We start from the raw sequence: 230196 nt of genomic DNA on the forward strand, positions 1-230196 counted from the left end.
CGTGGTGACAAAGCGGCTGCGCACGATTTCTATTCCGGCGTGAATGGCCCTGATCGCGGGGACGAGATCCTCGCGCGTATAGGCGCCTGCCTTGGGGGCAAGGTCCTCGCCCATTTCGAACACCACTTCGGCCTCGGCATACATTTCCGGCGGGGCGAAGGCGATTGTCTTATCCTGTGTAGAGATCGCCGCGGCGGGCAAGCGGCCAACCAGCGGCTCAGCTGCGCCGAAGGCATCACGCGATCCTTGACTGGTCAGCCCCAGTTTCCAAGCTTTTACCGGCGATGCGCCACGCGCGGCCACCCCGCGCTGGATCGCGTAGGCCTGATCCGCATCCAGTGACCGCTGCGGAAGTTCCACCTGCGATCCGGTGCCGGCTTCGAACAGAGCCTGTTCGAGCTCGCTTTGGTAGTCCTGCAATGGAATCTCCTGTGCCGGTTGGCAGCGATTTTATTGTCCCGCTTATGCAACAACGAAACTTTTAAATCCAGTATTGTTTACAAATATGGATTGCGCTATCTAGGTTTCGGAATCGCCAGACAGGCGTCGTTTGCGCGCCTTTTGCGCGCCTGCATTTCGATTGTTGAGGTAATGATATGAACGAACAGACCGCTATTCACGCCCAGGCCGATCAGCTTGGTGCCGCACTCGCGAAGGGTCCGCGCGGACTGATCATCGACGGCAAGACCGTGCAGGCGCAGTCGGGCAAGACCTTTGCCACGGTCAATCCGGCCACCGGCCAGGAAATCTGCCAGGTTGCCCATGGCGATGCCGCCGATGTCGATCTGGCGGTGCGCGCCGCGCGCAGGGCGCTGGAAGATCCTTCCTGGCGCAATATGAGTGCGGTCGATCGTTCGAAGGTGCTGAACCGTCTGGCCGACCTGATCGAGCGCGACGCTGCCGAACTGGCCGTGCTGGAATGCATGGATAATGGCAAGCCCGCCGCGCTGACGCAGGCAGTCGAGATCGAGGGTTCGATCAAGACCTTCCGCTATTTCGCCGGTTGGCCCACCAAGTTTGGCGGTGAAACGCTGCCGGTATCACCGCGCAGCGGGGCACAGATCCTGAACTACACCGTGCGGGAGCCTGTGGGCGTTTGCGGCCTGATCGTGCCGTGGAATTATCCGATGTCGATGGCTGCCTGGAAGGTGGCGCCGGCTCTGGCCGCGGGTTGTACCGTGATCCTGAAGCCTGCCGAGCAGACGCCGCTGACGGCCCTGCGCCTTGCCGAACTGGCACTTGAAGCTGGCGTTCCGCCAGGGGTCTTCAACGTGATCACCGGCTTTGGTGAAGCTGGCGCTGCGCTGGTCGATCATCACGGCGTCGACAAGGTGGCCTTCACCGGCTCCACCGCCGTGGGCAAGGCCATCGTGCGCGGTGCCACCGGCAACCTCAAGAAGGTTAGCCTGGAACTGGGCGGCAAGTCTCCGCAGATCGTATTGCCCGATGCGGATCTGGATGCTGCGGCAGCCTCGATCGCGGCAGGCATCTTCTTCAACCAGGGCCAGACCTGCACCGCAGGCTCGCGCCTCTATGCGCACTCCTCCATCAATGATGAGCTGCTGTCGCGCATTGCCGATCAGGCTGCGCAGCTCACCATCGGTAACGGTCTTGATGAAGGCGTAAACTTCGGTCCGCTGGTCTCGCAAGAGCAGTGGGACCAGGTGAATTCCTACGTCGATATCGGCAAGAACGAAGGTGCCGACATCATGATCGGCGGCTCTCGCCCAACAGGCATGGATGACGGCTTCTTCTTTGAGCCCACGATCATGCGCAACGCCGGCCCGGACATGCGCATCGTGCGCGAGGAAATCTTCGGCCCCGTTCTCAGTGCGCTGAGCTGGGACGATGTGGATGATCTGGTGACGCAGGCGAATGATTCCGATTTCGGCCTGTCTGCCGGCATCTGGACGAACGATATCAAGCAGGGCCATCGACTGGCCGGCGCAGTGAAGGCCGGCACGGTCTGGATCAACTGTTTCAACCTTGTCGACAACGCCACGCCATTCGGCGGTTTCAAGCAGTCGGGCTGGGGTCGTGAGCACGGCCGTCAGTCGATGGAACTCTACAGCGAGATCAAGAGCGTGTGGGTCAACTTGAGCTGACACGCGCCTTTCCCAAACAGAAAACAGACACAGGAGCAGGTATGAGCAAGACTATCATAGTCGCCACCGATGGGCAGGCGCTTATCCGTACGCATGACGAGGGCGAGAACTGGTATCGCATCAATATTGGCCAGGATCTGGAATATGATGACCGGGTTCGCTGCCTGCTGGTCGATCCCGCCGATCCCACGGCGCTGTTTGCCGGTGCGGAAAAGGGCCTGTTCTACAGTTCCGATCGCGGCGTTCACTGGAGTCGCGTTGAATGTGCGCTGGATGGGTTTTCCGTCTGGAAGATCGTTGCCAGCGAAAGTGACCCCAAGGTGATGTACGCAGGCACCGGCGCGCCCACGCTCTCCATCCTCTTCCGCTCACGCGATGGTGGCAAGACCTGGGAGCGTACGACGCTGGAAATGCCGGAATTCTGCGCCGGGGTTAACCGCCCGCGCATGCTGGCGCTGGCCGTCGATCCCGATGATGCCAATGATGTATGGGCAGGCGTGGAAGAAGGCGGCCTGCACCGCAGCCGCGATGGCGGCGATACGTGGGAACGGATCGACACCAACTGGTCCGAATTCGGTGGCAATTCCGACATTCACGATATCATGGTTCTGAAGCAGCCCGATGGTTCCAAGGTGCATCTCGCCCTGACGGTGATTGCACTTTATCGCTCCACGGATGATGGCAAGACCTGGACCCGCCAGCCCGCGAAGGAGACCTGGGGTCTTCGCTATTCTCGCCTGCTGCTGCGCAAGCCGGGCAGCAGCCAGGATGTGGCCGTGGGCATCGGCGATGGCACGCCCGGCACGCAGGCTTCGATCCTGGTGTCCAACGACGCTGGCCAGACCTGGACGAAGTCCGAACTCGACAAGCCTTCGAACTCGTGCATGTGGGCCTTTGGTGCCAACCCCGAAGACCCCGATTACTTGCTGGCCGCCAGCAAGTTCGGCTATCTCTACCGCTCCACCGATGCCGGCAAGACCTGGGCAAAGGAATGGCGCGAATTTAACGAGGTGACGGATATCACCTGGGTGCCTGGTGTTCCGGAAGACTTGGGGCTGCCGCATGTCACAAACTGAGAAATCCCCGATCCGGGTGGCAAAGATCGCCCACATCGTGCTGTTCGTGAAGGATCCTGAGGCTTCGGCCAAATGGTACAGCGATGTGCTGAACATGAAGCTGGTCGCGCGGGCTGGAGACGGCCCCTACAAGGGCGGCGTCTTCATGAGCTTCGGCCTCAGCGATCATGACATCGCGCTCTTCCCCGGTGACGCCGAAGGCGAGAAGGGCAAGGAGTTCGAGCATATCGGGCTGATGATGGACGGCACCAGCATGGACGATCTTCGCCGCAACTATTCCTTCTTCAAGGAACGCGGCGTCAAGATTGCCGAAATCCTCGATCACGGCGTGTCGACCGGCATCTATTTCTACGATCCCGACGGGCACATGCTGGAAGTTTTCTGCCAGCGGATCGATCAGGAAGGCGGCGCCTCGCAAGCCGAATTGAACCGCAATCAGGGCCAGGCCGAACCGGTCGACCCGACGCTGCTCTGATCCCACCATCGATGGGCGAGCCTGCCGCCAAGGCGGTTCAGACTTAGCGATCCCTCGTTGAATACAGGAATATCATAATGACGACCTACGCACCGAATTTCGGTCCTTTCCACGTTCGCAAATGGTTCAGCCAGGTTGAAGAGATCTGGGCCGGTGAAACCGGTGCCGCTGCGGATGGAGAGCCGGTGATCAAGTTCATGATCGGCGCCTGCATCAAGAACCCCTATGCGGGTGAATTCGTGGAAGACCTTTCGGCATGGATCGAAGGTTCGCCCCAGCTTGGCATCGAGATCGGTCGCCGGCTCAACGCCCTTTCGGGCGGCGCCAAGATCGAAAGCTATGGCAAGGCGATCATGGTGGGCCTGGACGGCGAGTATGAGCACGGCAACGCCCTGCTGACGAACCCCGCAGCCAACCCCGTGCGCGATGCCGTGGGCGGCGGCGCATCCTGGGTTCCCTCCACCGGCAAGCGCGGCGTTCCCGGCACGATCCTGGATATTCCGTTCGGCCACAAGGACGCTCTCTATGTCCGCTCTCACTATGACACGATGAGCGTTTCGTTCGACGATGCGCCCAACCGCGATGAAGTGATCGTGTGCTGGGCCTTCGCCACGCGCGGACGTCTCAACGCCCGGCTCGGCGGCCTCAAGGCTGAAGATGCCGAGGGCAACGGGCTTACCTGATCGATGGCGAATAACAGCGTCTCCACCCCCGGCGGGGCCCCCGTTCCCGTTACGGAACTTGAATCGGAACGGACCCGCCGCATCGCCAGTGGCGACACGGGCATTTTCGTACGCGAATGGGGCGATGAGGATGCGCCCGCGATCGTGCTGTTGCATGGTTTGCGCGGCTATTCCGGCACGTGGAGAACGCTGGCTTCGCAGCTGAAAGATCGCTGGCGCCTGATTGCGTTCGACACGCGCGGGCGCGGCAGCAGCGACTGGGACCCGGACCGCAACTATTACACCGACGCCTATCTGGCGGATCTCGAAGCCGTCGTGGACGGGTTGGGCCTAGAAAACTTCGTGCTGGTTGGCCATTCGATGGGTGGCACGACCTCCTATTGCTATGCCGCAAAGCATCCGGACCGCGTGAACGCTCTCGTCGTAGAAGATATCACGGCCGGCTCCTCCGTAACCGGCGCAGGTTTCGAACGTATCGTGGCAGAGATGAATGCTCTGCCCACCCGGTTTGCCAACTGGGCGGAGGCGCGGGCCTATTGGCGCAAGCTGCGGCCCAATGTTTCCGATGCTGCAATTGAAGAGCGCCTGTTTGAATCCATGCGCGAAGGCGAAGGCGAAGGTGACGAGGTGATCTGGCGCTATGATGCCGATGGCATCGTGGCCACCCGCGTTAAGCCCGACAGCGCCCGCGTGGTTGACCTGCATCCCGTTATTTCGGCCATTCGCACGCCCACGATGGTGGTCCGCGGTGGCCGCTCCGATTTCTGCAATCTCGACAAGGTCAGGGAACTCGAAGCAGCGAACCCCGTCCTGACGCACGCCAGCGTGGAGGAGGCATCGCACTACGTCCATGACGACGCCCCCGAAAGCTTCCTGCGACTGGTGGAAGGCTTTCTTGCAGGGGTAAAGGCCTGCCGCAGCGCGACCCGATAAGAAAAGAGTGATATGATGAACGGCAATTCCGGCAATGATAACGATCAATCCGCCCCGCTTGGTGCGGACCTGCTGCTAGACAGCCTGTACGATGCCGGAGCGCGGATCTGTTTCGCCAATCCGGGCACCACCGAACTCAGCCTGGTCAGCGCACTGGCGCGGGACGGGCGGATGCGCTGCGTCCTCAGCCTGTTCGAAGGCGTATGCACCGGCGCTGCCGATGGCTACGCCCGCGTCTCCGGCGAAGTGCCGCTTACGCTGCTGCACCTTGGCCCCGGTTTCGCCAATGGCATCGCCAATTTGCACAACGCCCGCCGCGCAGGCTCTCGCATCGTCAATTTGATCGGCGATCATGCCACCTGGCACCTGGAATATGATGCGCCGCTGACGTCGGACATTCATTCGCTGGCGAGCCCCGTCTCGCGCGAGGTTATCTATCTCGACAAGCCGGATGCGATCGCTGACGGTGTGACCAATGCATTTGCCGCCACCAATATCGCAGAAGGCGGCGCGGCAACCATCATCTTCCCCACCGATGTGGTGGATGCGCCTGCGCCTGCCGATGCGACGGCCTTGGCGCAGGTTCCGTACAGCCCCGCGCCAGTAGCGGATGCCAAGATTGAGTCTTCAGCCAAGGCGCTGGACGAGGGCGGGGATGTCGTGGTTCTGCTTGGCGGAAACGCCTTGGGCGAAGCTGGCGTCCGCGCTGGCGGAAGGCTGGCCGCCGCACTGGGCGGCCGCTTGCTGATGGAACCATACCCCGCGATTGTAACGCTGGGCGGCGATCTGCCAAAGGTAGAGCGCCAGGCCTATTTCCCTGACGACGTGATCGCGCAGATGGGCGAATCCCGCGTGGTGCTGGCCGGTGCCCGCATGCCGATCAGCTATTTTGGCTATGAAGGCTGGCCCAGCCAGCTGGTGCCGGAAGATCGTCTGGTGCGACTGGCAGAGCCTGGCGACGATGCCGTGGCGGCTCTGGAAGCGCTGGCAGATCACTTCGATGCCAAGGCTGCTACTGCGCCAGTTGCTGCCGAAGACGTGAACTCTCCCCCGGCAGACAAGGACGTCTCCGCCGCCTCGATCGTTGAGGAATTGCTGGTTCAGCTGCCTGAAGATTCGATCATCTCGCTGGAAGGCTCCACCATGGGCGGGCCTTGGCTGCGCAATGCGCATCGCGCGCCGAAGCACCGCGTCATCACCAACACCGGCGGTGCAATCGGGCAGGGCCTGCCCTGCGCCGTTGGCGCCGCATTGGCGCAGCCCGATGCGCGCATCGTCTCGCTGCAGTCGGATGGCAGCGCTCAGTACACGCTGCAATCGCTGTGGACGATGGCGCGAGAGGGGCTGAAGGTCACCATCATCATCGCGGCAAACCACCGCTACGCCATCCTGCAGACAGAGCTGAACCGCGCAGGCGTCCCGCTGGATGACAAGGTCGTCGCCAACCTTACCAAGCTGGATCATCCCCGGGTGGACTGGGTATCGCTGGCGCAGGGTTATGGCGTTGAGGCGACTTATGCCCGCACCAATGGCGAACTGGCAGAAGCCATGCGCCGCGGCCTTTCGCTGGATGGCCCGATGCTGATCCAGGCCGAACTTCCGTGAGTGCACAACAGCGCCTCGCAATCCTGACCGGCGGCAGCGGCGGCCTGGTTCCCGGCATTGCAGAAGTGCTGGCACACGCCGGCTTCGCCATAGTTTTGACCGCGCGGCGAGAGCAGCCCCTTAATGACGCTGCCGAACGTCTTGCTGCGCGGGTGGATACGCCCGTGGTTGCAATCCCTTCCGATGCCACCGATCCGGCATCCGCTGCCGCATTGGTGCAGCAAGTGACGGACCGTTTCGGCCGGGTCGATGTGCTGGTAAACGCGGCGGCCAGTTCAACGCCAATCGGCGGCGCGATCGAGAGTGTTGAAGTCGATGCATTAATCGCGGATGCGAATGTGAAGGTGGGCGGATATCTGCGCTATACGCAGGCTGTCGTCCAGGCGATGAAGAAGAATGGCGGGGGCCACATCATCAATATCGGCGGGTTGACCGGACGATCGAGTGACACGCTGAGCGGCCTTCGCAATGCAGCCGTCTCTCACATGACAAAGGTTCTGTCCGATCAGCTGGCAGCGGACAATATCACCGTGAATGCCGTGCATCCGGGCATCGTTCTCACCCCGCATCTGGAAGAACTTTTCGCCGATTTGGCGCAAGATCGCGGCGTGTCCATCGATGTGATCGAAAGCGAATTCCTGGCTGATATTCCAACCGGGAAATTTCTCTCCGTCGCCCAGGTGGGACGAATGGTGGCTTTTCTAGCGGAAGCGCAGGACAGCGCCATCACCGGTCAGTCGCTCACCGTGGATGGCGGATATTCTCGCGGTATTTTTCTCTGAACGGAGTCGATGGACATGCAGAATGGAATCGGATCACCACGCGTAAAATACCCCCTTTCGATGCGTATTCTGCACTGGATCAGGGCAGTCATCATCCTGGGGCTGATCTGGTCGGGCTGGTATATGACCGAACTGCCCGAAACCACGCCAATGGAAACCTTCGATCTGTTCTATCCCAATCACAAGCAGTTCGGCGTGCTCGTGTGGTTGCTGGCGCTGGTTCATCTCACGATCCGATACCGCAATCGCCGCATTCTGCCGCAGACGCCGAGTGGCCTGCATGGGTGGGAGAAAGCCCTGTCACACGCGGTGCATTATTCGATCATCGCGCTGACGTTGCTGGTGCCGCTGCTGGGCTATGGCATGTCCTCCACCTTTACGCAGAGCGACGGCGTGCCGTTCTTCTTCTTCGGCGAAGTTCCGGAGATCCTGCCCAAGAACGATAACGTCTACGAAGTTTTCGACATGCTGCACAAATACAGCGCCTACGTTCTGCTTGGGCTGATCGTCCTGCATGTTGCAGGCGCGCTGAAGCATCGCTGGCAGGACAGTGGCGGCGAAACCGACGTGCTGCCCCGCATGCTTTAACCTGTCTTTCAGACCGGCATTATCTTTCAGGAGTTCACCCGATGCCCGATCAGGCACTAGAAATGCTTTGCCCAGACCATCTCGATGCCGATGGCATGACGGTCACCAATCCCGCAGACGGCTCCACCGTCGCCACGATCCGCGGTTTCGATACCGATGCGCTGACGCAGATTATCGAGCGGGCCGACGCCGCGCGGCACGAATGGGCCGCGCGCACTGCGAAGGAACGCAGCGACATCCTGCGCAGATGGTATGACCTGATCTGCGAAAATACAGAGGCGCTGGCACGGCTGATGACGCTGGAAAGCGGGAAGCCGCTGGACGAGGCGCGCGGCGAGGTGAAATACGGCGCATCCTTCATCGAGTGGTTCTCTGAAGAAGCGCGCCGTGCCTATGGCGAGGTGATCCCGCCGCACGCCGCCGGGAAGCGCATTGTCACGCTGCGCCAGCCCGTGGGCACCTGCGCCGCGATCACGCCGTGGAATTTCCCCATGGCGATGATTACACGCAAGGCCGGACCGGCGCTGGCCGCTGGCTGTTCGATCATCGTGAAGCCTGCTGCCATGACGCCGCTTTCCGCGCTGGCGCTGGAAAAGCTGGCGCGTGAGGCGTGCATTCCTGAGGACCTGTTCAGGGTCACACCTGCTATCAAATCCTCCGCTGCGGGCGATCTGTTCTGCACCCACCCCGCCGTGCGCAAGATCAGCTTCACCGGATCGACCGAGGTCGGCAAGGTCATCATGGAAAAGGCTGCCGGGCAGGTGAAACGCCTCAGCCTGGAACTGGGCGGGAATGCGCCGTTCATCGTGTTTGATGATGCCGATATCGACAAGGCCATCGAAGGCGCTCTTGCATCCCGCTTCCGCAACGCCGGGCAGACCTGCGTCTGCGCCAACCGATTCCTGGTGCAGGATGGCATCCATGATGAATTCGTAAAGCGCCTGTCGGATCGTGTGTCCGCGATGAAGGTGGATGATGGCTTGCGCAATCCATCGGGTATGGGGCCGCTGATCAGTGACAAGGACGCCAGCCGTGTTGCAGATCTGGTTGCCGCTGCCGAGGCGCAGGGCGCAGTGCGCAGCGGAACGGCGCCCAGCGTTCCCGAAGGCAACGCCTTCCACGCGCCCGTCGTGCTGAAAGATGTGACCACGAAGATGGACATCGCGCATGAGGAAATTTTCGGCCCCGTCGCGCCGGTGCTGCGCTTTTCCAGCGAGTCTGATGCACTGCGTATCGCGAATGATACGCCGTATGGCCTTGCCGCCTATGTCTTCACATCGGACGCCGCGCGCCAGTGGCGCATGATGGAAGGCCTGGAATATGGGATGGTCGGCGTGAACGATGGCCTGATCTCGACCGAGGTCGCACCGTTCGGCGGCGTGAAGGAATCCGGCTTCGGCCGCGAGGGCTCCAGCCACGGCCTCTCCGAATACATGAATATCAAATACTGCCTGATCGGCGCCTTGGCCGAAAAGGAATAACAGCCAAAACCCGCGTTAAAACGGCGGGTTAGTGCGCCTTCTGCTGGGGCTATCGCGATTTCGCGGGTGATTTCGGCTGCGAAAACGGACTTTGAATTCCCGTGCGTGGCCGAAATTACAAGCTATCGAAGCACAAGGGCAATTTGCCTCCGGCCGGTCCGTGTCATCTTACGCTTTAAGAACAAAGCTTGATGGATTGCAGCACAAACGCGCTGCACCATCGGGGTCGATCGCCACCTCCCTAACGGGGTGAAATGCTATCGGTTCCGCGATGGTGCCAGCCAATGCAATCGCTCAGGATTCCGTCTTGGAGATCGCTATTGACCGGTCCGATGCAGGCCCAGAATTTTTACGTCAAGGTACACCGCTACCTTGGCCTGTGCCTTGCATTTTTTCTCATTATCATCGCCGGTACAGGCAGCATAATCGCCTTCTATGACGATTTCGAGAATACCTTCAACGCGCGCATGCGCATCGTGGAACCGCAGGCGCAGGGCTGGACGCTGGACGATGCGCTGCGCATCCGGCAGCAGCTGGAAGAGGAAGATCCGCGCTCGCACGTCTTCTCCCTGCAATTCCCGCAAAAGGCGGACCAGTCCCTGTTCTCTCGTGTCATGCCGGCCATCGATCCGGCAAGCGGCGAACCTTATGTCATCGATTATGACGAGGTTTTCGCCAACCCCTACACCGGGGAACGCCTTGGCCAGCGGATCATCGGCACGCCTACGCTGAACCCGGAAGGCCTGTTCTCCTTCCTGTATTACCTACACTACGCGCTGATCTTCCCGCTTGGCATCGGCATTCTGTTGATCGGGACGCTGGGATTGTTCTGGGCCGCGGAAAGCGCGATCGGCCTTTATCTTTCGCTGCCAGCAAAGGTTCGGCCCAGCAAAAGCGGGCGCAAGCCCCGCCCGTTCCTGAAGCGGTGGTCCACATCGTGGAAGATCAGCCGCGGGGCCAATTCCACTCGCCAGATCCTGGATCTGCACCGCGCCTCCGGCCTCTGGCTCTGGCCGCTGCTAATGATCTTCGCGATCACCGGTTTCGCCCTGAACCTTGGCGGGCCTTACGCCGATGTGATCAGCAAATTTGCCGATTACGAACATTTCCAGGAACGCCCACCGGTAGAGCCGCTCGAACAGCCGCTGATCGATCCGCCCGTCGACTGGTTCCAGGCGGCAACCCTGGGACAGCGATACTTCGCCCAGCAGGCGGAGACGGAAGGCTTCACTCTCGGCAAGCCGGCAGCGCTGGAATATCGGCGCGATCTGGGCCTGTATTTCTTCTCCATGCACACCTCGCGCGATGTGCTGGATGGGCAGGGCAACCCCACCGAAACCAATTCCCCCGCCACCACCGCAACTCTTGCAATCGACGCACGCGACGGGCGTTTCATGGGGCTGCAGCTGCCCACGGGGCAACGCGCGGGCAACACCGTCACCAGCTGGCTGATCGCACTGCACGTTACCGCAATAGGCGGGCGGCCCTGGCAGATCGCTGTCTCCATCTTCGGGCTGGCGGTGGTGACGATATCGGCCACCGGCCTGCTGCTGTGGTGGCGCCGCAGAGGCACCCGGCGTGCCGCCAAGCCTGCCGTCCGCAAGCAGGCAAAACCCGCCACGCCCATCAACGCCGCAAAAACGGGATGATTGCCCGCGATTGCACACAGACGAATTTCAATTTTTTCCACGGGAGGTTAAAATGAATACCAAGAAGACAAGACTGACACGAATATCCGCATTGCCACTTTCGGGATGCGTCGCGCTTTGCCTGGCCGGTTTGCCCGGCACGGCACTGGCTCAGGATCAGAGCCAGGACCAGAACGAGGTAAACCAGAACTCCAACGAGATCATCGTGACGGCGCAGAAGCGGGAGGAGCGTTTGAGGGACGTTCCTGTTCCGGTGACGGCAGTTGGCGGCGCTGATCTGCTTGCTACGAATCAGACGAAGGCGCAGGATTTCTTTTCCAGCGTGCCCGGCGTCAATCTGCAGTTCCAGAACAACCGCGCGCAGCTGGCCATTCGCGGCATCACAACCAGCCCTGTAACCGGCAACCCGGTGGTCGGTTTCGTGATCGACGATGTACCCTATGGCTCCTCCACGGGTCAGGGCGGCCTGTTCGGCGCTGCCCCTGACATCGATCCGTCGGAATTGGCCCGCGTGGAAGTGCTGCGCGGTCCGCAGGGCACGCTGTACGGTGCCAGCAGCATCGGCGGCCTGGTGAAGTATGTCACCATCCAGCCCAAGCTTGGCATTCTTGAAGGCTCTGTCGGCGGCGGCGTGCAGCTGGTGCGCGGCGGCGGCCAGACCCTTGGTTACAGCGCGCGGGGCGCGATCAACGTGCCGCTGGGCGATGATTTCGCCATCCGCGCCAGCGCGTTCACCCGTGAAGAGCCCGGCTATATCGACAATGTCCGCACCGGTGAGGATGACATCAATTCGTCCCGCGTGACGGGCGGCAGGCTTTCGGCATTGTGGGAACCGAGCGATTCCTTCGCCCTGACGCTGGGCGCGATGTACCAGGTTCGCGATATCTACGGATCGTCCAACGTGGATGCGCGCACCGGCTCTTTCTACGAGCAGACCGATCAGCTTGGTTCGGGCCGCAGCCAGTCCGAAATTCAGATGTACCGTGCCCAGATCGAAGCCGATCTTGGCGCTGTGGATCTCACTTCGATCACGGCGTTCTCACGCTCCACCAATTACGACAATCAGGACTTCACGGCATCGCCGCTGACGGTATTCCTGTTCCCGGCGATTTTCCCGCCCACGATACCGGAATTCGGCAACGTCCTGTTGCAGACCTATGATGTCGACAAGATCTCTCATGAAACGCGTTTTGCGGGTTCGATCGGTGACATGTTCGACTGGATCGTGGGCGGTTTCTACACCCACGAAAAAGGCAATTACACGATCGACACTTTCGCCATCAATCCTCTGGATGGCGATGTGTATGGAGTGCCCGTGGTATGGCGTGATGACATCAAGTACCAGGAATACGCCGCATTCGCGAATGTGACTGCTCAGCTTACCGATCGTTTCGATATTCAGTTCGGCGGGCGTTACAGCCGCAATGACCAGGAAATGACCCACCGCGAGTGGTTCCAGGGCCTGCCCTATCCGGCAGATCCGTTCTATTCCACCACCAACCCGGAAGCGAGCGGCGAAGCCTTCACCTACCAGATCGCTCCGCGTTTCAAGCCGACGCCCGATCACATGATCTATGGCCGACTGGCTACGGGCTATCGCCCCGGCGGGCCGAACGCAGGTTGTAACGACGATCCGGTTGAGCCGGTGCCTTGCGAGTTCAAGCCCGATAAGACGGTGAACTATGAACTGGGTGCCAAGGGCGAATTGCTGGATGGCGTGATGTCCTATGACGTTTCGCTGTTCCACATCGACTGGACGGACATCCAGATCACGCAGGTATCCTCGCTGGGCACGTTCACCTTCAACAGCAATGCGGGCATGGCGCGCAGCCGCGGCTTCGAACTCGCGCTGGAAGTCAGGCCCACGGACGGGCTGACGCTGGCCGGTTGGTATGCCTTCGTCGATGCCACGCTGCAGGAAGGCTTTGCATCAGAGGCGCTGTTTGCAGAGGAAGGCGATCGTCTGCCGTTTTCCAGCAGGCATTCGGGCCGTTTCTCGGTTGATTACGAAACGCCGATTGCAGCGGGTGATGCCTTCGCCATGTTCGGCGCATCGGCAACCTATGTGGGTGAGCGTAAGGGCGAGTTCGTGCCGTTCCCGGCTGCGGCCCCTCTGCGCGCATCTTATCCCGGCTACGTGCAGTTCGACGCCCACGCCGGGCTCGATTTCGACAATTGGAACGTCAACCTGTTCGTTCAGAACCTGACGAACAAGCACGGCGTGATCGGCGGCGGTTTCTACAACCAGAGCACGTTTAACGAGAACTGGTTCAACTACACCCAGCCGCGCACGGTGGGGATCAACGTCGCTTACGACTTCTGATCCGGCAAAAATAATGGGCCGGCACCTGTTCGCGGACAGGTGCCGGCCCTCGCAGGGGGAAGCCCGCGGCGAAGAAATTCGCTGCGGGCTTTTTCCGTTTTGTCAGAGTCAGTTGGCCTCGTGAATATCGTCCGGCCAGCTGGGGGAAATGCCAGCGGGTTCCGACATGTACTTCTCATGGCAGGAGCTGCACACGTTATACAGCGTTCCGCCGATCTCCAGCACCTTGGCAGGATCCTTCGCATTGGCGGCGGCCTCGGCCTGTCCGGCCACTTCTACCAGCCCTTGCGAATAGGCCATCCAGTCAGAGCCGTGGCCCTCGGCATATTGCGGCTGCTGCAATTGCTCACCATAGGAGGCCAGCTGGCGGGCAGCCTCGGCAGTGCGTTCCCACTCGGCATCGTTCTGCGGCGTGACCTCGCGCGATCCGTTCTCGTCGCTGATGTACTGCACCGCGTTCCAATATGTTTCGGAGGTGGGCTGCACCTGCTCCACCATCATCAGTCGCACGGCGTCTCCGCCCGCTTCCTCGCCCTGCGAACCGCATCCGCTGATCGCCAGAGCGGCGCCGACAAGAACAATTGCTTTCACACGCATATCATCACCCCACTGATTGGCACCGCACACCGATGTGCCGACTGCCTCTCCGAGCATCTTAGCGGGCGCGGGTGACGTGCTGAATATGATGGGGGTTAGGAACGCGTTGCAACGGGGGTTACAGGCGCCGTTTTTGGCGGCGACCATGCGATGTGACACAACTTTGCGGGGTACAGTGCAAAGGTTGCTCCATGCGTTTGAATTGCGCGGCAACTCCTCGCGTCAGAGGCATCGCTCGCACCGCTACATAGCGCTTCAGGACAAGTGCGCACGCATCCAGGTCCGCTTCCTGCGAAACCCTGCCCAAACGTATCCGTTTCGAACCGTTTCAAAACGTAGATCGTGTTGTCGGCACCCCCGCGGGCGTTCAGAAATTGCGCCTTAGCCGGTCGCATATTCAGTTCGAATCGGCAGTCAAAATGGATTGAGGGGATAACCGGAATGTCCATCGCTACATTCGCTGACGGGCTCTACGCCACGTCTTTTTCGACCGCGCTCCGTGAAACGACGTGGATCATCCCGGATTTGCAGGCCGTGCACATTCTGGCGATCTCCGTCGTGATCGGCTCTGCCTTGATAACGGAGCTGCGATTTGCCGGCATACTGGCCACCGATCGGCCTGCGCCCGATGTCTTGCGCCGTTACCTGCCGTGGATGCGCGCTGCTTTGTGGGTGCTGCTGGCCACCGGCATCCTGCTGGTGATTGCAGAGCCGCAGCGGACATTGGGCAACGTGGTTTTCTGGCTGAAGATGGTTCTGGTGGCCGGGGCCAGCCTGGTCACGATCCAGGCCCGGAAAGGCCTGCTGCGCTCCAGCGCCGGGACGAACGAGGCTGCCGCGCATGAAACCTCCCGCGGATTGGCTTTTATCATGCTGCTTGTCTGGTGCGCAGTGATCTTCTGCGGACGGTTCATCGCCTACACGTAAGGCATCGACCGTCCCCTAGCGCCACTCCTGTCCAGCTATTTGGAAGAAACCGCCATGACACTCGAAACAACACTTCAGCAGATTAATGATCTGCCGCTTTCCGCAGCCATTCGCGAGAACATCAATGCCTTTCCGATGCTGGAATCGCTGCACGTTCTGGCCGTCGCCATCGTATTCGGCACGATCCTGGTGGTGGACCTTCGCCTGTTCGGCATCGCCTCGCACCGCAGCAGCGCACAGCGCCTGTCGGCAGAACTGCTGCCCTACACTTGGGGCGCTTTCGTTCTGGCCGTGATCACCGGCGTGCTGATGTTCATCACCAACCCCATTTCCTATGCCAACAACACCGAATTCCTGATCAAGCTGATCCTGATCGCGGTGGCCGGGCTGAACATGGTGTGGTTCCATTCCACCACCTATCGCCGGATTGCCGAATGGGATGAGGATATGCCGCCGCCGACTGCCGCGCGTATCGCCGGCGCGGTATCGTTCGTGCTGTGGACGGCCGTGATCTTCCTGGGCCGCTGGATCGGCTTCACGCTGGAGTTCTTCTTCTTCTAGGAAGTTGCCGTCATGGCAAAATGGGGCGGGGGTTACTCCCCGTCCTTCAAATGCGGGAACCGCCCCGGAGAGACGCCGGTCCATTCCTTGAACGCCCTGGAAAAGGCCGCAGTGTCGGAATAGCCAAGCTGGTCCGCAGCGACCGCCAGCGACATTCCCGGCTTGCCCAAAATGATCTGCGCCCGTTCCTTCCGCGCTTCCTGCAGCAAGGTGCGAAAGGATGTGCCTTCCTCCGTCAGCCGCCGCCGCAGGGATCGCTCCGACAGCCGAAGTTCGGCGGCAACCGATGCGCAATCCACATGCGTTCTGCCCAGCCAGCGGGCGATGATATCGCGGGTGAGCGAGACGAAGCTCTCACTCGGCGCCGATTCCGGCCCCATCAGATCCAGCAGATGCCATTCCAGGATCGTGCGCAGCTTCGTATCTTCCGAAGGCACCGCGCTGGCAAATGGCATGTCCAGCGCCTCGTTCCGGATCACAAGACCGTTGACCGGTTGATTGCCGAGGACAGGTGCGCGGAAATACTGCGAAAGCCGCTCTTCGCGCCCCTCGATCGAATGTTCGAAATGCACTTCGTCTGGCGCCCATTTCGAAGATGTCAGCTCTCGCAAAAGCGTGACGTAACCGCCGATGGCAAATTCTGAATCCTGCAGGCGTGGCCACACCCGCTCATCATTGATGCGATAGCAATAGGTTGTCGTCTCCTCGCTGCGAACGCTTTCGAATATGGTTCGCGTCTGCAGCCGTGACTGGAACATGATTAGATATTGCAGCGCGCCGCGCAAATGGCCCGATGCGCGCAGCAAAGCATAGAACGGCCCCATGTTCGCCAGGCCGAACGCCGATCCCATCTCCAGACCGAGATAGGGCCGATCGAACTTCTCCGCGGCGCTTTCCACCAGTGCAACATAGCGGTGCAGCGGTACGAATTCATAAGGCGTGTCCAGCTGGGAACGGAACATTCCGTGTTCGCGCAGCAATGGATCGATCTGTTTGCCAACGTCCGACAGGGCATCGAAAAACGCCGTGAGAAAGAGCAGGCGGATCATGCCCAAATTGCCCTTGTCGGAACGGTCCTGGCTCTCTTCGTCCATCAATACTTCCATTTCACGCGCATGCTATTGGCCGATTATGCAAGGGGTCAATCCCTACCTGCAATTTACAGTAAGCCCCCCAAAAGCCGAAACCCGCTGACCTACCCACGCATCGCGATGCGATATCCAAAGCACGATAATTGCTGGATCGACAAGGGTTTGAGAGGTGTACGTTGAGTAACTCGGAATTCAATTTGCAGCCGTCGCAGAATGGCTACGATGATTCTGCCGTGTCTGCAAATGACAAAGGCGCTGGTGCCGCCTTGCCGGATCTTCCCAAGATCGATTTTCTGTACCTGTCGGAACCCGACATGGTGCGTGCCGGCGTTACCGACATGCCCAGCTGCATCGATGCGATCGAGGAAATGTTCGGCCTGCTGCATGCCGGTGACTACCGCATGGCTGGCGGCAACAACAATTCCCACGGCGCGATCATCATGTTCCCGGATGATTCCCCGTTTCCGGACATGCCGAAGAACACCACGGACAGGCGCTTTATGGCGATGCCGGCCTATCTTGGCGGCTCGTTCCGCACGGCCGGGATGAAATGGTACGGATCGAATGTCGCCAATCGCGAGAAGGGTTTGCCGCGCTCGATCCTCACCTTCATGCTCAACGATGCCGATACGGGCGCACCGCTTGCGTTGATGTCGGCAAACCTGCTGTCCGCCTATCGCACCGGCGCCGTGCCCGGCGTGGGCGCGCGGCATCTGGCGCGCAAGGATTCCCGCGTTGTGGGCATTACCGGTCCGGGGGTGATGGCGCGCACGTCGCTTTCTGCCTTCATGGATGCATGCCCGCAGATCGATACCGTGAAGGTTAAGGGGCGCGGCCAGGCCAATCTGGATGCTTTCACCAGCTGGGTGAAGGAAACCTACCCGCAGATCAGCGTGCGCCAGGTGGACACTGACGAAGAGATTGTCCGCGATTCCGACATCGCCACCTTCTGCGCGTCGGTCCCCACGGGCGACCCGTCCATCTACCCCACCGTGCGCCGCGAATGGGTGCGGCCCGGCACGTTTCTTTCCATGCCAGCACCATGCAATATCGATGATGGCATGAATGGCAGCGACGTTCGCAAGGTTCTGGATTTCACCGGCCTTTACGAGGCCTATCTGGAAGAGCTGCCCGCACCACGGCACATCCACATTCCGGCCGTTGGCGTGAAGTATTTCGACCTTATCGAAGAAGGCAAGCTAGCGCGCGACGCGCTGGAAGACCTCAGCGCCATCGTCGCCGGTGCCACGCCTGGCCGCCGGAATGATGACGAGATCATCATCCTGTCGATCGGCGGCATGGCGGTGGAAGATGTGGCCTGGGGCACGATGGTATACCGAAACGCCGTTGCCAAGGGCATCGGCACCAATCTCAATCTCTGGGAACAGCCAGTGCTGAAATAGCCTGCGCCTGGTCCTTCCCTCATCTCAAGAAAAGCGAGTTTCCATGACAAAAGTCATCAAGGTCAAGACCGGTAACAAGTTCGAGGAGCACGGCTCCTATTCCCGCCTGGTAGCGGTTGACGACATGATCTACGTGTCCAACACCGCCGGTCGCAATCCGCGCACCAAGGAATTTTCGGAAGACCTGGCTGAGCAGACCAATCAGGTGCTGGACAATATCTCCACCGCGCTGGCCTCTGTCGATGCCGTGCTGGAAGATGTGGTATCGGCGCGCGTCTATGTGCAGTTTCCAGAGAATATCGACGTGATCATGGAAGCCTATGGCAAGCGTATGCGTGGCATCAATCCCGTCCTCACCATGACATGCCCGCCGCTCGGCTCCGCCCAGTACAAGGTGGAGATCGACGTCACCGCCATTCGCGGTGTGTCGAAGGCGGACGTGGAAGAGCGCCTGATCACGCTCTGATCGCCGCCAGATCCGCCACGGCCACCCACCTTCTCCAGCAAGAGAGTTTGTCCCATCGCCCCCCAAATAGATCCTGTTTCCACGTCGAACACCTTCCCGAGTGAGACCAAGGTCGTCATCATCGGCGGGGGTATCGTCGGTCTGTCCACGGCGCTGTGCCTGGCAGAACGCGGCATTCCGGTCGTCGTGCTGGAGAAGGGGCGGATCGCCGGGGAACAGTCTTCGCGGAACCTCGGGTGGGTGCGCAAGGTCATGCGTCCGCCGGTGGACCTGCCGATGGCGCAGGCGGCAGATCGCCTATGGGCCGCAATGCCTGAGCGGGTGGGGGACGATTGCGGCTTTCGTACCTCTGGCATTGCCTATGTTTCCCGCACCGAACAGGAACAGGAGGTTTACGAAGGCTGGCTGAATACGGTGGAGGGATCGGGCGTCGATTCCCGCCTGCTAACCCCTGCGCAAATCGCAGATCTGGCACCCGGCAGCACGGGCGAATGGGTCGGCGGTATTATCACCCCGTCGGATGGCCGCGCGGAGCCGACCAAGGCATCCAGCGCAATCGCCAAGGCAGCCATGGCCAAGGGGGCCATCATCGTGGAAAATTGCGCCGTGCGTACGCTCGACATGACGGCAGGCGCCGTCAGCGGCGTGGTGACCGAGCATGGCGCGATCGCGTGTGAGCAGGTGGTGCTGGCAGGCGGCGTATGGTCGCGCCGCTTCCTCGCCAATCACGGCGTGCAACTGCTCACCCTGCCGCTGGTTGCAGCGGTTTTGCGTACCGATCCCATGGAGGGGCCGACCAATTGTGCGGTGGGCGGCGCCGATTTCTCTTTCCGTAAAAGGCTGGATGGCGGGTATACGATCACGCAGCGCGGCGCGCTGTTCGCCCCGCTTACGCTGGATCACCTGCTGATCGGCCTGGATTACCTGCCAACCCTGATCGCGCAATGGCGCAACCTAAGGGTTTCGCTGGGGCGCGAATTCGTGGCCGATTTCAAACTGCCGCGCCGGTGGAAGGCCGATGAGACATCGCCGTTTGAAATGGTGCGGACGATGGACCCGCCGGTGAACGAGGGGCTGAACCAGGAAGCCATGCGCAACCTGATCGCGGCCTGGCCGGAATTCCAGCAGGCGAAAATCGCGCAGCAATGGGGCGGCATGATCGATGTGACGCCCGATTCCATGCCGGTTATCAGCCCAGTCGATGCGCTGCCAAATCTGATGCTGGCAACAGGGTTTTCAGGCCATGGCTTTGGCACCGGGCCTGCCGCTGGCGCTCTGGTGGCTGACATGCTGACAGGCGACACACCGATCATCGATCCGGAGCCTTACCGGCTGGGTCGGTTCTGAAGGTTTCGGCGTCACGCTGGGCCCACACCGCCCCGCCATTGCTCGCCATCCTGTTGTGGGGCGGCAATGCCATCATCGCCAAGGCGTCCGCCACGATCATCGCGCCGGCAGAGCTGAACTTTGCACGCTGGCTGCTGGCGGCGCTGCTGCTTGCGCCATTTGCCGCCCTGCAGATCATGCGCAACCGTGCCGCGCTGGTGCGGCAATTGCCACGCCTGTGCGTGCTGGGGCTGTTCGGCAGCGCGCTGTTCCCCTTCCTGATGTATGTTGCCGCAGGATACACCACGGCCACCAAGGTCGGTATTATTCAAACGCTGATGCCGCTCATCGCCATCGGCCTTTCCGCTGCGTTCTTCCGCGGGGCGATAGGGCGGGGCGTGCTGGCGGGGGCTGCCCTGTCCATGGCAGGCGTGATTGTGGTCATCACCAATGGTCAGCCGGGTATGTTGCTGATGCAATCGCCCAATCGGGGTGACCTGATAATGCTGGCGGCCACTGCGTGTTTCGCCCTTTACAGCGTGCTGCTGGCGCGGTGGCGCGGGCCGATACCCATGGCCGCATCCATGTTCGTGCAGGCGTGCACGGCGGTGGCGGCGATGGTGCCAATCATGCTGCTGACCGAGGCGAAAGATCTGGAACCCGCTGCCGTTCCGCTGATCGCCTATGCAGGGGTGCTCGGCTCCGTCGCGGCGCCGCTGTTGTGGATGCAGGGGGTGGCGCTGATCGGCTCTTCACGCGCATCGCTGCTGTTCAACCTGCTGCCGCTGGTGACGGCGGGCCTTGCTGTCGTGCTGCTGGGAGAGCCACTGAGCGCGCCGCTGATCATCGGCGCCATGCTGCTGCTGGCGGGCGTTGTAATGGCCGAACAGGCGGCGAAGAAGCTTCCCACCCATTCGGCCAATAATTGATCAGCCGAAGGCGTCCGCGCTTTCCAGCCGCATGCAAACGGCCTTCGGCTCGGTAAAGGCGTTGATCGCCTCGGTCCCGAACTCGCGGCCAAGGCCGGACATCTTGTTGCCACCGAAGGGCATCGAGAGATCGAGGATGTTGTGCGTGTTGAGCCAGACCGTGCCGGCATCGATCCGCTCCGCCAGGATATGCGCGCGATCGAGGTTGTTGGTCCAGATACTGGCCGCCAGCCCATATTCCGACTGGTTGGCCAGCGATACGAAATCGGCAGGATCCTCCACGCGCATGGCGCAGACGACGGGGCCGAAGATTTCTTCCCGCATCACGGTCATATCCGATGTGACATCGGCCAGAACGGTGGGGCGGTAGTACCAGCCATCGCCCGATCCGCTTTGGCCGCCAGCCATCGCCGTGGCACCCTCTGCCACACCAGCATCCACCAGGCTGCGAACGCGATCCTGCTGGCGTGCAGAGATCAGCGGGCCGATCTGGGTGGAGGGATCGAAGGGTGAACCCATCTGCATTTCATCGGCGATGCGGCTGACGCCTTCCATTACCTTGTCGTAAATCGGTGCTTCTACCAGCAGCCGCGAACCGGCGGTGCAGATCTGCCCGGAATTGGAGAAGATCGCTGCCGCCGCGCCGGGAATGGCACGCTCCAGATCGGCGTCCGCCAGGATGATGGTGGGCGATTTGCCGCCCAGTTCCAGCGTCACGCGTTTCATGGTGCGAGCCGACGCTTCGAGAATGCGCTGACCCGTGGCGGTGGAGCCGGTGAAGGCGATCTTGCGCACCAGCGGGTGGTCCACCAGGGCGGCACCGGCATCTGTGCCAAGCCCGGTCACGATGTTTACCGCGCCTGCGGGAAAGCCTGCCTCCGCGATCAATTCACCCAGCCGCAGCGTGGTGAGGGAGGATTCTTCCGAAGGCTTCAGCACCACCGTGCAGCCAAAGGCAATCGCCGGGGCCAGCTTCTGAATGGCCTGGCCGATGGGGAAATTCCACGGCGTGATCCCGCCGATAACGCCCACGGGCCGCCGCTCTGTATAGGCGCGGTAAAGCGCGTCTTCCGGCACCAGCGGATTGTGGGTGACGTATTCGCCGTTGATCTTGGACGCCCAGCCCGCAAAGTAGCGCAGGCCGTCAATCGTGAACTGCAGGTCGATGGCCTGCGTCACGGCCAGCAGCTTACCACTGTCCAGCGCTTCCAGCGCGGCCAGCTCGTCGCGGTGCTTCTCCACCAGCAAGGCAAGGTTTTCCAGCAACCGCCCGCGATCCAGCGGACGCATCCGGCGCCATTCACGGCTTTCGAAACAGGCATGCGCGGCCTTTACCGCGCGATCGACATCGGCCGCATTGCAGGCGGGAAAGGCCATGATGCTTTTGCCGGTTGCCGGATCGATAGCGTCGATGGTCTTGGTGGAGCCTGAAGGTTCAACCAACTTCCCGTCGATCAGCAGGCGGCCGCTGGGGAGTTTGGCAGATGATGCAGCGCGAGAATGATCTGGCGCGGCCGTTTGTTCTTGGGTCGTCATGACTAGCTCCTGGAGGGGGCCGCACTTGCGGAAGACTGGGGCGCTGAACCATCGGCTGGGGTGGCCACGTCGCCTTCCACGTGGGTGGAGCCCACGCTGGCGTGAATGTCGGGCCGGTACTTGCGCAGGTAAATGCCGTGCAGCAGGCCCATGGTGATCAGCACCAGGAACAGCAGCGGCAGGCTGTTTACGATAACTAGATCCGTGCCGGTCAGTGCGGAATAATTGTCGAGCGAAAGATAGGTGATCACCGCGATGATCAGGCCACCGGTAAGCGGGGCCACGGTCTTGCCGAAGGAATATTCACCACGCCGGGCGAAGAACAGCGGGATCGACAGCGATGTTGCCGCGATCAGGATTTCCAGCCCCACCGCGCCCATGGAAGACAGGCTGGTCGTCAGGCTGAGCAGGGGATCGAGCCCGGCAATCGCGAACGCGCCGATCACCACGGTCAGCACCACCGTAAGCAGCAGGCATGCCACATAGGGAGAACCGTGACGCGGGTGAATGCGGCCCAGTTGTTGAGGGATCAGGCCATCGCGCGACAGGGCGTAGATGTAGCGGGCGATGTTGTTGAAGAAACCGATTGCGGCGGCAAACAGGCTGGTAACGGTCAGCAGGCTGAAGGCCTCCCGGCCAATGCGGCCCAGATATTCTGCGGCAATGCTGGTGACCAGGCCACCCGGATCGGCAGCGGCGACTTCCTTGATCTTCTCCGGGCTGACCGCCAGCACGAGGCACCAGGATGACAGCACGTAGAACGTGCCGAGGATCAGCACGGCCCCATATGTGGCGCGCGGGATATTGCGCCGCGGATTGCGCGCTTCTTCCTGATAGATTGCCGAAGCTTCAAAGCCGATGCAGCCGTTGATTGCGTAGATCAGCGCAATGCCAAGGCCCGGCGCAAAAATCGTGGTGGGCATGAAGCTGGAGAAATCCAGCCCGTCCAGACCGACATGATACAGGATCATGATGTCGATCAGCAGGATCAGACCGACTTCCAGCAGCAACGCAATGGCGAGGACTTTGGCTGCCAGGCTGATCTTGTGATAGCCAAGCCAGGTAACCGCAGCGATCGTGATGGCCGCCCAGATTTCCCACCGTGTCGCCAGTCCGAAAGCCGACTGGAACAGATCGGCCGCAAAATACGCCATGGCCCCGATGACGGAGGCCGCGGCGCAGATATAGGCGGTAACCGCGACATAGGCGGCGGCAATCCCGGCCTCCTTGTTCAGGCTTAGCGCGATGTAGGCATAGAAAGCGCCAGCGTTGCGCACATGCGGTATCATCCGCACGTAACCCATGGCGAACAGCATCATGACGCCGCAGACCAGCAATTGCGTGCCGGGCATGCCAGCGCCATTGCCGAAGGCGAGTGCCAGGGGAATAATTCCGGCCAGCACCCCCATCGGGGCCGCGCAGGCCAGGATCATGAAAATGATGTCGCCCGCGCCAAGGGACCCGCTCAGGGAGCCGGTGCCTTCTGCCTGTCTCATGCCGTCATCGCTCATGATTTCGCTGTCCTCCCACCGCTTTGCGCGGTTGCAATTATGCCCATGATCAATGGCAATTCGACCGCGCAGGGGTATTGCCCTCGGGCCGCGTTAGAATGCTTTTTCGGCCAAGGCCGATGATTACGTCCACTGGTGCCACAGGCATGATCGCCTGCAGAACGCCGTTACTCGCCGTTGGCAGGGGCCAGCGCGATCACCCGCAGCGGGCTGCCGGAGCCGCCCTTGATCTTCAGCGGTGTGGCCACGATGACGGATCCGAACACCGGCAACTGATCCAGATTGGTCAGGCACTGCAGGCCATACCGGCCATTGCCGTGCAGGATGGAGTGGGCAGGCAGCGGCTCATCGAAAGAGCTTGCCTGCCCTGCATCGGTGCCCACGGTTTCCACGCCCAGACCGATGCAGTCACGCTCCTGCACCAGAAAGCGCATCGCGTCGGCATCGGGGCCGGGCGAATGCGCGCCATCATCCTTCAGGTTGAGATATTCCAGCGTGCCGACCTTTTTCGACCAGTTGGAGCGGAGCAGGATCCAGTGCTTTTCCGGGATCTGGCCATTGGCTTTCTCCCAGTTTTCCAGAAAGGCGCGGGTGACGATGAAATCTTCGTCCTGCGCAGATTCATCGGCGATATCGATCACCACGGCGGGATGGATGAAATCACGCGGGGGAATGGCATCGACCGTGCCGTTGGGAACGTCGCGGCCTGTGATCCAGTGCGCCGGGGCATCGAAATGCGTGCCGGTATGCTCGTTCATGGAAATATTGTTCCAGTACCAGGCGGGGCCATTGCCATCGTATCGCGACACGGTTTCCATGCGGAATGGCTCACACTGGCCGAATTCTGACGGCAGTACGATCACTGGAAAATCGGTGGAGAGGATATTGGTCAGGTCCACCACGCGAAGATCGCCGCTGGCGATCTCGCCGATGAGGCCGCTGAGCGCGGTGTTTGATGATTGGTCGGTCATAGGTTTTTCTCCCGGGCATAGAGCATCGGATCGTCCAGCCAGCGCGCCATCGCATCGCTGGCCACGTCGCCGACGCAGCTTTGTTCGCGCCCCTGCTGCAGCGCATCCACGATGGTTGCGGCGATGCGGGCGGGGGCAACTTTGGGTGGAGGCATCGTCTGATGGTCCTCGTCATCCACCGGTCCCACGAACACGGAGAGGACGCGTACGCCGCTGCTACGCATTTCGTGGCGGAAGGACTGGAGCAGAGAGAGGCGCGCAGCTTCCGCGGCGGAAAGGGCGGACTGGTCTGCCGCGCCAGACAAGGCCTGGCTGGAAATGATATCCACGAATGCGCCGTGCGGCCGCCCGGCCAGCATCGGCGCGCAGGCCCCCGCCAGCCGCGCCATGCCGATGGCGGAAATCTCGAACGCGCGGCGCATTTCGACGGGGTTCGATCCAATGCTGACCCCGCCTGCACGGACATGGCGCGCCGTGTTGATAACCAGGTCGAGCGGCCCGGCAATCTTGCTCAACGCCTCGGCCAGACTGACCTGATCGACGATGTCGAGCGGCATGCTCTGCACATTGTCCAACTGCAGGGCGGCCAGCTGGGTATCGGACTGGCGACCGGGGGCCTGAATGCCGGCAATAATCAATCCCGCGCCAGCCTTGTGCAATGCGGTGACCACGGCCTGCCCGATGGCGCTGCGCGCATCGGTAACCAGCACCGTCTTGCCTTTCAGCGGCACAGTGAATTCGCGGAACTGCGGGTCTGCCATGTCGAAATCTCCATTGGGCGGCACGGCGAACAAGGCCGCATTTCCGCCGCGATCCAGCATCAGACGGATTTCCGCCCGATCATGCGTGGCAAGATCGCGGTGCAGGTGAGCCAGGGCTACAGGGCCTGCATCCAGCGCCACCTTCCCCATGCGCCAGGGCAGGTGATCGCGGAAATACAGATCGGTGGATACGCGGATCGTCGTCTCGCTCAGCACCAGCGCACCGGCGGGAACATCCTGCCATGTCAGTTCACCCCAGCACACTGGGCACGCATCGCGCGGCGGATAGGTTATCTCTCCGCAATCGCAGCATTTCTGCAGCACAAAGCGGCCCTGCGCCGCGCGCGCCGACATGGCGTGCATCGCCCGGCTTCGTGCAGGGGGCGAGAGGTGCCGCGCCTTCTTGCGCGCTATCGGATCGCGGGTTTCGCGGTTGCGCCAGTCGCTCATGCCAATGCCTTCAACGCGGCGGCGCCTGTGCACACGCCGCGATCATAATTTACCAGGCCGAAGCCGGAGACGACCGAGATAGTCGCATCGGGCACCTGATCGCCCAGCGGTTGCCGGATGATCTGCCGCATTCCCTCGGTCACATTCTGGAAACCGCCCGCTGCGCCCGCCTGCCCGGCAGATAGCTGTCCGCCATTGGTGTTCAGCGGCAGGTCGCCATTTAAGTCGAAACTGTTGTTCTGGATGAACTCGGCAACCTTGCCCTTCTCGCAAAAGCCGAGATCTTCCAGTTGCATGGCCACGATGACGGGATAATCGTCATAGACCTGCAGGGTATCGACATCGCCGGGCGCGATGCCCGCCGCGTTCCAGAAGGTATCGATATCCATGGCCCAGCCGCCGCGCAGCTGCACGGGGTCTTCGGGAAAGGCATTGTGCCGTTCGATCGTGGCCATGATCGTGGCCGCCTGCAAACCGCGCTCTGCGGCAATTTCCGGCGTGGTGACGATGAACGCCTCCGCCCCGGCGCAGGGCATCACGCAATCGAACAGGTGAACGGGATCGGCGATGGGGCGCGCGCCCAGATAGGCTTCCAGCGTCAGCGGCTTTCGCTGCAGGGCCAGCGGGTTGGACATGGCATTGGCGCGCTGCGCCACGCACAGCTTGCCGAAATCTTCCCGGCTGACGCCAAACTCGCGCATGTAGCTGTCAGTGATCAGCGCAAAGGTCGCATTGGGTCCGCCAAAGCCATAGGGATAGACGGCATCCTGCGAAAAGCGGGAGAAGGTGGAGAGACTGTGGCGGAAGCTGTCGATCTGATTGGTGTCAGCCGCCACGCAAACCACCAGTTCGGCATCGCCGCATTGCACGGCGCGGGCGGCGCGGCGCATGGCCATCACGCCGCTGGCCCCGCCTGTGGGCAGGTGATCCAGCCAGCGCGGCGTCAGGCCAAGGTGCTGCGTCATGCCAACGGCGGAATCGGGGACGGAGGAAAAGCTGGAGAAGCAGAAGCCATCGATATCGGCTGACGTAACGCCAGTGTCGCGCGATAGCTGTTTCAGCGCCTTGCCCGCCCACCAATGCGCGCTTTCGGAAGAGAAGCGGACATAGGGCACTGTGGTTGGCGCGCAGACCACCACGCCATCATAAGGGGCGGGTGCCCGGCTCATACGCTCCGCTTCTTCAATGCGCGGGTATCGTGCAATTGACCGGCCTCCAGATATTTGACAGCCATATCCTTCAATGCAGCGCGCAGGATCTTTTCAGTAGGCGTGCGCGGCAGTTCTTCCACGAAGCCGATCCAGCCCGGCACCTTGTAATAGGCCATCTGCTCCAGCCCCCACTGTGCAATCTGCGTGGCCGTGTCGCCATCGCCAGATGCGCCTTCCTCGGTCACGATTAGGGCGGCAACCTCGTCCCCGCGCACGGCATCGGCAACTGCCGCCACCGCAACCTGATCGATAGCCGGATGCTTGGCCAGGATCGATTCCACCTCGACCGCAGAGATATTCTCGCCCGAACGGCGGATCACGTTCTTCTTGCGATCGACGAAGCGCAGATCGCCATCGGCATCGCTGGACACGATATCGCCGGTGTGGAACCAGCCGCCTTCCCATGCCTCCGCCGTTGCCTCCGGATTTTTCAGATATTCGCGGAAGAAGCCGTAGCGCGGATTGTCGCCAGCGCGGCGCACCAGCAATTCTCCCGGTGCATCGCCCTCCACGTCGTTTCCATTGTCATCGACGATGCGGATTTCCACCGCGTCGGTTGGGTGGCCGAAGCAGGCGGTGCCAACCTTGCGCGGCTCCTCATGGGCGCTGATCACGCCGCCGCTGCCGGTTTCGGTCATCGCCCATGCCTCGATCAGTGGGAAGCCGAAACGCTCCTCGAACGGTGCGTGCAGCTTTGCCGGTGAGCCTGCGCCGAAACCGAAGCGAACATTGTGTTCGCGGTCTTTCGGGCTGGGCCTGGCGGTCATCAGCATGGCCGGCATCACGCCCAGGTAATGCAGGCAGGTGGCCTTGCTATCACGCACGGAATCCCACCAGGTGGAGGGGTGGAACCGATCCAGCACCGTCAGGCAGCCGCCCACGGTGATCATCGCCATGACGGATACCGCCAGCGCATTCATGTGGAACAATGGCAACGGGGTGAGCATCCGCTCCTCCCCCATGCGCAGCGAGATCAGCCCGCCGACATCGCGATACCAATCGCCCGAATGGAGGAAATATTCATTGCTGAGGACACAGCCCTTGGGCCGCCCCGTCGTGCCGGAGGTATAGAGCAGCGCAGCTTCGCGCTGGCTGTCTTCGCCCGAAAGCGTGCCACCGCGGCGCAGCAGGGGCCGAACGGGATCGTTCGGCCTGATTGGCGCGGTGGAGCTGCCCACTGCCTTTGCGGCCTCTGCAACTTCCTCGTGCCTTTCGGCGACGACGAAGGCCGCCGCCATTTCGGAATGCTCGATCAGATATTCCAGCTCGCTACTGCGCAGGTCCGGATTGATGGGCACGATGGAGGCACCCAGGCTGTTTGCGGCAAGGAATATCTCGATGAAATCGGGGCGGTTCTGCAGCAACAGGCCGATACGCGTGCCCTGGCCATATCCGGCCGCTGCCAGCGATTCCTTGCGCGCCCGCACGCGCTTCAGCATTTCGGCATAGGTGATCTCACCCGCCGGAATGCCGTAAATGCCCGCCGTTTCGGGAAGTACATTGAGGAATGGCTTGTCAGCCCAGCGTTCAGCCGTGGCCTTGAAGCGCCCGAAAATCGTCGCTTGTTCCAATGATGGTTCCTGTTCGCCAGCCCGATCAGGGGCGCATTATAACAATATGTATCTGCATATGTTTAGGCATATACATATCCGTGTCAATGCGAGTTATGCGCTTTCAGGCCATCATTTCTGGAGGCGCGACAGGTTCTCCAGCATCTTCACGATCACCTTCTGGCACGTTGCCAGTTCCTCGCTGGTGGTGCCTTCGCGAAGGGCGGCGAAATAGTCCTCCATCACCGGCCAGTTCTCTTCCAACTGTTTGCGCCCCAGCGGCGTCATCATGATTTCGCGGCGGCGCAAATCTCCCTTGGGGATGCGGCGTTCGATCAGGCCCTGCGCCGCCATTGCATCCACCGCGCGGCTGGTGGTCGACTGTTCGCTGAAGGTGCGTTCCGCGATCTCGTTGATGGTGAGGCCGTCCTCGATATTGAGGATGGACAGCGTCCTGATGTCCACCAGGCTGACTTCGCTGTCGCTCAAGGCGCGCTTTTGCGCTTGCTGCCCCAGGTTGGACAAGCGGTTCACCATATAGGGCAGGTAGCGTTCCAGCGCGTCATAGGTTGCGGGCGGCGCGGTTTTTGTCATGGCTCTTCTTTTCTTCCGTTGAGATCAGCCCGTTGACCAAGAATCTGCAACGATTGCAAAGCCTGTTGCAGATCTGCATCCCCAATCCCGTCAAACAGACTGTGCAAAAACGCATCATGGCGACGCTGGGCAGCGCGATAAAGCTGCGCCCCTTCTGGCGTCACCTGCACCACGAATGCGCGGCGATCGCTCGGGCTCATTTCGCGTGTTATCAGCCCATCGGCTGCAAGGCGGCTGGTGAGGCCGGTGACATTGCCGCCGGTAACCTTCAGCTTGCGCGAAAGAGCACCCTGCGTCAGCCCCTCGGGCGCCTGGCAAAGCTGCGCCAGCGCATCGAACTTGGCCAGGGTAATGCCATGCTCTTCCAGCAAGACACGGTTCAGGCGATTGAAGACGGCGCTGTGGAAGTCCATCGCGGTCTTCCAGATGCGCGCCTCGACAATGCGATCATCGTCCTGCGATCTGGTGGCTGGCACGCAGTCTCCCGGCATTGCATCAGTCCCCGTTCGTAATCAGCGCGAATGACATGGTGTGCCTTCACTTGGCGCTCATGCGAACTGGTCGGCCTCAGGGCAAGGCCGATTATTCGAAAGATCGAATAGTTTTGATCAGCCCGTCCAGATCGCCACCTTCGCCATCGCGGATCGCGGTTTCGCGCAGACGCTTTGCCCATTCGGCGGCGTCGTCCCGTTCGGCGAACCGTTCGATCTCGTTCGTGACCCGGGCGAACTTGGACAGTCCGCGTGCATGGGTATCCGAATACCCTTTGATCAGCCGGCGACATTTCACGGTCTCCACGCCCAGCGCATAATTGCGCGTGGCCATGTCGCGCACCAGCGCAAGCCAGGCGTCGCGATGGTCGATTTCCTCCTGATGCCGCAGCGATGATCTGCGCATACCGCGCATGCCCGCCACGAAATACAGCATGAGGAACCAGCCCGGCGAATAGGTGCGCACCCGCCGCCCCTTGCTGACGCGCCGATCCAGCCAGCCATACAGGCCCTCCCGGTTTTGCAGCCAGCGGCCCAGCCCGGCGGGCATCAAGCCGACGACTTCTTCCATGCGCGGGTGCATATATTCGGTCGTGTGGAAAATCGTATCGTCGCTGAGGCCGATCTCGTCGGCGATACGGCCACGGCGGGCAGCCCGCGTCTTCAGATCGGCAACGCGCACCACATCATCATAAGCCATGGCGTTGGCCACATATTTGGCGCCCGCGAGGGTCAGTTCGAAATCATGCGCCTCGCCGCCCAGTTCGGTGTCCAGGCGGAACAGATCTTCCACGATATCGAGATATTCCGCGCCATATTCGGCATCCTGGAAATCCACCACCTTGGACAGGCCCAGCCGCGCCATCGTGGCGATCTGCGGGCGCAGGCCCTGCTCCAGCCGTTCCACCAGCCTCGCCGCGCGGGGCGATGTGGGCGGGGTGGCCAGCGGCTGTACGAGCACCGGTTCCTCCAGAGCCTCCTTCGCCTCTTCATCGGTCTGCTGGCTGCGCGCATAGGCCGCATCGAAAGTGCGGATGCTGGCAGCCACGCCCTTGCCGCCTTCGGCGATCACGGCGTGGTATTCCTCGGTCGAGAAGGGCAGGGCGCCTGACGCTGCCAGCGCGCCGAACATGGCAGAGGAGATGACGCTACCATTTGCGACGGCCAATGCGTTCATATCGTAGATGATCTGCCGCTGCGCAGTCACGCCGATGGCGTCCACCACCGCGCTGCTATCTGCAATGCCTTCCCCCGGCGCGCTCTTTTCAGCGATCGCAAGGGAGCGGTGGCTCGATGCGATCAAAGTGGTGCGATCGGGTGTAACGATGCCGCGCAGGATGGATCGGCCTGCCTCGATGAATTCAGACGCGATCACCACGTCGACATCGCCGGGTGTCGGCATCTGCGCCAGGATCGGGGATTTGCCGTCCTGCGGGCGCATCATTTCAACGTAATAGATCGTCGCACCGGTACGCTGCGCCACGCCGGGCACGGAGGTGGACTGCGCGATCCAGCCCGCATTCTCTGCCAGCTTCACGATCCAGCCTGTCAACACGCCGCCGCCCTGGCCGCCCATGGCCACGATGGCGAGGGAGATCGGACGCTCGGTTGCATCGCCGGCCCGTTCGAGGGGAAGCTTCACGGTTTCATCGCGCATCAGACAGCCTCCACCAGCACGCGGTTACGGTCCCGGCGCCTTTGCAGGAAGCCGATCAGCGCCAGCGAGGCGCGCGCCTTGAACCTGTCCCACCATGTGGGATTCTGGATGATATCCGCACGATAGAATGACGGGCACAGAACCGCCGCCTCCGACACTTCGCCGCAATTGCCGCAGCCGACGCAGGAATTGTCGATTGCCGCAACGGGATCGTCCCGCAGGGGATCGTCCAGGTGTTTGACCGATAGCGACGGGCAACCCGAAAGGCGGATGCAGGCGTGATCGCCGGTGCACACGTCCTCGTCCACGCCGAAACGCTCCTTCACCACGCGCTTGCCTGATTTTACCGCCGCAGCAATCTGCGGCTTCTCGCGGCGCTGCTTGTTGAGCATGCATTCGGAAGAGGCGATGATGATCTTCGGGCCTTCCTCCTCGGTGGTGAGGGCCTCTGTCAGAACCTCTTTCATCTTGCCCACATCATAGGTGCGATCAACCTCTCGCACCCATTTCGCCCCGATACCGCGAACGGCCTTGTCGATCGGGTTGTTGGTGTTGCGAGACTTGTTGAACGCGCGGGAGGAAAGGATGTCCTGCCCACCCGTGGCGGATGAATAGAAATTGTCGACGATCAGGAAAACGCCGTCGTGCTTGTTATAGATGGCATTGCCGATGCCGCTGGTCAGGCCGTTGTGCCAGAAGCCGCCATCGCCCATTACTGCGATGGACCGTTTGCCGGTGCTGCGGCTGAACGCCGATGCCGATGCGCCGCCAAGGCCAAAGCCCATCGTGGTGTTGCCGATGTTGAAGGGCGGCAGGATGGAGAACAGGTGGCAGCCGATGTCGGCCGATACGTGATGTTCTCCAAGATCCTCGTTCACCATCTTCATCGCGGCGAAGATCGGCCGTTCCGGACAGCCGGTGCACAGGCCCGGCGGGCGCGCTGGGACGACTTCCTTCAGTTTCTCAACCGATGGCATGGCCAGCACGTCAGACGCATCGGGGCGCGGCGGGCGATTGCCAAGCAGCTGCGGCTCCGTCGCTTCCAGGAATTGCTCCAGCCCTTCCATGATCGCGGCAACGGAATAATCGCCGCCCATGGGCAGAACGTCCTTGCCGAAGATGCGCGCCTTGTGATGCTTGCGGCGCAGCACCGTGTTCAGGGACTGCTCCAGATATTCCGGCTGCCCCTCTTCCACCATCAGGACGGCGTCCTTGTCGCGCGCGAAATCCTCGATCTCGCTGTCGATCATCGGGTAGGTGACGTTCATCACGTACATCGGGATGCGCGTGTTGCCATAGGCATCCGACAGGCCGAGATATTGCAGGGCGCGGATCACGTTGTTGTACATGCCGCCCTGCACGACGATGCCGACCTTGCCGTCTTCCGGGCCGAACCATTCGTTCAGCTTGTTGTCGCGGATGAAGTCTATCGCGGCTGGCAGGCGCTGTTTGATCTTCTCCTGCTCATGCTCGTAAGCTGCGGGCGGGAGCACGATCCGGTCCAGTTCGCGGGTGGGATTGTTTAGCGCGTCATCAATTGAAAATTCCGGGCGGACATTGTCCTTCGCCACGAAGCTGCCGTGCATGTGGCAGGTGCGCACCCGGACCTCCAGCATGACGGGGGTGTTCGATGCCTCGGAAAGCTGGAAGCCTTTCTCGATCAGGTCGACAATACGGGCATGGTCGGGACGAGGGTCCAGCAGCCACATCTGCGATTTCATGGCAAAGGCGTGGGTACGCTCCTGCATGATGGAGGAGCCTTCGCCGTAATCCTCACCGATGATAACCATCGCGCCGCCGGTAACACCGCCCGACGCAAGATTGGCCAGCGCGTCAGACGCGACGTTGGTTCCCACCGTGGATTTCCACGCGACCGCCCCGCGCAGCGGATAATTGACCGAGGCCGAAAGCATGGCGGCCGCGGTTGCTTCACTGGCGGAGCTTTGGAAGTTGACGCCGAGTTCGCCGAGAATGTCCTGCGCATCGGACAGCACATCCATCAGATGCGAGATCGGCGATCCCTGATAGCCGCCGACATAGGAAACCCCGGATTGCAGCAAGCCCTTGGTGATCGCCAGGATGGCCTCACCCTTGAAGACTTCGCCTTCGCCGAGGCGCAAATGTTCCACTTCCTTGGCGAATGAACGTTCAGCCATATCAAAACCCCTTATTTATATGCAAATGCATATATAGGGGCTCCGGGCGTGTCAATCGGTGTGCGCTATCAATCCAGAACCAGATCGATGCGCTGGGCGTTCATCGCGAAGTTGGGCATGTAGCGGCGCAGGATAGCCGCCTCGATCATGGTCCGCTCGGTCGCATCCTTGGCCTTGGCCATTTCCGCGTCCACCAGATCTCCATCGCGGCCAAAGGCGCGCAGGCCCGCCAGATCTGCCCACACCATCCAGAAAGACTTGCCGTCAGGCGCAATCCAGCCGGGCGCGATCTGCGGGGCATAGGCGCGGGCACCGGCATCGCCATCGGGCGTCCAGGCGGTGTCCTCATGAACCTGACGCCACGGACCCCAGGGATTTTCGGAAACCCACACGCCAAGATAGCTTGGCTTGCCGAATTCCGTGCCATCCTCGGCATTGCCGATCCCGGCGCTGGTCATCATGTAGATCCCCAGCGCCTCGTTCCACACGACGCTGGGCAGCCAGGATTCCACCACCAGATCGCCAGGAAACAGGTTTGTGTAATTCACCCAGCCGCGCGGGAAAGTGTGCACCGGCTGCCGATCCGCGATATCGCAGGACCAGCGCGCAGTGCCATCCTCATCGCGGCCCGCAAAGAAGCGGTAGGCATCGCGGCTCAGCATGCTGTCCTTCTTCACCCGGAACATCACGAGCTGGTTCATCAACCCGTCGACACTGCCGTTGAGGCCGTAGACATAGATATAGCCATCGCGGTTCTGGCTGTAGGCCGGCCCTTGCTGCAGGAAGGAGAGCAGGGAGAAGGCGCCGTTTTCCTCGTTCAGGAAGGGGAAGCCAGCGCCCGCCTGCTCATCCCAGCCTTCCCAGATCACGGGGCTGGAGCCATCGCGGTTCAACCACGTGGCGCCGCCATCGGGTGAATGGATCAGCTTCGCCCCGGTCCAGTGGCGGGGCCGGTCCTCTGCATCATCCAGCGTGGCGAGGAATTGATAAAGGTGGTTGCCGACGGCGAGCACGCCGTGGCCGTAATAGGAAGGCGCATTTTCGGGGAGGGCGGCCCGATCAAACACCGGATAGCCTTCCAGCTGCGCCATTTCGGCACCTTGTGGTCCACCCTCGATGGTCCACAAACGGGTGCTGTAGAAAGTTGCTGGCGGCGGTGCCCAGCCGGCTCCGTCATTCACGACGATCAGCTGGTTTCCGTCTGCCGTGACGGTCATCTTGTAACCATCGCCCTGGCCGCCCAGCCGCAGGATCGAATTGGCAGCAGGCACCGCGCTGCTGACGTGCGCAGGTACAGGGGCTTCGGCGTGCTTTGCAAAGGCAGAGGTAAACAATCCGCCATGTATAGAAGCCAGACCAATTGCGGCGACAGAGCCCAGGAATTCGCGTCTCTTGGTCATGGTCTTCTCTCCGGAAGTCCGGTTCGGGCCCAGGATGAGCCCGAACCGGGAAAGGGCCTTACTGGATCTCGTCGCCAGTCTTCATTTCAACGGTCCCGTCTTCGGTAACCTTGAAAAGCGGGTCTTCACGCTCGCAGAAATATTCCTGCATCACGTATTCCGGATTGCGCCTGTAGCCGTAGGTGAAGGTGTACGGCTCCAGCAGCATTTCAGGGTCTTCGATGGTGATCTCGTTCTCCATCAGGTCCGCACCGACCATCTTGATACGCTCGGTAATCACCATTTCAGAGCTGTGCGGAATTTCGAAGAACTCGACATCTTCCTTCACGCCCTTGGTGGTGACGACCAGCGTATCGCCTTCCCACGTGCCGGAGGAATAGCCGTAGAAGTTGGGGATCATGTCATCGGCTGATGGCAGCGGCTGATCCAGGTTGATGCGGCGCGTCTGGGTCAGGAACTCGGCAAGAACCGTGACCCGGCCGGGCGTCTGGAGGATTTCCAGCGGGAAGATCGCCCCCATGATCATCGGCATGCCTTCGGGCATGCACTGGGTGCTGGGATCAACCTTGGGTGTGCCGGCTGCCAGCAGCGCGTCACGCTCTTCGCGAAGGGCCTTCCATTCGGAAGCGTAGGGTTCCTTCAGCTTCGGGCCGTCTCCGGGCACGGGCAATTCGAGGAAGGTGTTTTCCTCACCAGCGAAGGGGTCGGGCCAGATTTCCCAAACGCCAGAAATGTTCTGGGGCTGGTAAACCACGCTTGAGGTAGCCGTGTCCGCCACTTCATTCGGCTCCTGCGCACCGGCGGTGGTGGCGCATGCGCCCAATGTCATTGCCGTTGCCAAAAGCAGTGCTTGCTGAGTTTTCCGCATCATTCTGTTCTCCCTGCCAACCGGAGTGGCTGGCGCTCAATTACAAATATGGTCGGGCCGATGTTTAAATCGGCCCGACACCATTCAGTCAGGGTTGCAACCTGACCAAGCTTACCAGCCGCTGAGAACGCGGCCGTCAGGCAGCTTGATGGTCTTCAGCATGCCGCCGGGCTTGCCGTTGCGCAGCGGGTAGAAGTCCACATCCACCCGGTCACCGGCGCGCAGGGTGTTGTGCCTCCAGCCGGCCTTGCTCATCATGTTCACGCTGCTGCATTCGAAGACGTAGCGAACCGTCTTGCCGCCTTCCTTCACGTTCACCACCACGAAAGAATGCGGGTTGGTGAAGCGGAATTCGGAAATGGTGGCGCTGCGCTTTGAAGCGATCTGGTTCTGATCGAACATCGCGAAAGAGTGGTGTGCGACTGCCGGCGTTGCGACGGCACCGATTGCGAGGCCGAGGGCACCAAGCTGAAGGGCAATTTTCTTCGAGATTTTCATTATTCTCTCCATTTTCACTGTTCTTGCGTGGTCAACAATCTGCCCGTTTGCGTGTGATCCGATTTCCTCAATTGCGGTTTCGAGGGCGTCGTATCGGCGAGTGCCAACTGGCTGACTTGAACAATGATCTAGTACCCAAAGCCCCTCTGGCGAAGCGTTTACCTGTTGTGTAACGGTTTCGGATGGCACATAAAAAGTATATAATTCAAACTTTTAATCGATTACAGCCCGTTACACTTGGCATGTTACAAAAAGAATTGCCTCTGGCGCATTTCGTGAACCTGCTGCATTGCTGGCGTGAATTCTGAACATCGGTTAAGCGATTTATTGCAAGTTTAAAACAAATTTGTAGGGTTGCGTATCACTGGCACGGGAGATTCCATGGCATCAGAGGACAAAACGGACGGCGATCGCCTGTCTCGTGCCGCCGCCAATATTCGCCCGGCGCTTGAGGAAGCGGGGTCTGACAAGCTGCTGGAGCTTTTCGATTACCTGCTGGCCAAGTCCATCGCCGGTGAGTCGCCATCGGAACAGCAGATCGCCAGCGAAGCGTTCCTGGGCGAATCAGCCGCAGGCAATTCATCCAACCCCAATGTGCGCGTGCGTATTCACCGGCTGCGCAAATTGCTCGCCGCAGAGTGCGATGCCGACAGCGGCGATTGCCTTGAAATCCCCGTAGGCGATTACTGCCTGCGACTGGCGGAAAGGGACGATACGAAAGGTCTGCCATGGATGGGTGATCTGATCGCCCGCTTCAGGTCAGCCGATGCCCGTAGCCGCAAGGTCACCATCGGCATCGCTGTTGGCGTGGCACTGGTCGCGACACTTATCGTTGCCGCATTGCTGAACCGTAATGTCGAGCCTTTGTCGGGCACCGTCATGTGGCAATCCTTCGATCGCAGCGGTCGGCCTGTAACCATCGTTTTCGGCGATTATTACATGTTCGCAGAGCTTGACGCAGGAGAGGGTGCCAGTGAGGGCGCGAGCGGCGGGGGGCCAAGACTGGTATGGGATCGCACGGTCCCAACGCGTGAGGACCTTACGATCTATCAGATCCTGAACCCCGCCAACGCTGACGGCACGGTGGATTTCAACCAGCAATTCGTCAGCGCAGGCACGATCCAAGCCATATCCAACCTGCGCAAGACATTGGCGCGGCTGCCATCCTCTCGCTACGCCAACGTCAATCTGGTTGCCGCATCGCAAATGACGCCAGAGATGCTGCGCGATACCGACATCATATTCGTTGGCCAGTTCAGTGGCATGCCGGTGTTGCTGAAAGACCCGCTGCTGCGCGCATCCAGCCTGACCCTCAGCCCGCAGCTCGATAGCCTGAGTGAGGCTGACGGCACCGAGCGTTATCGCTCCGACGGGATGAGCCTGACCGACGAACGTATCGGCCGCCGCGATTATGCCTATCTCGCGGCGATGCCTGGCCCGGCTGGAAACCGTATACTCATGTTCGTGGGGCTGGGAGAGGCTGGGCTGCGCGAAGCCGGAGAACTGTTGGGCGATGTACAGCAATTGCAGGAGCTTGCCTCCACCGCGGACAAGATCGAGGACGGTTTCGAAGGCGTCTACCGCGTGCGCACCATTGGCGAGGTGAACGTCAACGCCACGCTGATCCTCGATCGGCCGCTGGACACAGAATCGGTGTGGGACGATTCCGGCGAGGTGCCGCTGTACCGGCCCATTGATCCTGACGCTGCGAATGTCCGTGAGTAAGACTTCTTTGACCGATTTCGCAATGTCGAACGGCCTGTCTCTCTCTCAACATCGCCTAATGAAAAACCGGATAAATGCGGCGATTGCTGCGCTGACCATGCCCTTCTTGCCAACCCTCGCCCACGCCGATGATGTGAGCGATCTGGTGGAGGCGGAACTGGTGAGGAGCCAGACGCCCGGCATCGCCATCGCCGTGCTGCGTGATGGATCCTTGCTGCGCGCGCAGGGCTTTGGCGAGGCCGATATTGAACTGCACGTGCCGGTTCATCCCGATACGCTGTTCAAGACCGGCGCAACCGGCACGCAATTGACTGCGGCGGCTATCATGCTGCTGGTGGAAGATGGCAAGCTGGGCCTGGATGATCCCGTCACCCAATATCTGCCCGGCGCCCCGTCGAAATGGGAAGGCGTGACTATCCGCCAGTTGCTCAATCACACCTCCGGCCTGCCAGCCACGCCGAACGGGGATTTCCGCGCCGATTACACCAGGGACGAACTTCTTGGCATAATCGCGGCGCAGGATATCAACTATCCGGCAGGCAAGCGTTGGCGGTTCAGCTATGCTGGCTACATCGTTCTGGGTTTCGTGATCGAGGAAGTGACCGGGCAGCGCTGGAGCGATTTCATGCAACAGCGGATCTTTGCGCCGCTCGGCATGCATTCCGCGCGCGGTATCGACGAAATGGCGATCATTCCCAATCGTTCGTCGGGCTATGAACTGCGCGATGGCGAGCTGCGCAATGCGGAATGGATTTCCGGCACGGCAAATTCCACCGCCGACGGCTCTCTCTATATGTCGGTGCTGGATTATGCCGCATGGGCGCAGGCCATGTCTGCCAAGTCATTGCTCAGCCCGGCATCCTGGCAGCAGCTGGCCACCTCTGCCACCATCGCGGACGGTGCAAGCTGCGGCTATACGCCCGGCTGGTTTCAGGATTCGCCGCGCGCATCGCAATGGCATTCCGGCATCTGGCAGGGGTTCCAGACATACGCGCTGCGTTATCCGGAGCAGGATCTGACGGTGACGGTGTTCGCCAATGGCGATGGCGCGGATGTGCAGGGGCTGGCGCGGCGCGTAGCGGCGTTGACCGATCCGTCACTCGCGCGGCAGGCTGCGGCACCTCTTGCCGACGCCGATCCCGCTGAAACGGCCAGGGCGCGGGACCTGATCGAAAGGATCGTGGAAGGCCGGGCCGAGCAGGCAGAGTTCGCCGATTTCGCCGAACTGGATTTTACCGAACTGACGGTGATGAACGCCGGTATCCTTGAAGGGTTCGGCACGCTGGAGGATTTTGCCCTGTTCGACCGGCAGGCGAATTGCGGCGAGACGTCCTATCGCTACCGCGCCCGCTATGCCGATGGGCTGGTGGAAATCCGCCTTGGCAAAACCGCGGACGGCAGGATCAATAATCTTGAAATCCTGCCGCTGCGCGATTGGGCGGAACCGCTTTAACGATCGTTGTGCGCTTCCTTGCGCTTCACCCAGTCGGCATAGGTGGGGCGGGCAAGCTGAAACAGATCGTTGCACCTCGTGTACTGGCCCGCGCCGTGCATGCGGCCCACCAGCTTCATGGCGAGGGTATCGACATGCAGCCTTTCGGGATCGACCAGATCGTCTCCGATATGGAAGCGCAGCACTTCGCCCAGCACGATGGTGGTGAGGCCGGCGTCGATGCTTTCATACAGGCGGCACTCCATCGATACCGGCGCTGACGCGATGCGCGGCGGCGCGATGACGGAGGAGGGGAGCGTGGCAAGGTCTGCCGCGTCAATCTCGTCAAATTCCGGCGGCGCATCGATGCAGGTCAGATTCATCGCCGGGGCATCCCCTTCGCTGACAAGGTTGACCACGAATTCCTTCGTATCCAGCACATTGCGGGCGCTGTCCTTGTAGGTGCCATCCGGGCGGCGCATCAGCCCGATGGCGACCAGCGGCGGCGCGGAACCCATCATGTTGAAGAAGCTGTAGGGCGCGGCGTTGCGCACGCCATCTGATGACAGCGTGGTCAGCCACGCAATCGGGCGGGGCGTGATGGCCGCGCTCATCAGCTTGTACCGGTCCGGCGTTTCGACCTTCGAAAAGTCAAATTCCATTTATTGATCCTCAATCTGGCGAACGGCGTTTTTCGGCGAGACGTCTACAGACAATTGGAAGATATCGGGGCGGGAATAATGACCCGTCACATCGAAATCATATTTGCCGCGCACAACGGCATCCGGATCGATCGTGGCATATAGAATGGTCTCGCCAGAGAAATCCGGCCCTGCCAGAACTTCGCCCAGCGGATCGACGATCAGGCTGCCGCCTCGCAGCAGCACGGTTTCAGGATCGTCACCCAAAGCGCAATCGTAATCATCCGGATAGGCCCCGCGGGTGATGTGCTGGCATGCGGACAATACGAAGCAGCGCCCTTCAAGAGCGACATGCCGCATGGAGCCTTCCCAGGCATCGCGATCATCCGCGGTGGGCGCGCAATACAGGGTCACGCCCTGGTCAAACATCGCCATGCGCAGCATCGGCATGTAGTTTTCCCAGCAGATCACCGCGCCGATGCGGCCCAGCTGGGTTTCGATCACGGGCAGTGTCGATCCGTCGCCAAAGCCCCAGATCAACCGCTCCGCCCCCGTGGGCATCAGTTTGCGATGCTTGGCCACCAGGCCTTTCTCACCATCGAAAAACAAGGCGGTGCAATACACCGTGCCGCCGTCGCGTTCGATAACGCCGATCACCACGAAGGTGTCAGTCGCGGCAACCACCTCTTCCAGCAGGGCGACTTCCTGCCCGTCCAGATCGATCGCGCTGGCGTGGTAGCGGCGATAATCCTCACGCCCTTCCGGCTTGCGCATGCCCACTGGCGTGCCGAATGATGCGCCCTTGGGATAGCCGCCCAGGAATGCTTCCGGAAAAACGATCAGCCGCGCGCCCTTGGCCGCGGCTTGTGCGATCAGCGATGCGGCCTTCTTTGCCGATTGCAGGGCGTCCTGCGGGAATGATGCCGCCTGCACGACGGCTGCTGTGAATGGTTCTGCCATGATGTTTCCCATGCCCGGTTTCGCGCCGAATTGCGCCTGAACTCTTCATACTGACGTTGACTCTTGCGCATTTTATTTTAAGCTTGCAACAAATTTCCATGGAGAGTGATCGTGAGCGACGCGAATTACGACAGTTACCGTGAAGATGTGGTCGGGCGCGCCAATGTGACTGATACGCCGGAGCGTGTGGCCTATTACAAGCGTCTGGCAGAACTCGGCACCGGTGCATTGTGGACCGTGGCCAACAAGATTGAGCCGTGGGAGCCTGCCTCGACCTCGCAGCCGATGCTGTGGCGTTACAACGATCTGCGTGAGGATGTTCTGCGCGCGCTGGATCTGGTGACCCCGGAAGAGGCGGGGCGCCGCGTCGTCTATCTGGAAAATCCGGGTCGCAGCGATGTGGTGGCAGCGGTTGGCTGGCTGTATTCCGGCTTGCAGGTGATGAAGCCGGGCGAGTGCGCATCCTCGCACCGGCACAGCGCATCGGCGCTGCGCTTCATCATGGAAGGAAGCGGCGCGTTCACCAATGTGGATGGCCAGAAACTCACGCTTGGCGCGAATGACTTCGTGCTGACGCCAAACGGAACCTGGCACGAACACGGCGTGGCCGAGGATGGCAGCATCTGCATCTGGCAGGATGGCCTGGACATCCCGCTGATGAACGCGCTGGATGCCAATTTTTACGAGGTGCATCCGGAGCTGAACCAGGCGGTGAACTATCCGGTCGATGCATCCGTTGCGACATGGGCCAATGCGGGCCTGCGTCCCTGGGGCTCCACTTGGGACAAACGCTATTCCCCGCTGCTGAAATATGAATGGGCCCCCACTTACGAGGCGCTGCAAAGCTATGGCCGCGTGACCGACGGTTCGCCCTTCGATGGCGTGCTGATGGAATACGTCAATCCCGATACGGGCGGCCCTGTAATGTCCACCATCGGCGCGCATATGCAGATGCTGCGCCCCGGCGAACGCACCAAGGCGCACCGCCAGACGGGCAGCTTTGTCTACCAGTGCTGCAAGGGCAAGGGCTGGTCCATCATCAACGGACAGCGTTTCGATTGGCAGGAGCGCGATATCTTCGTGATCCCGTCATGGATGTATCACGAACACGCCAATGCCTCTGACACCGAGGATGCTTGCCTTTTCGCCTTTCACGATCTGCCAGTCATGCGCAGCCTGGGTCTCTACCGAGAGGAAGCCCTGGGCGAGAATGACGGGCATCAGCCGATAATCACCTGAACATTCAGATCAAGGACCTGTAATGCGATTAGTTACTTACCGCGCTTCCGTAGAAGCAGAGGCCCGTCTGGGCGCAATCCACGACAACACGATCATCGATCTTGCCCGTTTCGGCGCGGCGAAGGGCGTGGAACTGCCTTCCAGCATGCTGGAATTCATTGATCTGGGACCCTCGGCCGTAACCGCCGTCTCCGCCCTGATCGACAGCTGCGATGGCAATTTCGGCGTGGGCTGCACCATGCCGCTGGCCAATGCAAAGCTGCTCGCCCCCATTCCGCGCCCGCGCAAGAACGTGTTCGGCATCGGCCTGAACTATACAGAGCATGTGGCAGAAAGCGCCAAGTCGCTCGACACTTCTACCGAATTGCCGCGTGAGCCGGTGATCTTCTCCAAGCCGCCGACCACGGTTATCGGCCCGGACGAGCCGATCCTGCACAACAAGGAAATCACCAAGCAGCTTGACTGGGAAGTTGAACTGGCTGCCATCATCGGCACCCGCGCCAAGGGCGTTTCGCGTGAAGATGCGCTGGCCTACGTGTTCGGTTACACCGTCTGCATCGATATGAGCGCGCGCGATTGCCGCCGTGCGGGCCAGTGGATCTATTCCAAGGGTCAGGACACCTATTGCCCGATGGGCCCCGTGGTGGTGACGGCGGACGAGATCCCCGATCCGCAGACGCTGGACCTGTGGCTTACCGTGAACGGCGTGGAAAAGCAGCGCAGCAACACGGCCTATATGCTGTTCAAGGTGGACGAACTGGTTGCCGACATCAGCAAGGGCATCACGCTGGAACCGGGCGACATCATCGCCACCGGTACACCTGCCGGCGTAGGCGCGGGCCGCGATCCGCAGGAATTCCTGTGGCCGGGCGATACGATTGTTGCCACCGTCGAAGGGATTGGCACCCTGCGTCACCCGATCGTCGACGCTTAAGCTTCAAGCCATCGAAGAAAACGGGGAGTCCAACAGCGGTTGGTCTCCCCGTTTTGTTTTATGCTGTGAATTTGCGGGGAGGCCCAGAAGCGCGGCTGCCTCTCGAATTGAATCTCAGCTTGCGACAGTTTCGCCCATCATTCTTGCGCGAATATCATCGGGCCAAGGCACGGATTTCTGCGCCTTCAGATCCATGCACACCAGCGTCGCCTTTGCCTTCAGGCGCACTTCCTCGCCGCACAGGAACACCGCCTCATAAGTGCAGCTGGACCTGCCGATCTTCACCGGCGTGATCCGCACCGTCAGCAGATCACCCATGATGCTGGGCGCCAGGAACTGGGTTTCCAGCTGGATCGTGGGCACGCCAATACCGCGGGTGACATGCATCGATTTGAAATCGGCATGCAATTCCTGCTCGAACCAGTCTTCCACCGCGGCATTCAACATCTCGAAATAGCGCGGATAGAATACGATCGACGCGCCATCGACATGGGCGAAGCGAACACGGGTGGTTGTTTCAAAACAGCTATTCATCGATCGCCCATAAGAACAGAACGCAACTGGCCCAGCAGGCGGACAAGCTCTTCCTTGTCTCCCTCAGGTACGTTGCTGAAAAACTCGTTGGTCCAACTGTGGTGGGCCTCGGCCAGTTCGATGAACCTGCGCGTGCCCGCTTCGGTGATGGATACGATTGCGGAACGGGCATCCTTGGGGTTCGTCATCGTCTGCACCAGGCCCTTTTCCTGCAATTGGCGGACGATGACGGTGACGTTGCCGTTGGACACCAGCAGCGCCCGCGAAAGCGCGCTCATCTGCAGGCCTTCCGGAACACGGTAGAGCGCGGCCAGCACATCGAAGCGGGGAAGGGTGGTGTCGAAGTCATCCTCGAACTTGCGGCGGATCTGCTTCTCGCCCATTTTCGCGCAGGCCAGCAGCCTGACCCAAAGGCGCAATTCGGTGGAGCCCGCGCCTGCCGGAACCTGGGTTTCCCCCGCGTCCGTACCGGAGGTGGGGGATGGGGAGTTGTCGTTCGCCGTCATGCTATCGTTGCCCTTCGCGCCGCTGGCAGTGCCCGTTCCTGACCCGGTATGCAGGGTGGCGAAACGGATCGATGATGATCATGGGCAGCAGCCGATGCCTGCAAGCCCCATGAAGGGCGTGCAGGTTGGGCGCGGCCCACGTCGGAATGCTGTTAACCTGATCCACTTCCACGATGTTTCCTACAGCAGTCACCGGAATGCCAGCTTCATTTTTGACCCAATGCTCAAACCGATGCCTGCACCGGCGGCACAATACGCAACGCGCATTCCTCTCTCCTCTTTTGCTTCAAACTTAAAGGAAAAATGCCAATGCGCCAAGTCAGAATGATAAATGGCGGTCAGGGCAGGGGATATGCGGCCACCAGCCGCCTGCTGAGCGGCTGCCCGACAGGTGATTGCACTTCGAAAACAGCCTCGAACTTGCGCGCCCCGTCCAGCTTTTCCCTTAAAGCGGCGATCTCCGCCGGCTGGTTCAGCATTTCCGCCATCGCGGCAGAACCCCTGTCCCCCAGCCCTGCGAAAAGGATCAGGCGGCGACCGTTCGGCGCATCGCGCACCGACAGATATCCGTAATCCGTGCCCGCCTTGCTCTGTCCTTCGGTGTAGACCTGGGCCGTATATGATGCGCCGGTGGTCAGATTGTCCAACCGGTTGAACGCCGCCAGTTGCAGATTTGAATCGCTAAAGACGATCGTATTCAGAGGGCCAAGTTGCGATAGCCTGCCCACGAAGACCACGTCCCGCGTACGCAAAAGCTCCGGCTCCAGCGCGGAAACCGGCAGCAGCTCTGCCTCGCCATCGCCAGATCCGAGATTGGCCAGCAGCCGTCCCTGCACATTCCACGCTGTCTCCAGTGCGGCTATGGATGCAAAGCGCAGGTTGAAATCGTAATATTGGTAAAAAGCTTCGGGATGTTCCTGAAGAAAGATGCTCAGCTCGTCCCTGGTCTGGATATCCGGCGCCAGCACCATGCGCTGAATGCTGCGTTGGTCCTCCGTCTCTGCCAGCAGGAGGTTGTCACCCACGGCGATCACCGGATCGAAAAGCCCGGCTGCGGTGCCAAGGATGCCCTGCCTATCGGCGTGGTTTCCGCGAACCGGATCTTGCGACGTCGGCCAGTATAGCCATGCCATGAAAATCATCGCGGCAAAGGCAAACAGCATCAGCCCGCTGCCCAGCGCAGGATTTGCCAGGAAAGCCTTCGCGATGCTCGTCGCCTTGTAAGGGGTGTCGCTATCTTCCAGGATAACGCGGTATTCGCCCTTGGGAATCGCCAGGCGCGGCCCGGTGGCGCCATCGTAATGATCTTCCAGCCGCTTTCTCAGCCGGTGGACATAGACGCGGATGCCGGAATCGGAGCTGGATTCCAGCGCCGCCTGATTGCCCAGCAAGGCCACCGCCACCTCGATCTCTTTCGGAGATCGGTCATCGTCCGAATGTTCGACCAGGAAATCGAACAATTCTATCTGCTTCGCCGAACGGCCCTTCGCCAGAACTTCCCGAAACCGGGCAGTCTCTTCCTCGAACTTCTTCACGGAGTCATTGGGCGAGCCGATTGTCATGGAGATTCGATACCAGAAGCCGGTTTGCGCATGCGACCCCCTGCCCAGAAGGCCAAGGCAAGGGGGCTGTACAACGTAGTTTTAGCCGCTTTCACTTATCCGAACCTGACTGCATGGCAAGCGCCGGACGCGCCTGAAGAGCGGACCGGGAGGCGCTGGAGGAAAGGCGATAAATAGGCATTTGCAATTAGTTTAACCTTGAAATATACATTTGCATATATTGATTCGACGACGTGTCCAGAGCGCACCTTGGCGTGAGAGAGGGCACAGTCTTCGCCGGAGTGGCGCAAATCTGCAAGTTTCGTGGGTAAAACCCCTTGCAAAGCCAGCCGCCCGACCCGGCACTTTTTGACCCGGGGCAAACGGACTGACCATCAGCGTCAGAAACCGGATGTTCCAACCCTTAGGCTCCGGCGCACTTCCTCTCCCAAGCGTCGGAGCCGCCTCTTTCGAAAATCTGCGATGCCGCAGCCAAAGCCTCGGCCAATGGTTCAGCCAATCCCTCACCCCGTGGGATAGCCTCTCCACTGCTTGATCGTGCGAATGGCGAAACTGGATCGCATCGCACTCACTCCCGGCAGCAGTGACAGGCATTCCCGATGAACCCTGTCGAACTGTTCAAGATCATGCGCGGCAAGGCGCAATATGTAGTCAGCCTGCCCGGTGGTGAGATGACATTCCAGAATATCGTCAAACCCGCACACCGCCTTCTCGAAGCTTTCCATGGCGCCCCTGCTCTGGCTCTCCAGCGTGATTTCCACGAAAGCATGTAGCTTCAGGCCCAGTCGCTGCGGATCCAGCACCGCAGAATAACCGGCGATGAATCCCGCGGATTCGAGCGATTTGATCCGCCTGTGACAACTGGAAGTGGAGGCGCCCACGATCTCCGCAAGCTCTGCGATAGAGCGCGACGAATCGCTTTGAAGGGCACGAAGTATCGATTGATCGATGGCGTCCATAATTTCCCACCTTCAGGCTGATACCGGGATGATATCCCAACATCTCAGCGTTTGCCACCGATTATGGCAAGAACGGGCACACGAAAACGATATAATCGGCCTCACTTTAAGTTTGAAGGAGAAACGAGATGCGTGTCGGCACAGTCAAGGAAATCAAGAACCACGAATATCGCGTCGGCCTGACGCCCGAAAGCGCGAACGAGCTGGTGCTGAACGGCCATGAAGTCTGGGTTGAAGCGGGCGCCGGCGAAGGCATCGGCGCGAGCGACGACGATTATGAAGCAGCTGGCGCGAAGATCCGTCGCACGGCAGCGGAAATCTTCGCCGAGTGCGAAATGGTGGTGAAGGTCAAGGAACCGCAGGCGGTTGAACGCGCGCAGCTGCGCAAGGGCCAGATCCTGTACACTTACCTGCACCTTGCCCCCGACGCTGAACAGACCGCCGATCTGGTGAAGTCCGGCGTGACGGCGATCGCCTATGAAACCGTCACCGGTCCGGGCAATTCGCTTCCGCTGCTGAAGCCCATGAGCCAGGTTGCCGGCCGCATGTCGATCCAGGCAGGCGCCACTGCACTGCAAAAGGCGCAGGGCGGCCGCGGCGTGCTGCTGGGCGGCGTGCCGGGCGTGCTTCCGGCAAAGGTCGTGGTGATCGGCGGCGGCGTAGTGGGCTTCAATGCCGCGCAGATGGCCGTCGGCATGGGCGCGGATGTCACCATCCTCGATCGTGATCCCTCGGTTCTGGAAAAGCTGGACAACCACTTTGAAGGCCGTGCCCACACGCTGTTTTCCAGCCGTGCCGCGCTGGCCGCGCAGGTTGCCGAGGCAGACCTGGTGGTTGGTGCCGTGCTGGTGCCGGGTGCAGCCGCTCCCAAGCTGGTGACGCGTGATATGCTGTCGACCATGCAGCCGGGTGCCGTGCTTGTGGACGTGGCCATCGACCAGGGCGGTTGCTTTGAAACCGCGAAGGCTACCACCCATGCAGACCCCACCTATGTGGTGGACGGGATCGTGCATTATTGCGTCGCCAACATGCCGGGCGCAGTCGCGCGTACCAGCACCTATGCGCTGAACAACGTGACCATGCCGCACGCGCTGCGCATCGCCAACAAGGGCTGGAAGGCCGCGCTGAAGGCAGATGCCCACCTGGCGGACGGTCTGAATGTCCACGAAGGCCAGATCACCTACGAAGCCGTGGCAAACGATCTTGGCTACGACTACGTGCCAACGGCATCCTTGTTGGACTGATCCGGATATTGGCGCTGATTTGTCGGCGCCATGCTCTATTCCCGGACCCTGCCAGTGCGCGGGGTCCGGGATATGACCTAAGTCATCACTCTTATGGTCGATCTTGCAATCATATAAAAAGCCCCCTCGTTTGTAGACTTGCTACCCTGAACCGGGTGAGGCGTGATGAGGGGTTTCTATAAATGAATCGCAAGAATGTTCTGGCATCGAACCGTGGATTGGCGTCTGCCGTAGCTAGCCTGATGGGCGCTGCTGCGGCGGTCTGTCTGCCAGTTTCGCTCCATGCGTCCGAGGTTGAGGACGTTAGCGTACCGGCTGAACTGCCGGGTCCGGGGCCATATCTCTATACATCGGCCGAAGTGCCCGCTTTGCAGGTGGAGATCGTCACCAACGGTCTATCCCCCCTCTATGCCATCGAATTCCTACCCAATGGAGATGCCCTGCTGGTAGAGCGCGGGGCGCAGCTTCGCCTGCTGCGCGATGCAACCGGCGATGATGCGCAGCTGGAAAGCGTGCCGGTTGCCGGAGCGCCCGCATATCTGGGCGTCGACAATCTTCATCCCGATGATGTTCTGGGCATTCAGGACATCGTGCTGGACCCCGATTTCGCGAACAACAGCACGCTGTATTTCACCTATAACAAGCCGATTGGCCTGGATGAGGATGTGCAGCGGATCACCGCCTCCACCGTGCTGGCCCGCGCCATATTCGATGGTGAGAGGCTGCACGACATCACCGACATTCTGACTGGCGAGGCCATGGTGGGCGTCGGCGGATCGCGCATTCTGCCAACCAGTGACGGGATGCTTTACATCTCTGTCGGCGCGCTGAGCACAGGCGATATCGAATCGGCGCAGCGGACTGACAATATCTACGGCAAGAGCCTGCGCATCCGGAAGGATGGCACGGTGCCGCAGGATAATCCCTATGCGCAAACGGCGGGCGCGCGGCCGGAAATCTGGACATATGGCCATCGCGATCCACTGGGCCTGGCTGCCGATCCCAAAACGGGGCGGCTGGTGTCGTCAGAGCATGGGCCGCAGGGCGGTGATGAACTGAATGAGCTGATGGCGGGCGGCAATTACGGCTGGCCGCAGTCCACCTATGGCACCGAGTATGGCGGCTCTCCCTTGCCTGCAAACCCGGTGGCAGAGGGGACGACCGGCCCCTTGCTGATCTGGTCACCATCCATCGCGCCAAATGGCATCGCGTTCTACACCGGCGACGCCATGCCCGGTTGGGAGCGCAGCCTGTTCGTCACCAGCGCGCGCCGGGGACAGATCAACGGCACGGGCGCCCTGATCCGGCTGGTGCTGAACGATGATCTGCAGGAAGTGCGGCAGGAAGTTCTGCTGGCCGATCTTCACCAGCGGATGAAGGACGTGGCGCAAGGACCCGATGGCCTGCTGTACGTGGTGACGGATGAGCCGGACAGCATCGTCCTGCGCATCAAGCCCGCCGACGATGGCGACGAGGCCGCTGCACCGGGCGACTGATGGCCGGGCGCGGGTTCCTGTACCCGCGCCGACCATCCCAAAAAACCTCCTGTAGATCGGATTGCCCCGGCGTATTAGAGACGCGGGCGGCACCGATTGCGCGTTGCCGAGTAAAACGGGACAGGAGCCGATGGCAGGCAAGTTTTTCGACGAATGGGAAATTGGCGAGACGATTGCCCATGATATCCGCCGCACGGTGACGGAGACGGACAATCTGCTGTTCTCCACCATGACGCACAATCCCCAGCCGCTGCACCTGGATGCCCATGCCGCCGCCGAAAGCGAGTTCGGGCAGATCTTGGTGAACGGCACCTTCACCTTTGCCCTGATGGTGGGGCTGAGCGTGGCAGACACCACGCTGGGCACGCTGGTGGCCAATCTTGGCTATGACAAGCTGGCGCATCCCAATCCCACGTTCCTGGGCGATTCCATGCGTGCCGAAACGGAAGTGGTGGACAAGCGGGCCAGCAAGTCTCGCCCCGGATCCGGCATCGTTACCTTCAGGCACCGCCTGCTTAACCAGCGGGACGAGGTCGCGTGTGAATGCCTGCGCATGGCGCTGATCAAGGGTAGCGGATCGTGAGGCTGCGCAGCCTGCTGTTCGTGCCAGCGGACAGGCCCGAACGCTTTGCCAAGGCGGCAGCCAGCGGGGCGGATGCGATCATCATCGATCTGGAGGATTCGGTCGCGCCGGCAAACAAGGGCAGGGGCCGCGATGCGGTGGCGCAATTCCTGCAATCGCCGGGGAACACCACGGTAATCGTCAGGGTGAACCCGCTGGACAGCGGCGAGACGGAAAGCGATCTTGCCGCGGTGCTGCCACGTCCGCCGCATGGCGTGATGCTGCCCAAGGCGGAAGGCGCGGCCAGTGTTGCCGGGCTAGTGCAGATGATGGACGGGGCGCAAATCCCGGTGTTGCCCATCGCCACGGAAACGGCATCTGCCATGTTTGAATTGGGCAGCTATCGCGATGTGCCAACGCCGCTGCTTGGCCTTACCTGGGGCGCGGAGGATTTGCCCGCCGCCATCGGCGCGGCCACATCGAGAGAGGCGGATGGCAGCTACACACCGCCCTATGAACTGGCGCGCAGCCTCACCCTGTTTGCCGCCCATGCGGCGGGCACGGCTGCGATTGAAACCGTCTTTCCCAATATCAAGGATACAGATGGCCTTGCCGCATATGCCGCGCGCGGGCGGCGCGATGGCTTTGCCGGGATGATGGCAATCCACCCTGCGCAGGTGGAGATCATCAACGCCGCGTTTCAGCCCACCGAGGATGAGATCGCGCACGCGCGCGCTGTAGTGAATGCTTTCGAGGCCCAGCCGGAGACGGGCGCCCTGCAATTGAATGGATCGATGATTGATCGCCCGCACCTGTTGCAAGCCCGGCGAGTGCTGGAACAGGCGGACCCTCTGGACCATTGAGAAACCGTGAGATTGGCCAAGCGCCAGATCCAGTATTCAACGGAGACACCATGACAGATTATAAGAACATTCTTGTGGAGCAGCGCGGCAATGTGACGCTGGTCACCCTCAACCGGCCCGATTCGCTCAACGCGCTGAACACCGGTGTTCTGGCCGATCTGATCGATGCCTTTGCCGCGTACGAAGCGGATGACACGCAGCGATGCGCCGTGCTGACCGGCTCTGGTGACAAGGCCTTTGCCGCCGGTGCCGATATCAAGGAGATGGTGGAGAAGGACACGGCGCAATTCTTCAACGAGGATTTCTTCGCCGGATGGACCGATGATTTCACCCGCCGCACCCGCAAGCCGTGGATCGCGGCGGTAAACGGCTTTGCGCTGGGTGGCGGATGCGAAGTGGCGATGATGGCGGATTTCATCATCGCATCGGACAAGGCGCGCTTTGGCCAGCCGGAAATCAAGCTGGGCGTGCTGCCCGGCATGGGCGGAACGCAGCGGCTGGTTCGCGCGGTGGGCAAGGCGAAGGCGATGGACCTGTGTCTGACGGGCCGCATGATGGACGCCGCCGAGGCGGAGGCGAGCGGCCTTGTGGCCCGCGTGGTGGAGCATGACAGGCTGCTGGACGAAGCGATGGAAGCCGCCGCGCTGATCGCAAGCATGGCGCCGCTGGCCGCCATGGCCAACAAGGAAGCGGTTGATGCAGCGTTTGAAAACACGCTGGACCAGGGCATCAAATACGAACGCCGCCTGTTCCAGGTGATCACAGCAACCGATGACAAGACCGAGGGAATGAAGGCTTTCGTCGAAAAGCGCGATCCGAAATGGACGGGGCGCTAAAGCGCTGCCGCATCCGGTGACGCGCTGATTTCTATTGTGTTGGCGCTGTCACCAGCGCCTTACCCTCCGGTGCGAAGGTGACGCTGGCAAGATCTGGCGCAAGGGCGCATTCGCCGGGCTTCACCACCTCTGTGCCGCCGATCACGATCTCTCCTGAAAGGGGCAGCACCAGGAGTGATTGGGTATAGCTGTACAGCAGCCCATCGTCCGGCAGCCCGTCTATCCAGTCCAGCCGGAAGGCCGGGCCATCCACCAGCGAAGCATGTCCGCTGGCGGGCAGGCTTTGATGCAGTTCGCGATCATATGGCGACCCGTCGGCGATCTTCACGCCTTGCTCCAGATGCAATTCTCTTGGACGGCCATAATCGTACAGGCGATAGGTGATGTCGCAATTCTGCTGCACCTCGATGATGGAGCAGCCCGGACCGATGGCGTGAACTGTATTGGCCGGAATGTAGAAGAAATCGCCTGCCTTCACCTCGAACCAGGTCATCAGCTCTTCGATTGAGCCGTCTTCCGCGGCGCTGCGGATCGCCTCTTCATCCAGCGGCCTATCGAAGCCGATGCCAAGGCACGCGCCGGTTTCTGCCGCAATCACCAGCCAGCATTCCTCCTTGCCGCGATCACCAAGCCCGGCGGCCTTGGCCTGCTGCCTGTTAGGGTGACACTGAACGGAGAGCTTTTCGCTGGTGAACAAGTACTTCACCAGCAGATCCGGCATTTCAGCGGGTGGTTCGAACCAAACCTCTCCAACGCGCGTACCATCGGGCGCAGTGAAGGGCGCGGGAAGTTCATCACGACCCCAGACTTTTTCGACAATTCGGGGCGCCAGCAGCATCGACCCATGATTAGCGGCAAATGCTGCGAAAACAATGCTACGCAAAATTGCGCTCACCCCTGAACAGCGGGTAAGCATCACGCAATGGCCGATATTAAACAGATAGAGCGCGATCCGCGCTGGCTCCCCCACGCGCTGGATATGCAGGGGCAGCGAATGCAATTCGTGCAGGTTTCGCGCGATGTGCTCTCCCAGCCGCCGTTCCTGGCCGATTTCAAGCCCGAAGGCGCTGCTGGCGCGGCATGGCTCTCCTTCGATCAGGTAAGGGCGTTGAAGCCCGAAACCGGGCCGCTGCACTTCATCTTTCATTCCGCCTTTTGCCGATCCACCCTGCTCGTTCGCGCGCTGGAGGCGCAGGGTATCTCGGCGGGTCTGGCCGAACCGGGCATCATCGCACAACTTGCCGGGGCCGGGGCCGGGGCCGGAGCAGGGGCAGGCGCTGGCGCAGGCACAGAGGCTGCATCGCTGGTGAAACCCGTGTGCGATCTGCTGTCCCGCCCGTGGGGGCAGGGGGAGGCGGTGTTCGTCAAACCCACCAATCATGCCAATATGCTGATCCCCGCGCTGCTGGACGCGCGGCCCGATGCCAGCGCGGTTCTGATGACCAATGATCTTGCGCCTTTCCTGCGATCCGTATCGCGGCGCGGGCTGATGGGGCGGCGCTGGGGCAGGCAGCTTTACCTGGAGCTGATGGGCTATGCCGGGATGGACCTTGGCATGGACGCGCGCGAGCAATTCAGCATGACGGACCTGCAGGCGGCAACGGTCGGCTGGTTCATGTCGCAACGCCTTTTCGCCAATTTGCTGGCAGGGCCGCAGGGCAAGAGGCTGCGCGTGCTGGACGGTGACCGGTTCAATTCCGACCGTGCCGACACGCTGGAAGCCGTATTCGCGCTGGCCGGCATGAACGTCCCGCCGGAGAAAATCGCAGCAATCGTGGATGGCCCACGCTTTCGCAGTCATGCCAAGCTGGGCGGCGATTTCTCGCCCGGTGCAGGCAATGTCGCACCCGATGCGCCGCCGCCCATCGTGGAGGAGGAAATCGCCCAGATGCAGCAATGGATCGGCATGGTCGCACAGCAGGCCGGGCTGAAGGTGCCGCTGACGCAGACCCTGTTCTGACGGCGCCTAGTCCTCCGCCTTGGCGTCCTCTTCTTCGCGCAGGAAAATCTCCTCTATCGTCAGTTCGAATACATCGGCGATGCGAAAGGCCAGCGGCAGGCTGGGATCGTATTTGCCGGTTTCGATGGCGTTGACACTCTGCCGACTGACTTCGAGCCGTTGCGCCAGGTCTTGCTGGCTCCACTCCTTCATCGCGCGCAGCACGCGCAGGCGGTTCTTCATGCGCCGCCTGCCTGTTCGGCCCGGTTGCTGCGGGCAATCCACCATCGGGTCAGGCCCATGCCCAGCGCCCAGACAGGCACGGATAGCCAGCCGGGTGCATGAGGCACCAGTTCGAACTCTTCGAAAAAGCCCCATAGCGAGGCGAGGCCCATCAACAGGGCAAGTCCGCCCATGTTCGACATGATGGCAAGGTGGCGAAGATATTCGTCCTGCTCATCCATGATGTAGCGCGCCATCACCCAGATCATGGCGAAAATCGGCAGAATCGGCAGAGCAGCAATCGCCCACAATATCGGCCCCTCCAGCCCGGCAGCGCGGGTAAGCCAGACGGCGATACCCAGGCCCGCAATATAGGCGAGCGATGCTGCCAGCATGCCGCGATTATAGCGGCGGACGGCGGGGCTGGACGTTCCGCTGCGATCCTCGCACCGCTCCCCCGCTTTCATCAGCGGATAAAGCAGCACCCCGGTGCTGGCCATGAGGAGGATGGACGTGGTCTTGCCGATGGCGTCAATGACCGAAAGGCCTGCGATGAGGCCCATCAATCCCAGGATTGCTCCGATCCAGAACCCCGGACTGCGCCGCTCGATCCAGCCATCGGTCATGCTGCGCACCGCGATTTCAGGAAGCAGCTGCCAGAAGCACCGATGGAGAGAATGGCCAGGGCTGGCAGTGCCACGAACATGGGTTCCGCAGTTTCGCTGGCGATCAGCCCGGCTTTCACCGCGAGGGCGAGTGCGATCATGGCGGCGGCCCACAGCAGCGTCTTTGTATTCTGAAACATATCAAGCTCCCTTGTAACTATGTAAAGGAAACTAGACACGCCATCCACCAATGTCAAGCAAGGTTGACAGAAGGATTGGCTGCCTTGACCTTGACCGTCACATGCCTTTGAAACGAAAAGAAAAAGCCCCGCCTGGCCCTTCATGCAGAAAGGGCGATCAGGCGAGGCTTCAGGCGGCGGCGGCACCCGCAATGTGCCTTTCCGCCAGGGAGGTTCGTTGGTCAGAACCGCTTGGTTACGCCTACGCGGAACTGGCGCGGTTCCACTATGCGGCTGTTCACGCCTTCCACGCCCGCCGCGGGCTCTCCGGGGAAGCGAGTGGTGTAGAAATAGTCGATATCATCGTCCTTGGAATCGAGGACGTTGAGAAGCTCGGCATGGAATTCCCAGCCATTCAGGAAGGCGATATCCTGCGGCGTCCATGCTACGCGGGCATTCACCAGGGTGGTGGCATCGCCGCGGACGGAATTGTCCTCGATCAGCGGGTGCGGCCCGAGATAGCGTAGCCGCGCGGCGGCATTCCAATCGGGGAAGGCGGCTGCAATGCCCAGCTCGCCTGAATTCTCCAGCGCACCGGGCACGAAGTTCTGCCCATCGGGCAATCCGGCAAAGCGCGAGGTGGTGCCGGTCCACACGGCGTCCACTGCCAGCCAGTTATTTGGCTTGTAAAACGCGGTGAGTTCGTACCCGTGGCGCTTGCCCGGATCGCTGGGCTCCACGGCGCCGGCATCGCCCACATAGATCAGCTCGCTCTCTATGCTGGACCACCAGTAAACCGCCGTCAGGATCATGCCGCCGCGTTCGAAACGCATGCCCAACTCCTCGAAATCGCCTTCCACCAGGCCCGGTGCGGGATCGACAGGAGCGGTAATGCCGCGCGCATCGTTGGAATGGAAGCCCTCGCCATAGTTCGCGTACAGAGCGATGCCGTCCGCCACTTCGTAATTCACGCCGATCTTGGCGCCCAGCGCATCGTCCGACACATCGCCAGACCAGCTGAGCGCGCCGCGCAGGGCGCGGGTTTCGAAATTGTACCAGTCATTGCGCAGGCCGGCGATCACCATCAGGCGGTCCACAGGCTGCCACACCGCTTCTGCATAAAGGCCCAGCGATGCCTCATCCACGGCGAAAGCCCCGACGGTGAATTCCGTCACGCCATTGATCGTCTCGTCCAGGCCAACTTCGGAAATATCGTCATACCGGCCTTCCGCGCCCACCCGCAGTGACAACGTATCGGCCAGCCGCGCGGTGTGTTCCACGCGCCCGCCGAAGGTCCACAGCTTGTCATACTGGCGGATCTGGTCCCCGTTCACCGGGTCTTCCAGGAAATAGGTGAAGTTGGACAACAGCTGCCAGTCGTAATGCTGCGCATAGGCGGTGATGCGCCAGTCATCGGAAAGGTAATGCGCGGTGAGGATGCCGCGCTCCGTATCTCCGCGCAATGTCTTGTCGAGTGCGCAGAACCGGTCTGCGCACAAGGGCGTGCCCACCACGCGTTCGGGCAATTGCTCGGTCGGGGCCCAGCTGGCGTTGTAGTAATTGTAGCTGAGCGAAAGATCTCCATCGGCAATGCCGGTGGTGTATTTGATAAAGGCGGAATAGCCTTCGAAATCCTCCGGCAATTCCCAGGGGCCATCGTTGAACTTGGCCTGGCCCGCCACCAGCAATTCGCCATCACCGATGCTGGTGGAGCCGCCACCGACGAAGCGCCTATAGCCATAGCTGCCGATCTCTGCGCTGGCGAAAGGTTGCAGCCTGTCATGCGTGATGATTTCGGATGACCCTACGAAGGAGAAATCGCCCGCATCCGCGCGATAGGGACCCTTGCGATAATCCACGCGGGCCACGGTTTCAGGTATCAGGCCGTTCACATCCAGATAGCCCTGGCCATGGCCATGCGTGCGAAAATTCACTGGCATATCGTCGATATACAGGGAATAGTCGGTGCCGTGATCGAGGTTGAACCCGCGCAGGAAAAACTGGTTCGCCTTGCCGCCGCCCGAATGCTGCGTCGCGATCAGGCCGGGAGTGGCTTCCAGCAATTCACCGGGGCGCAGAAGCGGGCGGATTTCGATATCCGCGCCCGCCACTCCGCCTTCGCTGGCCGCGCCCGCCTGCCCGATGCGCCGTTCCCCGCGACCGAATACGTAGATCACCTCTCCTGTGTCCATATCGCGCACGACATTGGTATCGTCGTCATTCGCCTTGGCCGGAGTGGTGCCCGCGGCACGCGGCTGCTGCGTCGCAGGTTCAGACACCGGCGCATCGCCCTCGCTGTCGTGTGCCTGTGCCTGTGCCTGTGCCTGTGCTTGTGCCTGTGCGGGCAATGCGACGAATATCGTGCTGGCGGAGGCAAACAGGGTGAGGCGAATGCGGGGGTTCATCGGGCAATCATTTCCGTGCAGTTTCTAACGAAGATCGTGTTGAAACATCCGCTATCGCCTTGCACCGTTATTTACGGTAACCGGCGCGTAACATGGATGTTACAGACCTTTTCCAAGCTGAAATCGAGAGACTGCAAGCAGCCGGAGTTCCCGGTAAAAGTGGCCGCGTGCGCGAATTGTTCGATTTTCTTGCGCGGCGCGGTCCCGATGCACGCAGCGCCTCTCAGGATGACCTGGCGCGAGAGGTGTTCGGCCAGGAAACCAGCGACGCTGACGATGCAACCGTGCGCGTCTACATCCACCGACTGCGCAAGAAGCTGGAAGATTTCTACGCCGCGGATGATGAGGCGGACGGCGGGGTTCGCATCGTGCTGCCCTCGGGAACCTATGCCCTCCGCATGGAAGGCGGCGGCGTGGAAGATGTGCAGACGAGGCCCGGCAGCTATCGCGCCAATCGCCCCAGCACGCTGATTGCCGCAGGCGTGGCGCTGATTGTGTTGGCGCTGGTGGCGCTGTTCGCGTGGACCCAGCGCGCAGATGCGCCCAACGCATTCTGGCAGCCGCTGGCCGCATCGGACAGGCCCGTGCTGCTGGTGCTGGGCGATTACTACATCTATGGCGAGATCGATCCTGTCCGGCCTGAGCAAAGCCGCCTGATCCGCGATTTCCGCGTGGATTCAGAACAGGATCTGGCTGCGCTGCAGGAAGCGGAGCCTGATCGGTATGGGTATGCCGAGGACGTTGGCCTCAGCTATCTGCCGTTCTCCAGCGCATATGGACTGCGCGATGTGATGCCGGTGCTGTCCCGCGGCGGCAAGGACGTGGAGGTGATCGCGTCGTCAGAGCTTACGCCCGACATGCTCAACCGTTTCGACATCGTCTATGTTGGCCTTCTTTCCGGAATGGGATTGCTGGAAGAGCAGATCTTTGCGGGCAGCAGCCTGCGCATGGGCGAAAGTTATGACGAGATCGTGGACCGCGAAAGCGGCCAGATCTGGACCAGCGAGGAAGCGCGCACGCTCGCCTCGCCGGCGTTCTATCGCGACTATGCCTATCTCACCCGCTTTACCGCTTCTACCGGGGCGCAGGTGGTGGTGATCGCCAGCCAGCGGGAGACGGGACTGCGCGGAATCAGCCAGATCGTGGTGTCGGGCGAATTGCCTGCCGAGATGGATCAGGCCCTAGGCGGCAAGGGTTTTGAAGCGCTGGTGCAGGTAACAGGGCAGCAGGGCGCGGATCTGGATGACCGGACGATCCTGGCCCGGCAGCGTCGCTGAACTTCGCAAACCACTGTAATTACAACACCTTTCGGTGAAACTCCGGTTCGCCTCGCGCGGGGCCTTGCGAGCAATCTTGCCAGCCATTGCCGGGCCAAAGCCCATGGTCGCCGTTATCTTGTCATTCACCCAGCTACGCCTACATTGAGGCTTGCGAAAGGACACGTTCTCACATGAGTGACAATCAAGAGCCGGAAAATGGCAACGGCGGCAACGGCGGTGGCAATCCCTGGATGAAAAGCCTGATGATTTGGGGCGGGATTTTCCTTGCCCTGTTGCTGGCTGTATCCCTGTTTGGCGGCCCGCGTGAAGCGCCCGGCACCGCGATCCTTTATTCCGATTTCAAGGACAAGGTCGCCGAAGGCTCCGTGGCCGAGGTGAAGATCGCGCCCGATCGGATTTCCGGCGTCCTAAAGAACGAAGAGCGTTTCGTGACCACGCCCGTTCCCGGCGATGTCAATCTCACCACCCAGCTGGAAGAGGCTGGCGTGGAATACACCGGCACCCAGCCTGAGCAGATGAACGTGCTGCTGGTGGTGCTGATCCAGGCGCTGCCATTCCTGCTGATCCTGGGCATCGCATTCTTCGCGCTGCGACAGGTGCAGAAGGGCGGCGGCGCTGGCGGTGCAATGGGCTTTGGCAAATCCAAGGCAAAGCTGCTGACCGAGAAACAGGGCCGCGTGACGTTTGACGATGTTGCCGGCATTGATGAAGCGCGCGAGGAATTGCAGGAAATCGTCGAGTTCCTGAAAGATCCGCAGCGCTTCTCCAAGCTGGGCGGACAGATCCCCAAGGGCGCGCTGCTGGTCGGCTCCCCCGGTACGGGTAAGACGCTGCTGGCCCGCGCGATTGCGGGTGAGGCTCGCGTGCCGTTTTTCACCATTTCAGGTTCCGACTTTGTCGAGATGTTCGTGGGCGTCGGCGCCAGCCGTGTGCGCGACATGTTCGAACAGGCGAAGAAGAACGCGCCCTGCATCGTTTTCATTGACGAAATCGACGCCGTGGGCCGTCATCGCGGCAATGGCGTTGGCAATTCCAATGACGAGCGCGAGCAGACGCTGAACCAGTTGCTGGTGGAGATGGATGGTTTTGAAGCCAATGAAGGCATCATCATCATCGCCGCCACCAACCGGCCTGACGTGCTGGACCCGGCGCTGCTGCGTCCCGGTCGTTTCGACCGTCAGGTTGTGGTGCCGATCCCCGATATCGACGGCCGTGAGAAAATTCTGGCCGTCCACATGAAGAAGGTGCCGCTTGCACCCGACGTGAACCCACGCACCATCGCGCGCGGTACGCCCGGTTTCTCCGGTGCGGACCTTGCCAACCTCGTAAACGAAGCAGCCCTGCTGGCCGCGCGCCGTAACAAGCGCCTTGTTGCCATGCAGGAGTTCGAGGACGCCAAGGACAAGGTGATGATGGGCTCCGAACGTCGATCCATGGTGATGACCGAGGACGAGAAGAAGATGACCGCCTATCACGAGGCCGGCCATGCCATCGTTGCCGTTCACGAAGAGGCGTCTGACCCGATCCACAAGGCCACCATCATTCCGCGCGGCCGCGCGCTGGGCATGGTGATGCGCCTGCCTGAGCGGGACAATTACTCCTACCACCGTGACAAGATGCACGCGAACCTCTCCGTTTCCATGGGTGGCCGCGTGGCGGAAGAAATCATCTTCGGGCACGACAAGGTTTCGTCCGGCGCGTCGTCAGATATCCAGTACGCTACCGATCTGGCGCGCAACATGGTCACCAAATGGGGCATGTCTGACAAGCTGGGCCCGTTGCAGTACGAGAGCAGCCAGGAAGGTTATCTCGGCATGGGCCAGACCACGCGCACGATGGCGGGTGCCGAAACCAACAAGCTGATCGACCAGGAGATCAAGGATCTGGTGGAAGGCGCGCACAAGCGGGCAACGGACTTGCTGAGTACGCATGAGGATCAGCTGCACCTGTTGGCTCAGGCCATGCTGGAGTACGAGACGCTGACGGGTGACGAGATCAAGACCTTGCTGGAAGACGGCAAGATCGATCGTCCCGATGCACCTTCCGGCCCCATCCCCGTGCAACCATCGCAAGGATCCTCGATCCCCAAGGCGGGCAAGCGATTTGGCGGTGGCGGAGAAGCGCCGCAGGGAGCCTAATGCAGATTTGCGCGTTGGTGTGGTTCGAAAAAGGAAAACACGATGAACCGTAAATTGCTTGCAGTTACTCTTGCGATCCCCGCACTCACACTGGCTGGCGCCTGTTCCGAACAGACGCAGGACAATGCCGAAACCATGGCCGAACGCGCCGCTGCCGATACAGAGGCGAACGCCGAAGTGATCGGCAACGAAATCCGCGAAGGCGCAATCGTCGCCGCCGATGGCGTTAGCAAGGGTGCCGCGGAATTGAGCGACGAACTGTCCGCCCGCGATGCGGCAGACCCCGATGATGGCGATGGCCAGTTGGACGGCACTGACTGAACCTGTCGGATTAGTTGCCGGCAGGTTTAGCGAATACAGATTTAGGAAAGGTGCGGTGCAGCAATGCGCCGCCCTTTCTCGTTCATGCGGCTAACCATGTGCCGGGTGGTGCTGACCAGGCCTAGAACAGCCCCAGCAGAAGCAGCATCTGAATAAACAGTGCGATGATGATCCAGATGAAAAGGCTCAACGCCAGCAACCGCCAGAAAGCGGAAATGCGGCGCAAGGAATAGGCTCCGCGCAATTGCTTGTAGAGGTGGATCGGCGGGATCACCAGGATGGCCAGCGTGCTGATCGCGCTGGGTATACCGATCATCGGAACAACCGAGACGATAATGAACAGCAGCGTCATGAAGCTGAGCGAATAGGTGACGAAGATCGCATGATCATAGGCGCCGAAACGCCGTTTCCAGAAGAACAGCAGCCAGACGAATGGGATCGAGATCGGTATCAGGAGCCAGGAGAACTTGTAGGCATTGGCCTGCAGCTTGTAGAGCATGAGGCTGGGGTTTTCGGTCCACTTGCCCACCGCCTTGTCGATAATTGCGATGCCGGTGCCCTGTTTTGTGGTCTTTACGGTCGCGTCCGCGACTTCCGCTACGCCTTCAGTAGCGGGCTCCACCTCGCTCTCATCCCCGCGCGCGCCAGCCATGAACCCATCGGCAAAGTCGCGCATGGCGGAGCGCTCGCTGACAGCGGCGTCGCCCGCGTCCTTCTCCAGGGCGATGAGCCGCTCCAGCGTCTCGCGCCGCTGCTGCGCGGTCAGATCATCGGCGGCAAGTTCATCCTGCGCTAGCGCGATGTCCCTCGCCACCTCTTCGCGCACCTCGCTCGCGCTTATCTCGGAAGGTGCCTCGCCGGTAAAATCGGCGGGGGCTGTAAAGCCGAGCATCTGGAACACGGCGAACATCAGGAAAACGCTGAAAAGGAACAGCGCCATCGGTGACACGAAGCGGGCACGCTCGCCTTCGATATATCGCCGCGTAAGCGCGCCGGGTTTGAATGCCAGCAGGGGCAGGGTGCGCCATAGCTTACCCTCGAAATGCAGCGCGCCGTGCAGCAGATCGTGCATGAAGGCACCGATGGTGCGGTGAATATGGCCCTGCTGGCCACAAGCATGGCAATACGCCCCGGTAAGGTTCGTGCCGCAGTTCAGGCATTTATCCGGCTGGTGCGGATGCACAGGCTTTGCACCGGAATCGGGATCCAGCGCGCGGGCGAGCAGGCCGCCTTCCGCCGCAGTCCCAAAGCCTTCGAAGATATCGCTCATGCTGTTTCCCGCCCGTATGTCCCCGGCCAGACTAACCCCGCGCGGCTACAAGGTCGAGATGGAACAAAAGGGGATCGCGAGTGGTTGGTAAGGAAAGGAGAATTTTCGATGAGTTCCGCAACACCCAATGCCCATCCCAAGTCCGATCCAGTGTCCAATGCCGAGAAGAAGCCAGAGAACTGGACCACGGGGGATGAAAAGATGACCGGCGCACAGGCCAGCTATCTCAAGACGCTGAGCGAAGAGGCCGGACAGCCCGAAGCCTATGATCCTGAAATGACCAAGGCCGATGCGTCCATTCGGATTGACGAATTGCAGGCGGCAACTGGTCGCGGGCAGGAATAGCGCCCGTAACAAAGCCCGTATCACCGCTTTGAATGCAAAAAGGGGCTGCGCTTCGCAGCGCAGCCCCTTTTTGTTTGGTTCTTGGATCAGAGGGCCTTAGCCGTCGTAATCGGCACCGATCGATGTGGAGCGGGTGGGCGCAGCAGCGGACAGGCGCATGGCTTCTGCCGACTGGCTCAGCGAACCGACCTCATCCGCCTCATCCTCTTCATCCGGCAGGACGCGCTGCAGCGACTGCACCAGCGATTCGGAAAGATGCTTCGGCTTGACAGTCTGCTCTGCAATTTCGCGCAGTGCGACGACCGGGTTCTTGTCGCGGTCACGATCAATGGTCATTTCCGCACCGCCGGAAATCTCGCGCGCACGCTGGGCAGCCAGCAGGACGAGATCGAAACGGTTGGGAACTTTGTCGACGCAATCTTCGACTGTAACGCGCGCCATGGGCACTCCGGATAAGCTGGTGTTTCGGAAAGTCTGCCATCTAGGAGGGCGTACTGGCCAAGTCAAGGTTTCCTGCGCGCGCCGGTATGCTAACAGGGCTGATGACCAGCGAATTCGATTACAGCGACCCCTCTCCTTTTTCAGCCAAGGCGCAAGGCCAGTCACTGACCTTCTTCCCCGATGGGGCAGACCGGAAGGGCGCCGTGCTGGAAATCATCAATGGCGCGCAATCCAGCCTGAAAATCGCCTTTTACATCTTCGCCGCGGATCTGGTGGGCGGAGAAGTGCGCGATGCGCTGGTGGCAGCGGCGCAGCGCGGCGTGGACGTGACGCTGATCGTCGATGGCTTCGGCGCCAATGTAGACGATGAGTTCTTCGCCGAGATGACGGCGGCGGGCGGCACCTTCCTGGTGTTCATGGCCAAATGGTCTCGGCGCGCGCTGATCCGCAACCATCAGAAGATTCTTATCGCGGATGATCAGGTTGCCATGATGGGCGGCTTCAATATCGAGGATGATTATTTCGCGCCCCCGCATCAGAACGGCTGGAACGACCTTGGCTTCCGGTTGGAAGGCGATGCCGTTGGCCGCGTGGCGGAATGGTTTGCGCAATTGCGCGAATGGGCCGCCAACGACAAGGCGCAGTTCCGCGATATTCGCCACCGGGTGCGCAATTGGGACGATGGCGATGGCCCGGTGCAGGTCCTGATCGGCGGGCCGACCAAGGGCCTGTCCAGCTGGGCGCGCAGCGTGACGCAGGACATGGCCGAGGGCGAGAGGCTGGACATGATGATGGCCTATTTCTCGCCCAACAAGCGTCTGCGCGGTTGCATCCGCAAAATTGCCCGCAAAGGCAAAACACACCTGCTGCTGGCGGGGAAGAGCGACAACGCCGCCACCATCGGCGCGTCGCGGGCATTGCACGCGCAATTGCTGGAGGCCGGTGCGAAAATCTATGAATTCCAGCCGTGCAAGCTGCACACCAAGCTGATCGTGCTGGATGATGCGGTGTATCTGGGCAGCGCCAATTTCGACATGCGCAGCCTTTATGTGAATCTGGAAATCGTGCTGCGAATCGAGGATGCAGAGCTTGCGGAACGGATGCGCGGTTTCATTCACGATCACCTGCCAGCCAGCGAGCAGGTGACGCCCGAACTCCATGCCCGGCGGGCCACGCCGTGGACAAAGGCCAAGTGGTGGGCCAGCTGGTTCCTTGTTTCGGTGGTGGATTACACCGTCAGCCGGAAGCTGAACCTGGGCCTTTGATCGTCGATCCCGGCACGGACGGCTGACCGGCCGCTTCGTAATTTTACGCAGCCCCGCGCAGAATAAATCTTGAGCGGTTTGGACGCAGCTATTTCGTCATGAAGGATCGTGATGAAATCAGGCGTCTGACATTCGCCAGAAAGCCAATCGAAGTGGGGGTGTTTTGCCTGGCCATATCGGTAATTGCCATTGTCGCCATGCACGTGGGCTTTGCGTATGTGCCGGTGCGAACCACGGCAACGGCCATGGCATTGCTGGGCGTGCTGGGCGCGGGCACGCTGTATTTCGGCGTGTTCCGCACGATGCGCGGCGTGATCTTCGATCTTACCGAACGCAACCGGCTGCTGCGGATGACGGAGGAGAACGCCAACGTCGGCCACTGGCGCGTGGATTTTAACACGGATGAGCTATTCTGGTCCGATCAGACTTACAAGATCTACGGCTTGAGCAAGAGCGAGAAGCCGAACCTGCAAATCGCTATCGATGCCTTCCATCACGAAGACAGGTATCTGATCGAAGACGCCGTGGAAACCGCACGAGAGACGGGCAAGCCTTACACCGTGAAGGCGCGGCTGCGGCGGCCGGACGGTTCGATCAGATATACAGAAGTGGTGGCACGCGTAGAACTGGACGGGGCGGGCAACCCGGCGGCGATCTTCGGCATATTTGCCGACAGGACGGAAGAAACTCTACTGAACGAGGAACTGATCGAGGCCCGTAACGAGGCCGAGGCATCCGGCGCTGCAAAGGCCAGCTTCCTGGCCAAGATGAGCCACGAAATCCGCACGCCCATGAACGGCATCGTCGGCTTTGCAGACTTGCTGTTGCAGGAGGAAATGAAAACGTCCCAGCGGCGCATGGTGGAACTGATCGCCGAATCGGGCAAATCGCTCACGCTGCTGCTGAATGACATTCTGGACCTGTCGAAGATCGAGGCCGGGGAAACGGTGATCCGCAAGGAATCGACCGATGTCGGGCACATTGCCCGCCAGGTTGCCAAGCTGTTTGAACCCCAGGCGCGGGAAAAGGGCGTGGAGTTGAGGGTAAACGTTGCCCCCGATGTTCCGATCAACCTGATGGGAGACGGCCTGCGCCTGCGCCAGATTCTGTCAAACCTGCTGGGCAATGCCATCAAGTTTACAGAGCGCGGCTTTGTCGAGATCCGCGTGGAGGTGATTGCCGGCCAATTGCACTGCAAGGTTATCGACACGGGCATCGGCATTTCTGAAGACGCGCAGAGAAAGGTGTTCGAGCCTTTCACCCAGTCCGATGGCACGGTGGAGGAACGGTACGGCGGAACGGGGCTGGGCCTGGCAATCTGCCGTCAGCTGACGACATTGATGGGCGGCCTGCTGGAACTGGAAAGCACCGAAGGCGAAGGCAGCATGTTCGACATGATCCTGCCGATAGAATATGCTGCGCTGCGCGGACCCGCCGCTGCTACGCGACCAAGCGCGCCAATGGCAGGGAACCAGCGGATCCTTCTGGCGGAGGATTACGATATCAATCAGCACCTGATTGCCGGCATGGCGAAAAACGCAGGTATCGAACTGGATATCGCCGAAGATGGCGAGGCGGCGTTGAGAATGGTGTGCGATGCCCAGGCGCAGGATTGCCAATATGCCGCCGTGCTGATGGATGTGCAGATGCCGGTGATGGACGGCATAGAAGCCACCAGGAAAATCCGCGCCCTGGGCATAGACGGCCACACGCTGCCGATCATCGCCCTTTCCGCCAACGCCTATCCCGATGATATCGAGGAGTGTCTGGCAGCCGGAATGCAAAGCCACATGGCCAAGCCGCTCAGCTATGACACCTTCACCAATGAAGTCGGCCGCTGGCTGACACGGTCTTCCATGGCCGCCTGATCGCAGGGCTTTCGCCCCTATTCGAACCCGTAGTCAGAATAATCCTTCATATTGGGGGAGGTGAACTTGGTGAACTCGCTCTGGAACAAGAGCGGCACGTTGCCGGTGGAGCCGTGGCGCTGTTTCGCCACGATCAGCGTCGCCTTGTTGCGCAGTTCCAGATAGCGATCTTCCCAGGTGCGGTACTTCTCCTTGTCCGCTTCGGAACTGGTTTCACTGGGCATGTCCGGGCGCAGCGACTCGTGGTAGTAATCGGCGCGGAAGATGAACCACACCATGTCGGCGTCCTGCTCGATAGAACCGGATTCGCGCAGATCGGAAAGCATCGGGCGCTTGTCCTCGCGTTGCTCCACCGCACGGCTTAGCTGCGACAGGGCAATCACCGGCACCTGCAGTTCCTTGGCCAGCGTTTTCAGGCCACGGCTGATTTCCGAAATTTCGTTCACGCGGTTGTCGCTGGCGCGGCCCGAACCCTGCAACAACTGCAGATAATCGACCACGATCAGCCCGATATCGTGCCGCCGTTTCAGCCGCCGCGCGCGGGTGCGCAGGGCGGAGATGGAAAGGGCGGGCGTATCATCGATATAAAGTGGCAGCTCCGCCAGCTTTTGCGCGGCGTAGGACAGTTTCTGAAACTCGTCTCGCTTCAGCGCGCCCGAACGCAGCGCTTCGGAAGAAATTTCCGCCTGTTCGGCAAGGATACGCGTGGCCAGCTGATCCGCGCTCATTTCCAGGCTGAAAAAGGCAGCGGGCGCGCCGTAGTTGTGGGGGCCGCCGTCGCGCTGGAATTTGAGGTGCTCCTCCGCACAATTGAAGGCGATGTTCATGGCGAGCGAGGATTTGCCCATGCCCGGACGCCCGGCCAGGATCACGAGGTCGGAATTGTGGAGGCCAGCGGTCTTGTTGTCGATGGTTTCCAGGCCCGTAGTCTTGCCCGACAGCTTGCCGCCGGAATTCATCGCCGCTTCCACAAGCTTGATCGCTTCCATGGATGCGCTGCGGAAGGCGACGCCCGCTTTCTCGCTGGTGGCCCCTTCCGCCACCTCGAACAGGCGTGCCTCTGCTTGTTCGATCTGGCGCTGCGGTTCCACTTCTTCTGAGGTGTCCAGCGCGCCTTCCACCAGTTCGCGGCCCACGCCAACCAGCTCGCGCAGCAGGGCAAGATCATAGATCTGCTTTGCCAGTTCACGCGGGGCCAGCAAGCCCTGGCCATCGGCGGTAAGCTGCGCCAGGTAACCGGTGCCGCCCAGTTCCGATAACGCCTCGTCCCCTTCGAAATAGGGTTTGAGGGTTACCGGCGTCACCACCATCTGCCGATCGATCAGGGTCAGCACGCGTTCGTAGATTCGCCCGTGGATCGGCGCAAAGAAATGGCCTGCGCGCAATTCTACCGGCAATTCTTCCAGCACGCGGTTATCGATCAGCACGGCGCCAAGGAATGCGGCCTCCGCCTCCAGATTGGCGGGCAGGGTGCGGCCCTGTTCGGCGGGCTTGGAATCGGCGGCGGCAGAGCGGGTCAGCAGGTCTTGATCGGGCATGGCAGCGTGATGGGCGTGTGCGCGGCGTATCGCAAGATTGACAATGGCAAAGTTACACCTGCAACCCTGTGGATAGCGTGGAGAATATTCGCCAGGCTGCTATTGCCATTGAATGCAGTCGCCCACTGGGGCAGGAGGGCAGCGACCATGGAGCAGGACACCGCCAACCGCATCGAAGCCATCACGCTTGATGAAGCGACTGTCATCGCGCGCAGCGAGGACATCGAGAAGGAGCGTGAAGTGGCTCTTCGCGATCTGGTGGAGGATAACCTCTTCCGCCCGGTACGCGCCATTGCACAGGGGCATTCAGGCCCGTGGCACGTGCATCTGGAGGTGGTGGAAGGCATGCTGGCCTGGCACCTGCGCGATGCAGGCGGGACAGAGGCGGGCACCATCGGCCTTGGCATGGCGCGCATGCGCCGGGCGATTCGCGATTACTTCGCCATATGCGACAGCTATTACAAAGCCTTGCGCCGCGCATCCGCGCAAGAGATCGAAACCATCGACATGGCCCGGCGCGGCATCCACGATCGCGGCACGCGGCATTTGCTGGATGCGCTGGAAGGCAAGGTCGAAACCGATTTCGAGACTGCCAGACGCCTTTTCACATTGATCTGCGTGCTGCATATCAAGGCCTGATTCGGGCATCGGAAATTCATGGGTCTAAAGCGTAAAACCGTATGGCGCTGGCGTATCGTCGCGCTGCTGCTGCTGGCTGCCATCGTGGCGGGCGGCTATGGCTGGTGGCGCGCCATCAGCTGGCAGCCATTGCGCGCCGAATACCCGATGCAGGGCGCGATGGTGAGCGCAGGCGATGGCGCGGTGGACTTTAACGCCCTGCGCGCAACCGGTGCCGATTTCGTCTATCTGGAAGCGAGCGAGGGCGCGCGCGGGCGCGATCCGCAATTTGCCCGCAATCTGGCTGCCGTTACCGATGCAGGGGTGCCGCACGGCGTGGTGCATGCCTATGATCCATGCATTCCGGCGCAGCGGCAAGCGGCCAATTTCGTCACCATCGTACCGCGCGACGCGTCGCTATTGCCGCCCGCCATCGCGCTGGAGAAGCTGGCCAGCACCTGCGGCGATCCGATTGTCGAAGCAGGGCTGGAAAGCGAGCTGACGACCTTCATCAACCAAGTAGAGGGTCATGCCGGCCAATCGGTGGTGCTGAAGATCAGCCCGGCCTTCGAGGCAGAGCATGGTCTTGCCATTCGCATCGAGCGCAACCTGTGGCTGGACAGGGATTTCATGCAGCCGGACTATGCCGGCAGGCCGTGGACCTTGTGGACTGCCACCACCCATTTTCGCGGCGAAGGCAGCGATGGCCCCCTCCGCTGGGTGGTGGTTCAGCCTTAAGGGATTGAGGGCTCAGCCTTCTTCCGGCTCCAGCCATTCTACCAATGCGGCCAGACATTCGCGGGCCAGCATCTTGCTGCGCTCCGGGCTCCAGCCCTGTTCTGTATCGGGCCAGTCGTCATTATCCTTGAACGGCATTTCCAGCGTCATCGCGGTGGCGCCGAAACGCTCTGCCACCTGATTGGTGCTGATGGTGAGATTGGCCTTGCCCGGTGCCGACTTGGGATAGCCTTTCGCAGTCTGAAAATCGGGCGTGCGCCGTTCCAATATGCGCTGATAGCGGTACATTCTCTCGCCCTGCTCGTCAGTCCACGACGGAATGCCTTCGAACCCGGCCAGGAAGACGGCGGCGATTGCCTCGTCACCGTGCACGTCCATGGCAAAGTCCACGCCGCTTTCATCCATCGCGTTTCTGATCGCCAGCACCTCCGGCGATTTCTCGGCACTTGGCTCTGCCCATTCGCGATTGAGATTCACGCCATCGGCATTGGTGCGCAAGTGGCCCCGGAAAGAGCCATCGGGATTGCAATTGGGCACCACGTGCAGACGGCACTTCTGTCGCAGGACGCGGCCAACCACGTCCGCCGGATCGGTAAGCACTTCCAGCGCGCCTTCCATCCACCATTCTGCCATGCTCTCGCCCGGATGCTGCCGTGCGTAGAACCACACCTGCGTTTCGCCTTCGCCCATTTCCAGGCAATCAACGGTGCGCCCGTCCAGCGTTTCACCAAGGCGGCGGTAATCCACGCCCTCGCTGCATGCCGCAGCTGCCACCAGATCGTCATGACGCTCAATCGAATAGGGCGCGAAATAGGCGAACCAGGCGATGTCCGATGCGGGGGTGTAACGGATTGTGAGAGTGCCGTTTCCGGCGCTCTTATCATAACTGCTTTGCGCGCGGCCCCAGTACTGGCGATCTTCCGACACGCAGGCATTGTAGCCCGGCCAGCCTTCGGGATAGGCGCTGTCTGCCAGCTGATCGATGGTGAGCACCAGTTCGCGACCCGCCGCGCCGGACACGCGAAAGTGAAACCACTGTGCAAATTCGCTGTTGCGATCATGCGAGATGCGCAGATGGGCCGTGGCCCCGTCCACCGAAACGACTTCGATATTGCCGCTGTCGAAAGCGGCGTCGATCTTGATATCAGATGTAATCATTCGACCGAGATAGTCTCCCCGGAGGTTCCGGGAAAGCCCGAAAACAAGGCATCTGCCAGACGCGGCGCGGCGGCTGCGTCGGCGGCGTAATCGCTGTTGGCGGTGACGGTCATGGTGGCGCGGCCTTCCCACAGGTTCTGATCGCCGCCCGCCTGCCGGATGCTCACCACCATTTCGCGCGCGATGCGTTCAGAAGGCTTGCCGCCAAGGTTGAAGCCGATACCTACACCAAGGCCGGAGCCATATGTGCCGGTGGACCCGCCCACGCCAACGCCAACTGGCCCGCGGCGGTTGCCTTCATCCAGCACATATTGATCGATGCCAAGCTGCGCGGTCTGGGAGCCGTTCACCATCACCACGCGATAGCCCATCTCTTCCAGTTCAAGTCGCACCGCATCGCGATAAATGCCGTATTCGATGCTTTCCGCCTCCAGCCCGGCAGCAGGCACGATCTGGATCGTACCTTGTCCCAGAAACGCGGGCGCGTCGCCCACGAAACGCGTGACATCGACGGGCGAAACATAGGCCGGGGTGGCGCAGGCGGGCAGCATCAGGCTGGCGGCCAAGAGGGCAAAGGCAGGTTTCTTCATGCCTTTACAACGCAACAACAGGGCGAAAGGTGCCCGGCTGGCGATGAGGGGTAATTGCCGCTTTACCAAAGCATGCTAACCGCGGGGGCATGGATAAAAAATGCCCCGTGCTGGTGACCGGCGGTGCCGGCTATATCGGCAGCCACGCGGTGCTGGCCCTGCGCGATGCAAATTGGCCGGTGGCGGTGATCGATAATCTGGTAACGGGCTTTCGCTTCGCGGTGCCGGATGACGTGGCATTCTACGAAGGCGATATCGCCGATGCAGAACTGCTTGCGCGCATCTTTTCGGAGCAGAACATTGGTGCGGTGATGCATTTTGCAGGCTCCGTCGTGGTGCCCGAAAGCGTGGCAAATCCGCTGAAATACTATGACAACAACACGGCGAGAAGCCGGGATCTGATCGCTGCGGTAGTGGCGGCGGGCGTGCCGCACATGATCTTTTCCTCCACCGCGGCCACATATGGCATCCCCGACGTGCCCGCCGTCACGGAGGATACGCCGCTCAACCCGATCAATCCCTATGGCTGGTCTAAATTGATGACGGAGCGGATGCTGGCAGATACCGCCGCCGCGCATGATCTGAACTATTGCGCCCTGCGCTATTTCAATGTCGCAGGGGCAGACCCGGAAGGCCGCGGCGGCCAGTCTACTGCCGGGGCAACGCATCTGATAAAGGTGGCGGTGGAAGCCGCGCTGGGCACGCGGGAGAGCGTGGGCGTGTTCGGCACCGATTACGATACGCCCGATGGCACCGGCGTGCGCGATTACATCCATGTCAGCGATCTGGCGGCGGCGCATGTTCTGGCGCTGGAGGCGCTGATGGCGCAGCCCACACGGTCCTTGACGATGAACTGCGGTTATGGCCGGGGCTTCTCCGTGCTGGAGGTTCTGGACGCTGTGGACCGGGTGACGAACGGCACAATCACCCGTGATCTGCAGCCGCGCCGGGCGGGTGATCCCGATTCGCTCATTTCCGATCCATCGCGAATCAAGGCGACCCTGCCGTGGCGGCCACGCCATGCCGATCTCGATACGATCATCGCCCACGCCCTTGCATGGGAAGGCAAGCTGGCCCGCATGCGCGGCAATGCTTGACTTCGCCGCCGCCCGCCCTTAGTCGCGCGCCTTGAATTTGCGGCATTGCAGACTATCTGAAGTGCCGATTATCTTTCGGGAAAAGAAACATGAAGATCCGCAACAGCCTCAAGTCGCTGAAGAACCGTCATCGCGATTGCCGCGTGATTCGCCGTCGCGGCCGCACCTATGTGATCAACAAGACCAACCGTCGCTTCAAGGCCCGCCAGGGCTAATGTGCGCCGTGCCGCTTTGTGGCGGCACCGGTCTTTCGCAAAGCCCCCGTCACCACGGGGGCTTTTTGCATGCCTGACGCAAATGATCAGCCCACCGCCGTCGTCTTCGATATTGGCCGGGTCATCATCCAGTGGAAGCTGCGATATCTGTTCGAAAAGCTGATCGACGATGCTGATCAGCTTGACTGGTTTCTGGCGAATGTCGTTACCGAAGAATGGCATCATCAGCACGATGAAGGCCGCCCGCTGGCAGAGATGGTGCCTGAACGGATCGCTGAATTTCCCGACCACGCTGATCTGATCCGCGCCTATGCCGCGCGCTTTGCCGAAACCTATCCCGCCCATGTTCCCGGCACGCTGGACATTATCGCCCGGCTGAAGGCGCGAAATGTGCCCTTGTTCGGCCTCTCAAACTTCGGCGCCGATTTCTGGCCGGAATTCATTGCAGGCGAATCGGCGCTGCAGGGCTTTGGCGATATCGTGGTGTCCGGCCACGAGAAGGTCGCGAAGCCCGATCCCGCGATCTATGCCATTGCTGAAGCGCGCTTTGGCATGCCGCCGCAGCAATTGTTCTTCATCGATGACAAGGCGGAAAACATCGCCGCCGCCAAGGCGCGCGGGTGGCACGGCCATGTGTTCACCGATGCCGAGACGCTGGAAGCCGATCTGCGCCAACGCGGCCTGCTGAGCTAGCTCCATAAAAAAAGCCCCGACGCGCACTGCGCCGGGGCAATTGGCCCACCCGATGGAGAAGGGTGGGCGGAAATTTCGCCAAGCGATCAGCTGTTGCAGCGGGCCAGTTGCTTATCGGATATCGGCTCCCCGCCTGCAGTGAAGCTGTCGATATTGCCGACCTTGCGGCGCAGTTCCTTGCATACGCGCAAAGCCCGGTCACGGCTGCGCGGGGCGACGCAAGACGTGCCTTCGCACCGGAACACCACGCCGCCGGCAATGACATCGCTCTCGCTCGCAGGCTGCGACAATTCGGCGGTGAAGAACGGTGCTGCGTCGCGCGCCTGCAATGGGGGCGCTGCTGCCGCTGAGAGGCCCAGGGTAGCGGCAACGGCAAGCTTGAAGAAACGGGTCACGGTGGGCCTCCTGTAAACGAAAACATCGGTCGCAATGGAATACCAGTTGCAAATCGATATCTAAAAAACAGGGTTTTGATTCGCAACCCTGTTTTGCGAACATTGTTGGCTTTCCGATATTTGCCTGTAGAACGAGTGGCGGAGGACGTGTTCTGAATGGGTATCAGAGAGCCATTAGGAGAGCTTGATTGCGGTCTGCCGCATGCTCTTGATGTCATGGGGGAACGCTGGTCGTTCCTCATCCTGCGCGCCGCCTTCAACGGGCTTTGCCATTTCGAGGAATTTTCCAGCGAACTGGGCATCGCGCGCAATATCCTTTCCAATCGCCTGGCCAATCTGGTGCAGCACGGCGTGATGCAGCGAACGCCGTGCGAAACGGACCGGCGCAAGGTGGAATACCGCCTTACGGAAAAGGGGCTGGGCCTGCTGCCTGCCATGCTGGCCCTGCGCCAGTGGGGTGAACGCTATGCGGAGAATTTCTCGTCCAAGCTGGTGCTGGTGGACTGCCGCGATGGGAAACCCGTCGCCCCGATCAGGATCCGCGCCCACGATGGCCGCGACCTGAGCTGGCACGAACTGGGCTGGCAAACGCCGGACAAGCTGGGACAGCCGGTGGCGCCGCATGATGGCGCCTATATCAAGGACAGCGATATCAAATCGGCAGATTGCCGCTGAGCAAACCGCCAAGAACGCCGGACGGACGCTATATCGTGGTGCGGGGCCGCCTGTGGCGCGCCAGCAATCCGGCCCTTGATGAAAGCGAACGCCAGCCCCTCGTCAATGAACTGATGGATGCGCGCCGCGCCGTGCGCGATGCGAAGGGTGATCCGGCGAAAACAAAGCAGGCGCGCGCCCGCGTGGATGCCGCGAAAGTGGCGCTGGGCGAACGTGGCCCTGTGTGGTGGAGCGACGGCGCGCCCGATTACAATCGCCACATGGCGAAGAACACGCCCTATGCACGGTGGTTCAGCGGCTTGGATCCCGAGGGCTAGGATGCGCCCTAGGCGCGCGGTGCCTGCCGCCTGTAGCTGAGCGCCTCTGCCACGTGGATACGCCCCACTTCAGGCGCGCCTGCCAGATCGGCGATGGTCCGCGCCACGCGCAGCATGCGGGTGTAGGCGCGGGCTGACAGGCGCATTTTTTCCGCTGCCTGCATCAGCAGGGTCCGGCCCGCTTCGTCCGGCGTTGCATGCTCCTCCAGTGCGTCTCCATCCAGTTCCGCGTTGGAGCGGATACCGCGGGCGGTTTGCAACTTGCGCGCTGCGGCAACGCGCGCGGCAACCTCCGCACTGCCTTCGGCAGGTGGGGGCAGGGCAAGGTCTGCGGCGCTTACCGGGTCTACTTCCACGTGCAGATCGATCCGGTCCAGCATGGGTCCGGAAACCTTGGACTGGTAATCCACGGCGCATTTGGGCGCACGGCTGCACGCCAGCGCCGGATCGCCAAGATGGCCGCAGCGGCACGGGTTCATCGCGGCAATCAGCTGCACGCGGGCGGGATAGGCGACATGGGCATTGGCGCGCGCAACATCCACCTTGCCCGTCTCTAGCGGCTGACGCAGCGAATCGAGCACGGCGCGCTGGAATTCAGGCAGTTCATCCAGGAACAACACGCCCAGATGCGCCAGGCTGACCTCGCCCGGACGCACGCGCAGCCCGCCGCCTGTCAGCGCCGCCATGCTGGCCGAGTGATGCGGCGCACGAAACGGGCGACTGCGGCTGATCCGGCCGCCTTCCAGCAGGCCCGCCACCGATTGCACCATGCTGACTTCCAGCGCCTCTGCCGGGGAAAGCGGCGGCAAGATGCCGGGCAGACAGCTGGCCAGCAGGCTTTTGCCCGCACCGGGCGGCCCGTTCATCAAAAGGTTGGATATGCCTACACTCGCGCTGCTATGAGCTGTGGAAAGCAATCCGAATGGCAGAAATTGGGCCGTTTGCAGACTGTCCGGTCTCAGCTGAAGAAACCGCCAAAGCTGCCTTTCGAATAGCGACCCAATTTCGTACCTTAAATGATAGTTGACCGTTCACAAGAAGTGGTTGCGCCAAGGCGCGTGCAGCTTGCTTCCCGGCTCCGCCGACGCCAATAGGAAGCATGTCACCTCACACTCGAGCCATGGTCGCCGCTGCCGCCCACGCCTTCATATGCGGCAGGAAGATTGTTGGCGTGCATGATCATGAATTTGGAAAGGACATGCGCATCGCCGCAGAAGCTCAGGGGGAGCGCCTCCAAGGTTTCGATGGCGACAGAGCCGCGAAGTTCGACGGTAGTTCCAGCGAAATTTACGATGCTGTGGATGATGCATTCGTATCGCTCGAGATCGATGGGCTCAAAGCACACGGATACGATCGGAGAACATCTAGCCACTATACCCTCTCGGTACTGGGTCGGGTTGTGCAGTTATACGACCACGCCTCAAGATCCTGGTTTGCTTATACGATTCAGGTCGGTTGACGCCGACCTAGCTGCCTTTCTTCTCTCGGACTGAATCATCGAAGGTTTTGATGGACAAACGACATCTGATCGTACCGAAGCGCTGTGCAATCTACACGCGCAAAAGCACAAACAAAAAGTTGGATCACGAGATTAATTCTCTCGTTATGCAGAGAGAAATCTCGAGTTCGTACGTCCACAGCCAGCAATACAAAGGCTGGGCAGAACTCCAAGAGAGCTACGATGATGGAGGTCATTCCGGCAGCGGCCTTGAACGGCCAGCTCTCGCTCGACTGATGCACGATATCGAAGCTGGGCAAATCGACATTGTCGTCGTTTATAAGATTGATCGCCTAACAAGGAGTCTGCTGGATTTCGTCCGGCTGATCGAGATTTTCGACCGCCGTCAAGTTGCGCTTGTTTCCGTGTCGCAAGCTTTTGATACCTCAGACAGCATGGGACGGATGATCCTCAACATTCTTCTTACATTTTCGCAATTCGAGAGAGAATTGATTGCGGAACGTGTCCGCGACAGCATCCGAACCCGGAAACGGCACGGCAAGGTACACGGTGGCCTTCCCCCGTTTGGCTACATCTCAAGCTCGAATGGGCTGCAAGTCGATCTCGCCGAAGCCGAGATGGTGCGCTTTATCTTCGCCGAGTTTCTGCGAACCAAACGTTACACCTCGGTGATGACTGCTGTCCGCGAAGCTGGGTTTTGTAGCTCCATAAAGACGTCGAAAAGCGGTCGAGAACGCGGAGGCAAACCGATATCGCCCGGCACCGTTTATGGCATTCTCCAGAATCCGATCTACGTCGGCGAAATCCGTGGACATGACCGCAACTACGAGGGTGAGCATGAGGCAATAATCAGTTCTGAAACGTGGTCAGCCGCTCAGGGCGTAAGCGCGGAACGAAAGAACTGTTCGCCTGGATCAAAAGAAACTGACCACTTTCTAGCAGGGTTGCTGTGGGACGATCTCGGTCGCCATATGCTTCTCGACCTCAACTGGCATCGCGGCAAAACCTATGCAGCTTATGCATCAAGCAACGCGATGTGGTCGCAGCGAGAGTTTCGCCGCGCATATCGCGCGAATGCAGACGACCTTGACCGACTGGTGATAGCGAGCGTCAGTCAATTCTTGTCCGACAGATCGGCTTTACGCAAAGCTCTTAAGACACTGGGCGTTTTCGGACCGGGATTAGAGTCACTTGCAGAAAAGGGCTCCTTCGCTGCGAAGCGCATCGAGAGTACGCCCTCGCGAGATCGGAAGGAGCTTTTCACGTCGATCATAGACCGGGTCGAGGTGGGCGAAGATGAGTTGTCCATCACCTTTCGTGCGCTAGAACTGCGTCGTTTTCTCGAGTGGACTGGGAGTTCGCCCTTTTTCGGTCGTCCCGCTGATTGGCCTTGTAGCGATGCAAAATATGAGCATGTCGTTGCAGTCAGGGCTATCGCGGCAGAGCGATGGCCATCACTACATATTTCACCAAGCGATCCCGCATTGTCTGCTAAGCCAAACAAGAAGCTGGTGAGCCTGATCAAAAGCGCGCGAAAGGCGCAGTCGCTTGTCGAGGAACACCGCGAATGGTCGATTGAAGAGCTGGCGAAGAAAAAGGGGTGCCGACCAACCCATTTCGCGAGGCTAATCCGCGTCAATTATCTAGCGCCAGATATCGTAACGGCAATCCTCGATGGGCGACAGCCTGCGACACTTACCAGAGACCTCATCCTCAGATCCAACGTCCCGACAGACTGGGCTTTGCAACGGAAGCTGTTTGGCTTCGCTGCACCGGAGAGAGCAATTGAACCCCGCGATTTATTTGGGCGCGGAATGTGGCCGAACGGACCAGGTTCTGTAAGGACCTAATTGATTGCGCGATTGGCGTGTCTCACCTGCAAAGCTTCTAGTTTCTCGCCGACCTCTCGCCAAAGTGCCATTCCGTCGAAATCGCCAAGTTCGAGGAGTCGGTCTTGCTGCTGCGCGATGTGTAGCCAGCCTGTCTCGCCGTGGTGCTTTTCGACCCATAGCGCCATACCCCAGATTTCCTGATCGCGGGTCAATTCTCGCAACCCACGCCATCATTATCGCGGTCCAGGTGACGGGCGTAGCCGGGTTGGCCGCGTCTGACTGGTGCAGCACCAGCAGCACGGGCGGCGTCGCAGTTTCGGTAGTACACAGGTCCGCTTTGCTGGCGTGGCGCCTGAGCTGTTTGCTGGCTCGAATTGTTGGCCGCTCGGTGGCAATGACGAGTACCCGTCTTGCGGTCATTGTGGCAGCCATCGGCTGCAAGCCCACCTCCATGCCCCCAAGCTGGTGACGCAATCAACATCGCTGCGGACACAATGATCGCCAGTATGGCCAAGATTGACAGCATGCCGAACAATCTTTCAAGCAACTGCTGTGAAGCAGACGGCGATGTGCTGCTTTTTGGATCGCCCCATTCTTTGCTCAACACCAAGGCTCCCTTCTACCGCTCCAAGTGCGGGCAAGGCCCTCCGATGCAAGCTGAGCCCCGATGGAACGGCCGGACCGATGCAACACGGCTAACGTGCGGCCATACCGATCGGTGCCGGATCGCTCGATAGCGAAGCTGGCCGTATTCAAGAGGACAATTAACCGGTCACGAGCACGAATGGCCAGCGCACGCTCGTATTCGCATTCTCCGTTGAGCTCCGGCGTATCGATGTCGGCGATGCGAATTTTCTCGCCTTCAATCCAGATTGTGTCGCCATCGTGGACACAGTGGTCACGGGGTCCAGGGGCACATACGGCGAGAGCTGCAGCAAGCAAAAGCATGCCTATGCCTAAACCCGAAAAGTGAATTTTCCTACTCGGAACATTTGTGGAACAAGTGGCGCATCGATTCGGAGATTGCCATGATTGTTCTCGACGCCACGGTTCTTGCCGCCCTTGCTGCCATCATCACCGCTTTTTCCACCCTAGTGTGGTCTGTTAGGCGCAAGCCGTAAACAGCAAGTTGCCTTAGGATTCCGACGGGTTTGAGACCCATACCATGGTTTCGGTACCGAAGCCTGACCTCGTGAGGACGTATTAAGTTTCTGTGACCCAATTGGGTGCTGCAGTAGATCCAAAAAGACTGGCTTCAGCCCGCTTTCCGAAGATCTTCTGTCGTGTCTAAATGGCGTCCGAAAATGGGCCGATAGCGGAGCGTCGCCTTTTGATGGCCAGACAAGAATAAGCGGACAGGCGCAACTGAATATCCCCCTAGTCCGATCTCTCTCAAAACAAGCATAGACCTCACGCAAACCAACCCGCATTTGACACTTGCCGTCTTTATGGTATCGGTCCCATGCAGAACAGATAACAAAGTTTGGGAGGTTCGTATGACAAGGGAAAAACTCGGATTTCGCGCGAATCGTCTGGCCGTGGGTGCGGTCACATCGGTTTCGCTTATGGGCCTCGCTGTGCCGACCCTCGCGCAGGACAACGTCGCCGCCACCAGCGACAACCAGGGCACGCCAATCGTGGTGACGGGTTCGCGCATTGCGCGCGACGGCACGAACGCTCCCACGCCGGTAACCATGGTGGGCGACGAATTGCTCGAACAGCGCGCGGCCACCAATGTGGCCGATACGCTTAACGAACTTCCGCTCTTCCGCCCGCTCGTCACCCCTGCAACGCAGCAGGCCGTCGGCGGCAACGTCGGGGCAAGCGTGCTCGACCTGCGCGGGCTTGGCGGCGAACGCACGCTGGTGCTGCTGGACGGCAAGCGGTTCGTGCCTTCGACGCAGCGCGGCACCGTCGATATCAACCTGATCCCTACCGCACTCGTTTCCCGCACCGAGATCGTGACCGGCGGTGCTTCCGCAGCTTATGGATCGGATGCCGTTGCTGGCGTGGTGAACTTCATTCTCGACCGGGACTTTGTCGGCCTGCGCGGCACGGCTCAGTTCGGCATCGCCGAAGAAGGCGATAACGAGGAATACTTCGGCTCTCTCGCCTGGGGAACGGACTTTGCAGACGGGCGCGGTCACTTCATGATCGCGGGCGAGTACAACAAGAACGAGGGTATGGGCGACTGCTACACGCGCGACTGGTGCCCCAATGAAATGCAATTGCCCGGCGGTGGGCCGGGTTATGCCACGACTGTGCGCGGCGGCCCTGCACAATTAGGTTGGTGGGGGCCGGACGGCCTCGTCTCCGGTGGTCCCGCAGGAGGGCCGTTCCAGGGGACGACGTTCAACCCCGATGGCAGCCTGCGCCAGTTCCAGTACGGGGAATCGCTTGCCGGCGGCGTGACGTCCATCCTCAATCTCGGCGGAGAGGATTCGCTCTACAACGGGCTTCTCACCGACACGCTGCTGATCCCGGAAGTCGAACGCTACACGATCTACGCGCATGCGTCCTACGAGTTGAGTGACACCATCAACGCGTCGCTAGATGCGTCCTATGGCCGGGTGAATGGCCTCGTCAAAGGTTCGCCGCCGCGCGCAGCCTACACCATCCAGCGCGACAACGCCTTCCTCCCGGACGGCCTGGCCGACCTGATGGATGCAAACGATGTGGGATCGGTAAGCCTGTGGCGCGTCTACCAGCAGGAAGGGCCGTTCCCGGATGGTCATGGCAATGCCGTTGACGAGACGCAGAACGAGACTTTCCGCATTGTCGCCGGCCTTGAGGGATCGATCGGCACCAACTGGGACTGGGACGCCTATTACCAGTACGGCAACAACGATTTCCGCCAGGATTACCGCAACAACTACGTCAATTCGCGCGGCGTGCTCGCCGTCGATGCCGTGAACACGGCAGACGGCGTACAGTGCCGCGTCAATACAGACGGGAACGCCGCAAACGATGTTCCGGGCTGCGTGCCGCTGAATCCCTTTGGGCGCGGAAACGTGTCGAGCGCAGCGGCAGACTGGGTCTTCGCGGACGGTTTCCAGACTGCAGAAACGGATCAGCACGTGGTTGCCGCCAACATTCGCGGCGATCTTCTCGAACTTCCTGGCGGCACTTTGGCCATTGCGGGTGGCGGCGAATTCCGCAGCGATTCGATGACCGGCGATGCCGATGCGCTTTCCGCAGCCAATGCTTTCTGGTCGTTCAACGGCAAGGCGATCGAAGGTAAGATAGAGGTCGTCGAGGGCTATCTCGAAGCCGTGGCTCCGATCATCGCGGACGTGCCGGGCGTGAGCCTGCTCGAACTTAACGGTGCCATTCGCCAGACGCACTACAGCCGCTCCAGCCAGGCCGTGGGCGATTCCAGCGTCGATGCCACGACCTGGAAGCTTGGCGGCATCTACGCGCCGGTGGACTGGTTGCGCTTTCGCGTTACCCGCAGCCGCGATATCCGTGCACCGAATCTCACCGAACTGTTCGGTCCGGTTACGCTTGGCCGCACCACAGTGGTCGATCCGCGAGACGGCAGCCAGATCCAGATCAACGGCTTCCAGGGTGCCAACCCGCAGCTGGCCCCCGAAAAGGCCGACACCTGGACGATCGGCGCGGTATTCACGCCCGACATCAGCTTCGGCCGCCGCCTCAGCTTCTCGGTCGACTATTTCGATATCAGCATCGACGATGCCATTGGCTCGCTTGGTGCCCAAACTATCGTCGACCTGTGTAACGGCGGCAACGATGCGCTGTGCGCCCAGGTCACGCGGAACTCTGATGGCCTGCTGACCGAAGTGCAGGACGTGCTGCTCAACATCGCGCAGCAGGATACCCGCGGTATCGATTTCGAACTCGCCTACAGCTCCAACGATGGCCCGATGGGTTCGGTGGATGCGCGCCTGCTGGCCACGCATTACCTCGAACTGACGGTCGGCGGCGTCGATCGCGTCGGCCAGACCGGCGCGCGTCCCGGCACGACGCCGGGTGTGCCGGACTGGCTGGTGGACGGCACGGTGCGCTGGAACCTGGATCGTCTGACGGCAGGCCTCCACGCCCAGTATATCCCGGAAAGCATCTGGGAGACGCTGTTCGTCGGGCCGAGCCAGCCGGGCTTCGATATCGATGCGCCCAACAGTGTAAATGACAACACCATCGATTCCGCCTTCGTGCTCGACTTCAACCTGGCCTACCAGGTCACGGACGAAGTTGAGGTTTTCGGGGTGATCAACAACGTATTCGATTCCGATCCGCCATATGCCGCATCGGCGCAAGGGGCGACTACGCAGGTGTATTACGATCCCATCGGCCGCTACTATAAGGTCGGCGTCCGGATCCGTCTGCCCTGATATCGATACCCGCCAAGGCTGGCGGGGCTGCATTACCAAGGCCATCGCTCGCTGCCGTCGCAGTGGCGGGCGGTGGCCGAGTTTTTTAAAGGAATACCAAGATGGCCAAGAAGTCCCTTTCCGAACTGCTCGAATCCACCGATCACTGTATTGTCGCACCTTGCGTCTATGACTGCGCCTCGATGCGGGCGGTGGAAATGGTCGGCTTCGAGGCAGCCATGCTTTCGGGCGGTGAAGTGTCGATCGCGATGAACGGGGTGATCGACTACGGCTTTTCCAACCTAACCGATATCGAGTGGATCTGCAGCCGTATCACCCAGACCAACGCCATCCCGCTGGCCGCAGATATCGAGGACGGCTTTGGCGGTCCTCTGGCGGTCTACCGCAGCACCAAGCGCATGATCGCGGCAGGGGCCAAGGCGCTGCAACTGGAAGACAGCGGCGACATGGAAAATTCCACCAGCCTGCTCCCGCGAGAGAAATATTACGAGAAGGTCCGCGCCGCGCTGGCGGCAATGGAGGGCAGCGACTGCTTCCTGATCGCGCGCACCAACGCCGACCCTGAAACCGAGATGGAGGAAGGCTGCGAGCGTATGCGCGCCGCCGTCGAGATGGGCGCGAAGATGAGCACCGTGGTACGCATCTCCACGATGGATCACGCCAAGATCGTTTCCGAGAAGGTGCCCGGCTGGAAAATGTTTCCCGATGTGCGCGACATCAACGGCAAGCCCGGCGTGACGGCGGAGGATATCTATCCCCTCGGCTTCAACTTCCTCACCATGCATTACACGCTGAAGGCGGCGATGGACGGAATGCTGGAGCACGGCATTCACAATTACGCGCAGCAGGGTTGCCACTATACCTGCCAGAAGGAAGACGCGACGAAAATCACGGGCATGAGCGCCACGCCGCTGTTCGATCCGCATAGCTACATGGAACTGGAAAGCCGATTCGGCGGCGACAAGAAGGATTTCACCATCGTTGGCAACGCAGTGGAAGATTTCCCGGAAGGCTTCGTCCGCTCGAAGATCGACGACAGGCTCTGAGCCGCAGCGTATTTTAGCGATTGCAAAGGGGGCGGCGGAGCGATCCGGCGCCCCTTTCTTGTTGTGGCCGTTCGCGCGGCACGCATTGTGCCTCGCGCAGTCATCACCCATCTTGTGCGGACCTGATGACTTATTCGCCTTTTCTCCTTGCCGCCCTGCTCGTTGTCGGTGCCCTTTTGCTTCGGCGCGTCTTGCGGCAGCGCAAGCGCGAGCGACTGCTGGCAACACCGCTCACTCCCGACCAGCGCGTGATGCTGGAAAAGCTCGTACCGATGGTCCGGCAACTGCCGCAATCGCTGCGCCCCAAACTTGAGGGCAAGATCAACCTTTTCCTCGATCAGGTCACGTTCCACGGCAACCGGGGACTGGAGGTGAAGGAGGAGATGCGGCTCTCGATCGCAGCGCAGGCCTGCCTCCTCGTGGTCAACAGTTCGGTATGGTACGAAACCATCAGGACCGTGCTGATCTATCCCGCGGCCTTCTACACCCGCCGCCCCACCCACGATGGCTTCGTAGTCCACGAAAGCGATGCAACGATGGCCGGCGAAAGCTGGACGCGCGGGCCTATCGTGCTGTCATGGGACCATGCGCTGCAAGGCGGGCTCAACCCGGATGACGGCCACAACGTTGTCATCCACGAATTCGCGCACCAGCTGGACAGCCTCACGGGCCACACCAACGGCATTCCGATCCTGCGAAAGGGGCAGGACTACAGGGGTTGGGAAAAGTCGATGCTGGATGCGTACCATTCGCACCTCGAGCGTCTGGAAAGTGGGCAAGGCACCCTAATCAATCCCTACGGGGCGACCAACCATCAGGAATTTTTTGCCGAAGCCACAGTGGCCTTCTTCGAGAAACCCCGTGCCCTGCGCCGGGATGAACCGGCGCTCTATGCCGAACTGGCGGAACTGTTCGCTCTCGATCCCGCGGAATGGAACTGAACCGGGCGCCGCCTTCCCTGTTTCGCGTATCCTAGCCCTGCATTTCCTCGTGGAACCGGCGATAAGGCTTCATCGCTAGCAGCAGCATGACCACCATGATCGGTGCCGCGCAGCCGATCACGACGCTCATCGAGTAGCGGATCTGGGCGGGGTCCTGGAAAACGAAGTCGGTCATGATGCCGATAACAGTCGGCCCCACGCCCAGCCCTACCAGCGTGGTGAAAGTGACGTAGACCGCGCTGATCTGCGCACGGGCCCGGTTTGGCACGATCAGTTGCAGTGATGTTGCCGCGCAGGGGAAGGGCATGTTTCCGAAGAACAGCGTTACGCCCAGCAGCGCCAAAGCCATATATGGCGAAGGCATCAGCGGTGCGAGCACGCCAGAAATTCCCGCGACGGCAAAGCCGGCGCAGGCGACCTTCAAGGGCGCATCGCGGTGCCCCTTAGCGGCGAGCCAGTCGCTGGCGAAGCCTGCCGCCAGGACGCCCGTCATGCCGAAGACGATGAGCACGAGGCCAAAGCCCCAGCCGATCTGCTCCGAATTCCAGCCGTAGGTACGCTGCAGCAGCGCAGGCGTCCAGATCGCAATCGAATAGGCAACTAGCAGCACCATGGCGAAGCCGATGAACATCGGCACCAGCGCGCGCCACATGCGGCCGATGAGCCGCGCGGTGTCCTTCGCCGAGAGCTGGTCCACCTGCGGGCCGCGCCGCGCGGGTTCGCGGATGAGAAGGAATAGGGGAATCAGCAGCACACCGGGCGCGCCGATCAGGATGAAGGCCGCCTGCCACGACTCAAGCCCCGCGAGCCACCCGCTTTCGAGCATTTCCGAGCCGGTCAGCGCGGTCAGCAGACTGCCCCCGCCGATGAAGGCGAGGCCCTGTCCGACAGGCGCGCTCATAAGGAAACCGGAAACGGGACGGCCAAGCTTGTCCGGCGGAAAATGATCGGAGAGCATGGAAAGGCCTGCGGGCGTGAGGCTAGCCTCTCCGACGGCGACGCCGATACGGGTGAGGAACAGTTGCCAGTATGTCTTTGCCAGTCCCGATGCCATGGCGAATATGCTCCAGAACAGCAGGCAGATCGCGATCAGCCACTTGCGGTTGGTGTTGTCTGCTGCGCGACCCAAGGGGATGCACGCGATGACGTAGAAGATGCCGAAAGCCACGGACTGCAAGGCGCCGAAGGCGGTGTCGTTCAATCCGAATTCCGCCTTGATGGGCTCCACCATCAGGTTGATGACCGTGCGATCGAACTGTGAGACGACAGAGGCGAGTGCCAGCAGGGCGACCAGCAGCCATCCCCGCGATGGCTTGGGCCAAGCGCTCTCATCAGCCGCGCGGACATCGTCGGCAGGAATTGTGGTAGCCATTTTCGGTAATCTCCCTCTCCGATGTGACCGATACCATCGGCACTTGCCCGGGGCAAGCAGTATGGCTTGGCGGCGCCTAGTTTCCGCTGGTCAGGTAGGCCGTAACGGCCTCGGCGAATTGTTCTGGCGGCAGTGTCCCGTCGAGAACCATGCAGGCCTCGTCCGAGGCAGGTGGTTCGAACGTGTTCAGCTGGCTTTGCAGCATGGCGGTCGGCATGAAGTGGCCGGTGCGCTTCTCCATGCGGCGCTGCAACTCCTGCCTGCCGACCTGCGGCAGGACGAAAAGCAACGGCAGGCCAGATGCTTCACTCATTCGCTCCCGATAAACGCGCTTCAGGGCTGAGCAGGCGGCAACAGCCTGGCCCGACGAAAGCGCGTGAGCGATCGAATCCAGGAAAGGCGCGCGATCCTCGTCGGTAAGGGGCTCCCCGCGTGCCATCTTTGCGACATTTGCACGCGGATGGTGGTCGTCCCCTTCCACAAAACTCCACCTCAGCCGCTCGGCGAGAGCGCGACCAAAGGTGGATTTGCCGTTCCCGCTGGGACCGATCACGACCAACCCCCGATAGCGGGCCTTACTCATTGCCAAGATCGAACAGCTTCATGTATTCGGCACTGTCGGCAGGGCCCAGACCGCCTGCCACCAGCATCCGGTGCAACTCGGAGACGAGGCCCGTTACAGGCATTGCCGTGCGGGTGGCGAAGGACGATGCCTGCACCGTCTCAAGATCCTTCAGCATATTGTCGATCCGGCCCGTAGGCGTGAAGTCGCGCTTGGCCATCTTGGCCATGAATTCCTGCATAATTGCGGAATCGGCGCGGCCCCCGGCCAGCGCATCGGGGATTAGGGCAGCATCGATGCCCTGGCTCTCGGCGAACTTCACGGCCTCTGCCAAGATCATGAAATGCCCCGCGCACAGGATCTGGTTCACGAGCTTCACCGTCTGCCCGGCACCTGCATCGCCAAGGTGCGTGCGCCGCGCGGAAAGCAGCGCCAATACAGGCTCTGCTCGCGCCACGTCTTCCGGGCGGCCGCCGATCATCAGGGTCATGCGGCCCTCGCGGGCGGCAGGCGCCCCGCCCGACAGGGGAGCATCAACCCAGCCCATGCCGCAGCGCTCGCGCAATTTCCCGGCCATGCTTGCCGTGCGTCCGGGGTCGATGCTCGACATGTCGATCAGGAGAGAACCACTCCTGCCGCTTTCCGCCACCCCGCCATCGCCGAACACGGCCTGTTCCACGATATCGGCGGAGTTCAGGCTAACGAAGACGAACTCCGCCTCGCTTGCAGCCTGCTCGGGAGATGCTGCACGACTGCCGCCTCGCCCAGCAAGGTCGCCGCCCGCATCTTGCGAGACATCGAAGAACGACAACGTGCAGCCCTCGTCGAGCAAGCGGGAGCCAATGGCCGAACCCATCACGCCGGCGCCGATCATGGCGACTTTTGTCATGCTTTGCTCACCGATTCCCGTTCCACCACGGAGAGGCCGACATCGACCCTACCGGGACGCGCATCGCCATCCTCGCCCAGCAAAGCGAGCAGAGTCGCACCTGTACGCCGGCCAAGCTCGTTGAAATCCACATGGATGGTTGTGAGGGGTGGATCGACGATGCGCCCGATCTCGAAGTCGCCGAAGCCGATTAGCGAAAGCTGATCCGGAATGCTCACGCCCATGCGCTGGCACTGCATCATCGCACCCACCGCGGAAAGATCGGACACCGCGAACACGGCTTGGCAATCGGGCGACTTTTTCAGCAATCTGGCAATTGCAGCGGCACCGTGATCGTAGCTGAGCGGAGCCTCCCCGTAGCGCAGCACCGCATCGGCAGACAGCCCTGCAAGGCGCAATTCATCTTCGAAGCCGCGCATACGTTCTTCACCGCGATGGTCGCGCACTTCACCTTCTACGGTACCGCCGATGGCACCGATCCGAGTGTGGCCCTTGTCGATAAGATAGCGCGCCGCAGTGCGACCAACCTCATGGTTCGAAAAGCCGATGACGTGGCCGATAGGACGGCTCGGAAGGTCGGCAATCTCGATGATCGGCACGTCTGCTGCCAGCAGCAATTTGCTGGCCGCCGGACTGTGGGTCGCGCCGGTCATCACGATGGCTTCAGGTCGGCGGGCGAGCAGATTACGCAGCTGCCGTTCCTCTTCCACCATGTCGTATTCGGTGTAGGCGATTAGCAGGTGGAAATTGGCGTCGCGCAGAGCCTCTGTCAGGCCGTGGGCAACTGCGGCGAAGTTGGCGTTGGTGAGCGTCGGCAGCATCAACGCGATGAAACCCGTCTTGCGACTGGAAAGGCTCCCTGCCGTGCGATCGGGCACATAGCCCAGCGCGGCGATAGCCTTCGCCACTTTCTCGCGAGTGGCGGGCAGCACCAGTTCGGGATCGCTGATAGCGCGAGACACGGTCATGCGCGAAACCCCGGCGAGCTGGGATACATCGCGGATCGTGGGCCGCCCCGTTGAACGCGGGCCAGCCTTCTTCACCCGATCTGCTTCAGCCATTGAAATCAGCCCTATGCTTTAGACTTTCAGCGTTTTGCCGAAAGTCGGTTCTTGCCGCTGATAACATGATAGAAGCGTCCGTCGAACATCTCGAGCAATTCTATCGTGCGGGCGCGCGCTGCATCGCGGGCAGGAGAGGTGATAGCCTCCTGCATTTTCTCGCGATCCGGGTAGTCCACCTCCTGTATCATAACGACGGGACGCTCTGTGTCGTCGCAGTCCTCGATGCGGAACATTCGCACTGCCAGCGCATGGGGGAACGCCTGCCACAACGGGGCAAGACGGCTCTCGACCTCTTCAAAGAAGCGGTCCTCCATGCCGGGCTTGATACGACCTTCGAAAATCGCGCGGCGTGTGATCATGCCGCCTCTCCCGCGATCGCGAGGTGCAGTTTGACCACACGGCTGCGATCTCCGGCAAGAGCAAAGGCCTCTACGGCATCTTCCAACGCATGTGTTCCCGACAGGATCGGCGATACGTCGATCTTCCCGCTGGTGATGAGCTGAGCAGCAAGGCGGAATTCGTCGTGAGCGCGGAAAGCGCCGACCAGCTCGATCTCGCGCGTCTGCACCGGGTTGATCGGGATCGCCACCTCGCCAGGCGGCATCATGCCTAATTGCACGATGCGTCCTCCGCGCCGCATCACCGGGAAGAGCGAAGCTAGCGCAGCCGGCGAGCCGGACGCCTCGAGAGCCACGTCGAAATGGCTATCATCGTCGGAGAAAGCGGCGAGCCCGTCGGGATCGCTCGCCACGTTGACGACCGCATCTACGCCGATCTCCTTCTTCGCCACGCGTAGCGCTGCGTCCTCGATATCCGTGGCAACGACGAAGGCCGCACCGGCGTGGATGGCCGACAATGCAGTCAGGAGACCTATCGGGCCGGACCCTGTCACGATCACGCGCTTGCCGCGAAGGTCGCCTGCGCGGGTGACGGCGTGAAGACCGACGGACAGCGGCTCTGCCACGGACAGCGCGAGCAGATCCGTATCCTGCGGAACCGGGATGACCTGGTCCTGTCGCAATACGATCCGGCGAGCGAAGCCGCCTTGCACGTGCGGAAAGCGTCCTGCACTGCCGAGGAATTTCATGTCGAGGCAAAGGTTGGACCGACCTGCGCGGCAATAGCGGCAGGACAGGCAAGGTTTGCTGGGATCGAGCGCGGCCTTCATTCCCAGCTCCAGCGCCGTGACCGAAGATCCGACGGCCGCCACCGTTCCCGATATCTCGTGCCCAAGGACCATCGGTTCGCGGATCGAAAAGTCGCCCACGCCCCCACGGTGATAGTAATGAAGGTCCGAGCCGCAGATGCCGCCGTAAGCTATACTCACCAGGACCTCGTCAGGGGCAAGCTCACCCGGATCGAATTCCTCAACACGCAAATCGCGTGCGCCATGACAAACGGCTGCCAGCATACCCTAGTATCCTCTCAAACAATTATGGGACCGATATCATCGAAAAGTGAGTAGGGCAAACTCCTCTTCTGATTTCTGGCCAGTTGAGTCGATCTTCCGATAAGATTTCGTGCGCTCTGCCGCCGGGCTCGCAAATCGGCGGTTGTAATGTGACCGGTCCCTTTCTATGCATGGGAAAAATAGGAGGGGACGGTTCATACTCTTTTTGATCTAACGGGACGCACGGCACTGATCACAGGCTCGTCGCAGGGAATAGGGCGTTCGCTGGCCGAGGCGCTCGCTGGTGCCGGCGCACACGTGGTGCTCAATGGGCGCAATCCCGAAAGCCTTTCGCAGGCTGCTCGTGAACTCGCGGAAACGAGTGCGTCGGTCAGCAGCGCAGCATTCGACGTAACCGATGCCGATTCCGTGGCAGACGCCGTGGCAGAGATAGAAGCCGAGCGCGCGATCGACATTCTCGTCAATAACGCCGGCATCCAGAGGCGCGGCCCGTTGCAGGATTTCAAGGACGGCGACTGGCGCGAACTCATGTCGACCAACGTCGACGGCGTCTATTACGCGAGCAAGCACGTCGCCCGGCATATGCTGGTGCGGGGACGCGGCAAGGTCATCAACATCGCCAGCGTGCAAAGCGAACTCGCACGACCCGGCATCGCACCCTATACGGCGGCAAAAGGCGCCGTGCGGAACTTTACCCGCGGCATGTGTGCGGACTGGGCTGCCTCTGGGCTCCAGATCAATGCCATCGCGCCCGGATATTTCGACACGCCGCTCAACGCGGCGCTCGTCGCCGATCCCGAATTCGACGCCTGGATCCGCAAGCGAACGCCAGCAGGCCGCTGGGGAGATCTGAAGGATCTGCACGGCATCGCCATTTTCCTCGCATCTTCCGCATCCGACTTCGTCAACGGACAGACGATTTATGTCGATGGCGGCATAACCACAGTGATCTAATCATGGCGCAAGACAAGCCCGCTGCCGTGCAGCTTTGCCGCTTCTCCGACTATCTCGAGGACGCACTGGCAGAGCGATTGCGCCTCTTCCGCTGGTTCGATGAGGACGATGCAAGCCGCGCCTCATTCCTCGATGGCATGGGAAAGGAATGCCATCTTGTTGTCACCGGCGGACACATAGGCTGCGCCAACGATCTGATCGACAGCCTGCCGTCGCTGAAACTGATCGCCATAAACGGGGTCGGTTTCGACAAGGTCGATCTCCCCCACGCCTCTGCACGCGGAGTGGCTGTCAGCAATACGCCAGACGTGCTGACCGATGATGTCGCGGACCTGGCGCTCGGTCTTGTGATTGCCCTGAAGCGCGGCATCGCCAGCGGCGATGTTCATGTTCGCGCCGGAAAATGGGCAGACGGAGAATTGCCACTTGGCCGCAAGGTGACAGGATCACGCTTCGGTGTGCTTGGCCTTGGCCGCATCGGGCACGCCATCGCTGATCGTTGCGCCCCCATGGGAGAAGTGGGCTACTGGTCTCGCACGGCGAAAGACGTTCCCTTCCATTATTGTTCGACAGTGTATGAATTGGCGCGATGGAGCGACGTGCTGATCGTTGCGTGTGCAGCCACGCCTGAGACTCAAAAACTGGTCGATGGTGCCCTGCTGGAGAGGCTTGGCCGCGAAGGGGTGCTGGTGAACGTCGCTCGCGGATCCGTGGTCGACGAACAGGCGGTTGTTGCGGCGCTCGAATCCAGACAAATTGCTGGCGCCGCCCTGGACGTGTTCGAGAAGGAGCCGCAGGTTCCCGAAGCCCTGCGGCACAGCGAGAACACCGTGTTGACCCCGCACGTTGGCAGTGCAACGGTGGAAACACGCGAGGCGATGGCGGACCTCGTCATCGCTAATGTGGAAGCTGTTCTTGCGGGTGATCCGCCATGCACGCCCGTCGCGTGAACGGCGTCGCCGTAATCACCGGCGCTGGCAGCGGGATCGGCCGCGCCAGCGCGCTCGGGCTATCGCAGGCCGGTTGGCGCGTTGTTCTGGCAGGGCGCAGGCCCGAGCCGCTCGCAGATCTGGCCTCATCCATCGGCAAGTCCGCACTCGCCCGTCCAACCGACGTGGCCGACAGCGCGTCCGTCGATGGCCTTTTTGCTGAGACGGTCGAGCGGTTTGGCCGGGTCGACCTGTTGTTCAATAATGCCGGCCTGTCACTGCCAGCCACGCGGTTAGACTCGTTGAGCGACGAGGATTGGGACCGGCTTGTCGAGGTCAATCTCTCGGGCGCATTCCGCTGTCTGCGCGCCGCCTTCCGCGTCATGCGAGACCAGTCGCCGCAAGGCGGACGCATTATCAACAACGGCTCGATCTCGGCGCATGCCCCAAGACTTCATTCAGCCGCCTACACGGCCACGAAGCACGCGATCACCGGCCTTACCCGCTCCGCCTCGCTGGACGGACGCGAACTCAACATCGCCTGCGGTCAGATCGATATAGGCAACGCCGCAACCGATATGGCCAGCGGAGCGGTCGATGGGATGCTGCAGGCTGACGGCTCGATCCGCGCCGAGCCGGTGATGAACGTGGACGATGTCGCCCGCGCGGTAGTTCATATGGCAGAGCTTCCGCTCGAGGCGAATGTGCAGTTCATGACCATTATGGCGACTACGATGCCGTTCGTCGGGCGCGGCTAGGTAGAATGTCCGATCTCGGGCAAAGTGAAGTTTCTAGGTCGGGAATAAGAACGCGGAACTGCCATTCAGTCGAAACTCAACGAACGTCGGATTTTTGACCAAGGCGCCAGCATCTTGAATGACTGAAATGGGGCGCAAAGCCGACGTGACCGACTGATAGTCTTCTTAAGAGCGAAAGGAAGTAGCTCTCTGGACGAGAGCGGAAAAAGGCACGCGATGCCCGCGGCCTACGGAGACTTAAGATGACTGAGATCGAACAACAGAAGCGCATCGCCAACTACCTCGCCGCCTTCGCACACCTTCTGTGTGGCGCGCCCGGACGCTTCACTGAATTCCGAGACAAGGTAGACATCATGCTGAGCGGGACGGCTCCTAACGCCTTCGGCCTGATGCAGTTCGCTTCCCGGCCTCAGGCAACCCGTCGCCCGCTCCTGTGGGTATATCAGTCTGCAGAGTGCCCTACTGTACCGCAGATCGGCCTGGTCGCGCAGATGGGAGGGGGAATGCACTACATCGAGAACTGCATGCTCTGCTTGACTGGTGAAGACGATCGCGCAACTCTCGTGCCAGACGGCTTCAACCTGGGCGCCTACAGGTTCGACGATATGCTCGATCTGCACCACATCACCCAAGCATCAGCTTCGACCTTCGAAGCGGCAGATGGTGACATGGTGAGCGCCTATAACCGACTTATCGCGATCCAGGCCGACCAGTGGGAGCGGGGCGAAGTCTTCGACTTGCCTGACCTCGCCCAAGCGGCCTAAATCTCATGGTGCGCCGGATCGCCTATGGACGATCCGGCCTCATCTCCCACGAGAGCTCTTCGTAGGTCGATTGCCCTGAGCATAACGTTTTATACGCAATTGATGGGTTGAAGCATGGGCGGTACACCCAACGCCTGCGACATCGCGACCTTTGCCCGACTGATCAAAGCAGAATGAATAACTGACCGCGGCTTCCAAGCCGCCCCTCGCGCGCGCCTGCGCGCGATCCCGACTTGTAGTGGATAGATTGAATGAAGGGGGAGAGAGGAAAAGCGGAAGCCGGGCCCGGCCCCGTGGCTTCGCCATAACCGGCCGGAAGTTAAGAAATGGTTGAGACCGGCCAGGAAATCCGGGATGAACCTCCGGCTGACCTGGCCGGCCTCAGGGGGACGCGACGAAAAATCATCGCGCCCCCGGGCGCCTGAAAGCGCCCATGGCAGCCGCTACGGCGGATGCCCCCGACAAGTTCGTTGTCGGGCTTTTCCTCTTCCTTGTTCGAATTTCGTTTCGACCAGCGGATTGCAAAGTTCTTTCTGCTGTTCGATCTTCATATCACATCTCCTTTTTGCGCCGGCAGGCGTCTGAAAGCTTTTTCCTTTCACCGACGATTTCCAAAATCGTCGTTCTGCAAAAGATTTAGAAGCGGTCGCTATTGCGCCGGCAAAGCGCGTCCCGGTGGGGTCGCGCATCGAAGGGCCGCCCGCCGGCGGCGCTTTCCCCGGGCCGGGTCCGCGAATGCGAAGAGGTCCCACAAGAACGCGCCGCTGGTGCGGCTCTATCTAGGGGATGACTTTCTTTTCCACGCGCACGGAGAGCGGAAGAGCGCTTCGACGAGGGATGGCGATGGGCTTGCCGCCTTTTCTCCCTTGGCCACGTCACCGCCGAAGGAGTAGCCAAGACGCGACTGCCGCAAAGCGCACAGCGGGTGTCACCCCACTAACTGGCGGATAACCAAGCTGCCGGCACCTGACGGATGGCGATGGGGACGAAACCAACGGCAAGCCTTATCTAAGCACTAGCTGGTGCAGGACGGGGCTCAACGGCCAGATTTGACTTGCGTCTGCAACAGGCGCGTTGATCGGTTACATCTGCATTAGCGCCTAGCTTGATCGCCGCCTTCAATCGATGGCATTTGCCAACCTGTTTGGGTTAGGCTGTCGTCCGTCCTAAAATGCACTTCGTTTTATCTCACGGAGTGCTTTACCTTGGACGACAAAGATAGCGATCGCCCCGCGCCGAACGACGGAAACCTTTCTGATGATGATCAGGAAGTTAAAGCGGTTGGCGTTGAAGTTCCAGCCAAAAAGACTGGAAGGACCCGTTCCAAAGCGCAGCGCGAACTGGACCGAAAGGCGCGCGCCGCCAAGAAATTTCCGCACGGTCCGGAAGCGCAGGAGCTCGCCGAACTCGAGCCGACGATGCCACAATCTCTGCGTGACCGGATAGCGCAGAGCGACGATCACGCATTGTGGCGCGAGGGGTTCGAGTGGATGACCACTGGTTTGCGCATGAAACTGAGGCATGGCAAGCGCTTCTATCCTAGGAACGTGATCAAGGATTTTCGCGCAGCCTATCCCATGATCGTTCTGCGCGACGAGGATCTCGAGTGGCTCGAAAGATGGCTCGGCTACCTGAAGCTGTCCCCGACTGCGCTGCGCTCCGGGGGCAAATACGGGCCTCGCGTGTCTATCGTCGATGCGCTGGGAGCGGAGGTGGATATCTATTCTTCGATCGATAACCTCAATTGGCCTCCCACCGAGCAAAGCGTGTCCGCTCCATCGCCTTCAACTGAAATGTCGACCGGAGATCTCCCGGCGCCGCCGCGCGATATGCCGTTCCGATTCAACCAGCTCACCTCCTCGACGGCAAAAACTTTCTGGCGCGTCTACTGGAACTCCAGCGATATCCATGAACTTCGCGAGGCAGGCGAGATTTTAGCCTCGGACCCTTGGGCCAGAGACGAGATGCGAACGCTCGGCACCGAGGCCGAATCCCTTTTTGTCCAGACGATGGCGAAGCTTGGGATACCCCTGCCGTGAGAATGTCTGACGAAAGGGGTGTAGCTTTTAAGCAGGATGGGGGCGGTATGACCGCCCCGGTCAACATCGTGTCGCTGCGCTTCGTGACGTTGGTTTTTAGCGCCGCCATCCGGCGCGCGGTGAGCGCGGAGCGCATGGGATGAGCAAAGAGGAGAAGAGCGATAAGCGTAAACGCGCCATCTTGAGTGTCTGTTGCGAGAGCGAGGAACAGAAGCGGCAGATCGAGCGCGCGGCGGGCGGAAATACCTCGCGATACGTCCTCGAACGGGTTTTGTATGATGATGGATACGAAGACCGTCGCCACGACGTCGCGGCGCGAGTGATGCGCCTAGCCGACGAACTGTCAGATGAACTGCACCGGATTGGGGATCTCGTGCGCGCAACCACGGGGTTGCGGCAGGCAGTAGACCGCTCTTCGGCAACTTCAAACGATCGTCGCATTCTTCAGGCTATCGAAGACATAAGTTCCATCATCTCGAAACTACTGGAGGGCCACGAACAACGGACGCATCTCTCCGGCGAGTTGATCAAAACGATCTTGGATTACTCCACAGCCTGCGCCGAATGGGATTTGCGTCAGAAGCGCAAGGCCACCATCCAACAGCGTCGGGCGCGCTCGTCATGATCATCAAGATCTGGCGATACCAAGTGCGGCAAAAGGAAGGCATGCGCCCCCGGACAGCGCAGAAGAACGATTTCGACATCGCCTTTGGATGCGCAAGCTACATTGCCGGACTGAGTATTGAACCCGAATGCGTGGAAGCGTTCGAGAATGCCCTGGCTGTTACGGACGGTTCGTCAGATGCGCGGCGGGCAGGTGATTACATCGTGCGCCAGGACGATCACGATGTCGCTGGAATTTTGGCCCACGGGCTGGGCGACGGAGACATCGTCGAACAGATCCAGGTGATGGCCGTGGCCGCCGCTTCGGCGGGTCTGGAGTATTTCTTCCACTATACCTGGTCACACCGTGACGGTGAGATGTTCGCTCCGTACGAACTGGCCCGGCAGAACCGCACCATTCGCCATGTGCTGGAAGCCTCCGGATGTCCTTCCCTGGAAGCGTATCATCGCGAAAAACGTCGAGGAAAGTCTCAGATCCATGGCCACGGCAATCTGCTCTCGGTCGATCAAAACGGCGTGGGCAAGCCGCTGGCGCATTCCTGGTACAGGGAAGCAGCGCATCTGGCCATCGCCGTTGTGGAGCGGGACGATGGCCTGCGCCCCGAACCGATGCGGCGCTACATCGCTACCGATGAAGGCGTATTCGGACTGTTTACAGGCGTTCGAGTAGCCGACCGCAGCGGACGGATCCTGCGCGCAACTGATCCGGCCAAGCTCGACCGCGAAGGCGAAACCCTTCCCGATGGTGGACTGATGGCACGTGCGCGCCGACAGCATCAGGCAGTCATCGAGGGGAACGACGCTCCGGACGGATATGAGCCGGGCGACCGATGGCCCCTCGAGCGGTTCGCGAAAATCGTGATTGCTCCACGGATCCAGAACGCCCGAAACTGGCAGGAGGTGCATCGCAATCTCGCGCCGCTCGGAATACGATATACTGTGGTCGGCAATACAGGCCGCCTCATTGCAATCGGCGAGAACGGAGAACCGAGCGGGGAATGGGTCGGTCCAGGCGCCGCCTACACCAATGCGGCTATTGGCAAGTTGAGCAAACGCTTCAAAGCCGATTTCGAGCCCTCGCAGGGCGCGCTCGACTTGCGTCCGCTAACCATGCCAGTATTCAACCGACCGGACGATGCGTCGGAAGAGCCTGTCGAAAAGAAAGAACTGGCCAGGCAAGAGACCGCTCAACTCAAGCCGGAGATCGAAGCCATCGAGCGGCACCTTGCCGACGAAGGGAGACGTCGACGTAAGGAGATACAGCAAGCCAAGCTAGGGAAGGACCATAATCCGGCCATCGCCGCAGAAGCGGTCCGCCGACGCCAGGAAGAAGAAACCGTGCGTGAGTTCGCGATCGCGAAAGGCGCGCGGCGAACGCGCAGGACGGCAGCGACCAAGTCGGACGTTGCCGAACGCGTTAGCGGTTGGCGACCGATCTGCCTGATCATCTGGGGCGCAATCAGGAAGCGCAGAAGAAAGGCTTCGGCCAATCGGCGCGCCGCCCTCGATGCACGTTACGACATCAGACCCAAGGAAGGGCATGTCGAATACTGGCTGCGCGGCCCCGCGGGCGACGCCACCCTCGCCTTTGTCGAATCCGATAACCTCATTACGGTCAGGCATACCGCGCGCCGCGTCAATATCGACGCTCTCGAAATCGCGAGCGAGAAGTATGAGCGGATCCGGATCGCAGGAACTGAGCGCGCGATATCGGATAGCATCAAGATCGCCGCCGAGCTCGACGTGGTCCTGGAGGACAACCAGACCGAGACAGGACTAGAGCATCGAAAAGCCGTTGCAGCGAGCAGAACCGGCAGCATTCTCGAAGCATCCAGGCGGTTTCACAAAACAACCGATGATCGTGCTCGCACACGGCAGGCGGCACGACGGGATCGGAAAGACCGCGACTTTTTCACGGAGGCGGCGGTATGCGGTGAAAGCAGCTCCTTGAAGGCGTCGGTCGCCGCGTATTTGAACAGCAATCAGCGTACGCTAGCTCATGCCGACGACACCGAGGTCATCGAAGCGCGGCGAAGCTTGGACGAGGACATCGATCACGACCGCCTGTTCCTCGCATCATCGCGCTATCACGTCCGTTACCAAGGGCACCATTTTCGATTCCTAGACGATGTTGCCTTGACGAAGGCGTTCAGCGCGGCGCCCGAGCTTCTCATCGACCGCGAGTTGCAGGACAGGCTGCGCGCCATCGAGGCCATTCAGCTGGACAAACGACGCATCATCGCTGCTGCGATTGTTGCCGGTGCCGCCTCGATCGGCGACGGCGAACTTAGCATTGATGGCCCGCAGGCTGCCTGGGCGCAGGATTTTTGGAAGGCGCAGCGGTCCGACCCGACATTCCAGCGCCTGATTGCCGTCGCATGGGCAAGACCAGACAGATTTACGTATGACGAAAGCGCGCGGCCTGGAGAGCGAAGCCAAACGCTGGCTTTGCAGAACAATGAGCTGCCGCTTGCAAAGGCCATCGCGCGTCAGATGCTTGCCTACGAGCGGATCAATATCACCGCCGCCGAAAGCAATCGATCTCCCATGGAAACCGCGAGTATACCTTCGGAAAGCGCTGTTCCCGAGCTCCCATCCGACAAATCTTCCCGCACTGAAACCGGCATCCCTCATCCTGCCGATGGGACGGATCAAAAACCCCCCGAACGGCCACGACATCTTGGTCCTGCCGGTCCGGACGACTTCGAACGATGACCGCGATCATCCTTCTCATCCTTGGTATCCGGCTTGCCGTAAAATGCGACGATCGAGATCGCGCGGTGAGCATGCGTGCCCGCTTCGATTCCTATCGCAATCGGCTCGCGCTCATCCTCGCGACACCGCATGATTTACGTTACGCAATTCGCTGCCGTCGCCGCGGAGAAAGCTCTCGGTTGAGTGAAGAAACACCCGATCCTTCCCGATAAGCGCCGGCCGCAACGAACGTCCGGTTGACCGACGATAACAACCAGCGAACCCAGCGACATTCGCTGCCTTCGCTGGAGCCGACAGGAAAGGTTCGAAATCATGAAAAAGAGGGATTACAAGACGCAGACCGACGTCGATGCGATTGCCAATCGGTTATTGCAAGAGGCCGGCGGCGATCTCGACCAGGTGTATGGGAACGCCGTTGCTACCGCGCTTGGCATGCCGAAAGGCAACCAGTCGGTCTACGATAAGGTAGAAGACTGGAAGACACGCATGGAAGCGCAGGGCATACGACACGTTCGGCAGGCGCCCGACGGCCTGCGTGATGAACTCGAAAGGCAGCTTCGGGCCGGTGTCGAAGACATGGTGTATGTCGCGCTGGGGCTCACGGGGAAGACCATCGACGAGGAGCGTCAGCGTAGCGACCAGACCGAAGCCTTGCTGCGCAAAGAAATTGCTCTCCTTGAAAGCAAACTCGTCAGTGAACGGGAAGCCCGTGCACTCGCGGACGGTAAGGTTGAGACGCTGGCGCAGGACCTGGCGGGTTCCGCCCGGAACATTGCAGCCGAGCAGGAGCGTGCGGATCTCGCAGAGGCACGGCTCGACGAACTCCGCAACCAACACGATGCCCTGCTCGGAAGGTTGGGCGTAGCATCTGTCCAAGGCGAGGTGGTGAGGGAAACGGCGGCAACTGAAGAAGCCGAAGATTATCCCATAGACATGTCGCGATACGACTACGACGAATAACGCATCCTCCCGAGAGACGAGGACGGGGCGGCCAAGAGGCCGCCCCTTTTTTATTTCCGCAGCAGGAAAACACGACCGCCTGCACGGCGTCATGCGAACCATGAAAAGACTGGAGTGGAGGCCTGCCGGGTGAACCGGCAGAGTGAGAGGAAAAGAGCGTGAACGCTCGGCTCCCGCCTCGCCGGTTCGGCAACGAACCGAAAGGCAAAGCTTCATGAATACCGAGCATCTGAACGCTGACAGCGAGGCGCTCGCGCAGCGCCTCGCCACCGACGACAATTACCGCGTCCTGCGCGCGGTCCCGCGGCCATATTTCGATGCGCCAAAAGGCGCACCGCCCGATAAGCGATGCGTCGCGCTGATCGACTTGGAAAGCACGGGTCTCGATCCCGCGAGCGATCGCATCATGGAATTGGCGATCATGCTCGTCTGGGTGGACGAGAATGGCGAGGTCGTGAACCATGCCGCGCCTCGCGTCTGGCAGGAAGATCCGGGCGTCATGATCGACCCGCGCATCACCTGGCTTACGTTCCTTGCGAACCATCACCTGATCGGTAAGTCGATCCCCGACGAAACGGTCCTTGCCATGCTGGACCGCGCGGACTTACTCGTGGCGCATAATTCTTCGTTTGAGATCGCCTGGCTGGAGCGGCGCTATCCGCAACTCGCCGGTGCCGCCTGGGGATGTTCGATGAAGGACATCGACTGGCTGCGCGCCGGGCTCGATGGGCGCGCCCAGCAATGGCTGCTGGCGCAGGAAGGCTGGCACACTACCGCCCACCGCGCAGGCGACGATGTCTGGAGCCTTTTCTGGCTTCTCCAGCAGCGCCGCGGCGGTTGGGGCGCCGATCCCGAACGCTCGCACTTCAAGCGCCTGCTGGAAGGCGCCGACCGGACCACGACGCTCGTGCGCGCAACCGGCTCGCCGATCGGGAAGAAGGATCTGCTGAAAGCGAGGCAATATCGCTGGAACGCGGGCGCGAGCGTCTGGGAAAGAGAGATCGAGCCCGAACTGGTCGATCACGAGCGGGCCTGGTTTTATCGCAGCGGCCTTCCGGAGCCGACGCTCAGCAACATGACCGCACGCGAACGGCACCGCTGATCGCAGCTCCCCATCCAACCTTTAACGACCTTCACAAAGGCCCGCCCGATCCTGCGGGCCTTCGTGCATCTGCAGTGGAGAATTTACATGACCAATAACACCCACAATGGCGTAACCGATCTCGTCGCGCTGGAGCGCTCGCTCGAGCGACAGGCGCATGCCGCTATCGCTGCGCACGCACGGGACGAAATAACTGGCCCGCGCGTCTTCCTCGTCTGCGATTTCGAGTACAAATTCCGGCACGAGGCCCACAGGGGCTGGGCCTACGGCCGTGAACCCAAATACGACCAGCATGGCCGCCGAAAGGAAGAAAAGATTCGCTGGCCTTTCCACACTATCGCCGCCGCTGCCTGGATGGTGGTGCGGTTCGATGGGCAGAGCGACCTTCCCGAGATCGCCGAACCTGTCGTCATGACGCTCGCTGATCATGCCGAAGTCGACATCCTGCGAGGGTTGTTCGATGCGCTCAATTCCATTGGACGCGAAGCGCGGATGGTGACCTGGGGCGGAGAGGTCCGCGATCTCGCCGTGCTGCGCTACCAGGCCTGCCGTCACAGTCTGAACCTGCCAATCCATTTGCGCGACACCTCGCCTCACGCGCGCGAACGGATCGACCTGTGCCGCTCGACCACCGTGCAGGCCGATCCGGTGCATCTCGACGAGTATGCGGCGGGTGCCGGCATCCCCGCCAAACCTTCGCCGCCCGAAGACATTGGCAAACTGGTCGAGGCCGGCGACTGGGTCGCGGTCCACGATCACGTCCTCGCCGATGTGCTGACCACTACGATCGTCGCCCTGCGCTGGCTTGCCGCGATGGGCGAGATCGGCTGCGACCGTGAGCGCGCCGCAATGGCCGTCGCCGATGCGGCGTTGGCGGCCTCACCGGACAGCGCGTTCGTGATCCGCGACTTCAAACCGTGGGCAAGAGACCGGCTGCGTTCGGCGGCCCTGCGAGGAAATGTCTACCGAATTGAGGAAGCGGCATGACTGCCGTCCGCCGTATGTCGCATCCGCGCGTTTTGGTTTCGGTCTGTATCGATGGTTGCCGGATGCCAGGCGCAGCGCTGCTCGTGGTGAGGACAGGTCCCAAGCGCGGCGCGAGGTTCGAGCTTGATCGGCGCTCGTTCGGATCCGCCGAAACGCAACGCACGGTCATCACTTCTATCGCCGAGCGGATCCCGCGCGATGCGATCGTGCTGGCGCACACAAAGCACTTGTCGGATCATGCGCTGCGACACAGCGCCGTCCTGGGCCGGCCGCTACCGCCCGATCCCCCGGCGCTGATCGCGCGCTACCGGCCCGATCTCAGGACGATCTGCCTGCCCTGCGAACGACGCGAACTTCTCGATGCGGCGGCAGCCTATGGCATCGTCGCCGAGAGCGGTCCCATGTGGACGAGGATGGAAACCAGGGCCGCACGCGATGCGCAGGCGCTCTGGCTGCTCTTCTTGTGGACCCATTGCAGGCCGAAGCAGCGCAACTGGTTGGCCGCGGCATGGGAAGCGTGGCGCGGGATCGAGCGGGCACGCAAGGCGCAGAGCTGAAAGCCTGGCAGGATCGCGTCGCCGCAGCGGCGCAGCACCAGCGGATCGGCGGTCGGGATGACTACGATTACGATGAAATAAAGAGGGAGGAAAAGATGACGTGATCCAGCAGGAGGACGGGAACCGGCACGGCCCGTCGTTCGCGATCCACCGTGCCATCCGCGCTCGCCATCCCGCGGGCGATCAGCAGCCGCTTGTCCGCTCAGGACAGCGGCTTTTTTTCATATCAGAAGGACTTATCAAAATGCCCAGGAAGAAAACCACGAGCCAGGCGCTTGTGCCGACCGGAGGAACCAAAACCTACGCCATCGCCGGCAAGAAGATCAAAGCGACTCAGATCTTCCACGTTCCAGAACGCCATCCAGCTAGCGACGGACCGTGGCAGCAAGAGCCGGACAAGCTCGCCTGGGTCGATGCCGCGACCGGCCTGCCTTGTACCATCCTGCGGCAGGAAGACGGGGTGCTGGGGGGCTATACCGGCGTAGGCGAGGATCATCCCCTATTCGGGTTCGAGGTCGACGCCGTGCCGGGGGCGCTCGGCATCTGTCCGCACGGCGGCCTCGATTACGCGGCGCCGTGCGAGGACGGGCCGGCGGAGATCACCATCTGCCATCCGATCATCGCTGATAGAAAACGCCCGGGCCGTGGCAAAAATAGTGACGATGGTAGCGCTCACCAACCGCTCTGGTGGTTCGGGTTCCAGTGCGACCGGAACCACGATCTGGTCCCCGGACGTCCGATAAATGCGAACGACCTCGGCGCGGAGAACGGCCGGATCTATCGTGACATCGCATATGTCTATTCGCAGACGTGCAGGCTCGCCCGACTGCTCAAGGCCGCCGTCGATGGCACGAGCGACAGCAACACCCAGCTCGATCCGGCATCCCCGCCGCCGGTCGGTCTCGATCCGGAGCGCCGCCGGTGAGCGCGCGTGAGTGGGACGAGATCCCCTACACCGAACGGTTCAATCCCGCGTTGCCGTGGGGTTACTGGCTCGTCGCCGAGGGTGAGCTCGATGGCTATCCGCCGCTGACAGACCACACCGGTCAGATCTGGAGCAGCGTACGGGAATACTTTTGGGCGGAGCGGTTGGGCATGGCCGCGATCCCGCGCAGCGATACCCGCAACCAGGAGCTCGAGTTCATGCTCGCCACGCTGGTCTCGCTCGACCGCCGGGTGATCTACACCGAGGAACGCGCGGTCGACCTGTTCGGCAGTTGGGACCGGAGCAGGCATTACATGAGCTGGCTCGCTGGCCACAAGCTGCTGATGCCGCAGCCGGAAGCCGGTCTCGACGCCGAACTGTCGCCCGAGGGACGTGCAGTTCTGGTGATGCTCGCTTCCACCCGGAGTCCCGATGCGGCGCCGCTCGCGATCGGCCTGCCGACGCTCAATTGGTTCCACGGCCTCACCAGCACGCCCGATAAGGACGAGCGCGATCGCCTGATCGCGGCGCAGGAGCGTGCGACCGTGCACCTGCAATACCGGTTCGGGCGCAAAAGCATCGCCGGGCAGCCGGCCATCGTGCTCGCGGGTGTCGGCCTCGGACCGAACATTCCGCTCACCCGCGTGCTCTGGTCCGTCACGTTCGCGGACGACTACGCGCGCGACAGAATGCTCTTCTGGCTCCACGAGCGCATCGACCGCTGGCCTGACTGGGGAGAGCTTGCCTATCGGCAAGGCGCCCGGGCGTTGAGTGAGCGGCTGATGCAGCTCGCGTTCGCCGACAGGGAGATTGGTGGCGGCGGCTAAAGCGAGACTGGGGCGGCCTAGCAAGGGTTGCCCCTTCTTTTTTGCATCCGCATTCGCCAGCCCGCCCCTAAATGTCTGCCTCGCGCCCTCATCCCGGTCATAGGGAGTGCCGAATGCGGCGCGCAAAAGCGGACGAAGATGTCGGGTCACAGCAATGTCCGCTTACGGGGCATTCCGGGCAGCCCTTGGATGTCGGGGATTGGGGTGGAAAGCGGACATTAAAGCGATCACGTTTTGGAACGTCTTTCAACGACCCAGTTGCGTAAGGGCACCTGCACTTGCCCAGCACCAATTTGAGAAAGTGTTTGTAGCTTGTAAGCAGAGGGTGTTTTCTATAAACGAAAACATAATTGAGCGAATGGGGTTGGATGGCCAACGAATTGGCGATAGAAAATGAACGCACAGAAAGAGTTCATATCATTATTGATAATCTGCTGCGAAAAATTTTCGCTTTGCTCATTTACTCACGATCGAATAAATCATGAGTGCTAACCTTGAAATAGCCTTACGGGCTCTATTCGAGATAGCAGACGGTCCATCCGAACGGTCGGAGGAGGCGGACCTGCTCGATGAAAATACCAGAAAAGCTATTAATGTGCGGCGTAGACGACACGAAATGAAGGTTCATGCCGAGAAGTTAGTTTCGCTGTTAACATCGCGCGAAAAGGACACTCTCACTCTTGTAACATTAGGTCACTCCACGAAAAGCATTGCATGCGTTTTCGACATCAGTCCTCGAACCGTTGAAATCCATAGAGGTAATGCTTTTCGGAAGATCAATGCGGTGTCGACCGCCGATGCCGTTCGGATTGGGGTGTATGCAGGGCTGGACCTCCAAGAAGACCAGACTGACCCTGCGCACCTTTCTGAATCTCAAGCATAATTCTAAGCCAAGCAAGCAAGATCGTGGTGCTAGCCTCGGTTGCCACTGCCTCGGCTTCGGAACTAAAGATGGGGCAAGAGACTTTGACGACGGCATGGCCATCGGGGACATTCACCGTCAAATCAAAGAAGTCCGATGACGCAATCCGCTCTGCTGCATCCCTGTATCTTTCGTGCTCAAGCAACTCTTCAAAAGCGCTTTCGTCAGGAATACAACCCACTAATTGGATAACTGGCCCAGGAGCTAATTGCGCAAGATGATAGCAATGGCGCAAAGCGCATTCGATCGTCTTCGTCTTTTCACTCAAACTGGCTTCGAGTAACCCCAAACGCTCAAACCAAAGTTCCGGTGCCAAGGGTTCAATAGCGACACTTCGATCATTATCCATGCAACTCGCTTTCCCTAAGCGACCCCTGCTTATGAAAAAACTTGAGCCTCATCTGACATAAGTGCAAATCTTTCTCAATATCAATTGTTGCGAAAGGTCATTCTTGTCCAATAAATGGTAGCAAAAGCAACATTTTTACCACGAGGAAACAATCGAGAGATTGAAAACTCTGCGCCCACAGTCGGGTCGTTCGCTGACGGGCGGCTTTCGGCTCGTCCTTGAGAGAGCCACCTTCATCCTTCTAATCGCCGGTTCACGACTGGTTGGGGGTGGTTGTGTCCGGCACAGTTCTCATGTCATTCGTCCCCTTGGGTCACAGAACATTAGTCACCGGGCCAGCCATGGTTGGACAGGTGGTTCTCGTTTCTCCACTCAGCAATCCGTTTCGCCCGACCGCCCATCAGGTTGGCGGCTTCCTCGCCTTCCTTTGCCGAACCGGACCGTCGAGCTTTATGGCTACCACTTGTTGGCCGAAGAGAACCTTATTCATCGGCATCACTGCAAGTCTTTGCAAGAAGCGGACGGAGCGCTCGCCGAAAGTGGTTAAGTTCCGGCCATGCTTTCGGGATCAGCCCTGCAGCTTGCTGGTCTGGTCCTGCTGGGCGTCGCACCTGCTGGTGCTGCAGGTTGACCCGGCTACGACTGGAAGCGGAACTGAGGCGAAAGGCTTCCGAAGTGAGGAAGCGGTGGCCGTCGATTGGGACTGGTAGCTGATTCTTGGATCGGTGGTTGTGAGCGCATTTTCAAGGTCGCGGCGGTCATAGCTATTTGAGGCTCTTTACTTGTATTGGACGGGTCATTTGCTGACTTCCGGACGTAAGTGAGGATAAGTTGCCAGTCCGCTTGTGGAGCGCCCAACGAGCGACGCGAACGTCCGCAATTGGGGCGAAAGCTGCCTCGCCGCTCTTGGTCTACAACAGAGTTATATAGCTAACTCACATGCGTTTTATGCTGCCGATCTTCGATTTTCGAGCAAGTCGGAGGGTTTTGCAGGTTTCCCGAACAAGAACCCTTGCCCTTCATGGCAGCCAAGAGCCATCAGACGCAGTCGCTGCTCCTCAGTCTCCACCCCCTCGGCAACAACTTCGAGATTGAGACCTTGCGCAAGTGAAACAACGGCCGAGACGATGGCGCTTCCTTGCGGCCTCACTCCGAGATCTGCCACGAACGCCTTATCTATCTTAAGGCGGGTCACCGGCAATTGCGACAATGTGGATAGTGAGGCGAAGCCGGTGCCGAAATCATCAAGTGCAATATTTACGCCAGACTCGCGCAGCGCCTTTAGCGTCTTCAATATTTGGTCGTCGGACCGCAACACGACGGTCTCTGTTATCTCGATCTCGACATCAGACGGCTTCAACGCGTATTTCTCAAGAGCTGAGCTGATCGAGGTGGTTAGCGTCGTATTCCCAAATTGGGCTGCGAAAAGATTAAAACTTACCCGAGGTACATCGATGCCTTGATCTCTCCAATAGGCTAGCTGACGGCAACTCTCGTCTACTACCCAATCGCCGACTTGGTTGGCTGTTAGATGCTTTTCCAGAATGCTTATGAATGCAGCCGGCGCCAAGAAACCCCGCTGCGGATGGTTCCACCTTAAGAGAGCCTCGACACCGATCAGGGTGCCGTCTGAAAGACGCACCTGCGGCTGGTACACGAGCTCCCATTCAGAGCTATCGCTTGCATTGCGAAGCTCATCTTTAAATGCACGACGATCCTGCATCTCGTCGTCTATGTTTCCGTCGAAGATTCTGACACCCCGTCCACCCGCTTTTTTTACGGCAAGAAGTGCCATATCCGCTTTGACTAAAAGTTCCTCCGCATCAGCTGCATGCAGAGGCGAAATAGCGGCGCCAATGCTGAGTCCAATTTGAATATGCTGACCGCAAATCGCGAAAGGCTCCAAAAAAACATCTCGCAAGTGCGCGGCGACGTATAAAGCCTTTTCGCATTTTGTTGTGCCTGGGAGGAGCACACCGAATTCATCGCCGCCCATTCGCGCAACCGTCGAGGTTTGTTCCAAATTGCCCACTAAGCGAAGGGAGACTGCTTGGAGAAGGCTATCGCCTACCGCATGCCCAAACGTATCATTGACCTCTTTGAAACCGTCGAGATCGAGCGCGAGCACTGTTGACCCTTTAAGGGACGCCGGGTTTTTCAATGCTGCCTCAAACCCAGCTCTGTTTATCAAACCCGTGAGCGCGTCATGGTGTGCCAGTCTCTCGAGCCTCTGCTCTTTCTCACGTCGTTCGGTAATATCTTTGAGTTTTGCTCCGATCTCGAGTCCTTTTGGTCCCAGCCAGCTAGCCAAGCTCATTTCGACAGGGAATTCGGATCCGTCGGCTCTGAGTCCAAAAAGCTCGATAGACTTGCCGGAAAGTTTGCTAACGCCAGACGCTACCGTGCGTCGTAGTCCTTCCCGATGCTGGGCACGAAAACGCTGGGGAATTATTATCTCGATGAGAGTTTCGATCACATCACTTTCGTGATGGCCAAACATCCTTTCTGCTTCTGAATTCCAGTATTTGATCCGACCCCTAGTGTCGGTAATGATCAGCGCAACATTCATGGCGCTAGCAAAACGATCTATTGAAGATGGGTCGTTCGAATGAGTCACCTCAGCGAGCCAACGAAGAACGAAAGGCCGAAAACGTTGAAACTAAGGAGTTCCACAACGCGAATCTTGAAGCTAGATGATTCCAGTCAGGCGCGCGGCGACCAGTCAAAAATTTCATAGAAGCAATCGCTTCGGAGTGTCGCTGACCACACTTTTGCATAGTCAAAATCAGTAACGGCGCTGGGCTTAGCAAGGCTTAGTGGCCGCACAAGGGACTTGCCCTAGTGGGTAGCACTTGTATAATTAACCTCTGCACACTGCGCAATTTTGACCCGCTGTTGCTCCTCAAAGAAAGTGGCGGCTTCTTTGCGGTCTTGGTGGTGAAGCGGATTAGAACAGAAAATGGCGCAATGCCAAGATTGCTTGGGAGCTGGCGAATGACTGCTCTCAAGTCTCAGAGCAGGATCCCCACAAACCAGTGAAACGATTGCGCTTGAGTCTCATCATTATCTCAGGCGCATAGCTGTCAATAGTCCGATGTGTGTGGGTGCTGCGTGACGAGCGAGTTAACATCATGCTCGAGGCGTTAGTTCGTGCTTTTGCTAGTTTGAATTTCGCACTGGCGTTGAGGCGTACTTGGTGCGTGAAGCATTGCCGTCCCCCAGATGAAACGAATGCGCTTCGGGCCCCACTAGACATATTGGAAATGGTGCTGCGTCAAATACACCGAATTTTGCGCCCGTGGCTTTTGAAAAACCCGAGAAACACCTTTCCTATATACAACCTATTTGGTTACTCGGCTGTGAAAGGAGCTTGTCATGCCATCATTCGACGCGTCGCTTATTTCTGCCTTCGCCACGCCAATCACTGCCATCGGATCGCTGATCTGGGCGATAAGGAGGGACCCAAAGGACGAATAACACAGCGTCCGCAATTAGATCGGATATCCCGAAGATGCACCAAGCGAACACCACGGTGCTCTAAAAAATCATGAGAAATCGGCGAGCAGTTTCAATTAGTGCGGCCAAGTCTCCGGTTGCCCGTAGATCGCAACGGGGCCGGTGGTAATTTGCTCGAAGCGCTCTTTCACCCTCAGCCAGAGATCGACACCGTTATGCTCTCTCCCCACCTCCAATTCGGCAATTCGATCAGCTATGAACGTGTGGCCACTGCTGCTGCCGTGGTGCCTTTCTACCCATAGAGCCATGCCCCAAATCTCTTTGTCTCGTATCATCTCAATTGAGCCCACCCAATGATCGCGATGGCCAGGACCAGAAGGAAGGTCACGGCACCAATAACCATGCGACCTTGAGGTGTGAGTGACTTAAGCATTCTCCAGCCTTTGCCTGAAACGTACCAGCGCTTCCTCGGCATCGAGGGTTACATGGAGCAACTCTTCGCCACAGGTCCCGCTTTGCAAATGCTCAAGCCACGAGCGCACGATTTGCGCATCCTCATCGTTTCGGGTGTTCAGCACAAAGGCTCCCTCCGCTTGGTCCGAGTTCGCGCTAGCCCCTCCCGGACAAGCTGATCGCCTATCGAACCCTGACTATTCGCGACAAACGCCCGCTTCCGACCATAGCGATCCTCGCCCTGTCTCCGGATCTCGAAAGTTTCGGCATTGAGAAGCTGGGTGAGGCGATAGCGCGCCCTTACAGCAAGCTCGCTTTCATATCGGCCTTGCCCGTCCAGTTCCGGCGTGTCGATATCGGCAATCCGGATCCGCTCTCGATCGACAATGAAGCTATCGCCATCGTGGACGCAGATAATTCGAACGCCTTCAGCAGCGCAGACGGCATACGCAAGCGAGATGGCCGCGAGGATCATGCAAAAGCCAGATAGATCGCGGGCAGCGCGATAACAGACATCAAAAATCCGACAAGCACCATCGCATCGCGATAGATTTCGCGATCACTACCCTCCCTATCTCTCGGATCATCCAACATTCTGTCTCCATCCCTTCCCATCGCTATCTCGGTCGAGGTGTCGTATCAATCCAACTTGGCCCCGTAAAACAGGAGCAGCACCGGCCCGGCGCGCCGCGTTCCAAACTCTAATCAACTGAACAAGGAGCCGCCACGCGGCAAAAGTGCAGAAGCAGGGGATTTGGCGTTTTAATCGCTGTTCCATCTCACCACTGTGCACAGACGACCTTTGCTCTTTAGATCAACGTACTCATCGGAGACTTCACACCACGTCCGTGGACTGTCTGGATAGACGTCGATACCTTCGATTAAATGTCAAACTTAAGCCGGCGATGACCGATCTGGGCAAAGCCGAAAATCAGGAGGTGGAACGCTGCGGGGAATCGAAAAGATTTGCGATTAAACTGGAAGCACCGTCCTGAGCTCTGCCACTGGTACATAATCCTCTTGAGCTTATTTGCGAAGATAAGCGTGCAGCATTAATTCGATATGCAGACTGCCCAATCCTATGGGCTCAGGATCAACCGAACATACGCCTGAACCAAGTCCTCTCACTTTCAGGAACCCGGGATTGGCCGGATTTCTCTAACAGGTAATTTCCTAGCAAAGCGGCCTGTTGATTCGTCATTGTCAATGTGAAGACTTCAGGTTCAACGCGCTGCTTTTTGTCTTGAATTTGAAAGTTTTCAATCGTGAGTATGAAACGTTCATCAGTTATTCTGCTTGTCCAACCGACAAGTGCGCCATGATTTTGCACTATCATCCCCGTCTATCATTCTAATCGAATCTCTATATATCACCTCATCGCTGTGAATACGAAACGCGAAAAGAATCTGCTTTCGTTAACAATCACGGATAGTGGGGTGCGCAAGCCTGTCGCCCAAGTCGCCTAAGAATTGCCGGTAACGGGCTCTTCCAGCATCCCCATAAGCTCATTCGTCTATCTCTACTGAATAAGCGGCGTGGGCGCGCCATTCCAATTTACGGCGACAAAACCAATGTGCATGATTGGCTACAGATAGGAGATCATTTCTGCCGGATCGCGGCTCTTCTCGCAAGCGATAAACTGTGTGAGATTTATAGTCTAGGAGGCGGGGTTGAACTCACCAATGTCGAGATCATCGATACCACATGCGAGGAGGATGGTTGTGCATGTTTGGAGATTGACGGACTTCAGAATGTAATCCATTTGCTCCTTCAGCGGATGGGCGCTCGTGCAGCCCGCCAAATACGTTGATCGAGGAATGGCAGTACCACGACCGGCGGTATGCCATCGACGCCGCGAAGGCCTGCGCGTGAATGGGTATGCGGCAACGCATTCTTTTGAGGATGGTCTGGTGGAAACGCTTCGCTGTTCGTTGGTCCGGGAAAACTGGCGGCGGTCACTTATGGAAAGCCAAATTAGCATGTCGCTCAATGCCACGCAGATCGTCGGTAAGTCACAGTAGCCATCGGGAACCGACGTTATCTCTTGCCATTATCAATGGGGAGGTTGAAACTGCGGAACTGTTTATTGTGCAGTTGCAATATCCAATGATCTGTGCGATGTGTCGATTTGAAACCTCAGGTAGGCCTTCAGGCGGGCTTGTGGTGAATAAGTACTCGGATTTTAATATTTTTCCCGGCCTGCCTGATATGGGTTGCCACGCTAAATGCGGAGCTGAACGATGAAAATTTTGAAAATACTCGCAGCAGTCGGTGTTACCGTGACTGGCTTTGTTGGTCTCACGGCCGCGCAAGCCCAGCAGGAAGCTAATCCGCAGGGACCGGTTTGTACGGTGACTCTTCAGCGTGATCAGCCCGGCGGGGTTTTTGATGTGACGCGGCAGGTTTTCGAGGATGGGGCTTGCAATTGCTTTGTTTACACTGGCCCCGAAGGGCAGTCGAGGAGCGTTGAGGCCCGAGTATCGGGTGTCGTTAATTCGCAGCGCTGCCCCGGTGCTCGGCCGATGCAGGTCCGGGGTCCGGGTTCGGGTGCGAGCGCTGGTGCTGGTAATGCGGCGTCACTTAACGCTGTAGTCCCGGTTGGTCTATTCGCGGGTGCTGCTGCGGGTGTGGTCATCCTTATTGAAGACGACGAGGGGGTCAGCCCTTAGTCGCTAGTCTTCGGCTGTCTGCAGAGTTGATTATTCCGTACGCCAGGATCTGGCGCAAAATTTCGATCTTGCATTGATAGTATCGGAGAGGTCGGTCAGCGCAGTTGGCCGGCCTCTCTGCTTCTGCACGTCAGATGGTGCCTTGTAATTTAGGGTTTTTGCCTAATTCCTTCGCGCCATTTTTGGGTTGCGGTAGGGGGGTAACTAGGCAAAGGCTTACGCCGCGAAAAACGGAGTATTCACGATGAGATGGTATGGTCGGATCGAGTTCCGAAAATCTGTCGTTGCGTCAACCATCGTTGTCGTTGCGCTTACTCTTTCGGGGTGCGCTAGCAAACGCAGTGATTATGTAGAATACAATCGGTCCGATTTCGGAGCGCCCGATGCGCCATCGACCAATCGCATAGCGATGGATTATCGTGTCGCACCGCTCGACAAGCTCACTATTAATGTATTTCAGGTCGAGCAGCTGTCAGGGAATTACCAAGTCGATTTGACTGGCAATATCGCGATGCCGCTCGTTGGTAACATTTCGGTTGTCGATATGACCACCGATGAACTGCGTGAACACTTGTCAACCGTACTCTCGCAAACGTATCTTCGTGATCCAGACGTTACCGTGGGTATCCTCGAAGCGACAGGTAGCTCGATCACTCTTGAGGGCTCGATTGCGAAACCAGGCGTCTACCCGACCTTCGGCAACGTATCCCTCCTTCAGGCTGTGGCCATGGGTGGCGGCCTCGACGAGAATGCTAACGCTAGGACCGTCGTCGTTTTTCGCCAAATCGACGGCCAGCGTATGGCCGCAGGCTTCGATTTGACGTCGATTCGGCGCGGTGAAGAGGCTGATCCAGCTATCTATCGTGGCGACATCATCGTCGTCGACGGATCTCGGACTCGCGAAAACTGGAAGACGATCATTCAATCGGTACCAATCCTGAGTCTTTTTCGCCCAATCTAGAGGAAGCAATTTTGAATCAGCCGCAGGTATACGATGATGGCGCCCCTGGACGTGTCAGTGCATCACACCACCTCTACGAGGTAGGCGATGCGCAATACGATTCTGCAGATAGGTTCGATGACGAGATGCCGGCGATTTCGCTGGCTGAAATTATCTCGATTCTGTGGGAGCGGCGGCTTTGGCTGATCGCTGCCGGCTTTGCAGGACTCTTGGTAGCGATAGGTTACTCGCTAAGCCAGACGCCTCTTTACCGCTCGACGGCTACAATAGAGCTTAATCCGCCGACAGTTCCCATCTTGACGAACGGAGCAGGATCTGCGGAAGAAATGGTCGTTCCTTCCACCGATTACGAATTCCGCGAAACACAGATTGGAATCCTGCGCAGTAGAGCCTTGGCCGAACGCGTTGTGCAAGATCTCGATCTCGTGTCTGCCCCGAGCGCCAATGCTCAGGGTGTCCAGACCGGGGTCGAGGCGGCAGCTACCTCTATCGGAAAAGGTCTGGCTGTTCAGCCGACTGCGAATAGCCGCCTGATCGAACTGTCATACATCTCGCCCGACCCTAGGGAAGCTGCGCGGCTCGTCAACGGGTTCACCGACTCCTACATTCAACTGACTCTGGATCGGAAATACGAAGCGACGATAGCAGCGCGCGACTTTCTTGAAGAGCGCATCGCGGCGGTGCGCGACGAAGTCAATATCGCCGAGCGCGAACTGGTCGACTACGCGAAGGCCAACGGCATCGTCATGCTTGGCGGTGAGGGGCCGGATAGCGAGGGAAGTACTGGAAGTTTGACTGGCGATTCTCTGTCTTCGCTTAATGCTGCTCTTGCTGCCGCACAGCAGAAGCGTATCACCGCGGAGCAACGCTTCCGCCAAGCATCTTCAATCGGTGAAGTGAACAACAGCACTGCGCAACTGCGCCAAGAACTCGCCAGTCTTCAGGCAGAATACCGGGAGAAATCAACTTACTTACAGGACAGTTTTCCAGATTTGGTCAGGTTGCGAACCAGGATCGACGAACTGGAGCGCCAGATCTCATCTGAAACCTCTCGTTCGGTGGCAGCGCTGCGCGCTGAGTATCAGGCTGCCCAAGCCGAGGAGAACTCGTTGCAAACGCGTGTTGCCCAATTGAGCTCCGAAGCACTCGGCGAACGAGAGGATTCAATCCAATACAATATTCTTCAGCGTGAACTGGACACCAACCGCACGCTCTATGACGCTCTTCTCTCTCGCTACAACGAGGTCAGTGTTGCCGCCGGAATCGGTTCGGCGCAAGCCGCCGTCGTCGACAGCGGCCAAGTGCCCGATGCGCCATTTTCTCCAAATACGGTCTGGAACGGCATCCTTGGTCTGATCCTAGGCTTAGCGATTGGTGCTGGACTTGCTATCCTTTATGATCGCTTTACCAACACCATCAAGACCAAGGAAGATGTGAAACAAAAGCTTGGTCTGGCGGCGCTAGGAGCGATACCGAAGAAAGAAAAGCAGGTCGAACTCAGCGATGAACTAATGGACCCGTATTCGGATATCTACGAGTCCTATGCCAACCTGCAAACGACGCTACAGCTCTCGACCTCGGGTGGTTTTCCTAAGACGCTCCTTGTGACGAGCGCAAACCCAGAAGAAGGAAAGTCGACGACGAGCTATAGTCTTGCGGTGCAGCTGGCGACTATCGGGAAGCGTGTCCTTCTCATCGATGCGGACATGCGCAAGCCTACATTTTCAGTGGATCAGCATTCGGACATCGGTCTCGCAACGCTTCTGACATCAAGCGGGCCCGCAAAAGACCATGTCTTGAGTACCTCGCAGAAAGGCTTGTTTCTCATGCCGAGCGGACCCATCCCACCGAATGCGGCCAATATTATCCGGCCTGCCAGGCTTCGGCAAATCCTCGAGGAATTGCAGAACCATTTTGATGTCATCGTCCTCGACGCTCCACCTACCCTCGGCTTTGCCGATTCGTCGCTGCTGGGTTCGGTCTGTCAGGGCGCCGTCTTTACAATCGAGAGTGGCAAGACTCGGACGCGTTCAGCATTGACAGGCATAAACCAGCTGCAGATGTCTGGAGTCCGCTTGCTCGGTGCGGTGTTGACCAAGGCCCCGCCTTCCGCGGAAGACTACAGCTACAGCTATCGATATTATCGCCAAGCTGTCAGCGAAAATGATCCGCGGCGTGCTTTGATCGATACGCTGGCTGACAATCACGAAGGCGGCGGAAAATGGCACAAGGCCGATTTGTAGTCTTTTTCGTCGTCGCGCTTGCGCTTGCCTATGTCAGCGTTATTTCCGCGTTCTGGAATTTGGGTAGGCGCCTACCTGAGGCGATCGCCGTCGAAGGGCTAGCCGAACACCCGGATCGAATAATGGGCCGTGCGACGCTCTCTTTTCGCGAGAGCCGCGGTAAACTGGACAGCATCGACTTCCCTTCATTACGCAGAGCGCTTGCGCGAGCGCCGCTGGAAGAAGAGCCTTTCGTTTTTACGGCGGCCCAGCTCGCAGCGTCCGGCAGGATAGCAGAGGCAGAGGCCATGCTCAGAGAAAGTATTCGGCGCAATCCTCGCTCGAGGGAGGGACGCCTTATTTTTTTGACCCTCTTGGCTCAGCGCGGCAATGCACATGAAGCCGTGACGCAGATCGAAGCTCTCTATCGCTTGATGCCCGAGCAGCGCCCGGTCCTGCGTGACACGCTTGTGTATCTTGCGAGCTTCCCGGGAACGCGTCAGTCGACCTTAGCTGCCGTCAGCGAGGATCTCCATAAGCGCGATATCCTCCAGGGATTGGCTCGCTCAGGCGCCAGCGCTTCCATGCTGCTCGAAACTCTCGATGCTTTTCGTGACGTCGTTCCACGCGACGCGCGCGAATCCTTCGTTGCCTCCCTTTCAGGCCCGCTGCTCCGGGCAGGTGATCCCCGGGGTGCGCTACGTGTCTGGATGCATTTTAATCCGGAAGCTTACGCAGACGGATCGGTCCTTCTCGATGAGCATCTGAATGGCTCTTTTGCTCCGCCGTTCGGCTGGGAAGTCCGTGGCGGGAGCGATGGCTATGCCCGGATCGGCAATAATGGATTGGAGGGCGAGCATTATGGCAGGCGGGCCGCGCTTCTAGCGCAGCAAACCGCGATACTCGGTCCTGGCGAATACACCCTGAGCGTGCTTGCTGAAAATCACGGCCGCGGACTTAGTTTTGATGTCAGCTGCAATAAGGAAGGAGATATAGCGACCGTTGATCTCGAATCGCGCGAGAACCGTACCCATTTAAATGTTCCCAACGATTGCCCGGCCGTGACCCTAGAGTTGCGTGCGCGGCCATCCGATCCGCCGAGGAAGTCGATGTTTCGGATAACGCAGGTCAGCTTGGAGCGCGACGAAAAATGATTGACGCCTGGAAGCGCACTTACCTGCCGATGTTTCTGCTTCTTTGCCTGATATTTGGTGGCGCGAGTAATGGCGGCTTCTTTGAGAATGCCATTCTACAGGTCGTAGCCGTTGCGATGGCGTGCACGGTTCTTGCTATTTCGCCAGCGTCTGGTGGACCGCATACCGACTGGGCCTTTCCGTGGCTGGTACTTGGCGTGATTTTCGTGGTGGCGCTTCAGTTTCTGCCCTTGCCGTTGTCGCTCTGGAAATTGCTTCCCGGACGCGGGGAAATCGCCGCTGAGCTTGGTCTCATCAGCGTCATTCCCGAGTGGACATTCGTGACGCTCAGTATCCACGACAGCCTTGCATCACTCGCCTGGTTTTTGCCTGCCATCAGCATGGCCGCCGTTCTCTATGTCAGGCGAGAAGTCGAGATCTGGGCGCTGGCCATTGTGATCGTAGCTACCGCATTCTTCGCCATCGGTCTTGGACTGGTCCAGTTCCTGTCCGGACCCGAATCGGCAGCCTATTTCTATCGTTTCACCAATCGCGGCCTCATGGTCGGTTTCTTTTCCAACGCCAATCACATGGCAACGTTCTTGCTCGTCGCCTTGCCATTCCTTGCTGCCGTTATCCGGCATTCAATCCTCGAAAGGCCCCGGCAGCGGCGTGAGCTTATGTTGCTCGGGGCTGTCGCCGGTGGTTTCATTTTCTTGGGGGTCGTCCTTGTTGGCTCGCTGACCGGTTATGCGCTCGCGATCCCTGTTTTGGCTCTCTCTTGTGGAATCTTAATTCCCTACCGAAAGAAGCTTGTCGTGATTGGAGCCCTTCCGCTCTTGCTTTTTGGACTTGGCCTCGTTGCCTTGACTGATGAAGGGGCCAATGTCTTCAGCGAGGAGAGTGCGGGTGCGGAACGCGGTCGCCAGCAGATATTCTCGACGACTATCGAAGCTGCCAGCGACTTTTTTCCTGTTGGTAGCGGCCTTGGCACTTTCCGCGATGTCTACGACAATTATGAGGATCTGGACGCCGTCGCGAATGTCTATGTCAATCATGCTCATAGCGACTACCTTGAAATTTTACTCGAATTCGGTCTTCTCGGCGTCGTCGCAATCGTGGCGTTTCTTGTCTGGTGGGCATCGCGCATTCGCGTCGTCATGACTGTGGGCACGGAAGTGCCCTTCTTATATGCTTCTGCTATCGCAAGTGGCACCATTCTCGCGCATTCGATTTGGGACTACCCTCTAAGGACTACTGCCCTGAGTACCACTTTCGCGCTTTGTTGCTTGATGCTGGCCCGCGCCGGTCGGGGCGCTCCTCGAGACCCGCGTGGAGCCCAAGAAGCGAGACCGGATGCTAGGCATTGATCGATCATTGCGTGAAAGCTTGTTACCATGAAGTTATTCCGCACCATCCACAGGTTGCGATCTACCGGATTGGGTAAGCTTTTGCGGGGAAGCCAGGAACTGGCTCTGGCACGCTTTCGACTGTATCGGGTGACGCCTGCCGAGATTGGGCGCCTTAACACGATCTCTGCGAACGGTCGGCCTGCCACCGAAGGGGATCAAGGCGAAATTGCCGCTGAGCTGACCTGTGCAATCAGGCTTTCTGCGCGCGTTGTCCCGTGGCGCTCGGACTGCCTTGTTCAGGCTCTTGCAGCACAGCGATGGTGCTCCGCTTTGGGCATTCCTACGGAAATATCGATACAGGTAGGCTATGCAGAAACACGCGAGTTCATGGCTCATGCAATTTTGCTGTACGAGGGTACTTGCATACTTGGTGCGACAGATGCTGTGCTTTCCGACATCTACCCATCGCGGATGTCCTGACGATATTTGCTGGACAAGAACCTAAGCAGGCTTTGCAGCCAGCGCGCACGTTGCTAGTCTTCGCACTTGCAGCAATGACAATGTCAGACCATGGGTGTCGGCATCGGTCTGAATACTCGCTTGGTCCCTGCAGTTCGCGCCGGGAGCGTGGCTTAAGGAACAACAATGACAAAGAAAGCTCTCATTACTGGTGTCACAGGGCAGGACGGCGCATACCTCGCCGAGTTCCTGCTCGAAAAGGGTTATGAGGTTCACGGCGTTAAACGGCGCTCCTCGTCCTTCAACACCGGGCGGATCGATAGCATCTACGAGGATCCACACACGCCCGACCAGCACATGTACCTACATTACGGCGATCTCACTGATTCGACCAATTTGGTGCGCCTGTTGAGCGAGATACGGCCAGATGAAGTCTATAACCTAGCGGCGCAAAGCCACGTCGCGGTCAGCTTCGAGACGCCTGAGTACACCGCCAACGCCGATGGTATCGGTACACTACGGCTGCTCGAAGCCATGCGTATTCTTGGCTTGGAGAAGACCACGCGCTATTATCAGGCATCGACCTCGGAACTATATGGTCTCGTCCAGGAAGTTCCGCAGAAGGAAACTACCCCTTTCTATCCGCGTTCGCCTTACGCCGCGGCCAAGCTCTATGCCTACTGGATAACGGTCAATTACCGGGAAGCCTATGGGATGCACGCCTCGAACGGTATTCTTTTCAACCACGAGAGCCCGCTACGCGGGGAAACCTTTGTAACCCGAAAGATTACTCGCGCGGCCGCAGCGATTTCCTTGGGCCTGCAGGAAAAGCTGTTCCTTGGAAATCTCGATGCGCAGAGAGACTGGGGGCACGCGCGTGAATATGTCCGCGGGATGTGGATGATGGTCCAGCAGGATCAGCCTGACGACTATGTTCTCGCGACTGGCAAGACCACTAGGGTCCGTGACTTCGTTACTTGGGCTTTTGCCGAAGTCGGGATCGATCTTGAGTTCAGGGGTAAGGGTATCGACGAAATCGCCGTCGATAAGGCGACCGGAGAGACTCTCCTAGAGGTCGATGCGGCATATTTCCGTCCGACAGAAGTCGAACTTCTTCTAGGCGACCCGACCAAGGCTCGAGAGAAACTTGGCTGGCAATACGAAACATCGGTGCGTGAACTTGCACAGGAGATGGTCGCCGCCGATCTGCGTCTCATGCAGCAAACGCCATTCGCGCGCCATGCGATCGATGAGATCGACGATGGATCTGCGGCAAGCAACGGCAATATCGGCGTGCTCCTGCGCAGCGAGAACCGGCTGGCAGGTCGCAAATGACCTTCGCTCTGGTCGGTCGAAAAGTCTATGTCGCGGGCCACCGCGGTATGGTCGGTTCGGCGCTTGTTCGCCGGCTTGAAGGTGAGGGCTGCCACGTACTGACGGCGCCTCGAGAAACTGACCTCCGCGAACAGGCGCTCGTGCGGCAGTGGTTCAAGGAGAACGCTCCTGACGTCGTGATCTTGGCTGCGGCAAAGGTCGGCGGGATTTGGGCGAATGACAACGCCCCTGCTGAATTTCTCTACGACAATCTCGCGATTGAGATGAACGTCATCGACGCGGCGCGCGAGAATGCGGCAGAGAAACTGCTTTTCCTCGGTTCTTCCTGCATCTATCCTCGCGACGCGCCGCAGCCGATGGCGGAAGATGCGCTTCTTACCGGCCCCCTCGAATCCACGAACGAGTGGTACGCTATTGCCAAAATTGCCGGGATCAAGCTATGCCAAGCCTACCGTCGTCAGTATGGCTGCGATTTTATAAGCGCGATGCCGACCAACCTTTATGGCCCCGGTGACAATTTCGACCTGGCGACCAGCCATGTCTTACCCGCCCTCATTCGCAAGGCGCACGAGGCAAGGATAGGGCAGGGTGACTTTACCGTCTGGGGAACAGGATCGCCACTCCGCGAATTCCTCCACGTCGATGATTTTGCCGACGCTTGCGTCCATCTGCTCAAAACCTACAGCGGCGAGGTGCCCGTGAATGTCGGTTCCGGCCAAGAGGTGAGCATCCGCGAATTGGCGAAACTTGTGGCGGACATCGTCGGCTCCGCCGGGGAATTGGTTTTTGATGGAACCAAACCCGACGGCACACCGCGCAAATTGTTAGACAGCTCTTATCTCGCCGGGCTCGGCTGGACTCCAAAAATCACCTTGGCGCAGGGTATTGCTAGTACTTACGAGGCTTTCCTCGCCAACGGTGCGCCCACGCATACTGACCGAAAATGATGTCGGAAAGGGGCAGGGGCCATGTACCAAATTCGACTTGATGGACGTCATGTACACCGGAGCTTGTTTCACTCCTTGCGCGTGCAATTTGCGACGACGCTGGTGGCGTCGATCCTCGTTCCGCTAGCCATCTTTGTCGTTGTTCGCGGGCCTGTGGCCTTGGAAGCCACCGCGACCTACAACACGCTCACCATCAGCTTCTTGGCCGCACTGTCCACCCTTCTTGCACTCCGCCGAGTCGGAAGCTATTTCGGATTGGTACTCGCGAAGTGGATACTTCCGGTTTACGGGACATCTTTCGCAGCGTTCACCTGCTTTCCGCTCCTGTTGCGAACCCCCTATACAACTACCCTTATGGTTCTCTGCTTTGTGTGCGGAGTCTTGTCGTTGTTCCTACTAGTGCTCCTTATGTCACGGGGAAAGCGGGCAGTCTGCTTCGTGGTGCCGCGCGGACGCGCACTCAACATGGAGTTTAGCGCAGGTCTAGAGACCATCGTGCTCGAACATCCGAGACTGCCAAGGGAGCGAAATGCCATCCTCGTCGCGGATCTTCATGCTCCCCTCGGCGAAGAATGGGAGCGCCTCTTGACGGAAGCCGCGCTCGAGGGCCATCCTGTTTACCATGTCACGCAGCTGCGCGAAGCGATGACAGGACAAGTCCAGCTCGATCATCTCTCCGAGAACAGCTTCGGAGCGCTGCTGCCCACCCTTGCCTACAAGAAGATCAAGCGGCTCGTCGATCTGTGTGCCACTATAGTCATGTTCCCGCTTCTAGCTCTGGTTATGTTTTTCATCGCCGTAGCCATCCGACTGGACTCCCCGGGCCCTGCGCTCTTCAGCCAGAGGCGGATGGGCTATCAGGGACGTATTTTCGAGATAATCAAGTTCCGCACAATGACGGTCAGGGAGGACGGCGAGAATGCGGCAGCGAGCATGACAGCCGCTGACGACCAGCGTATCACCAGGCTTGGCAAGCACCTGCGGCGCACCCGTCTTGACGAGCTTCCGCAGCTATTCAATATTCTTCGCGGTGAAATGAGCTGGATAGGTCCGCGGCCAGAAGCGGTAAGCCTGTCGAGCCTCTATGCCAGCAAGATATCGAATTACCGCTACCGACACCTGGTGCGTCCAGGCATCACCGGCTGGGCACAGGTCCACCAGGGGCATGTGACTTCAGTAGACGACATCCACGACAAGCTTCGGTACGATTTTTATTACGTGAAGAACATTTCGTTCTGGCTGGATGTCGTGATTGTTTTTCGCACGATCAAGGTGATGATCACCGGATTTGGAGCTCGGTAGCGAGACTTGAAGTCGCAGCTGTCCCTTTGCTCGCGGAATTACGCTACCATTTCGGTGAGCAGTTCGTCCCACGCTGAAATCCGGCCACTCCGGCGCAATTCCTGCTCGCAAAAGGCTCGGGCATTCCGACCCAGCGCATCACGCAATTCGCAGTCAGATGCCAGGCGTGCGAGATAGTCTGCTACTCCTTGGACGTCTCCTTTACAGAAGCTCTCGCCGCAATCGGCTTCCCTGATGAGCCCCGCGACTTCGCCTTTCGTTTCGCCAATGAAGATCATTGGCCGGCCTGCGGCAATCGCGCCGTAGAACTTGCTCGGCACGATGAGGCCCTCGAGCTCTGGCTCGAGAGACAGCCAGTGGATATCGGCCACCGCTAGGCTTAGTCGCAGCTCGCTCCTAGGGCGATATCCTCTGATTTTGAAATGAGGCGCAATCTCGGGTTCTTCCGCGACGCTTGGAAGTAATGCAAGCTTTGCGCCGCCACCGACAAACAAGAACTCCAGGTTGGTATGTCCGGTGGCTATCAGCCGCCGACCCGCATCGACCATGGTATCGACATCGTGTGCCCGGCCAAGGTTCCCGGAATACCCAACGATCAGGCTCTCTTCAGAGAGGTCCCATTCCTTACGTAATGGATTGGCGGAAATCGGCATCGGGGCGAGCCCGTCTTCGTCGGTCCAGTTGGGGATCACGCGGATCTGGTGTTCGCTGACCCCTAAGCTCCTGACACGTTGCTTCATCGCAGCGCCGATACAGACATTTACGCTGGCGTCTTTCAAGGATCGATCCCGAAGCTTTCGCATCAGCCTGATGGCGAGCTTGTCATCTGACCCGAAGCCCAGGATGGTCGCGGTCTCGGGGTAGATGTCCTGTAGCCAATTGACGACCTTCGCCCCTTTTAAGCGCGCAACAATTGAAACAGGTACGCTGATGAGAGGTGGGTCGGTCAGGCAGACAACGCAGTCGCCACGCTCGAAACGCCACAGACCGACCACGATGATGCCAAGGTAGAAGAGTAGGAAGTTCAGGAGCCTTCCCGCCATCGATGGATTACCGTTCTTTAGGCTCGGAACGCGGATGATCGATACGTTTTCGAAATTGCGCTGCTCGAGATCGCCGCCTTCTGTATGCACGCCCGAACCCGTGATCACGACACATTCGCGCCTCGTTGTATTCAGTTCGCTCAGGAGGTCGCTGAGCATGACTGACGTCGCCGATTGGTCGGGATGGAAAAACCGGTTTACGAATAACAGCTTCATTCGAAAAAATCATGCCCTCAACCTGCACGCTGCCTGACACCGAGACGACATCGCGTGCAAGCAAATTATGTCGCAGTGCACAACTTTCTATTATAAATTTTTTGACCCCTAGCCCGTACAGGCATTTTGGGGTGGTCATGGCTTCGCAGGTCAATTAACTGCATACCCATGGCGGATATTGTGATGACTGGATGCGCGAAAGGATCTTCGTGGTACGCCGTGCAAGCGCAACCTGGTCGTGAACGACTGGCTTTCGAGCACCTCGACCGGCAGGGTTTTCGGGCATTCCTACCCGCCGTGAAGCGCCCACGCAGGATCGGCACTAAGCATGTGATGGCGACAAGCGCTCTCTTTCCCGGGTACCTGTTCGTTTCATTCAACCCTGACAGGGATAGGTGGCGTTCGATTAACGGTACGGTTGGGGTCATGCGCCTCGTTAGCTTTGGCGAACACCCGACTGCCCTACCGAGGGGATTTGTCGAAACGCTTGCTTCGGCCGGCAGCGACCCCGGCGGCCCCCTCGAGTGCCAGCTCACGCAGGGTGTCCCCGTGCGCATCATGGGCGGGGTCTTCGACGACATTACCGGCACGCTCCTGGCGAAAAAACCCGGCGAACGGGTGGTCGTCTTGCTGGACATTCTGTCAGGCCGGCGGCGCGTCACCTTGCCGCGCCGTCAGGTAATGCAGGCCTGATTGCGCCTTAAAACTTTCTTCCCTTTGATCGGTCCATTGAAGTCGCAAGGCTGGGTGCCGCGCTCTCGCTATTGTAAGAATTCCGCATCTCTTCGCCAACTATTTCGCCATCGCTGATCGTGAGGATGCGATCGGCTAATGCCAGGCTTGCGGGTCTGTGGGTTATCAGGATTACCGTTCGGCCCAGCAGCGCGTTCTGACAAGCTTCGACAAACGCCGCTTCTCCCTCGAGATCGTACATGGAAGTTGCTTCATCGAGCACGAGAATCGGCGGATCCGACAGCAGGGCACGCGCCAATGCGATACGTTGACGCTGACCGCCCGAGAGGCGCACGCCATGGTCGCCGATTCGTGTTGCATAACCCTTGGGCAGCCGCGTTATGAAGTCATGCGCCTGGGCAAGTCTGCAAGCGCGCTCGACGTCCTGCTCGGAAATATCCTTGAGACCAAGAACGAGGTTGTCCTTAACCGTACCATTGTGGAGAAGCGGACGCTGCGGGACATAACCGATCGAGCGTCGCAGCTGCCTCAGGCTCACGTCCCGAACATCGGTCCCGTCGAGCCTGATCTCCCCTTCACGTGGAAGATAAAAGCCTAGCAGCAACTTGACGATCGTGCTTTTTCCGGCGCCATTGTCGCCGACAAGCGCCACGATTTCGCCTGCACTGATCTCGAGGTTGAGATCGCGCAAGGTGTCGTCCCGGTCGCGGTACGAGAACCAGACATTGCTGAAAGTGATCCAGCCTCTGAACCGCCGATTGTTCCTCGCATTGGCATAACCGGGCTCGGGCGCTTCGCGAAGAACATGGTGCAGTCTCTCGAGCGTTCCGCGCGCGCTGTTGAGCTGGCCGTAGAGGTCGGCTAGCGAACCGACGGGTCCCGTCAGCAGTGTTGCATAGAACAGGAAGCTGAAAAGCTCGGTCATGCTCATGCGATCGCTGACGACACCCTGGTACGCGAACAACAGCAGCACGACCGCTGCCAGCGACGTAATGAGGGTCAGCGTCGGCCCCATGACAGCGTAGATCTTCTGCTCGTGGATCTTGAGCCGGCGTGCCTTGTTGACCACCTTGCGGTACGTCGCGAGCCGCACTTTCTCGCGCGCAAACGCTTTGATTGCCGGCAGCATCTCGAGGTCTTCCTCGGCTATGGCAAAGACATTGGCCTCGGCCTGCTGGACCTGTGTTGCAAGCGTTCGCAGTCGTCGTCCGACGACTTTGAGTGTCACATAGTAGAGCGGAAGCAAGACTGGGAGGAGAAATGCGAGCAGTGGGTCGAGCACAAACAGGATGACAAGTGCCCCGGCTCCCGTCATCAGCGCTGCGGGGACTGAGGTGAGCGTACTCGACAGAAATGCGCTCAGCCGCGAGACTTCCCAAGTAAGCAAGGCGAGGAGGTCGCCTTGTCGATTGTGATCGAAGAACCCAAGCGGGAGGCGCTGGACATGGGCGTAGATGTCTTCCCGGAAATCGGCCTCGATCTTCGACCCGACGACACCTGACACCAGCGCGCTGGTAATCCGCAGCCCGGTAAAAATAATGAGGGCGACGATGAGCAGGACAACCATGAGCGCAAGCTGGTCGCTTCTGATCTCGATGACGCCGCCAAGCAATCGCGCGGCGAGCCATGGAATGCTGAGGCTCGCTGCAGAGCCCAGCATCGAAAGAGCGATAATGAGCGCAAGGTCCTTGCGATATGCCCACGCATGCAGGAGCAGCGATCTGAGGCCCATCAGGAGATGCCCATCGCTTCGGATAAGCGCTGCGCGCTTTGGTGGTGACACGATCTGGCTGCACCGGCGCGTCTCGTCTCGCGACGAAGCGCTTCGCATGTCGAGTGGGGTTGCCGAAAGCTGTTCAAGTCCTTGCCTCGCTAGTGTATGAAATGCCTCAGGCGATGGTCTGGAGCAAAGCAGAGCCTGCATGCACTGGCAATCTTCGACCGAGTCGTCATGGCACCCTGCAAGATTCTGGCACAGCAATGTGCTAGCTCTAGAAGGCTGTGGATCAAAAGACGGCTGCCGATCAAACGCCCGGCAGCTAATCTCAGTGACAGCGCGCCGTGTCGCGTAAACGTACTAGCAGAAGACTAGCCGTCGATGCGCATCGATTGCAAGTGGGGAGGGGGCAGAGTGCCTGCCGGCCGTCATCGGGGTGGATGCGAGGCAGGAGGTATGCAGTTTCTTGCAAGTGGCAAGCACCGGGGCATCTGCCGGACTGTTTCGCTATCGCTGCGCTACTCGATCGCGTGTGACAAGGGGCGCTATCACGTAAGGCTTTCGGGACCGAGCCCCGAATACCCGCTTGTCACAAACCGTGACGATGTTGCTTTGATCCATCCCGGTGGCCCAAGTCCTTCTTCGATGCGCGCGTTTGCAGAGGTTGTTCGAGCGTCAAAGATTTGCGTCTACCTTTCTCAACCAGTAGGCGCTAGTCTTTCGAACGTCTCGAATATCGGCATCGCACGGGCGTTTCCCATTCACCATGGCAGATGATCGCGCGAGCGAATTGTGCATCGACTGCGGGCTGTGTTGCGACGGCACGCTTTACCAAACCTTCCAAAGTGAGAAAGGCGACGCAATTGATCTTTTAGCTGATCGGATTACGCAAGTTGATGAAGAGGGCCCGAGGGTAAGTTGGATACAGCCATGTTCGGCGTACCGACTTGGAAGCTGCTCCATTTACCGAGACAGACCAAGCATTTGCCAAACGTAGGGGTGCTCTTCTCTGGAAGCGCTTAACGTCAACGAGGTTAGCTTTGATCAAGCTAAGGAGAATATCGCACAGGCAAAGCAGGCGAAGGATAGATTGGAGTTTTTGCTTGGGAGGGGTGGCGCTTCGTACGAGAAGCGCGCGCAAGCTCTATTAGATGCAAATACCAGTCCTGAGATTCTGCTTGCCGTTGGCGTGCTAGAGGTCCTGCTTGATCGTCATTTCCGCAGAATCAGCGAACGTGTTCTTAAAGGCAGAGCTAACGGAAATTCCATGAACGCTCAATCGTAACGCGAGCGTGGGTTGCGCCATAAGACTAGCCTTTGCTGACCAAACCGTGCTTTATCAGCTCAGAGATAAATGAACGGGCATCTGCCTCCACTACTGCTTGGTTCATGTTGAACTCAGTAGCTAGCTCTTCGCAAATTAAATCAGGCGTATTCCCTTCCTTCAAGCCTTGCCAGATCCGGGTGGCTATTGCATCGAGCCCAAAATAGGTTCCACTTTCAAGATGGAGAATTATTGTTTCGTCGCCGACCTTGCTCTGCACCGCCTGTTGGTCGATCGACCAACTCTCCGTAAAAGATTCAGTCATTTCCCCTCTACCTCTCGTCCACGCCCATAATAGCATTCGGCATAGAGGCGGTTACTGCATCGCGCACCTCAGGTAAAATTGCATAGTCCCGAGCAAAGTCTAGCGTGAATGAAGATATATGATCCGCAACCTGCCCAGCTATCAAGAACCGTCCTGCAGCCAACGCGCGATCGTTTGGATCTAGCCAAAAGCTGTGCTCAAGAATTCGCATGCAAGCCGGCGAAGGTTTCAATGCCCGAACTCTCGGGAGCAGACGTTTGGGCTTGTCCTCGAGAAAGAAGATCGATGCGAGAGGAACAGGCTTGGTCGCTACGCCTAATCTGTCGTCCAGCCTGCACTTCCAGGTACTTTCAAGATAATCTTTCTCATTGGATGAACCGAAAACTTGGATGCAAGAGTCATTCCTAAGCCGCAAGCTCGGGTAGACAGCCTCGGCATACCATCGACCATCACGAAGCGAGATGATGATAGCATCATCGCCGAGCAAGCGCTCGCCATCTTGATGGAAACTCGCCCCAAGTGTCGACTTTCCAAGACCACTTCTTCCAACCAGAAGAGCCGCACTACCAGCGATTTCAACTGCGCTGGCATGGATGACCAATTTGCCGAGTTGGGCAAGGATCCGAGGTGCGATTTGATCGGTCAACAGGCGCTCGACCTGGTCGACCGTGACGTCCCTACTGGCCTCGATCTGGATGGTCTTCTCGGAGATTGAGATATGAAATGTAGTGCTGGAAGGGAATCGCACGACGAAGCTTTGTGCCCATTCTGAAGCGTAAACTTCTATGCCAAGCGCGTCTCGATGAGAGAGCTTCCTCAAAAAGCTAGCTTCAGCCGTCACAGAAGGACGACGAGCAATTCGCCATCCTCGAAATAAGCTTTCGAAAAGCGGCAAGGCTGACGGATAGTATATTGAATTGGAAAAGCGAGCAAACACCATTTGTTAAGCCAAGGTCGCAATCGGGCCTCTTTATACGAGCCGCCTCGAAGGTTGCCCTCCTCCTTTGTTGCCTTCAGGAGAGCCTGTGACACCACCTGCCGTCAACTCAACCATATCTCCAAAGATTGTGAGGGTCGGAGCCTTGTATGTCTGGTGAGACCTCGAATGACCGAGATCATCAACGAGCTTCATCACATTGTGCTCCATTCAAATAATTGAAAGCTGACGCGTCGCGCAAATCATGGAGCGAGCTTCAGTGTTTATACGTATCTAGCCAAGCGGCGAGATATCTGAAGTATATCTGCTTTTCAAGGTTAAAGGCACCTCCGGACCCCATGAGGCACTCTTTCGCGTGCTCCACATCAATATAGCCTTCTAAACGAGCAATGAGCTCGCGAGGATCTTCGTATGGGAAGTCACACACCGACATAAACTCCTCCGTAAATTCCCAACCTAGATGTGCTTTGCCCCGACCCCACGCCACATCTTGAGAAACGAGGCCTTTCATCGCGCGGCGTAGTAGAAATTTAGGCCAACCATCACGTTCAAGCTGGTCGGCTGGCAATGACATGCAAAACTCGAGTAGCCTCCTGTCGGCATATGGGTCGCGAGGTTCGATGGCCGAGCCTGCAGCCAGTCGGTCATAACATTCTCGACCAAGCACGAGATGGGGATGAGTGAGCGCCTTGGCCCTTGCTGCGAATTCGAGAAGCCCCTCAATTTCGATATTGTCTTGCAGGAGTTCCAGCCTGAGCTCGAAGTTGCCACGGCGGGCGAGGTTGGGGTCGATCAGCGATTTGTTTCTCGATTTTTGTGCCCGGCTCTTTGCCAGTAATCTTTTTCTTGCCTTCTTCAGTGAGGCGGGCATCGAAGCGTGCCATAAGGACCGGGCCATAAGTTTTGTGGTTAAGGAAGACGCTCCCCAGAATTTCGCTTGTCCTACTGCTTCTCGGAACGCGAGGGAGCCTTTGCCTTTTTTGATGAGGTCCGTCAGGTAATTCCCCGGATCAAAAGCCAGATCTCCAGCCGCCCCATCGAGGACAACTTTCATTCCAGCATCGTTGGCTTTTTGATAAACTGCACGAAGAAGGGTCATTGACCCGTCGAAAGGTTCTGACAAACTTTCTGCCCGCTTCACGAATCGGCCGCGCTTCTGGCAAAGGTCGGACTTGTGGATGAAGTGGGAGCGCACTCCCTTCCTTTGGCTGGAGAGCATTATATTGCTGGTTTCATTGCACTCTCCTGGATTGTCTCCGACCGCCGAAAAAGTTTGAAGGGGGCCGTCGCCATTCTTGCCCCTAATCCTGCTTGCAACAGCAACTACCGCCCCAGAGTCGATGCCTCCGGAAAGCATGGCGCCGACGAGTGGTCCTCCTCTGAGGCGGCAACTAATTGCCTCCTCGAATACCTCCAGAAATTTTTCCACATACGCTTCATCACTCTCGAGAAATAATTCGAACTTTCTTTCAAGGCGCCAATATCGCTGAACGTGAAGGCCAGCCCTTGTTAAGACGAGGGAGTGCGCAGGGGGCAGTCTGTAAACGTTGTGGTAGAACGTTGAAGTCAGATCTACTGCACCGTTCCCAATGAAAAAATCCACGAGCCGTTCTTCGTTGACAAGCCTGCAGGCCCTCGGATTTTCGATGATGGCGGTTGGCTCGGTTGCAAAGAAGAAGTTGCGGCCGGGCTCATGGCTGTACACCAGCTGTCGCATGCCGATGTGGTCTCTTGCGCAGAAGAGTTGCTCTTTCCTCTGGTCCCAGATGGCAAAAGCAAAATCTCCCAACAGATAATTTGGGCAATCCTGACCCCATGTGAGGTAAGAATAAAGAAGAAGTTCCGCATCTCCGATTGCCCGATGTTCCAGTCTTAGACCGAGGCTGTCCAAGAGCTGATCGCGATTGTCGAGACGGACATCGGCAGTAATAGTACATCCTGTTTCATTGTGTGTAAGTGGAAGCCGTTCCCCAAGAGCTTCAGGCGTGGTTGCCAGCAGCGTATGGCCGAAAGCCACAGATCCATTCTGCCATAGGTTTGTCGCGTCGGGACCTCGGCCTTCGAGCGCGCGAACCATGCGACGAATTTCACCGTTTTCAATCGGCCGGCCGTCGAGTGCGGCGGTCCCACAAATCCCGCTCATGTGGGACGCTTCTTCGGTTCTGTAGCCTTCGATCTGTCGCAAATTATAGCCGCGCCGAGTCTCCGCGCGTAGAGGAAAATCAGCGGCCAATGGCGCAGGTGCGGATATTTTTTTCGAAGATGAGAAGGGGCAGGGATCAGTCGTGCAAGGATGTATAAAAGCTGGGCTACAAAACCAGACGTAGCTTTGAGGTTTGCTACGTTCATCTCACGCTCTCTCGTTGCGTTGAGAAAACGCATGGGAGCCGTGTTGCTATCGGCTTTGCTCAACGTCTCCATGACCTTCACGGGGACTGGAGTGTTGAGCGCGTTGGCAGTAAAGCTGAGAGCATCGGCGCAGACAGGCCCAACGCCCCTCTCACAAACCTTCCTGCATAAATTCCCCCATTCTTCTTCGCTGAACTTCCTTGCAATAAGGTCGGTATCCACCGCCCAGGAAAGGCGACCGGCACCATACTCGTACCTGTCGATGGAAAAATACCCGCTTCGTGCGTGAATTGCTCGGTTTATTGAACGATGGATTAAGGCCGTGATCAAATCGGGACGTTGGGCATTCTCCGATAAATCTGCCAATGGCACCGACATGTCGATCACCTCATCGACAGCAAGCACTGATTTTAGAGCGACAGAATTTGTCACTTCCCAATGCAGATCGATGTTGTGTGCAAAACCAGCTGGATCCCTGTATTGCCAGATTTCCTGATAGTGCATTGGTCCAAAAGGGCCAGGGGCCCCGTCCGGACGATTCCAGCCAAGATCGCTTAAGATATTCCGGGCAACGTCGACGGCCTTCTCGCGGATTAGAAGATCGCTGTCTCCGCGGAATCGAAGTGCCGGGTTGTCGTAAACTGAATACGCCAGCGCGGTGCCTTTGAGCAGCACCGAGGCTATGCCAGCATCATGCAGCGTCTCGACCAGATCCGAGACGAGGAACTTGTGCCGCAACTCCCACATAGCATGAGCTACGGTCTCATTACGCATGGCAGACAGTATTGGTTCGGGCCAGTCACTGAGCAGCGCTCTCTGCTCAAGCAGCAGGCCCGCGACACCATGGTAAATCAGCCTTCGACGCGCGGCCTCAAGCCTCTCCTGACATCTCCAGTCATTGGGCCAAGACGCCGTTTCTCGTCGCAGCGGCGCGGCAAAGGTGTCGTCAAGAACTTGGGCTTCGATCACCGAGAGATTAAAAGCAGGCATTTGGTTGACAATCAATCACACAACACTTGCCTCAGATGAAAGAATCTGGTCATTGTGCACAGCAACAAAGCGCTGAAGGGGCGCCAAGTTCGAACCTGTGCGGAAGCGATTCCTGCGCGGTGCGGTAGCTATAGAGTTCCATGAAGCTGCGCGAAAAGCCCCATCATTCGGCTATCGAAATCCGCCCAGGGAGAGGTGTCTCCGCGTTCTCAAGGGGGCAGGAAATGGTCCGCGGAAGCGAAACGCATGGGCGAATGCCCGCCCGCAGGCCCGAGGATACCGCAGCACGGAGGCGTCGCGAACAGCATGTCCAGCAATCGACGTTATCACGCGTGGGTCGAAAACATGCGAAACTTTAAAGAGCGGCGGAGTGCGGCGGTAAGGTTAGGCGAGATCTTTAGGAACGAGGGGAGGCGGCGTGAGTAAAGCAGGCGACCTTCTAGCGAAGATTGAGGCGCGGGAAGCTTTCATTGGAGTGATTAGGCTTGGCTATGTTGGCTTTACCCTTGTGCCTCACGCTTGTCGTGGTTGGCATCAATGTGATTGGTTTTGATATCGATCCCGACAAGATTGGAGCGCTCTTGCAAGGGGGGGGTATCTTCGGCAATTCCCAAGAGAGCGTATCAGTGATGTCATCACTTCGGGAGTGTTTGCCGCCACCCACGACATGGCTAGGCTCGCCGAGCCGCACGTGAACACCGTTTGTGTCCCGGCCCCATTCATCAAACATCGCGAACCCGATCTATCTTATGTCCTAGGAACGGCCCAGACGATAAGCCGCAGGTTGCGGCAAGGGCAGCCTGTTATTTTGGAAAGCACGACTTTCCCAAGGGCGACAGTGAAAGTCCTGAAGCCGATCTTGTCCGAAAGCTAGTTTAGGGCAGGAGGAGATTTTTTTTAGGCGTATTCACCCGGACGCGGAGATTTTGGGAATCTAGAGCATACGACCTTTACGACATCCAAGGTCATAGGCGCGGACGATCCAGCCGGCCGCGCTTTGGCGCGGGCTGTCTATGAAAGTCACCGGGGGCATTACTGTCCCTGTGGAATCGTCAGCGACGGCCAAAGTGGTCAGAATCACCGAGAACAAAATCACCGAGAACAAAATCACCGAGAACAAAATCACTGAGAACAATTTTCGAGCCGTAAACACCGCGCTCGTCAATGAGTTGAAGGTCATCTTTTCAAATATGGGTATAAGCATCTGGGAAGTCATAGACACGGCGAAAACCAAGCCTTTCGGCTTTCTGACCTTTGATCCCCGGCCAGGTCTCGGCGGACATTGTATTCGTATTGATCCGTTTTATCTGACATGGAAAGCTAAGGAGCACGGGTTCGCCACTCGATTCATCGAACTGGCTGGGCCAAGACAGCGCGGTCCAAGCGCGGTCCAAGCCAGCCCCGCCCGTGCGCAGGTGTGGCGCGTGTCGACAACCGGCTTCGTGGACGTTGCCAAACTTCGATTAGCCGTCAAACCGGTTGGCCAGAGCGAATTCGATAACGACAATCTCGGCACTCACATTAGCGTGAATTACTAATTGGAAAAATTGAGCAAAGCATGGGCGATTCTGACCCCGCGCGAACGGCGCCAAGCTTGGGTTGTGCTGGTCGTGGTGATTGTCTCCGCGATGGCGTCGGCCGCGATGGTCGCATCCGTCTTCCCTTTTCTTTCCGTGCTTGCACAGCCGAACGAAGTTGAAAAAAGCACAGCTCTCTCATGGGCTTATGGCGCATATGGGTTTACCGACGAGTACAATTTTCTAATCGCTTTGGGAGCAGCCTCTTTTGTCGTTATTGTTGTGGGAAACCTGCTCCAGATTGCGCGCGTTTATGTTATCGCGCGTTATACCGCGATGCGCACCCACGCGATTAGCTTGCGATTGTTATCCGCTTATTTAGCGCAGCCCTACGAATACTTCATAGATCATCATTCAAGCGAAATGAGCGCTAAGGTCCTCGACGAGGCTCATCGCGTCGTCGCGTTGTTCTTACGACCCATTCTCGAAGTCATTTCCGCCGGTCTCACGATTTTTGCGGTCTTTATCCTTTTGGTGATTGTTAATCCCACGATTGCATTCGTCGCATTGTTTTTCATCGGCTCGCTCTATACAGGGGTTTTTACCTTTTCGAGGCGCGCAGTGGCTCGGATGGGGCAAGAGCGCGCTGAAGCCAATCATGAGCGCTATCGCAACACAAGCGAGGCGCTGGGAGCTATAAAGGATATCAAACTGCTTGGCTGTGAAGGCGAATTTCTTGGGCGCTTCAGCGCCGCTTCGCACCGGATGGCGGTGACGCAATCCACTGTCAGTGTCTTAGGCCAAACTCCTCTTTACGTAATTCAGACCGTTGGCCTCGGCGGGGTCATTGCGCTGTGCTTGGTGATGATTAACCGCGAGGCCTACATGTCTGGAACAGCACTCACGAACTTGGTGCCTGTGCTTGGCGTGTTCGCTTTTGGTGCGCAGCGCCTGATGCCCGAGCTTTCGCGGGCCTATCAAAACCTCACACAGATCAATTACGGCGGCCCAGCTCTTAATTTAGTTTACAACGATGTCGTCAAAATGCCTCCGCCTGAACATCCGGGTGTTGCAGCGAAAGACGGCTTTGACTTCGACGCCCCGTTGCGCGTGGAGCGTGTGACTTATCACTACCCTTCGGCGGAGCGACCAAGTCTCAGGGATATCAATATCGACATATCGGCAGGGCAGCGCATTGGGATCGTCGGGGCGACAGGGGCGGGCAAGACCACTTTGGTGGACATCGTTCTGGGCCTGCTTCAGCCGACCCATGGCACCTTGTCTGTGGGCGATAAGCCAATTGGCCCAGGCGATATCCGGCAATGGCAACGCAATGTGGGTTACGTTCCGCAGGAGATTTTTCTCACTGATGCAAGCGTGGCGGAGAATATAGCATTTGGGGTTCCTAAAGAACAGATTGATCTCGATCGGGTGCGCCATGTCTCTCAGATTGCTAAAATCGATGCCTTCGTCATGAGCGATTTGCCCAGTGGCTATGAAACCTCAATCGGTGAAAAAGGCGTGCGACTTTCGGGAGGGCAGCGCCAGAGACTTGGCATCGCTCGGGCCCTTTATCGGGACCCGCATCTCATCGTTTTTGACGAAGCGACCAGCGCACTCGACAACCTCACCGAAAAAGAAGTCATGTCCGCGATCGATGCTCTGCCCGGTGACAAAGCAGTGGTGCTTATTGCGCACCGTCTGAGCACTGTGGAGCGGTGCGACAAAATCGCGCTACTCGACGCTGGGCGGATTGTCGGATACGCGTCTTGGGCTGAATTGCTGGTACAGAGCGATGCGTTCAAGCGAATGGTGGAAGCGACGTCATCCCGACTGGAAGTCGACCTGAGCTGAGGCCTTCCTAAGTGGGCAACGCAGCGAATCGGGCGGACTCAACTTCAGCAAAAAATTGGTGTAAAAATGGATATAATCACGGCAAACCATACGGCAGCGAACCAGATTGCCGCTCGCCAAGCTGGGCGTGTCCTGTTTATATCTGATATAGACGCACGGCTAAATCTGCCTCAGGGGCGATCCTATCAGCACACCAATCGGCAAATGGGCCGAAATACAGGCAATTTGCTGTTCACCCACGCGATCCAGTCTTATCTTGCACGGGCTGGCATCGAGTACGACATTGTATCTCCTCCGCGTGAGAGAGCTTTAGATATCGATTTTGGGCGTTACAGCCATTGCATCATTAATGTGGCGAATTGGCTTTCAGTAGAATTGAAAGACTATCTCGTCAGGTTTGCCATGTCGCTGAGCGAGGCTAGCATCCCGATCTATTGCGTTGGACTGGGTGCGCAGGCTGAACGCGGCGATGAACCTACTTTCGTCGAACGGATCCGGCGCGAGGCGTCTGTCTTTATCGACACCGTGTTGAAAAGCGGAGGTGCCATTGGTCTTCGCGGTCAGTTCACAGCCGACTGCTTCGATGTTCTAGGCTATTCCGGGGAATATACCGTCACCGGGTGCCCATCGATGTTTCAGTTTCACTCAAGTCTGCAGATCGAAAAACCCGCGCTCGAACCGTCCGAACTCAAGCCACTTTTGAATGGAATGAAGCAACTTCGCGACACCGAACTGGTTCGCGACTTCCGGGGCTATTACGGCGCCACGTATGTGTGCCAAGATACCCTGATGCGCTTCTTAGCTTTCTATTCGGAACTTGAACGTAAGAACCGTCTCGATCTGCTCGCCTGGCCTGAGGACGTGCTCGAGATCATCAGGAATCGGCAAGCTCGGATATTCTTCACGCTGTCCGAATGGATCTCATTCATCCGCAGAGAGCAGTTCAATTATTCGTTCGGAGGCCGGATCCACGGCAACATCGCAGCGATCCTATCCGGCGTGCCAGCCACCGTTTCGGTGATCGACAGCCGCACGCGCGAGCTTGCTGACTTTTTCCAAATACCGACCTCGCAGAGATCGCCTTGGCAGGCCGGAGACACACTATTTGCCGAATACGAGCAGGCGGATTTTGAGCCTTTTAACAAGCGCTTTACGTCTGCGCGACAGAATTTCGCGGATTTTATTGAACGCCACGGGATTCCGTTTGAGCTTCCCACTAACACTAATCCGATTGGCTATGCATTTCTTAACGAAGCCGGGGGAAAAGGAGGCGGTGCATCGGACCCGCCGGAGGCGGATCGCCTTGATTCCGACCTTATCGAACTTGTCGATCGTTATCGCGATTTCGAACCTGTCACAATAATTGAGTGTATTCTTGATCGTAGAGCTCAGTTTGGCATCTTTAGCCGCTTATCAGGGCATGCTTGAGAACTTTCCTGCCACATACTAGCCCAATAATTACCTCGCGACTCGCACTTTGTTGCAGGCCGCCAAATAACATTGCAATTGGAGAGTTCAGTGCTCAAAAGGATCGCCGGCATTCGCAATTCACGAAAGCCCAAGATGATGGTTCCCAAGTCCCGAAATGCGGTTGAGACCGATCTCGGGACTTGGTGGTACCCTCAACTTGGGGGGCCCGAAAGCCTTCTCGCCTATGCGCGCTCCATCGATGCGGTGAAGCTTTGCCGCGAACTCTTCGACACTCTGAGCGAAGATAAATACCTTCTTTATGTTAAGGAATTTTACGATCAAGGACGAGCGCTTTGGGGCGACAGTTGGGTCTTCCACGATATCAACACCGTCCTGTTGAGCGCGGCCCTGTCCATGAAGCCTGAGAGCTATATGGAAATCGGCGTGCGCCGCGCCCGCAGCGCTGCGATGGTTCTCTCTCAACAGCCCGACTGCGCGTTTAGCGCATTCGATATGTGGATCCCGGAATATGCGGGTATGGAAAATCCCGGTCCAGACTTCGTGAAAGCAGAGTTGGATCGGCTGGGCCATCGCGGACCTCGCGAGTTTATCGACGGCAATTCGCTGGAAACGGTCCCGCGTTATTTTGCGGAAAACCCGGATCGTTTTTTCGATATTATCACCGTTGATGGGGACCATTCGATTGCTGGTGCAAGAGCGGATCTAGTAAACGTCAAAGAACGCGTGAAGATCGGCGGATTGTTGGTCTTCGATGACACCGCTAACCAAGGGCATGCGGGTCTGGGCGATGTGTGGGATGAAACAATCGCGGGAGATCCTCGCTTTACGTCCTTTGTGTTCAATGAAGTCGGTTTTGGTATCGGCATTGCGACGCGTAAATTCTGACTTCGTGATGCTGGTATTACCTTGTCAACCAATCGAGGTGAAACGCACATGAAGGTGCTGATCACAGGATGTTGCGGTTTCATTGGCCGTTATCTGATCGATCTCGTGAGCCAGCAAGGGTACGCGCCCTTTGGTCTGGACCTGAATCCTGCTGCGCCAACGGGCATCACTTCTGATCACTATTTTTGCACGAGCGGTACCGCTGAGTTGTGCGCCATTGTCGAGAAAGTCCAGCCCGATCTGTGCGTTCACGCTGCGGGGCAGGCGTCCGTTCCTGGATCGTTCGAAAACCCTGAAAAGGATTTCACTGGCGGCCCTGCGCTGACCTTCGCAATTCTCGATGCGCTGCGCCAATTCGCTCCCAAATGCCGTCTGATCTTTCTGTCCAGCGCATCAGTCTATGGGCAGCCGGGACAATTGCCTATATCCGAAGCGCAACCGCTTGCGCCAATGTCCCCTTACGGCTTTCACAAGTGGCAATCGGAGATTCTGCTGCGCGAATTCCATGAGATTTTTGGGCTCAACACCGCCTGTGTGCGGATCTTCTCAGCTTATGGCATCGGGCTGCGCCGTCAGGTTCTATGGGACATCTGTCGCCGGATTATTTCCGAGGGCGAACTCATTCTTCGAGGTACAGGTCAGGAAAGTCGCGACTTTATCAATGTTCACGACGTGGCATCAGGCATTTTAACGGTGGCGCAGAACGCACCGGCCAGAGGCGAGGCCTATAACCTTTCGAGCGGGATCGAGACGACGATTTCCGAACTCGCTAACATCGCCGTATCGGCGCTGGATGAAAGCGTAGTGCCAGCTTTCGACGGAACCGTCTCGGTTGGCGACCCTTTGAACTGGCGTGCGGATGTATCCGCCATCCAGGCTTTGGGGTTCAAGCATGAGACGAATCTTCAAGATGGAGTTGCCGCTTACGCGCTATGGTGCAAGGAGCAGATCCGCGCAGATCATGGTGGAGGCGACCGCTAGGTCCTAAATCATCGCGCGTTCACGGATAGCTTGAGGGGCTTGGCGAGGATGGCTGAAACAGTCTTCATAATAAATAACGTGCTGGGTGGGGTCGCCAGTTTCTGCACGAATATCATGGAAGGCCATCCACCCGATGCACCTCCGCAACAGGCCATTCTTCTCACTGACGCGTCAGATGAAGCGCCGACCATTGATGGCCAGTTTGGTGAGAACCGCAAACACTCGCTGAAATTTTCCCCTAACGAGAACCAATCCCACGTGCTGGCGCGACTTGCCGCGACTATTCCCGATGGGCCCGGTTCGATTATATCGAACCAGCAGATGGAGCTCGCCCTTTTTAGCCAGCAGCCGGTCGACAAAACCATCTTCCAGGTGGTGCACGACGAATACAATCTCAGGCTGTCGCAGAAGTACTCAAAGATCATCGATGTGTTCGTCGCGCATAGTCAATTTTACCACGAAAGGCTTAGGGAGTGCCTACCTGACCGAGAAGAGAGCATTTTTCATCTGCCTTACGGTATCCGGCTTTCGTCCAATCAGCGCAAACCAGCCGATGGGCCGATACGACTGGTCTTTCTCGGTCGACTGACGGAAGCGAAAGGGGTACTGGACCTCCCTAAGATCGAGGAAGGTCTGCGCGCGCGCGGTGTCGCGACCGATTGGACGGTTATTGGTAGAGGGCCGTGCGGGGACCAGTTGCGCGCGCAGCTGCCCCCCAGCGAGCGGATTCGTTATGTCTCGCCAAGCACGAACAGCGAGGTTTTGAAACACTGCGCTACGGGCGATGCGCTTGTTTTCCCAACCCGGTTCGAAGGTTTCCCGGTCGCGTTGTTGGAAGCTATGAGCGCAGGGCTTGTGCCGATCGTGTCTGATCTTGAAAGCGGCGTTCCCGAGGTCGTCAACGAGCGCACCGGTTTCCGAGTGGCCGTTGGCGAAGTGCAAGGATTTATCGAGGCGGTTCAACGCCTCGACTCGGATCGATCCACGCTGGAAGCGATGAGCGCCGCGTCGAGCTCCATGGCGAGTCACTTTGATATCACTGAACGCGCGACCGCCTATCACGCGCTCTTCTCTCGCCACGCCCAGCTCAAGCGCCCTTGGAGCGGGCCGCTTCAAATCACTCACGGGAGTCGCCTCGATGCGCCCTATATCCCAAACGTTGTGTCCACCTCGCTGCGGCGGACGCGGTCGTTTTTGCAAAGCCTCAAGGCATGACAAGCGCGCCGCCAGTCAGCGTCATTACCACCGCGTATAACCGCGAAGCCTATCTGGGCGACGCGATTGAGAGCGTACTCGCATCCAGCTTTGAGGATTTCGAATATATCGTTGTCGACGATTGTTCGAGTGACGCGACATTCGACTTAGCCCAGCGATACGCGGCCATGGATAGCCGGGTCAGGGTCTATCGAAACGAAGTGAATCTGGGGGATTACAAGAACCGCCATTATGCGGCGACACTCGCTCAGGGTACCTATTTAAAATACGTGGACTCAGATGACGTGATCTATCCGCACGGGCTTCAAGTCATGATGCAAAGCGCCAGCCGATTCCCGGATGCGGGGCTAGCTCTAAGCTGCAAGCCTGAGGCCCAGCGTTCGTACCCGGTCGCCCTTTCCCCACGCGAGGCTTATCGCCGCCATTTCTTTGAAGGCGGTCTTTTCAACAACGGCCCTCTTTCAACCCTTATTAAGCGCGATGCCTATCACGCGGCCGGAGGGTTTACAGGCGAACAATTCATCGGTGATGCCCAGCTTTGGCTAGCGATTGCACGCGATGCTCTTGTTATCCTGATGCCACAAGACCTGACATGGTGGCGCAGTCATGGCGAGCAGGAATTGGCGTATGAATTGCGCACTCTCGACACAGTGGCGGCGCGTCATTCGCTGGCGATTAATTCCCTGAGGGATACCCGAAGTCCTCTGAGCGATGCGGAAACGCAGCGGGCGCTGGACATTGTGCAGCGCAAACACGCCAGCTTGATTCTGAGCGTCGCTCGGCGCTTTTCGTTCGCCCAGGCGTTCAAGCTTGCGCAGACTTTGGGCCTGAGCACTGGTGATTTCGTCCACGCGCTCAGTTCGCGCTTAACCAAAGGACGCAAAGCGTTATGATGCCCGCCCCGCAAGTCTCGATCATCGTGCCGTGTTACAATGGCGTGCCTTGGCTGGAACGCCTTGCGCAAACGCTAGCCCCCTACCGTGTCGAAGGTGTTGAGATCATCTTTGTGGATGACGGCAGCACCGACGACAGCGCGGCGGCGTTTCAAAACTTCATTCCCGAAGCTCATATCTTGCAGCAGAAAAACGCTGGCGTTGCAGCGGCGCGCAATGCTGGTGCCAGCGTGGCTTTGGGCCAGTATCTGCAATTCCTGGACGCCGACGACGTAATCCTTCCCGGCAAATTCGACGCGCAGATCTCGGCGGCGAGCGCGCGAGAATTAGACGTTGTCTATTCCGACTGGCGCATGGTGGTAGTCGACAGTGAGCGCATCGAATACGAACCCTTGCGCAACAAACCTATGTCCTCAGAACCAGTCGCCGCATTGCTTTTGGGTTGGTGGGTGCCCCAACACGCTTATCTCATCCGCAAGAGTGCCTATGACGCGATCGGAGGTAGCAATTCAAAGCTAGTCAATGCACAAGACTTTGACTTGGTTTTGCGCCTGGCGATTGAAGGCAAGAAGTTTGGGCATGTACCGGGGCTTTTCGCGGAATACTTTCGCTTTGTCCAAGCGAAAAGCTTGGCTCAAGGCCCTCGCAAACAATACTGGAGCGATTATGAGACCGCGGTACTTGATGCGGTGAACATCATGGAGGCAAACGATGGATTGACGCTCGAACGGCGCAAGGCGGCGGCTGAGAAGCTGCATGTCATAGCGCGCAGCGTTTACGCCATTGATAAAGAATGGTTCTCAAGGCTTTTGTGCCACCTTGATGCTCTTTGCCCCGACTACAAGCCTTCGGGCGGGGGCGCTTATGCTGCCTTCGGCCGCGTTGCGGGCCTGCGCGCAGCCGAAGCCTTCGCGCATGGAACCCGCGCGCTGCGCCACCGATTGAGAGGTGCGCTTTGAGGCTGGTCAGCACCCATTTTATTTGCGCAAAGGGCTACTCTTCCGCCTGGCGGCCCTTAAGCGCTCAGACGGTATAGGTCGTAAACCCAATTATGCGCGTTCTATACGTAGGCCACTTAAACCCCGGGCAGACATCCTTGATGCGCATGCGCGCTCTTGAGCGCAACGGCATCGAGACTGTCGGTTTTAACGCTCGCAAATTCTTGGAAAACCAATCGCTTTTCGACAGGCACGTTCTTGCCCGTATCGCGCCGCATCGCGCGATCGGCAAAATGAACGAGGAATTGCTGCAGGCCGCCCGCGAAGTTCGGCCGGACCTTGTGTGGTTCGACAAGCAGGAATTCGTATCCGCCGAGACGCTAGCCGCAATCAAAGAGCTAGGCGCTCGCCTCGCCTACTATACGCCTGATCCCTATTTCACGGTGACTTGGAAACAGACGACCGCCTCGCGCGATGCCATGCCGCTTTTCGATATTCTTGTCACCGCCAAGGCCTATGAACTGAAGCATTTCGAGCAAGTTGGCGGCAAAGTCATATATATGCCCCTTGGCTATTGCGATGAGGTGCACCGGCCGATTAAGAGCGTCGCTTCTGCGCAAACTATCGATGTCAGCTTTATCGGAGGCTGGGAGCCGCGCCGCGAAGAGTTCATGGAGGCGATCTCTGGTAGCGGGCTCGGCGCGTATATCTGGGGTTATGGCTGGGATCACCTGATCGACGGAAGATGGTCTATTCGTCGCCATTTGAGGTTGCAGCGCTTAGCGCCGAACGAGCCCCATCGCATACGCGTGTCCAAACAGTTATCGACGCGTATTTACCCTGGTGAAATCTATGACGAGGCTTACGCGCGCGCTCTATCGCAGTCCCGGATCAGTCTTGGTCTGTTGCGGACTACCTGGCCCGATCAGCACACCACGCGCACCTTTGAAATACCGGCCTGCGGTTCGCTACTCTTAGCCGATCGAACCGACGAACATCGCGAGCTTTTCGAGGCAGGCAAAGAAGCAGAGTTCTTCAGCTCTGTCGAGGAGCTGGTCGACAAAGCGCGTTTTCTAACGGACAATCCCGACACGCGCGATCGCATGGCGCAGGCCGGCAGAGCCCGCTGTATTGCGTCGGGCTATTCCTACCTCGAACGCTTCAAAGCCATCTTGCCTGAGATAAGGGGATGACGGCCAAGTCTGAGAAAAGCTGGGGTGAGATCGCTTTCCTTTATCGTAAACCCCACGCTCATCAGTACAGTATCGAAGATTATTTCGCGCGTGTTCAAGAGGACCTCACAGCGCTGGGTGTTGAGAATCACGCTGTGACCAGTTGTTATTTGTCCAGAGGCTTGTTGCCTCGACTGAAAATCGCTTGGCAGGTTCTGCGCCGTCGTGACTGGCTTTTGCACATTACCGGTGACATCACATTCGCGGCGCTGGTCTGCCGAGGCAAAGTGGCGATTACAATTCATGATACGCAGGTGTTGAGTCGGTTATCGGCGATCCCTCGAATGATCGTGAGTCTTCTTTGGTTCGAGCTGCCTATCCGGCGCGCCGACCTCGTAACGGTGAATTCAGAAGAAACAGCGCGGTGCCTGCGCGATAGGATACCCGCCGCGCGCGGCAAGGACCTTCACGTCGTGCCCGTTTCAGTGTCGGAGAAATTTCGCCCATCCCAAAAGCCTTTCAACGCCCAAAAACCCCGAATTTTGCAAATCGGCACAAAGCCGAACAAGAATGTCGGTCGACTTGTCGAGGCCCTGCGCGAGGTTGAGTGCACTTTGTGTATCGTTGGGCCGATCTCAGAAGCTCTGCGTCAAAGGCTGGAAGTCAATAAGATCGAGTACGACAATCTAGTGAACATCACCAAAAAGGAGCTTGTTCGCGTTTATGAAGACTGTGACTTGTTGGCTTTTGCCTCGATTGAAGAGGGGTTTGGAATGCCGATCGTCGAAGCGCAGCGAATCGGCCGTCCTATTGTCACCTCTTCCATCAGCTCAATGCCAGAGGTTGCCGGCAACGCGGCTTGCTTCGTTGATCCTACAAACGTTGACAGCATACGCGCGGGCCTGACGCGCGTGATTGAAGACGAGTACTATCGCAATGAACTCGTGTCGCTTGGTTTTGTGAATGTCGAGCGGTTCGAGAGACGGCGGATCGCTGAACGATACTGGGAGTTGTACCGCGCTTATGTCGCTTAGAATGGAGTTACACGGTAGCCTTGTGGTGCTTTGCGGTCCGTTCGGGGGGTCTCATGGCACCTTGGCCTCAGGGCCGATGTCGACTACCTTTTTGATCGGGCAAGATCGAGAAACGAAATGCTGATACTGATCGGACTGACATGGCTCAGCATGATACTTCTGCTTTATCGCAAGACCATGACACGCGGCCTGTATGGAGCGGGGCTCCCGCTCGCCGTTATTCTAGCCACCTCCTTTGAATATATCGGAGGGTTTTCGTTTGGGGTGCCGGGATATAGCCACATTCGAAACGACGGTTCGCTCTATCTGCTGACTTACGGTTTCACCGAGGAAACAGTATTGAAGGGCCTAGCCTGTGCTTTAGCAGCCATTGTCGCCTTCACGCTCGGCGTGCTTCTTGTCTACCGAAAAAATACCGGTCTACCGGTTCACTTTGTATCAAGTGAAGCGTACCAACGCCGTTCATTGATGATCATGCTTGCGGTTGGCGTTACGGGCATAATGGTGCCGCGTATCCCGTACCCGATCCCTTTGGCGGGTGCCTTTAGTCAAGTCGGACAGCTTACCCTTATCGCAGCGATTGCTTTCGGGCTCCACCGATCAATGCGTCTTGGTAAGGGAAACACGACATTGTGGCTGTGCCTTGCCGGAGGCTTCATCGCGTTTTATCTGATTTTTTCAGGTTTTCTCTCCTACGGATTTCAGGCGTTCGTCGTCCTAACGTGCTTCTATCTCGCGATTATTCGAAGACGAAGGATGCCAAGCCTGCGTTTCCTGATGGGCCTTCTGGCTTTTACCTATCTAGCCCTTGCTCTCTCAGTTGCGTGGCTTTCATCTCGTGAGCAATTGCGCGCCGTCTTGTGGAGTAACGCTGGGATAAGCGAGCGGTTATCCGCGATCTCGGATGCGATGCTGAGCATAACAATCCTGAATCCGTTCGATTTTCAAAGTCTCGACTTTTTGATGACTAGGTTCAACCACGGAATGTGGGTTGGCAAGGTGATCGAGCATCATAGTGTTCACCCTGAACTTCATCTCAACGGCTCAGGCCTCCTCCTCGCGCTCTTTGCTTGGGTTCCGCGATTCATTTGGCCTGGCAAGCCTGAGGCCGGGGGGAGCGATTTGCTCTCAGAGCATTCTGGCTACGTATTTAGCTCGGGTAGCGCGACGTTCGGCGCGGGTCAGGTCATCGACTTCTATATCAATTTCGGATTGGTAGGGGTCGTTTTCGGCTTTTTCGCGATGGGCTATTTAATCGGCTATCTGGACAAGGCCGCTGGGCGCAACCTGCGCTGCGGCTTTGTGCTCAAGGCCGCGCAGTATTACGTTATCGGGCTATGCCTCACGCGCTCTCTTAGCGAAGTCTTCTTCTTGATAAGCTCTGGTCTTGCTGGATTCTTGATCTTTAAATCCATCCAGTTAGTGCAACCTCATCCCAGAGTCCAAAAGCGAACTCTTGCCACGGACCCAAGGCGCCAGTCAAACCCGATTGCTCTGGCGCGCCAAGGCCTGCCTTATGACTAATTGTGGCTGCTGTTTGTCCTTCAAAGAAGCGAATAGCCTCTCATTCGCAGACCTCGATCCGCACTATCTATCCGGCGCGCTGTCTGGAAAGAGGGCAGTTTTGACAATAAACTCATTTCGAAAGCTCGGATCTTCGATTTGTCTCTCTTAGTGGTAGATCCTGGGTTGAACCTTTGGGGGTCGGAGCGCTCTTTGCTGACGACGATGCCGGCGCTTGCCTCTTCGCATGATCGCGTAATCGTGATGCTCGATCGACAAGCCGCGCTCAACGACGCTCTGCGTGATCTCGACGTCCAAATTGTTCACGCACCGTTTGCACATTTGGCGCAAAGACGCCGGTGGTTGGATAGGGGCGCCATAGCGCTCCGCATCGTTTTTGCGTGCCTTCGCCACAAGGTGTGCAAAATCTACCTCAATCAGGCCGGGCTCGCGCCGCTTGTCCATCGGGTTGCCGGTTTGCTGGGGCTTCCCTTGGTCATCCACGTGCGGATTTTGGAGGACCTTAAGCGTTGCGCAATGCTGGCGCTTGGCCCGGATGTGCACTTGGTTTTCAACAGTCTTGATATGATGGAGCGGTACGAAGAGATCGGCAATTGCCGCGCCAAGCACGTCGCCGTTTACAACCCGACAAATCTGCCCCTTAATGCCTGCGAGGAAACCGACTTTGCCCATCGGAAGATGTTTGGCTGTATCGGGCGATTGTCGACGTCTAAGGGGCAGCACATTCTCCTTGAGGCTTTTGCGCTTTTGGGCCCCCTGTCGAGAGCCCGCTCGCTTGATTTCATTGGCGAAGCGCCTCAAGGAGGGCGCCGCTATGAGGACGATTTGAAGTCGCAGGCTCAAGCCTTAGAGCTGCCCGATGCGGTGCAATTTTTGGGATATAGATCCGACGCTCAGGCCTTAATGATGGACTATCGATTTATCGTCGTTCCGTCACTGTATGAGCCGTTTGGACGAGTGGTGATGGAAGCCTGGGCCGCAGGAGCCGTTCCGATTGCATCGACCTTATCGGGCGGAAGCGCGGAGATCATTCGTGCCTCGGGGGCGGGGCTCTTGTTCGAAGGCCACACACCCGCAGCGATGGCTTCGGTGCTGCGCAAGGCGGTCTCTTTGTCCGCAAAGGACCATGGTAAGCTTGCCGCGATGGGGCGGAGCTGGGCGCGCGAGACACTGTCGATTGAAAACTATAAACGAACTCTAACAGGCGTCCTATTTTGATCATGGACCGCTTAAGCCAAGAGTGGATCGCGGGGCTCAGTTTCGCGGATCTTTTGCGGGAACGCGCACTCCAGTTGGAATCGAATTTGGCGCGCGGCACCCACACAGTGGTTCGTGCGAGGGTTAAGTAACAGCAAATGGCAACGGTTATCCTCGTCTCGCCGCATCCAGTGGACGGCTATCCTCCGGTTCAAAATCAAGCTTGCCTGTTGGCTGACACAGGGTGGGCCGTGGAGTTGATCACCACGCCGCTCGCGTCGGGGCCGCGCGGGATGCGTTTCTCTCACCCCGGTGTCACTGTGCACGAAATCGAGGCCGGACCAGGTGGAAAGCTGGGCGCCCTGCAGCGCGCTTATCGCTTCGTGTCCACTCTGAGCACGCTTCGCCGCAATGCCCACGGACCTGTGGTTGAAGTCGCATTTGAACCCAGCGGACAATTTTATAGCGACATGGCTTGGGCGCGACCGGCGGTGCGTATTGCGCATTTCCACGAATGCCTGCAATCTTTCGAAGAGTCCTTTCTCGAAAAGCGTTTGGTTAAGGCAATCGCAGGCTATCAACTCGTTGTCGTGCCAGACGAAGGGCGAGGAGAGCTTATCAGGGAACAGCTGAAGCTTTCGTCGCTGCCAACGATTGTCCCGAATTATCCTTTGCTCGGCGCTCACGAAGCGTTGCTCGAAAGAGGCGAGCGTGAGGGCTTCGAGGTGATTTACTGCGGATCGATCAGCACCCGCCAAATGCTCGGGGTGGTGGTGAAAAGCGTGTCGCAATGGCCCGAATCCGCGCGTCTCACGATTATCGGATCGACGCAGAAACCAGCGGCGCAGGAGATCATCGATATTGCCCGGCAAGAGGGAGTGAGCGAGCGCGTCGATTTCCTCGGCTGGGTCCCATATGACAAGGTCAAGCAGCGCTTAGCCGAAGCCGATCTTGGCATCTCGTTGCTTGATGGCCGGTTCGATCAATGGCGCACGGCTTTGGGAGCCTCGAACAAGCGCTATCAATACATGCAAGCTGGTCTTCCCCAGATCGCGGACATGAATCCCGGTGTGCCTGAACTGATCGAGGGCCAAGGGATTGGCCGGTGTTTGACCAATTTTTGCGAAATCGAGCTCGCAAGTCTCGTGTCTGAATACGCGTCCGACGCCGAGCGTTGCCAACGCGAAGGGGCGCGCGCTTTCGGCCTGTTTAAAGCGCGCTACAATTATGCCGAGCCCTTTTGCAGCGTTATACGCTTTATGGAAGAGCGGATAAAACCAGTGAATGGCTCTTAATGAATAGCCGCCTTTCACTTAGTGGCAGCCACTCTTGCACGATTCTAACTGCGGCTCATCTCCCTTGAAAATCTTGCTTTATGCGCCGAACTACCTGCCCGCGACCCGCTATGGGGGACCGGTCCGGTCAAGCCATGGTCTAGCTCGGGGGCTGGTAAGGCGCGGCCATCGCGTCGATGTAGTCACCACCAATGTCGACGGGGAAGGCGTCCTGGACGTCCCAGTCGGACAGGTTGTCGACATGGAGGGGGTTCGGGTCCGCTATTTCCCAACGAGCGCCCCGCGCAGGATCTATTACAGCCCTGAAATGCTTGCCGCTGTTGAAAGCGAGGTTGACACCTATGACGCGGTTCACACCAATGGAATGTTTCTTTGGCCGGGGCTTGCGATCGCTCGGGCTGCGGTAAGGGCGCGCAAACCTCTCTTCATCTCACCGCGCGGGATGCTGGTGCCAGAGATGATCGCGGGCAAGTCCAAACACATCAAACGTTTGTGGATCGCTTCACTCGAACGGCGCTATCTTAAGCAAGCGAGCGCAATCCATGTCACCTCGGAATCAGAGGCGGATGGCATCAGGCAACTGGGTTTGGACTTGGCGAAGGTTGCGATCCTGCCCAACGGCGTGGACCTGCCCAAGGATGAGCCAAGTGCGTCCGACGTCGAGGCCGAATGGGTAGGCGTGGATCGCGGCGAGCGCGTCGCCTTTCTCGCGCGTCTGGATTGGACCAAGGGCCTTGATCTGGCGATTGAAGCGGTGGCACGTCACCCTACGGCCACGCTTCTTATCGCAGGCCCCGATCAGATAGGCCTTCAGAGCGCTTTGGAAAAACAGCTGGTTCGGCAAGATGGATCGTGCGCAGGGCGCTTTGTTGGGCAACTCGACGATCAGAGAAAATGGGCGTTTCTGGCTGGCGCGGATTTACTGTTAGCACCGTCAGTTAAAGAGAGCTTTGGAATGTCGGTGGCTGAGGCGCTGTGCATCGGGACGCCCGTGATCTGTACGCCCGGCGTCGGCGCTTCGAGCATTGTAGAGAGAATTTCGCCCGGGCTTGTGGTTGAGCGTCATCCCGACGTCCTCGCTGAGGTGGTGAAGGAAGCGCTTTTGGATCCAACGCGCAGCGCCCAACTGGGCAAAATAGCCAAGGCCATGATGGCAGAGGAATACGGCTGGGATGCAATAGCCGATCGCATGGCGGCTTTGTATCGTCAAACCCAATAGGCGATGGATGGGCAATACGTCACCAGACGCCGTATTTGGCCTTAGTGGCCACACTCACTGTCCGCTAAAGTCAAACAACTCTCAAACTCAAGCCGGTGAGAAATCGAAGCATGTCGCCAGTTCGGATCGCTAACCTCCTCTATCGCTCTCCTTACGTCGCTGTTCGAGAGATCGTGAAGCGCCTGCCCGGAATGGAGTTTCTGAAGGATACCGAAGGGTACGCGACGCAAATCACTTATGACATGTGGTTTGACCAGTATATTCGCGGGATCAACGGTGGCGGGATCTATTGGCCGATGCATCGCTCAAGCCGGTGCATAAACTGGAGGAACGTGCATCTGGGGATCGATGTCGCCCCAGGCTACATGCCGGGGTGTTATATTCAGGCTATGGGGCCGATTTCGATTGGCGATTACACCCGGATCGCCGCTAATGTCGGGATCGTATCCAGCAACCACAGCCTGCTGGATGCAAGACAGCACGAAATCAGCCGGGTCGATATTGGCAAATATTGCTGGCTTGGAATTAATTCGGTCGTGCTTCCCGGGGTGACATTGGGGGATTACTGCATCGTCGCAGCCGGTGCGGTTGTCACCAAATCTTTCCCAGACGGTTATTGCGTATTGGCGGGATCGCCCGCGCGGGTCGTAAGAGAGTTAGATCCGGATCAATGTGTTCATTACGAGAACGAGCATAGGTATCACGGCTATATCCACGAAGATGTATTTCAAGATTTCAAATCGAGGCATCTAAATGAGATTTGAGCGAAAGCTCGCTGGCTCTTACTCCCCGATCGGAGCTCGCCATGTCCGTTCAATATAACGATGAATTCTATAGCACCCGAGACGCCGGGACGAAGTACTTTGCACCGCAATTGTCGGAGCTGTTGAATGACACCTTTAAACAAAGTACTCCGTGGATTTGGGCTGCGGTGTGGGGACGTTGGCGTCGCAAATGAAGGCTCTGTGAGGCGCGCGCGTTATGGGTGTTGAAGGCCCTTGGTTCGATAAGGACAAGCTTGTCATCAAAAACGATGAATTCATCCAATTGGACTTCAATCAATCGCTTGCGATGCCCAAAGAGCGCTTCGACATTGTGGGCTCCCTGGAAGGGGCAGAGCATATGTCTGAGGATTGCGCGCAAGGCTTTGTAAATGCGCTGTGTGACCTAAGCGACGTGGTGGTTTTCGCTGCTGCGATACCCTTGCAAAGGGGGTATCGGGCACATCAACGAACGTTGGCCATCCTATCGGGCCGCCGTGTACTGAGAAGCCGGATATCGCGCATTCGATTTCATTCGCCCCAAACTGTGGTCAGACAGCGACATACCGCGTTGGTATCGCCAGAATACGGTCCTATATATTCATGAAGAGGCCTGCGCACGCCTCCCAAGCGACGTTCTCATGACCGAACGAGAGCCCGCAGCTCTTGATGTCGTGCACCCCGAGACGCTAATGATTGAACGAGCGCGGTGTCACGTCGACAATATTGATTTACGCGATATCACTGCCGCCTTGTCTAGCCGCATCGCTAAGGCTCTGATCAAGAAAACGAAGAGCTAAACCAAGGGCAGACCCATCGGTTGCCAACGCTTATATCAACCCGCCGCGCGGTCAGTGTGGTTTCGCCGCAAGGGTGGGCGTTTCGTCACCGTTTTGTAAAAGGATGAGCACCAAGGTGCGTAATTTGTTATGCGGCTTGACCGATACACATCGAAATTGAACCGGGGTGCGTCACGTTTTGTTGATGCCGCTTGGCTTGTCTCGAATGCCCTATTTCTGTCATCCTGGCTTCCGGGGACAGGATGGCGCGTGCAATTGCTACGTGCTTTTGGCGCAGAGGTCGGACGTAATGTGGTGATCAAGCCGGGCGTGCGCGTAAAATTTCCGTGGCGTCTGCGGATTGGCGACCATAGCTGGATTGGCGAGGATGTGTGGATCGACAATCTTGCAGAAGTGGACATCGGAAAACATGTCTGTGTCTCTCAGGGGGCCTATCTCTGTACTGGAAGTCACGATTGGAGTTCCGAATCCTTCGATCTCATAACGAAGCCAATCATCCTACAGAACAGGGTATGGGTCTGCGCACAAGCGACAGTAGGGCCAGGCGTGGTGATCGGCGAAGGGGCGGTTCTAGGATTAAAAAGCTGCACCAGTAGGCACCTATCGCCATGGACAATCAATGCGGGGTCGCCATCTCTAGAGGTAGGCCAAAGAACTCGTCACCTGGATAGTATGGATTAGTGCTCTTCTGCATGTAAGAATACCTGTAATCAAAGCATTAGGACACCAGAAGGAAGCTCGCCAGAGAGCCTAAGCCCCAATTTCACGAAGGCCTCACTGAGACGATCGAGTATTTCGATGCCATGCTACGTGAACTTGGCGAAGAGAGCGCCGGCCTTGCTCAGCGAACCTGAACCAGCTGCGCCCACCGCCGTTCGTGGATGGCGTAGGTAGCTGCATTCTCGACATAGCGACCCAACACGCTGATCGTCTTCCAACCACCCGCCTGCATGATGGCGACCTGGTCAATACCAGCCACCATCATGTCTTGGGCCGCACCGATGCGCATGGAATGGCCCGATAGGCTGGATACCTTCTCTCCGAGTTCTGCACGCGCTGCTGCGCGCTTGATGATCCGCCTGATCGAGGCGGTATCGAGATGCCGACCGGACATCTTGCGCGTATGAAGCCCTTGGAACAACGGTCCTTCCTTGATGCCGCTAACCTCCAACCATTGCGCAAGCGAGTCTTGCGTCGAGGGCGAAAGATGGGCGATGCGGCCTTCGCCAAAGGGGTCGGACTTGGCCCTCAGGATGAGGATGGCGGCAAGGTCCGGCGCAAGGTGCTCGGCCCGCATGGCTGCAAGCTCGATGCTACGACAGAGCGTGTCATAGCCGAGGCTGATGAGCGCGGCATCGCGCTTTCCCGCAAGGGTACCGGGGCAGGCCACCAGCATGGGTCGGAGAAGATCAGAGGTCAGGCCCAGCGATTGTTTGGGGCGAGAAGGCCTTGCGCGGCGTGCACGCCTGATCGCCAGCTGCACTTCGCTTGACAAGGCAGGTGATGGCCAGTCGAGCATGCGATGGGCAAACTTGATCGCCTCAACGCGCCGCTTGACAGTCGCCATCGACAGCGTTTGGGTTTGGTCATCGATAAAACACGCCACCGTAGACGGGGCGGCAGGCACCCAATCATGGCCGTAATCGACGCACCAGGCGATAAAGCTGTGCAGGTCGCCGCGATAGCCGCTGAGCGTCTTTTCAGAGTACGCCCCTTTGCATCGCTTGAAGATGCGATCTAGATCTGTTTGGTATGGATGTCGAACGCTTCTCATGCAATTTTTATGGCGTAAAATACGCCATAATGCAACCATCTTGATAAGCGCCGCTCAGATTAGAGCTGGAAGGGCGTTGCTCGGTATTTCCGCTGCCGAGTTAAGCAGCAACTCCAATGTACCCCATCGAACGCTACAGCGCTTAGAATCTGCCGATGGCGTTCCTCCGTCGCGTGGAGGGACACTTGAGCGCGTCAAGCAGGCGCTCGAAGCCGAAGGCATCGAGTTTATCGGTGACCCTATCACCTCTCCAGGCGTGCGCCTGTGCGCTCGCAAAGCCCCCAACTAACATGACCGATCCCATGGCCAGCCAGATCTGGCGCGGTCTAGTGATTATGGTCATTCTGGGCCTTGGAGGGATCATGGCCTTTGCCAGCCCCTTTGGCTGGCCAATCCGGGACTATGATCGCTACCCGCATTTCGTAACCTTTGCCACGATATCCCTACTTTCCGTCATCGCCTGGCCGCGCGCCGCTCTCAACCATCTGCTCATCGGCCTCGCCGTCCTGGCCGGCTTCACGGAGCTCCTCCAATTCACAGCTGGCATAAGCCGCATGCCGTCATGGTCCGACTTCGGCTTCAACATATGCGGCATTGCAGCAATGCTCGGCGTGATCGCCGCCCTGCGCGCCAAGTTTCGCAGCTGATCGATCGCAGCGTATTGCTGCGATGAGGTGCTGTGCGTCGGTAGCCTCTGCACCTGCAAAAAGACCAATATCGCAAAGCTTGGGCTCCCTGCGATAGGAACACCCGCCTCGCCAAATTCCCCGACGCAACTTGCAGGCGGGTTGGCCGGTTCAACAAGCTGCAAGCGGCGCTCCTTCTCCCGATGGAAGTCCTGCAGCATCTCGCGCATCTGGCGCCCCAGCATTCCCTGGTACCGGCCAATGAGGTACTGGTCCTTCAGCAACAGGCTTCGCATCGAGGCGAAACGCGACTCGTCCGCAGACTGGTTTCGCATCGTGACCTCTCGGTCTCCGTCTCGGCCAAGCGTTTCTCTCGCCACAGCAGGTTGGTCATAGTTAAACGCCAACGCGCATATCGGCCAGCTTGCTCTCCCACGGCAGCGCGTAGGCCACGATCGCGTCGAGATCGTCATGCTGCGGCTGCCATGGCAAGGTCGCCTTGATGCGTAAAGAGTCCGCGATAAGCGATTCGGGATCGCCCGCATGGCAAGGCTCCAGCACGCGGATGATTTTGCGGTTCGGCATTCGGCATAACGCATCCAGCGCTCCCAAAACGGAACAGCCCCCGCCATAGCCGCAGTTCACCGTCAGGCTGCTGCCTCAATGACTTAAGCGCCAGCACATGTGCTGCCGCCAGGTCGCCGACGTGAATATATTTGCGCACACCGGTGCCATCCTGCGCGTCGTAATCTGTATCATACACGCCCACGCTTTTGCGCTTGCCGAGCGCCGCCTCGACCGCGACCTTAATCAGGTGTGTCGCACCGGTAGTGGACTGGCCTGTGCGACCCTGCGGATCGGCACCTGCGACATTGGAATAACGCAGTGCGCAATAGTTCAGGTCATGCGCCGCCGATGTGTCAGCCACCTCCAGTCGGCTCGTGCTTGCTTGCCATCCAATTTGTGAATGCCATAATTACGCAAAGCGATAGCGATCATTTACTGCGCAAGGTAGTGTATCCAGCCTTCAATCGTCTTCAACTTGGCGACCCAAACGTTGCCGCTACCGGAGTGGCCTACTGTTGTAGTGCACCTTGAAGCTTACCTACATTTTGTACGCTGTCACAGCACGTCACAAGAACCTCATTCCCGTCAACCACGACAACAACATTTGAGAGCCCGATCACCGAAACCCGCGGCCCGTCACTGTCAACAAAGACATTTTCGCAGTCGACCAGGTCAGCGCGACCTCGAACAGCATTACCTGCTTCGCCGCATTCCTGTTCGTTAAACAGGGCCTTCCAATTTCCGATGTCGGACCAGCCCATGTCCGCCATGACGGTCGCCGCCCTGCCGGTCTTCTCCATGACGGCGAAGTCGATTGACTCCCCATCAATTCGGCAGAAGGGCTCGGCAGCCGGATGAAAGAGATCCTCTTCCGTCTTCCCTTCTGTTACCGCCTGCCTGACCAAGCCTGCGATGTCCGGGCGGTGTGCGCCAAGTTCCTCGAGATAGGTACCTGCACGGAACACGAATATGCCGCCGTTCCACGCGAAATTGCCATCGGCGAGGAATACTGTTGCACGTTCGAGGTCAGGCTTCTCGACAAAGCGACGGACGCGGTAGCCTACAGGCAAAGGTTCCCCGCGCTCGATATAGCCAAAACCCGTTTCGGGCGCCGTCGGCGTGATCCCGATAGCAACCAGGTGACGAGATTCAGCAAGGGCTGCCGCATCGATAACTGCTCGCCGGAAAGCCTCGCTATCACGGATGTGATGGTCGCTCGGGCATACAAGCATCACCGCTTCGGCGGGAAGCCGGGCGGCAGCAAGCGCAATTGCAGGCGCCGTATTGCGGGCGCCAGGTTCGACGATGATCGTCCCTCCACTCGGGAGGCTCTCGCGAATGTGCGGTACGTGGGCATCGCCGGCAACGACGATGGGCGAGGCGAACATTGTTTCGTCCGAGCACCTTGCCAAGGTTGCTTCGAACAGCGTCTGGTCGCCCACCAAGGGGAGGAATGGCTTTGGCTTGGTCTTGCGGCTGCGTGGCCAGAGCCGCGTGCCGCTGCCGCCGCACATGATGACTGGAACAATCTTGCTCATGCCGAAACTCCCTCGCGGCAGGGTGCGGTAACCAGGCAGACACCGTCTTTGGGAAAAACAAGGCCTTCGAGATCTTTAGCCTGCGCGCAATCGCCGGGGCCAATATCCTCGCCATCGACTTGATAGGTGCCCTTGCGCGGAATCACTAGTACCGCGTCGCTATAGGCCGAGCGCAGATCATCTTCAGGATCGCCTGCCACTTGGTGGAGCCGGAAGTAAGGGCCCTCAACAAGTGTCAGGGTTTCGTCGGGGAGTACCGTTCGCCGCGTAGAGGCGTCGAATTGCGCGCCTGATGCCACCTTCATGCCTTTCTCGAGGTGGAGTTCGCGGGGTCGGCCGTAGTCAAAGAGACGGTAAGTGATGTCGGAGTTCTGCTGGATCTCGAGGATCGATACGCCGCCGCCGATGGCGTGCACAGTATTTGCCGGGATGTAGAAGAAGTCGCCCGGCGCCACGTCGTGCCAGGCGAGCAGGTTCTCGATCGAGCCATCGAGCGCGGCACTGTGCATCGTTTCCCGATTGACGTCTTCCTTGAACCCGACCCCAAGCTTGGCGCCTTCATCTGCATCGATGACGAGCCAGCATTCCTCCTTGCCGTTCGTTCCGTGCCCCGATGCGACAGCTTGCGCGTCATTCGGGTGGCACTGGACCGAGAGTTTTTCTCCAGCAAAGATATACTTGACCAAGAGCTCGGGAAGCTCAGCGGGAGGCTCGAACCAGATTTCGCCGATACGCTTGCCTGGAGCGGCCGAGAACGGCGCGGGAAGGTGGTCCAGCCCCCAGACCTTCTCAACATGGATGGGTTTCACACGCAAAGGTCTTATCTCTCGTTGCTCAGATCAGAGGGAGGTCGATAGCCGCAGCCGATGCCGTTGCCAATTGCTTCGATTATATTCGTTTTCGGCTCGATCCCGTTGCACGAACTAGCGCGTAATTCCCCGATCCTGCTAGCGCTCGAGCAGTCGCTCTGCCATGACGGACACTAGCTTGCCTATACCAATGAACTGTGGGGCAAGGGCTAACGCAATTTCTTCGCTTGTGAATAATGAACGCTGCAATAGCGAAGAAAAGCCGACAGGCGTTGCTTCCGAAGCCCTTTTCCTCATACTGGGGCTCCACTTCTGCTTTCTGGATCAGAAGAGGGAATGGCAAAGCGCTGGCGCTTGCCTACGTCTTATCGCTACCGCCACCGACGAGCCAAGAGGAAGAGGACGCAAGGCCAGAATACCGTGTTCGCAATATCCCGGTATGGCTCGATGCGGTTTGTAGCCGGACCGTTTAGGAAATCGATCAGTTCGTTGAGGACAGCGAATGCGACGACGAGGGCCAAAGGGATCGGCGAGCGGAACTCTCTGCGCAGCACCAGCGAGGCCACCACGAAGATCAGCAGGCCTGCATGGACGTGCAGCAGCTCTTGGCTTGCGCCTGTCCAGGCCTCGATCCAACGCTTCGTCTCGCTGTAGAAGCCGGCAGCGCTTTCAAGGTATCCGGTCACGGTCATGGTTATTGCGACACCTCTAGCAATGCTTTCGCGACGCTATGGCGGGTCATTGCATCCGGCGCCACCCGCAATCGGGCGGCGGGCTTTCTGACTGCCTAAGAGAATGCGGAATTTACCAGAGTGCTTCGGTCATTTATCGCGATCGAGGATAACGGATTGTCCCACGATCACGACGCGCTGCCTCTGCGCCACGCCGCTACTGTGCATGCGGTTGAATTTCGGGCTACGCCGATACCGGGTGTCTTGGGGGGGACCCTTGCGCGACAACGTGGCATGACGCGCACTAGCATAGACCAGATTCGCAGCACCCATCTGACGAGGTGTACGACTAACTCGAAGGAAACCCCTGCTTATTTAACCTTACACTCGACGGTGATAATCGAACTGATTGCCAATTAAACACCAGCGCGAATATCGGCCAGCCTGCTCTCCCACGCCAGCGCGTGGGCCACAATCGCGTCAAGATCGGCATGCTGCGGTTGCCATGGCAAGGTCGCCATGATGCGTGAAGAGCCCGCGACCAGCGAATCGGGATCGCCCGCACGGCGCGGCCCCAGCACGCGGGTGATCTTGCGGCCCGTCAATCGGTCTACCGCATCCAGCACTTCCAAAACGGACAAGCCCCGGCCATAGCCGCAGTTCATCGTCATGCTGCGCTCGGGCTGCTGCATCAGTGCCTCAAGCGCCAGCAAGTGTGCTGCCGCCAAGTCGCTGACGTGGATATAGTCGCGCACACCGGTGCCATCCGGCGTGTCGTAGTCTGTGCCGAACACGCCCACGCTTTCGCGCTTCCCGAGCGCCGCCTCGACCGCGACCTTGATCAGGTGTGTCGCGCCGGTGGTGGACTGGCCGGTGCGCCCCTGCGGATCGGCACCCGCGACATTGAAATAGCGCAGCGCGCAATAGTTCAGGTCATGCGCCGCCGATGTGTCGGCCAGCATCTGCTCGGTCATGAGCTTTGACCAGCCATAGGGATTGATTGGCTGTCGTGGGTCCTCCTCATTAACCGGCGACACCGCCGGCGTGCCATAGGTCGCAGCCGTCGAGGAAAAGATGAAGTGCGGCACACCTGCCTCAACTGCCGCTTCGATCAGCACACGACTCTTGGCGGTGTTGTTATGGTAGTAACTGAGCGGGTTCTCGACGCTTTCAGGCACAATGATCGAGCCTGCAAAATGCATGATCGCGCGCGTTCCCTGCTCGGCGAACACGCGTTTTAAGAGATCTGCGTCGGCAATATCACCTTTGTAGAAGGGGACTTGCTCTGGGATCGCAAAAGAAAAGCCAGTCGATAAATTATCAATGACGGCGGCTGGCCATCCCGCGTCTTGCAAAGCAATGACCGCATGGCTGCCGATATAGCCCGCCCCGCCTGTCACGAGCACGGGAAGCTTCGAATTCATGGGAGTGCCCCCTTCTTCTTTTTGCGTTTGCCTAGTGGTGAATCGCCGCCGGCAACCCGGGTTAGGCCTCAACGTAATAGGCAGCCGCGCTTTCAACTTATCCTGTCATGGTTATTGCGATACCCTTGGCTAGGCATTCGCCAGGCTATGGAAGGTCTTTGTATCTGGCGCCACTGCCAATTTAGCGGCGGTTTTCTGACTGCCAAGCTAATGATCGTCGCTGCTGCGCGAGTTTGCCCTAGTCAATCTCCCGGAGCGTCTCGCGCGCCTGCCGCATCAGGTCCGTCAGCGCCTTGGAGGCCTCGCGCGAGAAGAGGGCTTGGGGCTCGAGGTGCGCAAGCGGACCCTCCTCACTCCCGCTTCCTAACAACCGTATTTGGACGCGCTGCTGCGTGGATTAAGAAAGGTAACTACGGCGACCACACAGTTGCTAACAGACGTCACTGGCTGGAATCTAATGCAGCGTAGGTGTCGGAGGACCAGATCAGATCGTAGCCTTGCATGGTAAAATCGATGGATATTGGTGAATCGAGGCGCCGTCTCTCGCCTTCTCGTAACGGTCGTCCTCAACCAGCAAGTTTGCGCCACCATTCCTCGTTATCGATATACCAGCGAAGCGTCTGTGCCATTCCATCCTCGAAAGTCCACGAGGGGACGTAGCCGAGTTCGTCCCGCGCCTTGGTCTCGTCGATGGCATAGCGCCGGTCATGGCCCTGGCGATCTTTGACGAACGTCTTGAGCGCATGGGTTGAACGACCCTTCGCAGCCGGGGCATCGGGGTAACGCTCGGCAAGACCGTCGATCTCCGCGAAAGCCCGATCAACTTCAGTGCAGATACGATCGATCACCGCCATGTTGGGCAATTCCTCGCCGCCGCCGATGTTATAGGTTTCGCCCGGTGTGCCCTTGTCCAGACATGCCTCGATACCGCGGCAATGATCTTCCACATGCAGCCAGTCGCGCACGTTCATGCCATCGCCATAAATCGGCAGGTTGCGTCCATGCAGTGCGTTCAGCAGAAATAGCGGGATGAGCTTTTCGGGGTACTGGTAAGGCCCATAATTGTTCGAACAATTGCTGGTCGTGACTTCAAGCCCGTAGGTGTGGTGATAGGCGCGCACGAGATGGTCTGACGATGCCTTTGATGCCGAATAGGGCGAGTTCGGCTGGTACGGCGTGGTTTCGCTGAAGGCCGGGTCTTCCGGGCCGAGCGAGCCATAGACCTCGTCCGTCGAGATATGGTGGAAGCGGTGCGACCTGCCGCTGCCTTCGTCCAGCCACACCTTGCGCGCTGCCCTTAGCAGGCTGTTGGTGCCAAGGATATTGGTATCGATAAAGGCGTCCGGTCCGCTGATCGAGCGATCGACGTGGCTTTCTGCGGCGAAGTGCACGATCGTGTCGATCTCACGTTCGCTAAGCAGTTTTTCCACCAGCGCGGTATCGCGGATATCGCCCACGACCAGCTCCGCCTGCTGCGCACCGGCGATGGTGGATTCATTGCCGGCATAGGTCAGGCAATCGAGTACGATCAGGGCGTCTTCGGGGTGCCGTTGCGCCCAGTAGTGGACGAAATTGCCGCCGATGAACCCGGCGCCCCCGGTGACGAGCAGATTAGCCAAGGGAAGCTTCCTCTTTCAGCATTTTGCGCAGGTTCGTGCGCCAGTGAGTGTAACCATCGTCCAGCAGATCGCGGGTCTTGCTGCAATCCAGCAGCGAGAAGGCGGGGCGGCTGGCGGGCGTGGGATAGGCGGATGTCGGCACGGGCGTGATGGGGATCGCGTCCTGCAGCAGACCCAAGGCCAGTGCCTCCTCCTGTATCGCGACGGCAAAGTCATACCAGCTGGCAACGCCTGCATCGCTGTGGTGGAAGGTGCCGCTGGCGTCCTTTGCAACAAGGCCCCAGATGGTTTCGGCCAGGACCGGCGCCCAGGTGGGCGATCCGATCTGATCGGTCACCACGTTGAGCGCAGGCTTTTCTGCCATCAGCCGCAGCATGGTGCGCACGAAATTGGCGCCGCCTGCGGTATAGACCCACGCGGTGCGCACCAGGATATCGCCGCTGCGCAGGTGATCCTCGCCTTCGGCCTTGGTGCGCCCGTATACCGAAACGGGATTGCGCACATCCTTCGGCACATAGGCGCGCGGCGATGTGCCATCGAACACGAAATCGGTCGAGACATGCACCATCTTGCCAGTATGGGCGCCAGCCAGTGCGGCCACCGCACCGCTGTTGATGGCGCGCGCGGTTTCTTCGTCGTCCTCGGCCTTGTCCACGGCGGTGTAGGCGGCGGCATTAATGACGAGGTCGGGCGCCTCGGCCTGCACCAGTGACCGGATGGCGTCAGCGTCGGTAAGGTCGCATTCGTCGATATCGACAGGCACCAGCGTAGTGCCGGAAGGCGCAGAGGCGATCAATCCGCGGCCAAGCTGCCCCTTCGCGCCGGTAATCAGCACTTTCATGGGAATGCTTCCAGAACGGCCAGCGCGGTGCCTTCGCGGTCTTTTGCGGATAGCTGCACGTCCAGGCCTTCGAGGGGCCATTCGATGCCGACATCGGGATCGTCCCACGCCAGGCTATGCTCGTTCTGCGGCGCGTAGGGGGCATCGCATTTGTAGAGAAAGTCCGTGTCGTCCTCCAGCGTCAGGAAACCATGTGCGAAACCTTGCGGCACCCAGAACATGCGCTTGTTGGCAGCCGACAATTCCACGCCCACCCATTTCCCGAAATCTGGCGAGCTGCGGCGCAAATCCACCGCAACATCGAAAACAGAGCCGTTCACAACGCGCACAAGCTTGCCCTGCGGGCCGAGGTTCTGGAAATGCATCCCGCGCAGCACGCCCTTTTGCGAGCGCGAGTGGTTATCCTGCACGAAATCGATATCCAGCCCGGCCTCGGCGAATTTTGCCGCATTCCAGCTTTCCATGAAGAACCCGCGTTCATCGCCGAACACCTGCGGTTCGATGATCACAGGCCCATCGATTGCCGTCTTCACGATTTTCACAGCCGATTGCCTTCTGCCAGCAGCGCCATCAGATATTCGCCATAGCCCGATTTTCTCAGCGGCGCGGCAATCTCTTCCAGCCGTGCATGATCGATAAAGCCCTGGCGCCAGGCGATTTCCTCCGGGCAGCAGATCTTTAATCCCTGCCGTTCCTCGGTAATGCGCACATAGCTGGCGGCATCCAGCAGGGAGCCATGCGTGCCGGTATCCAGCCAGGCAAACCCGCGGCCCATGATTTCTACCGAAAGCTGCCCGTCATCCAGATACAGCCGGTTGAGATCGGTGATCTCCAGCTCGCCACGCGCAGATGGTTTCAGGTCACGAGCGCGGTCTACCACGGTGTTGTCATAAAAATAGAGACCCGTCACCGCGTAGTTGGACTTGGGCTGGGCAGGCTTTTCTTCCAGCGAACGAGCCTTCCCGTCGGCATCGAAGTCCACCACGCCATAGCTTTCGGGATTGTTGACGCGATAGGCAAACACACTCGCCCCGCTTTCCTGCGCGGTGGCGCTCGAAAGCAGGTCGGGCAGGCCGTGGCCGTAGAAAATGTTGTCACCCAAAACGAGCGCGCTAGGGGAATTGCCGACGAAATCCGCGCCGATATGAAAAGCTTGCGCCAGTCCATCGGGACTGGGCTGCGAGGCGTAGCTGAGCGAGACGCCGAAATCCGATCCATCGCCCAGCACGCGCTGGAACTGCTCCTGGTCTTCCGGCGTCGTGATGATCAGGATGTCGCGAATGCCTGCCATCATCAACGTCGACAAGGGATAGTAGATCATCGGCTTGTCGAACACCGGCATGAGCTGCTTTGAAACGCCGCGCGTGAGCGGATAAAGGCGTGTCCCGGATCCACCGGCGAGTATGATGCCTTTACGCGCAAAGTTCATTCAAGAATTCCTTGTTACAGCGCTGGCTTCAGGCCTGGGTTCCGGGCCTGAGTTCCGGGCCTTGGTTCCGGTTCTGGCAAGCGATCAGGGTGAAGCCGCAATCGCAAGTGCCATTCCACGGGTCAACATTGATCGTGCTGTCGGCGTTGAGAAATAGTTTCCTGATAGAGAATTCGGTGATGGCAATTAGGCCAGATGTCGGCCGTGATGCTGCGGGGAGATTACTGGAAATGTTGTAGGCCGCGCCCATCATGTACGGTGCAGCGGATTGATTTTCGAAATACGATGTTCGCGGCTAAAGTCGTCCGAAACCGGGGGCCTTGCGCGATAACACCAGTTGGCGCTCGAGCATCGAGCGTCGTCGCGCGCAAGGTCAACGAGCGGTCGTTCGCTGTTCCGCTCGAGGTTCCACTACCGCCAGGGGGAGAGCCGACCACACCCGCGTTTAGCAATCGGGAAAAAGGGCTGTGGGAAAAGATCCCGCACGCTCACCTCTGCTTGGCTGTCATGGACAGGTCGTCGATATCCCGTCTTCTATTCAGCTGGACCAGAATTCTGCTTGCTGGCGCCGAGGCGACGGTATCGGGTGGCGTCGTTGGAGGCGCGAACAAAACAGGTATCGATAATGCCATGGACGAAGTTGTTGACTACGCGGCGGCAACCTTCACGGAGTGAGTTATTCGGTTTTGTTAGCTCGCTAAAAGGCCCTCGCTCGTCCGCCCTCCAGGGCGGGCGAGCAAAGCAGGGGTTCCGCGCATAGCGGCGCCCTTTCTGATATCCGACGACTTGACCGGCACGGCGGGCAGGTGTTGGCTTGACTGATGACGACGATGTTCGATCTTGGCTACCGGGCAGCCGACTACAAATCGCAGCGGTCCAGCTACAGGGGAACAAGCCTGCAATCCTTTCACGCGACATTCCCCGACGAAGAAGCATGCCTGGCTCACGTCTTTCGAACCCGCTTCGGTGTGGCCCCCTCATGTCCTAAATGCTCGAGGGCGGGGAGGTGGTACCGCATCAAAGGAACGAAGCGCTTTCAGCATCCATGTGGGCAGAGCCTTTGGCCGCTCACAGGGACGATCTTCGAGCGGTCGAATATCCCTTTGCAGCTGTGGTTTTATGCCATGTTGCATTTTGCGAATTCTACTCGCGGCGTGCCAACGAGTTTCCTTGGTCGCCATCTCGGGTTGAGCCACAAGGCTGCCTACCGCATGGCGGATCGAATTCGCATGCACATGGCAGCGCTCGATTACGCGTCGCGGGTAGGGCAGCTGGACATGCCGGTCGAGGTCCGGATCGAGTATCTCGTAGGCATGCACACCACGCGCTATCCGGTTCGCGGCGCCGCCAAGGCGGTGCTGATTGGTGATGCAAGGAGCGTTTAGGCCACGATAATCGGGCGGGCAAGGCGTCATGTTCTGACACGGATCATCGCTGATAAGGTCACATCCGCAGCAGTGCCTGTCACTACCTGTGCATATACTCATAGCGTTCTCAGCGAATTCGGAGCGCGCCAACCTGCAGCCTCGCTTGTCGATGAATTCGTTGATCCATCGACCGGCACAAATCCCATCCGCAGTTTTTTAAATTATGCCAGGCGACCGATGCACGATGTCTATCGTCGCGTCGACTACAGCAATCTCTGGAAGTATCTCAAGGAAATGGAGTTTGGCTTTAACAGGCGGCTGCGATCCCATGAGACTTTTGCCGACCTTACCGGGGCTTTTCCCGATTTCTCGATCCCGCGCCGCGCAGAGATCGAGGCTTGGTCGTCACGCTCCAAAGCCCTCAACAGGTTGGCTCGTTGACTTCCGCAGGTACGAGCGTTGCGGAGTTCTTTGCGCGCTTCCCTGACGAGCAAGCATGCCTGACGCATGTATTCGAGACGAGGTTCGGTAACCACTCACCGTGCCTATACTGCGGCGTAGTCGGCGGGTGGACACAGATCAAGGGAACGAAGAAGTACCTGCATCGCTGTCGGCGTCATGTTTCCGTCCTCGAAGGGACAGCATTTTATCGCTCAAATCTGTCGCTTATGGCATGGTTTTACGCGCTATTGCTGTTTGCCAATTCGTCGACTGGTATGCGCTCTAGCTATTTGCGCCGTCATCTCGGGATTGGCGTCAAGAGTGCGCACCGAATGGGCAACGTAATTCGGACCCACATGGCGGCATTCGAACCGCATCGAATGGTAGGCGGCCCTGACAAAATTGTTCATATCGATGAGGCGATCATGAGACATGTCGTCGGCGGCGTCCGGCAAACGCCGCATATTGTCATGGGTATGGCGTGCGAACACGAAGTTCTGACTGGGATTCTGCCTGACAGGACATTGACCACTGTCACCGCAGCAATTGCCAAACATGTGCGACCGGGATCCGTCCTCGTAACCGATTGTCACCTCGCCTACAGCGGACTGAAGCGAGATGGTTGGGAGCACATTCCTGTCAACCACTCGCGCGCATTTCATAACTTCGCCGGGATGACGAACAATCCGATCGAAGCCTATTGGAGCGTTCTAAAGCGCACCTTGCGATTGTACGGGAAGGTCGCCCCCGATAATCTCTGGCGCTTTCTCGCTGAAATACAGTTTCGGTACAATCGCCGCAAATCGAAAAACTCGCTGTTCCTCGAACTCGTAAGCGCCTTTCCGCTGATCGCTCCGGAACAGGTCGAGTCCCAGGAGCGAAACTTTAATTGGTCAAACTTTCAGTGAAGCGAACCTTCTCCAAGAGGGTAGATCTTTGCTCAAATTGCTTGGGGCAGACAGCAGCAGACGAACAAAATCGCTCAACTGTGCAGGTTGACGTGACCCCCTGATTTTTCTCCAGTCTCGATTAGAGTCCGGCCCTGATAAAGGACGGGCCAGATGAAGAGAACGAGGTTAACCGAAGACCAGATCATTGGCGTACTGAAGGAGGCCGAGGCGGGAGCGAAGACCGCTGACCTGGCCCGGCGGCACGGCGTGTCGGAAGCGACGATCTACAACTGGAGTTCGAAGTATCCATCGATCCCTGGTCGCAGGGTGGTGCTTAATCAAGACGAGCTGATCGCCCAGCGCGGCAAGCCCGGGATCATCGTCAGCGATAATGGTACCGAGCTAACCAGCGATGCCGTGCTGGCATGGTGCTGGGAGATCGGCGTGGAGTGGCATTACATCGTGCCGGGCAAGCCGATGCAAAACGGCTTTTGCGAGAGCTTCAACGACCGGATGCGCGACGAGCTGCTCAATGAGACGCTGTTCCTTAGCCTTACTCATGCCCGCGTCGAGATCGCAGCTTGGTTTGAAGATTACAACCGGGAAAGACCGCACTCGGCCCTTGGCTACGCAACCCCGGCGGCGTTCGCCGCCGAACTGAATAAGCAATGGCCCGCTTCGCTACGCCCTACGGGCTCCGCTGCGCAGCCCATTGCTTCAACCGCGCTCATGCGCAAAACAAAAGCTCGGCTCTAATCCCAGCTGGAGGAAAGCTGGGGGTCATGTCAATGTGCCTCGGGTAGGTATAATTTTTTCGCAGCCCAATTTGGGAATACGACGCTAACCACCTCGATCAGCTCAGCTCTTGAGAAATACGCGTTGAAGCCGTCTGATGTCGAGATCGAGATAACAGAGACCGTCGTGTTGCGGTCCGACGACCAAATATTGAAGACGCTAAAGGCGCTGCGCGAGTCTGGCGTAAATATTGCACTTGATGATTTCGGCACCGGCTTCGCCTCACTATCCACATTGTCGCAATTGCCGGTGACCCGCCTTAAGATAGATAAGGCGTTCGTGGCAGATCTCGGAGTGAGGCCGCAAGGAAGCGCCATCGTCTCGGCCGTTGTTTCACTTGCGCAAGGTCTCAATCTCGAAGTTGTTGCCGAGGGGGTGGAGACTGAGGAGCAGCGACTGCGTCTGATGGCTCTTGGCTGCCATGAAGGGCAAGGGTTCTTGTTCGGGAAACCTGCAAAACCCTCCGACTTGCTCGAAAATCGAAGATCGGCAGCATAAAACGCATGTGAGTTAGCTATATAACTCTGTTGTAGACCAAGAGCGGCGAGGCAGCTTTCGACCCCGTTGCTGACACGAAATACATGGCCGCTTTACGCCCAATTTCAGCCAACCATTTCAACCTAGTAACAATACGGCTTCGCTCCAGACACAGCTAGAACCACTGCGGAGCAGATCACCCCGCAGGCAATATTGCTCGTGCGGCCACTCTTATCGGTCGGCGGAATTTCTTCATATGTTCCCCATACCTCTATGGCTCCGCAGTCCCTGCAAGACAGGCGCGGAACGCTGCCAGCGCGCCTTCCACATCACGGGTGGCACAGAGCATTTTCTCTCTCCGGGCAACATTTCAGAAGTAGCCGAGATGGGTCTGCAATTTCCTTGCGCAGTCGTGATCTGACATTCGCGTCTCCGGTACCGATCCTTGCGGTAAAATCGTCTGCAGTTTGACAATCTTTGCACGTGCAATATTAGGACGGATATGGATGTAACTGCAAACGAAGACGAGCAGATTAGTACAGACGAGCATCACGAAAAGTGGCGCCAGAAGGTCGAGGCCTGGCTTGCGGTTTGCGCTGATCCGTCCGGTCCCGAAGATGCCTCCGACCACTTGCGCTATTTCAAAACACTGCTTGCGAGCTCACCGCCATCGGTGGCGAAAGTCTTCCATTCAACCCAAACAGACAGACGGATCGATTCCCTGCTTTTGCAAAATGCGCTAGAATCCGCAGCAGCGCAGTTGCTGGCCGAAGTTCCACATGGATTTATGATTTCACGGCCTGTTGCTGGCCCCGCAATCTGCACGATCGTGCTGCCCGGTCTGAGTGACGAATTCACGTACGAGAGCAGCAATGAGGCATTAGCCTTCGTTGGAGCCCTAGCCAAAGCCACGATAAAGCTTGCTCATGGCGAAAACCGACCTGCCGAACTCGCCAAGAAGCAAGTCCGGCACTGAGACGCGCAGAACCTCTCTCAGTTCTTTAGCTCGATACTGGTGTGCGGCTTGCCTCTCCTTCCCTCGATCGCATTGTCGAGATTATCGAAGCCATGGTTTGCAGCACGCAGATCGGCCGCCATGCAATGCGACATTTGCATCACACCATCTGTCGTGAGGCTGACGAATTGAACGCGATTATCGGTCGTGCACGGTTCGGATGATACGAGGCCGCTCTCCTGCAGGACCGAGAAATAGCGCGTCGCCGTGCTTGTCGGGACGCCTGCCGCGATAAGCACTTGGGACTTGCGTGCGCGCTGTTCCTCCACCTTTTTCACGAACAGATAGAGAAGCATGTCCCAGCACGGTTCGCCGAAGAGCGACCGTGCAAATGTATTTAGGCGCCGTTGGCGATCGGTGAATTCCTTTGCAGCGCGAGCCCCCAGTGCTTGCAATGAGGCATATTCATATGTGACGACCTTGCTGGCTCGCAATGTGTATTTATTTTCCAGCTCATCGGCCATTGACAGCATTTCATGAGCCATGCAGCGCAATCGGCTTGCGCGCCCGAAGTTTTCGTCATTAGTCACAATTTGCGCCCCTGTTTCAAACTAAAAGTACCATCAGTGCTGACGATGAGGTGATCGACGATCTCAAGATCCAGAGCGCCGGCAATCTCCACGAATTTCTCTGTGGAAGTGCGGTCCGCCTGGCTTGGTGTGCAGTCTCCCGATGGGTGGTTGTGCGCGATGAGTAGTTTGCTCGCGCCGAGGTCCAGCGCCCGGTGAACGAGGTGCCTGATCCTCAGCAGCAGCCCTGAAGAGGAGCCACGCGCAACGGTTTCGGAGGATAGATACATATTCGCGCGATCAAGAAAGACTGCGTGCATCCGCTCTTCGACGGGATTATTGAGCTTGCTGCGTAGGTGCTCGTGCAGGCCGACGTCGTCCGGCTGCACCTCGCAGCCTACAAGCTTCTCGTTCCCAGCAAACTTCATCAGGTTGCGCGCAGCGCAGATCTTGGTCGCCGCGGTACTAAAGTCCGCGAGTGTGACCTCAAGAGCTTCAGGCGACGCTTCCAGCGCGCGCGCGATCGTACCGAACCGAGCTATCAGATGGCCAGCGACATCCTCGGCCTCAACGCCGATGAGTGGACTTAGGTGATCCGCCAAGGCGCGCTGGGAAAGCCGCGGCTCTTCCGGCGCAGGAGAGCCCTGATACCGAACGCGAAAGCCAACATCTGCAAATAGGAAGGCAGCCGCACCAGAACCCAATAGGCGAGCGGGGCCATCTCTTGGAGAACGCCGCGCTGGAAGTGCATAGCCATCGCTATCAGTTGTGCGGCGAGTATCCATAACGGGTAAATCCTGTTCGCTCGCATTGCGATCGGGGTGAAAGCTGCAAACATCAGGCAATCGAGGATCAGCAGCGGAACTTCTATGCCCTGTGAAGGACTGAAAGCATTGATCTGCCGATATAAAATCTGGAACGCGATTGCCGCGATGAAGATGAAGCCGATCAGCCTTTCAGGAGCTTCGCCGCGAAACCACGCGATCAGTGCTAGCGCGGCGAAGATTCCGTATTGCAGATGGTGCCTGTGTTCGATGAGCAGCATTTCCATCTTTGCCAGCTAGCACATGGATGCCTGCCCACGGAACGCTGTTTATGCAGCTGTCTTGACGGCTCCGATGTACTTTTCGGTCGGGCAGCGCGTGCCATCATCGGGAACCGCTGTGATCCGGGTGAAATCGTCCCGCAGCGACTTATGAGCCTTCGCGATGTCGGCTTGCGCCTCTACGAGCTTTGACATTGCGGACTGCACGCGCATCACGGCGGTCATGCCTTCGTAAGGCGCGACATCCGTCTGCGTGCGAACGTCCATCATGCTCTGCATGAGCGTAGCGTGGGCGTGGAGCGTCTGGTTGGCGAGGTCTTCCGCAGCGGCCAGATTGGCGGCAACGCGGCGGCCGGCGTGTTCAACATGCATGGACATTATAATTCTCCTCCACCCGCCGCTCCCTGGCAGATGATGCGATCCTAAATCGGAGGCGGAGAACCTTTAGGCCAGATTGCCGAGCGCATCCGCTACTGCGAGCAGGACCAGCAACAAGATTGCCATCCCTATCGCAGCGCCAACGACATATGCCCAGCGGGCTGGCGCGGCGTGTTCACCGTCGAGCACCTCCGGGACCAGCCTTTCCTCACGCCGCGCCCTCCAAGGAGGTGTGGCGTCAAGGGTGAAACCATCCGAGAAATTCAACTCAGTTTCAGGCCGGTTCCGAGGCATCGAATTGCGAAATCCGTCGGTATTGGGGAGATCGAAATTCTTCCATGTAAGTTTTTCCCCATCAGGCGCCCTTGAAAAATCGCGATTTTTTTCAAAAACTTTAACAGTATGGCTAGAGGGGCTGCCGGAAAACTCTTCGCGTGCAAGTCGGGCCAACTCATTCTTCGTAATACCGCCGAACTTCTGACGTAGCGCTTCAATGCGCTTGGTCGCAGCCGATTCGGAAATGGTCAGGCGCGCGGCGATCTCTTTGGCAGTAAAACCCTCGGCAAGCAGTCTCGCCGTAGCGGTCTGCTTTTCGGTCAAACCTGCAAAGTGCGCAGTATCATTCTGAAAGCTGGACATGGGTATCCCATAGCCCAAGCGTCCACACTCTGCCAATCGGAGAATACGCGCTGTTACGAGGCTCGCAAGGCATCCAGAGCACTAGATAGGTGAGCTGCGGCCCGGCTTTCGCCAGCCAGATCCAGATCGGCCAAGAGATCTTCTGCCCGCGCGACCAAATCCACCTTCACCGGTTTGCGACTGTCAGTTTCCGGCCCGCGCACAATACCCTCCGTTCAACAAAGCCTTTTGATAAGCTTAGGAGAAAGCACGTTCCAAACCAAGCAAGCTAATCTAACGGTGACTTTGTTCTGTCGTGTTTCTCAATCGCTTTGACTTTCAGCAATGTCAACTGCTGTGTTGCAATGCAGCAGAGGGGCAATCCCGTACCACACTTTGATTATTATCCCAGCGAGCTATCTATTTAGCCTGACCAGCTTCGATCATGAGGCATGAAACATTAACGCCATCGGCATAGACCGCTGCCAGCGTACGACCGTAGACGTCTTCTTCCTACCCCATGCCAGACACTCGAATGGAATGTAGCGCGCCGGCGAACTTATTCGCGAAAGTGCCTTGCTATAGAGCGCGAGGCCTTGGCTAAACTTGCCTTCGCGGCAGGCCCTTTGTCAGCCAATGATGGAGGGGTTCAGCGATATTAACTATTTTGCCGTAATTCTTGGATCTCAAGCTACATGTGTCGTCGTATGTCCGCGCTTCGCCCTGTCTCTCCCAGTCTAAGCCGATTCCTTCTCGCCTCGGCCTTCTTTCTCGTTCCTCTCTCGCTTCTGGGGGTGCACTTCCTCCTGCTGGGTGAGTTCGAGGAAGTGCGCGATTATCGCGTCACGTCAGAACGGACAGTTGAGACGCGTTCTCTGCTCTCCCAATTCCTGACCTTGCATCTCGATGTGGAAACAGCGGTTCGCGGCTACGTACTATCGGGTGACCCGGATTTCCTCGAACCTTATAGTGCCGCAGTTCCCAGGCGAGACTCCCTGTTTGCAAGGCTGCGGGCAGATGCCGACGCCGCCCGGCTTGCCCAGCTGGACGAATTGCTGGCGCTGTCGAACACCAAGCTGAAGATAGCTGCCCGAAACGTGCAGGACGTGCGCAGCGGCAATGTCGAAGAGGCGAGCCAGTTGATTACAAGCGGACGAGGGCGTCTGACAATGGGCGAAATCCGTTTGCTCATTGCCAGAATGGATGCCGAGGAGGCGAATGCGCTCACGGTATCAACCGAGGCGGGCGCTATCTTGCGCCGCGACGTTGAAAGAACCGTCACAATGCTGCTGGTCGGTATTGCCGTCCTGCTAGCGATTGCCTCGCTGCTAATCTTCTCATCTTCTCGAGAACGCCGAAAGGCCATGACGCAAGTGGAGCGATTGGCGAAGCGGCAGAAGGCGATGTTCGATGGCGGGGTGGATGGCATGCTGTGGCTCAATGCCAAGGGAAACATCCTGCGGATGAACCCGAGCATCAGCCGCATGTTCGGCTATGCCGAGAAGGAGCTGCTAGGTCGCAACAATCTTGTTCTCGTGGATACCGACTACTCCTTATCTGAATCGCAAGCTTGGCTTTCGACGGTTGGTACGGCCGGAGAGAACGGTGCCGGGTGCAGACAGGAATTCATCGGACGTCATGCGGATGGAACGACATTCGAGACCGAAGTCGCCATCAGCCGCGTGGCCCGCGGTCTAGAGCAAGAAGGGGAACCGCAATACGTCGCCTCGATCCGCGATATTTCTCATCGCAAGAGAGCCGAGAGAATGAAGGACGAGTTTGTCTCAACCGTGAGCCATGAACCGCGCACGCCGCTAACCTCCATCGCCGGATCGCTCGGCCTTGTGATGGGGGGCGCTGCGGGCCCGCTGGAGGAAAAGACGCGCAGATTGATCGGCATTGCTCATGCCAACTGTGAACGCCTCATCCGCCTTATCAACGACATCCTCGACATCGAGAAGATCGAATCCGGCAAGATGGAGTTCGATATCCGACGAATGCAGGTGGCTCCGTTGCTGCGCCGTACCGAGGACGCAATGGCTGCTTTTGCGCAGAAGCACGATGTGGACCTTGAGCTAATTTTACCGCCTTGGCCACAATGCATCATGGGCGATCCTGACCGTCTCGAGCAACTGATCACAAACCTCGTTTCCAATGCCATCAAACATTCGCCCCCTAGCGGAAAGGTGGAGATTGTCGGCGATATGCACAGTCGTTACGCGCGCATCGAAGTGCGAGACAGGGGAGCCGGGGTTCCGGTGGATTTCCGAGACCGCATCTTCGGCAAGTTCGCCATGGCAGACGCCTCCAATTCGCGAGTGAAGGGAGGTACTGGCCTTGGCCTATCGATCACACGCGAGATCGCGCGGCACCATGGAGGCGAGGTAGGCTTCGCTGACCGCGACGGTGGTGGTAGTGTCTTCTATGTCGATATTCCTCTCGCCAGGGAACAGCACGTTGGCGCCGCGCCAGAGACCGATGAAAACCTGCCACTTGTGCTGCATCTGGATGATGACGACGATACGCTGACAGTTGTCGCCAGCACGTTTGCTGGCAAGGCACGGGTCGTCTCCGTCCAAAGCGTGGGCGAGGCTCGCGCCGCGATTGCTTCTAAGGATCTGGCAGCGGCGATTATCGATGTCTCGCTGGATGAAGAGAGCGGTGCTGATTTCGCCAAGGAACTGCGTGAGAGGTTACCCGAATTGCCCTTGCTGTTCTTCACGGCATTCGATGATAGCGCCCAAGCCGGCGTGGCTGACCGGGCCTTGATCAAGAGTCGGGCGTCAGTCGACGATCTCGTCGAGGCAACGATCGATCTCTTCATGAGGCGCCGGCAGGAGTCCCAGCGATGAACATCCTTTACATCGACGATGAACCCGACATCCGCGAGATCGCCGAGATGGCGCTGGAGCTCGATCCCCAGTTCCATGTGCGAACTGCGGCGTCGGGTTCGGCGGCCCTGGCCTTGATCGAGGATTGGATGCCCGATGTGGCGCTGCTCGATGTGATGATGCCGGAGATGGATGGGCCGACCTTGCTGACGCATCTCAGGCAGGACGCACGCTTTGAGAACCTGCCAGTAATTTTTGTGACCGCGCGCGCCCAGCGAAGCGAATTGCAGAACTTTTCCACCATGGATGCCGTAGGCGTTATCGCAAAGCCCTTCGACCCGATGACGCTCTCGTCCAAGGTTCGCGAGCTGATTGGATGAGCGCAGAACTGGAAATCAGGATGGCGCAAATGGCGGCGCGCTTTGCGGCTCGAGCCGGCGAACACGAGGCTGCGCTGCGAGCCGCAGTTGCCGCCGACGACCGGGAGGCAATCGCCAGCCAGGCGCATAGGCTAGCAGGTATTGCGGGAATGTTCGGGCAGTCAGAGATCGGCGAAGCCGCTGCATGGCTGGAAGAGGTAGTCAAGATCGATGGAGACTACCTCGCCGCATCGGAACTGCTGTCTGCATTGCTCCGCGGTCTCGAAACCTAGCTTGTCGAGAAGCCCTTGCGGGTCATCGTTCCCCAGCTTTGTTGCTTGCGAATGAATTGCCACCAGCCCTGGAGACGCCAGAGGTTCGAAAGCTGTCGGTAGCCAAAGTTCTCAAGCACCGCGATTATCGCCAGCACGGCCAGTTCGCGTGCCTTTGGGAATCGGCGCAGCTGTATCTCTTCCAGCACGAGCGTTGCGATCGAGAGAGAGACGCCGAACATGAACGTAACCGCCAGGAAGGCGAGCAACCAAGGCAGCGCCAGCAGTCCCAGGGCCCAGAGAAGGGGCACGAGAATATAGCCCAGCACTTCCAGCAACGGCCCGAGAACATCGACCAGAAGGATATGACCGAAGCCGACGATGCCGATCCGACCGTATCGCGGATTGAACAGCATGTCCTTGTGCTTGACGAAGCATTCCAGCGCACCCCGTTGCCACCGGGCGCGTTGACGGCCCAGCACCGACAGCGTGTCGGGACATTCGGTCCAGCAGACCGGCTCGGCAATGAAATCGATCCGGTAATCCCTTTTGGCTTCGCGCATCAGGCGATGGAGCTTTAGCACTAGTTCCATATCCTCGCCCACCGTGCCGTGGCTGTAGCCTCCGACCTCGACAACCTGACGTCGGCGGAACAGGCCAAAAGCGCCGGAAATGACCGTGAGCGCCTGCATCCTGCCAAGGCCGACCCGCGCCATCAGGAAGGCGCGCAAATATTCGACGATCTGCACCAAGGCGAGAAAGTTGCGGGGTAGCTTGATATCGCTGATGCGCCCAGAATCGACCTTGCAGCCGTTGGCAATACGGATCGTCCCCCCTGCGGCTATCGTCAGGTCGGGCTCATCGATAAAGGGCCGGACAACCCGCAGCAAGGCGTCGGATTCAAGTATGGAATCTGCGTCAATGGCGCAGAAGAGCGCGGTGCGGCTGCAATTTATCCCCGCATTCAAGGCGTCGGCTTTGCCGCCGTTTTCCTTGTCCACGAGCAACAGGCGGGGCAGACGCGGCGACGCGTAGAAACCACGGATCGGGGCGTGCTCGACGCTGCGATCGACGAAGCGGTCCACCTGTTCCAGACCGAATTCGGAAACGAGACGGTCCAGCGTGCCGTCCTTCGACCCGTCGTTGATCACAATCACCTCGAAATCGGGATATTGCAGCGCCAGCAAGCTGCGCGTGCTTTCCACGATAGTCAGTTCTTCATTGAAAGCAGGGGCCAGCACGGAAATGGCCGGAGCCTGATCAGAGTAACGCCGCCATAGTGTAGCACTGCGCGGCACCGGCGGCCGTGTTCCCAGCGCAGCGCCTGCATAGAGCAGCAGCACGAAGTAGAAGACGATCTGCAGCAGTCCCGCAACGATTACCACCAGAGCAATCGCCTCGGCCGACGCGACCATCCACTCTGCAGGGTCTAAAATGGCGAAGTCCAAAGTCATGCGCGACCCTCTGCCAACATTTTTAAAGCAGCCGAACGGACGACCGGGTCCTCGCTCCGGGTAGCTTCTCGAAGGACGGAAACGCCGCGCGTTCCTATTCGCAGCAAGGCTTCGCTGGCGCGGTAGCGCACCCAATAGTGCGGATCATTGAGTAGTGTGGACAGCCGATCCGCTGCCGCAACAAGACGCGTTTTGCCCACCGCTTCGGCTGCGGCGGCGCGCACTATCCAGTTATCGCTAGCCATCCCCTCCATGATTGCCTCCGCCCCCGCGGGGTGACCGGTGCGGCCCAAAGCCCTGAATATCCGGGGTTGCAGTTCTGGTTCATTGCCTGAACCGCGTGCCATGTAGGCAAGCAACGGTGCATATTCGCCGCCGCGCTGCGAAAGGGCATCCATCGCCGCAACCTTGACGCGGTGTGACAGGTCCTCTTCGAACAGCAAGCCAGCGACGGCATCCGAATTGGTCTCGGCAAGATCGACCATTAGCGAAACCAGCAGCAGGGAATTTTCCTCCGCACTTTCATTTAGCTTGTTCACGATATCGATCGGTGCAGGTGCGTTTGCGTGCTGGGCCAAAGCCAGGGCTGCACCCAGCCTGACATCCGGATTGCGGTCGCCCAGTGCATTGATCACATAGTCATGCGAACCCTCGAACATCGAAAGGGCTTCAACCGCATTAAGGCGTGACTGGGCTTTGCGCGAACGCAGCCGACCAATCAGCAGATCGGTTACGCCCAGCGCTGTTGCGCGCGCGAGCAAGGCTTCGCGTTCACTGCCCCTCGTCATCTCCGCGATCTCCACCGTCAGGTCGGCAGCCGCCTGCAGTTCGCCCTTCCTGAGCGGCTCCAGTTCGGCGGGGTCGCCGTCAAGCAGAAGCGGCAAAAGTCGCTGTCGCACCGCGCTGGTGCGGTCGAATAACCGCGCAGATAGCACCCGCGCCAGCAACAAGACCAACAGCGCGAGCATGGCCAGCACGCACAGCGCGAGGGAAACCTCCCAAAGAGCACGCAGCGTGGTCACAGCGAAATTTTGACCCCGATACGTCCCTCGGTCCGGTCAAATCCATTCTCTCGCCACTCTTGCGCAACACTTCCGGTGAGCGAGATATTCTGCGTAAGCAGCAATTCTCCACCTGCAAAGATGCTGGTGGTATCGCGGACTACCCCGAGATCAGTGTCTGGCCCGGTCGTTGCACCGATGAACAATCGGGTACTTTCGGTTGGTATATAGTCTGCACGCAAGGCCCCCCCGATCTGCGCATCTGCGCCATCAGCCGCGACAACGCGACCATGCAGGGACGCAGCGAAGCGACCGCCGCCGAAATACTGTGTAATGCCCGGTCTCGCGGTCCAGACGTCTTGCACGGAGTAGCTTTGCCAACTGCTATCGAAACTGGCGACGGTGCCGGAAGCGACCCTGAAATCAAGGCCTGCCGATATGCCAGTGGCCGGGCGGAAATCCGCATTCGGCGTGATCGATGCTCCAGCCCTCAGCCACAGGTTCTCCGTCGCCCTGTGGGTACCAAGTATGCCAAGCTCCACATTTTCAGTTCCGAAGCGCCGATACCAGGTTCCGCTAAGGTCGAGGGTTGTGTGGGCGCCGACCGGAATGGACGCGAGCATCCCAAGCTCCTGCCAGTCATCCTGCCCACCGCCGGTATTGCTCAAGGCCCCTTCGACGAGAAGGAAACCGCGCCGCGCCGCTTGCTCGGTCTCTCGGCGCGCCGCGACAAGACCTAGGCCTTGCGCTGCGTCGGCGTATTCCGGAGCCTGTCGGAGAACTTTCTGGAAAGCGGATTCCGCTTCTTCGATTTTCCCTAACGCCAGCAGTGCATAGCCGTACTGGACGAGCGCATCTACATCGTAGGGATTCTCCGCAAGCCAGTTCTCGAGAAGCGATGCCGCGAGCGCCGGATCGTCCGCTTGGCGCGCAGTAATAGCGCGGTCGTAAAGGGTGTCTTGAGCAAATGCCGAAGCGTTCGCTAGCGAAGCGAGAAGCATTCCTGCCAGGAGCGTGCGCAAAGTCACTTGTCCTTTAGCAAGCGCGCGAGACGCGCGAGCAATTCCTCGGGCATGAAAGGCTTCACGAGATAGTCATTGACACCAATTTCCAGAGCCTCGAGAATGTCCTTTTCCCCCCGCCGGGCGGTCAGCATGATTACCGGCGTATTTGCATGTCGGGGTGAACTACGCATTCGTCTTAGCACCTCGAACCCATCGTGCACTGGCATCATGGCATCAAGAACCACCGCGTCGGGCGACGAATCCTCAAGACGGGCAAGCGCTTCGCGACCGTCGGCAGCGGTGACCGGGTGATAATCGCGCTGGGCCAGGCGGAATTCCAGAAGCTCCCTCATCAGGGGTTCGTCGTCGGCGATTAGTATCGTGTTCATGGCAGCCCAGATAGAAAAATCCATTGGAAGTGATACTGCTTATATGGTTAGTTTTCTCTTAAAGCGTCGAGCTGGTAGAGAGTTACGATGGCTTTATTTTTTGCGCGGTGATCCATGACAACCTCTCTCCTTTGTTCGAAATCGCGCAATTTTTCGAACGGCGGCTTTGCACCACCTGCCTCCCAAAAAGCGGAAAGTCTGCAAACGGAACACACTCGCCTTGACAAGTTAATGCCGCGATCTGTCCGGCCACTGGAAACATCCATGCGATCCAAATTTTGCTGGTCACACCAATCGAGAACACGGTCCGTTATCTCGGCGTTGATGTCGAAGACGCATTTCCTTTGGCAGAGCGCACCGAAATCTGACCATTGGGCAGTCGGCCACCGACGGCCGATCGCTTTGGAGATTTGCCTCGCTTGAAGGGAGGTCTGAAATTGGGCTGGAAAGCGGACACCTCGTTGAATTTGTGTTGAAATGCACCCCTGCCACTGTTTAGGTGGCTCAAGCTAACAGCGCTTAGCGTCCGCGCTCTCCTATCGACGTTCTTCTAGGCTGATATGACAATCCGTGATGAATGATGACCCCTTCTTGGTTTCAAAAAACGGAGAAGTGTGGGCATGTTGGTTGGACGGAAAGCCAGCAGTGAATCTCGGCAGTGAACAAAATTTCTGGATGGTCGCCGAGAAGTTATTCAATGAGCTTCATCCTGTTATTCAGCCCGCCCAAAATCCCGGGAAGGGAGCAGGACGAACGAATGAACCCTTAAATGGGTCACCTGCTCAGCAGGCAGTTCAGATAGATCGAGATGAGCCGAGATACGATGTTTCGGTGATTGGCCGATTGTATGGATCGAGCGGCAGCCGCGAGGTCACGATTTTCGATCTTTCAACGCGTGGTTGTAGGGTGCAAGACCTTACATCAACAAGGCCAGGGTCTCTCGTGACGGTCAAAATAGGAACGGTAGGACCCATTGGCGGAGTAATCAGGTGGCGGCGCGACAACTTCATCGGCATAATGTTCGAGAACCCACTCTACCCGGCTGTTCTCGATAATATCCGCCAAGAGCAAAGCCTACGCTAGTTCGCCTGACGACACGCGAGTTCCAGCTCAAGTTCTTGAGGACTGTCTCCTGCAGGATTGGGCAATTCTGCAGGAGAAAATTCGAGACTCTTAGATGGCCAAACTTTCCAATCTCCTTAATGCCGGCCTTCGGGTCGTTAGCAAAAATTCCGCTTTGGGCATTGTGACAGCAAAAGCTGCCAATCCACTTTTGGCGAAATTGGCTAACGAATTGAATGTCTGAAATTAGGGTGGTTTTGCGACTGTCGGTTTTAGGGTGAAACATTCGCCAAGCGGATGATTTCATCTATCGGCTATGAAATCCGCCAATTCAGGGAAGCCGCTTTCCCGAAGTCGATACCTGCTTCGCTCAGTGGCAAAAAAGCCCAACGCAAAAAATTCAAAGCCGGTAGTTTTTTGGGCTCAGGTAAAGGGCATGCCGTCGATGCGCTGCATCGACCACTGTGTGCTCCGGTGAACCTCGTCATACGACACGTCGATCAAACGTTCTCCGGCGACCTCCATTTCGACTCCGAGCGGATCGGGTCCGAAGAAGGTGAGCCGGTCGATGAGTGCATGGGTCGCCGCCATGACCTTGGAGCGCGCTACGAACCGTATTGTCTCATCCTCATGATCCAAGGAAGAGCGAAGCTCGCTCACCCGCTTCTGTTGTTCTTCCGCGCTTGGCAGATGCACGAGAGCGAGCAGGCGATCACGTGCATCATCCAATTCTTCGCCAGCGGCATCGGAAAGGCTCGCGAGCTCGGTCCAGAGGTTCTGCGCTTCGTTCCTGTTCGTTTCGACCGCTAGCCGTAGAGCCGCATCCGCCTTCGCCTTCGCGACGCCCCACACCCGTTCGAGTCGAGCCACTTCGATTTCGAGAGCGCGGACATCGGACTGTGTTGCGGAGCGGTCATAGCGAAGCGCCTCGTGGATTATCGGATCGAGAATGCCCTCTTCCCATACGGCGTAGTTGAAGTGGACGCCGTTGGTGCAACCCTTTCCACGCTGGTATCCATCGCAGACGAGGTAATCCTCATTCACCCATGTACCGTCAGCCCGCTGCTTGCGTCCCTTGCTGCGAAAGGTCATCATCGACCCACAGATCCCGCACCGGGCGAGACCAGAAAACAGATTCACTAAACGCCGACCGCGCCCCGTGTATTTGCGAGAGCGCTCGGCCATGGCCGCCATGGCCCGTCGATGGAGGTCCGCGTCTACGACGCTCGGGTAGTAATCCAATATCACCTCGCCCGTGGCCTGCCGCTTCGATCCGCGCGCCTTGCGGGCAGTATGGAGCTCGCCGACGACTGCAGGATTCCGCAGGATCTTCTGCACATAGCTCGCATGCCAGGCATCGGCCCTCCCGAATGGTGGTACACCGTCGAGGTTGAGGTTCTTCGCGATATGATTTTTCCCAAAGCCCGCGACCGTCTCCTCGAAGATACGGCGGATGATCGCGGCGCGATCTGGCAATGGAATGAAGACGGGCGGAGCACCAACGACCTCGAGCCAAGCGGGTGCTCGCCGCGTCATCACGAACTTCTCGCCCGCGTTCAATCTGCGGCGTTTCGCTGCCCAGGCCGCAGCGAGCCGTTGACTCTTTTTCTCGCTCTCCTCGTGACTCAACTGGGCCTTCACCACGACCTCGATGATGGAAGCCATGTCGAACGCGCCTTTGCTGTAGCGCCGCGCACCGTCGACGGTCGCGACCACGACCCCGGCTTCGGTGAGGTTCATCATCCAAATGAAGACCCGGCCAGGCTCCTGGCGCGAGAGGCGGTCCAGCTTTTCGCAAAGCAGGACCACTCCATCTGGGTAGCGCCCGGCTTCCACATCCCTCACGAAGGCTCCAAGGGATCCGGTAGATGCGTGCTCTCCCTTGAACGCGCTGATCCCGTCGTCCAACAGCTCCTCCAAGACTGTCCAGCCATGATCCGCAGCGTGCCGTCGACAATCCTCTCGCTGACGTTCCAGACTCGAGCCCTTGCTCTGTTCCGAGCTCGACCAGCGGATATATATTACGCAGTCCATCGTTCTCCGGACTTATCGAAAATGTCGATCGAGGTGTAGGGGTATCTTAATTGAAAAGGTTGTGACCGCCAGCGGCGGCAATCTCCAGCGCGCGCTTGGCGGTTTCCTGCCCCTTCACCCGCTTCAGGTCCGGCCCCTGGTTGCCTTCCTCGACTTCTCCGGGCTGAGGTTCCGGCAATTCCTGTTTGCCGGAAAGATGCGCCAGCAGGTCTACCAGATTGGGCGCGGCGCACACGCGCACACCGCTGGCCCAGCGCGCCTCCGGCCCCTGCGCGGCAGGGCAGATCAGGCCAAGATCGTTCTCGCTGGCGTGCAGCGCGGCCAGCAGCACGCCGGGAGATGCCGCCACGCGCCCGTCCAGCGCCAGCTCTCCGACGGCGAGCCATTCGCTCAATTCCTCAGGGTCTACCACGCCCATCGCGCCCAGCAGGGCCAGCGCAATCGGCAAGTCGTAATGGCTGCCCTCCTTGGGCAGATCGGCGGGTGAGAGGTTTACGGTGATCCGCTTTGGCGGGAGCGAAAGGCCCATTGCCGCCAGCGCCGATTGCACCCGTTCCCGGCTTTCGGCCACGGCCTTGTCCGCCAGGCCAACCACGGTAAAGCGCGGCATTCCGGCGGCCAATTGGCACTGCACTTCCACTGTGCGCGCCTCCAGCCCGAGATACGCGACCGTCTGAACCAATGCTACCAATGTTAATCCCCGTTTTTCCGCGTGATAACGCGTAGTTGGGCCAAGTCGAGAGCATTCGTCATTAACTCCATCGCAACCCTTTGTGTTGGCAAAGCGGCAGCCTGGATCCGTCACAATGCGGCAGATGAAGCCCGTGATGACCTTGCTTGCCGCGCTTGCCGCCGGCCTTGCCGCACCCGCCGCCGCGCAAACTGTAACAGTAGTGGAGGAATGGGTGACGGTGGAGACGACCGCCTCGCGCTATGTCTCCCCGCTGCAGCAGCAGGCAGAGCAGTCCGCCATCGCAGCCTATGGTCCGTTCCGGGTGATCGACGATAGTACGGTTGCCCTGGTGGGCATCACCGATGCAGCATCGCCTGCGCAGTTTACTGCCATGCTGGAGGCATTTCCCGCCATCGACACGCTCGAATTCGTGGAGGCACCCGGCACACATGACGATCGCGCCAATCTGGCGCTGGGCCGGATGATTCGCGAACGCGGCATCGCCACGCGCGCGCAGCGGGGCGGCTCTGTCCGATCGGGCGCGGTGGAATTGTTCATTGCCGGTACGCTGCGGGAGATTTCGCCGGATAGCCAGTTTGCCGTGCACGGATGGATGGACGATTGGGGACGCGGCGCGGAAGATTATCCGCCCGATGCGCCCGAACACCGCCGTTATCTGGAATATTACGTTGAAATGGGCATGAACGAATCGCAAGCGCGCGAATTCTATGCCATGACGAATTCGGTTCCTTTCGATGATGTCTTGTGGCTTACCGGAAGTGAGATGCGCAAATGGGTTGGGGCAGGCTCGCAGGATGCCGGGCAATCGGAAGCGGTTGCGGCGATGGCATATCTTGACTTCGAGCCGATCCTTCAGTAACCGCGCGTTCCATGTGGGGCCGCCTCTCGATTGGCGGCCGTTTTTATTCTGATCTGAAGGTTTGTACCATGAAGCGCACTTTTCAGCCGAGCAATCTCGTGCGTGCTCGTCGCCACGGTTTCTTCGCCCGCAAGGCTACTCCGGGTGGCCGCAAGATTCTGCGCAACCGCCGTCGTCGCGGTCGCAACAAGCTTTCTGCCTGATTCGCTTCGCGCTCGCCCCTTGCGGGCGAGCATCCTCGCTATGCGCGCAGCAAAGCTGCGCCCGTTGCGGGCGGCCATTTGGCCTTGCGGGCTCCTTGCGGAGCCCGTTTTCGCGTCTGCTATCTTCACGAGGCTGGGTGTTATCCTTATATAACACACCATGACTATTTCAGTCCTCACCCGGCGCGCCGATTTCCTTGCGGCGAATCGCGGCCTGCGCAATGCTCGGCCCGGCTTTGTCCTATTGACGCGGCCCAATGATGGGCAGGGCGTGCGATTTGGCATCACCGTGACCAAGAAGATTGGCAACGCCGTGGTGCGCAATCGCATGAAGCGGCGGTTTCGAGAATTGTTGCGCGGCGCATTGCCAGAGCATGGCCTGCCGGATCACGATCACGTGCTGATCGGCCGCGAAGGTGGGCGTGACCGGGATTTTGCGCAAATGGGCAAGGAACTTTCCATTGTTCTCAAGCAGGCAGCAGAGGGCAAGGGCGATCCGGCCCGCCGTCCACGCCGCGGCAGCAAGCCGCGTCCGCGATGAAAAGGCTGCTGATCCTGATTGCCCGCGGCTGGCAACTCGGCCCCAGCCGCATCCTGCCGCCCACCTGCCGGTTCCAGCCATCGTGCAGCGCCTATGCGATTCAGGCGCTGGAAAAACATGGTGTAATCAGGGGTGGATGGTTGGCCACCAAGCGTATATTGCGCTGCAATCCCTGGGGGGGACACGGGCATGATCCCGTGCCCGAAACACCGCATAACAATTAAACGCGACGGAACTTTCGATCTTGGACAACCAGCGTAACCTAATAATTGCCGTCGTGTTGAGCGCGGTCCTGCTGTTCGGCTGGGACTTTGCCATGCGCACTTACTTCCCGGAGCCGGAAGAGGCGCCAGCGAACATGGCGAGCCGCGAAGACGTGCCAGCCGCGCGCGTGGACGGCCAGATCAACACCGACGAAGCGCCCGTTATCATTGATCTGAATGCAGAACTGGCCGCAGGCTCTCGCGTGGCTATCGATGCGCTGGAGATCGAAGGGTCCATCAATCCCGTGGGCGCCCGGATCGACGACATCCTGCTCAAGACCCACCGCCAGACGGTGGACAAGGACAGCGGCCCGATCCGCATGTTCGCCCCCGCCGGCACCGAAACGCAGCAATTTGCCCAGTTTGGCTGGGTGGGCGAGGGCGTATCCGTGCCCGGCGCGCAAACCGTTTGGCAGGTGGTAGATGGCGATCGGCTGACCCAGGAAACGCCGGTCACGCTGGGCTGGGACAATGGCCAGGGGCAGCAGTTCCGCCTGAAGTTCGAGGTGGACGAGCATTACATGTTCACCGTCTCGCAAACCGTCGCCAACACAGGCGACGGTTCGATTGCACTGCGCCCCTATGCCTTCGTCAGCCGCACCAGCGCCACTGCCAGCAAATCCACCTGGAACGTTCATTCCGGCCCGATTGCAGAGGGCAATGGCGAGGTGAACTTCGACTGGGATTATGACGAGGTGGCCGAGGAAGGCCCCATCAGCCTGAACGGCGATACGCAGTGGCTGGGCTTTACCGACATCTACTGGATGAGCGCGCTGATCGCGGATGATGCCAGCGCTGCGCAGGGCACGTTCCGCGATACCGGTGTCGACCTCTATCGTGCAGACCTGATTTACGATGCCGTGACCGTGCCTGCTGGCAAGGCCGTATCGCGCACCACCCGCCTGTTTGCCGGTGCCAAGGAAAGCGCCGTGCTGGACATGTACGAGGCGCAGGGCGTGGATCGCTTCGGCCTCGCCATCGATTGGGGCTGGTTCCGGTTTATCGCCTGGCCCATGTGGCAGGTGCTGATCTTCCTGTTCGGCGTATTCGGCAACTTTGGCGTCGCGATTATCGCGCTTACGCTGATTATCCGGCTTATCCTGTTCCCGGTTGCGCAGAAGCAGTTCCATTCCATGGCGCAGATGCGCGCCGTGCAGCCCAAGATGAAGGCGCTGCAGGAGCGCTACAAGGATGATAAGCAGGAACTGCAGCAGCAGATGGCCAAGCTCTACAAGGAAGAGAAGGTCAATCCGCTGGCAGGCTGCCTGCCGATCTTCATCCAGATCCCGATCTTCTTTGCGCTGTACAAGGTGCTGCTGCTGGCGATCGAAATGCGGCATGAGCCGTTCTTCGGCTGGCTGCGCGATCTCTCCGCGCCGGATCCGGCAACGGTGCTGAACCTGTTCGGCCTGCTGCCTTTCGATCCGCCGGGCTTCCTTGCGATTGGTGTGCTGGCGGTGCTGCTGGGCTTCACCATGTGGCTGCAGTTCAAGCTGAACCCTGCCGCGATGGACCCGATGCAGCAGCAGATCTTCATGATCATGCCGTGGGTGCTGATGTTCGTGATGGCTCCCTTTGCCGCAGGCTTGCTGCTGTACTGGATCAGCAATAACATCCTGACGCTGGCGCAGCAGAAGTATCTCTACTCACGCAATCCCGAACTGAAGGCACAGATGGCGAAGGAGCGTGAAGAAAAAGCGCTCGCCGCCAAACGTGAAAAGGCCGAAGGGTGACACCGGAAGAAGAACAGCTGGCCAAAACGGCGAGCAAGCTGTTTTCCGGCCGCGTCGAGTTCCTGCTGTCGGCCCCGCAGCTGAAGCACCTGCCTGACCCCGACTATCCGGAAATCGCCTTTTGCGGGCGGTCCAACGTCGGCAAGAGCTCGCTGATCAATGCGCTGGTCAACCGCAAGGCCATTGCCCGCGCGTCCGTAACGCCGGGCCGCACGCAGGAACTGAACTTCTTCGAGGTTGGCGACCCCACAGAGTTCCGGCTGGTGGACATGCCGGGCTATGGCTTTGCCAAGGCTCCGGTGAAAGTGGTTGAGAAATGGCGCAAGCTGGTGCGCACCTTCCTGCGCGGGCGGGTGCCGCTGAAGCGTACGCTTGTCCTAGTGGATAGCCGCCACGGTCTGAAAGACAGTGACCGCGACATGATGACCATGCTGGACGAGGCTGCGGTCGGTTATCGGCTGGTGCTGACCAAGGCTGACAAGATCAAGGCTAGCGCCTTGGAAACGGTTCGCACAGAGGTTGCGGCGGAAGCACGCAAGCATCCGGCGGCCTATCCGGAAATGCACGTCACCAGTGCTGAAAAAGGCATGGGCATCGCAGAATTGCGCGCCGCGATTTTGAGTGACATTCGCGAGTAGGCAAAGGCCACCGACTGCGGACACAAAAAAGGCGCCCGGTGGGCGCCTTTTTCAATTGAAGCTAATTCGGCTTAGCGCGAACGATCACCACCGAAAAGCCAATCCCAAAAACTGCCACCCATTGTTCGTCTCCTAGTTACGTGGAGACGTTATGCGTTAACCATGAAAGTTTGTAAAGTTTAAACCATATCTCTTAAGGGTTCGTCTTGGCTATGCCTATGGTATTCAATGATTCTATCAAATGTTATGGGTCTGGAAATTGCGAACCCCTGGGCCACGACGCAGCCCGAATCGCGCAACAAAGTTAATGTTCCGGTGTCTTCAACACCCTCTGCAACCACAATGATTCGCAAGTCCCTGCCAAGTTGCAGCACGCTTTTTACAATGCCCAATGCTTTTGGATCATTGGTCATGGGGGCGATGAACATCCGATCGATCTTGAGTTCGGAGAATGGCAACTTAAGCAGCGCCTCAAGGCTGGCCGCACCGACACCAAAATCATCCATGGAAATTTTTGTACCAAGCGCCTTGAGCTCGCCCAGAATTTCGGCAGCCAGATCAAGATTGGAGATGCGGTAGGTCTCGGTAATCTCCAGTGTCAGCCGGCGTGGATCGAAACCGGTTTCTTCCAACACGCGCGAGACCATGGAGACAATGGATCGCTCATGCAGCAGCGTGGCGGAAATGTTGACGGCGATCGGCAGGTGCAGTCCGGCATCTTCGAAATCTTTGCCAGCCTTGCAGGCAGCGCCAAGAACGAATTTCGTAAGCTGGCTCATCCGACCGGCAATTTCGCATTGGCGGATGAAATAGTCGGGCGGGATGTGGCCCTTCACCGGGTCCTTCCAGCGAACCAGGGCCTCGGCTCCGATCATTTCGCCCGTCTGCACCATCACCTTGGGCTGGAAGGCCAGATAGATTTCACCATTGTCGAGGGCGGCATCGATGCGGGCCTGGAGCGAGATGTTCCAGATCAGATCTTCCTGTGAAGCCATGTCTGCGATGCAGATAGGCTCGAAAGTCTCGTTGGTTTTCTCGGCTGCCGCGATGGCGCCTGCCAGGCGGCGGCCCACATTCGGACTGGGCGTGATATCGATGCCGAAGGTGATGCCGACATCGACCTGCTCCGCCCCAACCGTAAGCGGGGAAGCGAACAGCGCCCGCAATCCCTCGAGGTGCTCTCGCAGCAGGGCCGGATCCTTTTCCTTCATGGTCCAGGAAATCAGGTGGCCAGGACCTAGGTAGATCGTGGCATCCTGCGTTGCCGCCTTGAGGCGCGCGGTGATGGCAAGCAGGTAATCACCATGAAGCTCTGCCGGCAGTGTGCGGCGCACCTCTTCGAAACGATGGATGCGGGCCACGATCACGGCGGGAACGTGGTTGGCCACATCCTTGTCAGCTTCCAGTGCGGCAAAAGTGGGCAGGTCCGTTTCCGGATCGACGAGCAGAAGATCACGCACCCATTTTGTGCGGGCCCTGAAAAACCCGTAGGAAACTATCGCGGCGAGGCCATAAGCGAAGCTGATACGAAGGCCTAGTTGCGGGCCGATCAGCGGCGCCAAAAGAACTGTGACCGTTATCGCCCCGATTGCTGCCGATCTAAGAATTCTGTTCCTGATCGGACAAGCCAGCAGAAGAAATGCCAGCGTAGCCAGAAGCATGAGTAATCCGCTGATGTAACGCGGATGCCCGGACATGAGGGTTTCAGCAGCGTAAATGGCGATCATCGAATCCGAGACTGTTCCTTGGCCCGGCAAGCTTGGCGCTTCGCGGCGAAGGCTTATGCTTTGCCCAATTAGAACTCTCTTTCCCGAAAGTGCATCGAGATTGGCATTTGGTTTCAGCAGGTCGGAAAACCGATAAGTCGGGATCGAAGCCAGGTCATAGCTGTATTCAACAGCGAAAATCTCGTTCGAATCGCCAGTAACTCCAGCAATACTGGCTGGAATGGTGGCAACATCCTTGTCGCCATCGGCAACAGCGAACGGCATGTACCAGACATAGCCCAGGTAATTGCGGAATGCGTCCAGCGCGACTTCGGGTACACCATTTGCGATGCGTGGCTGATTTTCACGCAAGACCGGTTCGCCATTAAGACTCTTTTCCAGAAAGCGGACGAGATAGGCGCGACCGGAAAAATCGCGCAACGCGGAATTCAGTGTCTCGTCGGCTTCGGCACTCGAATCTTTATCGTACAGAATATTGACGTAAACTTCCTCGACACCGGCATTGTCCAGCCTGTCCAGCAAGTTTGCCAGCCGTTCTCGGGCAACCGGATTTTGGGGGTCAGCCAGATCCTCGTCAGCACCGACGAATACGATCTCTCCAGACGCGGGCTGGGAAACGATGTTGGCTTCCACCAGCCAACCAATCTGATCAACCGGATCGAGAAACGCCGGAATGACAAGGGCAAGCGCGATCAGCCCCGACCACGCCACCTGACGGACGCGTTCGAGCCATTTGACCCTATCTTTGGATGTCGGGGTCTGATCGACCACTCTTCACCTTTCTTGCGCCCGGATATTACTAACCTGGGAGGGTGATGACATATGTTGGTTAACAAAGCGGCAACGAAGCAAGGCAAGGATAACGGGGGTGCCGATACCCTGTGCGTCAGCCATGCTCGACAGCTTCAGGCTTAACCGTTAGGTCCGGCGCAAACAGGGACACGGTGCAATCATGAAGCTTATCATCGGCAACAAGAACTACTCCAGCTGGTCTTTACGGGGCTGGCTGGCAGCGAAGCAGAGCGGACTGTCTTTCGAGGAATTGACCGTCCACATCGATGGCGATGACTGGCAGGCGATGAAGCGCACCGATGGCGAATTTCAGCCGTCTGCCGGCAAGGTGCCGGTATTGTGGGACGATGATGTCGTCGTCTGGGACAGCCTCGCCATTCTCGAATATCTTGCCGACAAGGTGGGGCGCGACCGGTTCTGGCCGAAGGATGATGCGGCACGCGGCATGGCGCGGGCCATGGTGGCGGAAATGCATTCCTCCTACCTTCCCTTGCGGCGGCAGTGCCCGATGAACATACGTGCCCGCGCATCGATCAACCTTTCCGATGAGACGAAGGGCAATATCGTGCGCATCCTTGGCCTGTGGGCAGAGGCGCGTGCGCGTTTCGGCCAGGGCGGGCCATTCCTGTTCGGCACCTTCAGCGCGGCGGATATTTTCTACGCCCCCATCGTCAGCCGCTTCCTCACCTATGGCATTGGCGTGCCCGGCTTTGCCCAGGCCTATATGCAAGCCTTGTGGGAGCATGACTGGATGCAGCAATGGGTAGAAGCGGCGATGGCGGAAGAATGGACCATCTCGCAGTTCGAGACCGGGGAGCCTGCGTGAGCCACGATCCTCTCGCCAATGCCAAAGAGCTGATTGCCTGCGAAAGCGTAACGCCTGCGCGTGGCCGGGTGTTCGATGCAATGGAGCAAATGTTGACCGTCCTCGGTTTCGAGGTTGATCGCTTCATCCGGGGTGAAGGCGCAGAAGGCAGCGATGAAGAGCCGGTGGAGAACCTGTTCGCCATCCGGCGCGGGGCTGCGGGATCGCCCCATTTCGCCTTTGCCGGACATGTGGACGTGGTGCCTGCGGGGGAGGGGTGGTCTACCAGTCCTTTCGGGCCGGAGGTGCGCTCCGAACCGGGTGGCGACCTGCTGTATGGTCGCGGCGCGGTGGACATGAAGGGCTCCATCGCCTGCATGGTAGCCGCCGTTGCCGATATTCCGGCGGAGGCGGGTACGCTCAGCTTCATCATCACCGGTGACGAGGAAGGCCCGGCGCTGCACGGCACGCGCGCGCTGATCGACAGGATGCGCGAACGCGGCGATATCCCCGATCTGTGCCTGGTGGGGGAGCCTACCAGCGTGAACCGGCTGGGCGACATGATGAAGATCGGTAGGCGCGGCTCTGTCAACATCTGGCTGGAGGTGGAGGGCACGCAGGGCCACGTCGCCTATCCGCACCTGGCCGATAACCCGATGCCGAAGATGGTTGCCATCCTTGCCGATCTGGATGCTCTGGTGCTGGATGAAGGCACCGACTGGTTTCAGCCGAGCAATCTGGAAATCACCGAGTTCAACGTGCCCAACCGCGCGCATAACGTGATCCCCGGCAAGGCCACGGCGCGCATTTCCATCCGTTTCAATGATCAGCATTCCGGCGCGTCGCTGTCAGATAAAGTGATCGCCATCGCCGAAAAGCACGGCGGCACGGCGCGGCCCATCATCAGCGGAGAGCCGTTCTTGACCCCGCCGGGTGCATTCTCCCAAATGATAGCCGATGCGGTGAAAGCCGAAACCGGCGTGGAGCCGGAGGCGTCCACCACCGGGGGCACATCGGATGCGCGCTTCCTAAAAGACCTGTGCCCGGTGATCGAATTCGGGCTGGTCAATGCCACCATGCACAAGACCGACGAGGCAGTAGCAGTTGACGACCTTGCCACGCTCACGGCAATCTACCGCCGGATCGCAATGGCCGCACTTTCAAATTGAGGGGCTGGCTACCTAGAAAGGGACTTTCATGAAACGCTGGTTGGCCATTCCGCTGTGGCAGCGGGTTCTCGTTGCACTGGCGTTGGGCATCATTGCCGGGCGCATGTGGGGACCGGGTGCGGAAAGCATCAAGATTATCGGCGATATCTTCGTCGCCTTCATCAAGATGCTGGTGGTGCCGCTGATCTTCTTCAGCCTTGTGGCGGGCGTTGCCAGTATCGGCGATATCCGCAAGCTTGGCCGCATTGGCTGGCGCGCGTTGCTGCTGTTCGTGGTGACGGGCCAGATCGCCGTCTGGCTGGGCCTGTTCCTGGGTACGGTGATCGCGCCGGGCGCCGGCGTCGATACGTCCTCCATCCAGATGGGCGCCGTGCCGGAACCGAACGAGACCACCTGGCGGGACATGCTGCTGGGCATGGTGCCGCAAAGTCCGGTTCAGGTGATGGCAGACGTTAACGTGCTGCCGCTGATCATCTTCTCCCTGTTGCTGGGCATCGGCATCCTGATGGCCAAGGAAGAAGGCGAGCCGGTTCTCAAAATTTTCGATAGTGGCGCTGTCGTGATGCAGAAGGTGACGATGGTGGTGATGGAGCTTACCCCCTTCGGCGTCTTCGCGCTGATGGCGTGGGTGGCGGGAACGCTGGGTTTCGATGCGCTGGCCGCATTGGGCAAGCTGGTGTTCTTGAATTACCTTGGCTGCCTGCTGATCATCTTCGTGGTTTATGCAGCGATGATAAAGTTCATCGCGCGCCTGCCCGTGGGCGATTTCTTCCGCGGCATCGTGGATGCCATCGCGGTGAGCTATTCCACGGCCAGTTCCAACGCGACGCTGCCCGTTACCCTGCGCTGTGCAGAGCGGAACCTCGGCATCAGCAATTCGGTGGCCAGCTTCGTGATCTCGCTGGGCGCCACGATCAACATGAACGGCACGGCGATGTATCTGGGCCTTGCCACGCTGTTCGGCGCGCAGATCTTCGGCGTGGATCTGAGCTGGGGCGACTATTTCCTCATCTCCATCCTCGGCACTCTGGGCGCTGTCGGCGCGGCGGGCATTCCGGGTGCGGGCCTGATCATGATGGCGCTGGTGTTCGGTGCAGTCGGCGTTCCGCTGGAAACCATCGCCTTTGTCGCGGGCGTGGACCGGATCATGGACATGATGCGCACCACCACCAATGTTTCTGGCGATGCGGCCGTTGCCACGACCGTGGCCAGCCTGACGGGCGAGATCGATAAGGCGGAGATGATCAGCGCAGACGATGTCTGACCCGGCAAGGCCCGGCGCAACCGCGAATTAACCATTCCGCTGTTACGCGTGGCGGGTATGGATAGCCGCATCTTTCTTGGCCTGTTTCTGGCCGCGCATATGCTGCTGGCTGCGGCCACGCCTGTCTCGGGTTATGCGGAGGCACTGCGCGCGGTGTATCTGCAATCGCTGCTGCTGGTGTGGCTGGTGCTGATCGCGCTTGTCATCCTGTTTGTGCAGGTGGCGATGAAGCGGGTAGAAAGCCCCACCAAGGTTATGGTGCGCGTGCTGCGATCCCGCCGCAAGCGATATATCGAGGGGGCGGTGTTCCTGGTGGCGCTGGCCACGATGATGCAGGTCTATATGATCCTGAAGGTCGCCATTCCGCAGATCGTGCCTTTCTATGCCGATCCCATGCTGGCCGATCTGGACTCCGCGTTGTTCGGGCAGGACCCGTGGCGCATCACGCATGCCATTTTCGGGCCGGCGGCCACGCGCTTTCTTGACTGGTTCTACGTTACGCCCTGCCTGATCGTGACTGCCACGATGACGCTGTGGGCCTGTTTCGCGAAAGACCGCGCCTTCAGCCGCAGGTCTGTGCTGGCGATCACCATGTGCTGGTTCATCATCGGCAATTGGGCGGCACTGTCGCTATCGTCTGCCGGGCCGATCTACATGGATCACTTCTATGGCGACGCGCGCTTTGCAGATTTGCTGGCCGTTCTGCCGCCAGACCTGACGGCCACGCAGACGCAGGCCTATTTGCTGGAGAATTTCAGTGCGCCCGGCTTCGGCAAGGGGATCAGCGCCATGCCATCCATGCACAATGCGCTGTACCTGCTTTTGCTCTGGATGGTGTACGATCGTTTCGGCAATGGCTGGCAATTGTGGCTGGCCATCGCGTTCGAGGCGACCGTGTTCGTCGCCTCCGTCCACCTCGGCTGGCACTATGCGCTGGATGCGGTGGTGGCCGCCATGCTGGTGGCGCCCATCTGGTATGTGGCGGGCCGCGTCGAAAGCTGGCGCCTGCCGCGCCTTGCACTGCCGCTGGGCAATAGACTGGGCAACAGGCCCGCTAGCGCCCCTTCGGTTTCTCCGTAACTTTCTTCCGAAAGCTGCACAGGTCCACCACGTTGCAGCGCCAGCATTCGGGCGTGCGCGCCTTGCAGGTGTATCTGCCGTGCAGGATCAGCCAGTGGTGGGCATGCAGGCGGAAGGGCTGGGGCACTCGGCGTTCCAGCTTCGCCTCCACCTGCTCAGGCGTCTTCCCCTTGGCGAGCCCGGTGCGATTGCCCACGCGCAGGATATGCGTGTCCACCGCGAAAGTCTCTTGCCTGAACCAGCAGTTCAGCACCACGTTCGCCGTCTTGCGGCCCACGCCGGGCAGGCGCACCAGATCCTCGCGCGTATCGGGGACTTCCCCCCCATATTCGTCGACCAGAAGCTGGCTCAGCGCGATCACGTTCTTGGCCTTTGAATTGAACAGGCCGATGGTCTTGATATGCTCCACCAACGCATCGTGCCCCAGATCCAGCATCTGCTGCGGCGTTTCCACGTTGGCGAACAGCGCGCGGGTGGCCTTGTTTACGCCCACATCGGTCGCCTGCGCAGATAGTGCCACGGCCACCACCAGCTGGTAGGCATTGCCATATTCCAGCTCCGTCTCCGGTTCCGGATTGTCCTCCGCCATGCGGCGGAAGAATTCGAAGATCTGGTCCTTAGTCATCGGATAGTTTGATCCTGAGGGGCCTACTCCAGCCCCAGCACGTCATTCATCGTATAGCGCCTCGGCGGCTTGCCGATCAGCCAGCTCGCCCCTTTAACCGCGCCGCGCGCGAAGATGCTGCGGTTCTCGGCTGTGTGGCTTAGCGTGATGCGCTCCTGCTCTCCGGCGAAGATGACGGAGTGATCGCCTGCCACCGTGCCCCCGCGCAGGGCGGCAAAGCCGATGGCGCCCTCTGCCCGCTGGCCGGTGTGGCCGTCGCGCCCGCTCTCGCTGTTTTCGCCCAGCGTGATGCCGCGCGCTTGCGCCGCTGCCTCGCCCAGCAGCAGGGCGGTGCCCGATGGCGCATCCACCTTCATGCGGTGGTGCATTTCCAGCACCTCTATATCCCAGTCCGTGCCCAGCCGTGCAGCAGCTTCCTTCACCAGATGGGCCAGCAGGGTTACGCCCAGCGACGTGTTGCCGGTTTGCAGGACAGGAATCGCACCTGCCGCATTGTCCAGCGCGGCGGAGTGGCTTTCATCCAGCCCCGTGGTGCCGATCAGGATCGGGATGCCCGCGCCGATGGCGGCGTGAAGATTATCCTTCAGCGCGCCGGGGGAGGAGAAATCCACCAGCGCATCGCTGGCATTGGCCAGGGCTTCAGGGTTCTCTCCCTTGTCCACCCCGCCGGAACATTCATGCTTCCCATCTGCAAGCACGGCGGCAATCGCCTGTCCCATGCGCCCTTGGCTGCCGATGATTCCGATACGTGCCATTGCCACTCCTGTCTGTCCCACGGTCCATGCGCGGGGATGTCTCGACCCTGCCGCTTCGTGACTTGAGGGTTTTTCTCAGCCTGCCGCTTCGCTATTTGGGGCTAATGCGCAACAACAGCAACATTCGCAACATCGTGATCCTGACCGGGGCCGGGATATCCGCCGAAAGCGGGTTGAAAACCTTCCGGGCAGAGGACGGCCTGTGGGAAAACCACCCGGTGGAACAGGTGGCAACGCCCGAAGGCTTTGCCCGCGATCCCGACCTGGTTCAGCGGTTTTACGACGAACGCCGCGCGCAGGTGCGGGCCGCGAAGCCCAATGCCGCGCATCAGGCGCTGGGGCGGCTGGACCGGGAGTTTTCCGGCGACCTGCTGATCGTCACGCAAAATATCGACGATTTGCATGAACGTGGCGGGGCAAGCCGCGTGCTGCACATGCATGGCGAATCCCTGTCTGCATGGTGTCAGGCCTGCGATGCCCGCCATCGTTGGGACGGCACCTTGCGCGATGGGCCTGCCTGCCCGTCCTGCGGAGAAGCGGCGATGCGGCCCGATATCGTGTGGTTTGGCGAAATGCCCTATCAGATGGATCGTATCTTCGATGCGCTGGCGGATGCGGACCTGTTCGTGTCCATCGGCACGTCGGGCGCGGTCTATCCCGCGGCAGGCTTCGTGCAGCAGGCCAGCGCGAACGGCGCGCGCACGCTGGAGCTCAATCTGGAAGAGAGCATGGGCAGCAGCAATTTCGATGAAACGCGGCTTGGCGCGGCCAGTGAACTGGTGCCCGAATGGGTGGATGAAGTGTTGAAGGCCTGACGCCTGACTGAAAGGAGGCTGCCGACACATCGCCGGCAGCCTCGCGTTTTGTCAGTCCATCATCATCTTGATTTCGCGGGTCAGGTACACGCCCTGTATCTCGCGAATTTCATTGTAGATATTCACCACAGTCTCGTTCGAATTGTCCATGTTCGCCTCACCCCAGGCTTCCATGAACGCATCATACCGCTCCCTTGAGGGTTGCAGGTTCTGCCCCGGGAATTCGATCACCAGCAGAAGGTGAAAATCGCCGCTGCTGGGCGCCATGTTGGAATATATCCCGTAATCGGTGACATATCCCAGCCCCTTGGCCACCTCATTGCTGGCTACCCACGTCTGGCGCAGGCCTTCCAAATATGTGTCGAGCTGGCCCGGATCCACGCGGATGGTGGTCATCTCCACCACCGTATCCGAATATTCGTAGTCCTCGTACTCGCTCAACTGTGCGACAGCAGGCGAAGAAACGGTGGCCATCGCGAATGCGGCGGCGAGGCTGGCAAACAGAAATTTAGACATTGTTGTCCCCCTGGTGAACTCGGCCCGCCGGAATGGCGGCCCCTTTCACAAAAGGACGAGCGACCCATGCAACCCCACTGCTAGAATCGCCCTTCTGTACTCTGGAACCTCTGCCACATAGCCGCGCGAGTCAATCGCGGTGCGCGTCAGACCCCGGCGTCAGCCACATCCGCTACACGCCGGATCTTTCACGATGTTCAGCGTGCGCATGCCGGGCTTGATCCCGTCCATCAGGTGCAGCTTGCCCCACTGCGGATCGCCCATGCCGCCTGTTGCGTGCACCAAGATGCGGATCGCCTGCATGGCAGCAAAGGTGCCAACCCAGCCAACCATCGCGCCCAGCACGCCATCCTCCGCGCAGGTGTCGCAATCTTCGGCATCGAAGGCATCGCCCACGAAGCAGCGATAGCAGGGCTGCCCGTCGCGGTGGCCGGCAAAGGCGCCCACCTGTCCCTGGAAACGCCCCACGGCGGCAGACAGCAGCGGTACGCCCGCCGCGACGCAGGCGTCCGACACGGTGAGGCGGGTGGCGAAATTGTCCGTTCCGTCGATCACCAGATCCGCGCCGTCGATAATCGCGCGGACATTATCCGGCGCAATGCGACGGTCATGGATCGTCACGTCCAGCTTCTCGTCAAAATTGGCGAGCCAGCGGCGCGCGGAGACGGCCTTGCCATGGCCAATGTCGCGGGTGGTGTAAATCGTCTGGCGTTGCAGATTGCTGGCCGAGACCTTGTCATCATCCACCAGCGTCAGCTTGCCGATGCCGGCACCCGCCAGATATTGCAGCGCCGGTGCGCCGATCCCGCCAAGCCCCAGCAGCACCACATGCGCGCGCGAAATCGCTGCCTGTCCCGCGCCGCCGATTTCGGGCAGCACGATGTGGCGCGCAAAACGGTCCAGCCGTTCTTCGGAAAGGGGGTGGGGGGCGTCGCTCATGGCACAGGGCTGTTGGCACGCTGTAGAGCGGCTGTCGATATGTGGTGGAAAATCCTCCCCGTCCGCAGCGCGAACAGGGAGGATATTTCAGTCAGCTTTCCAGCTGGCGCAGCAGGCTGCGCACATCGCCATCCATATCGGCATCGCGCTGGCGCAGGTCTTCGATCAGGCGCACGGCGTGGATCACGGTGGAGTGATCGCGGCCACCGAACTTGCGGCCGATTTCGGGATAGCTGCGCGGGGTCAGCACCTTGGCGAGATACATCGCCACCTGGCGCGGACGCACCACGGCGCGGGCGCGGCGCTTGCTGCTCATCTCGCTGCGATCGATGCGATAGAACTGGCAGACCGTGCGCTGAATCTCGTCAATGGTGATGCGGCGGCGGTTGGCGGACAGGATATCGGTCAGCTGTTCCTCTGCCAGTTGCAGCGACACTTCCTGCCCGGTCAGCTGGGCATAGGCGATCAGCTTGTTCAGGCCGCCCACCAGTTCACGCACATTGCGCGACACGGTGCGGGCGAGGAAATCGATCACGTCGCCCGGCACTTCCAGCGGGGCAAACTTGGTCAGCTTGCTTTCCAGGATCGCGCGGCGCAGTTCGATATCGGCGGGCTGAATGTCGGCAACCAGGCCCATGGACAGGCGGCTGAGCAGGCGCGGCTCCACCCCGTCCAGCGCCTGAGGTGCGCGGTCGGCGGCGAACACCAGGCGCTTGCCCTCGTTCAGCAGCGCATCGATCGTGTAGAGAAGTTCTTCCTGCGCCGATGCCTTGCCGATGATGAACTGGATATCGTCCACCAGCAGCAGATCGAAGCCGCGCAGCCGCGCCTTGAACTCGATCATCTCGTTCGATTTCAGCGCCTGCACGAATTCCACCATGAACCGCTCTGCAGAGCAGTAGAAGATGCGGGCGCGCGGATGCGTTTGCAGATAGGAATGGCCGATGGCGTGCAGCAGGTGCGTCTTGCCCTGGCCGGTGGCGGCTTTCAGGTAGAGCGGGCTGAACTGCGGCTTCTCCGCCTTGGCCATACGCTCTGCCGCGTTCTTGGCCAGGATATTGGTGCTGCCGGTGACGAAGGACGCAAAGGTCTGCGAGGGATCGAGGCCGACGCTGGCGGTGAAGCCATCATCGCCGATGGATTCCATCGCCAGGCTGGCATCATTGGCGGCGCGGTGGCCAAAGCCATCCTGTCCGCGCAGGTCAAGATCGGCGATCTTGCGGCGGCCGGGATGCACCTTGATGGAAATGTGGCGCACGTCGCTGCTGGCGATCTTCCAGGCAAGGGACAGGCGATCGTGATAGCGATCTTCCACCCAAGTGGCGGAAAACTCGGTAGGCAGGAACAGGTCCAGCGTGCCGGTATCATGGTCAAGCTTGCCCAGCTGGATCGGCTTGATCCACTGCGTGAAGAGCTGATGGCCCAGATCCTTGCGCAGGCCCTGGCTGATGTCAGCCCAGTCCGCTGCAAGGTCGATCGCTTCGCGCTCTTCCATATTGTCTTCTGCACCCTCTTGTTTAGCCGATTGATCGCGCCCGCCGTGCGGTCCTCTACGAATCATTTCAAGTACGTCCCATCCCTGTTTATCGGCCTGCCCGAATGGTCCCGGTCATGAATATGCCAGAGACAAAGCTTCCCCCATCGGTGCCCACCTGCCGTGTGCATCGATCCAACGGTTGAAAACTCGATTGTTGATGGCTGCGACGGTTCCTGTCGCTGCCGTGATCCTGTTATGAACCCTTGCGGGGGAACCTCAAGACCGGGCTGTCAAATTTATTTAAAAAATGCGGATTGACAGTCCGCTGACCCGCAGACTTGCATTCAAATAACTGAAAACCCTAGGTTTTTATGTGACAGTCTTGCGAATCGCGGGTTTTCCTAGAGTTAACTACAAGCCCGCGCGATGCCTGTTGCACATGCGAAAAGGGCCGGTGGAAAAACCACCGGCCCCTTGGAACTTCTGTTCCGATTTCGTTCTGCTGAAACCGCTCGCCAGGCCCGAATCGGGCAGCGGCGCGGCGTCGAATCAGAGTGCCGAAACGCGCTTGCTCAGACGGCTCATCTTGCGAGCAGCGGTGTTCTTGTGAAGCACACCCTTGGCAACGCCGCGGGCGATTTCCGGCTGCGCATTCTTCAGCGCGGTCTGGGCATCGTCCTTGTTGCCTTCGGTGCAGGCCACTTCGACCTTCTTGATCAGGCCGCGGATACGGCTCTTGCGCGCGCCGTTGATTTCGGCGCGCGTGTTGTTGCGACGGATGCGCTTCTTGGATTGCAGCGTATTGGCCATGTCTCGGTTCTGTCTCGCGTTCTGCTATGGCCACCTGTGGGCGACCTGATGTTAATTGGTTGTGCTCGAAAAAACACGGATGCGCGGGACTCGGTCCTAGCGCCGGAAAGCGCGCCACATAGTGTGCGCGGGGCTTCCGGTCAAGGATTCGCTGAGTTCCGGCACCTAGCTCTGGCAGTTGTTGCAGAACCACGTGCTGCGCCCGCCCTGTACGATACGTCTTATATGGCCATTACCGCAGGTAAGACAAGGCTCTCCCTCCCGGCCATAGACGAGGAAGCGCGTGGCAAAGTAGCCCAGCTCTCCATCGGGGGCGGCGTAATCGCGCAGGGTGGAGCCGCCATCGCGAATCGATTGTTCCAGCACTTCCTTGATGGCGGGCACCAGTCGCTCCAGCGCGGGGCGGTACACGCGCCCGCCTGCCTTGCGCGGATGGATGCCCGCTCGGTGCAGCGCCTCGCACACGTATATATTGCCAAGGCCGGCCACCACGTGCTGATCCAGCAGCAGCAGCTTGATCGCCTGCTTGCGTCCCTTGATGGCGGCGCGCAGGTGGCTGACGGTTAGATCATCGCCCAGCGGTTCCGGCCCCATCGCGGCAAAGGCGGGCCATGTGGCCAGCGCGTTCGTTTCCACCAGGTCGACATAGCCGAAGCGGCGCGGATCGTTCAGGGCGAAGCGGTGGCCCGCCGCTTCCAGCAGCAGGTGATCGTGCTTGTCCGGCGTTTCGGGATCGATGCGCCAGCGCCCGCTCATGCCGAGGTGAAAGATCATGGTCTGCGCGCGGTCGGTATCGATCAGCCCGTATTTGGCGCGGCGGCCAAGTCCGGTGATCGTCGCCCCCGTCAGCGACTGGCCCAATCCATCGGGAAAGGGGAAGCGCATATCGGGGCGGCCCAGCACCACGCGCGTGATCTGCGCACCATCCAGATAGCGCGCCAATCCGCGCACGGTTGTTTCGACTTCGGGAAGTTCGGGCATGACACAGCTTTTAACACCCTTTGCGCTGGGCACAATTGCCCCTAAGTGGGCAGCCATGAACCACCCAACAAACGATACCGTCTCCTTCGGTTACGAAGACATCGCCCCGGATGAGAAAACGCAGCGCGTGGGCGCGGTCTTCTCCAATGTCGCGCGCAAGTACGACATTATGAACGATGCGATGTCGGGCGGGATGCACCGTTTGTGGAAGGACCAGTTCGTGCGCCGGGTAAAGCCGCAGCCGGGCGAGGCTATCCTCGATATGGCGGGCGGCACGGGCGACATTGCCTTTCGCATGGCCAAGAAGGGCGCGGAGATCGTGGTGGCCGATATCAACCAGGATATGCTGGACGTCGGCATCGAACGCGCGATGGATCGCGGTATCGATGGCCTGAGCTGGTCCTGCCAGAATGCCGAGACGCTGAGCTATCCCGATCGCCAGTTCGATGCCTACACCATCGTGTTCGGCATTCGTAACGTCACCCATATCGACAAGGCATTGGCAGAGGCGCACCGCGTGCTGAAATATGGCGGGCGCTTCTATTGCATGGAATTCAGCACCACCGAATGGCCGGGCTTCAAGGAAGTTTACGACGCCTATTCGCACAAGCTGATGCCGCAAATCGGCAAGGCCATCGCCAATGACGAGGAAAGCTATCGCTACCTCGCCGAATCGATCCGCCGCTTCCCCAAGCCGCCGGAGTTCGAGGCGATGATCAAGGATGCAGGCTTTGTCCGCACGCGGGTGGAGAAGATCCTGGGCGGCGCTGTGAACATCCATTCGGGCTGGAAAGTCTGACCGGGTGACACGGCCTGCAACGCATATCTGGCGGCTCTTTACCTGGGGCCGCACGCTGGCGCGCCACCGTGCACTGCTGGGGATCGAGAACGATCCGAACACGCCGCTGCCGGTAAAGACGCTGGCGAAATATGCTCGCTGGTCCACCTTCACCGGCAAGACCGGGGAGCCCGATTACGCCACCGCCTTCCGCGAAATCGGCCCTGCCGCCATCAAGCTGGGGCAGACGCTGGCGACCCGGCCCGATCTGGTGGGAGACGAGGCGGCAAAGAACCTGCTCAGCCTGCAGGACAGCCTGCCGCCTGTACCCTTTGCGGCAATCCGCAAGCAGATAGAGGACAGTTTCGAGCGCCCGCTGGAAGATATTTTTGCCGAGGTCGATCCAGATCCCGTTGGCGCTGCCTCCATCGCGCAGGTCCACAAGGGCGTGACGACCGAGGGGCGCACCGTCGCCATCAAGGTGCTGCGCCCCGGCATCCGCGAAAAGTTTGAGCGCGACATCACCACCTATGAATGGGCCGCGGCCCATCTGGAAGGCATGGGCGGAGAAGCCCGCCGCCTGCGCCCGCGCCTCACCATTGCCAATTTCAAGCGTTGGACCAATTCGGAGCTGGATTTCCGCCGGGAGGCCGCCAGCGCATCCGAACTGGCGGACGAGATGCGCGGCGTGGAACGCTACGCCATCCCCGCGATCGATTGGGACCGCACCAATGGCCGCGTGCTGACGATCGAATGGATCGACGGGGTGAAGATCAGCAACATGGAAGCGCTGATCGAAGGTGGGCAGGACCTGCCCGATCTTGCGCGGCGGCTGGTGCTGGCCTTCCTGACGCAGGCGATCAGCGGCGGTTTCTTCCACGCCGACATGCACCAGGGCAATCTGTTCGTGAAAGCCGACGGCACCATCGTTGCCATCGATTTCGGCATCATGGGCCGGATAGACCGGCGCGCGCGGCAATGGCTGGCGGAAATTCTCTACGGCCTGATCACCGGCAATTACAAACGCGTGGCCGAGATCCATTTCGAGGCGCAATATGTGCCGAGCTATCACTCGGTAGAAGAATTCGCCACCGCCCTGCGCGCCGTGGGGGAGCCGATGCGCGGCAAGCCGGTGAGCGAGCTTTCCGTCGGCCAGATGCTGGACGGTCTGTTCGCCATCACCCGCGATTTCGACATGCAGACCCAGCCGCACCTCTTGTTGCTGCAAAAGACCATGGTGATGGTGGAAGGTATCGCCACCCAGCTCGATCCGCAGATCAACATGTGGGATGTTTCCGCACCCTTCGTGCGCAGCTGGATCCGCGACGAGCTTGGCCCCGAAGCGGCCATTGCCGACCGTATCCGGACCGATGTGGACACCTTGCTGCGCATCCCCGATCTCGTGCGTCGCATAGAGGATCGCTTCCCCGCAAAGGGCGGCGCGCCCGAAGCGCCGCCCCTGCCAGACATCGAACTGGTGTGGGAACGCAAGGAGCGGCAGGGTCGCGGCTGGCTGGGTTATATCGTGGCTGCCGCCGTGGGCGGGCTGGCCGTATGGGGCGCGATGCTGGCGGACCTGATCGGCTAAGGTTTGGGGAAACCGCCGTCCCCCGCTTGAGCCCGGCACGATCCCGGTCCAGACAATCGCCATGACCAATCCGCTTCACTGGTGGGACAGCCTTGGAAGGCCACTTGCGCGCCTGCCGCGCTGGGCTGCGGCGGCGGCACTGGCAGTGCTGGCGGCGCTGATGGTGTGGAGCGCCCTCGCTGCTGCGCCCGATCAGCAAGCGCAGCCAGCGCAGGTGGAGGCCAAGGCCGACCCTGCGGATGGCGATCTGGCCCTTTACGCGCGCATTTCCCAGCGTGTCGCAGCGGGAGAGCCGTATCACGCTGTCGCCATGGAGGAGCAGCGCGCGGCGGACTATCCCACGCGGCCCTTCGTCACCGTGCGCCTCCCAACGCTCGCATGGCTGCACGCTGCCATCGGCGTGGGCGGTGTCAGGATGCTGTGCGCGGCGCTGTTGCTGGCCTGCCTGTTCGGGTTGCATCAGCGCATCCCGCATGGACTGGCACCGGCAGAGCGGGTGGGTGCGATTGTCATGCTGGCGCTGGGCGGGGCGGCCGTGGCGGCTCCGCTATCGGGACTGGTGCATGAGGTGCTGGCGGGCCTGCTGCTGACGCTGGCTTTCGTGTTCTACACACCGTCGCGCTGGTGGCCCAGCCTGCTGGCCGCGGCCCTTGCGATTGCCGTGCGAGAGATTGCCGTGGTTTTCGTGCTGTTGTGGCTGGCCTTTGCCATTGTGGCGCGCCGCTGGGGCGAGGTTACGGCGCTGCTGGGATTGCTGCTGGTGTTTGCTGGCGGCATGGCCCTGCATTATCACTTCGTCGAAATGCGGCGCATGCTGGGCGATCCCGCATCGCAAGGGTGGGACGGTATGGCGGGCCTCTCCCTGCCGCTGGTGGCATTGTCGCGCCTTTCCGCCCTGCTGATTTTGCCTGCCGCGCTGGCCGTGCCGCTGGCGATCCTGCCCCTGCTCGGCTGGCTGGGGCTGGGCGGGCGCATGGGACTGTTCGCAGCACTGTGGTTTGCGGGTTTCTTCACCGGCATGGCGCTGTTCGCCCGGCCGGAAAATTTCTATTGGGCGCAGCTGACCCTGCCTGCCTACATCGCGGGCATGGCATTTGTCCCGCGCGCAATTATCGAATTAATCCAAATAAGTTTTGGCCAAAGCGCAAGGCAACCTTAACCAAGATTTGCCAAGACGCCCGCTTGGACTATTAGCGGGCGTTGAAACCGATGCTTGAGCAGCGGATTGATGGTTTGGAACAGGAGGGACAGTCGACCAGTCCTAGAATCCTGCTTGTGGTGGGCGGCGGTATCGCTGCCTACAAGTCGTGCGAACTTGTCCGCCTGATTGCAAAGGGCGGGGGAGAGACGAACTGCGTCCTCACCAATGGAGGCGCGCAATTCGTCACGCCCATGGCGCTGGCCGCGCTTTCCGGAAACCAGGTCCATACCTCGCTGTGGGATCTGAAGAACGAGGCCGAGATCGGCCATATCCAGCTTTCGCGAGAGGCCGATCTGGTGGTGGTATGCCCCGCCACGGCAGACCTGCTGGCAAAGATGAATGCGGGCATTGCCGATGATCTGGCCACCACGCTGATCTTGGCGACGGACAAGCCGGTGCTGACCGTGCCTGCCATGAACGTGAAGATGTGGGAGCATCCCGCAACCCAGCGCAATATCGAGAACCTGCGCGAATCCGGGGTGCGCGTGATGACGCCCGATGAAGGCGCGATGGCCTGCGGCGAATTCGGCCCTGGTCGCCTGCCCGAACCTGAGATGGTGTGGCTGGAAATCGCCGATATGCTGGGCCTCGATCCTGGCATTGCCGGACAGGATATCGAGGAATATCTGCGCGCTGTGGAAGCGGGCGCGGAAGAAGAAGATTACGAAGACAGCGATCTTGGCAATGATCATCCCGGTGGCCTTGCCGGAATGCTTGCCAGCATCATCCCGCGCTCCAACCCGCGCCCGATCGCAGATGACGAGGTCACCTTCGATGGCGAACCTGTTGAGGGTGAGTTTGACGAAGGAGAGCTGGAGGGCGAGGCTGCATATAGTGAAGGGCCGGATCTGCCGGAGCCTGACTATACCGGTGTCGAACATCTGATGGCGACGAAGGGCAAGGCCAAGGCCGCGCCCCCGACAGACCGCGAGGCGATCAACCACGAGGTGAATGCGCGCCAGGAAGCGCCGCAACCGTTTGAAGGGGAGGAGGCCGCGGCCCCGGTCAACCCGCTAGAGCCGGGCCATGTTCAATCGCCCGAACTCGATCCCATCGATACGTTCGATCCGCTGGCAGGCCAGCCCGCCTTCGAGGACGATATCGAGCACCGCCCGCTGTACGGGAAACATATCCTCGTCACCGCCGGGCCCACGCATGAGCCGATCGATCCCGTGCGCTATCTGGCCAACCGCTCCAGCGGCAAGCAGGGCTTTGCCATTGCGGCGGCTGCTGCGGCGGCTGGCGCAAGGGTGACGCTGGTGGCTGGCCCCGTTCACCTGCGCACGCCGCTGGGGGTGGAGCGTATTGACGTGGAAAGCGCCGAAGACATGGCCCGCGCCGTGCGCGAAGCCTTGCCGGTGGATGCTGCCGTGATGGTGGCGGCCGTCGCCGACTGGCGCACGAAGGACTACAACGACATCAAGATCAAGAAGCGCGGCGCCGCACCGCCTGCGCTGGTGCTGGCCGAAAACCCCGACATCCTTGCCAGCGTGGCCGCCAATCCAAAGCGCCCCGATCTGCTGATCGGCTTTGCCGCCGAAACCAATGATGTGGTCGACAACGCCCGCAAGAAGCGCAAGAGCAAGGGCGTGGACTGGATCGTCGCCAACGATGTGTCGGGCGAAGTGATGGGCGGCGATGATAACCAGGTCCACCTTGTGAAAGAGGGCAAGGTGGAACATTGGGACCCGATGACGAAACAGGACGTGGCCACCAAGCTGGTGGAAGAAATTGCAGAGAAGCTTACCGCCGATGACAGATAATGCGCACAGCCGCATTCCCGTGCAGCTGAAACGCCTGCCCCACGGGCACGGGCTGGCCCTGCCTGCCTACGCCACGCAGGGCGCGGCCGGCATGGATGTGGTGGCAGCGGAGAATATCACGCTGCGTCCCGGCTCTCGCCACGCGGTGGCCACCGGGTTCGCCGTGGCAATTCCTGAAGGGTATGAGATACAGGTTCGCCCCCGGTCCGGCCTTGCGCTCAAACACGGCATCACCGTTCCCAACACGCCCGGCACGATAGACAGCGATTATCGCGGCGAGGTGAAGGTGATCATGATCAACCTTTCGGACGACAATTTCCCCATCCAGCGAGGGGACCGGATTGCCCAGCTGGTGCTGGCCCCGGTGACGATCGCATCGTGGGACGAGGTGGAGGAGCTGGACGAGACAGCGCGCGGCGCGGGCGGTTTCGGCTCTACCGGAGGGCACGGCGCGCTTTAGACAGCCTGCCTGCGGGCCTCTGTCCTGAAACACAGCGAGGCGGCCAGCCATAGGGCTGCAAACATGGCCAGGATGCCCCATTCCACCCCGTGTCCGGGCATTAGGTGCCGTGCAGCAAGGCCGAGCATAATTTGGCTGACCGCCAGCAAGCCCGTGATGATGGACATGGCCCTTGCGCGAAAGCGCAGCAGGGCGGCTGCGATGATCGCGATGAGAAGCGCCGCGAAGAAACCGGAATTGATCGCCGCGTCCTCATCCCCGATAATACCTACTGCCAGGTTGGACCAGACGGTGAAGAAACCGGCAAAGATGGCCAGCGCGAAGCCCAGCAGGTGTGGCCAGCTGCGCGCCAGCCGCAGGCCGCCTTCTGCGGCCAGCCCGGTGACCAGCAGCATGATCCCGGCAAAGGCGAAGTCCCTGCCTGTCCAATCCGCGCCTTGCCCGAATTGCATGGAAATGGCGGGCAAGGCCAGCAAGGCGGCGGCCGCGCTCCACCCGGCAATGCGCCAGCCTGCCAATCGGCGGTGAAGGGGGATGGGGTTTTCTGCCTGCATCATGATGGTGCATCCTGTAACTTTCATCTGGGACATGGAATGCAGGACCAGGGTGCTGATTGGCATGAGCAATTCGTGAGCAATGGCTGAAAACCTTCCGCTCCGCCGCGTGATTGCATAAGGATTGGCGCACGATGCACAGCGCCCTGCCGATCCTCTATTTCAAACCTTTTGCACTGGACCGTGCGAACCGCCGCCTTTTGCGCGACGGGGAGGAGCTGGATGTGGGCAGCCGCTATTTCGATGCGCTGGTGCTGCTGGTGGAGGCGCGCGGTCAACTGGTGACCAAGGATCGCTTCATGGAGGAGGTGTGGCGCGGTGTGCCTGTAACGGACGAGGCACTGACGCAGTGCATTCGTTCGCTACGCCGCGCCCTTTCGGATGATGCCGCAGCTCCGCGGTTCATCGCCACCGTACCCAAGCATGGCTATCGCTTCGTCGGCGAGCTGTACGATGGAGAGGCGCTCGACACACCCAAGCCTGATACCACCGCACCTGACGAGACTTCGCTTGCCTTGGGATCTGCGGGCCGACTTGCTGCCTCATCAACCCTAGGCGGCGCGATGGCGGGATTACTGGGCGGCGCGTTTTACGCAGGGCTGTTATCCATGGCGGTGCCGGAAGATGGCAGCGCGGTCTTTCTTACCGTCCTGTCCTTATGCCTGGCGGTGGGCATCCTTGGCGGCGCGGGCGTGGGGATCGGCATGGCGCTGCTGACGGGCGCTCGCGGGGTGAGAGCTTTCACCTTGGTCGCAGGCGGCGGAGCGGGCGGCCTGGTGGTGGGCGCGCTGGGCAGGCTGCTGGGGCTGGATCTGTTTCGCGTGCTGGCAGGCGTTGGCATCGGCCCTGTCACGGGCTTGCTGGAAGGCGCGATAGTGGGGATGCTGGCGGGCGGCGGCTGCGCGCTGGTAATGCGGTACGGGCCACGCATTGGCGCAATTCTGGCAGGCCTTGTGGGCGCAATCGGCGGCGCTGTGCTGGCGCTGGCGGGCGGCCGCCTGATGGCGGGGAGCCTGCTGCTGCTGGATCGGTCGCTGGAAGGCTCCCGCCTGCAACTTGACAGGATGGGAACGCTGTTGGGGGAGGGCGAGTTCGGCACGGTAAGCCTGATCCTCAGCGCCGGGCTGGAAGCGGCGGTATTCGTTACCTGCGTGGCATTGGCCGTCGGGAAGGTGCGTTCGTTCTAACAAGAAGGGCGGCACCTTTCGGCACCGCCCATCCGTGTTTCAAAGCCTTTGCTCTTACCGCTCGTTGCGGCGCACCGGCTGATCTTCCGGCGCGATGGAGATGCGCACGGTTTCGCCGGAATTGCCGGGGAAGTCCGTAAACATCGCCTCTACCAGGTTTGGCACAAGGTACTGCATCCGGTCAGACGTGGAGGCAGCTTCGGCCTTGCCTTCGAACAGGCGCTGGCCCGTTGCCGCATCATCGATCTTCAGATCGATACCGCTGGTATAGACAGTGTAGCTGGTGACATCCGGCCCGCGGTTGAAGAACGGATCGTGCCAGCCAAAGCCCCATCCGCGATCGCGGACATAGGCGACGCGCGTGTTACCGCGGCGATCGCGGAACACCACGGGGCGGGCATAGCTGCGCCACGGGCTGTAGAACGGATCGGCATAGCCATATCCGAAACCGGTGGAGCGAATACGCTCCCGACCCTGGTCGACACCGTAATCAAAGCGCACCAGCAAAGTTGCATCTTCGGCGGAAGCAGCCTGCACATAGCCCAGCTGTGCCATTTCATCCTCTACCTCGTCTGCATAGAGCGAGAATTCAAGGCCGCCGGCCAAGGCAGGATCGTCAGCCACCACGAAGAAGCTCTGGCCCTGCGGCGCAGGAAGCTGGCTTTCGAAGCGCGACACATCGGCGCGGAAGGGCGTGGCACATGCTGCAAGACCCAAGGCCAATGCAGGGATGGTGGCAAGCTTCGCACCTTTCAGGGAAAACAGCGATGTAAGCATGTTGTATCTCTCAATTATAAGGGTTCGGCGCGTGGTCCCTCACTGCCCGACGCGCATGAATCTCTGCGATGGAATGTGCAATAGCAAGGGCCAAGTGAACCGAAGTTGAACTGTATCTGCCGGAAAATCGTTCCAATTCAGTAACAAGCAGCCGATCTTTTTACCGTTCGTTAGCCTGCCCTGTTTTAGGTTTGAACCATCATAAAGGGGGTGATCATGGCATTTTCCGCAGATGACAGCAGCCGCATCAGTCGCAGCGGCTACTGGAAGCATTTCTTCATCAACGTGGTGGCGGTGCTTCTCCTGATTGGCGTTGCTTTTGGCTCTCTTGCCTCCGGTGCATGGGTATTTGCCATCATTGCCGTCCTGCTGATCGTGCCCGTGGGCATCTATTTCCGCGTGGTGATGATGCGGCGCTGCCGCGATATCGGCTGGCCGCCAGCATTGCCGTGGATCACCTTCGGGTTGGGCGTTGTCGGCGGCATGTTCAATTTCGAGGGTTACGCCAGAATGGACATGGACGTCCTGTTGGGCGGATCAGCCTTGTCCTCCCTTGTCTCGCTGCTGGATTTTGCCCTGATGATCACCCTTGGCAGCGTACGGGGACGCGACGGGGCGAATTATGCGCAGGTTTTTGGCGAAGGTCCGGCGCAGGCGAACATGCGCACCGGGCCGCGCGCCGCATCCGATTTCGGCGCGCCTGCCCCCAGTGTGGCCACGGGAGACGGCGATGCGATGGATGATGCAATCGCCCGCGCAGTGGAGAACTATCGCCGCACCGGCTCTGCCGTGCCCAACCTGACGCAGGCGAACGCACCCTCGCGTTCCACGCCGCGCGCAGCACCGCCGTCACGCGCCACAGGGTTCGGTCGCAAGATGATTTAGCCGCGCACCAGGCCCAGTGCCTGGTAGGCCGCATCCAGCGTGGGCGTGCCCAGTTCGCGCGCCTGTGCGGCACCGCGCGCAAGGATGGCATCCAGCTGCTCGCGATCGTCCTTCAGATCCACGAAGCGATTGCGGATCGGGCCAAGCGTTTCCACCAGCACCTCTGCCAGCGCAGGCTTGAACTGGCCGAAGCCCGCGCCGCCATGCTGGGCCAGCACATCTTCGGGCGTGGTATTCGCCAGCGCGGCATAGATGGTGACCAGGTTGAGCGCTTCGGGACGGTCTGACAGGCCTTCAACCTCGCTGGGCAAGGGTTCGGGATCGGTCTTCGCCTTCTTCACCTTCTGCGCCATGGTGTCGGCATCATCGGCCAGCGCGATACGGCTCATTTCCGATGGGTCGGACTTGCTCATCTTCTTCGATCCATCGCGCAGGCTCATGATGCGTGCGGCGGCAGGAGGGATGAAGGGATCGGGCAGGGTGAATACCGGCTCGTCTTCAGAAGCGAAGTCGTTGTTGAACTTTTGCGCAATATCGCGCGCCAATTCCAGGTGCTGTTTCTGGTCCTCCCCCACGGGCACATGCGTGGTCTGGTACAGCAGCACGTCGGCCGCCTGCAGCACGGGATAGCTGAACAGGGCGGCGGATTGCCCTTCGCGGTTCTTGCCCGCCTTGTCCTTCCACTGCGTCATGCGGTTCAACCAGCCCATGCGCGCCGTGCCCATCAGCAGCCATTGCAGCTCTGCATGGGCGGGAACCTGCGCCTGGTTGAACAGGACGCAGCGCGACGGATCAAGCCCGCAGGCGACCAGCGCGGCCGCCATTTCCAGTGTGCCGGTGCGCAATTCGGCGGGATCGTGCGGCTGCGAAATGGCGTGCAGATCGGCCAGGAAGAACAGGCAGCGGCCATCGGCATCGATCTCGTCCTGCATCTTCACCCAGTTCCGGATCGCGCCAAGGTAATTTCCAAGATGCAGATTTCCGGTGGGCTGGATTCCCGATACGACGATCATGACGGTGTTGGCTCTCTCTTCTTCATAAACAAGGCGATTCTGTCGCGGCTGATCGCGCCGATGGCGAAGGCAACCCCGAAGTAGACGATGATGGCAAGCGTAACCAGCAGGCCAAGGGCCAGCAATTGCACCACGATATTCATCGTGTAGACCTGCGCTAACAGGTCACGCGTGTAATACAAACAACCGCCCATGGCAGCCGCCGCGATAAGCTGGCGCAGCAGGCGCCCGATCAGCGGCAGATCCACGCGGTAATAATCGCGCACCCGCAGCACGGCAAACAGGATGGCAGCGTTCAGCCATGCCCCGATAGCGCTGGCAGCCGCCACGCCCTGCACGCCGAAACGCTGAAGGAATGCGATGTTGAAGGCGATGAACACCACCAGCGCGGCCAGCGCGGCGTAGACCGGGGTGCGCGTATCGCTGCGGGCATAGAAGCTGGGCACCAGCACTTTCACCAGCACATAGGCGGGAAGGCCCGCCACCAGCACCGCCAGCACGCCGCCGGTCATGGCAGAATCAGCGGCATTGAAACGGCCCCCGCCAAAGATGACGGTGACAAATGGCACAGCGCACACCGCCAGCGCCACTGCGGCGGGCAGGGTCAGCAACATGCCAAGCTCTATCGCGTTGGACTGGATGCGGGCCGCACCCTGCTTGTCCTTCGCGCCCACGAATTTGGACAACGTGGGCAGGATCGCGGTGGAAAGCGCAATGCCGATGATACCCAGCGGCAACTGGTTCAGCCGGTCTGCATAATTCATCCAGCTGATCGCGCTGCCTTCCAGCTGGTTGAGGAAATAGACCTGCAACAGCGTGTTGATCTGGTAGGCCCCGCCGCCAATGGCCGCGGGCAGGGCGATGATGCCCAGCCGCTTAACCTCCGGGGTTAACCGGGGGCGGGTGATCCAGCGCGGGCGAAAGCCCTCCACATGCGCCCAGTATAGCAGCCAGCCGAGTTGCAGCACGCCCGCCACGGGGATGGCCCAGGCCACCACATAGCCCATCGCCTCCACGCTGCTTTCAACGCCATGCGTCCATTCCACGCCCAACAGGGCGGCGATCAGCACGATGTTGAGGATGATGGGAAAGCTGGCCCCCGGCCCGAAGCGGGAGACGGAATTCAGCATCCCGGTCAGCAAGGTAACGATGCTGACGAGGAAGATGTAGGGGAACATGATCCGCGCGAAATCGACCGAATAGTCAAAAGTGGCAGGATCGATGGGCTTGTCCGACAGCAGCCAGATCACGCCCGGCATGGCGATTTCGAATATGGCCGTCAGCGCGATCAGCACCGGCACGAAGACGGAGATAACGTCCTGAGAGAAGGTGCGGGCCTGCGTCAGCCCATCATCGCCCGCTTCATCCGTGGGGGCATGCAGCCGTTTGGAGAACATCGGCACAAAGGCCGCCGAAAAAGCGCCCTCGGCAAACAGGCGGCGGAACACGTTGGGGATGATCAGCGCCTGAAACCAGGCATCCGTCACTTCATTGGCGCCCAGCACGCGCGCGAAAATCATCTCGCGCGCCATGCCCGCCACCCGGCTCACCATGGTGAGAGAGCCGATCGTGCCGACGTTCTTGAGCAGGCTCATGGTGTCAGCCGCCCGCTGTCAGAAGGTGGTTCAGAACTCGCCGCCGGCGGGCATTGTGCCAGCCGGTGCGCCGCCCTGGCCCTCTTCCGCGGCGCGCTGCTGCTGCATGCGCTGCACGTAAAGGCCGTTGAAATCGATGGGGTCCAGCATCAACGGGGCAAAGCCTGCATCGCGGATGGCATCGGACACCACGCGGCGGGCGAAGGGGAACAGCAGGCGCGGGGCCTCTGCATAGGTGAAGGCGTGCATCTGCGCTTCGTTCATGTTGCGCAGGCCCACCAGGCCGCAGAAGGCCAGGTCCACGATGTAGGCAGTGCCCTGTTCCATCTTGGCGGTGACGGTGATCTTCAGTTCCACCTCGGTCACATCGTCGCTGGCAGGCTTTGCACCGATGTTGAACTGCACGTCCATCTGCGGCTGATCTTGCCAGCGGTAGGACTGCGGCGCATTCGGGTTCTCTACCGACAGGTCCTTCACATATTGCGTGATGACGCCTGCGACAGGTGCTGCATCGCCGCCGCCATTGGCTGGGGCTGCATCGTCGAGATTCTTGAGAACGTCGCCTTCGTCGGCCATATCGGTGTCGTCTTTCGCTACGGGTTAGGCGCGCCGGATTCGCGCGCGAAATAAGCTCGGCGCGCGCCTATCACCCCTTTACCCCCGCTGCAATGCCGGGACGAAGTGTTGCTGGCATGCTTCAGGGATACTTAAGGCGTGGTTGTTCATTTGATATTGGTACCTATTTCAGCCACAATGCAAATTACAGCCTGCCAGGATTGAAGTACGCAGGCGGAACGGGAAAATTGCGTGATCGTAGAAATCGTCATCCTCGCCATGATTGCTGCCTTTCTGGGCATGCGCCTGTATTCGGTGCTGGGCCGACGGGCGGAGCATGAGGAAGAAGTGATTCCCACCAACCGTTTCGAACGTGGTGACGAAGAAGCGCCGCCGCGCGCGATGACGCAGCCTGCTGGCGATACCGCGCAGGGCGACCGCACGATTGCAGGGTTCCCGCCCGCCATCGAGATGGGCCTGCGCGAAATTTCCACCGCTGATCGCAATTTCGAACTGCTCGGCTTCCTGGAAGGTGCCAGGGGCGCTTATGAAGTGGTGCTGGAAGCTTTCTGGCGCGGCGACAAGGAAGAGCTGCAGGCATTGTGCGACGATGATGTTTACGAAAGCTTCGCCGCCGTGATTGACGAGCGGGAAGAGGCCGGCATCACCATGGACAACCGCCTGATCCGTATCGAGGACGTCACCGTCCATTCCGCAGAGCTGGACGGCAAGATCGCACGCATCGCGCTGCGCTTCGTTTCCGACATCGCCAGCGTCAGCCGTAACAAGGAAGGCGCCGTGGTTGCCGGATCGCTGGACGATGCGGTGGAGAGCCGCGACATCTGGACCTTCAGCCGCGATATCCGCAGCGACGATCCGCAGTGGCTTCTCGACGAGACCGACCAGGGCTGATAGCGGCCCGGCGCGTGAAACATACGCGCCTTCTTGCCTGCCTTGCCACGCTCACGCTGATAGCGGCGTGTTCGCGCATCATTCCGCCCGGCCAGCCGCAATTGCCGCAGCAACCAGTGGCGGCCAATGCGGCCAGCCTCGGCCTTGCCGCCGGTCCATCCTTCAATTCCCTGTCCATAGGCACGCAGGACGCGGCGAGTGCGCTGGACGCGTTCGCCAGCAGTTGCAGCGTGGCGCGCAGCCGTAGCGACCTTTCCGGTCTGACTCGCCCGCAAGACTGGGCAGCCCCTTGCGATGCCGCCGCCACCTGGCCGCGCGGCGATGCCAGGAATTTCTTCGCAGGCTATTTCACGCCTGTGCGCGTGGGTGATGGGCAAGGTTTCGCCACCGGCTATTTCGAGCCGCAGATCGTCGGCAGCCGTATTCGCCGTCCCGGCTTTGACGTGCCCGTATATGGCGTGCCAAGCGATCTTGAACGGTGCTGGCGTGATGACACTCCGGCATCGCAGCGCGAAGGCCGTGCCCCGCTGTCGCGCCGCACGCCGACGGGCGAGTGCGTGCCTTATTACACCCGCGCCGAGATAGAGGATGGCGCGCTTTCCGGGCGCGGGCTGGAAATCGGCTGGGCGGCGGACCCGGTGGAATTCTTCTTCCTGCAAATCCAGGGCTCCGGCCAGCTGATCGCGCCTGACGGCAGCGTGACGCGCATCGGCTATGCCGGCCAGAACGGCAGGGGCTATACGGGTATCGGTGGCCTGATGCGCGAGCGCGGCCTGTTGGGAGACGGGCCGGGCCAATATGCCGGATCGATGCAGGGCATCATGCAATACATCCGCGAAAACCCGGCGGCAGGCGCTGCGCTGATGCGCGAGAACGAGAGCTGGGTGTTTTTCCGCGTTCTGGAGGGACCGGGGCCGATCGGCTCCATCGGCGTGCCCGTATCGGCGGAGAACAGCGTGGCGGTGGACCCGAATTTCGTACCCTATGGCGCGCCCGTTTTCCTCGATCTGGACCGGGACGTGGCAGATGGCCTGTGGGTGGCGCAGGATACGGGTGGCGCCATCAAGGGCGCGAACCGGTTCGACACGTTCTGGGGCGCCGGATCGCGCGCCCGCGAAGTGGCAGGCGGCATGAGCGGGCGCGGCGCTGCGCTGGTGCTGCTGCCCCGCGCCTCCGCGCAAAGGCTTGGACTCGGAGCGGCGCGATGAGCCGCCCACCGCGTGGGCTATCGGCAGAGGAAAGCGCGCTGTGGAGCAAGGTGGCTGCCACGGTAAAGCCGCTTGAAACGCGCCCCGCGCCGAGGCCCGAAACCGTAAAACCCGCGCCGCCCGCGCCCATCGCGCAGCCAAAGCGGCTGAAGGGGCGCGTGCCCGCTCCGCTGCCGCGAAAGCCTGCGACGCCCGTGCCTGCGCCGTCTCCCAAGGCCAGTCCCGGCCTCGATTCGCACTGGGAGCGCCGCCTCGCCCGCACCGGCACCGATCCCGATTTTACGCTGGACCTGCACGGCCACACGCTGGAGCAGGCCTACCGGCGGCTGGATGCGGGATTGATGCAGGCGAAGGCGATGAATGCGCGGCTGGTGCTGGTGGTGACGGGCAAATCCCGCCCGGTGGATGCCGCAGACCGGGGTGAGCGGCGCGGCGCGATCCGCGCCAAGATCCTCGACTGGCTGGCCGCCGGTGCCCATGCATCGGACATTGCCGCCATAAGGAAAGCGCACCGCCGCCACGGGGGCGAGGGTGCGCTGTATCTGGTGCTGCGGCGGAGACGCTGAGGGCCCCATCCCAGCAGGCTTTGGCCCAGCAGCCCCTAGCCCAGAAGCATGGTGTTCATCAGGCGGCCGGGGATGGCGAAGGCCACCACGCCGGGGATCATCAGCGCGGTGAGATAGGTGAACACCAGGTGCTTCTTGTGCCCGGCGATATCGCCCTTGCGCGCCGTGGCGACCGTCTTCCACGCGGCGTGGAAGGTGACCGGCACGAAGATATGAATGAAGCTGAAGCCGCCGCTGGACTGGATGAAGATGGCGCTGGTGGCGGTGATCAGCATCAGCACCAGCCACACCTTGCCCAGCTGCTTGTGCAGCTTCGTGCCCTTCTTCGCCAGCAACAGATATCCGCCCAGCGGAATGGCGGGAAGCACGCTGACAACGTGGATGATGACGGGCAGCTTGGCATAATGGTGCAGATTATCCACCAGGCCGAATGCCGCCCGGCCCAGCGCGATCACTACGAAGAAGCACATGGTGAAGCAGGTGATCGACACCAGCGTGCGGGCCACGGGGCCGATATCGAAACCGGACTTTGCAGCGGTGGCCGTCGCGGTGAAGGGCAGGGTCAGGGTGGTCATTTGCAGTCTCCGTCAAACGTGTTGAGACCGTTCTGGCCGATGCCCGTTTGCGGGCAATCGCGAAACCGTGAATGGCGCACCGCCTTCGTGAAAAGCGCGCATTTGCGGGCGATTGCCACTTTACGATACGTGAAGGGGCAGTAGTCTGGTTGCCGATGGACACCTCTTCACCCCGAAATGGCGCACGGCTGATACGCCAGATCATCATCGATATCGCGGTGCTGCTGGGTATTGGCGCGGTGCTGGGCGTCTTGGCGCCGCTGGGCACGGGTTATATGAGCCTGGCCGCCCGCATGGCGTACTGGATGGTGCTGGCCGTGGCGGGTTACGCTTTCTACAAGCCCATCGGCGCCATCGTGCTGCAACTGGGGCCGAAGCTTGATCTGCCGAACTGGTTCCTGTGGGCGGCATCGGTCGTCATCGCCTCTGTGCCGATGGCGATACTGGTGTGGTTCGTGAACGAGGGGCGCGGGCCTGTGCGCATACCTTCACTGGAGGTGGCGCTGGTGCATTACTTCTTTGTACTGGTGGTGGGCGCGGTGATCACGATCATGTTCAACCTGCTGCCAATCACCCGTGCGATGGGCGCGCATGCACAACCTGCCGCCCAGGCTCCGGCTGCATCGCCGCCGCCTCCTGCGATCGAGACGCCCGCCCAACCCGCAGGCCCGCGCTTTCTGGAGCGGTTGCCTGCCGAGATCGGCACGGACCTGATCGCGCTGGAGATGGAGGATCATTATGTGCGTGCCCACACCGCTCTAGGTAGTGAGCTGGTGCTGATGCGGATGCGCGATGCCGTGGCGGAGCTGGACGGGATCGCAGGCGAGCAGGTGCATCGCAGCTGGTGGGTGGCACGCGGCGCAGTTGCCGATGTGAAGCGCGACGGGCGCAATGTGCGTCTGGTGCTGGACAACGGGGTGGAGGCACCTGTCAGCCGCGCCAATGTCTCTGTGCTGAAGGACCGCGGCTGGATCTGATCCGCCCACGAAAAAGCCCCCGACATTGCTGCCGGGGGCTCTTCATGTTGGCGGGCCGTCTTTAGAAGCGGCCTGCGTCCATCACCTTGGTCCATGCGGATACGAAGGTCTTGAGGAATTTCTCCTCGCCGCCGTTCTCAGCAAACACTTCCGAAATGGCGCGGAGTTGCGAGTTCGATCCGAAGACGAGATCGGTGCGCGTGGCGGTCCACCGCTCCTCGCCCGTCTTGCGGTCCTTGCCGACAAATTCCTCGTCGCCGCTTTCGTCCACAACGTCCCACTTCGTGCCCATGTCGAGCAGGTTCACGAAGAAGTCGTTGGAGAGCGTGCCGGGCCGATCCGTCAGCACGCCGATGGAATTGCCGTGCTTGGCATGCTTGCTGACAGCACCCAGCGCCCGCATCCCGCCGACCAGCGCGGTCATCTCCGGGATGGAGAGGCCGAGGAGGTGGGCCTTGTCCACCATCATGTCCTCGGTCTTCACGCTGGCCTTCGTCTTCAGGTAGTTGCGGAAGCCGTCGGCAAAGGGCTCCAGCGGCTCGAAGCTCTCGGCATCGGTCTGCTCGTCCGTGGCATCGCCGCGTCCGGTGGAGACGTTGACGGACACCGAGTGGCCGCCGTCCTTGGCCGCCTTCTCGATGGCCGCAGCGCCCGCCAGCACGATGGCATCGGCCATGGAGATACCGCCGCGCAGTTCGTCCAGCTTGGACAGAACCTTAGACAGTTCCTGCGGATCGTTCGCCGCCCAGTCCTTTTGCGGGGCCAGCCGCACGCGGGCACCATTGGCACCGCCGCGATGGTCCGAATTGCGATACGTCGAGGCCGAGGCCCAGGCCGCCTTCACCAGTTCGGAAACCGACAGGCCGCTATCCATCACCTTGCTCTTGAACGAGGACACATCGCTGTCCGATGGCACGCTGCCTTCGGGCACCGGATCCTGCCAGATCAGGTCTTCCGCGGGCACTTCCGGGCCCTGGTAGCGGGCCTTGGGTCCCATGTCGCGGTGGGTCAGCTTGAACCACGCACGGGCGAAGGCATCGTCCAGCGCGGCCTGATCGTCACGGAAGCGCTCGGAAATCTTGCGATATTCCGGGTCACGCTTCAGCGCCATATCCGCGGTGGTCATGATGGTGGGCACCTTTTTCGAAGGATCTCGCGCGTCGGGCGCCATGTCTTCGGGATCGGGATTGATCGGCGTCCACTGCTTGGCCCCTGCCGGGCTTTCCGTCAGTTCGTATTCGTATTTGAACAGCAGGCGGAAATAGTCGCCGCCCCATTGGGTGGGGTTGGGCGTCCACGCGCCTTCGATGCCGGAGGTGGTGATATGGCCGTCGCGGATCTGGTCCGCATCGGTCGCCCAGCCGAAACCCTGCAGCGCAAGTGCTTCACCCTCGGGCGCGCCCGATAGCTGGTCTGCCGGAACGGCGCCGTGGCACTTGCCAAAGGCGTGGCCGCCGGCTGTCAGCGCAACGGTTTCCTCGTCATTCATGGCCATGCGAGAGAAGGTTTCGCGCATGTCGCGGGCCATGCCTTCCGCGTCGTGCGGATTGCCGCCGGGGCCTTCGGGATTGACGTAGATGAGGCCCATCTGGATCGCTGCCAGCGGGTTATCCAGCGCCTTTCCTTCATCGGGAATGATGCGGGTTTCGACGCCTTGGTCCACCCACTGTTCCTCGGTGCCCCAGTAAACCGTCTCCGGCTCGAACACATCCTCGCGTCCGCCGCCAAAGCCGAACACGGGGCCGCCCATGCTTTCAATGGCGACATTGCCAGTGAGCACGAACAGGTCGGCCCAGCTGATGTTCTTGCCGTATTTCTGCTTGATCGGCCAAAGCAGGCGGCGCGCCTTGTCGAGGTTGCCGTTGTCAGGCCAGCTGTTGAGCGGGGCGAAACGCTGCTGCCCGCTGCTGGCACCGCCGCGCCCGTCGCCCGTGCGATAGGTGCCTGCCGCGTGCCACGCCATGCGGATGAAGAAGGGGCCGTAATGGCCGTAATCGGCTGGCCACCACTCCTGATCATCCGTCATCAGCGCCTTGATATCGGCCTTCAGCGCGTTGTAATCCACCGTGTTGAAGGCTTCGGCATAATTGAAATCCTCATCGAGCGGATTGGCGGATTTGCCGTCCTGCGTGAGGATGTCCAGCTGCAGGGCATCGGGCCACCAGTCGCGGTTGGTGCGCCCCAGCAGGCTGCGCGTGCCGCCGTTGCCACTGAACGGGCATCCTCCGGAAATTGAACCAGTTTCAGCATCCATATCTGTTTCCTCTCACATGTTATTCGACTCAATAATGATCGAAGAATGCGCGTGATCCTGTAATTCGTCCAATCGATAAGTTGGCATGCATTGATCGAATAGTGCGTTCACTGAGGAAGCCGTCGTAGGTCAGAACGAAAAGACCCGGCACTGCACGAGGCAGCGCCGGGTCTTTTCAATATCAGGAAGGTGGGAAGGGGGCTTATGCAGCCTGCGCCACATCCTCTGCCGCTTCGTTGCGGATCAGGTAATCGAAGGCGGAAAGCGCTGCGGCAGAGCCTTGGCCCATGGCCACCACGATCTGCTTGTACGGCACCGTGGTGCAATCGCCTGCGGCAAACACGCCAGGCAGATTGCTGGCGCCCTTGCTGTCGATCACGATCTCGCCATGCTTGGAAAGCTCCAACCCGCTATCGGCCAGCCATTCGGTGTTGGGCACAAGGCCGATCTGCACGAATACGCCTTCGAGTTCGACATCGTGTTCCTCGCCCGATGCGCGATCCTTGTACACAAGGCCGCCCACGCGATTGCCGTCGCCGGTAATCTCGGTCGTTTGCGCGTTCACAAGAACATCGACGTTTTTCATGGAGCGCAGCTTGTCCTGCAACACCTGATCGGCGCGCAGGGCCGTATCGAACTCCACCAGCGTCACATGGCCCACGATACCGGCAAGGTCGATCGCGGCTTCAACGCCGGAATTGCCGCCGCCGATCACGGCCACGCGCTTGCCCTTGAACAGCGGGCCATCGCAGTGCGGGCAATAGGCCACGCCCTTGTTGCGATAATCCTGCTCTCCCGGCACGCCCAGCGCTCGCCAGCGGGCACCGGTCGACAAGATCAGGCTGCGCGCTTTCAGCACGGCGCCGTTTTCCATGTGCAATTCGTGCATGCCGCCGGGATTGCTTGCAGGCACCAGCGTCTTTGCGGTGGCAAGGTTCATCAGGTCGATAGCGTCCTGCGCCTTCACCTGCTGTTCCAGATTGGTGGTGAGCTTGGGGCCCTCTGTATATTCAGTGCCCGGCAGGTTCTCGATACCCAGTGTATCATTCAGCTGGCCGCCAAAGCGTTCTGCCGCGATACCGGTGCGAAAGCCCTTGCGCGCGGTGTAGATGGATGCGGCAACGCCGCCGGGGCCGCCGCCCACCACCAGCACCTCGAACGGGTCCTTCGCGGAAAGTTTCTCGGCCGCCTTGTCACTGGCGCCGGTGTCGACCTTGGCCAGCACCTCTTCCAGGCTCATCTTGCCGTTGAAGAAGGGGACGCCGTTCAGGAAGGTGGCGGGCACGGCCATCACGTCGCGGCTGTCCACCTCGTCCTTGAACGTGCCGCCTTCGATCAGCGTGGCAGTGATGCGCGGATTGGTGAGCGCCATCAGGGTGAGGGCCTGCACCACGTCAGGGCAATTGTGGCAGGAAAGGGAGAAATACATCTCGAACTCGAGGTCTTCTTCCAGATCGGCGATCTGGTCGATCACGTCCTGCTCCACCTTGGGCGGGTGGCCACCGGCCCACAGCAGGGCCAGCACAAGCGAGGTGAATTCATGCCCCATCGGCAGGCCCGCAAAGCGGACCCACTTGGTGGCATCGGACGCGCGCCGTATCACGAAGCTGGGCTTGCGATCATCGGTGCCGTCGAACTGAGCCGTCACCTTGTCATGCAGGGCGGCGATCTCTTCCAGCAGCTCTCGCGTCTGGGCGGATTTGTCATCATCGCCCAGCGAGGCGACGAGTTCGATAGGTTCGCGCAAGTTCTCAAGATAGGTCTTGAGCTGCTGCGTCATGGTAGCATCGAGCATGATTGTCTCTTTATCGGGGGCGGAAAAAAGGGGCGAAATAGAAAAGCGATGGAGACCCGGAGCGGGGAGGAGGGGGGGGGCCGCCCCGGGTCTCTTCGCGACCCGACACGGCAAAGCCGTCATCGGGAAGGGCGCGGCGGCTCTAAGGGCCGCTCGCGCAATTGGTTACGGCTTAGATCTTGCCGACGAGGTCGAGCGAAGGAGCCAGCGTGTCGCTGCCTTCTTCCCAAGCGGCCGGGCATACCTGGCCGGGGTTTTCGCGAACGTATTGTGCGGCCTTGATCTTGCGCGTCAGTTCGTTGGCATTGCGGCCCACGCCTTCACAGGTGATTTCCATGATCTGGATCACGCCATCGGGATCGATCACGAAGGTTGCACGGTCGGCAAGGCCCATTTCCTCACGCAGCACGTTGAAGTTCTTGGCCAGCGTGTGCAGCTGGTCACCCAGGAAGGGGAACTTCAGCTTGCCGATCTTCTCGGACGTGTCGTGCCATGCCTTGTGGCTGAAGTGCGTATCGGTGGATACGCCGTAAACTTCCACGCCCATGCCCTGCAGCATGTCGTACTTTTCGCCCATGTCTTCCAGTTCGGTGGGGCACACGAAGGTGAAGTCGGCGGGGTAGAAGAAGAACACACTCCACTTGCCCTTCAAATCTTCGTCGGTCACGTCGAAGAAGTCCTTGCCGGCCTGGAATGCGGTTGCCTTGAACGGTTTGATCTGGCTGCCAATGATACCCATTGCTGTAATCCTTTTTGTTTATGTGTGTCTGTGAACTCAACGATCGAAATAGGGATTGTTGCGATGCGAAAAAGCGATTTTGTGCGATTGCTAACATCGAAATAATCGATCACAGGCGCGCAAGTTTCCAAAACTGCAACAGGTGTTGCGTTTTGCGCAAAGGGTGGGGCGCCAAGGGCCGCTCAATCGGCGGGGCGGCGCTCTCCGATATGCAGCCATTTGGCCACGCGATTGATGCTGGGCCCCTGCACCACGCTGGACACCAGCACCACGAAGAACACGACGTTGAAGATCGTGAATGCGCCCTCGATCCCGGCCACCATGGGAAAGATCGCCAATACGATGGGCACCGCGCCGCGCAGGCCCGCCCACGATACGAAAAGCATGGTGCGGGTGTCGAAACGGCGGAATGGCAGCAGGCAGCCAAACACGGCAAGCGGCCGCGCCACCAGGATCAGCACCACCGTGATGGCGATACCTTCGCCCATGATCGGCAGCAGGTTGGACGGGGTGAGCAACAGGCCAAGCGTCAGGAACATCACGACCTGCGCCAGCCACGCCAGCCCATCCTGAAACGTGCGCACGATGGGCTTTGCGGCAAAGGCGCGCGTGCCCGCATATACGCCCGCGACATAGACGGCCAGAAAGCCGTTGCCGCCCAGCAGGCTGGCGAAACCGAAAGCCAGCAACGCCCCTGCGATCGACACGACAAAGGCCAGACCGCCCTGGCGCAGGCCCATGCGCTTCAGCCCCTCCGGCAAGGCGTAGCCTGCCACCAATCCCACCCCGGCGCCCACCAGCATCTGCTGGATGAAATCCGGCAATAGCGACAGCGGTGCAGGTGCCGCAGCGCTGGTGAAGGCCAGCAGTGCGGTGACAAGGAAGATCGCCATCGGATCGTTCGAACCCGATTCCAGCTCAAGCAGGGCGGGCACATCGTCCTTCAGATCAAGGTCGCTCGATCGCAGGACGGAGAACACGGCCGCCGCATCGGTGGAGGCAACCACCGCGCCAAGCAGGAAGGCCTGCAGCGGCGCGAAATCCAGCAGCAAAATCCCTGCCAGCGCGACCACGCCCGCAGTGATGCCCACGCCCAGCGTGGCAAGGGCAAGCGCAGGCCCCAGCATCGGGCGCACGGCGCGCCAGTTGGTATCAAGCCCGCCGGAAAACAGGATGAAGGCAAGGCACACGATGCCCACGCCTTGCGTCAACAGGTAATCGCTGAAATCGATGCCGCCCGGCCCCTCTACGCCTGCAAGGATGCCAAGGCCCAGGAAACCAACGATGGCAGGAAACCCGATGCGCGATGTCAGCAGCCCGGCAATGACTGTCAGCGCCAGCAGCAGCCCGGTCAGCAGCATGGCAAATTCGGGGCGGTAGAGTTCCTGCAGCATGACTCAGCAGCGGGTAGGTGGCGAAATCTGTCTTGCCAAGCCCGTCAGACACATTGTGAGCGGGAAGGCGTTTCCGGTCCGCCAGCTAAATGCCAGTAGCAGGAATGGCCCCAGTACCAGAGGTGATCGGTTCGCCCGTCTCTCCCCGTGCGGCAAGCCAGTGTTCGCCGATTATCGCGTCCAGATACGGCGGATCAAACGGGTCAAGGCCGGAGCCTGGATAAAATGTGACTTCACCGAATTTGGGCGCACCGTCGATCTCGTAAAAATCGACCCGCGCAAAGTCGAAGCCCTTGGCCATCACTTCTGCTGCATCCATCATGGCATGAAGGCAGGCAGGCGCTGGCTGCTCGCGCTCTCCCAACATGGAGATCTGCCGCCAGCTTCTGTCATACAATATCCAGCGGTGATGGGCGGCCCGGTCCAGATGGACCTGTACGAAAGTGGCGATGCCGCCGAAAACGTAGATCTTGTAATCCACCGGCAGCCTGCCGCGTTCTCCCAGAAAGGGCTCCACGATGTAGCCGCGCGGAATATCGCGATAGGCCCACTCGTCCAGCCACAGGCCATAGGGGCGCGCGGTCCATTGAATCGCCTTTTGGCGCGCGGCGTCCCAATCCGCTGGTTCATGGCAGACCACGTTCTGGTTGCAGCCATGGGCGGCCTTCAGAATAAAGGGATAGGGCCAGTGCGGCTGATCCGGCAGCGTCGCGCCGGACCAGTAGGTATCGATAACCCACTCATCGCCCAGCGCGCGGCGGACATGCGATTTCACGGCCACCTTGTTCGCCAGCATCGTCATCGCCGGATCGCGGTCCACCAGCTTGCGCTGCTGCACCAGCTCGGAAAAGCGGGTGGGATTGCGAAGATTGGGAAAGCGTCCGTGCCGCCAGGCATAGGTGAGGGCGATACGAACTTTCGAGGACGGAACCAGCCAGTGCGGCAATGCGGGAAGCGATCGTAAGTTCATCAAATGGCAGAACCGGGAATCGCGGCGCGAGTTCCCGTCGCTACTTTAACGAACCTGTCGCCGCGCTATCCACATTGTGCGCGATGGAGCAATTTCTGGTCCGCCAGTACCAGCGCCATCATCGCCTCCACCACGGGCACGCCGCGAATGCCGACGCAAGGGTCATGACGGCCCTTGGTCTGTATCTGCGTCGCCTCGCCCTCGCTGGTGATCGTGTCTACGGGCGTGAGGATCGAACTAGTCGGCTTGAATGCCACGCGGCAGGTGACGGGCTGCCCGGTGGAGATACCGCCCGCAATGCCGCCCGCATGGTTCGCCTCGAACGCCACGCCGCCGTCCGCGCCGGGGCGCATGGGATCGGCATTGGTCTCGCCCGTGTTGGTGACAGCGGCAAAGCCATCGCCGATTTCCACGCCCTTGGTGGCGTTGATCGTCATCATGGCGGCGGCCAGTTCGCTATCGAGCTTGGCATAGATGGGCGCGCCCCAGCCTGCGGGTACACCCTCTGCCTGCGCCGTCACCAACGCGCCGAGGGAGGAGCCGGACTTGCGGGCACCATCCACCAGATCCTCCCACCGGGATACCGTTTCGGCATCGGGGCAGAAGAAGGGGTTGGTGCGGATCGTGGCCTTGTCGAACCGGTCGTAATCCATGGCCACATCGCCGATCTGCTCGACCCAGGCGGTGATTTCGACTTCGGGGATGACCTTTCGCGCAATCGCGCCGGACGCGACACGCGCCGCCGTTTCGCGCGCGCTGGAACGCCCGCCGCCGCGATAGTCGCGAAAGCCGTATTTCGCGTCATAGGTGTAATCGGCATGGCCGGGGCGGTATGCCTTGGCGACCTCCGAGTAATCTTTCGACCTTTGATCGGTATTCTCGATCATCAGGCTGATCGGCGTGCCGGTGGTGCGTCCTTCGAAGACGCCCGAAAGGATGCGAACCTCATCCGCCTCCCGCCGCTGCGTGGTGTATTTGGACTGGCCGGGCTTGCGCGCATCCATGAAGGGCTGAATATCGCTTTCGGTCAGATTGATGCCCGGCGGGCACCCGTCCACCACTACGCCCAAGGCGGGGCCGTGGCTTTCACCCCAGGTCGTAAAGCGAAAAACGCGTCCGAATGTATTCCAGCTCATGCGCGCAGCCTTTGCGCGAAACTTGCGGCCATGTCGAGTAGGGCGCGCCTTTCCTACTTTCGACCCTGCGGCCAATATGGTGGCATGATGACACTTGCGCGCAGCCTGGCTGACACTTCACCGCACAACGTCACGCTTTTTGCGCGCAAGGTGACAGTTTGGCAGCGCCGCGTCACACTTCGGCGCTTTTTGGCGCAGGACACTGTTCCATGTGTTCCACATTAGCGCCGCCCTTGCGGACAAATCGCGGTTTGCACTGGCTTTCGGCGCGCAGGGGAGGCAGGAACAAACCATGATTGCAAAGCTATCGGGCAGGCTGGACGAAACCGGCGAAGACTGGGCCATCGTCGATGTGCAGGGCGTGGGCTATCTGGTCCATTGCTCCACCAAGACTTTGACGGCGCTGGGCGCGGTAGGCGATGCCTGCACCATCCACACCGACCTTCAGGTGAGTGAGAACGACATGCGCCTGCTGGGCTTTGCCGAAAGCGCAGAGCGTGACTGGTTCCGCCTGCTGACGGGCGTGCAGGGCGTGGGGTCCAAGGTGGCGCTGGCGATCCTCTCGGCGCTTTCCACCGGCGAACTGCGCGATGCCTGCGCGGCTGGCGATGCCGCCAGCGTGGCGCGGGCAAACGGGGTGGGGCCGAAGCTGGCGGGCCGCATCGTGAACGAATTGAAGGACAAGGCAGGCGCCATGCCCGGCGCGGCTGGCGGAGTGGGCGGTGGCACCGTGATGCCCGCAGGCGGGGCGAGCGCCGATGCGGTGAGCGCCTTGCAGAACCTCGGCTTCAAGCCCGCCGTGGCAGCACAGGCCGTCGCCCGCGCACAGGAAGAACTGGGCGAGGGCGCCGCGGAAGGCGATCTCATCCGCGTGGCGCTGAAGAAGGCGGCAGGTTAGGAGAACTGACGATGAAGACGATGCTTTGCCTGATCGCCGCCAGCCTGCTGGCCGCTCCTGCCGCCGCGCAGGATAGGTCCACCTTCACCACCGGCCCCGTGTTCGAGGATTTCGGCCCCCATGCGCAGGTGGAGCAGACGCAGCCGCTGCCCGCCGATCTTGCCCTGCGCCACAGCTTCGATGTCGCCGCCGCTGCAGAGGATGGCCGCTTCAACCGCGGCTTCGAAAGCGCGGCGCGCTTCATCAACATGCATAGCGCCAATGGCGTGAACCCTGATCGGATCGACGTCGCCTTGGTGGTCCACGGACGAGCGGTGCAGGACTTGCTAACCGACGAAGCATGGGCCGCACGCGATTTGGAGGGCGATGCAAACCCCGGCGGCGACCACGTGCGCGCAATGCTGGACGCTGGCGTCCGCTTCATCGTCTGCGGCCAGAGCGCGACCGGGCTAGGGGTGGCGAACGAAGATCTGATCCCCGGCGTGGAAATGGCGCTTTCCGCGATGACCGCGCATGCGCTGCTGCAGCAGCAGGGCTATACGGTGAACCCGTTTTGACGGAGGCAGAAATTGGACCCGGATATTGTGTTCTCATGGAAGAATTGAAGGCGCGCGTGAACACTATCGATGAAATCGTAGGTGGTATACGCCGCCCAAAGGATGCGAAGGACGAGCGGCACAATCACTTCCTCTTCGAAGGACTTTATCTCCACTTACGTAAAGTCTGCGAACTCATAGCGCTCTCGATGTTGCTGGTTCACAGGATGGATGGATCGGCAAACGCAGGCAGGTTGCTAAAGGAATGGAGAGCGGACCGCCTAATCGACGAACTAACGCGCATGAACCCCATCGGATTTCCAAAACGAATCGACAGGGTGGATGCGCTCCCGGGCACAACTCATGAGGTTAACGAAAATCCACCATTATTCACCGCTAAAGAAATCAAAGCTCTATATCATCGATGCGGGGACCTCATGCACGTCGGCAGTTTGAGAAGCGTATTGAACAACCGGATTCGCGAACTAAACCAATTCGAAGTCCAAGAATGGGTCGCAAAATTTAAAACTGGCTTGGCTAATCACATGATTGTGATCCCTAGCACAAAAATGTCGCTCATCGTTGTGATGGAAGATACGCAAACGAAAAGAGTGTCTTGCCAGTTCGCCAAATTCGCAGAATGACCGACCAACCCATCCACTCCCCTGACCGCCAGCCGGAAGACCCGGACGCGGCGCTGCGTCCGAAGTCGCTCACCGAGTTCGTCGGGCAGGAGGCCGCGCGCGATAACCTGCGCGTGTTTATCGAGGCCGCAAAAGGTCGCGGCGAGGCGATGGATCATGTGCTGTTCTTCGGCCCGCCCGGCCTCGGCAAGACCACGCTGGCGCAGATCGTGGCGAAGGAACTGGGCGTCGGTTTCCGCGCCACCAGCGGTCCGGTGATCGCCAAAGCGGGTGACCTTGCAGCGCTGCTGACCAATCTTGAACCCAATGACGTGCTCTTCATCGACGAGATCCACCGCCTCAATCCGGTGGTGGAGGAGGTGCTCTACCCTGCGATGGAGGACCGCGCGCTCGACATCATTATTGGAGAGGGACCGTCGGCGCGCAGCGTGCGGATCGACCTGCCGCCCTTCACCCTGGTGGGCGCGACCACGCGGCAGGGGCTGCTTACCACGCCCTTGCGCGATCGCTTCGGCATCCCCGTGCGGCTGGTGTTCTATACCGAGGATGAGCTGATGCGCGTGGTGAAGCGCGGGGCCAATCTGCTGGGCATGGATATAGATGCCACCGGCGCGCGCGAAATTGCGCGGCGTTCGCGCGGCACGCCGCGCGTGGCGGGCCGCCTGATGCGCCGCGTGCGCGATTTTGCGCAGGTGAAGGGCGCCAGCACCGTCACCGCGACCATTGCTGACGAGGCGCTGACCAGGCTGGAGATCGACAATCTCGGCCTCGATGCGATGGATCGCCGCTATCTCACCATGATCGCCACCACTTATAAAGGCGGCCCCGTGGGCGTGGAGACATTGGCCGCGGGCCTCTCCGAACCGCGCGACACGGTGGAGGAGGTGATCGAGCCTTACCTCATCCAGCTTGGCCTGCTGGCCCGCACAGCAAGGGGGCGCTGCCTGAACGATGGCGGCTGGGCGCATCTTGGCATGTCGCCACCCGAATCGGGCCGCGCGCAGCAAGGCGGGTTGTTTGAGGACGATGGCTGAGGCTTGCGGTTAACCCGATGGTAGGCCTGATGCCGCCCGTTTCGGTTCCAATCTGGGACACAGTGAAGCGGAGGCCCAAAAAAACGCACTAAACCGGGCTTCGAGTGATCGAATCCATGGTTAAGGTGATTGCGAAGTAAGGTTTTGCAGGTCTCTGTGACAGCAACCGGAAAAGGCGAAACGTGCCACAAGGGCGCCCGCAACCATCCTCCGGCCAAGCTGAGAGAGATTTACCATGTCGGTACGTATGGCCATTGCAAAACTGACTGCCGCCGCCGCAGGCGGAGCGGTTGTGGGTGGAGGCGCTGTGCATGTTGCAGAGCCGCAGTCCGCCCAGGTTGCCTACAAATCAGACAAGAATGGCGGGAAAGAGCAGGTAGAGCTTACCTATGTAAAGGGTGAGCCCACGGCGCGGCGGACGATACCGCCACTCCCGCGCGAACAGATGCGCCTGCGCCGCACGATCGAAACCGAATGCTGCGAGGAGGAGGTGGCTACCCTTGGCGCACCGCTCCCGCTGCCTCCGCTTCCTTCCGCACCGATCAATGGCGTGGGCAGCGGCCAGCCAGTTATCATCGGCGGCAGCGGCGGCGGCGGATTTGGTGGCGGCTTCGGCGGCGGGTTCTTCGGCGGCTTCTTTGGCGGTTCCGGCGGCGGCGGCAGTGCGGTTGTCGACATGAGCACCACCACCACCACGGGCGGCGATGGTGGCGGCGATATCATCATCGATATCGACAATGACAATTCCAGCACGGGCTCGTCGACTTCGACCTCCGGCGGTTCGACTTCTACCTCAGGTGGTTCGACCTCGACTTCGGGCGGCTCGACCTCGACGAGCACAGGCGGGGTTACATCGACAACGGGCGGTTCCTCGACTTCGACCAGCACCGGCGGTGTCACCAGCACCACGGGCGGCTCCTCGACTTCGACGAGTTCGGGCAATGTCACCAGCACCAGCTCAACTGGCGGGTCTTCCTCCAGCACCAGCACGGGCGGAGTGACGAGCACGACGTCCACGTCCACTGGCGGCGTTACCAGCACGACGTCCACGTCGGGCAATGTCACATCTTCCACCAGCGGATCCAGTTCCACGTCCGGCAATGTGACCAGCTCGACATCCACCAGCAGCTCAACCTCCAGTTCGACGTCCAGCTCTACCTCCAGCTCCACTTCGTCGAGCACATCGGGATCAAGCTCCACCAGCACTTCCACATCGGGCGGCACCACCGGCAGCACGACCTCCGGAACACAGGTACCTGCGCCCGGAATGCTGGTTCTGTTCGGTGCCGCAGCAGGTGCAGTATTCTGGCGACGTCGTCGCAAACATGGCGGGAACGAAGCCTGCGCGGCCTAGTTTTTTGTCATGTTAAACAGGGGGAAGGCGGTCTTCGCAAGAAGCCGCCTTTTCCGTTTGTTCAATCCGGCGGCATAACCCATTCGACGTCATTCAGGGCCACCTTTTCGCCCAGTTCGCCGATGTTGCGATAGCCATAACCGTAAAGGTTGATGAAGGTCGGGATGTTGAGCGCCAGCTCCACCCGCTAGAGCCTGACAGGCGGCACATCACCTGCGAATCCATTCTTGAACGGGCACGAAAGTACCCGCTCAAAAAGAACGGGGCAGGCCGCGAAGCCCGCCCCGTCCGGTAATCGTCAGATTGCCTGTGCTCAGGCAGCGGCCAGCTTGCGCAGCACGTAATGCAGGATGCCGCCGTTGCGGTAATACTCCATCTCGTTGGCGGTATCGATGCGGCACAGCGCGGTGAAGGTGTCCGTCGAGCCATCGGCGCGCGTCACTTCCACTTCAACCTGCTGGCTGGGAGAGAGGTTATCCAGACCCTTGATGGTGAAGCTGTCTTCGCCGGTCAGGTTCAGTTCCTTGCGGCCTTCGCCTTCCTTGAACTGCAGGGGCAGCACGCCCATGCCGATAAGGTTGGAGCGGTGGATACGCTCGTAGCTTTCCACAATCACGGCGCGCACACCCAACAGGATGGTGCCCTTTGCGGCCCAGTCGCGGCTGGAGCCGGTGCCGTATTCGGTGCCGCCGATCACCACCAGCGGCGTGCCGTCTTCCTTGTGCTTCATGGCGGCATCGTAAATCGCCATCTGCTCACCCTTGTAGGTGGTGTAACCACCTTCAACGCCGGGGACCATTTCGTTCTTGATGCGGATATTGGCAAAGGTGCCGCGCATCATCACGTCATGGTTGCCACGGCGCGAGCCGTAGGAGTTGAAGTCCTTCTTGGGCACCTGATGGTTCACCAGATATTCGCCGGCCGGGCTGTCTTCCTTGATGGAGCCAGCGGGGCTGATGTGGTCCGTGGTGACGGAATCGCCCAGCACGGCCAGCGGCTTTGCGCCCACGATGTCTTCGACCGGAGCAGGCACCATCTTCATGCCATCGAAATAGGGCGGGTTGGCGACATAGGTGCTGGTGGGGTTCCAGCTGTAGGTGTCGGAAGCCTCCACCTGGATGGCCTGCCAGTCTTCGTCACCCTTGTAGACGTCGGCATAGCGGGTTTCGAACATCTCGCGGTTGATGTTGGCCGTGCGGTGAGAATAGACTTCCTCGTTCGTGGGCCAGATATCGGCCAGCATCACGTCATTGCCGTCCTGGTCCTGGCCGATGGGCGTGGTGGTGATGTCCTTCGTCACGGTGCCCAGCAGAGAGTAGGCGACCACCAGCGGCGGGCTGGCGAGGAAGTTGGCGCGTACGTCTGGCGAGATGCGGCCTTCGAAGTTGCGGTTGCCCGAAAGGACGGAGGCAGCAACGAGATCGTTCTCGTTCACGGCCTTGCTGATCGGCGCGGCCAGCGGGCCGGAGTTGCCGATGCAGGTGGTGCAGCCATAGCCGACAAGGTCGAAGCCGATGGCGTTCAGATCGTCCTGCAGGCCGCTCTTTTCGAGGTAGTCGGTAACCACCTGCGATCCGGGTGCCAGGCTGGTCTTCACCCATGGCTTGGGCTTCAGGCCCTTCGCGTGCGCCTTCTTGGCGACGAGGCCGGCGGCGATCATCACATCGGGGTTGGAGGTGTTGGTGCAGCTGGTGATGGCGGCGATCACCACGTCGCCATCGCCCACATCATGGCCGGAACCATCCACGTCCACGCGGACGGGAGCGTCCTTCTTGTAGACGTTCTTGAGGTCGCCATTGAAGTTCTCATCCACCAGCGGCAGGGCGATCTTGTCCTGCGGGCGCTTGGGGCCAGCAAGGCTGGGCACCACGGACGCCACGTCCAGCTGCAGAGTGCTTGAGAAGACCGGTTCTGCGTCCGGCTCAAACCACATGCCCTGTTCCTTGGCATAGGCTTCCACCAGCGCGATATCTTCTTCGCTGCGGCCCGTCAGGCGCAGATATTCCATCGTCTTGTCATCGATGCCGAAGATGCCGCAGGTTGCGCCGTATTCGGGTGCCATGTTGGCGATGGTGGCGCGGTCGGCCAGCGTCAGGTTGGACACGCCGGGGCCGTAGAACTCGACGAAGCGGCCCACCACACCGTGTTCGCGCAGCATCTGCACGCAGGTGAGCACGAGGTCGGTCGCGGTAACGCCTTCGGCCATCGCGCCGTCGAGGCGGAAGCCCACGACTTCGGGGATCAGCATGGAAATCGGCTGGCCCAGCATCGCGGCCTCTGCCTCGATACCGCCAACGCCCCAGCCCAGAACGCCAAGGCCATTGATCATGGTGGTGTGGCTGTCGGTGCCAACGCAGGTATCAGGATAGGCGACGAGTTCGCCGTTCTGATCCTTGCTGGACCATACGCCCTTGGCGATATGCTCCAGGTTCACCTGGTGGCAGATGCCGGTGCCGGGAGGCACAGCGTAGAAATTCTCAAGGCTCTTTGCGCCCCATTTCAGGAAGTCGTAACGCTCTGCATTACGCTCGTATTCCAGCGCCTTGTTATGCTCGAAAGCCTGCGGGGTGCCAAATTCGTCCACCATCACGGAGTGGTCGATCACCAGGTTCACGGGCACCTGCGGATTGATCTTGGCGGTATCGCCGCCCAGCTTGCCGATGGCATCGCGCATGGCGGCAAGATCCACCACGCAAGGCACGCCGGTGAAATCCTGCAGCAGCACGCGGGCAGGGCGATACTGGATTTCATTGCCGGTGACGGGGTTCTTCAGCCAGTTCGCAATCGCGTTGACGTGCTCCTCTCCCACGGTGAAGCCTTCGTCCTCGAAACGCAGCATGTTCTCCAGCAGCACCTTCATGCTGAACGGAAGGCGGCTGACGTCGCCGATTTTCTCTGCCGCGGCGGCGAGAGAGTAATAGGCATATGTCTTGCCGTTTACATCGAGAGACTTGCGGGTGCCGAGCGAGTTGGAGCCGACCTGTGTCATGGGCGTTTGGTCCTCATAGTGTATTGCGGATCGGCCCCATACTTGCGAGGGACGGAGCCTGTTCGAGGGGCGACCTGCGCGTTTGCGCCGCTTTGGTCAAGAGTGTAGGCAACCCCGTAATGATGCAACGCGGCATGGGAGCATGGTGTTCCACATCGCCGATGCGGGAAACGAGTGACGATGGCTTTTGGAAATCCGCGCAGGAAAAGGGCTTCGCTTGGCGTCCCCCTGATGCTGGCAGCGCTTGTCATCGCGGCATTCCTTGGCGCCGGGGCCGGGCTGGTGTGGCAGGCATCGGACTGGGGCAGCGATGACGCTCCTGAAGAGCTGGTAACGGTGGAAACGCCGGTCGATTGACCGGGTAGTTTCGCTCAAACGCTGGAAACCTCCGTATTGCCGCCGCGCTTTGCCCGTGGCGCCGCGATCCAGCAGGCCAGAACGATCAGCGCGGCTCCGATGAAGGTAGGCATGGTCACCGCCTCCCTGAAGAACAGCCAGCCGAACAGCGATGCCCATAGAAACCCGCTATATTCCATGGGCACCAGCACCTGTGCCTCTGCCCGCGCATAGGCCCAGGCTATCGCGATGGACCCGGC

General features: G+C 59.6%; 226 protein-coding genes and 7 pseudogenes (2 of these 233 only partly in view). 130 read left to right on the top strand and 103 right to left on the bottom strand.

Features of this window, described 5'->3' with window-relative positions:
* On the bottom strand, positions 1-420 hold the 5' portion of the coding sequence (locus GRF63_RS02905; protein WP_202131549.1) for a 2-keto-4-pentenoate hydratase. 354 nt of this gene lie to the left of the window's left edge; 420 of the gene's 774 nt are visible here — the first part of the coding sequence; the start codon lies at positions 418-420; the stop codon falls past the left edge of the window.
* A 176-nt stretch (positions 421-596) separates the two neighbouring features.
* Between GRF63_RS02905 and GRF63_RS02910 the strand changes: the two genes are divergently transcribed.
* The 11 genes from GRF63_RS02910 (at position 597) to GRF63_RS02960 (ending at position 13700) form a co-directional block, all read left to right on the top strand.
* Positions 597-2105: an aldehyde dehydrogenase family protein gene (locus tag GRF63_RS02910; RefSeq protein WP_160484480.1), complete on the top strand. Its 1509-nt coding sequence runs from the start codon at positions 597-599 to the stop codon at positions 2103-2105.
* 41 nt (positions 2106-2146) lie between these two features.
* Positions 2147-3181, top strand: coding sequence for a WD40/YVTN/BNR-like repeat-containing protein (locus tag GRF63_RS02915; RefSeq protein WP_202131550.1), 1035 nt, complete (start codon positions 2147-2149; stop codon positions 3179-3181).
* Positions 3168-3656 (top strand): VOC family protein, encoded by a 489-nt coding sequence (locus tag GRF63_RS02920; protein WP_160484481.1) that lies wholly within the window; start codon positions 3168-3170, stop codon positions 3654-3656. The genes GRF63_RS02915 and GRF63_RS02920 overlap by 14 nt, the downstream gene beginning before the upstream one ends.
* A 77-nt stretch (positions 3657-3733) precedes the next feature.
* Positions 3734-4339 carry an amino acid synthesis family protein gene (locus tag GRF63_RS02925; RefSeq protein WP_160484482.1) on the top strand — a complete coding sequence of 202 codons (606 nt, stop codon included), beginning with the start codon at positions 3734-3736 and terminating at the stop codon, positions 4337-4339.
* A gap of 3 nt (positions 4340-4342) precedes the next feature.
* Entirely contained in the window at positions 4343-5272 is a 930-nt protein-coding gene (locus tag GRF63_RS02930) for an alpha/beta fold hydrolase (RefSeq protein WP_160484483.1), read from the top strand.
* A gap of 12 nt (positions 5273-5284) precedes the next feature.
* Complete coding sequence (locus GRF63_RS02935) at positions 5285-6877, top strand: acetolactate synthase large subunit (RefSeq protein ID WP_237392262.1); 1593 nt, start codon at positions 5285-5287, stop codon at positions 6875-6877.
* Positions 6874-7659, top strand: a complete 786-nt coding sequence (locus GRF63_RS02940; protein WP_160484484.1) for an SDR family oxidoreductase — start codon at positions 6874-6876, stop codon at positions 7657-7659. The genes GRF63_RS02935 and GRF63_RS02940 overlap by 4 nt, the downstream gene beginning before the upstream one ends.
* A gap of 15 nt (positions 7660-7674) precedes the next feature.
* On the top strand, positions 7675-8247 hold the full coding sequence (locus GRF63_RS02945; protein ID WP_202131551.1) for a cytochrome b: 573 nt from the start codon (positions 7675-7677) through the stop codon (positions 8245-8247).
* Positions 8248-8288: 41 nt separating this feature from the next.
* A complete protein-coding gene (locus tag GRF63_RS02950; RefSeq protein WP_160484486.1) occupies positions 8289-9728 on the top strand; it encodes an NAD-dependent succinate-semialdehyde dehydrogenase in 1440 nt (479 codons plus the stop codon).
* A 332-nt stretch (positions 9729-10060) separates the two neighbouring features.
* Positions 10061-11377, top strand: coding sequence for a PepSY-associated TM helix domain-containing protein (locus tag GRF63_RS02955; protein WP_160484487.1), 1317 nt, complete (start codon positions 10061-10063; stop codon positions 11375-11377).
* A gap of 52 nt (positions 11378-11429) precedes the next feature.
* Positions 11430-13700, top strand: a complete 2271-nt coding sequence (locus GRF63_RS02960; protein WP_160484488.1) for a TonB-dependent receptor — start codon at positions 11430-11432, stop codon at positions 13698-13700.
* 108 nt (positions 13701-13808) lie between these two features.
* Here GRF63_RS02960 and GRF63_RS02965 read toward each other — a convergent pair whose 3' ends face one another.
* The gene (locus GRF63_RS02965; RefSeq protein ID WP_160484489.1) at positions 13809-14297 is read right to left on the bottom strand and encodes a hypothetical protein; all 489 of its coding nucleotides are present in this window, start codon (positions 14295-14297) and stop codon (positions 13809-13811) included.
* 441 nt (positions 14298-14738) lie between these two features.
* On the opposite strand from GRF63_RS02965, the gene GRF63_RS02970 reads away from it, so the two are divergent.
* Both GRF63_RS02970 and GRF63_RS02975 read left to right on the top strand, forming a co-directional pair.
* Complete coding sequence (locus GRF63_RS02970) at positions 14739-15224, top strand: DUF6644 family protein (RefSeq protein WP_160484490.1); 486 nt, start codon at positions 14739-14741, stop codon at positions 15222-15224.
* Between the two features lie 54 nt (positions 15225-15278).
* Positions 15279-15785, top strand: coding sequence for a DUF6644 family protein (locus tag GRF63_RS02975; RefSeq protein ID WP_160484491.1), 507 nt, complete (start codon positions 15279-15281; stop codon positions 15783-15785).
* A 32-nt stretch (positions 15786-15817) separates the two neighbouring features.
* Here GRF63_RS02975 and GRF63_RS02980 read toward each other — a convergent pair whose 3' ends face one another.
* The gene (locus tag GRF63_RS02980; protein ID WP_237392263.1) at positions 15818-16879 is read right to left on the bottom strand and encodes an AraC family transcriptional regulator; all 1062 of its coding nucleotides are present in this window, start codon (positions 16877-16879) and stop codon (positions 15818-15820) included.
* 230 nt (positions 16880-17109) lie between these two features.
* Here GRF63_RS02980 and GRF63_RS02985 point away from each other — a divergent pair, with 230 nt between their 5' ends.
* The 4 genes from GRF63_RS02985 (at position 17110) to GRF63_RS03000 (ending at position 21000) form a co-directional block, all read left to right on the top strand.
* Entirely contained in the window at positions 17110-18279 is a 1170-nt protein-coding gene (locus tag GRF63_RS02985; protein ID WP_337189600.1) for an ornithine cyclodeaminase family protein, read from the top strand.
* A gap of 43 nt (positions 18280-18322) precedes the next feature.
* Positions 18323-18745, top strand: a complete 423-nt coding sequence (locus GRF63_RS02990; protein WP_160484493.1) for a Rid family hydrolase — start codon at positions 18323-18325, stop codon at positions 18743-18745.
* A gap of 66 nt (positions 18746-18811) precedes the next feature.
* Positions 18812-20092 (top strand): NAD(P)/FAD-dependent oxidoreductase, encoded by a 1281-nt coding sequence (locus GRF63_RS02995; protein WP_337189631.1) that lies wholly within the window; start codon positions 18812-18814, stop codon positions 20090-20092.
* Positions 20093-20130: 38 nt separating this feature from the next.
* Positions 20131-21000: a DMT family transporter gene (locus GRF63_RS03000; protein ID WP_160484494.1), complete on the top strand. Its 870-nt coding sequence runs from the start codon at positions 20131-20133 to the stop codon at positions 20998-21000.
* On the opposite strand, the gene GRF63_RS03005 is transcribed toward GRF63_RS03000, so the two are convergent.
* The 13 genes from GRF63_RS03005 to GRF63_RS03065 all read right to left on the bottom strand — a co-directional run bounded on the left by GRF63_RS03005 (position 21001) and on the right by GRF63_RS03065 (position 36654).
* Entirely contained in the window at positions 21001-22536 is a 1536-nt protein-coding gene (locus tag GRF63_RS03005; RefSeq protein WP_160484495.1) for an aldehyde dehydrogenase family protein, read from the bottom strand.
* Positions 22537-22538: 2 nt separating this feature from the next.
* Positions 22539-24047 (bottom strand): APC family permease, encoded by a 1509-nt coding sequence (locus GRF63_RS03010; protein ID WP_160484496.1) that lies wholly within the window; start codon positions 24045-24047, stop codon positions 22539-22541.
* A gap of 167 nt (positions 24048-24214) precedes the next feature.
* Entirely contained in the window at positions 24215-25018 is an 804-nt protein-coding gene (locus tag GRF63_RS03015; RefSeq protein WP_160484497.1) for a cyclase family protein, read from the bottom strand.
* On the bottom strand, positions 25015-26229 hold the full coding sequence (locus GRF63_RS03020; RefSeq protein ID WP_160484498.1) for an SDR family NAD(P)-dependent oxidoreductase: 1215 nt from the start codon (positions 26227-26229) through the stop codon (positions 25015-25017). Before GRF63_RS03020 ends, GRF63_RS03015 begins: the two co-directional genes overlap by 4 nt.
* Entirely contained in the window at positions 26226-27398 is a 1173-nt protein-coding gene (locus tag GRF63_RS03025) for a thiolase family protein (RefSeq protein ID WP_160484499.1), read from the bottom strand. The genes GRF63_RS03020 and GRF63_RS03025 overlap by 4 nt, the downstream gene beginning before the upstream one ends.
* Positions 27395-29011, bottom strand: coding sequence for an AMP-binding protein (locus GRF63_RS03030; protein ID WP_160484500.1), 1617 nt, complete (start codon positions 29009-29011; stop codon positions 27395-27397). Before GRF63_RS03030 ends, GRF63_RS03025 begins: the two co-directional genes overlap by 4 nt.
* A 111-nt stretch (positions 29012-29122) precedes the next feature.
* Positions 29123-29584 (bottom strand): MarR family winged helix-turn-helix transcriptional regulator, encoded by a 462-nt coding sequence (locus GRF63_RS03035; protein ID WP_160484501.1) that lies wholly within the window; start codon positions 29582-29584, stop codon positions 29123-29125.
* Positions 29581-30060: a MarR family transcriptional regulator gene (locus GRF63_RS03040; protein ID WP_160484502.1), complete on the bottom strand. Its 480-nt coding sequence runs from the start codon at positions 30058-30060 to the stop codon at positions 29581-29583. The genes GRF63_RS03035 and GRF63_RS03040 overlap by 4 nt, the downstream gene beginning before the upstream one ends.
* 106 nt (positions 30061-30166) lie before the next feature.
* The gene (locus GRF63_RS03045) at positions 30167-31732 is read right to left on the bottom strand and encodes an indolepyruvate oxidoreductase subunit beta family protein (RefSeq protein ID WP_160484503.1); all 1566 of its coding nucleotides are present in this window, start codon (positions 31730-31732) and stop codon (positions 30167-30169) included.
* On the bottom strand, positions 31732-33888 hold the full coding sequence (locus tag GRF63_RS03050) for a thiamine pyrophosphate-dependent enzyme (protein ID WP_160484504.1): 2157 nt from the start codon (positions 33886-33888) through the stop codon (positions 31732-31734). The genes GRF63_RS03045 and GRF63_RS03050 overlap by 1 nt, the downstream gene beginning before the upstream one ends.
* 68 nt (positions 33889-33956) lie before the next feature.
* On the bottom strand, positions 33957-35288 hold the full coding sequence (locus tag GRF63_RS03055; protein WP_202131552.1) for a DUF4185 domain-containing protein: 1332 nt from the start codon (positions 35286-35288) through the stop codon (positions 33957-33959).
* 58 nt (positions 35289-35346) lie between these two features.
* Entirely contained in the window at positions 35347-36117 is a 771-nt protein-coding gene (locus GRF63_RS03060; RefSeq protein WP_160484505.1) for a hypothetical protein, read from the bottom strand.
* Positions 36118-36267: 150 nt separating this feature from the next.
* Positions 36268-36654, bottom strand: a complete 387-nt coding sequence (locus GRF63_RS03065) for a DUF6152 family protein (protein ID WP_160484506.1) — start codon at positions 36652-36654, stop codon at positions 36268-36270.
* A 381-nt stretch (positions 36655-37035) separates the two neighbouring features.
* Between GRF63_RS03065 and GRF63_RS03070 the strand changes: the two genes are divergently transcribed.
* Entirely contained in the window at positions 37036-38379 is a 1344-nt protein-coding gene (locus GRF63_RS03070; protein ID WP_160484507.1) for a hypothetical protein, read from the top strand.
* A complete protein-coding gene (locus GRF63_RS03075) occupies positions 38372-39832 on the top strand; it encodes a serine hydrolase (protein WP_202131553.1) in 1461 nt (486 codons plus the stop codon). Before GRF63_RS03070 ends, GRF63_RS03075 begins: the two co-directional genes overlap by 8 nt.
* On the opposite strand, the gene GRF63_RS03080 is transcribed toward GRF63_RS03075, so the two are convergent.
* Both GRF63_RS03080 and GRF63_RS03085 read right to left on the bottom strand, forming a co-directional pair.
* Complete coding sequence (locus tag GRF63_RS03080) at positions 39829-40473, bottom strand: flavin reductase family protein (protein ID WP_160484508.1); 645 nt, start codon at positions 40471-40473, stop codon at positions 39829-39831. The genes GRF63_RS03075 and GRF63_RS03080 overlap by 4 nt on opposite strands.
* Positions 40474-41412 carry a carbon-nitrogen hydrolase family protein gene (locus GRF63_RS03085; protein ID WP_160484509.1) on the bottom strand — a complete coding sequence of 313 codons (939 nt, stop codon included), beginning with the start codon at positions 41410-41412 and terminating at the stop codon, positions 40474-40476.
* A gap of 111 nt (positions 41413-41523) precedes the next feature.
* Here GRF63_RS03085 and GRF63_RS03090 point away from each other — a divergent pair, with 111 nt between their 5' ends.
* Together GRF63_RS03090 and GRF63_RS03095 are read left to right on the top strand one after the other, a co-directional pair.
* On the top strand, positions 41524-42651 hold the full coding sequence (locus tag GRF63_RS03090) for a cupin domain-containing protein (RefSeq protein WP_160484510.1): 1128 nt from the start codon (positions 41524-41526) through the stop codon (positions 42649-42651).
* A gap of 22 nt (positions 42652-42673) precedes the next feature.
* A complete protein-coding gene (locus tag GRF63_RS03095) occupies positions 42674-43585 on the top strand; it encodes a fumarylacetoacetate hydrolase family protein (protein WP_160484511.1) in 912 nt (303 codons plus the stop codon).
* A 114-nt stretch (positions 43586-43699) separates the two neighbouring features.
* On the opposite strand, the gene GRF63_RS03100 is transcribed toward GRF63_RS03095, so the two are convergent.
* Both GRF63_RS03100 and GRF63_RS03105 read right to left on the bottom strand, forming a co-directional pair.
* A complete protein-coding gene (locus GRF63_RS03100) occupies positions 43700-44119 on the bottom strand; it encodes an acyl-CoA thioesterase (protein ID WP_160484512.1) in 420 nt (139 codons plus the stop codon).
* Positions 44116-44625 carry a MarR family winged helix-turn-helix transcriptional regulator gene (locus GRF63_RS03105; protein ID WP_160484513.1) on the bottom strand — a complete coding sequence of 170 codons (510 nt, stop codon included), beginning with the start codon at positions 44623-44625 and terminating at the stop codon, positions 44116-44118. Before GRF63_RS03105 ends, GRF63_RS03100 begins: the two co-directional genes overlap by 4 nt.
* Between GRF63_RS03105 and GRF63_RS03110 the strand changes: the two genes are divergently transcribed.
* Positions 44609-44953 (top strand): hypothetical protein, encoded by a 345-nt coding sequence (locus tag GRF63_RS03110; RefSeq protein WP_160484514.1) that lies wholly within the window; start codon positions 44609-44611, stop codon positions 44951-44953. The genes GRF63_RS03105 and GRF63_RS03110 overlap by 17 nt on opposite strands.
* A gap of 10 nt (positions 44954-44963) precedes the next feature.
* Here the strand turns inward: GRF63_RS03110 and GRF63_RS03115 are convergent, their stop codons facing one another.
* Both GRF63_RS03115 and GRF63_RS03120 read right to left on the bottom strand, forming a co-directional pair.
* Entirely contained in the window at positions 44964-46187 is a 1224-nt protein-coding gene (locus tag GRF63_RS03115; RefSeq protein WP_160484515.1) for a hypothetical protein, read from the bottom strand.
* A 503-nt stretch (positions 46188-46690) separates the two neighbouring features.
* On the bottom strand, positions 46691-47146 hold the full coding sequence (locus GRF63_RS03120; RefSeq protein ID WP_160484516.1) for an Lrp/AsnC family transcriptional regulator: 456 nt from the start codon (positions 47144-47146) through the stop codon (positions 46691-46693).
* Positions 47147-47274: 128 nt separating this feature from the next.
* Here GRF63_RS03120 and ald point away from each other — a divergent pair, with 128 nt between their 5' ends.
* From ald to GRF63_RS03145, 5 genes are all read left to right on the top strand, one after another.
* Positions 47275-48390, top strand: coding sequence for an alanine dehydrogenase (ald, locus tag GRF63_RS03125; protein ID WP_160484517.1), 1116 nt, complete (start codon positions 47275-47277; stop codon positions 48388-48390).
* 182 nt (positions 48391-48572) lie between these two features.
* Positions 48573-49886, top strand: coding sequence for a PQQ-dependent sugar dehydrogenase (locus GRF63_RS03130; protein ID WP_160484518.1), 1314 nt, complete (start codon positions 48573-48575; stop codon positions 49884-49886).
* A 130-nt stretch (positions 49887-50016) separates the two neighbouring features.
* Entirely contained in the window at positions 50017-50469 is a 453-nt protein-coding gene (locus GRF63_RS03135) for a MaoC family dehydratase (protein ID WP_160484519.1), read from the top strand.
* The gene (locus GRF63_RS03140; RefSeq protein ID WP_160484520.1) at positions 50466-51311 is read left to right on the top strand and encodes an aldolase/citrate lyase family protein; all 846 of its coding nucleotides are present in this window, start codon (positions 50466-50468) and stop codon (positions 51309-51311) included. Before GRF63_RS03135 ends, GRF63_RS03140 begins: the two co-directional genes overlap by 4 nt.
* Before the next feature lie 50 nt (positions 51312-51361).
* Positions 51362-52147 carry an enoyl-CoA hydratase-related protein gene (locus GRF63_RS03145; RefSeq protein ID WP_160484521.1) on the top strand — a complete coding sequence of 262 codons (786 nt, stop codon included), beginning with the start codon at positions 51362-51364 and terminating at the stop codon, positions 52145-52147.
* A 31-nt stretch (positions 52148-52178) separates the two neighbouring features.
* Here the strand turns inward: GRF63_RS03145 and GRF63_RS03150 are convergent, their stop codons facing one another.
* Positions 52179-52985 (bottom strand): class I mannose-6-phosphate isomerase, encoded by an 807-nt coding sequence (locus GRF63_RS03150; RefSeq protein ID WP_160484522.1) that lies wholly within the window; start codon positions 52983-52985, stop codon positions 52179-52181.
* 84 nt (positions 52986-53069) lie between these two features.
* Between GRF63_RS03150 and GRF63_RS03155 the strand changes: the two genes are divergently transcribed.
* On the top strand, positions 53070-54107 hold the full coding sequence (locus tag GRF63_RS03155; protein WP_160484523.1) for a hypothetical protein: 1038 nt from the start codon (positions 53070-53072) through the stop codon (positions 54105-54107).
* A 6-nt stretch (positions 54108-54113) separates the two neighbouring features.
* Here the strand turns inward: GRF63_RS03155 and GRF63_RS03160 are convergent, their stop codons facing one another.
* The 4 genes from GRF63_RS03160 to GRF63_RS03175 form a co-directional block, all read right to left on the bottom strand.
* Positions 54114-54329 carry a helix-turn-helix transcriptional regulator gene (locus GRF63_RS03160; RefSeq protein WP_160484524.1) on the bottom strand — a complete coding sequence of 72 codons (216 nt, stop codon included), beginning with the start codon at positions 54327-54329 and terminating at the stop codon, positions 54114-54116.
* Positions 54326-54934, bottom strand: a complete 609-nt coding sequence (locus GRF63_RS03165; protein ID WP_160484525.1) for a hypothetical protein — start codon at positions 54932-54934, stop codon at positions 54326-54328. Before GRF63_RS03165 ends, GRF63_RS03160 begins: the two co-directional genes overlap by 4 nt.
* A complete protein-coding gene (locus tag GRF63_RS03170) occupies positions 54931-55113 on the bottom strand; it encodes a hypothetical protein (protein ID WP_160484526.1) in 183 nt (60 codons plus the stop codon). The genes GRF63_RS03165 and GRF63_RS03170 overlap by 4 nt, the downstream gene beginning before the upstream one ends.
* A gap of 221 nt (positions 55114-55334) precedes the next feature.
* On the bottom strand, positions 55335-57497 hold the full coding sequence (locus GRF63_RS03175) for a TonB-dependent receptor (RefSeq protein ID WP_160484527.1): 2163 nt from the start codon (positions 57495-57497) through the stop codon (positions 55335-55337).
* A 167-nt stretch (positions 57498-57664) separates the two neighbouring features.
* Between GRF63_RS03175 and GRF63_RS03180 the strand changes: the two genes are divergently transcribed.
* From GRF63_RS03180 to GRF63_RS03190, 3 genes are all read left to right on the top strand, one after another.
* Entirely contained in the window at positions 57665-58774 is a 1110-nt protein-coding gene (locus tag GRF63_RS03180) for a winged helix-turn-helix domain-containing protein (protein WP_160484528.1), read from the top strand.
* A gap of 173 nt (positions 58775-58947) precedes the next feature.
* Positions 58948-60915: an ATP-dependent zinc metalloprotease FtsH gene (ftsH, locus tag GRF63_RS03185; protein ID WP_160484529.1), complete on the top strand. Its 1968-nt coding sequence runs from the start codon at positions 58948-58950 to the stop codon at positions 60913-60915.
* A 42-nt stretch (positions 60916-60957) separates the two neighbouring features.
* Positions 60958-61236 (top strand): hypothetical protein, encoded by a 279-nt coding sequence (locus GRF63_RS03190; protein WP_160484530.1) that lies wholly within the window; start codon positions 60958-60960, stop codon positions 61234-61236.
* Between the two features lie 121 nt (positions 61237-61357).
* On the opposite strand, the gene GRF63_RS03195 is transcribed toward GRF63_RS03190, so the two are convergent.
* Complete coding sequence (locus GRF63_RS03195; protein WP_160484531.1) at positions 61358-62506, bottom strand: DUF3667 domain-containing protein; 1149 nt, start codon at positions 62504-62506, stop codon at positions 61358-61360.
* A 108-nt stretch (positions 62507-62614) separates the two neighbouring features.
* Between GRF63_RS03195 and GRF63_RS03200 the strand changes: the two genes are divergently transcribed.
* On the top strand, positions 62615-62851 hold the full coding sequence (locus tag GRF63_RS03200) for a DUF3072 domain-containing protein (protein ID WP_160484532.1): 237 nt from the start codon (positions 62615-62617) through the stop codon (positions 62849-62851).
* 96 nt (positions 62852-62947) lie between these two features.
* On the opposite strand, the gene rpoZ is transcribed toward GRF63_RS03200, so the two are convergent.
* Positions 62948-63292: a DNA-directed RNA polymerase subunit omega gene (rpoZ, locus tag GRF63_RS03205; protein WP_160484533.1), complete on the bottom strand. Its 345-nt coding sequence runs from the start codon at positions 63290-63292 to the stop codon at positions 62948-62950.
* A gap of 101 nt (positions 63293-63393) precedes the next feature.
* Between rpoZ and GRF63_RS03210 the strand changes: the two genes are divergently transcribed.
* On the top strand, positions 63394-64557 hold the full coding sequence (locus tag GRF63_RS03210) for a phospholipase D-like domain-containing protein (RefSeq protein WP_237392264.1): 1164 nt from the start codon (positions 63394-63396) through the stop codon (positions 64555-64557).
* Between the two features lie 98 nt (positions 64558-64655).
* The gene (locus GRF63_RS03215) at positions 64656-66425 is read left to right on the top strand and encodes a PAS domain-containing hybrid sensor histidine kinase/response regulator (RefSeq protein WP_160484535.1); all 1770 of its coding nucleotides are present in this window, start codon (positions 64656-64658) and stop codon (positions 66423-66425) included.
* Positions 66426-66442: 17 nt separating this feature from the next.
* Here the strand turns inward: GRF63_RS03215 and GRF63_RS03220 are convergent, their stop codons facing one another.
* Positions 66443-67963: a replicative DNA helicase gene (locus tag GRF63_RS03220; protein WP_160484536.1), complete on the bottom strand. Its 1521-nt coding sequence runs from the start codon at positions 67961-67963 to the stop codon at positions 66443-66445.
* 147 nt (positions 67964-68110) lie between these two features.
* On the opposite strand from GRF63_RS03220, the gene GRF63_RS03225 reads away from it, so the two are divergent.
* On the top strand, positions 68111-68602 hold the full coding sequence (locus tag GRF63_RS03225) for a UPF0262 family protein (RefSeq protein WP_160484537.1): 492 nt from the start codon (positions 68111-68113) through the stop codon (positions 68600-68602).
* A gap of 18 nt (positions 68603-68620) precedes the next feature.
* A complete protein-coding gene (locus tag GRF63_RS03230) occupies positions 68621-69319 on the top strand; it encodes a glycoside hydrolase family 25 protein (protein ID WP_160484538.1) in 699 nt (232 codons plus the stop codon).
* Between the two features lie 12 nt (positions 69320-69331).
* On the opposite strand, the gene GRF63_RS03235 is transcribed toward GRF63_RS03230, so the two are convergent.
* On the bottom strand, positions 69332-70477 hold the full coding sequence (locus GRF63_RS03235) for a M14 family metallopeptidase (protein WP_160484539.1): 1146 nt from the start codon (positions 70475-70477) through the stop codon (positions 69332-69334).
* Positions 70474-71067: a DUF4136 domain-containing protein gene (locus tag GRF63_RS03240; RefSeq protein WP_160484540.1), complete on the bottom strand. Its 594-nt coding sequence runs from the start codon at positions 71065-71067 to the stop codon at positions 70474-70476. Before GRF63_RS03240 ends, GRF63_RS03235 begins: the two co-directional genes overlap by 4 nt.
* Positions 71068-71156: 89 nt before the next feature.
* On the opposite strand from GRF63_RS03240, the gene galE (GRF63_RS03245) reads away from it, so the two are divergent.
* From galE (GRF63_RS03245) to GRF63_RS03255, 3 genes are all read left to right on the top strand, one after another.
* Complete coding sequence (gene galE, locus GRF63_RS03245; protein WP_160484541.1) at positions 71157-72164, top strand: UDP-glucose 4-epimerase GalE; 1008 nt, start codon at positions 71157-71159, stop codon at positions 72162-72164.
* A gap of 89 nt (positions 72165-72253) precedes the next feature.
* Positions 72254-72379, top strand: a complete 126-nt coding sequence (ykgO, locus tag GRF63_RS03250) for a type B 50S ribosomal protein L36 (RefSeq protein WP_007165381.1) — start codon at positions 72254-72256, stop codon at positions 72377-72379.
* A gap of 69 nt (positions 72380-72448) precedes the next feature.
* Positions 72449-73072, top strand: coding sequence for an HAD family hydrolase (locus tag GRF63_RS03255; RefSeq protein WP_160484542.1), 624 nt, complete (start codon positions 72449-72451; stop codon positions 73070-73072).
* Positions 73073-73158: 86 nt separating this feature from the next.
* Here GRF63_RS03255 and GRF63_RS03260 read toward each other — a convergent pair whose 3' ends face one another.
* Positions 73159-73467 (bottom strand): DUF8200 family protein, encoded by a 309-nt coding sequence (locus GRF63_RS03260; RefSeq protein ID WP_160484543.1) that lies wholly within the window; start codon positions 73465-73467, stop codon positions 73159-73161.
* A gap of 156 nt (positions 73468-73623) precedes the next feature.
* On the opposite strand from GRF63_RS03260, the gene GRF63_RS03265 reads away from it, so the two are divergent.
* Entirely contained in the window at positions 73624-74142 is a 519-nt protein-coding gene (locus tag GRF63_RS03265; RefSeq protein WP_160484544.1) for a winged helix-turn-helix transcriptional regulator, read from the top strand.
* Positions 74133-74459, top strand: a complete 327-nt coding sequence (locus GRF63_RS03270; protein WP_202131555.1) for a hypothetical protein — start codon at positions 74133-74135, stop codon at positions 74457-74459. The genes GRF63_RS03265 and GRF63_RS03270 overlap by 10 nt, the downstream gene beginning before the upstream one ends.
* Before the next feature lie 8 nt (positions 74460-74467).
* Here GRF63_RS03270 and GRF63_RS03275 read toward each other — a convergent pair.
* Positions 74468-75352 (bottom strand): annotated as a pseudogene (locus GRF63_RS03275) (YifB family Mg chelatase-like AAA ATPase); the annotation flags it as partial.
* Positions 75353-75579: 227 nt separating this feature from the next.
* Between GRF63_RS03275 and GRF63_RS03280 the strand changes: the two are divergent.
* A complete protein-coding gene (locus GRF63_RS03280; protein WP_237392265.1) occupies positions 75580-75918 on the top strand; it encodes a hypothetical protein in 339 nt (112 codons plus the stop codon).
* A gap of 50 nt (positions 75919-75968) precedes the next feature.
* Complete coding sequence (locus tag GRF63_RS03285; RefSeq protein WP_160484546.1) at positions 75969-77768, top strand: recombinase family protein; 1800 nt, start codon at positions 75969-75971, stop codon at positions 77766-77768.
* Here GRF63_RS03285 and GRF63_RS16360 read toward each other — a convergent pair.
* From GRF63_RS16360 to GRF63_RS03295, 3 genes are read right to left on the bottom strand one after another with little or no spacing between them, the layout of a single operon-like run.
* Positions 77765-77962 (bottom strand): DUF6961 family protein, encoded by a 198-nt coding sequence (locus GRF63_RS16360; RefSeq protein WP_202131653.1) that lies wholly within the window; start codon positions 77960-77962, stop codon positions 77765-77767. The genes GRF63_RS03285 and GRF63_RS16360 overlap by 4 nt on opposite strands.
* Positions 77959-78354: an excalibur calcium-binding domain-containing protein gene (locus GRF63_RS03290; RefSeq protein WP_237392266.1), complete on the bottom strand. Its 396-nt coding sequence runs from the start codon at positions 78352-78354 to the stop codon at positions 77959-77961. Before GRF63_RS03290 ends, GRF63_RS16360 begins: the two co-directional genes overlap by 4 nt.
* Positions 78351-78698 (bottom strand): thermonuclease family protein, encoded by a 348-nt coding sequence (locus GRF63_RS03295; protein WP_160484547.1) that lies wholly within the window; start codon positions 78696-78698, stop codon positions 78351-78353. The genes GRF63_RS03290 and GRF63_RS03295 overlap by 4 nt, the downstream gene beginning before the upstream one ends.
* A 548-nt stretch (positions 78699-79246) precedes the next feature.
* Between GRF63_RS03295 and GRF63_RS03300 the strand changes: the two genes are divergently transcribed.
* From GRF63_RS03300 to GRF63_RS03310, 3 genes are all read left to right on the top strand, one after another.
* Entirely contained in the window at positions 79247-82102 is a 2856-nt protein-coding gene (locus tag GRF63_RS03300; RefSeq protein ID WP_160484548.1) for a TonB-dependent receptor domain-containing protein, read from the top strand.
* Between the two features lie 101 nt (positions 82103-82203).
* Positions 82204-83148 carry an isocitrate lyase/PEP mutase family protein gene (locus GRF63_RS03305; protein ID WP_160484549.1) on the top strand — a complete coding sequence of 315 codons (945 nt, stop codon included), beginning with the start codon at positions 82204-82206 and terminating at the stop codon, positions 83146-83148.
* 125 nt (positions 83149-83273) lie between these two features.
* Positions 83274-84089 carry a M90 family metallopeptidase gene (locus GRF63_RS03310; RefSeq protein WP_160484550.1) on the top strand — a complete coding sequence of 272 codons (816 nt, stop codon included), beginning with the start codon at positions 83274-83276 and terminating at the stop codon, positions 84087-84089.
* A 31-nt stretch (positions 84090-84120) separates the two neighbouring features.
* On the opposite strand, the gene GRF63_RS03315 is transcribed toward GRF63_RS03310, so the two are convergent.
* From GRF63_RS03315 to GRF63_RS03340, 6 genes are all read right to left on the bottom strand, one after another.
* Complete coding sequence (locus GRF63_RS03315; protein ID WP_160484551.1) at positions 84121-85461, bottom strand: spinster family MFS transporter; 1341 nt, start codon at positions 85459-85461, stop codon at positions 84121-84123.
* 76 nt (positions 85462-85537) lie between these two features.
* A complete protein-coding gene (locus GRF63_RS03320; protein ID WP_337189601.1) occupies positions 85538-86014 on the bottom strand; it encodes a gluconokinase in 477 nt (158 codons plus the stop codon).
* 22 nt (positions 86015-86036) lie between these two features.
* Positions 86037-86912, bottom strand: a complete 876-nt coding sequence (locus tag GRF63_RS03325; RefSeq protein WP_160484553.1) for an NAD(P)-dependent oxidoreductase — start codon at positions 86910-86912, stop codon at positions 86037-86039.
* The gene (locus tag GRF63_RS03330) at positions 86909-87973 is read right to left on the bottom strand and encodes a LacI family DNA-binding transcriptional regulator (protein ID WP_202131556.1); all 1065 of its coding nucleotides are present in this window, start codon (positions 87971-87973) and stop codon (positions 86909-86911) included. The genes GRF63_RS03325 and GRF63_RS03330 overlap by 4 nt, the downstream gene beginning before the upstream one ends.
* A 26-nt stretch (positions 87974-87999) precedes the next feature.
* Entirely contained in the window at positions 88000-88335 is a 336-nt protein-coding gene (locus GRF63_RS03335; RefSeq protein WP_160484554.1) for a hypothetical protein, read from the bottom strand.
* Positions 88332-89387: an L-idonate 5-dehydrogenase gene (locus GRF63_RS03340; protein WP_160484555.1), complete on the bottom strand. Its 1056-nt coding sequence runs from the start codon at positions 89385-89387 to the stop codon at positions 88332-88334. The genes GRF63_RS03335 and GRF63_RS03340 overlap by 4 nt, the downstream gene beginning before the upstream one ends.
* A gap of 231 nt (positions 89388-89618) precedes the next feature.
* On the opposite strand from GRF63_RS03340, the gene GRF63_RS03345 reads away from it, so the two are divergent.
* From GRF63_RS03345 to GRF63_RS03360, 4 genes are all read left to right on the top strand, one after another.
* Positions 89619-90341: an SDR family oxidoreductase gene (locus GRF63_RS03345; protein WP_337189632.1), complete on the top strand. Its 723-nt coding sequence runs from the start codon at positions 89619-89621 to the stop codon at positions 90339-90341.
* Positions 90342-90343: 2 nt separating this feature from the next.
* On the top strand, positions 90344-91291 hold the full coding sequence (locus tag GRF63_RS03350) for a 2-hydroxyacid dehydrogenase (RefSeq protein ID WP_160484556.1): 948 nt from the start codon (positions 90344-90346) through the stop codon (positions 91289-91291).
* The gene (locus tag GRF63_RS03355) at positions 91273-92028 is read left to right on the top strand and encodes an SDR family oxidoreductase (protein ID WP_160484557.1); all 756 of its coding nucleotides are present in this window, start codon (positions 91273-91275) and stop codon (positions 92026-92028) included. Before GRF63_RS03350 ends, GRF63_RS03355 begins: the two co-directional genes overlap by 19 nt.
* A 242-nt stretch (positions 92029-92270) precedes the next feature.
* Positions 92271-92792: a hypothetical protein gene (locus GRF63_RS03360; protein WP_160484558.1), complete on the top strand. Its 522-nt coding sequence runs from the start codon at positions 92271-92273 to the stop codon at positions 92790-92792.
* Positions 92793-93235: 443 nt separating this feature from the next.
* On the opposite strand, the gene GRF63_RS03365 is transcribed toward GRF63_RS03360, so the two are convergent.
* On the bottom strand, positions 93236-93481 hold the full coding sequence (locus GRF63_RS03365) for a hypothetical protein (RefSeq protein WP_160484559.1): 246 nt from the start codon (positions 93479-93481) through the stop codon (positions 93236-93238).
* Between the two features lie 516 nt (positions 93482-93997).
* Here GRF63_RS03365 and GRF63_RS03370 point away from each other — a divergent pair.
* The 10 genes from GRF63_RS03370 (at position 93998) to GRF63_RS16770 (ending at position 104411) form a co-directional block, all read left to right on the top strand.
* On the top strand, positions 93998-94831 hold the full coding sequence (locus GRF63_RS03370) for a hypothetical protein (protein WP_160484560.1): 834 nt from the start codon (positions 93998-94000) through the stop codon (positions 94829-94831).
* 139 nt (positions 94832-94970) lie between these two features.
* Positions 94971-95456 carry a hypothetical protein gene (locus GRF63_RS03375; protein ID WP_160484561.1) on the top strand — a complete coding sequence of 162 codons (486 nt, stop codon included), beginning with the start codon at positions 94971-94973 and terminating at the stop codon, positions 95454-95456.
* Positions 95453-98170 (top strand): hypothetical protein, encoded by a 2718-nt coding sequence (locus GRF63_RS03380; protein WP_160484562.1) that lies wholly within the window; start codon positions 95453-95455, stop codon positions 98168-98170. The genes GRF63_RS03375 and GRF63_RS03380 overlap by 4 nt, the downstream gene beginning before the upstream one ends.
* A 312-nt stretch (positions 98171-98482) precedes the next feature.
* Positions 98483-99130 carry a hypothetical protein gene (locus tag GRF63_RS03385; protein ID WP_160484563.1) on the top strand — a complete coding sequence of 216 codons (648 nt, stop codon included), beginning with the start codon at positions 98483-98485 and terminating at the stop codon, positions 99128-99130.
* A gap of 214 nt (positions 99131-99344) precedes the next feature.
* On the top strand, positions 99345-100232 hold the full coding sequence (locus tag GRF63_RS03390) for a DNA polymerase III subunit epsilon (protein ID WP_160484564.1): 888 nt from the start codon (positions 99345-99347) through the stop codon (positions 100230-100232).
* Positions 100233-100319: 87 nt separating this feature from the next.
* Positions 100320-101219 carry a 3'-5' exonuclease family protein gene (locus GRF63_RS03395; RefSeq protein WP_160484565.1) on the top strand — a complete coding sequence of 300 codons (900 nt, stop codon included), beginning with the start codon at positions 100320-100322 and terminating at the stop codon, positions 101217-101219.
* Positions 101216-101776 carry an FHA domain-containing protein gene (locus tag GRF63_RS03400; RefSeq protein ID WP_160484566.1) on the top strand — a complete coding sequence of 187 codons (561 nt, stop codon included), beginning with the start codon at positions 101216-101218 and terminating at the stop codon, positions 101774-101776. Before GRF63_RS03395 ends, GRF63_RS03400 begins: the two co-directional genes overlap by 4 nt.
* Before the next feature lie 100 nt (positions 101777-101876).
* Positions 101877-102701 (top strand): hypothetical protein, encoded by an 825-nt coding sequence (locus GRF63_RS03405; protein WP_160484567.1) that lies wholly within the window; start codon positions 101877-101879, stop codon positions 102699-102701.
* Positions 102698-103528 (top strand): hypothetical protein, encoded by an 831-nt coding sequence (locus GRF63_RS03410; RefSeq protein ID WP_160484568.1) that lies wholly within the window; start codon positions 102698-102700, stop codon positions 103526-103528. Before GRF63_RS03405 ends, GRF63_RS03410 begins: the two co-directional genes overlap by 4 nt.
* A gap of 616 nt (positions 103529-104144) precedes the next feature.
* Positions 104145-104411 carry a LuxR C-terminal-related transcriptional regulator gene (locus GRF63_RS16770; RefSeq protein WP_419865949.1) on the top strand — a complete coding sequence of 89 codons (267 nt, stop codon included), beginning with the start codon at positions 104145-104147 and terminating at the stop codon, positions 104409-104411.
* Here the strand turns inward: GRF63_RS16770 and GRF63_RS16365 are convergent.
* From GRF63_RS16365 to GRF63_RS03430, 6 genes are all read right to left on the bottom strand, one after another.
* Entirely contained in the window at positions 104305-104799 is a 495-nt protein-coding gene (locus GRF63_RS16365) for a hypothetical protein (RefSeq protein ID WP_202131654.1), read from the bottom strand. The two genes, GRF63_RS16770 and GRF63_RS16365, sit on opposite strands and share 107 nt — an antisense overlap.
* Positions 104800-105745: 946 nt before the next feature.
* On the bottom strand, positions 105746-107416 hold the full coding sequence (locus GRF63_RS16725) for a putative bifunctional diguanylate cyclase/phosphodiesterase (RefSeq protein ID WP_337189602.1): 1671 nt from the start codon (positions 107414-107416) through the stop codon (positions 105746-105748).
* Between the two features lie 955 nt (positions 107417-108371).
* Complete coding sequence (locus GRF63_RS16775) at positions 108372-108590, bottom strand: DUF6961 family protein (RefSeq protein WP_419865942.1); 219 nt, start codon at positions 108588-108590, stop codon at positions 108372-108374.
* Positions 108591-108826: 236 nt separating this feature from the next.
* Positions 108827-109183 (bottom strand): thermonuclease family protein, encoded by a 357-nt coding sequence (locus GRF63_RS03425; protein ID WP_160484571.1) that lies wholly within the window; start codon positions 109181-109183, stop codon positions 108827-108829.
* The gene (locus GRF63_RS16635) at positions 109180-109302 is read right to left on the bottom strand and encodes a hypothetical protein (RefSeq protein ID WP_272914639.1); all 123 of its coding nucleotides are present in this window, start codon (positions 109300-109302) and stop codon (positions 109180-109182) included. The genes GRF63_RS03425 and GRF63_RS16635 overlap by 4 nt, the downstream gene beginning before the upstream one ends.
* A 499-nt stretch (positions 109303-109801) precedes the next feature.
* A complete protein-coding gene (locus GRF63_RS03430) occupies positions 109802-110044 on the bottom strand; it encodes a hypothetical protein (RefSeq protein WP_160484572.1) in 243 nt (80 codons plus the stop codon).
* A gap of 1742 nt (positions 110045-111786) precedes the next feature.
* Here GRF63_RS03430 and GRF63_RS03435 point away from each other — a divergent pair.
* The 8 genes from GRF63_RS03435 to GRF63_RS03470 all read left to right on the top strand — a co-directional run bounded on the left by GRF63_RS03435 (position 111787) and on the right by GRF63_RS03470 (position 121088).
* Positions 111787-112338, top strand: coding sequence for a polysaccharide biosynthesis/export family protein (locus tag GRF63_RS03435; RefSeq protein ID WP_160484573.1), 552 nt, complete (start codon positions 111787-111789; stop codon positions 112336-112338).
* A gap of 11 nt (positions 112339-112349) precedes the next feature.
* On the top strand, positions 112350-114581 hold the full coding sequence (locus tag GRF63_RS03440; RefSeq protein ID WP_160484574.1) for a GumC family protein: 2232 nt from the start codon (positions 112350-112352) through the stop codon (positions 114579-114581).
* Positions 114560-115714 carry a tetratricopeptide repeat protein gene (locus tag GRF63_RS03445; protein ID WP_160484575.1) on the top strand — a complete coding sequence of 385 codons (1155 nt, stop codon included), beginning with the start codon at positions 114560-114562 and terminating at the stop codon, positions 115712-115714. The genes GRF63_RS03440 and GRF63_RS03445 overlap by 22 nt, the downstream gene beginning before the upstream one ends.
* Complete coding sequence (locus tag GRF63_RS03450; RefSeq protein ID WP_160484576.1) at positions 115711-117063, top strand: O-antigen ligase family protein; 1353 nt, start codon at positions 115711-115713, stop codon at positions 117061-117063. Before GRF63_RS03445 ends, GRF63_RS03450 begins: the two co-directional genes overlap by 4 nt.
* Positions 117064-117090: 27 nt before the next feature.
* Complete coding sequence (locus tag GRF63_RS16780) at positions 117091-117525, top strand: lasso peptide biosynthesis B2 protein (RefSeq protein ID WP_160484577.1); 435 nt, start codon at positions 117091-117093, stop codon at positions 117523-117525.
* Positions 117526-117690: 165 nt separating this feature from the next.
* Complete coding sequence (gmd, locus tag GRF63_RS03460; RefSeq protein WP_160484578.1) at positions 117691-118839, top strand: GDP-mannose 4,6-dehydratase; 1149 nt, start codon at positions 117691-117693, stop codon at positions 118837-118839.
* Entirely contained in the window at positions 118836-119786 is a 951-nt protein-coding gene (locus tag GRF63_RS03465; RefSeq protein ID WP_272914640.1) for a GDP-L-fucose synthase family protein, read from the top strand. The genes gmd and GRF63_RS03465 overlap by 4 nt, the downstream gene beginning before the upstream one ends.
* Positions 119787-119807: 21 nt before the next feature.
* On the top strand, positions 119808-121088 hold the full coding sequence (locus GRF63_RS03470; protein WP_160484579.1) for a sugar transferase: 1281 nt from the start codon (positions 119808-119810) through the stop codon (positions 121086-121088).
* A 38-nt stretch (positions 121089-121126) separates the two neighbouring features.
* Here the strand turns inward: GRF63_RS03470 and GRF63_RS03475 are convergent, their stop codons facing one another.
* The gene (locus GRF63_RS03475) at positions 121127-122347 is read right to left on the bottom strand and encodes a glycosyltransferase family 4 protein (RefSeq protein WP_160484580.1); all 1221 of its coding nucleotides are present in this window, start codon (positions 122345-122347) and stop codon (positions 121127-121129) included.
* Positions 122348-122515: 168 nt separating this feature from the next.
* Here GRF63_RS03475 and GRF63_RS03480 point away from each other — a divergent pair, with 168 nt between their 5' ends.
* On the top strand, positions 122516-123040 hold the full coding sequence (locus GRF63_RS03480) for a transcription termination/antitermination NusG family protein (protein ID WP_160484581.1): 525 nt from the start codon (positions 122516-122518) through the stop codon (positions 123038-123040).
* 7 nt (positions 123041-123047) lie between these two features.
* Here GRF63_RS03480 and GRF63_RS03485 read toward each other — a convergent pair whose 3' ends face one another.
* Complete coding sequence (locus GRF63_RS03485; protein ID WP_160484582.1) at positions 123048-124772, bottom strand: ABC transporter ATP-binding protein; 1725 nt, start codon at positions 124770-124772, stop codon at positions 123048-123050.
* Between the two features lie 751 nt (positions 124773-125523).
* On the opposite strand from GRF63_RS03485, the gene GRF63_RS16785 reads away from it, so the two are divergent.
* On the top strand, positions 125524-125754 hold the full coding sequence (locus GRF63_RS16785) for a YkgJ family cysteine cluster protein (protein ID WP_160484583.1): 231 nt from the start codon (positions 125524-125526) through the stop codon (positions 125752-125754).
* A gap of 313 nt (positions 125755-126067) precedes the next feature.
* Here the strand turns inward: GRF63_RS16785 and GRF63_RS03495 are convergent, their stop codons facing one another.
* The 4 genes from GRF63_RS03495 to GRF63_RS03510 form a co-directional block, all read right to left on the bottom strand.
* Positions 126068-126346, bottom strand: coding sequence for a PqqD family protein (locus GRF63_RS03495; RefSeq protein ID WP_160484584.1), 279 nt, complete (start codon positions 126344-126346; stop codon positions 126068-126070).
* 7 nt (positions 126347-126353) lie between these two features.
* On the bottom strand, positions 126354-127286 hold the full coding sequence (locus tag GRF63_RS03500; protein WP_160484585.1) for a hypothetical protein: 933 nt from the start codon (positions 127284-127286) through the stop codon (positions 126354-126356).
* A gap of 253 nt (positions 127287-127539) precedes the next feature.
* Positions 127540-129516, bottom strand: a complete 1977-nt coding sequence (locus GRF63_RS03505) for an asparagine synthase-related protein (protein ID WP_160484586.1) — start codon at positions 129514-129516, stop codon at positions 127540-127542.
* A complete protein-coding gene (locus tag GRF63_RS03510; RefSeq protein WP_160484587.1) occupies positions 129423-130622 on the bottom strand; it encodes a nucleotidyltransferase family protein in 1200 nt (399 codons plus the stop codon). Before GRF63_RS03510 ends, GRF63_RS03505 begins: the two co-directional genes overlap by 94 nt.
* 634 nt (positions 130623-131256) lie before the next feature.
* Between GRF63_RS03510 and GRF63_RS16790 the strand changes: the two genes are divergently transcribed.
* The 18 genes from GRF63_RS16790 to GRF63_RS16795 all read left to right on the top strand — a co-directional run bounded on the left by GRF63_RS16790 (position 131257) and on the right by GRF63_RS16795 (position 150019).
* Complete coding sequence (locus tag GRF63_RS16790; RefSeq protein WP_419865950.1) at positions 131257-131496, top strand: hypothetical protein; 240 nt, start codon at positions 131257-131259, stop codon at positions 131494-131496.
* A 139-nt stretch (positions 131497-131635) separates the two neighbouring features.
* Positions 131636-132160 carry a nucleotide sugar dehydrogenase gene (locus GRF63_RS03520; RefSeq protein WP_160484589.1) on the top strand — a complete coding sequence of 175 codons (525 nt, stop codon included), beginning with the start codon at positions 131636-131638 and terminating at the stop codon, positions 132158-132160.
* 9 nt (positions 132161-132169) lie between these two features.
* Positions 132170-133993 (top strand): ABC transporter ATP-binding protein, encoded by a 1824-nt coding sequence (locus GRF63_RS03525; RefSeq protein ID WP_160484590.1) that lies wholly within the window; start codon positions 132170-132172, stop codon positions 133991-133993.
* 66 nt (positions 133994-134059) lie between these two features.
* Positions 134060-135421: a polysaccharide pyruvyl transferase family protein gene (locus GRF63_RS03530; RefSeq protein ID WP_160484591.1), complete on the top strand. Its 1362-nt coding sequence runs from the start codon at positions 134060-134062 to the stop codon at positions 135419-135421.
* 135 nt (positions 135422-135556) lie between these two features.
* Positions 135557-136309, top strand: coding sequence for a class I SAM-dependent methyltransferase (locus tag GRF63_RS03535; protein ID WP_160484592.1), 753 nt, complete (start codon positions 135557-135559; stop codon positions 136307-136309).
* 48 nt (positions 136310-136357) lie between these two features.
* Positions 136358-137290 carry an NAD-dependent epimerase/dehydratase family protein gene (locus GRF63_RS03540; protein WP_160484593.1) on the top strand — a complete coding sequence of 311 codons (933 nt, stop codon included), beginning with the start codon at positions 136358-136360 and terminating at the stop codon, positions 137288-137290.
* Positions 137291-137338: 48 nt separating this feature from the next.
* Positions 137339-138505, top strand: a complete 1167-nt coding sequence (locus GRF63_RS03545) for a glycosyltransferase family 4 protein (protein WP_160484594.1) — start codon at positions 137339-137341, stop codon at positions 138503-138505.
* Positions 138502-139398, top strand: coding sequence for a glycosyltransferase family 2 protein (locus tag GRF63_RS03550; protein WP_160484595.1), 897 nt, complete (start codon positions 138502-138504; stop codon positions 139396-139398). Before GRF63_RS03545 ends, GRF63_RS03550 begins: the two co-directional genes overlap by 4 nt.
* A complete protein-coding gene (locus GRF63_RS03555) occupies positions 139395-140357 on the top strand; it encodes a glycosyltransferase family 2 protein (RefSeq protein WP_160484596.1) in 963 nt (320 codons plus the stop codon). The genes GRF63_RS03550 and GRF63_RS03555 overlap by 4 nt, the downstream gene beginning before the upstream one ends.
* A 140-nt stretch (positions 140358-140497) precedes the next feature.
* Entirely contained in the window at positions 140498-141529 is a 1032-nt protein-coding gene (locus tag GRF63_RS03560; protein ID WP_237392347.1) for a CgeB family protein, read from the top strand.
* On the top strand, positions 141526-142542 hold the full coding sequence (locus GRF63_RS03565) for a glycosyltransferase family 4 protein (protein WP_160484598.1): 1017 nt from the start codon (positions 141526-141528) through the stop codon (positions 142540-142542). Before GRF63_RS03560 ends, GRF63_RS03565 begins: the two co-directional genes overlap by 4 nt.
* 117 nt (positions 142543-142659) lie before the next feature.
* Positions 142660-144066 (top strand): hypothetical protein, encoded by a 1407-nt coding sequence (locus GRF63_RS03570; RefSeq protein WP_160484599.1) that lies wholly within the window; start codon positions 142660-142662, stop codon positions 144064-144066.
* Positions 144067-144258: 192 nt separating this feature from the next.
* A complete protein-coding gene (locus GRF63_RS03575) occupies positions 144259-145284 on the top strand; it encodes a glycosyltransferase (RefSeq protein ID WP_160484600.1) in 1026 nt (341 codons plus the stop codon).
* Between the two features lie 137 nt (positions 145285-145421).
* Positions 145422-146558, top strand: coding sequence for a glycosyltransferase (locus tag GRF63_RS03580; protein WP_160484601.1), 1137 nt, complete (start codon positions 145422-145424; stop codon positions 146556-146558).
* Between the two features lie 64 nt (positions 146559-146622).
* Positions 146623-147777, top strand: a complete 1155-nt coding sequence (locus tag GRF63_RS03585) for a glycosyltransferase (RefSeq protein WP_160484602.1) — start codon at positions 146623-146625, stop codon at positions 147775-147777.
* A gap of 173 nt (positions 147778-147950) precedes the next feature.
* Complete coding sequence (locus GRF63_RS03590) at positions 147951-148541, top strand: DapH/DapD/GlmU-related protein (RefSeq protein WP_160484603.1); 591 nt, start codon at positions 147951-147953, stop codon at positions 148539-148541.
* Positions 148542-148758: 217 nt separating this feature from the next.
* Positions 148759-149145 carry a hypothetical protein gene (locus GRF63_RS03595; RefSeq protein WP_160484604.1) on the top strand — a complete coding sequence of 129 codons (387 nt, stop codon included), beginning with the start codon at positions 148759-148761 and terminating at the stop codon, positions 149143-149145.
* A 322-nt stretch (positions 149146-149467) separates the two neighbouring features.
* On the top strand, positions 149468-150019 hold the full coding sequence (locus tag GRF63_RS16795; protein ID WP_160484605.1) for a WcaF family extracellular polysaccharide biosynthesis acetyltransferase: 552 nt from the start codon (positions 149468-149470) through the stop codon (positions 150017-150019).
* A gap of 160 nt (positions 150020-150179) precedes the next feature.
* On the opposite strand, the gene GRF63_RS03605 is transcribed toward GRF63_RS16795, so the two are convergent.
* Entirely contained in the window at positions 150180-151112 is a 933-nt protein-coding gene (locus tag GRF63_RS03605) for a tyrosine-type recombinase/integrase (RefSeq protein WP_160484606.1), read from the bottom strand.
* 290 nt (positions 151113-151402) lie between these two features.
* Between GRF63_RS03605 and GRF63_RS03610 the strand changes: the two genes are divergently transcribed.
* The gene (locus GRF63_RS03610) at positions 151403-151759 is read left to right on the top strand and encodes a hypothetical protein (RefSeq protein WP_160484607.1); all 357 of its coding nucleotides are present in this window, start codon (positions 151403-151405) and stop codon (positions 151757-151759) included.
* A gap of 375 nt (positions 151760-152134) precedes the next feature.
* On the opposite strand, the pseudogene GRF63_RS03615 reads toward GRF63_RS03610, so the two are convergent.
* The 10 genes and pseudogenes from GRF63_RS03615 to GRF63_RS03660 all read right to left on the bottom strand — a co-directional run.
* Positions 152135-152678 (bottom strand): annotated as a pseudogene (locus GRF63_RS03615) (NAD-dependent epimerase/dehydratase family protein); the annotation flags it as partial.
* A gap of 136 nt (positions 152679-152814) precedes the next feature.
* On the bottom strand, positions 152815-153843 hold the full coding sequence (locus GRF63_RS03620; protein ID WP_160484608.1) for a mannose-1-phosphate guanylyltransferase: 1029 nt from the start codon (positions 153841-153843) through the stop codon (positions 152815-152817).
* Positions 153840-154652, bottom strand: coding sequence for a class I mannose-6-phosphate isomerase (locus GRF63_RS03625; RefSeq protein ID WP_419865943.1), 813 nt, complete (start codon positions 154650-154652; stop codon positions 153840-153842). The genes GRF63_RS03620 and GRF63_RS03625 overlap by 4 nt, the downstream gene beginning before the upstream one ends.
* Before the next feature lie 371 nt (positions 154653-155023).
* On the bottom strand, positions 155024-155344 hold the full coding sequence (locus GRF63_RS03630; RefSeq protein WP_160484610.1) for a hypothetical protein: 321 nt from the start codon (positions 155342-155344) through the stop codon (positions 155024-155026).
* Between the two features lie 395 nt (positions 155345-155739).
* The gene (galE, locus tag GRF63_RS03635; protein ID WP_160484611.1) at positions 155740-156747 is read right to left on the bottom strand and encodes a UDP-glucose 4-epimerase GalE; all 1008 of its coding nucleotides are present in this window, start codon (positions 156745-156747) and stop codon (positions 155740-155742) included.
* A gap of 566 nt (positions 156748-157313) precedes the next feature.
* On the bottom strand, positions 157314-158366 hold the full coding sequence (gene rfbB / locus GRF63_RS03640; RefSeq protein WP_160484612.1) for a dTDP-glucose 4,6-dehydratase: 1053 nt from the start codon (positions 158364-158366) through the stop codon (positions 157314-157316).
* Positions 158359-159207: a dTDP-4-dehydrorhamnose reductase gene (gene rfbD, locus GRF63_RS03645; protein ID WP_160484613.1), complete on the bottom strand. Its 849-nt coding sequence runs from the start codon at positions 159205-159207 to the stop codon at positions 158359-158361. Before rfbD ends, rfbB begins: the two co-directional genes overlap by 8 nt.
* Positions 159204-159749, bottom strand: a complete 546-nt coding sequence (rfbC, locus tag GRF63_RS03650; RefSeq protein WP_160484614.1) for a dTDP-4-dehydrorhamnose 3,5-epimerase — start codon at positions 159747-159749, stop codon at positions 159204-159206. The genes rfbD and rfbC overlap by 4 nt, the downstream gene beginning before the upstream one ends.
* Positions 159746-160636, bottom strand: coding sequence for a glucose-1-phosphate thymidylyltransferase RfbA (rfbA, locus tag GRF63_RS03655; RefSeq protein ID WP_160484615.1), 891 nt, complete (start codon positions 160634-160636; stop codon positions 159746-159748). Before rfbA ends, rfbC begins: the two co-directional genes overlap by 4 nt.
* 28 nt (positions 160637-160664) lie before the next feature.
* Positions 160665-160889 (bottom strand): hypothetical protein, encoded by a 225-nt coding sequence (locus tag GRF63_RS03660; RefSeq protein WP_160484616.1) that lies wholly within the window; start codon positions 160887-160889, stop codon positions 160665-160667.
* A gap of 568 nt (positions 160890-161457) precedes the next feature.
* Between GRF63_RS03660 and GRF63_RS03665 the strand changes: the two genes are divergently transcribed.
* The 7 genes and pseudogenes from GRF63_RS03665 to GRF63_RS03690 all read left to right on the top strand — a co-directional run bounded on the left by GRF63_RS03665 (position 161458) and on the right by GRF63_RS03690 (position 165582).
* Positions 161458-162021: a transposase gene (locus GRF63_RS03665; RefSeq protein WP_160484617.1), complete on the top strand. Its 564-nt coding sequence runs from the start codon at positions 161458-161460 to the stop codon at positions 162019-162021.
* A 219-nt stretch (positions 162022-162240) separates the two neighbouring features.
* Complete coding sequence (locus GRF63_RS03670; RefSeq protein WP_160484618.1) at positions 162241-162444, top strand: hypothetical protein; 204 nt, start codon at positions 162241-162243, stop codon at positions 162442-162444.
* Complete coding sequence (locus GRF63_RS03675) at positions 162441-163352, top strand: IS1595 family transposase (RefSeq protein WP_272914655.1); 912 nt, start codon at positions 162441-162443, stop codon at positions 163350-163352. The genes GRF63_RS03670 and GRF63_RS03675 overlap by 4 nt, the downstream gene beginning before the upstream one ends.
* Before the next feature lie 153 nt (positions 163353-163505).
* A pseudogene (locus tag GRF63_RS16800) lies at positions 163506-163628 on the top strand (transposase); the annotation flags it as partial.
* Between the two features lie 15 nt (positions 163629-163643).
* A pseudogene (locus GRF63_RS03680) lies at positions 163644-164090 on the top strand (integrase core domain-containing protein); the annotation flags it as partial.
* 6 nt (positions 164091-164096) lie between these two features.
* Positions 164097-164627, top strand: coding sequence for an EAL domain-containing protein (locus tag GRF63_RS03685; protein WP_160485364.1), 531 nt, complete (start codon positions 164097-164099; stop codon positions 164625-164627).
* 481 nt (positions 164628-165108) lie between these two features.
* Complete coding sequence (locus GRF63_RS03690; protein ID WP_160484621.1) at positions 165109-165582, top strand: hypothetical protein; 474 nt, start codon at positions 165109-165111, stop codon at positions 165580-165582.
* Between the two features lie 17 nt (positions 165583-165599).
* On the opposite strand, the gene GRF63_RS03695 is transcribed toward GRF63_RS03690, so the two are convergent.
* The 6 genes and pseudogenes from GRF63_RS03695 to GRF63_RS16805 form a co-directional block, all read right to left on the bottom strand.
* Complete coding sequence (locus GRF63_RS03695; RefSeq protein WP_160484622.1) at positions 165600-166151, bottom strand: helix-turn-helix domain-containing protein; 552 nt, start codon at positions 166149-166151, stop codon at positions 165600-165602.
* Positions 166148-166732 (bottom strand): JAB domain-containing protein, encoded by a 585-nt coding sequence (locus tag GRF63_RS03700; protein WP_160484623.1) that lies wholly within the window; start codon positions 166730-166732, stop codon positions 166148-166150. The genes GRF63_RS03695 and GRF63_RS03700 overlap by 4 nt, the downstream gene beginning before the upstream one ends.
* The gene (locus tag GRF63_RS03705) at positions 166717-167181 is read right to left on the bottom strand and encodes a hypothetical protein (RefSeq protein WP_160484624.1); all 465 of its coding nucleotides are present in this window, start codon (positions 167179-167181) and stop codon (positions 166717-166719) included. The genes GRF63_RS03700 and GRF63_RS03705 overlap by 16 nt, the downstream gene beginning before the upstream one ends.
* A gap of 42 nt (positions 167182-167223) precedes the next feature.
* Positions 167224-167553: a hypothetical protein gene (locus GRF63_RS03710; RefSeq protein WP_160484625.1), complete on the bottom strand. Its 330-nt coding sequence runs from the start codon at positions 167551-167553 to the stop codon at positions 167224-167226.
* Positions 167554-167619: 66 nt separating this feature from the next.
* Complete coding sequence (locus GRF63_RS03715) at positions 167620-168192, bottom strand: response regulator transcription factor (protein WP_160484626.1); 573 nt, start codon at positions 168190-168192, stop codon at positions 167620-167622.
* A 399-nt stretch (positions 168193-168591) separates the two neighbouring features.
* A pseudogene (locus GRF63_RS16805) lies at positions 168592-168669 on the bottom strand (thermonuclease family protein); the annotation flags it as partial.
* Positions 168670-168878: 209 nt separating this feature from the next.
* Here GRF63_RS16805 and GRF63_RS03725 point away from each other — a divergent pair.
* The 3 genes from GRF63_RS03725 to GRF63_RS03735 are packed head-to-tail and all read left to right on the top strand — an operon-like array spanning position 168879 to position 171654.
* Positions 168879-171023: an ATP-binding protein gene (locus GRF63_RS03725; protein WP_160484627.1), complete on the top strand. Its 2145-nt coding sequence runs from the start codon at positions 168879-168881 to the stop codon at positions 171021-171023.
* Entirely contained in the window at positions 171020-171382 is a 363-nt protein-coding gene (locus GRF63_RS03730; RefSeq protein ID WP_160484628.1) for a response regulator, read from the top strand. The genes GRF63_RS03725 and GRF63_RS03730 overlap by 4 nt, the downstream gene beginning before the upstream one ends.
* Positions 171379-171654: an Hpt domain-containing protein gene (locus tag GRF63_RS03735; RefSeq protein WP_160484629.1), complete on the top strand. Its 276-nt coding sequence runs from the start codon at positions 171379-171381 to the stop codon at positions 171652-171654. Before GRF63_RS03730 ends, GRF63_RS03735 begins: the two co-directional genes overlap by 4 nt.
* On the opposite strand, the gene GRF63_RS03740 is transcribed toward GRF63_RS03735, so the two are convergent.
* Genes GRF63_RS03740 through GRF63_RS03755 form a run of 4 tightly spaced genes read right to left on the bottom strand, consistent with a single transcriptional unit; the run spans position 171651 to position 175505 of the window.
* Positions 171651-173087 carry a glycosyltransferase family 2 protein gene (locus tag GRF63_RS03740; protein ID WP_202131557.1) on the bottom strand — a complete coding sequence of 479 codons (1437 nt, stop codon included), beginning with the start codon at positions 173085-173087 and terminating at the stop codon, positions 171651-171653. The genes GRF63_RS03735 and GRF63_RS03740 overlap by 4 nt on opposite strands.
* Complete coding sequence (locus GRF63_RS03745) at positions 173084-174109, bottom strand: HEAT repeat domain-containing protein (protein WP_160484630.1); 1026 nt, start codon at positions 174107-174109, stop codon at positions 173084-173086. The genes GRF63_RS03740 and GRF63_RS03745 overlap by 4 nt, the downstream gene beginning before the upstream one ends.
* Positions 174106-175110 carry a YaiO family outer membrane beta-barrel protein gene (locus GRF63_RS03750; RefSeq protein WP_160484631.1) on the bottom strand — a complete coding sequence of 335 codons (1005 nt, stop codon included), beginning with the start codon at positions 175108-175110 and terminating at the stop codon, positions 174106-174108. The genes GRF63_RS03745 and GRF63_RS03750 overlap by 4 nt, the downstream gene beginning before the upstream one ends.
* A 2-nt stretch (positions 175111-175112) precedes the next feature.
* Positions 175113-175505 (bottom strand): response regulator transcription factor, encoded by a 393-nt coding sequence (locus GRF63_RS03755; protein ID WP_237392268.1) that lies wholly within the window; start codon positions 175503-175505, stop codon positions 175113-175115.
* Between the two features lie 224 nt (positions 175506-175729).
* Here GRF63_RS03755 and GRF63_RS16495 point away from each other — a divergent pair.
* The 3 genes and pseudogenes from GRF63_RS16495 to GRF63_RS16640 all read left to right on the top strand — a co-directional run.
* Positions 175730-175849 (top strand): annotated as a pseudogene (locus tag GRF63_RS16495) (integrase); the annotation flags it as partial.
* Positions 175850-176054: 205 nt separating this feature from the next.
* On the top strand, positions 176055-176564 hold the full coding sequence (locus tag GRF63_RS03760; RefSeq protein WP_160484632.1) for a PilZ domain-containing protein: 510 nt from the start codon (positions 176055-176057) through the stop codon (positions 176562-176564).
* Positions 176565-176658: 94 nt separating this feature from the next.
* Entirely contained in the window at positions 176659-176787 is a 129-nt protein-coding gene (locus tag GRF63_RS16640; protein ID WP_272914641.1) for a hypothetical protein, read from the top strand.
* Positions 176788-176966: 179 nt separating this feature from the next.
* Here GRF63_RS16640 and GRF63_RS03765 read toward each other — a convergent pair whose 3' ends face one another.
* Positions 176967-178577 (bottom strand): recombinase family protein, encoded by a 1611-nt coding sequence (locus GRF63_RS03765; protein ID WP_160484633.1) that lies wholly within the window; start codon positions 178575-178577, stop codon positions 176967-176969.
* 55 nt (positions 178578-178632) lie between these two features.
* Positions 178633-179268: pseudogene (locus GRF63_RS03770) on the bottom strand (magnesium chelatase domain-containing protein); the annotation flags it as partial.
* A gap of 115 nt (positions 179269-179383) precedes the next feature.
* Here GRF63_RS03770 and GRF63_RS03775 point away from each other — a divergent pair.
* From GRF63_RS03775 to yihA, 6 genes are all read left to right on the top strand, one after another.
* Positions 179384-180130, top strand: coding sequence for an alpha/beta hydrolase (locus GRF63_RS03775; RefSeq protein WP_160484634.1), 747 nt, complete (start codon positions 179384-179386; stop codon positions 180128-180130).
* A 68-nt stretch (positions 180131-180198) separates the two neighbouring features.
* Positions 180199-180333, top strand: coding sequence for a 50S ribosomal protein L34 (rpmH, locus tag GRF63_RS03780; protein ID WP_160484635.1), 135 nt, complete (start codon positions 180199-180201; stop codon positions 180331-180333).
* Between the two features lie 160 nt (positions 180334-180493).
* A complete protein-coding gene (gene rnpA / locus GRF63_RS03785) occupies positions 180494-180874 on the top strand; it encodes a ribonuclease P protein component (RefSeq protein WP_160484636.1) in 381 nt (126 codons plus the stop codon).
* The gene (gene yidD / locus GRF63_RS03790; protein WP_160484637.1) at positions 180871-181098 is read left to right on the top strand and encodes a membrane protein insertion efficiency factor YidD; all 228 of its coding nucleotides are present in this window, start codon (positions 180871-180873) and stop codon (positions 181096-181098) included. The genes rnpA and yidD overlap by 4 nt, the downstream gene beginning before the upstream one ends.
* A 20-nt stretch (positions 181099-181118) precedes the next feature.
* Positions 181119-182870: a membrane protein insertase YidC gene (yidC, locus tag GRF63_RS03795; RefSeq protein ID WP_160484638.1), complete on the top strand. Its 1752-nt coding sequence runs from the start codon at positions 181119-181121 to the stop codon at positions 182868-182870.
* Entirely contained in the window at positions 182867-183508 is a 642-nt protein-coding gene (yihA, locus tag GRF63_RS03800; protein WP_160484639.1) for a ribosome biogenesis GTP-binding protein YihA/YsxC, read from the top strand. The genes yidC and yihA overlap by 4 nt, the downstream gene beginning before the upstream one ends.
* A 179-nt stretch (positions 183509-183687) precedes the next feature.
* Here yihA and GRF63_RS03805 read toward each other — a convergent pair whose 3' ends face one another.
* Positions 183688-186006, bottom strand: a complete 2319-nt coding sequence (locus GRF63_RS03805) for an EAL domain-containing protein (RefSeq protein WP_160484640.1) — start codon at positions 186004-186006, stop codon at positions 183688-183690.
* Between the two features lie 181 nt (positions 186007-186187).
* On the opposite strand from GRF63_RS03805, the gene GRF63_RS03810 reads away from it, so the two are divergent.
* The 3 genes from GRF63_RS03810 to GRF63_RS03820 are packed head-to-tail and all read left to right on the top strand — an operon-like array spanning position 186188 to position 189265.
* Positions 186188-186853 (top strand): glutathione S-transferase family protein, encoded by a 666-nt coding sequence (locus tag GRF63_RS03810; RefSeq protein WP_160484641.1) that lies wholly within the window; start codon positions 186188-186190, stop codon positions 186851-186853.
* Positions 186850-188001 carry a succinyl-diaminopimelate desuccinylase gene (dapE, locus tag GRF63_RS03815; protein ID WP_337189603.1) on the top strand — a complete coding sequence of 384 codons (1152 nt, stop codon included), beginning with the start codon at positions 186850-186852 and terminating at the stop codon, positions 187999-188001. The genes GRF63_RS03810 and dapE overlap by 4 nt, the downstream gene beginning before the upstream one ends.
* Positions 188002-188029: 28 nt before the next feature.
* The gene (locus GRF63_RS03820) at positions 188030-189265 is read left to right on the top strand and encodes a dicarboxylate/amino acid:cation symporter (protein WP_160484643.1); all 1236 of its coding nucleotides are present in this window, start codon (positions 188030-188032) and stop codon (positions 189263-189265) included.
* Here GRF63_RS03820 and cas5 read toward each other — a convergent pair.
* Entirely contained in the window at positions 189246-189410 is a 165-nt protein-coding gene (cas5, locus tag GRF63_RS16810) for a CRISPR-associated protein Cas5 (protein ID WP_160484644.1), read from the bottom strand. The genes GRF63_RS03820 and cas5 overlap by 20 nt on opposite strands.
* A gap of 248 nt (positions 189411-189658) precedes the next feature.
* Between cas5 and GRF63_RS03830 the strand changes: the two genes are divergently transcribed.
* Positions 189659-190345: a phosphatase PAP2 family protein gene (locus GRF63_RS03830; protein WP_419865951.1), complete on the top strand. Its 687-nt coding sequence runs from the start codon at positions 189659-189661 to the stop codon at positions 190343-190345.
* Here the strand turns inward: GRF63_RS03830 and nth are convergent.
* Both nth and dapB read right to left on the bottom strand, forming a co-directional pair.
* Positions 190320-190970 (bottom strand): endonuclease III, encoded by a 651-nt coding sequence (gene nth, locus GRF63_RS03835; protein WP_160484646.1) that lies wholly within the window; start codon positions 190968-190970, stop codon positions 190320-190322. The two genes, GRF63_RS03830 and nth, sit on opposite strands and share 26 nt — an antisense overlap.
* A gap of 23 nt (positions 190971-190993) precedes the next feature.
* Positions 190994-191725: a 4-hydroxy-tetrahydrodipicolinate reductase gene (gene dapB, locus GRF63_RS03840; RefSeq protein ID WP_160484647.1), complete on the bottom strand. Its 732-nt coding sequence runs from the start codon at positions 191723-191725 to the stop codon at positions 190994-190996.
* Positions 191726-191829: 104 nt separating this feature from the next.
* On the opposite strand from dapB, the gene GRF63_RS03845 reads away from it, so the two are divergent.
* Positions 191830-192540, top strand: a complete 711-nt coding sequence (locus GRF63_RS03845; protein WP_160484648.1) for an NAD-dependent deacylase — start codon at positions 191830-191832, stop codon at positions 192538-192540.
* 51 nt (positions 192541-192591) lie between these two features.
* Here GRF63_RS03845 and GRF63_RS03850 read toward each other — a convergent pair whose 3' ends face one another.
* The 5 genes from GRF63_RS03850 to mutM all read right to left on the bottom strand — a co-directional run bounded on the left by GRF63_RS03850 (position 192592) and on the right by mutM (position 197263).
* Entirely contained in the window at positions 192592-193056 is a 465-nt protein-coding gene (locus tag GRF63_RS03850; RefSeq protein WP_160484649.1) for a hypothetical protein, read from the bottom strand.
* Between the two features lie 159 nt (positions 193057-193215).
* Positions 193216-193995, bottom strand: coding sequence for a HesA/MoeB/ThiF family protein (locus GRF63_RS03855; protein ID WP_160484650.1), 780 nt, complete (start codon positions 193993-193995; stop codon positions 193216-193218).
* A gap of 91 nt (positions 193996-194086) precedes the next feature.
* On the bottom strand, positions 194087-195490 hold the full coding sequence (gene dnaA / locus GRF63_RS03860; RefSeq protein ID WP_237392269.1) for a chromosomal replication initiator protein DnaA: 1404 nt from the start codon (positions 195488-195490) through the stop codon (positions 194087-194089).
* 531 nt (positions 195491-196021) lie between these two features.
* On the bottom strand, positions 196022-196282 hold the full coding sequence (rpsT, locus tag GRF63_RS03865; RefSeq protein ID WP_160484652.1) for a 30S ribosomal protein S20: 261 nt from the start codon (positions 196280-196282) through the stop codon (positions 196022-196024).
* Positions 196283-196447: 165 nt separating this feature from the next.
* Positions 196448-197263, bottom strand: a complete 816-nt coding sequence (gene mutM, locus GRF63_RS03870) for a bifunctional DNA-formamidopyrimidine glycosylase/DNA-(apurinic or apyrimidinic site) lyase (protein WP_160484653.1) — start codon at positions 197261-197263, stop codon at positions 196448-196450.
* Positions 197264-197318: 55 nt separating this feature from the next.
* Here mutM and GRF63_RS03875 point away from each other — a divergent pair, with 55 nt between their 5' ends.
* From GRF63_RS03875 to dut, 5 genes are all read left to right on the top strand, one after another.
* The gene (locus GRF63_RS03875) at positions 197319-198062 is read left to right on the top strand and encodes a class I SAM-dependent methyltransferase (protein WP_160484654.1); all 744 of its coding nucleotides are present in this window, start codon (positions 197319-197321) and stop codon (positions 198060-198062) included.
* 4 nt (positions 198063-198066) lie between these two features.
* Positions 198067-199629 carry a 2-polyprenylphenol 6-hydroxylase gene (gene ubiB / locus GRF63_RS03880; protein WP_160484655.1) on the top strand — a complete coding sequence of 521 codons (1563 nt, stop codon included), beginning with the start codon at positions 198067-198069 and terminating at the stop codon, positions 199627-199629.
* Between the two features lie 61 nt (positions 199630-199690).
* Complete coding sequence (locus GRF63_RS03885) at positions 199691-200788, top strand: hypothetical protein (protein ID WP_160484656.1); 1098 nt, start codon at positions 199691-199693, stop codon at positions 200786-200788.
* 50 nt (positions 200789-200838) lie between these two features.
* Positions 200839-202593, top strand: a complete 1755-nt coding sequence (locus tag GRF63_RS03890; protein WP_160485368.1) for a bifunctional phosphopantothenoylcysteine decarboxylase/phosphopantothenate synthase — start codon at positions 200839-200841, stop codon at positions 202591-202593.
* Positions 202583-203053 carry a dUTP diphosphatase gene (gene dut, locus GRF63_RS03895; RefSeq protein ID WP_160484657.1) on the top strand — a complete coding sequence of 157 codons (471 nt, stop codon included), beginning with the start codon at positions 202583-202585 and terminating at the stop codon, positions 203051-203053. The genes GRF63_RS03890 and dut overlap by 11 nt, the downstream gene beginning before the upstream one ends.
* Here dut and GRF63_RS03900 read toward each other — a convergent pair.
* A complete protein-coding gene (locus GRF63_RS03900; protein WP_160484658.1) occupies positions 203050-203643 on the bottom strand; it encodes a hypothetical protein in 594 nt (197 codons plus the stop codon). The two genes, dut and GRF63_RS03900, sit on opposite strands and share 4 nt — an antisense overlap.
* A 98-nt stretch (positions 203644-203741) precedes the next feature.
* Here GRF63_RS03900 and GRF63_RS03905 point away from each other — a divergent pair, with 98 nt between their 5' ends.
* Positions 203742-204794, top strand: coding sequence for a winged helix-turn-helix domain-containing protein (locus GRF63_RS03905; RefSeq protein ID WP_160484659.1), 1053 nt, complete (start codon positions 203742-203744; stop codon positions 204792-204794).
* Between the two features lie 54 nt (positions 204795-204848).
* On the opposite strand, the gene GRF63_RS03910 is transcribed toward GRF63_RS03905, so the two are convergent.
* Entirely contained in the window at positions 204849-205571 is a 723-nt protein-coding gene (locus GRF63_RS03910; protein ID WP_160484660.1) for a DUF4136 domain-containing protein, read from the bottom strand.
* Positions 205572-205787: 216 nt separating this feature from the next.
* Here GRF63_RS03910 and GRF63_RS03915 point away from each other — a divergent pair, with 216 nt between their 5' ends.
* A complete protein-coding gene (locus GRF63_RS03915; protein ID WP_160484661.1) occupies positions 205788-206456 on the top strand; it encodes a DUF805 domain-containing protein in 669 nt (222 codons plus the stop codon).
* On the opposite strand, the gene trpS is transcribed toward GRF63_RS03915, so the two are convergent.
* From trpS to secB, 3 genes are read right to left on the bottom strand one after another with little or no spacing between them, the layout of a single operon-like run.
* Positions 206453-207469: a tryptophan--tRNA ligase gene (trpS, locus tag GRF63_RS03920; protein ID WP_160484662.1), complete on the bottom strand. Its 1017-nt coding sequence runs from the start codon at positions 207467-207469 to the stop codon at positions 206453-206455. The genes GRF63_RS03915 and trpS overlap by 4 nt on opposite strands.
* Entirely contained in the window at positions 207466-209064 is a 1599-nt protein-coding gene (gene murJ, locus GRF63_RS03925; RefSeq protein ID WP_160484663.1) for a murein biosynthesis integral membrane protein MurJ, read from the bottom strand. Before murJ ends, trpS begins: the two co-directional genes overlap by 4 nt.
* 30 nt (positions 209065-209094) lie before the next feature.
* On the bottom strand, positions 209095-209640 hold the full coding sequence (gene secB / locus GRF63_RS03930; protein ID WP_160484664.1) for a protein-export chaperone SecB: 546 nt from the start codon (positions 209638-209640) through the stop codon (positions 209095-209097).
* Between the two features lie 231 nt (positions 209641-209871).
* Between secB and GRF63_RS03935 the strand changes: the two genes are divergently transcribed.
* From GRF63_RS03935 to GRF63_RS03945, 3 genes are read left to right on the top strand one after another with little or no spacing between them, the layout of a single operon-like run.
* Positions 209872-210531 carry a Tim44/TimA family putative adaptor protein gene (locus GRF63_RS03935; protein WP_337189604.1) on the top strand — a complete coding sequence of 220 codons (660 nt, stop codon included), beginning with the start codon at positions 209872-209874 and terminating at the stop codon, positions 210529-210531.
* A gap of 14 nt (positions 210532-210545) precedes the next feature.
* A complete protein-coding gene (gene mltA / locus GRF63_RS03940) occupies positions 210546-211739 on the top strand; it encodes an MltA domain-containing protein (RefSeq protein ID WP_160484665.1) in 1194 nt (397 codons plus the stop codon).
* The gene (locus GRF63_RS03945) at positions 211736-212305 is read left to right on the top strand and encodes a Smr/MutS family protein (RefSeq protein ID WP_160484666.1); all 570 of its coding nucleotides are present in this window, start codon (positions 211736-211738) and stop codon (positions 212303-212305) included. Before mltA ends, GRF63_RS03945 begins: the two co-directional genes overlap by 4 nt.
* Positions 212306-212340: 35 nt before the next feature.
* Here GRF63_RS03945 and GRF63_RS03950 read toward each other — a convergent pair whose 3' ends face one another.
* Positions 212341-212880 (bottom strand): DUF2306 domain-containing protein, encoded by a 540-nt coding sequence (locus tag GRF63_RS03950; protein ID WP_160484667.1) that lies wholly within the window; start codon positions 212878-212880, stop codon positions 212341-212343.
* 155 nt (positions 212881-213035) lie between these two features.
* Here GRF63_RS03950 and GRF63_RS03955 point away from each other — a divergent pair, with 155 nt between their 5' ends.
* Positions 213036-213857, top strand: coding sequence for a LytTR family DNA-binding domain-containing protein (locus tag GRF63_RS03955; RefSeq protein WP_237392270.1), 822 nt, complete (start codon positions 213036-213038; stop codon positions 213855-213857).
* A gap of 61 nt (positions 213858-213918) precedes the next feature.
* Here GRF63_RS03955 and katG read toward each other — a convergent pair whose 3' ends face one another.
* From katG to aroC, 6 genes are all read right to left on the bottom strand, one after another.
* Complete coding sequence (gene katG, locus GRF63_RS03960; protein ID WP_160484669.1) at positions 213919-216111, bottom strand: catalase/peroxidase HPI; 2193 nt, start codon at positions 216109-216111, stop codon at positions 213919-213921.
* Positions 216112-216313: 202 nt separating this feature from the next.
* Positions 216314-217906, bottom strand: a complete 1593-nt coding sequence (ahpF, locus tag GRF63_RS03965; protein ID WP_160484670.1) for an alkyl hydroperoxide reductase subunit F — start codon at positions 217904-217906, stop codon at positions 216314-216316.
* A gap of 172 nt (positions 217907-218078) precedes the next feature.
* Complete coding sequence (gene ahpC, locus GRF63_RS03970; RefSeq protein WP_160484671.1) at positions 218079-218645, bottom strand: alkyl hydroperoxide reductase subunit C; 567 nt, start codon at positions 218643-218645, stop codon at positions 218079-218081.
* Between the two features lie 182 nt (positions 218646-218827).
* On the bottom strand, positions 218828-220039 hold the full coding sequence (locus tag GRF63_RS03975) for a potassium/proton antiporter (protein ID WP_160484672.1): 1212 nt from the start codon (positions 220037-220039) through the stop codon (positions 218828-218830).
* Positions 220040-220124: 85 nt separating this feature from the next.
* Positions 220125-221009, bottom strand: a complete 885-nt coding sequence (locus tag GRF63_RS03980; RefSeq protein ID WP_160484673.1) for an ATP-grasp fold amidoligase family protein — start codon at positions 221007-221009, stop codon at positions 220125-220127.
* 65 nt (positions 221010-221074) lie between these two features.
* Positions 221075-222145 (bottom strand): chorismate synthase, encoded by a 1071-nt coding sequence (aroC, locus tag GRF63_RS03985; protein WP_160484674.1) that lies wholly within the window; start codon positions 222143-222145, stop codon positions 221075-221077.
* 292 nt (positions 222146-222437) lie between these two features.
* Here aroC and ruvA point away from each other — a divergent pair, with 292 nt between their 5' ends.
* The 5 genes from ruvA to GRF63_RS16500 all read left to right on the top strand — a co-directional run bounded on the left by ruvA (position 222438) and on the right by GRF63_RS16500 (position 226611).
* Positions 222438-223043 carry a Holliday junction branch migration protein RuvA gene (gene ruvA / locus GRF63_RS03990; protein ID WP_160484675.1) on the top strand — a complete coding sequence of 202 codons (606 nt, stop codon included), beginning with the start codon at positions 222438-222440 and terminating at the stop codon, positions 223041-223043.
* Positions 223044-223054: 11 nt separating this feature from the next.
* The gene (locus GRF63_RS03995) at positions 223055-223600 is read left to right on the top strand and encodes a DsrE family protein (RefSeq protein ID WP_160484676.1); all 546 of its coding nucleotides are present in this window, start codon (positions 223055-223057) and stop codon (positions 223598-223600) included.
* A gap of 35 nt (positions 223601-223635) precedes the next feature.
* Entirely contained in the window at positions 223636-224223 is a 588-nt protein-coding gene (locus tag GRF63_RS04000; protein WP_160484677.1) for a hypothetical protein, read from the top strand.
* Positions 224220-225257, top strand: a complete 1038-nt coding sequence (gene ruvB, locus GRF63_RS04005; RefSeq protein ID WP_160484678.1) for a Holliday junction branch migration DNA helicase RuvB — start codon at positions 224220-224222, stop codon at positions 225255-225257. Before GRF63_RS04000 ends, ruvB begins: the two co-directional genes overlap by 4 nt.
* 1267 nt (positions 225258-226524) lie before the next feature.
* The gene (locus GRF63_RS16500) at positions 226525-226611 is read left to right on the top strand and encodes a PEP-CTERM sorting domain-containing protein (RefSeq protein ID WP_237392355.1); all 87 of its coding nucleotides are present in this window, start codon (positions 226525-226527) and stop codon (positions 226609-226611) included.
* Positions 226612-226672: 61 nt separating this feature from the next.
* On the opposite strand, the gene GRF63_RS16645 is transcribed toward GRF63_RS16500, so the two are convergent.
* Together GRF63_RS16645 and acnA are read right to left on the bottom strand one after the other, a co-directional pair.
* The gene (locus GRF63_RS16645; RefSeq protein WP_272914642.1) at positions 226673-226795 is read right to left on the bottom strand and encodes a hypothetical protein; all 123 of its coding nucleotides are present in this window, start codon (positions 226793-226795) and stop codon (positions 226673-226675) included.
* A gap of 129 nt (positions 226796-226924) precedes the next feature.
* Positions 226925-229600, bottom strand: a complete 2676-nt coding sequence (acnA, locus tag GRF63_RS04015; protein WP_160484680.1) for an aconitate hydratase AcnA — start codon at positions 229598-229600, stop codon at positions 226925-226927.
* A 231-nt stretch (positions 229601-229831) separates the two neighbouring features.
* Between acnA and GRF63_RS16650 the strand changes: the two genes are divergently transcribed.
* Entirely contained in the window at positions 229832-229957 is a 126-nt protein-coding gene (locus tag GRF63_RS16650; protein WP_272914643.1) for a hypothetical protein, read from the top strand.
* Positions 229958-229971: 14 nt separating this feature from the next.
* Here GRF63_RS16650 and GRF63_RS04020 read toward each other — a convergent pair whose 3' ends face one another.
* Positions 229972-230196, bottom strand: the final stretch of a protein-coding gene (locus tag GRF63_RS04020) for a DMT family transporter (protein WP_160484681.1). 675 nt of this gene lie beyond the right edge of the window; only the last 225 of its 900 coding nucleotides appear in the window; the start codon falls outside the window, past its right edge — the gene reads right to left on this strand; its stop codon occupies positions 229972-229974.

This window comes from Aurantiacibacter rhizosphaerae (genome assembly GCF_009807005.1).
Lineage (GTDB): Bacteria > Pseudomonadota > Alphaproteobacteria > Sphingomonadales > Sphingomonadaceae > Alteraurantiacibacter > Alteraurantiacibacter rhizosphaerae.

Coding starts and splice junctions, on each gene's coding strand:
- ruvA (WP_160484675.1), top strand. CDS start 222,438: ATGATTGCAAAGCTATCGGGCAGGCTGGACGAAACCGGCGAAGACTGG.
- GRF63_RS03195 (WP_160484531.1), bottom strand. CDS start 62,506: ATGAGCGATATCTTCGAAGGCTTTGGGACTGCGGCGGAAGGCGGCCTG.
- ahpC (WP_160484671.1), bottom strand. CDS start 218,645: ATGGGTATCATTGGCAGCCAGATCAAACCGTTCAAGGCAACCGCATTC.
- GRF63_RS03705 (WP_160484624.1), bottom strand. CDS start 167,181: ATGGAAATGCTGCTCATCGAACACAGGCACCATCTGCAATACGGAATC.
- GRF63_RS03315 (WP_160484551.1), bottom strand. CDS start 85,461: ATGGCTACCACAATTCCTGCCGACGATGTCCGCGCGGCTGATGAGAGC.
- GRF63_RS03390 (WP_160484564.1), top strand. CDS start 99,345: ATGAATACCGAGCATCTGAACGCTGACAGCGAGGCGCTCGCGCAGCGC.
- GRF63_RS03425 (WP_160484571.1), bottom strand. CDS start 109,183: ATGATCCTCGCGGCCATCTCGCTTGCGTATGCCGTCTGCGCTGCTGAA.
- GRF63_RS03015 (WP_160484497.1), bottom strand. CDS start 25,018: ATGACCGACCAATCATCAAACACCGCGCTCAGCGGCCTCATCGGCGAG.
- rnpA (WP_160484636.1), top strand. CDS start 180,494: ATGACTATTTCAGTCCTCACCCGGCGCGCCGATTTCCTTGCGGCGAAT.
- GRF63_RS03295 (WP_160484547.1), bottom strand. CDS start 78,698: ATGCTTTTGCTTGCTGCAGCTCTCGCCGTATGTGCCCCTGGACCCCGT.
- GRF63_RS03105 (WP_160484513.1), bottom strand. CDS start 44,625: ATGACGGCGAACGACAACTCCCCATCCCCCACCTCCGGTACGGACGCG.
- GRF63_RS02910 (WP_160484480.1), top strand. CDS start 597: ATGAACGAACAGACCGCTATTCACGCCCAGGCCGATCAGCTTGGTGCC.
- GRF63_RS03555 (WP_160484596.1), top strand. CDS start 139,395: ATGATGCCCGCCCCGCAAGTCTCGATCATCGTGCCGTGTTACAATGGC.
- GRF63_RS03905 (WP_160484659.1), top strand. CDS start 203,742: ATGCACAGCGCCCTGCCGATCCTCTATTTCAAACCTTTTGCACTGGAC.
- GRF63_RS03300 (WP_160484548.1), top strand. CDS start 79,247: ATGACAAGGGAAAAACTCGGATTTCGCGCGAATCGTCTGGCCGTGGGT.
- GRF63_RS03660 (WP_160484616.1), bottom strand. CDS start 160,889: ATGATGGGCGCGGCCTACAACATTTCCAGTAATCTCCCCGCAGCATCA.
- GRF63_RS04000 (WP_160484677.1), top strand. CDS start 223,636: ATGGAAGAATTGAAGGCGCGCGTGAACACTATCGATGAAATCGTAGGT.
- dnaA (WP_237392269.1), bottom strand. CDS start 195,490: ATGGAAGAGCGCGAAGCGATCGACCTTGCAGCGGACTGGGCTGACATC.
- GRF63_RS03190 (WP_160484530.1), top strand. CDS start 60,958: ATGAACCGTAAATTGCTTGCAGTTACTCTTGCGATCCCCGCACTCACA.
- GRF63_RS03095 (WP_160484511.1), top strand. CDS start 42,674: ATGCGATTAGTTACTTACCGCGCTTCCGTAGAAGCAGAGGCCCGTCTG.
- ftsH (WP_160484529.1), top strand. CDS start 58,948: ATGAGTGACAATCAAGAGCCGGAAAATGGCAACGGCGGCAACGGCGGT.
- GRF63_RS03820 (WP_160484643.1), top strand. CDS start 188,030: ATGAAACGCTGGTTGGCCATTCCGCTGTGGCAGCGGGTTCTCGTTGCA.
- rpmH (WP_160484635.1), top strand. CDS start 180,199: ATGAAGCGCACTTTTCAGCCGAGCAATCTCGTGCGTGCTCGTCGCCAC.
- GRF63_RS03335 (WP_160484554.1), bottom strand. CDS start 88,335: ATGATCACACGCCGCGCGATTTTCGAAGGTCGTATCAAGCCCGGCATG.
- GRF63_RS03400 (WP_160484566.1), top strand. CDS start 101,216: ATGACTGCCGTCCGCCGTATGTCGCATCCGCGCGTTTTGGTTTCGGTC.
- GRF63_RS03465 (WP_272914640.1), top strand. CDS start 118,836: ATGACCTTCGCTCTGGTCGGTCGAAAAGTCTATGTCGCGGGCCACCGC.
- GRF63_RS02955 (WP_160484487.1), top strand. CDS start 10,061: ATGCAGGCCCAGAATTTTTACGTCAAGGTACACCGCTACCTTGGCCTG.
- GRF63_RS03690 (WP_160484621.1), top strand. CDS start 165,109: ATGGATGTAACTGCAAACGAAGACGAGCAGATTAGTACAGACGAGCAT.
- dut (WP_160484657.1), top strand. CDS start 202,583: ATGACAGATAATGCGCACAGCCGCATTCCCGTGCAGCTGAAACGCCTG.
- GRF63_RS03570 (WP_160484599.1), top strand. CDS start 142,660: ATGCTGATACTGATCGGACTGACATGGCTCAGCATGATACTTCTGCTT.
- GRF63_RS03035 (WP_160484501.1), bottom strand. CDS start 29,584: ATGACAAAAACCGCGCCGCCCGCAACCTATGACGCGCTGGAACGCTAC.
- GRF63_RS03450 (WP_160484576.1), top strand. CDS start 115,711: ATGATTGACGCCTGGAAGCGCACTTACCTGCCGATGTTTCTGCTTCTT.
- ykgO (WP_007165381.1), top strand. CDS start 72,254: ATGAAGATCCGCAACAGCCTCAAGTCGCTGAAGAACCGTCATCGCGAT.
- GRF63_RS03020 (WP_160484498.1), bottom strand. CDS start 26,229: ATGAGCGACTGGCGCAACCGCGAAACCCGCGATCCGATAGCGCGCAAG.
- GRF63_RS03210 (WP_237392264.1), top strand. CDS start 63,394: ATGACCAGCGAATTCGATTACAGCGACCCCTCTCCTTTTTCAGCCAAG.
- GRF63_RS16635 (WP_272914639.1), bottom strand. CDS start 109,302: ATGTTGGATGATCCGAGAGATAGGGAGGGTAGTGATCGCGAAATCTAT.
- GRF63_RS03875 (WP_160484654.1), top strand. CDS start 197,319: ATGAACCACCCAACAAACGATACCGTCTCCTTCGGTTACGAAGACATC.
- GRF63_RS03200 (WP_160484532.1), top strand. CDS start 62,615: ATGAGTTCCGCAACACCCAATGCCCATCCCAAGTCCGATCCAGTGTCC.
- GRF63_RS03005 (WP_160484495.1), bottom strand. CDS start 22,536: ATGACGACCCAAGAACAAACGGCCGCGCCAGATCATTCTCGCGCTGCA.
- GRF63_RS03855 (WP_160484650.1), bottom strand. CDS start 193,995: ATGAGCGACGCCCCCCACCCCCTTTCCGAAGAACGGCTGGACCGTTTT.
- GRF63_RS03765 (WP_160484633.1), bottom strand. CDS start 178,577: ATGGACTGCGTAATATATATCCGCTGGTCGAGCTCGGAACAGAGCAAG.
- rfbD (WP_160484613.1), bottom strand. CDS start 159,207: ATGAAAGTGCTGATTACCGGCGCGAAGGGGCAGCTTGGCCGCGGATTG.
- GRF63_RS16365 (WP_202131654.1), bottom strand. CDS start 104,799: ATGGATAATGATCGAAGTGTCGCTATTGAACCCTTGGCACCGGAACTT.
- GRF63_RS03305 (WP_160484549.1), top strand. CDS start 82,204: ATGGCCAAGAAGTCCCTTTCCGAACTGCTCGAATCCACCGATCACTGT.
- yidD (WP_160484637.1), top strand. CDS start 180,871: ATGAAAAGGCTGCTGATCCTGATTGCCCGCGGCTGGCAACTCGGCCCC.
- GRF63_RS03115 (WP_160484515.1), bottom strand. CDS start 46,187: ATGACAATCGGCTCGCCCAATGACTCCGTGAAGAAGTTCGAGGAAGAG.
- GRF63_RS16650 (WP_272914643.1), top strand. CDS start 229,832: ATGCTGGCAGCGCTTGTCATCGCGGCATTCCTTGGCGCCGGGGCCGGG.
- GRF63_RS03045 (WP_160484503.1), bottom strand. CDS start 31,732: ATGCGCGATGAAACCGTGAAGCTTCCCCTCGAACGGGCCGGCGATGCA.
- rpsT (WP_160484652.1), bottom strand. CDS start 196,282: ATGGCCAATACGCTGCAATCCAAGAAGCGCATCCGTCGCAACAACACG.
- GRF63_RS03775 (WP_160484634.1), top strand. CDS start 179,384: ATGCGGCAGATGAAGCCCGTGATGACCTTGCTTGCCGCGCTTGCCGCC.
- GRF63_RS03595 (WP_160484604.1), top strand. CDS start 148,759: ATGGGTGTTGAAGGCCCTTGGTTCGATAAGGACAAGCTTGTCATCAAA.
- GRF63_RS03730 (WP_160484628.1), top strand. CDS start 171,020: ATGAACATCCTTTACATCGACGATGAACCCGACATCCGCGAGATCGCC.
- GRF63_RS03240 (WP_160484540.1), bottom strand. CDS start 71,067: ATGAAGAAACCTGCCTTTGCCCTCTTGGCCGCCAGCCTGATGCTGCCC.
- GRF63_RS03955 (WP_237392270.1), top strand. CDS start 213,036: ATGGACACCTCTTCACCCCGAAATGGCGCACGGCTGATACGCCAGATC.
- murJ (WP_160484663.1), bottom strand. CDS start 209,064: ATGAGCCTGCTCAAGAACGTCGGCACGATCGGCTCTCTCACCATGGTG.
- GRF63_RS03355 (WP_160484557.1), top strand. CDS start 91,273: ATGCACGCCCGTCGCGTGAACGGCGTCGCCGTAATCACCGGCGCTGGC.
- rfbA (WP_160484615.1), bottom strand. CDS start 160,636: ATGAACTTTGCGCGTAAAGGCATCATACTCGCCGGTGGATCCGGGACA.
- GRF63_RS03285 (WP_160484546.1), top strand. CDS start 75,969: ATGGACAAACGACATCTGATCGTACCGAAGCGCTGTGCAATCTACACG.
- GRF63_RS03215 (WP_160484535.1), top strand. CDS start 64,656: ATGAAGGATCGTGATGAAATCAGGCGTCTGACATTCGCCAGAAAGCCA.
- GRF63_RS03080 (WP_160484508.1), bottom strand. CDS start 40,473: ATGGAATTTGACTTTTCGAAGGTCGAAACGCCGGACCGGTACAAGCTG.
- GRF63_RS03385 (WP_160484563.1), top strand. CDS start 98,483: ATGAAAAAGAGGGATTACAAGACGCAGACCGACGTCGATGCGATTGCC.
- GRF63_RS03915 (WP_160484661.1), top strand. CDS start 205,788: ATGGCATTTTCCGCAGATGACAGCAGCCGCATCAGTCGCAGCGGCTAC.
- GRF63_RS03475 (WP_160484580.1), bottom strand. CDS start 122,347: ATGAAGCTGTTATTCGTAAACCGGTTTTTCCATCCCGACCAATCGGCG.
- GRF63_RS03360 (WP_160484558.1), top strand. CDS start 92,271: ATGACTGAGATCGAACAACAGAAGCGCATCGCCAACTACCTCGCCGCC.
- GRF63_RS03630 (WP_160484610.1), bottom strand. CDS start 155,344: ATGACCGTGACCGGATACCTTGAAAGCGCTGCCGGCTTCTACAGCGAG.
- GRF63_RS03950 (WP_160484667.1), bottom strand. CDS start 212,880: ATGACCACCCTGACCCTGCCCTTCACCGCGACGGCCACCGCTGCAAAG.
- GRF63_RS03610 (WP_160484607.1), top strand. CDS start 151,403: ATGACCGATCCCATGGCCAGCCAGATCTGGCGCGGTCTAGTGATTATG.
- GRF63_RS02950 (WP_160484486.1), top strand. CDS start 8,289: ATGCCCGATCAGGCACTAGAAATGCTTTGCCCAGACCATCTCGATGCC.
- GRF63_RS03975 (WP_160484672.1), bottom strand. CDS start 220,039: ATGCTGCAGGAACTCTACCGCCCCGAATTTGCCATGCTGCTGACCGGG.
- GRF63_RS03340 (WP_160484555.1), bottom strand. CDS start 89,387: ATGCTGGCAGCCGTTTGTCATGGCGCACGCGATTTGCGTGTTGAGGAA.
- GRF63_RS03365 (WP_160484559.1), bottom strand. CDS start 93,481: ATGCGCGACCCCACCGGGACGCGCTTTGCCGGCGCAATAGCGACCGCT.
- GRF63_RS03060 (WP_160484505.1), bottom strand. CDS start 36,117: ATGACATTGGGCGCATGCGCCACCACCGCCGGTGCGCAGGAGCCGAAT.
- GRF63_RS03435 (WP_160484573.1), top strand. CDS start 111,787: ATGGATTATCGTGTCGCACCGCTCGACAAGCTCACTATTAATGTATTT.
- galE (WP_160484541.1), top strand. CDS start 71,157: ATGGATAAAAAATGCCCCGTGCTGGTGACCGGCGGTGCCGGCTATATC.
- ruvB (WP_160484678.1), top strand. CDS start 224,220: ATGACCGACCAACCCATCCACTCCCCTGACCGCCAGCCGGAAGACCCG.
- GRF63_RS03280 (WP_237392265.1), top strand. CDS start 75,580: ATGGTCGCCGCTGCCGCCCACGCCTTCATATGCGGCAGGAAGATTGTT.
- GRF63_RS03900 (WP_160484658.1), bottom strand. CDS start 203,643: ATGTCCCAGATGAAAGTTACAGGATGCACCATCATGATGCAGGCAGAA.
- GRF63_RS03755 (WP_237392268.1), bottom strand. CDS start 175,505: ATGGATTTTTCTATCTGGGCTGCCATGAACACGATACTAATCGCCGAC.
- GRF63_RS03065 (WP_160484506.1), bottom strand. CDS start 36,654: ATGAAAATCTCGAAGAAAATTGCCCTTCAGCTTGGTGCCCTCGGCCTC.
- rpoZ (WP_160484533.1), bottom strand. CDS start 63,292: ATGGCGCGCGTTACAGTCGAAGATTGCGTCGACAAAGTTCCCAACCGT.
- GRF63_RS02965 (WP_160484489.1), bottom strand. CDS start 14,297: ATGCGTGTGAAAGCAATTGTTCTTGTCGGCGCCGCTCTGGCGATCAGC.
- GRF63_RS03265 (WP_160484544.1), top strand. CDS start 73,624: ATGGGTATCAGAGAGCCATTAGGAGAGCTTGATTGCGGTCTGCCGCAT.
- GRF63_RS02970 (WP_160484490.1), top strand. CDS start 14,739: ATGTCCATCGCTACATTCGCTGACGGGCTCTACGCCACGTCTTTTTCG.
- GRF63_RS03120 (WP_160484516.1), bottom strand. CDS start 47,146: ATGGACGCCATCGATCAATCGATACTTCGTGCCCTTCAAAGCGATTCG.
- GRF63_RS03670 (WP_160484618.1), top strand. CDS start 162,241: ATGCACGATGTCTATCGTCGCGTCGACTACAGCAATCTCTGGAAGTAT.
- GRF63_RS03830 (WP_419865951.1), top strand. CDS start 189,659: ATGCTGGCCGATCTGGACTCCGCGTTGTTCGGGCAGGACCCGTGGCGC.
- GRF63_RS03010 (WP_160484496.1), bottom strand. CDS start 24,047: ATGAGCGATGACGGCATGAGACAGGCAGAAGGCACCGGCTCCCTGAGC.
- acnA (WP_160484680.1), bottom strand. CDS start 229,600: ATGACACAGGTCGGCTCCAACTCGCTCGGCACCCGCAAGTCTCTCGAT.
- GRF63_RS16775 (WP_419865942.1), bottom strand. CDS start 108,590: ATGATACGAGACAAAGAGATTTGGGGCATGGCTCTATGGGTAGAAAGG.
- GRF63_RS03235 (WP_160484539.1), bottom strand. CDS start 70,477: ATGATTACATCTGATATCAAGATCGACGCCGCTTTCGACAGCGGCAAT.
- GRF63_RS02925 (WP_160484482.1), top strand. CDS start 3,734: ATGACGACCTACGCACCGAATTTCGGTCCTTTCCACGTTCGCAAATGG.
- GRF63_RS03560 (WP_237392347.1), top strand. CDS start 140,498: ATGCGCATGCGCGCTCTTGAGCGCAACGGCATCGAGACTGTCGGTTTT.
- GRF63_RS03175 (WP_160484527.1), bottom strand. CDS start 57,497: ATGAACCCCCGCATTCGCCTCACCCTGTTTGCCTCCGCCAGCACGATA.
- GRF63_RS02960 (WP_160484488.1), top strand. CDS start 11,430: ATGAATACCAAGAAGACAAGACTGACACGAATATCCGCATTGCCACTT.
- GRF63_RS03710 (WP_160484625.1), bottom strand. CDS start 167,553: ATGTCCATGCATGTTGAACACGCCGGCCGCCGCGTTGCCGCCAATCTG.
- GRF63_RS03480 (WP_160484581.1), top strand. CDS start 122,516: ATGGCGGATATTGTGATGACTGGATGCGCGAAAGGATCTTCGTGGTAC.
- GRF63_RS03725 (WP_160484627.1), top strand. CDS start 168,879: ATGTCCGCGCTTCGCCCTGTCTCTCCCAGTCTAAGCCGATTCCTTCTC.
- GRF63_RS03665 (WP_160484617.1), top strand. CDS start 161,458: ATGACGACGATGTTCGATCTTGGCTACCGGGCAGCCGACTACAAATCG.
- GRF63_RS03510 (WP_160484587.1), bottom strand. CDS start 130,622: ATGCCTGCTTTTAATCTCTCGGTGATCGAAGCCCAAGTTCTTGACGAC.
- GRF63_RS16500 (WP_237392355.1), top strand. CDS start 226,525: ATGCTGGTTCTGTTCGGTGCCGCAGCAGGTGCAGTATTCTGGCGACGT.
- GRF63_RS03220 (WP_160484536.1), bottom strand. CDS start 67,963: ATGCCCGATCAAGACCTGCTGACCCGCTCTGCCGCCGCCGATTCCAAG.
- GRF63_RS16785 (WP_160484583.1), top strand. CDS start 125,524: ATGGCAGATGATCGCGCGAGCGAATTGTGCATCGACTGCGGGCTGTGT.
- gmd (WP_160484578.1), top strand. CDS start 117,691: ATGACAAAGAAAGCTCTCATTACTGGTGTCACAGGGCAGGACGGCGCA.
- GRF63_RS02945 (WP_202131551.1), top strand. CDS start 7,675: ATGCAGAATGGAATCGGATCACCACGCGTAAAATACCCCCTTTCGATG.
- GRF63_RS03395 (WP_160484565.1), top strand. CDS start 100,320: ATGACCAATAACACCCACAATGGCGTAACCGATCTCGTCGCGCTGGAG.
- GRF63_RS03530 (WP_160484591.1), top strand. CDS start 134,060: ATGGATATAATCACGGCAAACCATACGGCAGCGAACCAGATTGCCGCT.
- GRF63_RS03155 (WP_160484523.1), top strand. CDS start 53,070: ATGGCCGATATTAAACAGATAGAGCGCGATCCGCGCTGGCTCCCCCAC.
- aroC (WP_160484674.1), bottom strand. CDS start 222,145: ATGAGCTGGAATACATTCGGACGCGTTTTTCGCTTTACGACCTGGGGT.
- GRF63_RS03145 (WP_160484521.1), top strand. CDS start 51,362: ATGACAGATTATAAGAACATTCTTGTGGAGCAGCGCGGCAATGTGACG.
- GRF63_RS03170 (WP_160484526.1), bottom strand. CDS start 55,113: ATGTTTCAGAATACAAAGACGCTGCTGTGGGCCGCCGCCATGATCGCA.
- GRF63_RS03980 (WP_160484673.1), bottom strand. CDS start 221,009: ATGAACTTACGATCGCTTCCCGCATTGCCGCACTGGCTGGTTCCGTCC.
- GRF63_RS03445 (WP_160484575.1), top strand. CDS start 114,560: ATGGCACAAGGCCGATTTGTAGTCTTTTTCGTCGTCGCGCTTGCGCTT.
- GRF63_RS03225 (WP_160484537.1), top strand. CDS start 68,111: ATGGAGCAGGACACCGCCAACCGCATCGAAGCCATCACGCTTGATGAA.
- GRF63_RS16770 (WP_419865949.1), top strand. CDS start 104,145: ATGAAGGTTCATGCCGAGAAGTTAGTTTCGCTGTTAACATCGCGCGAA.
- nth (WP_160484646.1), bottom strand. CDS start 190,970: ATGACTAAGGACCAGATCTTCGAATTCTTCCGCCGCATGGCGGAGGAC.
- GRF63_RS16780 (WP_160484577.1), top strand. CDS start 117,091: ATGAAGTTATTCCGCACCATCCACAGGTTGCGATCTACCGGATTGGGT.
- GRF63_RS03130 (WP_160484518.1), top strand. CDS start 48,573: ATGAATCGCAAGAATGTTCTGGCATCGAACCGTGGATTGGCGTCTGCC.
- mutM (WP_160484653.1), bottom strand. CDS start 197,263: ATGCCCGAACTTCCCGAAGTCGAAACAACCGTGCGCGGATTGGCGCGC.
- GRF63_RS02990 (WP_160484493.1), top strand. CDS start 18,323: ATGACAAAAGTCATCAAGGTCAAGACCGGTAACAAGTTCGAGGAGCAC.
- GRF63_RS03350 (WP_160484556.1), top strand. CDS start 90,344: ATGGCGCAAGACAAGCCCGCTGCCGTGCAGCTTTGCCGCTTCTCCGAC.
- secB (WP_160484664.1), bottom strand. CDS start 209,640: ATGGCCGACGAAGGCGACGTTCTCAAGAATCTCGACGATGCAGCCCCA.
- GRF63_RS03485 (WP_160484582.1), bottom strand. CDS start 124,772: ATGGGCCTCAGATCGCTGCTCCTGCATGCGTGGGCATATCGCAAGGAC.
- GRF63_RS03740 (WP_202131557.1), bottom strand. CDS start 173,087: ATGACTTTGGACTTCGCCATTTTAGACCCTGCAGAGTGGATGGTCGCG.
- ald (WP_160484517.1), top strand. CDS start 47,275: ATGCGTGTCGGCACAGTCAAGGAAATCAAGAACCACGAATATCGCGTC.
- GRF63_RS03760 (WP_160484632.1), top strand. CDS start 176,055: ATGAATGATGACCCCTTCTTGGTTTCAAAAAACGGAGAAGTGTGGGCA.
- GRF63_RS03255 (WP_160484542.1), top strand. CDS start 72,449: ATGCCTGACGCAAATGATCAGCCCACCGCCGTCGTCTTCGATATTGGC.
- GRF63_RS03150 (WP_160484522.1), bottom strand. CDS start 52,985: ATGCTGCTGGCGCCCCGAATTGTCGAAAAAGTCTGGGGTCGTGATGAA.
- GRF63_RS03495 (WP_160484584.1), bottom strand. CDS start 126,346: ATGACTGAATCTTTTACGGAGAGTTGGTCGATCGACCAACAGGCGGTG.
- GRF63_RS02975 (WP_160484491.1), top strand. CDS start 15,279: ATGACACTCGAAACAACACTTCAGCAGATTAATGATCTGCCGCTTTCC.
- GRF63_RS03470 (WP_160484579.1), top strand. CDS start 119,808: ATGTACCAAATTCGACTTGATGGACGTCATGTACACCGGAGCTTGTTT.
- GRF63_RS03910 (WP_160484660.1), bottom strand. CDS start 205,571: ATGCTTACATCGCTGTTTTCCCTGAAAGGTGCGAAGCTTGCCACCATC.
- GRF63_RS03165 (WP_160484525.1), bottom strand. CDS start 54,934: ATGACCGATGGCTGGATCGAGCGGCGCAGTCCGGGGTTCTGGATCGGA.
- GRF63_RS03050 (WP_160484504.1), bottom strand. CDS start 33,888: ATGGCTGAACGTTCATTCGCCAAGGAAGTGGAACATTTGCGCCTCGGC.
- GRF63_RS03230 (WP_160484538.1), top strand. CDS start 68,621: ATGGGTCTAAAGCGTAAAACCGTATGGCGCTGGCGTATCGTCGCGCTG.
- galE (WP_160484611.1), bottom strand. CDS start 156,747: ATGAATTCGAAGCTTCCCGTGCTCGTGACAGGCGGGGCGGGCTATATC.
- GRF63_RS02980 (WP_237392263.1), bottom strand. CDS start 16,879: ATGGACGAAGAGAGCCAGGACCGTTCCGACAAGGGCAATTTGGGCATG.
- GRF63_RS03100 (WP_160484512.1), bottom strand. CDS start 44,119: ATGAATAGCTGTTTTGAAACAACCACCCGTGTTCGCTTCGCCCATGTC.
- GRF63_RS02935 (WP_237392262.1), top strand. CDS start 5,285: ATGATGAACGGCAATTCCGGCAATGATAACGATCAATCCGCCCCGCTT.
- GRF63_RS03160 (WP_160484524.1), bottom strand. CDS start 54,329: ATGAAGAACCGCCTGCGCGTGCTGCGCGCGATGAAGGAGTGGAGCCAG.
- GRF63_RS03375 (WP_160484561.1), top strand. CDS start 94,971: ATGAGCAAAGAGGAGAAGAGCGATAAGCGTAAACGCGCCATCTTGAGT.
- katG (WP_160484669.1), bottom strand. CDS start 216,111: ATGGATGCTGAAACTGGTTCAATTTCCGGAGGATGCCCGTTCAGTGGC.
- GRF63_RS03325 (WP_160484553.1), bottom strand. CDS start 86,912: ATGACAAAAGTCGCCATGATCGGCGCCGGCGTGATGGGTTCGGCCATT.
- GRF63_RS03330 (WP_202131556.1), bottom strand. CDS start 87,973: ATGGCTGAAGCAGATCGGGTGAAGAAGGCTGGCCCGCGTTCAACGGGG.
- GRF63_RS03715 (WP_160484626.1), bottom strand. CDS start 168,192: ATGTCCAGCTTTCAGAATGATACTGCGCACTTTGCAGGTTTGACCGAA.
- GRF63_RS03540 (WP_160484593.1), top strand. CDS start 136,358: ATGAAGGTGCTGATCACAGGATGTTGCGGTTTCATTGGCCGTTATCTG.
- GRF63_RS03605 (WP_160484606.1), bottom strand. CDS start 151,112: ATGAGAAGCGTTCGACATCCATACCAAACAGATCTAGATCGCATCTTC.
- GRF63_RS03520 (WP_160484589.1), top strand. CDS start 131,636: ATGAAAGTCACCGGGGGCATTACTGTCCCTGTGGAATCGTCAGCGACG.
- GRF63_RS03890 (WP_160485368.1), top strand. CDS start 200,839: ATGCTTGAGCAGCGGATTGATGGTTTGGAACAGGAGGGACAGTCGACC.
- GRF63_RS03995 (WP_160484676.1), top strand. CDS start 223,055: ATGAAGACGATGCTTTGCCTGATCGCCGCCAGCCTGCTGGCCGCTCCT.
- GRF63_RS03945 (WP_160484666.1), top strand. CDS start 211,736: ATGAGCCGCCCACCGCGTGGGCTATCGGCAGAGGAAAGCGCGCTGTGG.
- GRF63_RS03055 (WP_202131552.1), bottom strand. CDS start 35,288: ATGACCAAGAGACGCGAATTCCTGGGCTCTGTCGCCGCAATTGGTCTG.
- GRF63_RS03135 (WP_160484519.1), top strand. CDS start 50,017: ATGGCAGGCAAGTTTTTCGACGAATGGGAAATTGGCGAGACGATTGCC.
- GRF63_RS03885 (WP_160484656.1), top strand. CDS start 199,691: ATGACCAATCCGCTTCACTGGTGGGACAGCCTTGGAAGGCCACTTGCG.
- GRF63_RS03535 (WP_160484592.1), top strand. CDS start 135,557: ATGATGGTTCCCAAGTCCCGAAATGCGGTTGAGACCGATCTCGGGACT.
- GRF63_RS03025 (WP_160484499.1), bottom strand. CDS start 27,398: ATGAGCCGGGCACCCGCCCCTTATGATGGCGTGGTGGTCTGCGCGCCA.
- GRF63_RS03500 (WP_160484585.1), bottom strand. CDS start 127,286: ATGGTGTTTGCTCGCTTTTCCAATTCAATATACTATCCGTCAGCCTTG.
- GRF63_RS03310 (WP_160484550.1), top strand. CDS start 83,274: ATGACTTATTCGCCTTTTCTCCTTGCCGCCCTGCTCGTTGTCGGTGCC.
- GRF63_RS03550 (WP_160484595.1), top strand. CDS start 138,502: ATGACAAGCGCGCCGCCAGTCAGCGTCATTACCACCGCGTATAACCGC.
- GRF63_RS02915 (WP_202131550.1), top strand. CDS start 2,147: ATGAGCAAGACTATCATAGTCGCCACCGATGGGCAGGCGCTTATCCGT.
- GRF63_RS03845 (WP_160484648.1), top strand. CDS start 191,830: ATGCGCAACAACAGCAACATTCGCAACATCGTGATCCTGACCGGGGCC.
- GRF63_RS02920 (WP_160484481.1), top strand. CDS start 3,168: ATGTCACAAACTGAGAAATCCCCGATCCGGGTGGCAAAGATCGCCCAC.
- GRF63_RS03085 (WP_160484509.1), bottom strand. CDS start 41,412: ATGGCAGAACCATTCACAGCAGCCGTCGTGCAGGCGGCATCATTCCCG.
- GRF63_RS03070 (WP_160484507.1), top strand. CDS start 37,036: ATGGCATCAGAGGACAAAACGGACGGCGATCGCCTGTCTCGTGCCGCC.
- GRF63_RS03430 (WP_160484572.1), bottom strand. CDS start 110,044: ATGATAGTGCAAAATCATGGCGCACTTGTCGGTTGGACAAGCAGAATA.
- GRF63_RS03810 (WP_160484641.1), top strand. CDS start 186,188: ATGAAGCTTATCATCGGCAACAAGAACTACTCCAGCTGGTCTTTACGG.
- GRF63_RS03545 (WP_160484594.1), top strand. CDS start 137,339: ATGGCTGAAACAGTCTTCATAATAAATAACGTGCTGGGTGGGGTCGCC.
- dapB (WP_160484647.1), bottom strand. CDS start 191,725: ATGGCACGTATCGGAATCATCGGCAGCCAAGGGCGCATGGGACAGGCG.
- GRF63_RS03380 (WP_160484562.1), top strand. CDS start 95,453: ATGATCATCAAGATCTGGCGATACCAAGTGCGGCAAAAGGAAGGCATG.
- GRF63_RS16795 (WP_160484605.1), top strand. CDS start 149,468: ATGCGGCTTGACCGATACACATCGAAATTGAACCGGGGTGCGTCACGT.
- trpS (WP_160484662.1), bottom strand. CDS start 207,469: ATGATCGTCGTATCGGGAATCCAGCCCACCGGAAATCTGCATCTTGGA.
- GRF63_RS03735 (WP_160484629.1), top strand. CDS start 171,379: ATGAGCGCAGAACTGGAAATCAGGATGGCGCAAATGGCGGCGCGCTTT.
- GRF63_RS03580 (WP_160484601.1), top strand. CDS start 145,422: ATGGCAACGGTTATCCTCGTCTCGCCGCATCCAGTGGACGGCTATCCT.
- GRF63_RS16640 (WP_272914641.1), top strand. CDS start 176,659: ATGGCCAAACTTTCCAATCTCCTTAATGCCGGCCTTCGGGTCGTTAGC.
- GRF63_RS03620 (WP_160484608.1), bottom strand. CDS start 153,843: ATGAGCAAGATTGTTCCAGTCATCATGTGCGGCGGCAGCGGCACGCGG.
- GRF63_RS02930 (WP_160484483.1), top strand. CDS start 4,343: ATGGCGAATAACAGCGTCTCCACCCCCGGCGGGGCCCCCGTTCCCGTT.
- ahpF (WP_160484670.1), bottom strand. CDS start 217,906: ATGCTCGATGCTACCATGACGCAGCAGCTCAAGACCTATCTTGAGAAC.
- GRF63_RS03850 (WP_160484649.1), bottom strand. CDS start 193,056: ATGTCTAAATTTCTGTTTGCCAGCCTCGCCGCCGCATTCGCGATGGCC.
- GRF63_RS03565 (WP_160484598.1), top strand. CDS start 141,526: ATGACGGCCAAGTCTGAGAAAAGCTGGGGTGAGATCGCTTTCCTTTAT.